Below are 230,686 nucleotides of genomic sequence, written 5' to 3' on the forward strand. Positions count from 1 at the left end.
TGAACCTAAAATGGTTCGAGGATTTAGGTTTGTTTAATATGTCGATTAAATACGCACTGTTACAAAATTAATTTGAAACCGCCGTATACGAGAGTACGTACGGTGGTGTGAGAGGGCGGGGGAGTAATCCCCCAACCTACTCGATTTTGGAAGTAGAAGATATCTGAAAATCATAACTGATAAATAAGGCTTTTATTAACCTAATTATGATTCATTTCACAGCACGAATTTATCATCGAAGTAGGAAATTGTTTATATATATGTCTAATCTATTATTATTATTATTATTAGAAATTTGCATTTGTGACTTGAATCTAAGATCTAAATATTATGAGTTTTCATACATTATAAATTAGTACATAAAAAAAGGGAGTTTCAAATGAATGAAACTCCCTTTTTTAGCGCAGAGATGTTTAGTTCCCTTATGTGTTAAATATATTGATTTGTATTTGTTCCTATTGATGTAAATGTTTGTTTTTACTTGAGTTCCATTGAATCTTAAAGTTAGTACTGATATGAAATCTATTGATTTAAAATGGCTTCAATATTTGCTTTGTCGTTAATATTAGGAAACTTTTCAAGTATTTGTTTTGCCACAATTTTCGACTCTTTAATTTGCTTGTATTTTACATGAAGATTAAGCAATGCTATATAGTAATTCTGATCCTCAGGATTAATTTTGATGGCACTTTCTAAATACTTAATAGCATCTTTCGGATTATTTCTAAAATCATACATCATTGCAATATTGTAGAAAATTCGAGGATTATCAGGCGAAAGTTTTGAGGCCTTTAATAAATAAGTCATCGATTCATCGTAACGCTTACGTTCAGATAAGAATAGGGCATAGGTAAACATTGTAGCACCATCGTTAGGAACATATTTCAAATAATCTTTTAGCAAAATTTCAGCTTTTTCATATTCTCCTTTGTTGTTGTACAATATGGCCAAGTTTATTTTAATAGGATGAAGCAGTGGATCTTGTTCCAGAGCTCTTTTATAAAACTCTTCTGCTTTGTCCGTTTGCTTGGTGTTGTAATAGAAATTAGCCAAGTTAAATTTACCTGCTGGAAAATCAGCACTATACTCTAGAGCGTCAAGATATTCTTGGTTTGCTCGCTCAAGTTGTTCTGTATATTTTGCAGGTATTTGATCTCTGTTAACAGTATTTAATTTTGTAGCGCATTCTATGCGAATGGCTTTGGTCTGATCGTTGAGTAGTCCTAATATAATGTTTAATGATTTCTGATCATCCATTACTAAATTTTGTAGGGCATTGTAACGAATGTGACCATTAAAATTGTTTAAAGCTTCATATAGAACGTCCTTGCTTTTTTTCTGATAATGCACTCCTAATAAGCGAATAGCTGTTGCCCTAATAATCTCAGGGTACATTTCGTCCTTATAAATATGAACTAAGCCATCGTAACCTTTTTGGCTACCCGTTAGAGCTTCCTTAAAAGCAAGGCCATATTGTGATTTACGGCCAGTGCCATGCCACTTGTTTATATAATCAACAGCCCATTTTGTCGATTTATCTGCATGGCATTGATTGCATGCATTTGGTGTGCCTAATTTTTCAGTTAAATCAGGTCTCGGAACACGGAAACTGTGATCATTTCTGTAATCAACACCCATATAAAACTGTGCTGGCATATGGCAGTTAATGCAACGTGCACCTTCTCCAACTTCAAATTTTACACCATCATCAGCAATAACAGCTTCTCCCTCTTCTCCTTTTAGTTTATGAAAATGATGCTCCTTGGTATCGTAATCATCTGCTCGGTGACATTGAGTACATAATCGGTTGTCCTCAAATAATCGTTTTGTACTGTGTACGTTATGGCAGTCGTTACATTTTACATCTCTCATATACATCTTACTTTGTGTAAATGAGCCGTAAACGTAATCTTCATCTAATATTTGACCATCGATATGGTAATTTTCGCCGTTGGGTAAATTCGGAATAGTATGATTATAAATATCAGCACTGTGTTTAAAATCGGAGATGGAACCTCTTCGGGCATGACAGCGTACACATAAATCAACATACTCTTTATTGTCAATGCCACTTGTTTTTACGACTAGTCCCGAATTATTGTGTTCATCTCTAGCATAATCAGCTTTAGCAGCCCATTCCAAGTGTTTAGAGGCTGGTCCGTGACATGCTTCACAGCTTACATTAATTTCGCTCCATGTTGTATGATAAGAATCGGTTTTGGAATCGTATCCTTTAACCAAATTGGTTGAGTGACAATCAGCACACATACCATTCCAGTTTTGGGCCTGATTTGTCCAATGTAACCAGTTATCGTGTTCTATAATTTCATCTTTATAAACTTTACTTGCCATATGATACCAAACACTGTCTTTCGAATTCCATGTAAGAGGAAGGGTTTGTAATCTGCCTTTGTCGAATTCAACCAAATATTGTTGTAAAGGATAATATCCAAATACATATTTAATTTCAAATTCTTCCATTTTTCCTGATTCTCCATCAGTTAGTACATAAAAGCGATCATCTCTTTTGTACATTTTATGCACCATCCCATTGTATTCAAGCGATTGATTATTAAAGTTGCCCAAAACAGTAGAATCATTGGCATGAGCCATCGCTTTATCATGATCAGATCCTACCCAATCATTGTATTCATTTAAATGGCACTCAATGCAGGTTTCTTTGCCTACGTATTGTGCTTCTGCAGATATTTCTTTACTGCTACCATAAGTATTTATCAACAAATACAAGGGAATCGCTAGTATGGCTACTAAAGAAGCAAGTAAGCTGATTCGCTCTGTTTTTTTACGATTCTCCATTTTATGCGTAGGTTAACTGCGATTTATCGAATGATGATCTTTTTATTGGTTTTTTTGTGTCAATAAGCAACTCTCCTTTTTCGATTGTAATTGGAAAGTAATCTAATGGGCGTGTTGCTGGTGCCGATACGACTTCTCCATATTTATCGAATTGTGATGCATGGCAAGGACAGTTGAAGCCTCCTGTTTTAGAATTTGTATTGACGATACATCCCAAATGGGTGCATTTAATAGACATGGCTAAAAATCCACCATCTTCGAAACGTTTTAGAAAGAACTGACCCGTTAAAAATGGATACAATTTATTGTTTTCGAAGGCTGTAGCTTTACCAGCATTAAATAACTCAGCAGTACCCGACGAGGTATTTATTTTGTTTACACTTCCTTTTAGTAAGAAAAAAGCTTCCACAGATGCTACTGTAATGAGTGCCCTTTTTATGAATTTTCGTCTGTTCAATTTCATTATGCTATCGTAGTTCAATATTTTAAAAAATCATTAACATGCCTTCTCCTCTAAATAATAACGAGATGAGTAACATACATATATAGGATGATAGTATGATGCTTGTGCAAGCCATGATTAATTCTGTTCGGTTGGCTTTGTGTTTTTTATTCCAAAATAAAAGATAAATGGCAACAGGTACGATATAAAATAGAAAGGGGATAAGTCCTGTTGAAATGACACTTGGCCAGCTTGCCAGCCATAAATCAAAATGAAGAAAGTGCTCAAATAAATAAATCAATATAAAGGTAAATACAAAAGCAATAAGACTCGATTGAATGGTCATTTTTTTACCCAATGGAGAGTTGAACCAAACACCAATGTTTATCTTGTCGTATTTATAAAAAGGAAGACCCAAGAAGAAAATACCTGTTGCAAATGGAATAACTACGGCACCAAAGAATGGGTGAAGATGTAGTAATAATTCTTGAGCTCCTAGGAAGTACCAAGGAGCTTTACTTGGATTTGGACTCTTAAGAGGATTTGCTTGGTCTAGTAATGGAGCATCATAGAATGCTGCGGTTAAAAATAAGCCAGCTATTACAATACATGCAACCATAATTTCTTTTGAAACCAAATTTGGAACTATATCTACGAAATCTTGTTCTTCTTTTTTAGGTAAGGCTATACCACCAGCTTTACGAACTAGCCAAAAGTGCATAACCATTAAAACAATAAATAATAAGGGGATAATTCCTGTATGTAAAGTATAAAAGTTGAGTAAGGTATTGCCATCAACCGTTTCGCTTCCACGAATGGCATATGCAAGTGAATGTCCAATAAATGGAATATATTCAAAAATTTGGGTAATAACGGTAACTGCCCAATAGGCAAGTTGATCCCAAGGCAAAAGGTAACCCGTAAAACTCGAGGCTATCACCAAAAACATCATTAGTAATCCATAAATCCAATTTTCACTTCTTTTATGAAAAATGGACTGCGAGAAGTAAACTCTTAATAAATGAAGGAAGGATACGACAACCATAAGTTTACCCGATAAATGATGTAAATTTCGAATAAATTGACCAAAAATAGTATTGTTTTTTAAGCCTAATATGGAATCGTAAGCATGTTCAACGGTAGGAATATATGAAAACCGAAGTAGTAATCCGGTAATTGATAGAATTATAAAAAGTAATGCACAAACGCCTCCTAAACCGAAGGTTCGATTAAATTTAGTAGCTCTGGAATCTATTTTATACGGGTGAAGGTGTAGTATAAATTTTTCTATTGATGAGACAGTTTTGGTTTCCTTCATTTTGTTTTCCATTGCATACAATAAATAGGTTCTGATGTGTTTACAAAGGAAGGAAAAATATATCTATTTTTTAATTACTAATGAGAAAAGTTCTCGTATGTGCTTTTCTGATAATCGATATTGTCTTTAATATTTTAGGATCAGTATAATCTATATTTGTATCATTACTGTATTTTATATTGTTTAAATAGATACTTCCTACTTTCTATTTATTCGTTATAAAGGTCTTTAGTTGTGTTTGTTATCTAATACACCTAGATGGTAGTAAAGTGTTAGTAATGGAAGTTGCGTTTGGAATTTAAATATGTTTTGTCCTATAATTTTACAATCTATAGCTGGGTCTTTTGAGCATTTATTATAGACTCATTCTTTGTAGATGTTATGCTCGACTATTTTGATATGGTTGATCACTAAAGAATCTCTAGAAATTTAAAAGGGGGTAATATAATGTAATCAGATGGTAAATTTAAAGAATACAAGTGAGCTATATTTCTCTTACTTTGTTATTAAATAAAAAGAAGATATTATGGAATTTGTATTTATACCTTTCGCATTAGTGTTATTAGCCAGTGTCTTTCAGGGATCATTTGGTTTAGGCATGAAATTTATGGCTCCTTTAAAATGGGAAGCTTGGTGGCTTGTTCATGCTACTGTAGCAATGTTAATAGTTCCAATTGTATGGGCTCTAATGGTGGTGCCAGATTTATTTGGAGTTATTGCTAGTGCTCCTTCTGAAGCAATTTGGATTGGAATGTTGTTTGGTTTCTTGTGGGGAATTGGAGGCATTATGTTTGGAAAAAGTATTCCTTATATTGGTATTTCACTTACTTATGGAATTGTAATGGGCGTTTGCTCAGCAGTTGGTAGTTTAATTCCATTCTTCCAATTAGAAGGAGCGGTTAATTTACCTGCATTCCCTTATGTTATTGCAGGTGTCGTTATTATACTTATTGGAGTTGCTATTACTGCAATTGCCGGAATTAAGCGTGATAAATTAATTCAAAAGGAAAACGGTGGAGCTGTTAACCTTAAGTTGGGGTTAATTATTGCTGTTATTAGTGGAGTTTTATCTGCTTTCCTTAATGTCGGTTTTGTAAATGCTCAACCAGTTGGTCAAGTCGCTGAGGCTTCGGGGGCAATTGCTAGAAATAGTAGTTTGGCTGTTTGGGTTGTGGTTCTTCTTGGAGCTTACATTATGAATGCTGGATATGCAATTGTACTGCTCTTTAAAAATAAAACATGGAGTTCTTTCTCTGTTCCAAATTCTGGGAAAGCTTATGCTTGGTCTATTGTTGCTGGTTTATTATGGTTTGGGGCTCTAGGTGTGTATGGGCAAGGTGCAACATTAATGGGAGATATGGGTCCTGTAATAGGTTGGCCAATCTTACTTGGAGTTTCACTCATCGTAAGTAATGTTTGGGCGTATCTTAATAAAGAATGGACTGGGGCAAAAAAACCTTTTGCCTACTTACTTGTTGGTTTGCTAGTTTTAATATTAGCTACGGTTGTTTTAGGCTATTCCAACGGTGTTGTATAAAGAATTCAATTGTTATTTATTGATAAAAAATTAGGCTATGAAAATAAAGTCAATAGAAAGTTTCGTTTTATCTGATAAATTGGATGAAAGCTTTTACTTTTCTCAGTGGGAATATTCTGAAAGACGTATTTGTATCGTAAAAGTTACAAGTGATACAGGTCATGTTGGTTGGGGTGAAGGTTATGGTCCTGCCACGGTTATTAAGGCTGGAATAGAACTCTTAACTCCGTTTTTAATAGGTCAGAATCCTTTGGAGACTGAAACAATATGGAGTACAATGTATCGTCGCACATTAGATTATGCCAGAAGAGGCGTTCTTGTTGCTTCAATAAGTGCAATTGATGTGGCTTTGTGGGATTTGAAAGGTAAGATAATGGATTTACCTGTTCACTTACTACTTGGTGGAAAAAAACGTGATTTTATCACTCCATATGCAACAGGTATGTACTACAATCATTGTAATGATTTAGAAGCTAAACTTGTTAATGAGGCCAAGCAATATGTCGACATGGGTTTTGAAGTCATGAAGATGAAAGTTGGTTTGGGTATAAAACAGGATGTTGAGTATGTGAAAAAAGTGCGTGAAGCCATTGGTCCGAATATTAAGTTAGCAATAGACTCTAATCATGCTTATAATTTGAGAGAGGCAATTCAGTTATCAAATGCTGTAGAGAAATATGATATAGCTTGGTTCGAAGAGCCAATATCTCCAGAAAATTATGAGCAATATGCTGAATTGAGATCAAAAACTACGATTCCAATTTCAGGTGGCGAGTGCGAATATCTACGTTTTGGGTTTCAAACCTTATTGAAAGCAAACTGTGTTGATATTGTACAACCAGATATTTGTGCTTCAGGTGGATTAACCGAGGCTAAACGAATTGCTGTGTTAGCATCTGTTTATGGTGTAGAACTTATTCCTCATACATGGGGAACTGGTATTGCCATATCGGCAGCTTTACATTTTGTAAGTAATTTGGATGTTATGCCAGGGCGACTTAAAACGCCAAATTGTTTGTTGGAATACGACAGAACAGAGAATGCTTTAAGAGAAGAACTTACTAGTACCGACATGGTAATGAAGGATGGTAAGATTAAAATAAGTGATAAACCTGGATTAGGTTTTGAGTTGAATGAAGATGCGGTATATAAATATGCGTTAGATCAAACTGTTTTAAAAGCTTAGATATGAACTTTGGATATAAAAAATTATACATAGGTGGTGAGCTTCGTGACTCAATTTCCGGAGCCAAAAAAGATGTTATTTGTCCTGCAACCGAAGAAGTTGTTGGAACTATAGCTTGGGCTGGAAAAGAAGATGCCGAATTGGCATTGGAAGAAGCTCAAAAGGGCTTTAAATATTGGTCTAAGCTCTCGCTAAAGGAGCGTACTGTTTGGATGATGAAATTACGTGAAGAGGTTTTAAAGAATGACGACCTTTTACGTAAGGCAGTTGTGATGGAGATGGGAAAATCATACGATGCGGCTTGGGAAGATATTGAGTCGATTGTAAATGCTTTGGAGTTTTATCCAGGTGCTATGCGAAATATGCACGACGAAATTATTCCTGATATTGAGAATACGCATCGACATAAGATCGTTAATCAACCAGCAGGTGTAGCTGTTGCTTATTTGGCTTGGAATTTTCCTCTTTTAAATGTTGGATATAAAATTGGTCCTGCCTTAGCTGCAGGTTGTTCTATTATTATAAAGCCTTCTGGCTTAGCTTCTTTATCATCTTACGTTTTGGGTGAGATTCTTTACAATATGAATTTTCCTGCTGGAGTGATAAATTTCATTAGTGGTCCTGTTTCAGAAGTGGCTTACACAATGACTACGAGTAAAATTCCGAAGGTCTTAACGATGATTGGTTCTTCTCAGTCTGGTCGTCAAGTTATGGCTGATTCTGCAACATCAGTAAAGCATGTTAGTATGGAATTGGGTGGAAATGCTCCTTTTATAGTTTGCGAAGATGCCGATCTTGAGACTGCAACTAATATTGGTATTGCTCTTAAATATGGCAATTGTGGTCAGATTTGTGTTTCGCCGAATCGTTTTCTGATTCATGAAAATGTTTACGATGCATTTCTTGAAATGTTCATTGCTAAGGCAAAGAAGATAAAAGTTGGTTTTGGTATTGATGAAAAACCAGACATGGGACCTTTAGTTACCTTAAAGGATAGAGAGAGAATTATTAAGATGGTTAAAGATGATGTAGCCAGTGGCGCAACTCTTGAACTAGGTGGTGGAATTCCTGCAGGAAAATCGGTAGGAAATTTTATGGAACCAACAATTATAACTGGTCTTACAACTGAGATGCGTTGTTTTAAAGAAGAGATTTTTGGTCCTGTTGCTGCTATCATGAAATTCTCTACAAACAAGGAGGCGATTGAGCTTGGAAATGATACTGTGTATGGATTGGTTTCTTATGTATTCTCTAAGAATGAAAAAGATCTTAGAATGTTTGGCGAGGAACTTGATTTTGGTGAAGTTCAAATTAATGGTGTGAAATATGCGATTTACTTGCCTCACGGAGGAATTAAGGAAAGCGGTATTGGTCATGACTGTTCTTATCTTGCTTTGAATGACTATTTAGTGAAAAAAAGAATAACAACAGCATTGTAAGTTTCTTGGAATCAATTTTTAAATATATAATATGCAACCTATTGCACAACGCGCTATGGCGCCAGAAATAATTACAAAAATAGACAAAAGCGGTATAATCGCTGTATTGGTTATAGACGAGTTAAAACATGCAGTTCCTGTTGCTCAGGCTCTTCTTAAAGGAGGCGTTAATGCAATAGAATTGACACTTCGTACACCAGTTGCAATGGATGCAGCCCGCCTTATAAAAAAGGAAGTTCCTGAAATGAGTTTAGGTTTTGGGACTGTTCTAACTGTTGATCAGGTGAAAGCTGTTGCTGATCTTGGAGCCGATTTTGCTGTTTCTCCTGGTTGTAACACCAAAATTATTGCCGAAGCTTATAAGCAAGGCTTATCATTTGCTCCTGGAGTAATGACACCTTCGGATATTGAAGTTGCTATTGAACAAGGCTGTAGAGTGCTTAAGTATTTTCCTGCTGAAACTTCGGGAGGAATGAAACACTTAACTAATATGGTTGCTCCCTATAAATATTTAGGTTTAAAATTTATTCCACTAGGAGGATGTAATATCGAAAATGCACCTTCATACTTGGAGTCTTCTTTAATTACTGCAATTGGTGGTTCTTGGGTAGCTAAACAGTCTCTTATTCAAGCAGAAGATTGGGATACGATTACAGCAAATGCTCTAGAAATAAGAGAATTGATTACCAAGATTAGAAAATAACATAAAATAATTCAGGCTATGTTGGTTTCTGAATGAAACCCTTAAGTATGAGTCAAATATCAAAATAATGAAAACAATAATAACATTCGGAGAGATAATGGGGCGTATTTGCCCAGAAAATTTTCAACGTTTTCAACAAAGTATGCCAGGTAAGCTTGATATGACTTTTGCTGGAGCAGAAGCTAATGTTGCTGCATCAATTGCTATGTTGGGAGGAAAAGTAAAGTTTGTAACTGCACTTCCTGATAATGAAATGACAGAGGCATGTTTATCAGTTCTTAAAGGAATCGATGTTGATGTTACTGGAATTAAAAAAGTGAAACAAGGTCGATTTGGTTTGTATTTTGTTGAGCGTGGAGCTAATCAAAGACCAAGTCGAGTCATGTATGATAGAGATTATTCTGCAATATCACTTACTCATGGTGAGGAGTACGATTGGCGTAATCTATTTGCAGATGCGCAATGGTTACATACAACTGGAATTACGCCTGCTTTATCAGAAATATCGGCTAATGCTACCGAAATTGCTGTTCGAACTGCAAAGGAAAAAGGCTTGTCTGTTTCTTGTGATTTGAACTTCAGAAAAAAACTTTGGCAATGGCAATCTGGAACATCTGCTTCTGATCTTGCTCAAAAAACAATGCGTGCCATACTTCCTTTTGTTGATGTAGTGATCGCAAACGAAGAAGATGCTCATGATGTTTTAGGAATCTCAGCAGGAAATACGGATATAGAAGGTGGAAAACTTGATGTAGAAAAGTATACTGATGTAGCAAAAGAGATTGTTAGACAATTTCCTAATGTGAAAAAAGTTGCAATTACTTTACGTGAAAGTATTTCTGCTACACACAATAATTGGGGAGCTATGTTGTACGATGCAGCTACTCAAGAATCTCATTTCGCTCCCTTAACTGATGGTAAATATACACCATATGAAATTAAGTCTATTATCGATAGAGTTGGTGGTGGAGATTCATTTGGAGCATCTTTGGTATATGCTTTAAATACGCCAGAGCTAGCTAATCCTGCAAAAGCAATTCGATTTGCAGTTGCCGCATCTTGCTTGTGTCATTCAATTAATGGTGATTTTAATTATTCTTCTAGATCAGAAGTTGAATCCTTAATGGGTGGCTCAGGTTCAGGAAGAGTTGTTCGATAAAAGGTGTAATTTTAAAAGATAGTAAGGTTAAAATATATTATTCAGTTATCGTTTAACCAATGGTTATTCGATAACTGAATAATATATTATCGTTTAACTGCTGATTTTCTTATTAAAGACTTAAGATTAGAAGAATTTGATTTTAGAAAATAAGATCTGTTTCCTATATTCCATGATAGGAAGTTTTATTTTGCTTTTATTCGAAAACGTTGGCGTTGATAAAAGAGAGATTAAGTCGATTAGATCATATTCTGAGATTTTCATTACGGATTAAAGTAAGAATCAGTATTTCTTGTAGAACACAAACATATCAGTATTAGACAAAAAAAATAACAAAATGAAAAATCTAATTTTATTATCACATAAGGTTAAATTGGCCTGTTTCGGTCTTTTTATTATTTTAGTAGCTTGTACTGGTGCAGATAAGAAAACACAAGATTCCCGTCCAAATATTTTGCTTGTTTTGTGTGATGATTTGGGCTATTCAGATGTTGGCTTTAATGGTGCTACAGATATTACGACACCAGCTTTAGATAAGTTAGCTGAGGAAGGAACTATTTTTTCATCGGCATATGTAACTCATCCTTTTTGTGGACCAAGTCGTGCTAGTTTAATGACCGGACGATATCCACACCCAATGGGAGCACAATTTAATTTACCTCCTAATAGCGAAACAATAGGGAAAGGTATTCCTCTCGAAGAAACTTTCATTAGTAAAACATTACAGGAATCAGGATATTATACGGGAGCAATTGGAAAATGGCATTTAGGTGCTGTGCCAAAATATCACCCTAATGTACGTGGTTTTGATGAGTTTTTTGGATTTTTAGGTGGTGGTCATGAGTATTTTCCCAAGCAGTATCGTGCTAAATATGAAAAACAAAAGAAAGCAGGACAAAAAGTGATTTTTGAGTACCTTCTACCTTTGGAGCATAATGGACAACCAGTAAAAGAAAAGGAATATATAACAGATGCCTTTACGCGTGAAGCTGTTAAGTTTGTAGATGCTGCATCGAAAAAAGAGGAGCCATTTTTTCTTTATTTAGCTTATAATGCACCACATTCTCCTCTTCAGGCCAAACAGGAAGATCTAGATTTGTTTGCAAATATTAAAGATGAACATCGAAGAACTTATGCGGCTATGGTTCATGCTGTTGATCGTGGTGTCGAAAAAGTGGTTAAAACCTTAAAAGAAACTGGACAGTTCGATAATACTCTAATTGTATTTCTTAGCGATAATGGCGGTAAATTAAGCAAAGGTGCAACGAATTATCCTTTACGTGAAGGTAAAGGTAGCGCTTGTGAAGGTGGATATAGGGTTCCAATGTTTTTCCATTGGCCCAATCATGTTCCTGCAGGAAGTCGTTTTGATTACCCCATATCAGCACTTGATTTTTATCCAACATTTACAGGATTAGCTGAGGCTAAGATTCCTGAAGGGAAAATATTGGATGGAAAGAATATCTGGAGTGATTTTATTTCGGGGAAAGATTCACATCAAAACCAGATGATTTATTGTTTGCGACATAGAACAGGGTATACTGATGTAGGAGCTCGTCGTGATTCAATGAAGGTTTTAAGAATTAATAAAGAATCATGGAAATTGATTAATTTGGACAAAGATATTAATGAACAACATGATTTAAGTGCTAAGTATCCAGAATTGTTGAAGGATATGGTTGCCGAAACTGAAAAATGGAGCCAAACTCATAGACAACCTCGATGGTGGCACAATGAACAAACAGGTATCGAATGGAAACGGGATAGTATGCCTCGATTCGATGAAACATTTAAACTTGACTAGCCTTAAATCAGACTAAAAAAAATAAAATGAAGAAGACACTTTCAATTCTCGGACTAATTATATTTGCTTGTTCGAATATATCCATTGCCCAAAATGACTGGGAGAATGAGATCATGTTTGAACAAAATAAAATGAATGCGCGTGTGCCATCTTATTCGTACACAAATGTAAAGGATGCATTAAGTGGAAATAGAGATAAGTCGAGAATAAAATCATTAAATGGAATTTGGAAATTTAATTATGTGGGCAAGTCGGAAGATCGTCCTACTGATTTTATGGAAAAAGATTTTGTAGGAAAAGATTGGAATGATATTGAAGTGCCTTCCAATTGGGAACTACAGGGGTTTGGGCAACCAATATATTCAAATATTGTTTATCCATTTACACCAAATATTCTTGATCCCGCTTTAAAATCTAATTGGAGAGGTCCACAACCTCCACGTCCACCAAAAATTTATAGAGACAATCCTGTTGGTAGTTATTTTCGCGATTTTGAAGTGCCCGAAGAGTGGAATAATGAATCAATCATTCTTCATTTTGGAGGTGTTTCTTCTGCTTTTTACTTATGGGTAAATGGCAAAAAAGTAGGCTATAGTCAAGGAAGTCGTTTGGCTGCCGAATTTGATATTACTGAGTATGTAAAAAGTGGCAATAACAGAGTCGCAGTTCAGGTGTTCCGATGGAGTGATGGAAGTTATCTAGAAGATCAGGATATGTGGCGTTTAAGTGGTATTCATCGTGAAGTATTTCTTATGGCTCAGCCTAAAATTGCATTGAATGACTTTTTCGTTAGAACAAAATTTGATGCAAATCTTCAGGATGCTAAATTGGAAATTCGTCCGCGTGTTTGGGTAAAAGAGAATGAATCGAATTTGGAAGGCTGGAAAATTACAGCTCAACTTTACGATGCAGATAAAAATGCTGTTTTAAACGAATCTTTATCTGTTTCGGTTAAGGAAATATATAATGAAAGATGGCCACAAAGAGATATTACCAAATGGGCAATGATGGAGGCCAATATTCGATGTCCTCAAAAATGGACGGCTGAAACGCCTTATTTATACAAGTTGGTTTTTAGTGTTCTAAACCCTAAAGGAGAACTTGTTGAGGCTCGTAGCCAAAGCGTTGGTTTTCGTAAGGTAGAATTTAGCAAGAATAATGAACTTCTTATCAACGGAAAGTCTGTTGAGATCATAGGAGTGAATCGTCACGATCATAGTCCTGTGCATGGAAAAGCTCTAACAAGAGAAGAAATGCGTAAGGATGTTCAATTACTTAAGCAATTTAATTTTAATTCTGTTCGTACTTCACATTATCCAAACGACCCGTATTTCTTAGAACTTTGTAATGAGTATGGTTTGTATGTAATGGGTGAAGCAAATATCGAATGTCATCATTTGGGAAGTTTTATTCCTCAAAGCCCAACTTGGCCAGCAGCTATTTTAAGCCGATGTATTCGAATGGTGGAACGTGATAAAAATGAACCATGTATTATTTCATGGTCGCTTGGTAACGAAGCTGGAACGGGTCCTGCATTTGCAGCAGCTGCAGGCTGGGTAAAAGATTACGATCCATCTAGATTTATTCATTATGAAGGAGCACAAGGCGATCCTACAGATCCTGATTACATTGAAGGAATTGCTTTTAAATTATCGAAAAAACCAGTTTATGCAAATCCTGACGATCCTAAATATGTTGATGTATTAAGTAGAATGTATCCAGAGCTAAGTCAATTGGTAGGCATGGCAAAAAGTGGACATATCGATCGACCAATAATTATGTGTGAGTATATGCACGCAATGGGAAATTCTATTGGAGGTTTAACTGACTATTGGAAGGAAATACGAAACAGACCCAATCTTATAGGTGGATTTATTTGGGATATGATTGATCAAGGACTTGAGAAGACAACTGAAAATGGCGAGAAATTTTATGCTTATGGTGGCGATTTTGGAGATATTCCAAATGACAAAAACTTTTGTTTAAATGGTGTGTTTGCTTCAGATCGTACGCCACATCCTCATGCTTGGGAATGTAAACATGTGTTTCAGCCTGTCGTTTTTGAAGATGCTGATGTTAAAAATGGGCAGGTTCGAATTATCAATAGATTTAACTTTACAAATCTAAATCAATATGAAATTCGTTGGACTTTGTCTGAAAATGGTAAAAATTTACAATCAGGAATTCTTCCAGAGCAAGATATTGATGCTTATGCTAGTTCTGTGGTAAAAGTTCCTTTTAAAGCGGTGAATTTTAAATCGAATTCTGACTATTGGTTGCGATTAAGTTTACATGAAAAAAGTGATCGTTTGTGGTGCAAAAAAGGATATGAACTAGCTAGTGATCAAATTGCTTTGAAAGCTAGAGCAGAATTACCTACTTACGTTTCTTCTTCAAAAGAAAAAATTTCAGTTACAGAAACAGATGCAGAAATTGTAATTAAGAGTAAAGGTTTCTCAACAAGTATATCAAAGAATAATGGCGAGCTAAGCTCTTATCTAGTCAAAGGAGAAGAACAGTTAAAATCTCCTTTACATGCAAATTTCTGGCGTCCATCTGTTGATAACGATGTAAGGGGAGCTAGCAGTAAGAATTTTAAAAAATCTGAAAAGGTTTGGCGTAATCTGGAATCAAAATTTGAAACCAGTCAAGTAACTGTAAACGCTGACAACAATAAATTTGTAAGCGTTGCAGTAAAGCAAAATCTTGAAGATAAAATAGAACTTGCAACGATCTATACCATTTTTAATGATGGAAAAATTCTCGTAAAAATGGATTTAAACGCTGATGAATCACTTCCTCGTTTGGTACAATTTGGTGCTACAATGGGAGTTTCTTCAAACTATTTAAATACATCGTATTATGGAAATGGTCCATGGGAAAATTATTGTGATAGAAAAACAGCTTGCGAAGTAGATGAATATCGTATTAAAACCGATGACCTATTTACAAATTATGCTAAGACTCAAGGTAATGGTAATAGAACAGATACACGTTGGTTGAAGTTGATGAGTAAGAATGAAAAATCTGGAATTATGATCTCTGGAAAACCAATGTTTGGATTTTCAGTTTGGCCTTATTCTGCAGATAATATTGAAAAGTCAAATCATCCATACGATTTAAAGAAACAAGGATTTTATACACTTAACATCGATTGTGTACAAGCAGGAGTAGGTGGAACATTGTCGAATACTTTGCCAAAATATATTCTAGAATCGGGTAAATATGGTTTTGAGTTTCTTATTGAGCCATTGGATTAATTATTGATTTAAATAACGTTTTAACCTTTAAAAATATTCAAATGAATTATAAATTTAGTCACATAGGAATACCAACAACAGAAGAGAAAAATTGGGATGGTTTTTACGAGCCAGGAAAGATTCATTATACAGATTTTACTAAAGATGAATTTGGTATTGAATGGATAAAATGTGATGCCGATAGTCCAATGCCAGCCATGTTTCAGAATGTTGCACATGTAGCTTATTTGGTTGATAATATAGAGGAGGCATTGGAAGGTAAAGAGATTTTGGTCGATATTTATTCTCCGGCTGAAGGGGTACTTGTAGCATTTATTGTTCATAATGGAGCTCCTGTTGAATTTACTGAAATAAAAGAGTAATATTATTGATATTTCATTTCAATTTTTAGCAGTTCATTGGTTTTACTAAGCCAATGGACTGTTTTGTTTTTATGTAATTTTGAACACAGACAAGACTAAATTCTTATTTTTTAAATGGAATTTAGCTATATTGTGCTAATGAATACTAATTAAAATAGTGTTTGTTATAGTCACGGCTAATATGTGTCTAATTCAGAGATTGTTGATTTTATGAAGCTGATATTAAAAAATACAGACAACTCCTTAAATGGACGAATAAACATTACCAAAAAAGATATTCCATGTTTGGATTCATCTTGGCATTATCATGACCAATATGAATTGTTATATATATCAAAAAGTAATGGAATCCGATTTGTTGGGGATAGTGTTTCTCAGTTTCACCCTGGCGATTTAGTTTTAGTGAGTCCTTATTTACCACATCTTTGGAGAAATGATGCTTCTTATTATGGAGAGGATGATACCAATAAAGTTAAAACTATTGTTATCAAATTTTCGAAAGATTTTATTGGAGAGGGAGCTTTTAATTTGGCGGAATTTGCTGACATAAATAATCTGTTTGAACAGTCTAAATATGGCGTTAGTTTTGGCGGAAAGGTTAGCCAAGCTCTCAATAATGAACTTATTGACATTATAGACTTATCACCAGCTCAACAATTAATTAAACTATTGGATATATTGTGTCGTTTATCTGCTACTGATGATAAAACAATATTATCATCTTCGGATATGCGTCAGTATACCACTGATAGTTCTGATCGTTTGGATTCGGTTATTAAATTTGTTTCTGATAACTATGCTAGAGACATTAATTTGAATGATGTAGCCGATATTGCTTGTATGACTACGAATTCTTTTTGTCGATTCTTTAAGAAGATGACTAATAAATCGTTCACGCAAATTCTTAATGAAATACGTGTTCGTAATGCTTCTCGTCTTCTAGTACAAGAAGATATACCTATTTCTGAAATATGCTACATGGTTGGTTACAATTCAATAACTAATTTTAACCGACAGTTTAAAGAGATAATGGGCAGCACTCCTAATAATTATCGAAATACGATATAAGTAAAATTCCCTTCATTCAACTCTTATTTACCTCTCACTTACCCTCATTTACCCTCAAATAAAAAGCGGGGTAAAATAATGCAAAAACAGGGTAAATTTAACCAATCTTAACTTCTGTATTACCCATAAATTTACAATAATAAATTAAAGGCTAGGTGTATATGAGTTCATACTCTGTGTGTCTTTATTTTATTGTTAGTATGATTTTACCCCTTTGTGGAAATAGTTTTATAAACAGAATGCTCATTTATATTGTTTGAGAGATTCGAAAGCCACATGTTAAAATGGTGTATTGATCTGCGATGTATTGACTCAAGCTAATTTTAAATATTCTTGCTGGAATCGTGTGTGAGATGAATTTAATTTTGGAAGGGTGTAGTGGTAATTTTTTTTTAATTCGTATTCGTTATGCAATCGATATAAACTTTAAAATGAAAACAGACTTAGATAGGTTTTTGAACTATCTGGGTTTAAAACTGAATTAAGAATCAACTAATCTTTTTTATTTACCTCAAGATGAAAAACAAATGAAAAAACCGAAAAATTTAAAGAAAATTTTTAGGATGTCAGCATTTACAATTTTTAGCTTTTTGCTTAGTGCAATGCAAGTTATGGCTGTAAATTCTAATTCACTAAATGCAGATTTATCAACCAATTTGGCTGATGATGAGATCGAAAATATTTCTGATGCAACAGTACAAAAAGATGTTACTGGAACAATTACCGATGGTTCAGGATTGTCTGTGCCTGGTGTTAGTGTTTTTATTAAAGGAACTACTAATGGAACAATTACCGACTTTGATGGATTATTTACTATCTCGGGTGTTTCCGAAGGAGATATAATAGTTGTGTCTTTTATTGGTATGAAAACGCAAGAAATTGTATTTGCCAATCAAACATCTTTAAATGTTGTATTGGAAGAAAATACAATTGGTTTGAATGAGGTTGTAGCAATTGGTTATACAACCAGAAAAAAAGGTGAAGTTACAGGTTCTATTAGCACAATTAAAGCAGAAGAGCTTTCTAAAACATCTAATAAGGATTTAGCGAAATCGTTAGCAGGTAAAGTTACTGGTTTAATTGTATCCGATAGAGGAGGTTACCCTGGAGATAATGATATGACTCTTTTAATTAGAGGTAAATCAACTTTAGGGAATAATTCACCTTTAATCTTAATTGATGGTGTTACTGCATCTACCTTTTCTAATTTGGCTCCTCAAGATATTGAGTCGTTAAATGTATTAAAAGATGGTGCTGCTGCTATTTATGGTGCACGTGCTGCTAATGGTGTAATTTTGATTACAACAAAAAGAGGTAAAGCAGGTAAAGCAAAAATTAATTTATCTAGTTCTATTAACTTTTCTTCTTTTTCTGCGAGTCCAGATTTAATGTCTTCGGAGCAATATGCAATATATAACAACGAAATAGCCGCAACAGCAGGAACTAAACTTCCTTATTCTCAAGAAGAAATTGCCAAGTATGCCGCTGGTGATGATCCTAACTATCCAAGTACAGATTGGTCTGATTTAACTTTTGCAGATTCTGCACCAGAAACAAGAACCTCTCTTTCAATTTCAGGAGGTAGTGACAAGGTTAATTACTTTGTTAGTGGTGATTATATGGATCAAAAAGGAATGTTTGAGTCGGGAGATTTGAAATTTAAGCAATATCAGGTTCGTTCAAATATTGATATGAAACTGCATGAAACTTTCACTTTAGGTCTTGATTTATCTGGACAATTTGGTAATCGAAAAGAGCCAGGTGTAGGTAGTAGTTATATTTATAAGTCAATTTATAATAATGAACCAACTGAAGTTGGGGTTTATTCTAATGGCCTTCCAGGTTGGGGTGGTGAGAATGGAGCCAATCCTTATGTCATGTCAAGCAGTGAGTCTGGCTTTGTTAAGCAGTTAGATAATGATTTACGTGGTAAAATATCTTACGACTGGAAATTAGATAAATTAACTCCAGGTTTAAGAATTAAAGGTTTTGCAGGATACAGAAAACAGAGTAATGATATAAAAACTTGGTATACGCCTTGGTCTGTTTATCAGGCTCAGGAAGGATCAGATGAGTACACTGAAACAGCTGGTTTTACACAAGATGGTAATGATAGAATTTTAACTGAAAGTTTTTGGAAATATGATGAGTTGATGTTGAATTCAACAATACATTATAAGAAAACTTTTGGTGAAGATCATAATATTAGTGCTTTTGCAGGTTATGAATATTTTTCATCGCAACAACGTTCATTCTCTGCACAGAAAAAGGGTTTTCCAAGTGATGATCATGCTGAATTATTTGCAGGTAGTGATGAAGGAATGCAATCTACAGGTACCTCTTATGAATGGGGAAGAGTAAATTATTTTGGATCTTTTTCTTACGATTATCAGAAAAAATACTTTGTTGACTTTACGATACGTCGAGATGGTTCAAGTAATTTTGGAGATAAGAAATTTGGTACATTCCCAGGAGTTGCTGTTTCTTGGGCAATAGATAAGGAATCGTTTATGGATGATATCTCATGGTTGAATTCTTTGAGAGTAAGAAGTTCATGGGCTCAAATGGGTAATGATCGTATTACAGGATTTCAATACTTGACAAAATACGAATATGGTGGAACAGGTTGGGCTCGTCCAAATTCCTATATTTTTGGAACATCTGGAACACAGTATAACTCTTACAACAGTAGTAATGTTCCAAACCCTGATATTACATGGGAAAAAGCGGATATGAAAAATATTGGTTTGAGTTTTAGCTTATTTGATTATAAACTATCAGGTGATGTCAACTACTTTTATCAAAAAAGAGAAGATATTCTAGTTACACGAAGTGCTTCAATTCCTGATGTTGCTGGTTTAACTTTACCACAGGAAAATTTAGGTAAAGTAGATAATTTCGGTTGGGAATTTGAATTGAACTGGAAAGATAAGATCGGAGAGGTTGATTATAATTTTGGGTTCAACTTTACTCAGGCTAAAAATGAGATTGTATATATGGATGAGGCAGCTGATGTTACTGATTATATGAAGCAAGAAGGACATTCTATGGACTCATATGTAGTTTATAAAACTGCAGGTATCTTTCGTGATCAAGCACAAGTTGACGCAACTGCAGTAAAGAAAGCAAACTCAGTTGCAGGTGATCCAATTTATTTAGATACAAATGGTGATGGTAAAATTAGTTCGGGTGATAGAGTTCGTACTTATGACTCTAATGTTCCTGAAATTCAATATGGTGTTCATGGTGGCGTAAGCTACAAGAACTTTGATGCAAGCTTTTTATTCCAAGGTCAAGCTAAAGCTAAAATGTTAGTGTTCTTTGATCAGCATGGTGCGAAACCAGACTATGTGTTTAATGATAGATGGACTACTGAAAATTCTAATTCTAAATATCCAAGAGCATTTGCACAGGATGATGCCAATTGTGGAAATCAAAGTGGAGATGCCGCTAACTTCGAGGGAGCAGATTTTTGGTTGAAGGATGCTTCATTTTTGAGATTAAAAGAAGTTCAATTGGGTTACACTTTCCCTAAAGACAAAATTAAGTTTGGAACACTTAAGGTGTTTGCTCGTGGATTTAATTTAGTAACAATGTTCTCTGATGTTTATGATTTAGGATTGGACCCTGAAGCTAGTGGTTACAATAACTTTAGAAGTAGTACATATCCATCTCTAAAGTCTTATACTTTCGGATTTAACCTTAGTTTTTAATAACAGTTAATAAATACTCCGTTTAACTAGGGAATGTTTTATTCAATATAAAAATGATAGAGATGAAAAATTTAAAATATATATTTATTGTATTTGCACTATTTGCGACATTTGGTTGTGAAGATGTGTTGGATACCGAAGCATCAGATGCTTTTGCTGAGGATTTAATTTACAGCGATCCAGATCAATTGGAAACATTACTTTTCACATCATACAATAGCACTGAAAGTTGGGGTTTGAATCGTCAAAATTGGTGGGGACGCCACTTTAATATTGAAACGGCGTCTTTCGAGGCTAAATTTAATTTTGATAATAAAGATTTACTAAGAATACGTGCTGGTTGGACTCCTAGTAATGTTGGTACTTTCAAGGAAAAATGGATTCAATATTGGGATTACGTTCGTTTAACTAATGAGTTCTTAGATCGTGTTGATGATAGTGAAGCGATGAAGGTTGATGCGGATAAGGTGAATATTCTTAAAGCTGAAATGAAATTTTTAAGAGCCAATTTATATTCAAAGTTGATTCGCTTCTATGGTGGCGTACCAATTATGGAACATGCTCTAGGTCTTGAAGATAATTTTAATTTGGAGAGAAATTCTTACGCAGAATGTGTTGCCTTTATTGTGAAAGAGTTAGATGAAGCTGCTGCCGTTTTACCACTTACTCGTCCTGATGATGAGTTTGGTAGAGCTACTAAATTGGCTGCCTTAGCTGTTAAATCGCGTACTTTGCTGTATGCTGCAAGTAAACTTCACGATCCAGCAACAGTGCCGAATGGTCCACTTTACGACTATGATAAATCATCAAAATGGCAAGATGCTGCCGATGCTGCAAAAGCAGTTATCGATTTAGTAGGAGCGAGAGACCTAATCTCAGTTGCTGATGCAAAAGCTTATCAGGAATTATTTTTATCTGCTAATGAAGATATTTTATTTGCAAGACCTTTTGGTTCGACTTACTATGATTTTGGTACGGATGCGACTACATTACCAGATGCGTCACAATCACCAAACGGTTACCTTGGATGGGGATTATCATCACCAACTCATAATTTCACATTGGAATTTAATATGGCTGATGGAACAAGTACTGATGGTTCATCCTTCGATTCTGCAAATCCAAATGAAGGCAGAGAAATGAGATATTATGCAGATATTCTTTATGAAGGTGCTCAGTTTAGAGGCAGAGCAGTTGATTATGCTTTATCTGTAGATCCTGCGAGTGTTCCAAATGGTTTAGATTCCCCTAAAGGAGAAGGTAATACTAAACATTCATCAAAAACAGGTTATAATATCAGAAAATTTCAGGATGAAAATGTTGACGTAACTGGGGGGATATCAGCTAAACGTCCTTATATTTTGTATCGTTTATCTGAAATTTATTTGAATTATGCTGAAGCAGAATATCATTTAAATGCAGAAGGACTTGCAAGAGAATATGTGAGTAAGGTTTCTATTAGAGCACATCAACCAGCTATTACGGCTACAGGAGAAGATCTTTTGGAATCAATTAAAAGAGAAAGACGTGTAGAACTTTGTTTCGAAGGACATAATTTCTTTGATGAGAGAAGATGGATGAATGAAGCTCACTTGGGTTTTGATATTAAAGGTCTAACATGGACAAAGGCTGAAGATGGAAGTTTATCTTTCGAAGAAAGTACAGTTGTTACAAGACCATGGTATGTGAGACATTACTATTTACCAGTTCCTTCAACAGAGATTGAGAAGGCTCCTGCATTGTTACAAAATTTTGGATATTAATATAAGATTTTAAGTTAGTGTAAGTTTAGTTACAATTAATTTTAGTTTTTGGCTATTAGAATGAATACCGGGAGGCGACTTCCGGTATTTTTTTGTGGGGTAAAATGCGATTGCCTTTGGTATCATTGGTACCTAACGAAGTGGGATAATGAATACCTGTTGAAAATAAGTATCTGTGAATAAAAAGCTCAAAAAGAAAAGGCGTAGCCTTATTCGTTTGGGATTGAAGCTGATCAAGCCTATGCATGGTCTCGTTCGCGCAATGAGGGACGAATTCATGAATGCTCGTAAAAATAGATGTTTTATATGAATCATGGGAGGCTGAGCTCCGGCGAAGCGTTCTCGAATGCCTTAATGTGAAATTATTTTATAAGGCATTGCTCATAATCCAATTCTTATAACGACTATTACTTTGGCTCGTTTGAAGAAAAAAGGTTATCAGTCGATGCTTGATATTTACAAACGAATTACGCCTGTTAGACGTGACTCTTTATTCCCCATAATTTAACGAACCGCTGTATACGAGACCCGCTTGGTTTATGCTGAGCTTGCCGAAGTATCTGGTGGTGTGAGAGGTTCTCCGTTAGGCTATTGACCTAGCGATAGTACTCGGATGTGTGCTGGTGTTTTATACTTCATATCCTAATATTCTGCATAACTCAATAAAAGTTTTCCAATCGTCTTTCTCCTTTTTGATTTTGTTCTTTATTGATTCATTATTTATAATATTATGTATTCGATAATCATATTGTTCTCTAAAAGTATTCAAGTTAATTAACTTTTTGTCTAACATTGTCTTACACAGTTCGAATTGGCCTAGATAAGCATCTACTAGGGCCCAGTCTTCTAGCGCTCCATTATTTTTTAGTTTTGAGTCTTTCTTGGTCCATTTACCTCCGTTTCTCAAATTAATATTTACTTCATCATGATTTTTAAATGCGTCTCTTAGGTCTAGCCAAAATTTAGCTTCTTCAATTCGTTTCGCAAACTTAAACTGTATAATTCCAATTACAATTCCTATAACTGCTAGAGGTAAACCAATTATGGTAATCCAAGTAGCTATCAATTCAATACATTCTTTTGTCATAATCTGTTATTTTTTGCACCGAGGTATATTTACACACAACGATCTTGCTAAGTTTTCGTGGGCGAGTTAAAAGAATTGCTCTTCAAATCACCAAGCTAATTAAATTTATAATTTTAAGCAAGCGCCATTTAATGGTCTTCTTCTTGCCTTGTTTTCTTTCCTAAAAATTCCGCAAACTAAACCATTCCCCATAAAGTAGCAATTCTGTCATCGGTTACGTCAACCTACCGTTCATGTTGGGCAGTTCCTGCCACACGAACGCTTAGTTGTTAGGGGGTAGTTTTTTATTTTATCAAATCTATTAGAAGACCAATCACTAAAGCTATAAGGAAAAAAGTAATAGATCCTAAAAAATAGGAAATAGGAGCTTTAAGATAATTCAGTATTTTTCTTTTGTCAAAAAATTGAGCGGTTGCCCAGAAAGCATAAGCTAAAACAATGTAAAAACCAAAACTTAAAATTGGTATTTTTGTTAAACTCTCCAGTATGCCTAAGAATGTAGCCATTAGCATTTGCATTCCGCTTACAAAAAGCAAAAAAATAAGAACCTCATAAAAGTTATAGTCATATTTTCGGTAGAATATTTTAATCCATATAGCTACAAAAACTGACATTAAAATATTTGAATAACCATAATTTTGACTTATCCATTGAAATATAAGTCTCATTACTGAATCTGAATCATTAGACTCAACCTGGAAATCGAGATACACATTCTTAAATTCAAAAATCTGCTCAAATATTGTATAGGTCAATGAGCAAATCAATATAAACATGATAGGCTTTACAAGTCGACTTCTGTCCTCAGAAATAAATTGTCTAATATTTTGTCCTGGCCTTATAAGTAATTCCTTTATCGTGTGGAAAATCCCTTTTTGAAAATTTAATACACTTCCGATTTCAGACGTAATATAACGACTATTAATCCTTTTAATTTCTTGTGGATGTCCGCAATAGGGGCAATAATCGCTTTGTATTTCATTTTTGCATTTTTTGCAGATATTCATTTGATTAATTCTTTTAGTCGTTTTTTATATAAGGTGTAAGTGGTAGGTTTTATTTTTCAGTTTCTTTCTTTTTTTCTTAAATGTTAGATATATACTAATTATAAATACTATCAGGTAAAGAAAACCTAATGCTTGCTTTCTAAATACAAAATTTTGGAAATCAAATTCTCTCATCAATGCTAAACCTAATGTGAATGCCATTAAGGCAAAAATGATATTGAAGCCTATTTTATCTTTCATATTTTCAATATTTTGTTAGTGTATATAAAATTCCACGTTCAAAATGGAAAACGTGTTCAATTTCGTGATTTATATTATGTCTGTCAATTCGTTTTGACTTCTATGTCGCAATTTTTATAATTAATTATTCTTGAAATTTTTCAGTTCCTTTGTTTGTGCTCGGTTTGGTAAAATTGTTGCCAACTGGCTTGTAATATGTTTTGCGGGCTTTCTAAGCTCTTCACTTTCAAATCCGCACTTAGCCAAATCTGTTATTTTCCTTAAATTCAAATCTGTGTCAAATCAAAGATTTGGCAATTCCTGCCACACGAACGCTTAGTTGTTGTTTACAGCTTTTTTAATTCCAAATCTCTTATTCGCATAGTCAATCAATATTGTCTCATTAAGGAAAAGAGCATTCCCAGTTAATCCAAATATATTATTAGATTCATAGAAATAATCATACTTTTTTGACTTGTCATAATAAACTGTAAGTTGAGGTAATACTTTATCACCAAATTTCAACTCAACATTACTCTTTAGTCCTATTTTAGTTTTTTTCTCACCCCATGAGTTTACAACCAATGAGTCAGTCACAGCAGAATCACAAATTAATTCTGCATTCTTCTCAATAGTCGATAATTCAAACATACTTGCACCTGTATCAAATAATACCCGAAGCTCCTGCCCATTAGCAGAAAATGGCAAGAGCAATCTGTTGTCTTCATTTTCCTTTAAAAACTGAAATGGGATAAAATTATAATCTGATGGGTTTACCATTGAAGCTTCTGTTATACAAATCTCACTGTTGGGGTAATCTAAAATGAGAATCTTGTTTTTTAGAATATCTGCCCCAATACTGCCAATTAAGATTTCTGTTTCATGACTAACAGAATCTATGGGAATTTCAATTCCATAGCCTTTCATACAAACTGCATTCACTTCGCTCTCAAAAGTACCTCCAATAGATATATTTAAGTTGTTTAAATGAGGATAAACACGTGTTTGCACCTTACATAAGTTGATTGTATCAAGCTTATTTTTCAATTGGGGAAACTTGTTATAAAAGCTACTAATCGTTTTTCCTCTGATTATTGTTTGATTAGAACCAAGGTCAAGCTGCATCAAAAAACTGTTAGGCAAGTTGTCAATCTTTACAGGTAATAAGATAGCTAACTTCTCAATATACCTACCTGAAACACTATCATTAACCCATTTGAATTTAGTGAACTTCTGTCCATTTGTTTGATTGACAATAAAAGTCATTACAATAATTAAAAGTCCAAGTTTTCTTATTTGCATATGTTCTGTTTAAAATTGTATACAACCGGTCTTGTTAAGTTGCGTGGGCGAGTTAAAAGAATCGCACTTCAAATCACCAAGCCCATTAAATTTATAATTTTAAGCAAGCGCCATTTAATGGTCTTTTTCTTGCCTCATTCCCTTTCCTAAAAGTTCCGCAAACTAAACCATTCCCCATAAAGTAGCAATTCTGTCATCGGTTACGTCAACCTACCGTACCTATTGGGCAGTTCCTGCCACACGAACGCTTAGTTGTTAGGCACTTTTATTTACCATCTGTCCATTTTATCTGGATTCTCATTCATGCTGTTTGCCATTCCAAAACCGTCCAAATCAGGAAATAACATTTTTGTTCTAAAATCAAAAACAGATTCCAAAATTTGCAAACACTCACTTTTCAGTTTTGACGAAATAGCAATGAATAACTTTGCTTTTGATTCCATTGGTAACTGTAAACTACCTGTTTTCTCCTTAGATACTGTGCTGTACAAAAATTGAGCATGCTGCGCTGAAATTCTAGATGATAATGTCGGAGACTCGTAAACCTGTGGATATTCATGCTTTTTACAACCTTTAATAACCTCATTGTAAGAATCCGAATCTAGCTCAGATTCCATACCTCCAATATAATGTGAGTGTATTCCGATTAACAAACCCATCTTGTCAGTTTGATAATTTACACAAAACCACAATGCCACAAATGCGTTCCTTGAAAAATCAACTAATCTTGTTGCAGCACCATGATGCTGTAATTTAGCGAGCAACTCTAAGTCAGACAATTCCCTTCCATTTTGAATTCGAAAACCTTTATGAGTAGCATGTCTTAATAAATGTCTCTCATAGCTTTCTAATTCAGCATTTTTATCTTTTAGATACGACGTACCTAATTGGATTCGTCTAAATGCAGAACTATCAATTTTCCAATCTATATTAGCTTGTCCTCTCCACATCCTAACAGGAACGAATTCATATGAATCCTGATTTTCTTTTTCGGTAATTAATTTAGTAAGTTCGACAAATGAAGCTGGTTGAAGACACTCTCCATAAATTTCACTTTTGTATATCTTCATTGCTTTTTAATTTCATAATTGTGCCTAACGGTCTTGATAAGCGTAGTGCGGAGCTTTCGAAGAGATAGACTTTCAAGTTCGCACTGAGCTTTGGTAAAAAACGTTTGCTTAAATTCATTTTTTAATAGTAATAAGTTTTTTGCCAAAGCGGACATTGTTTGAAACACAAACTTTAGAACTTAATCAAAACTCCGCATTAAGTTTATCTTTTGTTGTGTGTTCGTGCTTTTCTTCAGATTGAATTAGGAATTGCTCAATATGATTTATTGTCTCAACAAATAACTCCCATTTCAAATTTGATATTATGGAATTTTGACTATGAGCTAATTCATTTCTTATTTTTTCATTGTTGCTGATTAATTTTTCAATTTTGCTTTTTGAAAGGTTAAAGTTTGCTCTAAAGCCTTCCGATTCTTTTAGGATTACTTTTTTATCTGATATTTGTAAACATTCAAGTAAAGATAATTCATCATTATTTCCTTTTCGCTTGGAGAAAACCATTTCAGCTTCTTCTACTCTTTTGGGTTTTAATATTTTCCCCCACTCTTCCTCAGTTTCATAATAATAATTAATCCAATAGTTTAAGTGTAACTCAAATAGAGATAAAATTCCAAATAAATAAATTCTTATTATTGGTTTATTAATATCTGCTCTTGTAACAATACCTTCAATTTTACTTCCATCAATCACGAAAATAAACTCATTTTCTAATAGAATATTTAATAATTCAGCAATTGGAGTTGAGTCCGAAATTAACTTTTCTGTTCCTATATTATTGATATAATCCTGTATATAGCCATCATCTAATTCTTCTCGTATTACATAGCCAATCAAATTATTGTTGTCATCAATTACTCCAGCAGTGTCAAATTCTTTACATTTCAATTCATGTTTCACATAACAAACTTCATGTTCAGGCCTACACGATAGCAATGGTTCATAAATATGTCTTGTTGTTATATTGTCAATAAATAGACCCTGTATCTCTTTGAAAGAAGTACCCTTCCTTCTTTCCCCTGTTTCAGAGGATAACCATAATTCATATCCCATATTCTAACATTATTTGGTATGTATTTACATGACACACAACAAGTGGGTAAAGTGCAGTGCACTTTATCCCACTTATCTGTTGTTTTTTATAAATCGTTGTTCTTCTTCTTGTTATCCATTAAAATTACATCTAATGGACTTTTTATTTTTGCAAGAGATTTTTTACTTTCAAGGGTTTAAATCTCTCATGTTTTACTCTACTCAGAATCTTAAACTGTTTTGATCTGTTTGCTGAGTTTTGTAGCTCACCTCATTCTGTTTTACAGGCAAGGATTTTTTATAGTTCTTAAAAATACGATTTTGAATAAACTTAAAGGTAAATTATTGTAAAATGTTTTGTGGAATTATTATAAATAGCACGCTTCATGTTTATCTCTTTTTATTCAAAAACAAAAGAGCTTCAGTTTTGTGAAGCCCTTTGCTTAAAATATGCTTAAACCAAATTGCTGTCAGGCTCGTTTTTACTGCGGTGGCGTTTTACCAATTCGTTATTTGTATCGATCTGCACACTTATGATTTTTATATTGCAGGTAAGTAATTGGGAGAGACCTCTGTTTGGCAAGCTAAATACGGCGAATTAGTAAATTGGAGGAGAAACGATTCAATATGTTACCGATTTTAAGGTTTTTGGTATTTGCGTTTTCGGCTTTAAATAAAAAGCAATCTCCGTTGAGAGTCTTAATATTTTGTGGGTTCTTCATTATAAAGCTTTAGACAGATTCCACAAGCTTATGGATGCCATTTACTGCTTATTTACAGTTTAAACGTGACAAGAAACTTCTATTTAATTGGATTCTCATTTTAGTGTTTAACAATAATTTCTTGTAAAAACAGACTCAAAGCTGTAGGCATAGTTATCTCGAAGAAAAAAACCTAAAATAAGGGAGGTTGATAACATCCATTAATTGCTCCACTAAAGGTTTAGGGAAGCCTTCAACATTTGTTAACGGTTCCACTAAAGGCTTAGGCAAGTATTCAACATTTGTTAATTGCTCCACTAAGGTCTTAGGCAAGCCTTCAACATTTGTTAACGGCTCCACTAAGGGCTTAGACAAGTCTTCAACATTTGTTAACGCCTTACCTTAAAGAAAAGAAGGCATTAATTTTTTTAAACGATCTTTCTGAAGATAATATCAAGCCAATATAATTTAGTAATGACTTGACTATTGCTTGTGTTAATTCTCATTTGATAAAGCCCATGTTTCTGCACGATTTATTCTGTCATTTTTCTTCTATTATAAAGGGATGCGATACAATTGCGTAGGAGTGGGGACAAATAGATTGTTCAAAGATTATTAGGAAGAAATATAGTCTAATGAACGGACTTAAATTCTCCCTTTAAAGTCATCAAAAAAACAAATAAAAGCGTCGATAAGTCATAAACAGTCCAATTTAAGATGGCATGTTGTTTCATACTTGTGCTCAGCTTGCCAAAGCAGATCGTTATCTATTCAGTTTATAGAAAGGACAAGTAAATAGAGAGCATTTGAAATGGTGTGGAATCTAATTATCAAACATCTATTTTTAGAATGGGCTTAGTTTGATTCAACAATGGACTTTCGCCTTTGTGTATTTTGTGAAATAACTTTGCGCCTTTGCGTGAAAAGAATTGTGGGAGGAGGGTTTTTGATAAAAACAGCATACCAAAAAGCTCGACTTGTGGGGCGAGCTTTCTTTATATAATTGGGATGAGTTTAATTCTCTTCAATATTGAATCCGACCTCTTTTAGTTGTTCCCAAAAGTTTGGGTACGATTGATTAACGACCATGGGGTCTGCAATTTTAATCTCTGGTCGAAGCATTGCAATTGGAGCAAGAGCCATTGCTATTCTATGCTCGTGCATTTATACCGCTAGTAACCAAGGGCAAAACCCTTGGGTACTGCTGTGTTAAATTGCCAACTCGTAGTAGACTGAATAGTAACAAAGTTTTTTAGGCTGATTCTAAACCTAAGAAACATCATGAGTCTAAGAGGGGATTAATTTTTTTCACACTTAATATAGCGTTCCATTAAAGCTTTAACCTTAAGGTCTTTTACATCGCCTAAGTGTTTAAGTAATACATCACGCATCGTCTTTAATTGATCCGCATAAGCTTTATTTCTATAGAGATTTACCCTCTCTTGGGAATCATTTTTTAAGTCATATAACTCATCATCACCGCAAGGATTGAAACAATATTTCCAATCTGGAGTACGTACAGCACGCTCTCCGAACCAGTGACCGTTATACCACTCATATCGATAAAAAGCCACATCTGGCACATTAGCCCAAGCTTCATTACCATTTTTCAATAATGGAATTAACGAACGGGAATCAACATTCGAAACAGTAGGCTGTAAATGCATATATTCTACTAAAGTCTGATTTAAATCAATAAGACTTACTTGGTGTTTAATCTTCTGAGGAGCCGTGTTAGGCGCTTTAATTAACATAGGAATACGCATTAAACCATCATAGGCATAAGGACCTTTGTCGTATAATCCGTGTTCTGAAAGCATACTTCCCTGATCTGAAGTAAATACGATTAACGTATTATCCCACATACCTAAACGTTTAATCTCATCAAACAATTTTCCCATCGATTGATCACACATCGTCATAAGACCCATTGAATAAGAGGTTGTTTTACGCCAATCATCATCACTCATATGGCCTAAATTCATCCATGGCCACAATACATCATGTTGATATTCGAGTCCTGGCTTATTTTCTTTATAAGACTCAGGCAATACAACTTTATTATAATCGTACATCTTGTCGTAAGGCGCTGGTACTGTATAAGCTGGATGTGGGGTATGGAAACCCACTGTCAAATAGAATGGACGTGAATCGTTAGCCGCTTTACGCAAAAACTTAATACCACCGTTTACCTCAACTTCAGGTTCACTTGTTTCGAAGGTTTTTTTCTTATCAGTAGAATAATATTCTGGTTTTTCTTCAAAAGTTTTACCTTTTTCGTAATATTTATCAAGTGATTCAAATTTAGGACGTTTAAATTTTTTCATTAAACTAGCACCATTACGACCTATAAACATGTCTGCACCTCTATCTTCAGGCGTCACATATCCTACGTGCCATTTACCAATATAGCCTACATTATAACCAGCATTTTTAGCCCACTCTATTATTGTAGGTTGATCTGCTGGGAGTGTTGCAATAGGGGAGTGCCATAGGTGTAAATTATCATCTAATCCGGTACGATGACCATAACGACCTGTAAATAATGCGGCACGTGATGGACTACAAAGACCTGTTGTGGTACAAGCTTCTGAGAAACATGTTGATTCGGATGCCAGTTTATCCAAATTAGGTGTTTTCATTTTACCACCACCAAAACCAGCCATATCTAAACGCATATCATCCATGATTATAAAAATGACATTACGTTTTTCTGGAAATGGTTTTTTTGATTCTTTTTTAGACGTTTCTTTTTTTGAAACTTTTGCAAAAACAGGGCTCACTATAGCACCAGCAAAAACGATTAAGGCTAGTAATGTGAGTTGTTTAATTTTATTATTCATGATTACCAATTTTTGGTTTTTTATTTATTAATGTTGGTTAGAATTTTTTTACCACTGAGTTCTCTCCGAAAAGTCGGCGTTTTTAAATTTTCAACTTTTTACCCCTGACCACTAAAGGGAAACATGTTAAAAATTATAGAACTCCTTGAAATCCCCTTTAGGGGATTTAGGGGTATTTGACTTTTCGGATTGGACTCACCATTTAATAGGAAAAAACACGGACATTTTGCCTACACCTCTATTTGCCCAAGCATAATAGGGAATAAAGGTCATTTGAGTCTGGCGCGTTTTCATAACTTCTGTATCATAGAGTTGATCCTTATGCAAAGCTTCCGTTCTATGGTAAATAGTAGGAATAGTTATAATATTAATACCACCTAAAAGTTGGTCTTTATAAGCTACTTTAAATTTAGAATTTGCACCTAACATCACATCTTCAAATTCCATATAAGGTTTGATATAATCGATACCTTCAGCACAATAAATTAATGGACCATTAGCCACGGCGGCCTGATTAACTAGTTCCTCAACTCGATTATTCGCTACGAGTAAACGAGGTTTCATATTTAAATTTAGTGATATCTTATCTCCTTTTTTCCATGTGCGATTAACACTAGCAAATGTGCCAGCTTCGACTTTAATGGTTTGATTATTTACCATTAATTGTGCATCTTCAGCCCAATTAGGAATACGTAATTTTAAATCGAAAGAGGCTGATTTGGCACTTTCGTAACTTATAGCAATGTTACCATCCCAAGGGTAATTTGTTTCTTGTTTTAATGCTACAGGCTGACCATTAACAGTTGTTTTAATCTCATTACTACCATAAAGCGTAATAAATAATGATTTTTTGTTTACTGCATAAGCATAATTGTTAGTTTCTGTTAGGAAACGAACCATACTTGTGGGACAACAAACACATGATACTTCATTGGTCCAACGTTTAGCATGGTCCATTGACTTAAGATCGCCATTATTACCATTTCGACGTAAAGGATTTGTATAAAAATAACTCGTACCATCTATAGACATACCCGATAAATCATTATAGAAACCGATTTCCATTTGATCTACATATTTAGAATCGCCAGTAATCATAAACATTCTCCAGCTGAAATAGGCACCATAAAGAGTAGCACAAGTTTCATTATATGCATCCGCATTTTTTAAACTATAAGGTAAGCCAAAAGCTTCGTGAACAGTTGTTGATCCCATTCCGTTACGAACTTCTGGATCTATTCCATCATGAACATTTCCAAGACCACCTGTTACCGATGCTTTACGAGTATAAATATCATTCCAAATATTTTTTAATGGTTTCAAAAGAGTTGTGTCACCTGTTTCCGCATAAAGATCTGCTGCACCATTGTAAAGTACTGGAGCAGTAACGGCATGTCCAACCGCTTGATTTTCTTTTCTAAATGGAGTTGCATTCTGATAAAAAGATGTTTTAATATGACCTTTACCCGTTACAAAACGGTTAGCCAAATCCAAATATTTATGATCTAAAGTACAACGGTAAAGTTCAACCAAACCCATTATTTGAGTTGAATTGTAATCTGCTGTTGCTTTCTCAGGAGTTACTTCTGCAAATGCTTTATCTAAACAATTTGCTGCTTTAATAGCAACATCGAGCAAAACACGCGATTGAGTAACTTTATAATGAGTACAAGCTAATGTTAGTAAATGCCCAATATTATATGTTTCATGGTATCCTCTCACCGAAAAATGAGGTTCTTTATGAATAAATTTACGAGTCTTGAACTGACTAGGACCTTTCAAACCATATCCTAATTGAAGATGAGTTGTTATATATCCATCTTCATCTTGAGCACTTGCAATAAGTTGAGCACAATCATTTATTCTTTTTAATAAATCAGCGCTAGGATGAATTGCATAGTAGGCTACTTGCGCTTCAACCCATTTATAATAGTCACCATCTTGCCAATTTGTTCCAAAAGATCCAAATCCAGGTTTCATTTCACCTGCAACTTTTCTGAAATTATCTTCAGATTCTTTCATGAAATAGTCATATTCCGCAGGAACTACACTATCCATAGCCAACTGAAAACGATCAGCCCAGAATCCATTTGTCCATTTAACACTACCCATATCCACATTGTGAGCTACGATATGAGAATTAGGTGTTGCATTTATATAAGGTTCATTAGCTACAGCTTGCGAAAATCCGTTTTGAGCTATCATACAAAGAGATGCTAAAACGATTCCTTTGCCGATCTTTATTATATTGTTTGTCATCACTTTATTATTTATAAATTAAAGGATTAACCTTATCAAGATATCGAGGTTCTTTATATTTATTCATTTGCGCTATTAGAGACTTCATAATGGTGTCGCTCACAGATTTATATGCAGAATCTCTGAAGCAATTTTTGATCTCTAAAGGATCTGTCTTTAAATCATATAACCAAGGCGTATCTACTGTTGAAAGGACTAATTTGTAACGACCATCAGTTGCCATTACCCAATTAAAAGTACTTGTTCCGTAAACTATTCTCTTAGTATCAACATATTTAGCTTTAGATGTTAATGATGATGCAAAAGCTTGACCATCCATTCCTTGAATTTGAGGTACATCCATAAGTTGTAATAAGGTTGGCATTAAATCAACATTTACGTGAGGTGTTGAGATAACTTTGCCTTTTCTGATTTTATTAGGATAACGAATTATTAAAGGTACATGAGCCGAAGTCTCAAAAGGTAAACCTTTGTTTATGCGATGATGTTCAAAATTCAATTCTCCATGATCTGCAGTAAATACGACGATTGTATTGTCGTCTATCTTGTGTTTTTTTAATGCCTCCATAATACGTCCAATATTATCATCGATATCTGTAACCATACCAAAATAATTGATAATATGAGATTTATCAAACTCAACACCTACTTCGTTACTTAACTCAGAGCGAGCCCACTTTGGTCTGTCTTCAACTTTTTGATGATAAGTTGAAGGAGCGTGGTAATCTAAATCAGCGTACATTTTATCGTAAGGAGGTACAGCAATATCTGGAGAATGAGGATCTGGAATGCTAAGCACTAAACAAAATGGTTGATCTTTATTTTCTTTAATGACATCTAAAGCTTTGTCAGTCAAAAATTTGGTGCAGGGTACAACTAATTTTCCTGGTACTGGTTTCGGATTATTAGTAAGCGTAATATGCTTAGGATCTCTACCAACCACATAATATTTTTGGTGACCAGTATTAAACATATAGGTATTGTCATCAAAACCCAATGATGGCGTAAATTGCCATCCTGGAATAGGTTCATTATCAGCTAAATGCCATTTGCCAATATAAGAAGTTGCATAATCTTGATCCTTAAGAGCTTGTCCTATAGTTGTTGCATCATGACGTAAGCCACAACCATTTAATGGTACGCCTACTTTATCAGGATAACAACCCGTAAATATAGACGCTCGAGATGGTGAACATACTGGCGCTGAGGCGTAATAACTTGTGTATATAGCTCCCTCTTCTGCTATTTTATCTAAATTTGGTGTATTAGGTGCAATGTTTTCACCCCATCTACAAGCTAATTCTTCTGGTAAAAAGTCTCTATAGCTACCAATAGTAAGATAAGATTGTTCATCTGTCATAATGAAAATCAGGTTGGGCTTTTTTTTATTGTTTTTTGCTTGTAGATTCTGATTGCTTAGAATCGGAGCTATAAAACTGATTAATAGAGTTAATATTAATCCTTTACATATTAATCTGTTTGAATACATGTTTTTTATATTTCAATTTTTAGTTAAACTTGGAAAAGTATCAGATTCTATTTTATTCCCATTTTATAGGTATAAAGACTGTCATTTCACTTAGACCTCTATTACTCCATGTGTAATATGGAATAAGATTAAGTTTTGTTTCCTTAACTTCCGGATTTAATTTGCTGTATAATTTATCTTTTGGAGTTATTGATTCACGCATGTAGGCATTCTCTACTGTAATCTCATTTATACCTCCAAGCATATCTTTTTTGTATTGAACTTTAAACTCTGGATTTGAAGGAATTAATAGGTTTGGTAATTTAACAGATGCTTGACTATTTTCATTTGTCTCTGCACAATAGATAAGTGGACCATAAGCCACTGCAACTTGACCACGAAGTTCTTCCACTAAAGGATTAGCTTGAATAAGTCTTGGTTTCATGTCTATGTATAATTCTACCTTATCGCCATGTTTCCATATGCGTTTAACCTGTGCAAATGTTCCTGCTTCTACATTGTGCTTTTCACCATTTATGGTATAATAAGAGTTTTTAGCCCATGCTGGAATTCTTAACATCAAAGCAAAATCATTATGAAGTTCTCCACTAAAGTTAAAGGTCGATTTACCACTAATAGGATAATCAGAAGTCTGATCGAACGTGACTCTTTTCCCATTAATTTGTGTACTCATAATATTACTACCATAAAGAGTGACGAATAGTTTACCTTCTTTTTTAGCGTAAGCATAATCATTCGTTTGGGCTAAAAATCTTGCTATACTTGTAGGACAGCAAACACATGTTTCTTGATTTGTCCAACGTTGATGGTGATCTAAAGAAAGTAGAGGTTGGTCCTTTCCATACCAACGAAGTACGTTTGTGTAAAAATAACTTTTTCCATCAAGTGCCATTGATGATAAATTATTGTAGAATGATGTTTCCATCTGATCTACATATTTGGCATCGCCTGTTAAAATGAACATTCTCCAAGAGAAAAAAGCTCCATAAAAGGATGCGCATGTTTCATTATAGGCAGTTGAGTTTGCTAGGCTATACGGAGCACCAAATGCTTCTTGAACTGTTGCATTTCTATTTGTTGGAGATACGCCGTTGTGAACATTTCCTAAACCACCTGTTACCGATGCTTTACGAGTATAAATATCTTCCCAAATAGCTTTTAAAGATTTTAGTAAGGCTTCGTCTCCTGTTTCGGCACATAAATCTGCGGCTCCGTTATATAAAACGGTTGCTAAAACGGCATGCCCAACAGCCTGAGTTTCTTTTCGAAGTGGTGTTGCATTTTGGTTCATAGCATCTTTTCCCATACCACGAGAACTTACAAATCTATTCGCTACATCTAAATATTTTTGATCTTTGGTACATCTATATAGTTCCATTAAACCCATAATTTGAGTGGGGTTAAAATCCATATCAGATGTTTCTTTGCTTGTGGTAGGAAATTGTTTGTCTAAAAAGGCACCTACTTTTATAGCTACATTAAGTAAGGTGCTATCTCCGGTTACGCGATAGTGTGTTGTTGCAAGTGTCATTAAATGTCCCATGTTATAAGTTTCATGGAAACGACAAGTTGCAAAACGTTTAGGATGTTTAAATTTGTGTAACTGATAAGATTTTGGTCCCATTAAACCATGACCAATTTGAGTATGAGTCGTTAAATAACCATCTTTAGCTTGAGCATCTGCAATAAGATGCGCACGACGCTGAATCTCTTTTAATAGTTCAGGACTTTTATTTATAGCGTAAAGAGAAATTTGAGCTTCTAACCATTTGTAATAGTCCCCGTCTTGCCAGTTTGTTCCTTGAAAGCCAATTTTTGATTTCTTTTCCCCTGCAAGTATTTTAAAATTGTCTTCTGAAAAATTCATAAAGTAATTCCATTCTGCTGGTATTACATTATTTTCGTCTAAGTCAAAACGATCTTTCCAGAAACCTGGAGTCCATTTTACTTCTTCCATTCCAAGACCTCTAACTGCTACATTAGCATTAGAAGTAGGATTGATATAAGGTTTTACAGGACGTTCTTGAGCAAAAAGAGTCGTTGCTAGCAAGCAAAAAACTACTATCATCCGATTTTTCATTATATTTTATTTTTAGCTGTTTTATTATAATGTTAACAACACTAAAGGAACGCAGATTATAAGAAATGGGCTAGCTCATTTTTATCACTTGATGGGCCATTTTTAGCTTTATTTAATTTGTTCTCTAAATTGAGAAGGTGTTCTGCCAGATATACGTTTAAAATGTTTATTAAATTACTCATAGTTTGGAAACCCGAATAATCGTATACCTCATTTTTAGATGCGTGTTAGATTTGTTATTTAAAGTAAGGGGTAAAATAATGTAATGACGAGGTAAATTTCACCAAGCTAGTTCATTCTAATTTGATTTTCTTTGCTAATGAGAATAATTTATAACGGTTGCAGACTTATCATTTGAATCGTAAATACAAATTATTGGAAGTGAAACAACATAATTTACTAAGATGAGATATAAAGTATTATTTGTTGCGCTGTTGCTTGTTCAGCAGTTCGCATTCGGTCAAAAACAACCTAATATAATCCTTCTTTTTTCTGATGATGCAGGGTATGCTGATTTTGGATTTCAGGGAAGTAAAGTAATGCACACGCCAAATCTGGATAAATTAGCTTCAGAAGGTGTGAAATTTACACAAGGGTATGTGTCTGCATCTGTTTGTGGTCCTTCGCGTGCAGGACTAATGACAGGTCGTTATCAACAACGTTTTGGTTTCGAAGAAAACAATGTACCGTCATATATGAGTGCTAATTCAGCTTTAGATGGTGAGAACATGGGTTTACCTCTCGATCAGGTAACTATGGGAGATTATTTAAAGAAGTTGGGTTATACGACAGCTGTTTTTGGAAAATGGCATTTGGGAGGTGCTGATTGTTACCATCCATTAAAACGTGGATTCGATGAGTTTTATGGTTTTCGTGGTGGAGCACGTAGCTATTATGAATATTCAAATGTTTCGAAAGTAGTACGTGAAAAACGTTTGGAGCGTAATTTTGAAGAATATGCAGAACCAGAAAGATATTTAACCGACAGACTTGGTGAAGAAGCTGCGGATTTTATTGAAAGAAATCAGGATAAACCATTTTTTGCTTTTGTGTCGTTCAATGCCGTTCATACGCCTATGGAGGCTGAGGCAAAGGATATGGATAAGTTTCCTCAACTGTCTGGAAAAAGACAGCAAGTTGCTGGTATGACATTAGCATTAGATCGTGCTTGCGGATTGATTCTTGATAAATTAAAAGAACTTGGCTTAGATGAAAATACCTTGGTGGTTTTCACAAACGATAACGGTGGACCTACAGATAAAAATGCTTCTGTTAATCTTCCATTGGCGGGAACTAAATCGAATCACTTAGAAGGTGGTGTGAGAGTTCCATATATCATGCGATGGCCAGGTAAAATCAAAGAAAATACAGAATATGATTATCCTGTAAGTACAATGGACCTGTTACCTACGTTTGTAGCTGCAGGTGGAGGTGATTCTAAAGCATTGGAAAATGTGGATGGTGTTGATCTACTTCCTTTTGTTAAGCATGAAAACACAGGCAGACCTCATAACGTTTTGTTTTGGAAAAAAGCCTGTCGTGCTTCTGTACGTTTGGGCGATTGGAAATTATTACGTTTCCCAGATCGTCCTGCAGAGTTGTATAACATCATTAAAGATGAGTCTGAACAAAACGATTTGGCAGCTAAGTATCCTGATAAAGTACGTGAAATGTACAAGATGATATTTGATTGGGAATCTACTTTAGAGCGTCCTCGTTGGTTGTTACAACGTAAATTCGAAAATGTTGATATTGATAGAATGGATAAATACAGAAAAGTAAAATAAACATGATAAAGAGACTATTATTAACTGCTTGTGGAGTAACACTTTTATTCTCAAGCTACGCGCAAGAAAACGGAATCATTAATAATGCCAAGAGTCCCTATGTGAAACTCAAAAGTATAGACATGGGCGACTGTGTTTGGACGGATGGATTTTGGGCTAGCAAAATTGAAAATGCAAAAGATAGCATGGTTCCATATATGGGGCATCTTTTATGTGGCGATACGGGTCATGCTTTAAATAACTTTAAAATTGCCGCTGGCCTTCAGCATGGAGAACACAAAGGTATGCGATGGCACGATGGTGATTTCTATAAGTATATGGAAGCTGTTACGTATTTGTATTCTCAAACCAAAGATGAAAAGTATCTTAAGGAATTAGATGGGTATATTAAAATAATTGGTGAAGCTCAAGAAGCAGATGGTTATTTAGAAACTCAAATACAGCTAAATCCGAAGGTAGATCGATACGAGAATCGAAAATATCACGAAATGTATAATACCGGTCATTTGTTAACAAGTGCTTGTATTCACTATAGAATTACCGGACAAAGAAACTTTTTGGATATTGCCATTAAGCAAGCCGATTTGTTATACACGATCTTCATGCCCGAGGATAAAAAGTATGGTCGTTTTGGCTTTAATCAAACTCAGATTATGGGATTGGTTGAATTGTATCGTACTGTTGGCGATAAGAAGTATCTTAAGCTAGCAGAGAAGTTTATTAATAATAGAGGTAAATATAAAGTTGAAGAAACGCCTGCTACTGTTGGTTATCCAATTGGAGATATGGTACAGGAATTTACGCCATTGCGTGAAGCTACCGAAGCTGTTGGACATGCTGTTCTTGCTTTATATTATTATGCTGGAGCTGCCGATGTTTATTCTGAAACTGGAGAGAAAGCCTTAGTTGATGCTTTGGATCGTTTATGGGATAATGTAACCAATAAAAAAATGTATGTGACTGGTGCTGTGGGGCAAACTCATTATGGTGCATCAACAAACCGACAAATGATTGAAGAAGGTTTCATTGATGCTTATATGATGCCAAACATGACAGCTTACAACGAAACATGTGCCAATATTTGTAATGCGATGTTTAGTTACCGTATGTTAGGAATTCATGGGGAGTCTAAATACGCTGATATCATGGAATTGGTTGAATTGAATAGTGGTCTTTCGGGAATTAGTATTGATGGTAAACACTATTACTATGCAAATCCTCTTCGAGTAATCGATGGTTCTCGTGACTATGAAAAAATGAATACAGAATATCCTGAGCGTCAGCCATATTTAGATTGTTTCTGTTGTCCTCCAAATTTGGTGCGTACTGTTTGTAAAATTTCAGGATGGGCATATAGTAAATCGGAGAACGGTATAGCAGTGAATCTATATGGTGGAAACAAACTTTCAACTACTTTATTGGATGGTTCGAAAATTGAACTAAGCGAGGTTACTAATTATCCTTGGGAGGGTACAGTAACTATTACTGTTGATAAATGTAAAAAACAGGCTTTCGATATAATGCTTCGTATTCCAGATTGGGCAAAAAACTCAAAAATATTAGTGAATGGAGAAGCTACAGATGTTGTTGTAACACCAGGAAAATTTGCGACAATGACTCGTAAATGGAAAAAAGGAGATGTCATTTCGCTTGATATGCCAATGGAAGTAACTTTCGTTGAAGGAAACACACGTATTGAAGAAGTTCGAAATCAGGTTGCTGTAAAACGAGGTCCAATTGTTTACTGTGTTGAATCGGCCGATTTACCAAAAGGTACTCATATTGTTGATGTCTATCTAAATAGTGCAGCTCCTTATAAAGCGGAATTCAAAAAAGATCTTTTAGGAGGCGTTACGACAATTACAACAGAAGTTCTTATTCGTAAAAATAGTAACGAAGATAGCATGTATAAAACAGTGAGAAAACCAGAATTTGAAACCCGTAAGGTACAATTGATTCCAAATTATGCTTGGAGTAACCGCGGACAAGGTGAAATGACTGTTTTTATGCCAATAGTTTGGAAATAAACCAGAAGAAGTTTGTGAGACAATAAAGACTCCTTGTATATAAAATTACAAGGAGTAAGATTAATTCATAATTAAAAACAGGCTAGAATGAATCAGTATTTCGTGCAAATAGGAAACTATAAAGCGAGTACTGATTTTTTTTTGTAATTAAATCTGTTACTGCATTTTAAAAATAATATAATGAAGAAATTACTACTATTTACTCTGAGTATTATAGTGTTTGGTTCTGCTTTTGCACAGAAGAAAGGCATCATCAATAACTCGGAAAGTCCGAATGTGAAATTCAAGAGTATTGATATTGGAGATTGCACTTGGACCGAAGGATTTTGGGCTGATAAATTTAAAGTGTGTGAAGAAACAATGGTTCCTTATATGGGAGAATTGTTGTGCGGAGATATTGGTCATGCACTTAATAATTTTAAAATTGCTGCCGGACTTAAAGAGGGCGAGCACAAAGGAATGAAATGGCAGGACGGCGATTTTTATAAATGGATGGAAGCAGAAATGTATGTTTATGCTCAAAATAAAGACAAAAAAATTCTAGCTGATCTTGATAAGTATATTGATATTATTGGGAAAGCACAACAACCAGATGGTTACTTACAAACTCAGGTAACACTTAATGGTTGGGAGCGTAATGGAAACAGACAGTACCATGAGATGTATAATAGTGGTCACCTGTACACAAGTGCTTGTATACACAATCGTATTACCGGAAAAACTAACTTTTTGGATATTGCCATTAAGCATGCCGATAATTTGTACGATACCTTTATGGTAGATGACCTTTCAGATAATTTAAAGCGATTTGGCTTTAATCAAACACAGATTATGGGTTTGGTGGAATTGTATCGTACGACAAAAGACGAAAAATACCTTAAACTGGCTGAGTTGTTTATTAACTTAAGAGGTCAGTCGAAGGTGGAGCCAAGTAAAGTTGCTGGTTATAAGTTTATTGGTGACATGGTTCAGGAACGAACTCCTTTGCGCAAAGAAAAGAGTGCAGAAGGACATGCTGTTCTTGCTTTGTATTTTTATGCAGGAGCGGCCGATGTGGCAGCAGAAACAGGAGAGAAAGCATTGGTTGATGCTTTAGATAGACTTTGGGATAATGTTGTAGAGAAGAAGATGTATATAACTGGAGCATGTGGTCAAACTCATCATGGCGTATCGTCGCATGTTGATATGGTTCATGAAGGTTTTATTAATGAATACATGATGCCAAATCTTACTGCCTACAACGAAACGTGTGCAAATATTTGTAACTCGATGTTTAGTTATCGAATGTTGGGTATTCATGGGGAATCCAAGTATGCTGATATTATGGAATTGGTCTTATTCAATAGTGCACTTTCTGGTATTAGTATCGAAGGAAAAGACTATTTCTATGCTAATCCACTGCGAGTTTGTAATCATGCTCACGATAATCCTGATGCAGCAACAGAATTCGATCAACGTATTCCTTACGTAGAATGCTTTTGCTGTCCTCCAAACTTAGTTCGAACTATTGCTAAAGTATCTGGTTGGGCATATAGCTTAACAGATAATGGCGTAGCGGTAAATTTATACGGTGGAAATAAACTGACTTCTAATTTATTGGATGGTTCTAAAATTCAGCTTTCTCAAGTTACAAAATACCCTTGGGAAGGAGCAGTGAAAATTACAGTGGGTAAGTGTAAAAAAGATGCTTTTCAGCTGAGATTACGTATTCCTGATTGGGCAAATGGTAGCAAGCTATTAGTAAATGGCAAAGATGCGGGTGTTGATGTAAAAGCAGGAACCTATGCTGTGGTTGACCGTCAGTGGAAAAAAGGTGATGAAATTTTATTGGATATGCCAATGGAAGCAAAGTTGATGGAAGGTAATCCTTTAATTGAGGAGGTAAGAAATCAAGTAGCAATTAAAAGAGGGCCAGTAGTTTATTGTGCCGAATCGACAGATCTTCCAAAAGAGACTGGAATCTTAGACGTTTTTCTTCCTTTTAAATCGGAATTAAAAGCGGAGTATAAACCTAATTTTTTAGGTGGTGTTTCTACGATTAGTGCAGACGTAAAACTTCGTAAAGTTGATGAAAATGAAATGTATAGTGAGGTGAAGAATGTGGTGTGGGAAACATACAAGACACAATTTGTCCCTTATTTTGCATGGAGCAATAGAGGTCAATCGGAAATGACAGTTTGGATGCCAATTCTTTGGGAATAAACATTTATGAAAAAATAGCTTTTATACATTTAACAGTTGTTCGAAATGAATAAAAGAGTAATCTGTTTTTATTGTTTATTAATAGTTTTTGCAGCTATCTAAATCCAAAATGCTTATTGTTAAGTTTAAAATGACAATAAGCATTTTCTGTTTATTCCATGTGGTGTTGTCTCCAATGTTAAAGATTTACTGGTTGATTTTGAAATAGGATACATCAAGGTGTGGATAAAAAATACAAATCAAAAATGATAGACAGAATGAATAAATTTAAAAGTAATTCGATTTCAATAATTGTGTTTCTAACGGTCGTGTTTTTTTTCATGATAAGTTTATTCAGCTGTTCTGAAGAGAATAGAAATTTGAATACTGCGAAACTCTTTGTTGAATTACCCGATTATTGCCCTACTCCCGATGCTTTTGCACTTGCACCCGATGGTAGCTTGACTTTATCGTGTCCAAATTATGCCGAAAAAACAAAACCGGGAGTGTTGGTGCGAATAACAAAAAATGGTGTGGTTTCAAAGCTTGCACATGTCGAAGGCGTAAAGCTTGGAACCTTTTCAAATCCAATGGGAATCGATTATGCTCCCGATGGTTCGCTGTTTGTTTGCGCAAGCCAGGGGGCAAATAATGGGCGAATTCTTCGGATGGTCTTTAATGAAGGTAAATTGATGTCAACTGAAGTTATTGCGTCGGGAATTAATGGACCTAACGGTTTAAAATATTACGATGGAGCAATTTATGTTACGACTCCAAAGTTGCCTATGTTTAAAACTGAAAAAAACACCAGTGGAGTTTATCGCTTTTTGGTGTCCGACAGAAATATTGAAGTTCGAAATGATAGTACCGATGTGAATTTGATATTTACAAGTCAAACTCAAAATCCGAGAAAACAGTTTGGATTGGACGGTTTAGCCTTTGATAATAGTGGACATTTGTTTGTTGCTGACTTTGGCGATGCCACTATTTTTAAATTGAATTTAGATACAATAGGCAAGGTGATTGATAATGAGGTGTATGCTTGTTTGCCCGATTCTACAGGAATAGACGGTATGACTGTGGATGAAAAGGGGAATTTATATATTGCCGGTTTTTCGCAAAACCAGATTTGGAAAATAGATGTAGATAAAAAGGTATCGATTATGGCACAATACCCCGATAACAATGGAGCGAATGGTGAATTGGATCAGCCTGTCGATGTTGTGATTTTTGAGAATAAGCTACTTGTTTCTAATTTCGATTTAATGACAGAGGCTGGCATGGTTAATAAGTCGCATGGTAAGCCTTATACACTTTCATTTTTTGAATTGGTTTTAGAATAATCTAAATACTCGTAACGAATAAATGCAGTTTAACAAATGAATGAGAAATGCCTTCGAAATTATAAGTGAATCGTAACTTATTTCTGAATAATAGGTGATAAAAATAAACCATCGCCAGATAAATAATACGAACTTACATAGAAAATTTTCTATTTAATTGGTACGCTGTAATTCTACAAATATTAGAACTAGAAGTAAAACAGAAATATATGAAACGAACATAAAAAAACAAGCATTTATTAATCCGCGAAAATGATTAATCTTTTTGTTGGAGTTATCTGTTTGTCATACAGGCTAGCATCTTACAAATGAAAAATTTAAAAACAAACAAATGAAAAATTTAATACCACTTATTCTAATTTCCTTGATAACATTGAGTTGTAATTCGGGTTTGAAGAAAAAAGAAGCACTTAAGAAAAAGCCAAATATTCTTTTTCTTGCAGTAGATGATTTACGACCAGAATTGGGATGTTACGGTTCTGAAATTGCTGTAACTCCAAACCTAGATGCTTTAGCTGGTGACGGATTGTTATTTGATAACGCCTATTGTCAACAGGCTATTTGTAGTCCTTCACGAGCAAGTTTAATGACTGGTGCTCGTCCGGAAACCATTGGAGTAATCGAGAATTATACCGATTTTCGTGATGTAAATCCTGATATTGTAACATTACCTCAACAATTTAAAAAGTTTGGTTACGAAACAGTGTGTTCAGGGAAAATCTTTCATGGTAAGTATAACGATCCGAAATTTTCGTGGAGTAGATTGCCTGTAAGACCTAATGTAGAGCGCGCGGCTACAAAAGGAGGATATGCTTTAAAAGAAAATCAGGAATTCTATAAAAACCAACGTGGCGTAATGATTGCAAAATATGGTCCTGATGCGCCTAAAAATGGTTTAGTTCAAGGACCTGCTTACGAATGTGCCGATGTGTCTGATGTAACCTATGAAGATGGTTACAATACAATTTCAGCAATTGCAACATTAAAAGATATGTTGGCTAAAAACCCAGATAAGCCTTTCTTTTTAGGATTAGGTCTTAAAAAGCCTCACTTGAGTTTTATCGCACCTAAAAAATATTGGGATATGTATAATCGTGAAGATATTCCATTAGCAGAAAATAACGTGGCTCCTAAGAATGGTGCCGCAATGGGATTGCATCCTTCGTTTGAACTTAGAGCAAGAGCCGGTATTCCTAAATATGGTTCTATTAATGACTCTTTGGCTAGAACATTAAAACATGGTTATTTGGCTTGTGTGAGTTATGCCGATGCTCAAATTGGGAAAATGATTAAAGCATTAGACGATGCAGGTGTGCGTGATAATACCATCATTATTCTTTGGGGTGATCATGGTTGGCATCTTGGAGATATGGGTATTTGGGGTAAGGCAACTAATTACGAAATTTCTACTCGTGTTCCTTTAATGATATGGACACCAGATATGCCAAATGAAAATAGAGGTGTAACTACGAAGGCATTGGTCGAACTAGTTGATATGTATCCTACTCTTTGCGAATTAGCTGGAATAGAGAAACCTGCTCACCTAGAAGGACAAAGTTTTGTTCCTTTATTAACAAATCCTGAGAAAGAATGGAAATCGGCCGTTTTTAGTCAGTTTCCAACTCCAGCCTTAAGAGAATGGGCTGCAAATCCACTTTCACCAGGAATGCGAGAAACGTATTTCGGTCCACTTATTAAAGATGTTGAAGGTAAAATTATTGCACAGCAAAAGGATAAATGGGATCGTAACTTATTCGAGAATAATTTGATGGGTTATGGTATGAGAACCAATCATTATCGATTAATTGTATGGAAAGATTATACGAATCCTAAATCGGAACCCGTATTTGTTGAATTATATGATCATGTTAACGATCCAGCAGAAACAGTGAATATTGCCGATGATAAACCAGCATTGGTAAAAGAATTGTTGGTTCAATTCAATAGTGGTTGGAAAGGTAATCTTGCAAAGTAAACATTGAATAGAATTTTGGGCTAGCCTTATATAAAGGTTAGCCCTTTTTTTATATGCGAACTTGATTGCTTGGATTTAAATGAAAAAGATTTTAGCAGAGAATAATGCGTAAAGGTTCGTATTTGATCAGGAAGATAGGTAACTTAATATTTCACACAATTAAACTAATTACAATGAGAAATAGATTTAGCATATTAGGAATCGCATTAGTAATGCTGGTTGGTTGTGAGGCTGAGAAACCTATTGAAACAGTTTCGATAGTTAATAATTATAAAAATTGGCAGTGGGATAGTGTATTTGTTGCTAAGAATAAATACATCAGTTTAGCTGTAGTTCCTCAAGCTGCAGGCCGTATGTTGGAATATAATTTAGGAGATGTTCCATCATTGTGGTTAAATCCAAAATTATTTGGAAAATCATTTGCTCCTAATGATGAGGTGAAGCAAAATGAGTGGAGAAATTTTGGCGGTTATCGTTTGGTGCCTATTCCTGTGGGTAATTGTGCAATTGGAGCTGATGGTAAGAAATCAAAACGTTGGCCACCTCCTGTGGTGATTGGAGATAGTCCATATAAAGTTGGAATTTCAACCAATAAAGATGGCATTCAGTCTATTGATGTTGAATCGGGAATTCAAGAGCTTCCTGTTCCATCTTTTGATAATAAATCTCAAAAATTTATTCATCCTGAAACAATTGATGAGCGTTTGCAATATAAACGAAGTTTGCACATTGAAACGGGTAGTAGTCTGGTTTTTATCAAGCATACATTAATCAATAGAGGTGATAAAGCGGTAAAAAGAGGAATCATGACCACAAGTCAGAATATTTCTCGAAGTAAACCAGACTTAGAAGACGGGGAGAATTTTAGAGCTTACATTCCTTTCGATAAGAAGTTTAAATTGCCCGATGGCGAGCAGTATCATATTAATGTAACTCCTGAATCGCATTGGAGGTATGTTCACCGAAATAGAATGCCTTTGGATAAGAACAATCCCGAGCACGTAAAGAAGTATTTCAATCATGGAACTAACTGGAATGGTGAAGTTGCTCCGGGAATTTTTGAAATAGAGTATGATTATTACCTAATGGGAGGTTTTCATATGATCTCGTCAAAGAACTGGCTTTGCTATGTGATTAAGACTAACAATACGGCATTTGTGAAGATTATGGAAGAATATGATCCAAGTCTTGAATATGATTTTGGAGTAAATGCAGCCATTTACAATAGTGGTATGGTTACTGGATATTTAGAAACGGAAGTAAAAACTCCAATTCATACAATTTTACCAGGCGAGAGTTTCGATTATCAAGAGATTCAAGGAGCGGCTAAAATTGTATCAACACCAATTCTAGATGTCAACAGGGCTGGAATTATTACTCAAAAGTTGAATTTTGATTCTAAAACAAATAGCTTAAATGGGCAATATGGCGTATTCCATGAAGGAAAGGCAATACTTCGCTTGTTGAATGAATCAGGTGGAAAGATTAACGATTTACCTCAGGAAGATATAAACCCGTTAAAACCTTTCACTTTAAAATATTTGTTAGGAAAGAATGAGAACCCATTGGGTTGTCAGTTGCTTATTAAAGATACCGATGGCATAGAATATTTATTAGATTCTTTTACCTTTTAGAGGTAACTAGTTTGGTTTTAACTTCGATTACATGTCAATTAAATGATTTCATCTTTGTGAATAATATGATGTTGATTTGTATTTACTAGCTTGTTAAATGAACTTCTGTCTAATTTTTAAATATTTGAATTCAGATTTTTTATTGTTTGATATTTTACTGATTTTGAATGTGTTTTTTTGATTGTGTTGACGATGGTTTGTTGCGAAATTTTTTAATTTTATCTTTTGAGCTATATTCTCTTTAGGATTGTTTATTTTAGCTCTTTCAATAGAAAACCCCTATTTTTTTTATGCTGAAGAAAATGTTCAATAAGATCTGTGTACTTATAATATTACTAGTTTTCCCTATTACTGGCTCGTTTGGGCTAGTTAAAAACTTAGACAGTTCTCAACAGCTTACTATTTCAGATGGATTAGCACACAATGGCGTTACCTGCATTCTTGAAGATTCACGAGGTTATTTATGGTTTGGAACTTATGAAGGGCTAAACAGATATGATGGATACGAAATAAAAGTATTTAAGAATACGCTTGATAAAGACATATTGGCAAGTAATAGAGTAAGATCAATTGCTGAAGATAGTAAAGGAAACCTGTGGATTGGGACCGATGAAGGAATCACGCTTTATAATTATTCACAAGAGAAATTTAAAAATATTTACACTAATAAACTCTATAATAGAGGTGTGCGCGGTCCAGTTGTTAGGTGTATTCTTATTAATGAACAAAAAGGATTAGTTGTTTGCGCTACAGAGGGCGATGGTGTGCTTGTTTTTGATCATAATTATTCTTTCTTGCAGCAGTATTTGCCAACTTTTAATGATTCCAAAAGTGATGTTCAATTTTATGACGGAATAAGTCTGGATAAATCGAATTATCTGTTTGCAACATCAAAAGGTCCCGTATGTCTTAATCTAGAAAAAAATAAGATGATTCCAGTTCTTGAGACAGAACTAGCTCTTAACAATTCAATTACAAAAATTGATGAAAACACGGTTTTATTAACTCTGGATTTAGGTATTGCTTTTGTTGAATACCATATTAGCAATGGCGATTTTGTTTTTGAATTAAAAGGGACTTATTTCAAATCAGAAGGGTTTAAAACAGCTTCAATTGATAAGTTTAGAAATCTTTGGCTGGGCACATTAAACGATGGAGTTATTCATATTGAAAATGTAGATCGACTTAAAAACAATAAGAGTTATAAGCAATCTTATTTTAATGCAGGTAAATCGATATTGAGGTGTAGTTGCTTTGCCCCATCAACGAAGAGTGGATGTTGGTTTGGTACGTTTAATGACGGGATATTTAATTTTGATCTGGATGCCAATCCATTTGGGAAATTTAATATCGAAATGGATTATAAATTTGGTTTATCATCAAATTTGGTTACTCATTTTTCTCAATTCGACGATCATCGTGTATTAGTTACTGCAACGCTTGGTGGCATTGCACTCTTTAATGTGATAGAAAAAAAGTTTGAACCTCTTCCTTTTTATTTGTCCGAAAAAGACAGACATAAGGTTGCATCTGTTTTTGTTGATTCCAAGAAGAATATTTGGATGAAGATGTCTAACGAAGATGGTCTTTATAGGGTTCGTAAGGGTACAAAAACAGTAAAAAAAATAATTAATAAATCCATACCAGCTGGTATGGGGTTGCGTTCCTTTTCCGAAGATAATGATGGAAATATTTGGATTGGAGCCACCGATAATGTTTATAAAATATGCCTAACTAAGGACGGAACTGTTAAAAATGTACTACGATTAAATGATCATCCCTTTTTTAAGGAGAATAAACTTTCTCTTATTCGCTGTGTTTACGTTGATCCTGTTTACAATTTCATTTGGTTAGGAGCCGATTCTGATGGATTGTTTAGGATTGAGAGTATGGGAGATGGAGGATTAGAGGATTTGAAGATTCAACAGTATGTAAATGATAAAAGCAACAGGTTATCTATTTCAAGCAATTTTGTTAGCTCTATTATTCGGTTGCCAAATAATGAATTTTGGATTGGAACTGAAGGAGGTGGTATTTGTAAAGTCATTAATAGCGATAAGGAACCAGAATTTATTGCATTCTCAGAAAAAAATGGCTTATCGAATAATGCAGTCAAAAATATACTGTACGATGATGAGTATAATTTATGGATTACCACTAATATTGGTTTGAATAAGTTCGACACTAAGGATTATAGATTTAGAAAATTCAGTGAGGTTGATGGTTTACCTTTCGAAGATTTTTGGTTTGCATCAATCAAGTTGTCAAATGGATTCATGATGCAATCTGGGTTGGATGGCTTTTGTTATTATAATCCTGCTGATTTACCAGACAAAGAAGAGCTTCCAATTTTAGAGTTTGGTGATTTTAAATTGGATAATAATCTTGTTTCGCCAGGTGATACGATAGCAGGTCGAGTCCTTTTAAGTAAACGCTTAAATGAACAGAAAGAAATTGAGTTAAATTATGACGAAAACGTATTCTCTATTGAGTTAAAATCGCTTCATTTTTCAACGCCTGATAATCACTTTTTAAGATATCAACTCTTACCAATTAATGATGAATGGGTAGAAGTAAACTCTGACCAAAGAAACATATACTATAGTGGATTGCAAGCTGGAGAATACGAATTAAACGTGATGGCTTCGAATTCTTTAAAGCAATGGACAGAACCACGAAGGCTCAAAATAATTATAAACCCACCTTTTTGGGAAACCACACTCGCATATATCTTCTATTTTTCACTTTTGGTACTTATCCTTTATTTGGTGATGTTTTATGTCTTACGATTTCAAACATTACAGCATAATTTGCAGATTGAAAAGTTAGAAAAAGACAATGTGAAAGAGGTAAATCTTGCTAAACTTCGCTTTTTTTCGAATATATCGCATGAAATCAAAACGCCAATTACTTTAATCACTGGACCGGTAGATTTATTGTTAAATCGCTTTCAGAATAATGTCGATGTTAAAGAGAAATTGGAACTGGTAAAACGTCAATCTAAAAAGATTTCTAAGCTTATTGATCAAGTTCATGATTTTCAAAAATCGGATGCGAACCAATTAAAGGTGCATTATTCAACATTTGGATTTCAATCCTTTTTAAACGATTTGCTCTCTGATTTTGAGTTTATGGCTAATAATTCAAATAAGAATTTAAAAGTCAAGAGTAATTGTACCAATCTGTTTGTAAATGCTGATAATGATAAGTTGGAGAAGATTCTAAATAATCTTTTAAATAATGCTTTTAAATTTACCGAGTCTGGAGATACAATTCAAGTGGAATATACTTGTGTTGATAGAAATCTAATTATTAAGGTATCAGATACCGGTCGAGGAATTATATCGGATGATTTACCATTTATCTTTGAGCGGTTTTATCAGTCGACGCATAAACATGGTGCGTATACGGGAGGTTCTGGAATTGGATTGGCTTTTACAAAAAGGCTTGTTGAGATGCATTATGGTTCTATCGAAGCTGAGAGTGAATTGAATGAAGGAACCACATTTACGGTACGTTTACCCATAGTAGAAGAAAATGTATCAGATGATATCAAAATTAAAGAAGATGAGATTTTATCGATAGAGAGAAAGCACGATCAAACTGTTTCTGTTTTAAATCAGACAAACCTTTCTGAGATAAAAGTAGGAAGCGATTTTTCTAATTCTTATGTATTCCTAGTTGAGGATAATGATGATATGAGAAATTTTGTTTCATCAAGCCTGTCTAAGTTTTTTAAACTGAAGTCATTTGTTAATGGACGTGAATGTTTAAAAGCAATGGAAGAAGAGTGGCCAGATATTGTTATCAGTGATGTTTTAATGCCTGAATTAAATGGTTTAGAATTGTGTAGACATATAAAATCAGATATTAAAACGAGTCATATTCCAGTAATTCTATTAACCGCTTGCGCGACTATTGAAGATCAGATTCAAGGCATAAAAGAAGGTGCTGATTCTTATATCAGAAAGCCTTTTGATTTGCAGCACCTTGTAGCACGAACAGAGTTTTTATTGCAGAATAGAAAACAATTACGTCAGCGATTTCAAATTGATTTACCTCTTAGTTTAGAGAAAAATAAAGACAATGGAAATGATGCTATTTTCTTAGAGAAATTATACGAATTAATGGCTGAGAACTTGGACAATCAGGATTTAGATTTGGATGGCTTTGCCAAAGATTTATTTCTAAACCGAACTCATTTTTACCAAAAAGTGAAAGCCATAACAAATCAAACACCATTTGAACTTTTAAAATCGTATAGATTAAAGAAAGCTTCTGAATTCTTAGTGCAAGATAAACTATCGGTTAACGAAGTTTATTTAATGACAGGCTTTAAAAGCCGAACTCATTTTAGCAAGTTGTTTAAGGAGAAGTATAATGTTACTCCTGGAAAATTTGCAGTTGAATCAAGCAAGAAGTATTCTAGTTAATCTGTTGATTTAAAAGTAATCATAGTAGATCTCCCTGATCGATTTATCCATGCAAATAAATTTATTATTTACTTTCAGACACACTAAATAAATTCTCAACTACATATCTAACGGTATTTATAGCCTATTTTGATTTTAGAAATTAAAATCTTTTAAGTTATGATATCGTTTTCTGTGTAGGTATGATAAAGCATTGCTTCGTTTAAAAGAAATGTCGCGTGAATTATTATTTTTAATACCTCCCCATTGGATCTTACTTTTGAGTAAGACGTCCTAAACAAACGATTTCAGAATACAAAGATGTAAAATCAATCTGCTAGTAACATGCTCTTATTATAGTGTGTCATGTAGGTTTTGTGGATGTTTATTATTGTGCGATAATAAAGGGTATTTAAAATGAATAATTGGAAGATGTGTAAAGGAATTATAATGGGGAGATTAGTATTAATATTAATCTTACTGGCTTCAATGGGAGCTAATGCAAAAGAACTAATTAAGATTAAGCCATCAGATGAGGATATGACGCCAATACTTCGTGAGGCTTTGGAGAATGTTTCGGATTTGGATGTGAAAATAGTATTCGAAAAAGGAACTTATCGTTTTAAACCAGATTATGCTACTGAAAAATATTGTTTTATTACCAATCACAACAATGGATTAAAGAGAATTATTTTTCCAATGGAAGGTTTTAAATCTGTTGAAATTGAAGGTAATGGTTCTGAATTTATTTTCCATGGTCGAGTTTTACCCTTTCAATTTAAAGGCTGCGAAAATGTAACTGTTAAGAATCTTAGTTTAGATTGGGATATTCCATTCACTTTTCAAGGCGAAGTTATTGAATGTAATCCAGAAGAGGAATGGCGTGATATAAAACCATTTACAGATGGTTTCTCATGGAAAGTAAGCAAAGGACAACTCCTATTTCCAAATATTGATGGATTCCATTACAGTAAAATTGGGAGTACTTTAGCTTTTGATCGTAAGGAACAGCGTGTTGTTCATGGTGGATGGGATGTATCGAGTTCACCTCGATGGGTTGAAAAAAGAAAAGGTGGAATTCTACGTTTTCACGAGAAACTTAAGCATTATCCTCCTGTCGGATCAATTTTACATTCAAAGGGAGCTAAAGAGGAAAATCGATATGCACCTGCTTTTCATGTTATTTCATCAAAAAATACTCGTATTGAGAATGTTGTTGTTCATAGTGCATTAGGAATGGGATTTTTATTCGAACGTTCTGAAAATGCAACATTAAGTAAATGTGGTATTTATTTGCCTGAAGGTTCAGATAGAGTAGTAACTACTATTGCTGATGCGACTCATTTTTGCAATTGTAAAGGTGATATCTTAATCGAAGATTGTCGTTTCGAAAATATGTTGGACGATGGAACTAATGTGCACGGTACTTATGTTCAGGTTGATAAAGTGATTGATGCTCATACGGTAAGAGTTGGTCTTAAACATGGGCAACAAATGGGCTTCGAGTTTGCTGGAAAAGATGATGTCATCTGGTTTATTCAAAAGCCAAGTATGCAAAAAGCATCAGAGAATACGGTAACTGCTGTATCAATAGTTAACGACCAGTACATTAATCTTACTTTTAAAGATCAATTACCTGAAAATTTAGCCATAGGCGATTTGCTTGAAAATAAAACTTGGAATCCTACATTTACCATGCGTGGTTGCACAATTCGCGATCATCGTGCTAGAAATGTTGTTTTAAAAACACCTTTAAAAACCGTTATCGAGAACAATAACTTTTCATCAATGATGTCTTCTATTCTATTTAGAGGTGAAACTTACTATTGGTTCGAATCAGGAGCAGTAGAAGATGTTGTTATTCGAAATAATCACTTTGAATATTGTGCTTATAGTGGATCAGAACATGCTGTAATGTATATCACTCCACGATTGGGAGAGGGTTTTAATCAAACAGAATGCTACGATCGTAACATCCGTTTTGAGAATAATACCATAAAAAACTTCGACAACAGAATTGTTTGGGCTGATAGAGTAGATGGATTGATTATTAAAGGAAATAAGATCACCAAAACTTATGATGCTAAGCCTTTGCATCCAGATGCGCCACTTTTCGATTTTGCAAACTGTCGCAACGTTCAGGTAATTGATAATGTTTATGTAGGAGATCAGGAAAAGGCTATTGTTGCTGATGAAGCAACTAAAAAAAGCTTAACTGTAAAGAAAAATAAAGGATTTTAAATATAGAATCTTTAAAAAAAAGGAGAGAAATGAATAAGTTAGTTTTGTACGTATTTGGAGTTATCTTATTAGGTAGCGTATCATCTTGCAAACAAAAGCAAGAAAAGCCTAAAAGACCAAATATTTTGTTTGCTATTGCCGATGATGCTTCGTGGAAGTATTTTGGTGCCTATGGATGCGATTGGGTGAAAACACCAGCTTTTGATAAAGTAGCCGAAAGAGGTTTGTTATTTCAAAATGCGTACACACCAAATGCAAAGTGTGCACCTTCTCGTTCTATTATTTTAACAGGGCGAAATAGCTGGCAATTAGAGGCGGCGGCGAATCATGCACCTTATTTTCCAGCGAAATTTAAAACCTATGCTGAAGCTTTAGGTGAGAATGGATATTGGGTAGGAAGTGTAGCAAAAGGTTGGGCTCCTGGCGTTCCTGGATCTATTAATGGTAAAGAAAGAGAATTAGCAGGTCCTAAATTTGATACTTATACTGCTACTCCACCTTCTAAAGGAATTTCTAACAACGATTATGCGAAAAATTTTGAAGCATTTTTGGATGCTCGACCTAAAGGAGAACCTTTTTGCTTTTGGTATGGTAGTAAAGAACCACATCGTAGTTATGAATATAAAACTGGGATAACAAAAGGAGGCAAAAATATAAGTGAAATTGATGAGGTGCCTGCTCTTTGGCCTGATGTTGACACGGTTAGAACAGATATGCTTGACTATGCATTTGAAATCGAACATTTTGATTCTCATTTGCAAAAGATGTTAAAGAAACTAGAAGAAATTGGAGAGTTGGATAATACAATTGTGATTGTAACAGCTGATAATGGTATGCCTTTTCCAAGAATTAAGGGACAAGTTTATGAGTACTCGAATCACTTGCCTTTGGCAATTATGTGGCCCAAAGGAATTAAAAAATCAGGTCGTGTTATTTCCGATTTTGTGAGTTTTGCAGATTTTACGCCAACTTATTTGGAACTTGCTGGTTTAACTACTGAAAGTGCTGGTATGAAGCCAACTGTAGGAAAGAGTTTAACAGATATTTTCTACTCTGAAAAAGATGGGAAAGTTACTGATGATAGAGATCACATGCTTGTAGGTAAAGAACGTCACGATGTGGGTAGACCTAACGATGAGGGATATCCTGTAAGAGGAATCTTTAAAGGGGATTATTTGTACTTACACAATTTTAAAACAGAAAGATGGCCTCAAGGAAATCCTGAGACAGGTTATTTAAATTGTGATGGTAGTCCAACTAAAACATACATTTTAGATACGCGTCGTAAGAAAGGTCAAATGAAATATTGGCAGCTGAATTTTGGAAAGAGAGTTTCCGATGAGCTATACAACGTTAAAAAGGATCCTTATTGTATGAATAACTTAGTTGATAACGAGGAGTTGGCTGAATTAAAATTGGCTATGAAAACTCAAATGGAGACTGAATTAAAGGAGCAAGCTGATCCTCGTATTTTGGGGAATGGCGATATTTTTGACAATTATGAATACTCCGGTCCTGTGAGAAATTTTTATAATCGTTATGAGAGCGGTGAAGATATTCCTACACATTGGGTAAATAAAAGTGATTTTGACACTTACTTAAAAGAGAAATAAAAATGAAAAAGGGTTTTCTGTTTTGTGTTCTGATTTGCAGTGCTTTTCTTTTACAAGCTCAAACTGAGCTAGCATCAATGTTTAGTGATCATATGGTGCTGCAACGAAATGCAGAGGTTGCTATATGGGGGAAGGATAAGCCCCATACTAAAATTAGCATTGAAGCTACTTGGGGAGAGAAAGATATTGTATATTCAGATGCTGAAGGTCGGTGGAAAACTGATCTTAAAACTCACAAAGCAGGAGGCCCGTACCAAATAGATATTAAAGGTTCTGAGCAAAAACAAATAAGCGATATTTTGCTTGGCGAGGTTTGGCTTTGCTCAGGACAATCAAATATGGAAATGCCTTTAAAAGGATTTCTAAAAGGACAAGGCGTTTCTGGCAGTAATCAGGAAATCTTAAACAGCACAAATTCTCAACTCCGTTTTTTCACCGTAGAACGAAATATAAGTAGTAAGCCACAAGAAGCCTGCAATGGTAAATGGGAGTTGTCGAACCGCGAAACTTCGGCTGAATTTAGTGCTGTAGCGTATTTTTATGGTAAAATATTACAGGCGCAATTAAAAGTTCCTATAGGAGTAATTTGTAGCAGTTGGGGAGGAACTCCTGCTGAAGCATGGACACCAAAGAATGTTATTTCAGAGGATTTTAAAGAGTTTAATAGTGTTCTGAAAGATGAATCTGCCTATTATCAGAAAACACCAACGGTTTTATTTAATGGCATGATTAACCCACTTATTCCTTTTACTATGAAAGGTGTAATTTGGTACCAAGGGGAAGCGAATAGAAAAAATGCAGAACAATATTCAAGACTATTTCCTGCAATGATTAAGAGTTGGAGAGATCGTTGGAATCTTGGTGATTTTCCTTTTTATTTTGTGCAAATATCTTCTTTCGAATGGGGAGGGGAACCTTGGGTAGAATTAAGGGAATCTCAATTGAAAACAATGCTTTCAGTTCCCAATACCGGAATGGCAGTAACATTAGATATTGGTGATAAATTTTGCATTCATCCACCTAAAAAGAAAGAGGTTGGTGAACGTTTGGCATATTGGGCTTTGGCTAAAACCTATGGTTTTAAAGGGATTCAATATAGTGGTCCGGTTTATAAATCAATGGAAATAAAAGAGAGTAAAGCGTATTTATCCTTTGATTATGCTCCTTATGGGGTATGTAGTATGGAAAATAAACTTGAGAATTTTGAAATAGCTGGTGCCGATCAGGTCTTTTATCCTGCAGAGGCAGAAATAAAAAAAGGTCAACTTATTGTTTGGAACAAGGATGTTAAAGAGCCAACTATTGTTCGTTATGGATGGACGAGTTATTTGAATGGTTGTTTGTTTAATACGGCTGGTTTGCCAGCTTCTTCTTTCAGAACAGATCATCTTTAGAGCAAGCAATTAAAAATAGATTTTTGTGAATATTACATAAGGTTTTAAGTTATTTACTAGGCTCATGAATTTAATAGCAAACGTTTCCATTTTTATCTTACTATTTGGTATGACTTGTTGTAAACCTAAAAGTGGTGATACAAATCAGTTAACCTCAAAAAAGAATAAGTCTTTACCAATAGAGATACCTAATGTTTTTCCGCAGGAAGGACTAACCGATGCACACACAATAATTGCCAATGGTCGTTTGTATTTATTCGGCGGTCATGATCAATCGTGGGATACGGATGACACATGGAGAATGGATCGTTGGGAAATCAGGTCAACTGATAATTTGATTGATTGGAAAAAGGAGGGCGTAATTTTACCTACAGAAACTTATATAGGTGATTTGCCGAATTGTTGGGCTGGCGATATTACAGAGCGAAATGGAAAGTATTATTGGTATTTTTCAAATAGAAATATCAGCACAGGAGTTATGGTCGCAAATTCTCCTATTGGTCCTTTTACTGATGCTTTGGGTAAGCCTTTATTGCCAAATGGTATAATTGGGAAAGGACATCCTTATGATCCTGAAATTTTTGAAGAAAATGGAGTGTACACAATGTTTTTTGGAGCAGGTCATTACTATTCTGTGATTTTGGGTGACGATATGATTTCTTTAGCTGAGAAACCTCAGCCGGTAATTGTTACAACAAAAGATGGAAAGGACAAATGGACAGCTGATAAATCAACAGTATTTAAACGAAATGATATTTACTATTTGGCATGGGGTGCAAATTATGCCATGTCTAAACAATTAAGAGGTCCTTATATTTACGAAGGAGATTTTTTAGCTGGAGGGCATAATAATGTATTTCAGTGGAATGGACAATGGTATGTTGTCACAGAAAATAAAGACATTAGTTTGTTCTATCGAGGAGTTTCTTTAAAACCATTATTCTTTAATGAAGACGGTACAATTGATGTACCGGATGATGATGCAGATTACCCAAACATTGGAAGAGACTGGACTTTTAAACATTCAAAAATGGGATGGAATTCACTGTCAGGAGGAACTCTTGATTGGAAAGTAGGAAGTGTAAGTGGAAATATAGAGGGACACACGGTAATTGAAAGTTCTAATTGGTTGATAACTGACTTGACAAAATGCAAGCATCTGGTTTTACAATTGAAAAATAATAGTCGTTCTACTCAAGCTAGAATCTCTTTGGCATTATTTAATCCTAAAAAAGGTAAATATTGGTCGAATCCTGAAATTGATTGGTCACAAGAAACACAATATGATCTTGATATAAGTTCAAATGATACTGATTTCAAAGAATACCAAATTGATTTATCTCAAAATATGAATCTTAAGTCAAGCTTAAAGCGAATTCGTATTGAACCTGCTTTGGGAGTGAATACTGGAAGTTGGGAAATTAAATACATTGGTTTTAAATGAAAGCACGAAGATATTTAATCAGCATATTATTTACTTCATTTTATTTGCTTTTTCTCCTATCGGGATGCAAGCCTAAAATGATTAAGACTTCCAAAGATTCTTCTTTTCAGGTAAACGCTACCTTTAATCGTAATGCTGGAATATGGAAAGACAATTCGAATTGCGACTCCATTAAATATGGATTTGAAAGTGGTGATGTGAAAAAAGTAGGTGGTATTTTTCACATGGTAGTTAATGAGCGGTTTGCCGATTTGCCAACCGTTAACAATCGCTTTGGCTATTGGCAGAGTTTAGACAACAAGCATTGGGAACGAAAAAATACTTTACTACAATTTCCATACGATACGACTGGTGTAATACCTAACTCTTGTATCTACAGTCCTAAATGGGTTTATTCCAATCAGGAAAATCTCTGGTGTCTGTTTTACATTCAGTACAAATCTTCTCCTTCCCGAACAGATGCTTTTTACCTTCGATACGATGGGCAGGTAATGTGCTCTAAATCTCAAACAAAAGGAATTGATGGAATCGCCGGTCCTTTTGATAAGGGAAAACTTATTTTTAAACGACCTAAGATTAGTAGTTGGGAAGGATTACAAGGAATAACGAGCTTTTCGCCTTATCAGGTAGGAGATAAGTGGTATGCTTTATATGGAAGTGCAAATACCGAAAATAAGCCTTGTACCCATTGGAGAATAGGAATGGCAACGGCAGATAGCTTAACTGGAGAGTGGATTCCCAAAGGAGAAAATTCACCATTACAATTACCCATAAGAGCAGAAGCACCGCAAGTTTTAAAGGTGGGAGACAATTATTTTGCTTTGATCGATGAGATTGGAGGGAATGAGAATTTTAGCTTATTGACTTCTAAAAATGGAATTGATTGGACCTATCATTCAGAACTAAAATTTCTTGATAGAAAAGAGTGGAAATGGAAAGAGGTTCGTTCGCCAATTGGTTTTTTCGAAGATAAAGGAAACTTCTACACTTACTTCACAACTTATTATAAAAACACTGATTTTGCTCCTCTCAGACAAATGAAGTTTAGTATAAATCCACTAAATAAGGAATAAAACTTACTCGATAATGAAACGAATCAGTCTAATTTTAATTGTTTTTCAATTCTTGATATCACCGTCTTTTGCAAGTACAAAGACGAAGTGCGAGAATGTAGTTCATGTTGTTTTATTAGCGGGTCAGTCGAATATGGCAGGAGCCGGAAATTTCGATGAGTTGGATGAAAAGGTAAAGCAAAAAATTAAAGAGATTGGTAAGCGGGTTCATTTAAGTATCAATGGGGAAAGTCCAAAGCCATTGTCTTGCATTTTTTCACAATATCAAAAAAACAAACGAGGTTTTGGGAATGTGTTTGGACCAGAAATATTTCTAGGCTTGACTTTAGCAGAACAAAACCCAACACAAGAATATCTTTTTATTAAAACCTCGCAAGGCGGTACGGCATTGTATGGTGCATGGAATCCAGAATGGACTGCTGAAAAAGCAATGGCGGTAGAGGTGAAAGGCTTTAAACGTGATTTGAAACTCTATAGTCTGCATCAATCTCATATTAAGAAAAATCTGCAAAGGCTAACTGAAGAGGGGAAAGCTTACAAAATTATTGGTATGTGTTGGATGCAGGGCGAAAATGATGCTGCAAAAGAGGTTAGCTCTCGTTCTTATAAAGAAAACTTAATAAAGCTGATAAAAGGTTATCGTAGCGAGTTTAATGTACCAGAAATGCCATTTGTGATTGGGCAAATTAATTCGAGTTATGGAAGTTTCCCTGCAGGTCCTGAAATGGTAAGAAAGGCGATGGTAAGTGTTGCTGAATCGGATGTAAATGCAAGCTGTATCAGAACATCAATGGATAAAAGTTGGAGTGATTACCCAAAAAACGACGATAATGTACACTACGATGCTGAAGGACAAACTCGTTTAGGAAGAGCATTTGCAAAAGAGTTAATGATTTTGTGTCAATAATTGAGAGATAAAAAGATACATAGATGAGTAATAGAAGAAATTTTATAAGGAAAGCTGGAGTTGTATTTATTTTAGCAATAATGTTCATCACAGTTTCTGCAGAGAATAATATAAAGGGAAAGTTTTCGACGGCTGGGTTTTACGGTGTCGAAGGAAGCCCTCGTGAAGTTTATAATTTTAATCCTGGATGGCGATTCTATAAAGGAGATGTTAAGGGTGCAGAATTAGTGAATTTTGATGATAGCAAGTGGGAAGCTGCAAACTTGCCTCATGGTTTAGAGATCTTGGGAGAGAATGGAAGTGGTGGTCGTAATTATCAGGGGAAAGCTTGGTATCGCAAGCAGTTTGAGATCCAAAATAAAGAAGTTGATGGGAGAACCTATCTCTATTTTGAAGCCGTTATGGGCAAGTGCAAGATTTGGGTGAATGGAAACTTGTTAGCGGAACATTTTGGTGGTTATTTACCCGTAGCAATTGATATTACCGATGTTACAAACCCAAAAGGGAAAAGGAATATTGTAGCTGTTATGGCAGACAATAGCGATGACAAGACCTATTTGCCAGGTAAGAATCAAAGCGGACTAGATTTTGCTTATTTCGGTGGTATTTACCGAGATACTTATTTAATACAAACTTCTTCGGTGCATTTTACTTTGCCAGAATTGAGTAAAACAGTGGCCGGAGCAGGCGTTTTTGTGGCTACTCTAGATGTGAATGGGAATGATGCTAAAATGGAAATGAGAACCGAGCTTACCAACGAAAGTAAAAAATCGGTTAATGCCACAGTAAAGATTGTTCTGGAGAATGAGGATTTTCAACCTGTAAAGGAAGTGTTGCAAAAGGTAAAATTGAAGGCTGGAGCTAAGCGACAGCTATCAAGCAAGTTGTCAGTAAGTAATGTACACCTATGGCATCCTGATGATCCGTATTTGCACTTTGTTCGTACCGAAATCATTATAAATGGAAAAATAGTTGACCAGATGCGCACTCGAGTTGGAATTCGTTTGTTCGAAATGAGAGGTGCCGATGGTTTATTTATTAATAAGAAGTTCTACGACCAAAAGCTGATTGGAGCTAATCGTCATCAGGACTATAGTTATATTGGAAATGCTTTACCAAATTCAGGTCAATGGCGAGATGTGAAATTACTTCGTGAGGGTGGTTGTCGAATTATTCGAGTAGGACATTATCCACAAGATCCCGCTTTTTATGATGCTTGTGATGAATTAGGAATGTTGACAACGACAGCTAATCCGGGTTGGCACTTTTTTAATTTTAAGAATCCAATTTTTGAAGAACGATTGTATAATGATACGCGAGAGTTGGTTCGAAGAGATCGAAATGTAGCTTCCATATTGATGTGGGAAACGGCCTTGAATGAAACTCCAAAGCAACCAGATCATGCCATGCATAACATGCATTTAATTGCACATGAAGAATATCCTTTCCCTGGAATGTTTACTGTTACAGATCATCAAGAAGCAAAAAAAGGTGGTTTAGATATGTATTATCATGGCGATGATAAAAATGTGAATTCATTTAATCGTGAGTATGGCGATGGCTGGGAAGTTGATAATTGGCAATCTCAAAATTCAATGAGTCGTGTGAAAATGGAATGGGGAGAAAAAGCTATGCTAACCCAAGCATTACGACAAGCAAAAGAATTGAACGATAGATATCCAACACCTAAAGTTCGTATTGGAGGTGCCAAGTGGGCAGGAATCGATCACCAAAGAGGCTATCATCCAGATCCATTTTGGGGCGGATTATTGAATGGAGTTCGTTTGCCTAAATATGCTTACTACGTGTATAAAAGTCAGTATGATGCCGATTATAAGGTGAGAGGAATTGAAACTGGGCCAATGCTATTTAATGCAAATGAACTAACTCAAACTTCGCCTAAAGATGTTGTGATTTTTAGCAATTGTGATGAAATACGCTTGTATTGGTTAGGAGAATTGGTTGTAACACAAAAGCCTTCAAACGACAAGGCTTACGCAGATATGCCACATCCTCCTTTTATTTTCGAAAAAATATTTGATTTTGAGGTAATAAAAAGCGCTTGGCGAAGAAAAACCAAAGATGTGGAAATGATTGCTGAAGGTTTAATCGATGGTAAAGTTGTGATCAGAGATGTGAAAAATTACCCAGAACAATCAGCTGGTTTAAAGTTGAGTGTTGCAGATGAAGGAATGAATTTAACTGCCGATGGTTCTGATATTATTCCTGTTCGTGCTACCATTGTCGATCCTGATGGAATGAAAAAGGTGTTGGCTTCGGAATATGTATATTTTGAAGTTGATGGTCCTGCCGAAATTATAGGAGGGAAGTTTAATATGGGAAATCCAGTGAAAACGGAAATGGGAATTGCTACTGTTCTAGTGCGCGCTTCAACAAAACCGGGAGTTATAAAACTAAGAGCTTTTTCGAATGGATTAAAATCAGATTCCATAACTATTGAGTCTAAACCTTCAAGCTTAAAAAAACTCTTTAATGAGGATTATTTAAAAGCATCGATAAAACCAAGTTCAGATCAAACTGTAATCATTCAAAAAGATAGAGGAGATATGCCTATGGATGTAGTTGAACTTCAGAAAGAAATTAAACAGCTTCGATTAGAAAAAGTGGGTAAAGAACAGGAGATTATGGAGCTTCGAAGTCAGTTAAAAGGGAAATAATAATCTTTAAATGGTTTTGTATTAATACTTGAGATATAAAAAAACACACAGATGAGTAATAGAAGAGACTTTATAAAAAAAGCAGGAATAGGGGTTGCCCTGGCAGGTATCTCAGGCAGTTCTATGGCACAGCTTGCCGGATCGGCACTAAATCAAGAATCGACTACTGATTTTGACCTAATTAATGGCACAGAGAAAGTTGTGCTTAAAGTAACAAAACCTTTATTCTGTCCTTATTATAGTTTATCTACTCCTGAAGAAAAAGGTGGTGGAGCCCACTATTACAGAAATGATGCATTCGATCATAATCCATTTACGGTTCCAGCCAGTGGAATGTCGGGTTCTCCAATAATTATCGATGCAAGAGGAAAGTTTGTTGGTTTTATGACAACTTACGCATATGAAAATTCAATTTTTAGCTTTGATGGAGTCGAGACTTTAACGATAACTGTTCCACAAGGACAAGAGTTGTTTATTGATGAGAATGGTATCGGTGATGAAGCATGGAAAGCTTACAATTCTGAAATGATGCGCAGGTTGGATATCAAGCCATTTACAGATCATCCTGAGTTTTGGTCTGATGTTGAGTATTGTACATGGGTAGAGCAAAAGTTTTTATCGAAAGAGAGACAGGGGCATTTTAATCTTTTAACTCACAATTTTATTGCTAGCTATTTAGATAAGATTATTGAATATGGATATCCAAAAGGAAAAATGACATTGGATCATGGTTGGGGTACTTTTCCTGATGGAACAATCGATTCAGGTTTTGGTTCGTGGATACCAGATCCTAAAAAGTTTCCTAATTTTAGGAAAACAATGGATATGATTAATGAAAAAGGGTTTACTCCAGGTCTTTGGATTGGTTTTCCTAAAATTCATGTTGCGAGTAATATGGCGAAAAGAAATCCTAATATGCTTGGAAGTTGGAAGGCTGGTAGCAAATCGAATAAATCGGATGATATTCGTTGGCTGAACCCAAAAGCAGACATTTTTGAATATGCGTCGGAAACAATTGATCGTTTCTATAAAATGGGCGTCATGAAATTCAAAATTGATATGTCATACAATACCAAATCAGACATGCTTCATATTCATAAAGAATTATACAAAGCGGCTAAGTGTATTGATAAAAACATTGAAATGGAATTTCATGTTCCTGATATTTTCTTCACAAAATTTTGTGATGTAATCAGAACAAATGATGTGTGGTTGAATGATAAGTATGATTGGCCCGCTCGTGTTAAAACTCATTATGCTGTGAGCTTAAAATCATCACCTGGTCGTGGAATCAATTTAGATCATATTGGTGGTAACGATATAGGTGCAATTACAGAAAAAAAGTACCTTCAACATTTAGAAATGTATAAATCTAAGACAGGTTATCCTTGTGTTTCCCTTTTGCCACATCATCTTAGTCAGAAATGTGTTGATGAGACAGGAGATTATCTATGGGCTTATGAAAGGGGAGATAAAAAAATAATTTCTGATTTTTACAATAAAAAGTAGTATTCCGTAAAGAGATATCACATGAAAAAATATTTAGTAGTAATAGCCTTAATCAGTTTATTTGCCAGTTGTTCGGTGGGTAAAGAAGAACAGGAAAGACAGATTGAAGAAGTAAAAACAGGATGGAAATTCACCAAAGGAGAAGTTGAGAATGGAGAAGCTGTTAATTTTGATGACAGCAAATGGGAAACCGTTAGAGTGCCTCACGACTGGGCAATTTATGGTCCTTTCGATTCGAAAAACGATGCTCAAAGTAAGAAGGTAGTAGCTGATGGTGAAAAAAAGCGAAAGTTACGATTGGGAAGAACTGCTGGACTACCTTATATGGGAATTGGTTGGTATCGAAAATCGTTTGAAGTAGTAGAGAATAATGCGGATAAAAAGCTAAATGTGGAATTTGATGGCGCTATGAGTCATGCAAAAGTCTATTTAAATGGCAATTTTGTTGGTGAATGGCCTTATGGTTACACTTCATTTTCTTTCGATATTTCTAAATTTTCAAAAGTTGGAGAAAATGTACTTGCTGTAAGATTGGAAAATAAACCTCAAAGTTCACGTTGGTATCCTGGGGCAGGTTTGTATCGTAATGTTCGCTTGGTTTATACTAATAAAGCACACGTTAAGCATTGGGGAACCAATATTACAACACCTCAGGTTTCTGAAAAAATGGCCGAGGTTAAAATAAAAACAACTGTTGTTGGAAGCGATAAGTGTACTTTGTTAACCGAAATATACGATTCCAATAAATTGTTGGTTGCTACTAAAGAATCAGAATCGATTTCAGGTGATGAGAAAGAACTTGAGCAGAGCTTGCAAGTTAAGAATCCACAGTTTTGGTCAATAGAAACTCCCGTTATTTATACTGTATTATCTAAAGTTATTCGTGAGGGAAAAATATTAGATGTTTATAAATCAAGCTTTGGCGTTAGAAGTTTTAAATTTACGAGTAATGATGGGTTGCATTTAAATGGGAAAAGGCTTCAAGTTCAGGGCGTTTGTATGCACCACGATTTAGGTCCTTTAGGAAGTGCTGTTAATATTTCTGCTTTGCACCGCCAGTTGGTTATTTTGAAAGGAATGGGTTGTAATGCCATTCGTACCTCTCATAATTCGCCAACTCCAGAGCTTTTAAGTCTGTGCGATACCATGGGCTTTTTAGTTATGGATGAAGCATTTGATGAATGGAAAAAAGGAAAGAATAAGAATGGATATACACATCTTTGGGATGATTGGGCAGAGAAAGATTTAATGGCTTTAATTCATCGCGATAGAAATCATCCATCGGTATTTATGTGGAGTGTTGGTAACGAAATATTAGAACAATTTACTGATGATGGATGGAAAAGAGCGAAGTTCTTGGTGGATATTGCTCATCGTGAAGATAGTTCTCGACCTGTAACAATTGGAATGAATCGAGAAGCGCCAGCACTGAATAATTTCGCTGCACAGTTCGACTTAAAAGGTTGGAATTATCATACGCATTTATATCCTTGGTTAAAGGAGACACATCCAGATTGGAGTTTTATTGCCAGTGAAACGCAATCAACAGTATCAAGTCGTGGCTATTTTGATTTAGATGATGTGCCTCGAAAACATTATGTGCGTGAGAATCTTCAATGTTCTGATTATGCATTGGATTATTGCAATTGGTCGAATACGCCCGATGTTGGTTTTGCAATGCTCGATGATAATCCATTTGTTGCAGGTGAGTTTGTTTGGACCGGTTTCGATTATTTAGGAGAACCATCTCCATATAATTTACAATGGCCAACTAAAAATTCTTATTTTGGAATTGTCGATTTATGTGGATTTCCAAAAAGTGTTTACTACTTGTATAAAGCACGTTGGTCAAAGGAAAATGTATTGCATATTTTACCACATTGGAATTGGGATCAGACTAAGGTGAAAACAGTTCCCGTACATGTGTTTACCAACTTTAATTCAGCAGAATTATTTGTGAATGGTAAAAGCTATGGTGTGAGAACTAAAAACCCGAAAGAGGTTTATGAACGATATCGCTTAGTTTGGGATGATGTAAAATATGAGCCAGGTGAAGTAAAGGTTGTTGCTTTTGATGAGAATGGAAAAACAGCCATGGAAAGTAGCATAAAAACTGCATCTGAGCCATATGCCTTGCAATTGGTGAGTAAGTATGCCAAGATAAAAGCTGATGGTGAAAGTCTCTCTTTCGTAGAAGTAAATGTTGTTGATAAAGACGGTAATTTTTGTCCAACAGCAAATCTATCTATTAAATTTTCAGTTGAAGGAGCAGGAACCTTTCATGCTGCAGGAAATGGTAATTCAACCGATATTACGCCATTCCAAAGTAATGTGAGGAATTGTTTTAATGGAAAGTGTTTGGTTATGCTTCAATCATCCGAAAAGGCAGGAACAATTTCCTTAACAGCTACTTCTGATAAATTGAAATCTGCAAATTTTGAAGTAACAACTCATTAATTTATAGTTTCTAACTAAGAAAGTTGAGAAATGAAAAAATATAAAAAGAAAGAAATGATTCTGAAAAGTAAAATAGGCAAATCACTATTTACCTTGTGTTTTTGCAGTATAATTTTTAGCCTTGTTTCTTGTAGCCAAAGCTCACAAGAGAAACCAAATATTGTATTTATTTTGGCAGATGATTTGGGCTATGCTGATGTGGGGTTTAATGGTTCTAAGTACTACGAAACGCCAGCATTGGATAAGTTAGCAAAGGGAAGTCTGATATTGGATCAATCATATATGTATCCAACATGCTCTCCTTCGCGAACAGCTATATTTACAGGTCAGCAATCATTTAGAACAGGCGTTTATACCGTTCCCGTTTTAGAAAAAGGTACAGATCAAGAAAATATATTTTCTCGTTGGACTGTAAGTAAAGAATTTCCAATTTATGCAGAACCTTTGGCTGAAGCCGGATATAAATCAATACATCTTGGTAAATGGCATATTGTTGGTCCTTATCCTGAAGAGGAACTAAATAAGAGTTACCCTTTCAAGGAGAAACTGACTCAACCTAGCCCTGGAGATTATTCTTGGGTGGCAAAACACAAGACGGACGAAATTAAGCAGTTTTATCCTGAAGGACGTGGCTTTCTGAAAAATGTAGGTGGTACTTTCCGTGGCGATCCTGCCTTTGAAGAAGGTGGCTACAAAAGCGAAACAGGTGGTTACCTAGCTCCGTTTAGTAATCCTTTTATTGAACCTAAACCTGATGATGAATGGCTTACAGATAGACTAACTTCTGATGCTATAGAGTTTATGGATCAACATAAAAAAGGGCCGTTTTTTGTCAACCTAGATTTTTATGCGGTGCATCGTCCAATAAAGCATCGTAATCCAGAATTATACGAAAAATACATCAATAAAGAAGGAGATACGATTACTGGGCAAGGTGTTGGTAAATATAAAGAGATCATGGCTGGATATGCCACAATGGTAGAGTCGCTTGATCAAAATGTGCAACGTATTGTCGATTATCTAGATAAAAATGACTTGCGAAAAAACACCATCATCATCTTTTCTTCGGATAATGGTTATAATGGCCGACAAAGTAGTAATAACTTAATGCGAGGGTCAAAAGGATATATTTACGAAGGAGGAATTCGAGTTCCAAGTTTAATTAGCTGGCCAGGTAAAGTCCGTGCAAGAAGAACATCGGAACCAGTTACTTTATTAGATTATTTTCCAACCTTTCTAAAATTGGCAGGAATAAATGATTATAAAGGTACATTGGATGGAAATTCTTTGACAGATCTATTCGAAAATGATTCTGATTTATTCGCAGAGCGACCTTTGTTTTGGCAATTGTCTAGTGTGTTTAAACACGGAACTTGTTCTGTTATGCGAAAAAAACAATACAAGCTTATTCAATTTTTAGCGACTGGCGAATTGGAATTGTACGATTTGCAGAAGGATCCAAAGGAGTCACATAATTTGTCTTCAGAAAACCCAAATTTAGCTAATGAGATGTTAAGTGAATTAGTCGCTTGGCGTAAGGCAAATCATGTTCCACTTCCTCCAAATTCTGTTGTTTCAAATTAGAGTATCAAAAAAAAATAATTAACAATGAAATATAATATTATAAATCGAAGCACTGTTTTGCTTGTACTGGTTTTTTGTGCCTTAAATTTATTTGCACAAATATCAGGAGGTGAACGTCATCCGTTTGGCTCACAGTCTGTCATTATTAATGATAACTGGTTTTATCTTGAGAAAGACAGCGAACAAATTCCAACTGAGAGCGATAATGATTACGAGAAAATAGCACTACCTCATACTTGGAATGCACAAGATGTTTTAGAAACGAAAGATTATAGAAGAGCCGGTTCTTGGTATCGCAAATATTTAACTTTTTCAAAAGAGCAATTAGATCAACGCCAGTATTTAAAGTTTAATGCGGCTGGTCAGCAAGCCAAAGTATATCTTAATGGCGAAGAACTTATTCATCATATTGGTGGATATAGTGCTTTCATCTGCGAGCTAACGGGTAAACTAAAGCCAGGTAAAAACAAAATAGACGTTTGGGTTTCTAATGCAGATAGTCGAAATATTGCTCCACGAAGTGGCGATTTCAATTTCTATGGCGGATTGTACCGATCAGTAGAGCTAATTTCATCACCTAAGTTGACTATTTCTAAAAAATATTTTGCTAGTTCTGGTGTACGTGTTTGGAGTGAAAAAGTGAGTGCTGATTTAGCCGATTTGCACATTAGTGCAAGAGTTGATAACGGAACGAATAAAAGAAGTAAGATTGAAATTATTGCTATCGTTCAGGATAAAATGGGGCATGTTGTATCCACAGGAAAATCAAGATCTAAAGTTAATCCTGGGACAACTGAACTCGTGAAAGTTGCAATGACTGATGTTGTAAATCCATCACTGTGGAGTCCTGAACATCCAGAGCTTTATCAGGTGAAAATTGAATTGCATTCTAAAGGTCAATTACTTGATGAGGTGGTCGTGAATCACGGATTTAGATGGTATGAATTTACTGCTGATAAAGGATTTTTCTTGAATGGGAAAGCATACAAATTGAAAGGCTTAAATCGTCATCAGGACAATTATGGAGAAGGAAATGCTGTGAGTTTGGAGCATCATTTAAGGGATATTAAATTGATAAAAGAGTTGGGCGTTAATTGGTTGCGTTTGGCTCATTATCAGCAAGATGATTATGTTCTTCAACTGTGCGATAAAATGGGAATATTGGTTTGGGAGGAAATTCCATATGTAAATAAGACATCTTTCGAACCTGAGTTTGAACAAAACCTTCAGTCTATGATGAAAGATTTAATCAATCAGCATTTTAACCATTCTTGCATCATTTTGTGGGGAATGGGCAATGAAGTTTGGATGGGTGATAGAGGAGATGGTAAAGCCAATATTTATGATATTGTAAAGAATTTAAATGATTTAGTACACAGCGAAGATCCTGTTCGGAAAACCGTTTTTGTAAATGGAGACAATAACAGACCAATCGATTTTAAAGTATATGAAATTCCTGATGTTTTTGGATACAATTTGTATAGGGGATGGTATGGAACGCATTACAATACGTTTACCGAAAGGGTGAACGAATTGCATGCAATGATGCCAAATAAACCGCTAATAATCTCTGAATTTGGTGCAGGATCTGATGTTCGGGTACATACAGAGAATCCACTTCGACAAGATTTTAGTATTGAGTATCAGAATAACTTTTTGGAATCGCATTTGAATCAAATTGATAAAATAGATTGGTTGTGTGGTGTTAATTGGTGGTCGTTTGCCGATTTTGGTGCTGCTCATCGTGGAGATACAAAACCTCATATTAACCAAAAAGGATTAGTAACCTTTGACAGACACAAGAAGGATATCTTTTATCTTTTAAAATCGAAATGGAGTAAAGAGCCAGTTCTTTATTTAGAAACTCCCACTTGGGAAGAACGAGGTGGCGATGCCAATAAGGTTTATCGTGTTTTCACCAATATGAATGAGGTGGAATTGTTTCACAATGGGAAATCATTGGGAAAACAAACAAATGGTTTTAAGTGGAATGTGGTTTTAACAAAAGGGATTAATAAGCTAAAAGCAATTGGAGTAAATAGCGATTTGGTGAAAGAACACGGATTCGAACTTTTCTATGATAATACCGTTTCGGAGTATACAGTAAAAGCAAGCGGTGAGTCTGTAGAGAATCCTGCTTCTTTCCTTATTGATAGAAATCCTGAAACTTTTTGGTGTGCTAAGGGCGATTGTTTTGTTGAATTGGATTTACAAAGAATTCGTTTAGTTAATGGACTGAAAATTCAGTTTTATAACCTAGCAAAAACATCCTATAAACTCAAAATACAAGGTTCAGTTGATGGTGAAAACTGGAAGGAGTTATTTTCTGGAACAAGTAATAAAAATGCTCAAATTGAATCCTTTATTTTTTCAAAACAAGAGGAAATTAGATATCTAAAAGTTGAAGGTTCTGGAAACAATTTAAACGATGTGAACAATTACAGAGAAATTAGTCCCATCCTTAGTTTCGAAAAGCAAGAAAAGAATCTGTATGAAAAAGTTGGTGCAGGAGAGTAAAGCCTGCAGAGAGAATGGGTCTTTTATTTCCAATAAATGAGTATGTCTTGCATTATAACCTAATATGTGAATGCAATCGAACTCATAACGACATGTATTTTACTAGGAGAGACTAGTGTAATCTTCTTGTTTCTTTCCTTTGATACAAGAAATTTTAAATATAAAAATAAATGAAATCAATCGTTTCCAAATTGGTGTTAGTAACTATTGCTCTAAGCATTTTTACTTCAATAAATACCGATGCACAAGTTAAAAAACCAAATATTCTTTGGATTGTTGCCGAAGATCTGAATCCAAATATGGGTTGTTATGGAGATACAATCAATATGGGGCATACGCCTGTTATTGATAAGATGGCAACAGATGGTGTTCTGTTTAAAAGAGCTTATGCTACAGCTCCAGTTTGTTCTGCTTGTCGTTCTGCTTTTATAACAGGTGAAATGCAAACCACAACAGGTACTCAGAATCATCGTTCAAGTCGTACGACTGATGGTGAGGTCGTGCCTGAAGAATTGAGAATTTACTTACCAGACGGAATTAAAACATTACCAGAATTAATGAAAGAAGCTGGTTATTTTACGTTTAACAGTGGTAAAGATGATTATAACTTCTTTTACGATAGAACCAAGTTATACGATGTTGGTAATGCAAAAGATTATGTACCAGGAATGAATGGTTGGCAAGGAAATCATCCAGAGCATAATTTGTCGTGGACAGAAGATGTTTGGGGATCGAGACCAGATAAAAACCAAGCTTGGTTTGGTCAGATAGAAATAATGGGTGGAAAAAGAGATTACAAATACGTGCGTGAAGGAGAAAAGTTAGCTACTAATGATGTGCCTTTACCTCCTTATTATCCAAATATAAAATCTCAACGTGAAGCTTGGACTCAGCATTATAATGCTGGTAGAGGTTCAGATACTCGTATTGAATTAATATTGAAACAGCTCGAGGCCGATGGAGAATTAGATAATACAATAGTATTCTTTTTCTCAGATCATGGAAGTCCTACATCATTGCATCACAAACAGTTTTGTTACGAAGATGGATTGCATGTGCCTTTAATGGTTATTGGAAATAACCCGTCAATTAAACCAGGAACAGAAGTCGAAGATTTGGTGTCATTATTGGATGTTACTGCAACAACAATGGCTTTAGCCGGATTAAAAGTGCCTGACTATATGGATGGACAGGATTTATTTGCAAAAGATTATAAGCCTTCAGAATATATTTTTGGTGCTCGTGATCGTTGTGACTTTACGATTGATAGAATTAGAACTGTACGCTCAGACAAGTATCGTTACATTCGAAATTTTTGGCCAGAGCGTCCTATGATGCAACCTAGTTATAGAGATTTAAAACCGATTGTTAAGGATCTTAAGCAAGCTTACGCTGATGGTAAATTAACACCTTATCAGGAAACTTTCTGGTTTGGTCCTCGCCCAGAGGAGGAATTATATGATATTGAAGCCGATCCATTTGAAATGAATAATTTGGCGACAGATTCTAAGTACAAATCAATACTTAAAAAGCATAGAAAAGTACTGAATAAATGGATTAAAGAAACGGATGATAAAGGGCAATACCCTGAAGATCCTGCTCAGTTGGAAGCGACTTATAATCTTTGGAAAAATCGTCCTCAGTTTAAGAATGCAAAGGTAAACCCTGAGTACGATCAATTTAAGTAGAATTTATTTTGAAGAATAGTTAGTTAGATAGTTAGTAATCTTGAGAGAAGCATTAAATAGTATTTACACAAATACTGTTTAATGCTTTTTTTTTGATCTAAAGTGTTGTTTTGCTTACTATTGATGTTTCGTTAAGATGAAAGCTTAAAGAATCAAAAATAGCTTGTATTTGCAGATAAACATGTAATATTTACTACTGCGCACATTCTATGAACTGTCAGAAACATTTAAGCAATCGTTTTCAGGTATTTTTGAATAGTGATAAGTTTAGATTTAAAGTTTAACTTATTTGTAAAAAAATCATTTGTTTTACTGATCTCAAATTGCAACTATTAGAAAATTAAATAAAGCCGATTTTAAAAATGAAGAAATTATTATTCCTATTATTCTTAGCGATAAGTATGAATCTATTGGCTCAAGAGCGAATTAATTTCAATTCAGACTGGAAGTTTAAATTAAACGATCAAACTAAGGCTGAACTTGTGACTTATGATGATTCAGATTGGCGCGTATTGGATTTGCCTCATGATTGGAGCATCGAAGGAGAATATGATATAAATAATCCAATGGGGGGGCAATGTGGTTATTTGCCTTCGGGAATTGGCTGGTACCGTAAAACGATTGCCGTTCCTACCAATTGGAAAGGGAAACATGTTGAGGTGGCTTTCGATGGGGTGTTCATGAACAGCACAGTTTGGGCCAATGGCAGAAAATTAGGTGTTCGTCCGTATGGTTGGATATCTTTTGCATATGATATTAGTAAGGAAACAATGAGTTCTGATTCAATAACCTTTGCTGTTCGTGTGGATAATGACAAGCAACCGTCAGCACGTTGGTACACAGGTAGTGGTATTTATGCCAATACTTGGATCGATGTAAAAGAAAATATACATGTTGCCAATTCTGGTATTTTCATTCGAACCAAAGGATCTACTGTTGAGATTGATACGGAAATAAAGAATGAATTGGATAAAAAAGCAAAATTGACTCTCCTAACTTCTATAAAGGATCAATCAGGTAAGATTGTTGCAAGCAGAAAGGATAAATTGAAAGTTGATGCTTCCAATTCTTTTAAAGTCAATCAAACTATTGATTTGGATCAAGCTAAATTATGGTCTTTAGAAAATCCATATTTATATACTGCAGTAAGTGAAATCAAATCTGGTAAGAAGGTACTAGATCGTGTAGAAACTCGTTTTGGTGTTCGTGATATTGAGTGGAAACCAAAAACTGGGATGTGGATTAATGGCAAGAATGTAAAATTACAAGGTGTTTGTAATCATCAGGATGCCGGAGCTTTAGGAGCTGCCGTCCCCGATAAAATTTTACGTTTCAGAATACAGCAACTTAAAGACATGGGTTGTAATGCAATTCGTACCGCTCACAATCCTCAAACACCTCAATTTTACGATATGTGCGATGAAATGGGCATGTTGGTAATGGATGAGATTTTCGATGGTTGGATGAAAAAGGCTGCCAACGATTATGGAGCTCATTCGTTTCAAGAATGGTGGAATCGTGATTTAACTGATTGGATTAAACGTGATCGTAACCATCCTTCGGTGGTGATTTACAGTGTAGGAAACGAAACTCGTGGTGAAATTGGGAAAGATATTGTTACTCGTTGTCATGAATTGGATTCTACTCGTCTCGTAACTTCAGGTCATTCTGGTTCTGAATATATGGATGTATTAGGCGTGAATGGAAGTAGTGAGAAAATGGGTTGGTTCGACACAATGGAAAAGGATCGTGTGTTCATCGGAACAGAAAATACGCATACTTGGCAGGTTCGTGGTTTTTATAGAACCAAAACTTGGTATCGTGATGGTTATCCTAACAAAAGACAAAAATCGTACTATTATCCAGATTTAACAGAAGAAGAGGTATTCTCTTACGACTGGACCAACGCTGCCGGAAGAAATAATTACAAGCAAATATTCAATTCGAGCTACGACAATGGGATGGTACGATTAACTTCTCGTCAGAACATTGAACAATTGCGTGATATTCCATATTATGCAGGATCATTTCGATGGACTGGTCATGATTATATTGGTGAAGCAACTTATGTGCATGGCGGTTGGCCTTTTAAATCTTTTATGGGAGGAGCTATTGATATGGCAAATTTTGAGAAGGATTTATTCTACTTATATCAAAGCCAATGGACTTCAAAACCAATGGTTCATATTCTTCCTCATTGGACTCATCCTACACTTAAAGAAGGCACTGAAATTCCTGTTTGGGTTTATTCAAATTGCGATGAGGTGGAGTTATTTCTTAATGGAAAGTCATTAGGTAAACTAAAGCCAGGAGCAAGCTGGGATAAAATGCAATGTCAATGGATGGTAGGTTGGACTCCGGGAGAATTAAAAGCAATTGCTTATAAAGATGGTAAACCTCTAGTTGAAAAAATCATTAGAACTGCTGAGGCTCCTACGCGTATTGCTTTATCTGTTGATGGAGAAGGTTTGAGTAATAAAAATAAAGATATTGTTCAGCTTCGAGTGACGACGACTGATGACAAAGGGGAATTCTATCCTTACGGGGAAAATAGAACTTATTTTCATGTCATTGGATCAGGAAAAATAAGAGCATTGGATAATGGAAGTCCGATAGATGTAGAAAAGCATTTTGAAGCAACAAATCGGATTGCTTTTTACGGCTTGACTCGTGCCTATATTGAATCAACTGACGAAACGGGGAATATAGCTGTTTTAGCATCATGTATTTTAGGAGAGAAAAAGCAGGTTACTTCAAATAAGGTAAGTATTGATGCCGAATTGATATCGCTTAGAGGCGACTTACCTAATTCTGATATTCAAATTTACTACACACTAGATGGAAGTGTTCCAACGACTAAATCTGTATTGTATAAAGGTGCATTTGAGGTTAAATTAGGAACAACGGTTAAAGCTTTAGTTGTAATGAATGGTAAAGAAGTTCAGCAATTGGAAGAACGTTTTGCAAATGATGAAGGTTTTGTTTGGAATGCCAAGGCGGTTGCTGCTAATCCTGGAGGAGATCAGGCAGAAGATGCTTCTTTTGATGATGCTAATATAGAAACTAAGGGTAGTGGTTTCAAAGGTAAAGGATATATCGATTTTGGAAGAAACAGTGGTGGATACGTAGAATGGTATCAGGAAAATGATGGAAGCGAAGGTGAATTTAATTTGCAAATTAGATATAGTGCAAATGATAAAATTCGATCTGAATATAAGATACAATTGACTATAAATGGGAAAAAGCAGGAACTGATACTACCTGCATTGGCTAATTATAGGAAAAATTGGTCTGTTTTTGAAGTAAAAGCACAATTGGGAACTGGTGCAAATACAATACGAGTAACAGCTTTGGAAGATGATGGTTTGAGTATCGATGAATTATCTGTAAAGTAAGTTGCTGATTAGTAGTAAAGATTAAATGATTTTGAAATTTTATTCTAGATAAGATGAAAAGAAGAGATTTTTTTGTGAAAGGCGCATTAGGAGTTGTTGCAACCAGTTTACTTCCAGTTGTTGCAAGTGCTGCTCCTTCCATTATAAATACAAATATGTCCGATCGGTCGAAAGACAAATGGCTACAGGTTGGTTCAGGAAAACGAGGAATTCCCAATAGAGAACAAATAATAGATGTTGATATTCTTGTGATTGGTGCCGGAATGGCAGGGATTTCGGCTGCAGTATCTGCGGCCAGACATGGTGCAAAAACGCTATTAATTCAGGACAGACCAGTTTTGGGTGGTAATGCTTCAAGCGAAATGCGTGTGACTGTAAATGGAGCTCCACAAGAACGAGAAACAGGGATTATTGAAGAGATACTCATTGAAAATTGGGTGTATAACAAGCAGGAATCTTATCCTGTTTGGGATCATGTTTTGTATAACTATATCACGCGTCAGCCTAATTTAAAATTGATGCTAAACACGCAGGCTATTGATGCTGTGATGGATGGTGATAAAATTAAGTCTGCAATTTGTTGGGGATTAACCAACGAAACTGAATATACTATAAATGCAAGTCAGTTTATTGATTGTTCGGGCGATGGACTTTTAGCAGCAATTGCAGGTGCTGAATATAGAACAGGACGCGAAGGAAAAGATGAGTTTAACGAATCGTATGCTCCAGATCAGCCAGATGGTTGGACAATGGGAGAGTGTATCATGATGATTACGAAAGATATGGGGCGCCCAATGCCATTTAAAGCTCCAGATTATGCTTTACCGTTTGATTACGAAACAGCTTTTAAGGATAAGCACCGTAGATTAAAACAGTTGAAAGAAGGATTTTGGTGGATTGAAGTTTGTGATGATTATGATATTATTGCTAAACGAGAGGATACGCGTCATAAGTTAATGGCTTATTTTTACGGTGTTTGGGATTATATTAAAAATTCGGGAAACCATCCCGAAGCAGATAATTTAGCGCTTGATTGGATTGGTTCCATTCCGGGTCGTCGGGAGTCTCGCCGTTTTATGAGTGATTACATTTTAACACAGAACGATATATTGAAAAATCCTCATTTTGAAGATGCTATTGGTTTTGGAGGTTGGTCGTTGGATGAACACAATCCAGGTGGTATTGAGAATTTGAGCGAGCCAGCAAGTTATTTCCATCAAAAATCAAAAGAAATATACGAAGTGCCTTATGGCATTTTATATTCAAAGAATATTGAGAACCTTTCCTTCGCGGGCCGAAATGCAAGTTTAACACATATTGCTTTATCTTCAACTCGAATTATTTCTACTTGTGCCCTCATGGGACAGGCTGTAGGTACAGGTGCTGCAATTTGTCTTCAAAAAGGAATCAATCCTCGAGAATTGCGTAAAAAGCACATGGATGAATTGCAGGAACAATTGTTACGCGATGATGTGTTTATTCCGAATCGTCCAGCAGTAGATACTAATGATTTGGCTAAGAAAGCAGACGAAATTATGGGATCATCAACCGTTTCGGGAAATTCTAAATTTTTGATCGATGGTGTTTCTCGTGATCGTGGCGAAGAAATTCATCATTGGGAATCGAATGGTCTTGATGCTGAACTTCAGTTGGAATGGAAAAAACCAGTGAAAATTTCAAGAGTAGAATTGAAAGGGGATACCAATGTGTTACGAAAAATAATGATGCATAAAAATCCGCAAAAGAATATCCAACAAAAGCAGATTCTTGATGTGCCACCAGAATTGATTAAAACAGCTACTGTTGAAGCTCGAGTGAGAGGGCAATGGGTTGAAGTTGCTAAAATTGAAGAGAATATTACTCGATTAATAAAAACCAGTTTCGATCAGGTAAAAACGACGGCAATTCGTGTTAAATTGAAAGAAACCTGGGGTTATAAAAATGCAAAATTGTTTGAAATACGTTGTTATTCATGATTTTTATTAAGCTTAGAAATATAGCCTTGTTTTTATGTCTGTTGCTACCTTTTAATAAGTTGGTGGCAGCAGATATTACATTGTCATCTCAAAGTGAAAAGGTGCATCAGGTCATTTACAAGCATCCTGCACAAAAAGATTCAAGTCAAATGAATCAAACCCTTTTTGAGACTCCCGACAAGGCGTTTTATATGGATGTTGTTTCTGTTTACTGTTTTGCAGATGTTTGTAAAATAGATACGGTGCGAATTTATTGGAATGATATAGGAAAGTATCAGAAATTTGAATTAAAACCAGGTATTAATCTTGAAAAAGCAAAAGGAGAGGTGTTTACTGCTCCAGATTATAAAAAACTTCAATTGATTTTAAAAGACGAAAATTCGCCGTTTAAAAATATCAGTATAGACAATATAATTAGTACGCAACAAACAGAATATGGTGATATTGATGCTTTTTCAGGAGCTACGGCCATTAATTTAGATGAAAGTGTTTCGATTAAAGGAGCGGTATTAACTGTTTACACTCTTTGGCATTGGGCAAATGGAGGTTTAGTAAGTATGATTAGGAAAATTACTGCTGATGCTGCAAATAGTATGGATCTGATCGATTATTTGGCAAATAAGGATGTTGAACACAAACTTTTTGCGATAGAACAGTTAACCAAGCGAAAGGCTTATGACGCTCTCTTGCTGGAGTCTGTTAAAAGTCAATACGGAGTAGAATCTCAAAAGTTAAAAAGAAGTGTTATTTCTTATTTGGAGAATGCTCCAGAAGAAGTATACATCAATGCTATTATGGATTTGTTCGATTCTGATAATTCAAAGCAACGAATTGATTGCTTACAATCACTAATCGTTAGCGATACTCATCTTACTGTTGATTTGTATCAAAAACTTTATCGGCAATTATGCCATCAGAAAACTTACCATGAAGTAGATTTACTTTTTACACTTCTTGAGAAAAACACTACTTTTTCTGATGAGCAAATAGACCCTTTATTTATATTTTTAACCAACTCGAATATTTTGATCTCGCGAAGAGCTTATTGGTTTCTAGAGAATAAAAATATAAACAAAAGACAAGAGAAAATTTTAAAAGAATTTTTAAAAAAGAATAGTGAATATTTGTAAATTAAAGTGAGGTGAATTTTATATTGTTCCAATTTTCGACATATAGAACAGTCTTGAATGTTAGAATTGTCCTTAATAATGGAGATTTTACGGATAAATACAAGAACTAAACTTAGAAAGACAATTACTCACTTAAAAAGTATAATATTCGTACTTAGATAATTAAAAAAAACAAAATAATGATAAAGCAGGTAATTATAGCATTTCTTGTTATGGCAAGTTTGCAAGTGGTAGCACAGAAAAAACCGAATGTAGTTGTGTTTTTTGTTGATGATTTAGGATGGGCTGATGTTGGGTATCAAAACCCAGAATTCAATACACCTAATATCGATCAGTTTAAAAAAGAAGGTGTGAACTTTGACAGAGCATATGTTGCTACGCCAACTTGTAGCCCAAGTCGTGCGTCATTATTGACAGGAAAGGAACCTATTCGACTACAAATGCCTCGACACATTACTCAACCTGATAAAAAAACAGGTCGAAATACAAAAAAATACAATCTATGGCCTACTGATCCAGTTCAGATGCCATCAATCAATTGGTTACCATTGGACGAAATCACCTATGCTGAACGCTTAAAGGAATTTGGCTATTATAATATGTTTATTGGAAAATGGCATTTAGGTCATGAACCTTATCACCCAATTCATCAAGGTTTCGATGAGCAGTATGGAACGAGTAATTTTGGTCATCCAACCAGTTATTACCAACCATTCTTTAAATTTATGAATCCTCTAAAGGATATTTCTGACGATAAGTATTTAACCGATGTTTTGACGGATAAGGCTGTCGATTTCATTGAAAACTATGATAAGAATCAGCCTTTTAGTTTAACGGTTTGGCATTATGGTGTTCATGGTCCTCAGGTTGGACGTAAAGATCTAATTGCTCAGTATAAAGCTAAAGGATGGGAAGATCGTTATGCTGAATATGGTGCAATGGTTTCTGCAGTGGATGAATCCTTAGGAAGAATTAGAAAAGAACTTGAAGAAAAAGGAATTGCCGATAATACAATTATTTTATTTACATCCGATCAAGGTGGCTATTTTACTAATTTTCCACTAAGAGGTGGTAAAGTTGGCGGAAATACACTTGGTGAAGGTGGTGCACGCGTACCATTTGTTTTATATTATCCAGGGGTAACAAAAGCAAATACAACTTGTGATGTGCCTATTCAAACCTTAGATGTTTATCCAACATTAGTTGAAATAGCATCAGGAAAAAAATGTATTGAGAAACAAATACAAGGTAAAAGTTTAATGCCACTATTAAAAGGTGAGAAATTTGCAGATCGTGATCTTCACTTTTTCCGCTCTTACGAAGATCAGTATTGTTCTATGATTTCAGGAGATTGGAAATATATAAAATACCATAAAGGGAAACCTCAACTGTATAATATTAAGAACGATATAGGAGAAGTTCGTAACCTTATTTATATGAAAACGGCTATTGCAAATAAAATGGCTAAGAGATTGAGCGATTGGGAACAGGAAGCTGTACCAAGTAAGGAATCATACAATTGTAAATAAATTCTAATCATATCATGAAAAAATATCTATTGGTGTGCGGATTATTTTTTGCACTATTTACTGCGAATGCTCAGCAGAAACCAAATATTATTTGGTTAATGGCTGAAGATATGAGTCTTGATTTGGAATGTTACGGCATGCCAGCGGTAAAGACTCCAGTTTTGAATAAAATGGCCGAGCAAGGTGTTCGGTTTGACAATTGCTTTGTGACGAATCCAATTTGTTCACCTAGCCGATCAGCAATGATGGTTGGAACGAATCAAGTTAAGATTAATGCACATAATCACAGAAGTAATCGTGATGTGCCTTTGAATGAAAATTTCAAACCATTTACTGCTTTATTAAGAAATGCAGGTTATACATGTATACTTGGTAACCATGCAGTAATGAAAAAAGGTCGTAAGATTGATGTCAATTTTAAGACTGAAGCTCTTGGCGATTGGGATGGTAAAACGAAGTTTGGTCTATTCGATAAGTATGATAATTTCGAGAAAGAAGATCAGCCATTTTTTGCTCAAATACAATTATTGGCAAGTCATCGTGGTGATTGGTGGAATGAAGTGAGAGAAAATTCAGCTCACCCGGTAAATCCTGATTCGGTAGTAATGCCAGCATTTATGGCTGATCATCCCGTTGTTAGGTTAGATTGGGCTAAGTATTTAGATCAAATTGAATTTTTGGATAATGAAATTGGTCTAATTTTTAAAGAGTTGGAAGATAAAGGGATGGCTGATAATACCATCGTTATTTTTATTGGAGACAATGGTAGATGCAATATACGTGGAAAAGGTTATTTACAAGATCCAGGATTACGTATTCCTTTTATTGTGTACTCTCCCAATGGATTGCCAGGTGGTAAAATTAGAAAAGATGTGGTATCATCAATCGATATAACTGCAACAATTCTTGATTTTGCGGGGCTTGATATTCCTGATTATATGACTGGAAAACCAATTTTTGATAAAAATTTTGATAGAAAATATGTTTATTCTGCTAGAGATTTATGGGATGAGGTTCAGGAAAAGATTCGTGCGATAAGTTCTGACGAATGGAAGTACATCAGAAATGACAAACCCGAAATTCCTTATGATGCTCATCAAGCCTATTTAGAATTTTATAGACCAGCTGTTCATGTTATGAGAACCTTAAAAAAGGAAGGTAAATTAACGCCTGCACAGTTATTGTTCTTTGCAGATTCTAAGCCCAAAGAGGAATTGTATAATTTGAAAAATGATCCTCAAGAATTGAATAATCTAGCATTGAATCCTAAATATCATAAAATTCTCAAGAAAATGAGAAAGGAAACCTTGAAGGATGATAAACTTAATAAACCCGTAAGTGATGTTTTCCATCCTGTTCATCCGGGAGCCGTTGATGTATTAGAGTGGGTGAAAAAAGAAAAACCTGAATTGTATCAACAAATGTTAGACGGAGTTGAAATAGGCTTGCATGGGATAACGAGTGAATATAAAAAATCAAAGAAGAAAAAGTAAACTTCGGAAATAATTTAGGGGAATGAAACAGACTAACTGTTTAGTAGTGTTGTTATTTGTGATTCTAGTTTTTGAATCGTGTGGACAAAAAACTAATGGAAAAATCAAGATAAATGCCGATTGGAAATTTAAGTTGGTCGAGGAATCGAGTGTTTTAGATGATCAATTTCAATCTTCGGATTACGATGATTCAGCTTGGGAAAATGTTAGTTTACCACATACGGCACATCTGGAACCATTGGTCGTTAATGATCAATGGCAAGGAATATGCTGGTATCGGAAAAGCCTTATTATTCCCCAAGCTGATAAAGGTAAAAAGATAATTATTGAGTTGGAAGCCGCCATGAGTCATGCTAAAATTTGGCTCAATGGTGTGCTAATGACAGTGCATCAGGGCGGTTATCTGCCAGTTGTAATTGATGCAACGAAGTATGTGAAAAAAGGAGAGAAGAATACTCTTGCTATACGACTAAATAATACTGATAATCCCATAACCGGTCCTAAACCATTAAAGAAATTGGATTTTAATATGTATGGTGGTTTGTATCGAAATGCATGGCTGATTATTAAAAATGGAATTCATATTTCTCATCCAATTTTGGCCAATAAAGAAGCTGGTGGAGGCGTCTTTATTACTTATCCGAAGGTATCGGAAAAAGAGTCGATTCTTAAGGTTAAAACTCATGTTGAAAACGAGAGTCGAGAATATAAAAGTGTTGAGCTGCAACATTCAGTATTTTACAATGGTGAGCTAGTAAGCAAGGTGAAATCAAAATTGCTTGCTGTAAAATCGAAAGGAGATTTTGAGTTTATTGATGACATATCTATACCAAACTCGAAATTGTGGTCTCCTAAAAATCCAAATTTATACAAAGTTGAAACTTGTGTTTTTGCTGGTGGTAAACTGGTTGACAAAGAGACAAATCAAATTGGAATTCGTGAGTTTACTTTCAAAAATAATGAATTGTATATTAATGGAAAAAAAACATTTTTGAGAGGCGTTAATCGTCATCAGGAATATCCATTTATAGGTTATGCTTTATCTGATAATGCGCAGTATCGCGATGCTAAAAAAATAAAAGATGCTGGGTTCAATTATATTCGATTGTCTCATTATCCACAATCGCCAGCTTTTATGGATGCTTGTGATGAACTAGGAATTGTGGTAATGGATGCTATTCTTGGTTGGCAGTATTATTTAGATAACGATTTGTTTAGAGCGTATTGTTATCGGTCATCAACTGAATTAATTCGTAGAGATCGAAATCATCCTTGTGTTTTGGCTTGGGAAGTTTCTTTAAATGAGACTGACATGCCGATTCCCTTTATGGAAGAATTGAATCGAATTGTTCATGCAGAATATCCTGGAGCCAATACGTATTCGTGTGGATGGAAGAATGATGTTTACGATTTGTATTTGCAGGCACGTCAGCATAGATTGAGACATTACGATTCCATACAGACAAAACCATATGTAGTTTCGGAATATGGCGATTGGGAATACTATTCAAGTAATGCCGGTTTAAATCAGGATAAATTATCGAAGCAGAAAAGATTTGAAACCAGTAGCAGACAGCTTCGTGCCTATGGCGAGAAGAGGTTATTGCAACAAGCAAAAAATATACAGGAAGCGCATAACGATAATTTTAATACAACAGCATTTGCCGATGGGTATTGGGTAATGTACGATTACAATCGAGGATATCATGACGATATTGAAGCTTCAGGTATAATGGATATTTATCGATTACCTAAATTCAGTTATGGATTTTATAAAAGTCAGAAGGATATTCACGAGGAAGTTGTTTTAGAATTGGCTACTTATTGGACTAAGAAATCACCTTTAGATGTGAGTGTATTTAGTAATTGTGATCAAGTGAAACTGTTTCTTAATGACAGTTTGATTGCTGAACAAAAACCTGATGACAATAATATTTCCAATAATTTAGCTCATCCACCATTTACTTTCAAAATAGATAAGTTTGAGGCCGGAACGCTTAAGGCAATTGGAGTATTGGATGGTAAGCAGGTTGTCGAGAAAGTGGTTAAAACTCCCGGTAAGGCTGTAAAGTTAAAGTTGTGGATCGATGAAAGCGGTAAAGCACCGCAGGCTGATTGTAACGATGTTTTGTTCTTATATATTGCTGCTGTAGATAATAATGGAACGGTGGTTCCTGATTATTCTGAAGTTGTTAATCTGACAACAGATAGTGATGTTGAAATAATGAATGTTGGAGATATTAAAGCAGAAGCAGGTATTGCAACAGCATTAATTAAACTAGGAGAATCTAAAGGTGAAATAAGGTTCACAGCAAGTTCTGGTGAATTGAAAACAAAGGCTTTTAAGTTCACAGCAAACTAAAATAAAAAGAAAATTTACAGATAATAGGTTAAGATTAGATTAGTGATAATGCCAAATGGGTTGTTGTGCTGGCTAGCATATAAACAATAATTCTATTTGGCATTTAATTTTTTGTAGTTCCGAAGTCTAAAAATAGATTTTATTTGCGTTATTAATCTGCCATTAAGTAATTTAGAGTCTGTATTCCCTTCCTAATTGTAAGCTTTTCAGAAATATGTATTCTCTGAAACTTTCCTTGATGACTATTTATTGTAATAGTAAGTTGTTTTTCATCAATTTGATGAATCAACCAATGAATACGTTTTTTTACTTACTCTTTATCTAAAAAAGAGGATAAGTTAAAGGTGGTATATAACTATCTGTGTATGTGTAGTATCTATATTGGTAAGACTTAGTCATTTTACATATATGTACTCATAGATACATTCTTTTTACTCAAAGTTAGCTTTCATCATAATAAAAAATCAATTTTTGTAGAAGAATGTAAACGATTGCGGAGATGAAGTTGAAAAGTGAATCGAATGGATTATTTAAAAATTCAAATTTTATATAGAATAAACGCGAATGCAGGTCTAATCATATTGGCTAGAATAATACAATTACGAATTCGTGAGCTTTTTATATGTTGTTTTCCAAAATCTAGTTATGAAAGTTAGATCCGATAATAAAAATTGTTTTAACATCTAATAATTGAATACGATGAATCAATACCAAATTCAAAATTTCACTAATTTATAATAACTAAAGCTAATGACTAAATCTAAATTCCCTCATAAATTGCTTGACTCAGGCTGAATTATGACCTTGAATTATTCTTTCGCTTATCGAAAGAAAATGTGAATCTATTTCATTTAAATGGAATCTCTATTATTGATAAATGAAATGCAAAACCTAAAATTCAATTAATTTTTAGTAATGTAATTGTTAAAAATAGTTTTGAAAATCAGTTTTGGCTGAGCATGAAAAAAATATCTAATCAAATGAAAAACAATAGTATGATAGTATTAAATAGAGTGTTGGGGCGATATTTGCTCATGACAATATTTGCTCTACTGTTTTGTGGCTTTGGAGCACAGGCGCAAGAACTTACAGTTCAGGGAACGGTATTAAGTGAGGAAGATGGTCTGGGAGTTCCTGGTGTAAGTGTTATTATTATAGGAACAACAATAGGAACTGTTACTGATATAGATGGTAACTACACTATTCCAAATGTTCCTGCTGATGTTACTTTACGGTTTTCATTTATTGGTATGGTTACTCAAGAAATTCAAGTAGCTGGGAAAAATACCATTAATGTAAGTTTAAAATCAGCTAGTATCGGTTTGAACGAAGTCGTTGCTATTGGTTACGGTTTTCAAAAGAAAAAATTAGTAACAGGTGCTACCGATCAGGTAAAAGGAGAAGACATTGAAAAAATGAATAGCACAAGTGCTTTAGGAGCTTTACAAAGCCAAAGTTCAGGTGTGAATATTGTAAAGGCTTCTGGTCAACCAGGTAGCAGTTTCAAGGTTTCCATTCGTGGTGTGGGTACTACGGGTAGTTCATCTCCTCTTTACGTAGTAGATGGTATAACTGTAGATAATATTGATAATTTGGCTCCTTCTGATATTCAATCTATTGATGTATTGAAGGATGCTGCATCTGCTGCCATTTATGGTGCTCGTGCTGCCAATGGTGTTGTCATTGTAAGCACTAAGAAAGGTAGAGAAGGTAAAGCTCATATCTCTTATGATGCTTACTACGGTATACAAAAAATTGGTAAGAAAATTCATCCATTAATGAATCGTGATTATATGGATATCATGGATCAGAGTGCTGCCAGTGCAGGTAGTAGTTATGATTGGGCTACAATTCTTCCTAACTATGACGAAGTAATGGCTAATCCTAATGGAGGAACCGATTGGTTTGACGCTTTGATTAACGATAATGCGACAACACAAAGTCATGCAGTTAATATCACTGGTGGTACAGATCAATCTATTTATTCAATAGGGGTATCTTATTTAGACCAAGAAGGTATAATTGGTGAACCTGTTTCTCCTAGTTATAATCGTTATAACGTACGTATAAATACAGAGCATACAATTATCAAATCTGAAGATTTTGATATCTTAAAAGTTGGTGAAAACTTCAACTTTAGTCGCTCTACTCGTAATACAATGAAAACAGAAGGTAAATGGAACTCTATTCGTACAAGTATGACCATGCACCCATTTATGCCTATATATAATGATAATGGAGATTATCAAACAGCTGATATTTTTGAAAATTTTAGTGATGCTTCAAATGCGCAAGCAGTTCTTTATTATGATAATAAAAATAATGAAAGTATTACAAATAAAATAATCTCAAACCTTTATGTGACATTTCAACCTATCAAAGATTTGATAATCCGTTCATCGTTTGGTGTTGATGGTACCGCTAGTGAATATCGCAGTTATATACCCGAATATTACATAACATCAAAGGTATTTAACGTAGATGATGCAGTAACACAACAACTTTCTACTGGATATAAATCGATTTTTGAGAATTCTGCCAGTTATAAATTTAATATCGACAAAAATAATTTTGATGTTTTGATTGGTAGTTCATATGAGAAATCTGGAATGGGGCAAAAGATGAGCACCAAGAACACGGGGTCTAATTTTGATGATTTTGATCATGCTTATATTGATAACGCTAATGTTGTTGTTTCGGGTAATACTACAATTAGTGGTTCTCCTTATGACGAAAGCCTTTTATCTTCGTACTTTGGTCGTGTTAATTACGATTATAACGAAACATACATGGCTACTTTAGTTATGCGTGCTGATGGCTCTTCAAACTTTGCTCCTGGCAAACGTTGGGGGTATTTCCCTTCAGTATCTACTGGTTGGGTAATGTCTAACGAAAGTTTTATGGAAGATAGTTTTGATTGGCTTGACTTCTTAAAGATTCGTGCCAGTTGGGGAGAGAATGGTAACCAAAACATTGACCCTTTCCAATATTTAAGCACTATTGCTTTTGATGCTGCATATCCTATGGGTACAGATCACCTGACTTATACACAAGGTGCTTATCCTAATATTTTAGCTAATCCCGATGTAACTTGGGAAACTTCAGTTCAAACGGATATAGGATTTGATGCTCGTTTATTGGCTAGTCGTTTGGTAGTTACATTCGATTGGTACAACAAAGAAACAAAAGATTGGTTAGTTCAAGCTCCTATCTCAGGAAGTATAGGAACTGGTGCTCCATACGTAAATGGAGGTGACATTCGCAATCGTGGTTATGAAATTGGTTTAACTTGGAGAGATCAAATCAATGATTTCCATTATAATGCTAGTTTTAATATTTCTCACAACAAGAACGAAGTTCTTCGTATTGCTAATTCAGAAGGTATTATTCATGGAGGAACGGATATTGTATACAATACGGCTCCTGAAATGTATCGTGCTGAAGAAGGTTACGCTATTGGTTATTTTTGGGGTTACAAAACAGATGGTATATTTCAAGATCAAGCTCAGGTTGACGCTTACGTAAATAGCTCAGGTAGTAAAATTCAACCCGATGCTAAACCAGGAGACCTTATCTATAAAAACATGAATGATGATGATATAATCGATTCTAAAGATAAAGTAATGATTGGTGATCCAAATCCTGATTATAACTTGTCTTTAGCTTTTAGTTGCGACTATAAAAATTTCGATTTTAGTTTTAATGCTAGTGGTGTTATGGGCAACCAAATTTTCCGTATGTATCGTGAGTGGGGTGTTAAACCTACAGCTAACTACATCAAAGAAGACATCAAGGGGTATTGGACTCCTGAAAATCATTCTAACTCTGTTCCTCGTATCGTAGCCGAAGGTAAAACAGACGCGAATATATCTGACCGTTATGTAGAAGATGGAGATTACTTGCGAATGAACAATATCACTTTGGGATATGATTTTGCTAAGCTATTAAATAAGTCCCCATTTTCTAAGGCACGTTTTTACGCAAGCGTTCAAAATGCTTTTACAATTACAAAGTATAAAGGATTAGATCCTGAAGTTGGATCTGGTGACAACTGGGCGGGTGGTATTGATTTAGGTTTATATCCTACTCCACGTACATTTATGATTGGAATTTCACTTAATTACTAAAAATTAGACTAATATGAAAATGAAAATATTTGCCTTTATATTATTAATATTAGGCATACAGGCTTGTTCGTTAGATACGGACAACCTTACATCAAAAGATTCCTCTTCATTCCCAGAAACGAGCGAGGATTTGAATTCAGCTTTAATTTCAAGTTATCAGGAAGCGGCTAATGTCGTTAAGATAATGGCCTATCAACATCCTTTCGCAGTATCCGAATTCAACTCTGATCAGCGCTTTGGTGGTGGTGGTTTACATGATATCAACGTACAGGCTTTAAGCCAATTCAAAATTTCGAATGTTGATTTATTGGGTGAAAACTGGAAAAGTCGTTACACAGGTATTTACCGTGCTAATTTTATTCTTGAGAGTCTTGATGATTTAGAAGACTTAGAGCCTGATACTAAAGATTATGTAGCAGGTCAAGCTTATTTTTTACGAGCTTATTTCTATATGAATTTAGCACAAATGTTTGAAAATGTACCAATTATATTAGCTACCTCAGAGCCTGATGAAATTAAACAGGCAGCTCCTGCTGAAACATGGGCTCAAATTTTCTCTGATTTAAAAGACGCTATCACTTATTTGCCTAATACAACTTATCAAGAACTTTCAGCCGATAAGGATGGTTCGGCTACAAAATGGGCTGCTGAAGCTTTGATTGCTCGTGCTTATTTATTCTATACGGGTGTATATAATGCTACTTCTGCTCCTTTATCTGATGGTACTACATTGAGTAAAGCAGAAGTTCTGGCTTATGTTGATGATTGTGTAGCTAATAGCGGTCATCGTTTGATTTCTGACTTCCGTAACCTATGGCCTTATGCTGTGTCCAATATAGATTATGCGTATGCCAAAGACAATAATTTACAATGGGTTGGTGAAGAACATTCTAATCCTGAATGTATTTGGGCTTTGAAATATAATGGTTATGGTGATCGTGGCTTTTCAACCAATGATATAATCTTAGGGATGGGTATTCGTCAACAATTCCAAGTTCCTTTCGGAAAAGGATGGGGTTATGGTACGGTCAATCCTCAAACTTGGGAAGATTGGTCGGATAGTGACCTTCGTAAGGTGGGATCTATATATAGTGTCGAGAATGAAAGTAGTTGGGTCTCTGGTTATGTGAAAAAAACTAGTCAGTCTGCAGAAACAGGTTTTTGGCAAAAGAAATATATACCTATTAATATGTTAGCCGAAGACGGTAAAGCAACAGGTTATGAAACCGTATTATATGGTGCATACAACCATTTTACACGTAATACAGGTCAAGACATTATGGTTCTCCGTTTTGCAGATGTATTACTTATGGGTGCTGAATTAGGTAGTAGTAAAGCACAAGATTATTTAGATGAAGTCCGTAATCGTGTTAATTTGACTTCTGTTCCTGTTACACTTGAAAATATAAAAGCTGAACGTAATCACGAATTAGCCTTTGAAGGTGTACGTTATTATGACTTACTACGTTGGCACGATGCTGAAACAGCCTTCGCTAAAGTGAAAGATGTACCTATCGAAACAGGGGGGAGTGCTACAACAATGACTATTAATTTCCGTCCTGATACCAGAGGCTTTATGCCGATACCTCAAACTGAGATCGATTTGTCGAATGGTGGTATTGTACAAAACGACGGATGGTCTGGTGCAGAAGCTGCATGGTAATTTACAAATCGTAAAGATTAGTCCTATTTCATAAAATAAATTTGCTCAGAGTGGTGCTAACAATGTTGTTAGTACCACTCTTTTGCATTAAATTGAATTTGCACATAAATAGTTTCTTAATTTATTCTTTCTGTTTTTCGGAATGTTTTAACAGAAATAGGTGCGTATTATGTATTGTTAATAAATTATTTTGACTTCGTTATTTCTCCCAAAAGTAAGTTTTTATAAAACCTTCCTTAATGAATATTCACTCGAATAGGATGTCTTTTTTCATCAATCTAAAGAATCAACCTGATGAAAATTGTTTTTTGTGATTTTTATTTTTTTGAAAAAATAGAAATGTAAGAGTTGAGATAACACCCTGTTTGTTAGTAGTGTTGTGTGTGTATGTGTCGGTTGTTTGATATAAATGTACTCATAGATACATTCTTTTTACTCAAAGTTACCTTTCCTCTTAGGAAAAAATCAATTTTTGTACAAAGTCTGTTAACGATTGCAGAAGTGAAGTTGAAAGTGAATCGTCAGGCATGTTTTAAAATACAATTTTTAGATAGAATGAAAAGAAAAGGAACAATAATAAGTATACTCTCTTTAGTAGTAGTAATTATTTGCGCAAGTTGTGTGAGTAGCTCAGAGCAAGCAGAGAATGTGCTTTTTGAAAATAGCATAAGCGAGGATGCAACTCCAGCTGTATTGGCTAGAATCATGCAAGCGGATAAAAAACCTATTTCTGAAATTAAATTCGAAAAAGGAACTTATCATTTTTATCCTGATAAAGGATTGGAAGAGTATTGTCATATTTCCAATCATTGTGATGTTATGGTGAGCACAGCTTTTCCTATTCGTAATTTTGAAAATCTAACTATAGACGGTCAAGGATCTACTTTTATTTTTCATGGAATAATGATTCCTTTCTTAATAGATCACAGCAAAAATATTACAGTGAAAAATTTATCTGTTGATTGGCATGAGCCTTTTCACAGTGAAGGATTAATTATCGCAAATGATGAAGTGAAGAAAACCTTTGATATGCAAATATCAGAGAAGTATCCTTACGAGATTCGAAATGGTCAGATTTATTTTATTAAAGAATACTATGAGCATAATCTTGGACAAACTATTCTTTACGATCCTGCAAGAAAAGCGATCACATTCAATACCGAGAAATATACCAATCTTACTACATCGAAGAAAGCTGACGTCAGTAGAAATTTGGATCGTATTCATTACAAATATGAAGTTGACTTCCGTGGTCCAGAGTATAAGAATTTGGGACGTGAGAATCGATTATTCGTTGAGGAGTTGAAGCCAGGAGTTGTACGTATACATAATCATGGTAAAAAAATGCCACAAGTTGGAATGATATTAAGTACCAAAGGAGAACAAGGTTTTAATCGTGTTGCACCAGCTTTTAGAATAACTCACACTTACGGATTTAATGCAAACGATGTAACGGTTCATCACGCAGGAGGAATGGGTTTAATTGCTGAAAATTCTGCTGATTTAATTTTGGATCATTTTAATGTAACTCCATCACATGGTAGAATGGTTTCAACTACAGCAGATGCGACTCACTTTGTAGGATGCAGAGGAAAGGTAGTCCTTAGAAATTGTACACTTACCAATCAATTGGATGATGCTTCTAATATTCATGGTACTTACCAAAAAATTGTAGATGTATTGGATGATTATCGTATTGGTGTTAGAATGGGTCACTCGCAGCAAAAGGGGTTTGTAATAGGTATTGCAAATGACACATTGGGATTGGTTCGATTGAGCAATTCCTTTTATCCTTATCAACATTTAACCATTAAGAGCACTCAGTATATAAATGGAAGATATCAGATTATTACTTTAAATGAAAAGCTACCTGCAGAAGTTCAAGCGGGTGATTTAATTGAAAATTTATCAGCCTATCCTGAACTACTAGTTGAGAATTGTCATATTAGTGGTAATCGAGCTCGTGGCTTGTTGATTTCTACTCCAAAGAAAACGGTAATACGAAATAACTTTTTCAGTACCGAAATGGAAGCTTTGTTAATTCCTGTTGAAAGTGGACATTGGTACGAATCGGGTAATGGTTCCAATATAACAATTACAGGTAATGTATTTCAAGATTGCAATCATAGTGGTTTAAATCGAGGAATTATTCGTTTCGAAACAGATGATGACAATGAAAATATTGCATTTCATAAAATCAATATCATAAATAATAAATTCAATCAATTCGATAATTTGATTCTTGAAATTTCAAATACCGATAACCTAAAATTCACGAACAATACAATTACCAATTCAGGAACTTTTCCAATGCTGTATCCCGAAAATCCAGCTATAAAGGTTAAATCCTCTAAAAATATTGTTTTTAAAGATAATACCTACTCTGGTGATGCCAAAATAATACTTGAATCCGATGAGTCAATACCAAATTTAAAATTTCACTAATTTTAATCTCTAATCGTTATGACTAAAATGTTTTTTTTACCTAATGAACCTGATTCAGGCTGATTTGTGATTTTGAACTCTTCTTTCACTTATTGAAAGAAAATGTGAATCAACTCATTTAAATGCATTCACTATTACTGATAATTAAAATAGTAAGAGTCTAAAATAGAATCAAATAAAATTTTAATTTACACAATCGATTGTTTTTGATTCGAAAATGAAGGTTGATTTTTACTGAGCTGAAAAGTAATATCTAATCAAATGAAAAATAATAAAATGATAGTATTAAAGAAAGTGTTGGGGCGATATCTGCTCTTAACTTTATTTGCGCTGCTATGTTGTAGCTTTGGAATAAAAGCCCAAGAGCTTACAGTACAAGGAACAATATTAAGTGCAGATGATGGTTTGGGCATTCCTGGTGTTAGTGTCGTTATTAAAGGAACAACAACAGGAACTGTTTCGAATATGGATGGTTTTTATTCATTACCTGCAAATATGGGTGATGTACTTCATTTCAGTTTTATTGGAATGAACGAACAGTTAATTACAATTACAAAAGAAGTAATTGATGTGACAATGAGTGCTGACGTGATTGGCCTTAATGAGGTTATTGCGATTGGTTATGGTACAACAACCAAAAGAAAATCAGTTGGTGCAATTTCTACAATGAAAGCTGATAAATTGGAAGCTACACCTTTTGCTAATGTTGGAAATGCATTGCAAGGCCAAGTTGTTGGATTGGTTGTGCAAAACAATGGTGGTGGTCCTGGTAGTGCGCCATCTGTCTCTATTCGTGGAGGTGGAGAACCTCTTTACGTAATTGATGGGGTTATTACTTCTGCTGATGATTTTAACACTCTTAATTCAGAAGATGTTGAATCAATTAGTTTTCTTAAGGATGCATCAGCAACAGCTGTATACGGATCTAGAGCGGGTAATGGTATTGTTTTGGTAACCTCAAAAAGAGGTGAAAGTGGAAAGCTTAAGATTAATTATTCATACAACTATCAGTTGAGCGAACCTACTGTATTGCCTGATATGCTAAATTCTTATGAATTTGCTAAGCTTCAAAATGCAGCTAATGCATACGATGGTACGCCTGCGACTTTTAGCGATGAAGTACTTGAAACGATCAGAACTCATAGCGATTTAGATAACTACCCAGATAATAACTGGCCTAGTTTAACTCTTAAGGATTTTGCGACAGAACAACGTCACAATCTTTCTCTTGCGGGTGGCGATAAGAAAACAAATTATTTTGTTTCCTTAGGATATATTGATCAAGGAGGTATTTTGAAGTCGAATACGGTTAATTACGAAAGATTTAATATTCGCAGTAATGTGACCACTAATTTCGATAAAATTGGTTTAGAAGTTGGGGTTAACTTAAATGCTAGTGTTAAGAATTACGAAGAGCCATCGGCAGGTATGTTCTCAATTTGGAGAGCCATAAATCAAAATACAATTCCATTATATAGGGCTTACAATGAGGATGGAACTTTAGCCGGAGGAGGAGATGGTGATCATCCAATCGCTATTTCAAGCGCAGACGCAGGTTATAAGAAAAATCGTGATAAGTTTATTAATGCGCAATTAAGTGCTAAGTGGGCTGTTCCAAATGTGAAAGGATTGAAAATAGGTGTAATGGCTAATTATCGCGACGGAGACGGATGGGGTAAAACATGGGAGAAAAATGTGCCATTATACATGCAGGATGGTTCGGTACAGGCTCAGCCATTACCAGCTTTAACAGTAAGTTCTTACTACAGTAAAAAAATATATTTCGAAACCAGTGCAAACTATTCAACTACTTTTGGTAAGCATGGTCTTGATGCTACTTTTGTATACAATCAAGCCAAAACTAATTATGAAAAAATGTCTGCTTATCGTAGAGATTATTTATCTGGTGCGGTCGATCAGCTTTTTGCAGGTCCTGTTGATGGTAAGGATAATGACGGAACTGAAACAGAAAGCGCTAATGCGGGTTATGTATTTAGGGTGAAATATGATTACGATTACAAGTATATATTTGAAATGAGTGGTCGTTACGATGGAAATGATAATTTTGCGAAAGGCAAAAAATGGGGATTTTTCCCTGCTACATCAGTAGCTTGGAATATTTCTGAAGAAAGTTTCATGGATAATCTTGATGATAAGAACATTTTTAATTCTTTGAAATTAAGAGCTTCCTACGGTGAAACCGGTGTTGTTGAAGGGGTTAATAGATTTGGATATATTCCAGTTTATAATTTAGAAACAAGTGCCTATAGTGTTGGTGGTTCATTGGTAAATGGTTATTCTGAAGGTAATTTGGTTAATCCTGATGAGTTATCTTGGTACACAAGAAAATCATTTAATTATGGGCTTGATTTTTCTTCATTAAACAATAAGCTAAGTGGTAGTTTTGAATATTTCCTTTATGAAACTACAGGTTATTTACAAAGTCCTAAGGATACTTATTCACAAGCTTTGGGTAAGGATTTACCTCAAATTAAATCAAAATCAGAGCAACGAAGAGCAGGTTATGAAATCTCGCTTCGTTACAAGAACAAGGTGAATCAATTAAGTTACGAAATAGGATTTAATTATTCATACTACAACCAACTTTGGACACGATTGGATACTGAAGATGAAGCTACTTTGAAAAATCCATATTTAAGAGAGACTAACAGAACAGACTATTGGGCTGGGGGAGCAGTTCTTTTGTCAGATGGATTGTATCAGAATAGTGATGAGTTCTTAAACTCGGCTCGTTTACCAGGTTCAACACAAACACAAGGTGGTGATATTCGTTACAAAGATGAAAATGGTGATGGTAAAATTGATGACCAAGATAAGCGAATTGTAGGCTTACCTTCTAAACCTCATGGAAACTATGGTATCGATTTTAAATTGAATTACAAAGGTTGGTTCATGAGTGGTTTGTTCCAAGGAACAGGAGATCGATATATCGCTTTTGATAATTTTATGGTTGTTGAGGCTAAAAGACGTACTTATGATTTTCAGACAGATTTCTGGTCTCCAGAGAATCCAAATGCATTGTATCCACGCGTTTCTCATACAGAATCTGTAAATGGGGGTAATAATAGTAACGGTTCTAATCAATCAGATTTTTACCTGAAAAATGCTAAATACTTTAGAATGAAAAACCTTCAAATTGGATACAATTTGAAAGATAAAGTGCTGGCTAATGTTTCTTGGATTTCGTCTTGTAAAATGTATGTGAATGGAACCAATTTATTCACAATATCTGATGTGATGGATTATTTTGATCCAGAACAGGCAGAGGATACAAATACGGGTACTCAAACTTATGGATATCCAGTACAACGTACTTATTCTTTGGGTATAAATGTTGGATTTTAATAAAAACTAGAAGCGATGAAGAAAATATTATTATATATATTAATAGCAAGTACAGGCATTATAAGCTACTCGTGTAGCGATAGTTTGCTTGATACTAAGCCACTCGATAAGTTTACCGAGTTAGATGTTTGGAATGATGTAAATCTGGCTCAAGGATTTATCTACAATACTTATGAATCTGTAATTCCTGAGTTATTCGTCAATCCAAATGATCGTGACACTAAAATGGGTGGTGTTAGTTGCGATGATTATACCGATAATGTAATGAATGGTAAATCGGATAATATTGCAAGAGATTTAATCGACAAATATTTTGATGCAGGATGGGCTACAAATAATTCGTACTATTGGTATGGTAAAGCTCCTTTAGGGCGAAAAGGACCAATCAAGAAGAATTCATTTGAAGTGATTCGCGATTGTAATTTAATTATCGAAAAGGTTGCTGAATCAAAAGGTATTGCAGATGTTGATAAACCAGCTTTAATTGCGCAGGGAAAAATGTTGCGTGCTTTAATTTATTTTACAAAAGCACGTTTATTTGGAAAGTATGTAATTGTTGATAAGGTATTAACAACTGATGATGAGTTAAAGTTGCCACGTACAGCAACGATCAAGGAAACTTATGATTTTATCATTAAGGATCTTCAAGATGCTGCTGTAGACTTACCAACAAGTGCCGCTGCAGGTAAATTAACAAAAGGAGCGGCTTATGCCATGTTAGCAGAAGTAGCATTGCAAGGATCGGCATATATTGAATCTGGTGTGCAAGATTATTATCAGATTGCTAAGAAAGCAAGTGAAGATTTATTTGCTTTGGGATATAATTTGGATGCTGATTACGCAGGCTTATTTAATAATTATGAAAAAGCCCTAACTTCCAGTGAAATTATATTGGCACAATACAAACATATTGATGCAACTGTGTTTTCGTTAACTCCTGTGCAAGGGTGGATGCCTAATATGGAAGTAAATAAAACATCGGGAACTCCAAAACTAAAAGAATCGTTTTTAGGATGGACAAAAAATTGGCCTTCTGCTGATATGGTTGATGATTATTTGGTGACTGATGCTGATGGTATTGCTAAAAAATATGATGAGACATCTTATTATCAGGATTTCATGACAAATGGTGGTTATGTTTCTAAGGCTGTTTATGGACATAGAGATTCACGTTTTTATGCTTCAATAGTTAGTGATTCTACTCAATTGCTTTCGAATACTGTAACCACTCGAATTGGTGGTAACATGCACTATTTGGAAAGTAATAAAGGAACTAATGCATCTACACCTTCAGGTTATTTTATTAAAAAAGGTATTCCTGATAATGTTGTAGGATATAAGGCTGTTGTGTTTACAAATTATCATCAAAGTATTGCACGTTTAGGTCGATCATATCTAAACTACGCTGAAGTGTTATTACGTCTTAACCAACCAGCTTTAGCAATTGAATATATTAACAAAACAAGAACGACTCATGGTAATCTACCTGCTTTATCAGCTGGTTTAGGTATTGATGAAGTATGGAAATGGTACAAAATTGAGCGTAGAGTTGAGTTGTTTTTAGAAAATGACAGGTATTGGTCATTGTTACGTTGGGGAAAAACAGACGGTGGAGGAGTGATCTCTGAAATCAATAATAAAGTGCACAAGTTTTTCGAAATTGCTGCCGATGGTAAAAGTTTTGAGATTAAAGATCTTCCAATTAAGATTGCTGAGCAGCAAAAGAGATTTTCAACAAAACGTTACTTATTTCCTGTTCCTCAAAATGAGAGAGACTTAAATGAGAAGTTAGACCAAAACCCAGGTTGGGAATAATTAATAATTAAAATCAGATGAAAAAAATAATTAAATATATACCGGTTTTGTTTTTCATGTTGTTTTTCACATCATGTTTAAAATCAGGTTTGGATGACTTGCCTGTCTACGAAGAAGCTAATATCGAAAGTTTCAAGTTTGAATATAGATGGATGATTGATAATGTAGGTAATGATCAACTAAAGGTGTATTCAATGAATGTTTCGAGTATTATTGATACAGTAGCTAATACTGTTGATTGTATCGTTAAGGTTCCTGATGCAACAAACGTTGGAGCAAAACCTACCAATGATTTTCCTATAGCAACAAGAGCTGAGGTATCATTATCAAATTTAGTTGGATTCTGTAGTATTTCTACAGCAGCAACTATGGAACCTGTTGGAGATGCCCCTGTATTAGGAGCAATTGCCGATTATAGTGCTGGACCATTTGAGTATGAAGTTACTGCTGCAGATGGAACGACTAAAATTTGGACTGTAACAATTTCTGAGTTTATTAAATAAGAGGTGAATAAATGATGAGTTAAGGGGTTGAAACTAAGGTTTCAATCCCTTTCTTTTTAAGCAATTTATTTCTGATATTAGGGAGAGTTGTAATGAGGACTCAAAAAAATAATTATTCTTTTAAAGCTTACACAATTCGTCAATTTTTACAGCGTCGGTGATAAAATAAAAGATTCCACACAAAGACGAATAAAGTTTTGTTTTAGCAATCTAGAATAGATATTTGGATTGATTCAAAAGATAATTAGTCGTCTAATATAATTACATAACAATAAGATAAACAAAAATGAAAAGATGTCTTAGATTACTATTAATTACGATTTTAATATCGAATATGAGTTTTACTTATGCTCAAAAAGTTAAAGGTATAACACCTACACCACCAATGGGTTGGAATAGTTGGAATGCTTATAAAAAGAAGAATGTAAATGAACAAACTATATATAAGACAATAGATTTAATGGTTTCAGATGGTTATAAAGCAGCAGGTTATAACTATGTGATTATTGATGGTGGTTGGAGAGGTCATAAGTTAGATAGCAAAGGAAGAATCACTGTTGATTCTATAAAATTTCCACATGGAATTAAAGCTATGGCTGATTATGCGCATTCAAAGGGTTTGAAATTTGGGTTGCATGTTACACCTGGAACTCAAGATTGTGGTGGAGATGAAGTCGGCATGTATGGCCATGAAGAAGCAAATCTCAAACAGTTTGAATCTTGGGGATTAGATATGCTTAAAATAGATCGTTGTCAGATGAATGGAGCATCTGATAATTGGGATGAAGAGGCGACTCGTGAAGTTTATTTAAAATGGAGTAAATTATTAGCTCATGCTTCACGTCCTATATTATTCAGTATTAGTGCTTATGTATATCGCCCTTGGTATCCTCAATATTGTAATATGGCTAGAACCACAGGTGATTTATGGGGATTCTCTCGTTCTCATTTTGATGGAGATCAACATTCTATAATGAAAATTGCAGATTTAAATAATGAGTGTGCAGATTTTGCAGGTAATGGATATTGGAATGATCCAGATATGTTAGTGGTTGGCAATCCGGCACTTACTTTTGATGAACAGAAGACACAATTTGCATTGTGGTGTATTATGACTTCACCATTGATGATGGGAAATGATTTATCCGAAACATCGACTGAGGTACATGATTTGTTGACAAATAAAATGGCAATACGTGTGAATCAAGATACAACAGAACAAGGTCGTCGTATTTTCCGACGTAGTGTTGTTGGAGCTGGTAATGAGATATGGCTTAAACATTTAAATAATGGTGATGTAGCAGTTGTTTTTCTCAATCGTAGCGATGAGGCTAAGTCTCAAAATCTATATTTTGATGATCTTAAATTATCTAATCATGTAAAAGTATATGATATTTTTGATAAAAAAGACATGAGTACTATGAGTGAAAAAATAGCAGTAAGCCTAGATAAACATGCATGTAGATTCTTTCTTCTTCATGATAATTAATTTGTTTTGTGAACCGAAACTTAAATGCAATCATATTTCTCCACTCACTTTATCAATATGGAAAAATATCTATTAAATATCACGATAGTAAATTGTTTTGTTGCTTAAGTTCAATTAGTGATTGTTTTTGTATTTGGAGGTATTGTAAACTCGAGTATATAACTATTTTAGTGTTGTGTATAAGGAGAGTTGTACTAATAAAGTGCATCTGTCTTGTAAGATTTGTTTGTGTGGTTTTTTTTGCCCGATAAGCTTAATTTCCTTCATAAAGCTTCTTTTGTATTGGATCGTCTTCAGTTTGAACTGATAAATACATAAAATGTACTAAGAGTTACTTTCAATTCTTCTTTAATTTCAATCTTTGTTATAGGTTATTATGTGATTATATTTCATAAAAATAAATGGTGAAAATCTATATTAATTGTTTCTAAAAGGTTTTAAATCTGGATTTCATATATTTTTATGTAAATAGTTTGTGAGTATTTTATATTGGTGAAGAGAATAAGTCTAAGAAACGTCCAGAATTAAAATTTTCTACAACTATGGAAATGAATATCTGGTAAGTTCTCCCGAGAAATTGGGATAGGCTAAAAGACAAAAGCTTAAAATTATAAACTTATGAAAATGAAAAAATTAATTTGGTCAATGTTATTGGTCCCAAGTTTAATTAGTGCTTGTCAACCAGCGAAAAATAAAGTTGACGAGTCGAGTGCAAAACCAAACGTAGTGGTTATCTATATGGATGACTTGGGTTATGGTGATTTAAGCTCGTATGGAGCTACCGAATTGCAAACTCCAAATATTGATGCGCTTGCTGCAGGTGGAAATCGATTTACCAATGCTTATGCATCTTCGGCAACTTGTACGCCAAGTAGGTATGCTTTGTTAACAGGATCTTACCCTTGGCGTAATAAGGATGCAAAAATACTTCCGGGTAGTGCTCCTTTAATAATTAGTACCGATCAGCCAACACTTCCTAAAATGATGAAAGCTAACGGATACTATACAGGTGTTGTTGGTAAGTGGCATTTAGGTTTGGGTGATGGTAATTTAGATTGGAACAAACAAATAACACCAGGTCCCAACGAAGTTGGATTCGATTATTCATATATCATGGCTGCGACTCAAGATCGTGTTCCTACTGTGTTTATCGATAACGGAAATGTAGTTGGTCTAGATCCTAACGATCCTATTGAAGTAAATTACAATCATAATTTTGATGGTCAGCAAACTGGACTTGAAAATCCCGAACTTTGTAAATTGAAATGGCATCATGGTCACAATGGCACTATTGTGAATGGAATTCCTAGAATTGGATTCATGAAAGGTGGAGAGAAAGCTAAGTGGGTTGATGAAACAATGTCTAGTCACTTTTTAGCATTGGCTCAGAAGTTTGTAAGAGATCATAAAAGTGAACCTTTCTTTTTGTATTACGCATTGCAACAACCTCATGTACCTCGTACTCCAAATCCTAAATTTGTTGGAAAATCGGGAATGGGTGCACGTGGAGATGTTATTTTGGAAGCAGACTGGACAATTGGACAGTTTATGAAAACCATGAAAGAAGAAGGTTTATTAGAAAATACTTTAATCGTATTCTCAAGTGATAATGGTCCAGTATTGAATGATGGTTATTATGATGACGCAGTAGAAAAATTAGGTAAGCATAAGCCTTCGGGACCATTTAGAGGTGGAAAATATAGCTTATTTGAAGCAGGTACAAGAATTCCATTCGTTACCTATTGGAAAGGTAAAATTAAACCACAGGAATCAGATGCTTTGGTTTGTCAGATGGATTTAATGGCCTCAATTGCAAAATTAATAGGTGTTGAAGCTCCAAAAAGTGATAGTCAGAACCAATTAAATCTTTTAATGGGCGAGAGCGACAAAGGAAGAGAAAACTTGATTATTGAAGCAACTTCAAGAACAGCGATTCGCCAAGGCGATTGGTTGATGATTCCTCCATATAATGCTAAAGCTATAAATGAAAAGGTGAATATTGAATTGGGTAATTCTCCAGAATTTCAATTGTATAACTTAAAAGATGATGAGGGAGAACAAAATAATTTAGCAAAAAGCAATCCTAAAAAATTGAAAGAAATGTTAGAGAGTTTTGAGGCATTACGAGGTAAAAACTATTCTAAAATTCAAAAAATGGAATTGAAGTAAGCTTGCTGAAACAAATAATGGTTCAGATTAGCATCTTGGTATTATTGCTAAGATTAAAGAATTTATGAAAAACAACATATATATTCAAACATTTTCTTACTTATTAAGGGAATCTGATTTTTGTTGAAATTTTATAATTAGATAAATACCAGAAGTATAAAATATGAATGAAAGGTTTGTAGTTGCGTTTTTAATTAAACTACTACAGGCCTTTTTTTTGTATCAGTATATAAATCAATACTATGAATAAATTAGTTTTTTTATTAATTGTCGTTCTTTTCTTGAGCTCGTGTAACGAGAAGGTGGAGAAAAAGAATCAAACACCAAATATTGTTTACATTTTGGCTGATGATTTAGGTTATGGTGATTTGAGCTGTTATGGACAACAAAAATTCGAAACACCCAATATAGATAAGTTAGCTGAACGAGGAATGAAGTTTACACAGCATTATTGTGGTTCTGCAGTTTGTGCACCTTCTCGTTCTACCTTAATGACTGGACAGCATACTGGACATACTCCAATTCGAGGAAATAAGGAGTTAGATGGCGAAGGTCAGTCTCCTATTCCTGCGAGTACGCTTACTATAGCTGAAGTTATGAAAACGGCTGGATACACAACAGGTATGTTTGGTAAATGGGGATTGGGATTTCCTGGTTCGGAAGGGGATCCTAACAATCAGGGGTTCGATGAGTTTTATGGCTACAATTGTCAGCGAATGGCTCATAGATATTATCCTCCTTACTTGTGGCACAACCAGGAAAAGGATTATTTAGAAGGAAACGATTGGACAAATACGGTGACTTATGCACCGGATAAAATTCAAGATGCTACTCTTCAATTTATTGAGAATAACAAGGATACTAGCTTTTTTGCATATGTGCCTTTGGTTTTGCCTCATGCCGAATTAATTTCTCCTAAGGATTCTATTTCGAAGAAATTCGAAGGGAAGTTTGTGGAAGACAATCCTTATTTGGAAGGTTCATCGACTGCATCAGATTATGGACCCAATATTATTAAAAAGAAATATTGTTCGCAAAAAGCGCCTTATGCAACTTTTGCTACGATGATTACTCGCTTGGATGCCTATGTAGGACAAATTGTTGCAAAACTAGAAGAATTAGGAATTGCTGATAATACAATTATCATGTTTGCAAGTGATAATGGCCCTCATACTGAAGGCGGAGCTAATCCTGAATTTTTTAATAGTGCAGGAGGATTACGAGGTGTTAAGCGTGACTTATATGAAGGCGGAGTTCGTACTCCATTTATTGTTGTGTGGCCAAATAAAGTAAAAGCTGGTTCTGTTTCCGATCATGTATCTGCTTTTTGGGATGTTTTACCTACTTGTGAAGCTATTGTGGGTGTTAAATCAACTTCTACCGATGGTATATCTTTTTTACCTGAATTGTTAGGAGAACCAAATCAAAAAGAACACGATTATTTATATTGGGAGTTTGCGCATAAAGGAGGCCGTCAGGCAGTTCGTATGGGCAACTGGAAAGGTGTAATCTATAATATAAGCAAGAAGGGTGAAATGCAGTTGTACAATTTGACTGAAGATGTTGCTGAAACCAATAATGTAGCCGATCAGCATCCTGATATTATAGCTAAGATGAAAGGTATTATGGAAAAAGAACATGTTGATTCTGAGATTTTTCCTCTCATCAAGTAAGTATAAATTTTGTTGAGATTTTTCAATTAAATATCAGTAGAATATAATAAGAATGAAAGGTCTGTAATCGTGTTTTTAATAGCCTTTTACAGACTTTTTGGTATCAATAAATTAATACTATGAATAAGTTAGTTTTTTTATTAATTGCCGTTCTTTCCTTGAGCTCGTGTAACGAGAAGAAGGAGAAGAAGGAGAAAAAGAATCAAAAACCAAACATTGTTTACATTTTAGCTGACGATTTAGGTTATGGTGATTTGAGTTGTTATGGTCAAGATAAATTTGAAACGCCTAACATTGATAAATTAGCCAAACGAGGAATGAAATTTACACAGCACTATAGTGGTGCTGCGGTATGTGCACCTTCTCGCTCAACATTATTGACCGGAAAGCATACCGGACATACTTCAATAAGAGGAAATAAAGAACTAGACGGAGAAGGTCAATTGCCAATGAAAGGAAGTTCAATTACTGTTGCCGAGCTATTGAAAACAGCTGGTTATACAACAGGAGCTTTTGGTAAATGGGGATTAGGATTTCCAGGTTCTGAAGGTGATGCGAATAATCAAGGTTTTGATGAATTCTATGGCTATAATTGTCAGCGAATGGCTCATCGATATTATCCTGCTTATTTGCGACACAATCAGGATAAGGAATATTTGGAAGGTAACGATTGGACAAATACAGTAACCTATGCTCCCGATAAAATTCAGGATGCTACTCTTCAATTTATTGAGAATAATAAGGATACTAGCTTTTTTGCATACGTGCCTTTGGTTTTGCCTCATGCCGAACTGATATCGCCAAACGATTCTATTATGGAAATGTTTGAAGGTAAATTTGACGAGGTACCTTACGTAGGTGTAAAAGGATCCGATTATGGTCCTGATATGATACAAAGTAAATTTTGTTCACAAAAGACTCCATATGCAGCTTTTGCAGCTATGGTAACTCGAATGGATAATTATGTGGGACAGATTACTGCAAAGCTAGAGGAATTGGGTATTGCTGATAATACTATCGTGATGTTTGCCAGTGACAATGGGCCACATGCTGCCGGAGGTGCTAATCCTGTTTATTTTAATAGTGCAGGAGGTTTGCGTGGTATTAAGCGCGATTTATATGAAGGCGGAATTCGTGCTCCTTTTATTGCCGTTTGGCCTAATAAAATTGAAGCAGGTTCAGTTTCCGATCATGTCTCAGCATTTTGGGACTTTTTACCTACTTGTGCTGCTATTGCAGGTGTTAAATCAGTAGAGGGTATCGATGGGATTTCCTTTTTACCTGAATTACTAGGTGAAGCCAATCAAGAAGAGCATGATCATCTTTATTGGGAGTTTTCTCGTAAAGGAGGTCGTCAGGCAGTTCGTATGGGCGACTGGAAAGCTGTAATTTATAAATTGCACAAACAGGGTGAGTTGGAACTTTATAATTTGGCTACTGATGTATCCGAATCGAATAATGTTGCTGATCAACATCCTGATATTGTAGCTAAGATGAAAGAGATAATGAAAAAAGAACATGTTGATTCTAAAAGATTTCCTTTATAGAATTTGAAAATATTATTTAGAATTTAGTGTCTATAATTTACTTAAGGAGCAGTTGCATTTAGTGCAACTGTTCCTTTTTTTATTTCTGATTTTTCGATTGAAATACCTAAGAAAAACAAACGAAGGATAGTGACACTTGCTTTGTAATTTGTACTTAGGCTCTTACTTTATAACGATATTATAATTGATAGTTTCTTATTTATCCTCGATATTTATCTCTGCAATAACTTTTTCTTCTCTCTTTTACCTTTCCATCCCGAAGTTTGTAACTAAAAGTTAGCATGTAGAAATTAGTCAGTTTGTTAGTGTAATTATCAGATGTATACATTTCTTTTACGATGTGTGATCTTTCATCCTCTTGGCTAATAAGATCATAAGCTGTTAATGAAATCTCACCTCTTTTATTTTTAAAAACCTTTGAGGATAAACCAAGGTTTAAGTGCCAAACAATATCTTGATTATGGGTAGAATAGTTATTTTGATAATTGTTACTTGCATTGGTTCTGAAAATGAAATCTTTTACAAAACGCCAATACATGTTTAGCGATGTGGTTTGCGAAATATATTCAGATCCCTTTGATCTATTATTCTTTGAATTAGAATATTTACTGGAACTAGAAAATGTGAAGTCTATTCTATCACTAATATTAGAACTAAGAATCATCCCATGTCTAATATTCCAAGTATGGGTATATGATTTTTTGCTGTTAATCAATATTGGAGAATGAGAAAGCATTCCTCGCGTATTAATATTTAATTTCGACTTTAGTTTCTTTATCGGTAAACTATAACTTACACTACTCGTTAAATAGTATTTTCCATGCAAATTAACTGGTTTAGAGAATTGACCACCTGCCGAAAGAAAAACATCATTGTTAATAGTTGTATCCTTAGCCGCAACAATTATGTTTCGACCAACAGAATTACTTGTGCTTACCATTTTTGTGTGAATTGAGATATGAGTCCCTTTTTCTGCATTCGATGCTCTATACATACCCGATAGAGTATGAGTTCTTGATTGTTCTAAATTCGAATTTCCTATAGTAATAAATAATGGATTGGAAACATCAATAACCTCTTGTAGGTCAGACACCGATGGGATATTTGTTTGAGAGTTGTACTTTAAACTCAGTCGTTTGTTCTTGTTAATCTTATAAATATATCTGGCATTTGGTTTTATGGCGTAGAAATCCTTTTTGAAATTGTTTTTGTTTGGGAAACGCTCTTCACTTTTTAACGAATTAATTTCCAAGTCGCTACCGATGGTTATTTTGTGCTTTTTAGTTTGGTATTTATAAGCCAAACGGGCACTGTTAGTTTGTGTCGTATTATTAAATTGATTACTTGTTAACTCATCAAGTTCATTGTACAAATTAGTTGCGGAATCTAGATTGTATCCGTTTTTATCCGATTTACGGCTTTGATTCGTGTAATTATAGCCAGTCGTAAATGATCCTGATTCTCCAATAGGCTCCGAATAAGAAATACCAGTTCGTATTTCGGTGTTTGTACTTTTACTATCAGAAATTCGATTGATATTTTGACTGACCTCTTTGTCTTCATTTAATGTTTCCGATACTTGTTTTCCATCCGAATCATTATTGCTGTAATTAATACTGGCTTTCAGGGAAATTATTCGTCCTTTTTTATTTAATTTTCTTGCGAAATTCAGGCTTTGTCTAAGGTTATAATACTCATTTTCTGAAGTTTTCATATTGGCATTCGAATTGATCATCTTGCTTACAAGATAAGTGTCGGAAAATGAGTTGGATTTAGAATCTGTATCTGTGGTTTTAACAGTAGTGTTCAATAAAAATCTGTTTTTAGGATTGGAGTTCAATTTTATGCGCAGGTCCATATTGTGATTTGCGTTTCCATTTGTCGAATTGTTCGTACTGTTTTGTATTTGACCTTCCAGAGCTTCCGAAGTGTAGTTTTTTACACTCGTGTTCTTATTCTGATATTCGTTATTTCCATATTCGTAGCTGAACTCCAACTCTTTATTATTTTTACTGGCTGTAATGTTAAGCCCAATGGCATCATCTTGAATGTCGTTTCCACTAATACTCGATTTGCCAAATCTTCTGTTGTTTAGGCGTAGAGGAGCATTCACATTTTTAGACCTACCAATTAGTGTTAAGCTGTTATTATCCGAGAGACGATTAATATTTCCATTAAATCCGTATTTATTTTCCTTTCCTACCCCAGAGGCAAGCTCTCCAAATAGCAGCTTTTTATTCGTTTTTGTTGTCACAATATTTACTGATCTCAGTTCTTCTTTATCAGCAATACCCGTGAATTTGGCGTCATCGCTTTGGTATTCGAAAACCTCAATGTTTTTAATTACATCGCTGGGAATTGTTGCCAAAGCCTGACTCATATTCTTCCCAAAGAATTTTTTACCATCAACTAATATTTCTGTAATCTGTAAACCTTCAGTCATTAATTTGCCGTCAATCTCGGTAAAACCAGGTAGTTTAGCTAAAAGCTCACCTGCTGTAGCATCTGGATTAATCTTAAATGCGTGTGGATTAAAAACTGTTGTATCACCCCTTTGTTGCGTAGGAGGTAAGGTTTCAATAATGTTGATTTCTTGTAGAAATTCACTGTTCTCAATCAGTTTTAAGGTACTTAGATCGATAGATTGTTTATCTATGGTAATCGATTTTTGAATTGTATTGTACCCAATAAATGAAACCTGAAGTTTGTATCTACCGGGTCGTGCTTTTATAATGAAATCTCCTTTTTCATTGGTGATGGTTCCTTGCATATTTATGCTGTCGCTTTCGCTGATTAGAATAATGCTTGCGCCGGGTAAAGTTCCTTGTTCTTGCGAGTCAATAATTTTACCCTTAATTGATAAATTATTTTGCGCATTAATTGATGTTCCTAATAGTAGAAATAAGAAGAAGAGAGTGACTCTATACATATTAGATTGTTTAAAGATCAATGAATATGGTTAAGTAAGACTAGTAAAAGAAGAGAAAGTTTAATCTTTACATTGTTAATAAATGTTAATAGTAGATTGTCCGCAATTTTAAATATTTAATGCGTATGCTGTTTTGTAATTAGAAAGAACAGCTTCTTTTTAACACCCTTGTGTCTAGAATATTAATCTGGGATGTTTACTCTTTTTTTCTTACGAAAGACAAGGCAGGAGTGGAGGTGTTAATGTGGTTGATTTGGCAACGATTCATTCGTGTTCGTTTATTCAAATACAGACTTATTGCGAATTTATGCGGATTGAAGTTTCCGAAATTCAAGGGTAATTTGATTATTTCGATATCAGTAGATGTAACTTGGTGGAAACTGAATAATATTAGATTCATATAAAAAAGAAAACATCAAATAGAGCCGCAGGGGATCTAACACAGCACAGGTATCCGAATAGGTGTCTGCAATTTATTTATTGTGGTGTTTAAATATTCTTTTAATTATAGAGGATCGTTTAATAATTATCCTCTAAAAATATCTTTTAAACCTGAACTAATAGAATATGAAAAGTAATTTTTAGTTTTCTCATTCCTTGATTTGTTCAAGCTCGTATAATTATCTGTTAGAAAAATAGTTGGCGATTTATAAATTGCATTAAATACTTCTGATATAGACTTAATATTCCAGTCATATAAATCATATTTGTTCTAAATTTCAATAAAATCTAGCGCATAAAGAAAATTATCTTATATTTGTTATGGGAACGTTCCCATTCTGATCAAGATATAGTATAAATGGCTAACATAAAAGATATCGCAAAATTAGCAGGCGTTTCAAAATCTACAGTTTCGAGAGTCGTGAGCAATAACGGTTTTGTGAAGGAAGAGACTCGTGCTAAGATTATGAAAGTTATGGAGAACTTAAATTATCGTCCAAATATGTTTGCTAAAGGCATGCGTACGAATCGTTCTTTTTCCATTGGTATTCTTTTCCCAGATTTAAAGAATCCTTTTTTTACAGAATGGTATAGTATTGTTGATACAATCTCTAGAGAAAGAGGATATCTAAATTACATCTGTGTGACTGATCCTAAGGGGGAATCGGAAGAAATGCGTATTGATGATTTACTGGCTAGGAGTATTGATGGCATCATCATCTTTTCTTATCGTAAAGATGATGCATTTATTGAGAAGCTTCGAAAGATTAACAAATTGACACCCATTTTATGTTGCGATTCTATGTTTCTAGATTCAGGACTTTCATGCATTTGTGCTGATGGTGAAAAAGGTACCTATAACGCAACACAAAAACTTATAGAATCTGGAAATAGGAATATTGCATACATTAAAGGAAAAGATGAATTTTCTGTTGTCGATAATCGATTTGAGGGTTATTTAAAGTGTTTGGCTGATAGTAGTTTAAAAATAAATGATGCACATATAATAAGTGCTAATTTCACTCGAGGTTGTGGCTATAAAGCTGCCGAAGAGCTGATGGAGCATAGTAACCCGCCAGATGCAATTATGGCAGCAACCGATCTTATGGCAATGGGAGTATTAGATTACCTGAATAAAAAAAATTACCATATTCCTGATGATGTGGCGGTATTTGGGTATGATAACCTTGTAGCTGCAAAGAATACTTCTCCTCCATTGAGTACTATAGCACTGCCTTTTAATGAGATTGCAGAGAAGTCTATAAATACTCTAATAAAATTAATTGAGGAAGATAAGACAGACATAGTTGTTGAAATGTTTGACTGTGAACTAAAAATGAGAAACACAACAAAATAAAATGGAAGGTGCGCATTTCAGATTTAGATTGTTAAGTTTTGTAGCTGCTTTTTTTCTATGTGTATTTCGGACACATATTACTGCCCCTTTTTGGGGCTTTTATTACAGCTTCAAATTATTATTTTACGTACATGAATGGGAACGATCCCATTATTGTTTTTATAATTATATTTACTTAGACGCTAAGGAAAAGAAGACTAAGTTTCTTTACTATTGAGATCTTGGGGTATTGGTAGACAGGAGAAAGTTTTAATAATTGGAATCAAAAAAAATCGCAATATGGAAACATCTAGAATAAAGTATCAAATAAATAAATTGAATAGAAAATATTTATTATTAATTCTGACTTTAATATGTCTGATAGGTGAGAGTATAGTTGTTAATGCTCAGGTAATCACTTCTTTTGATGGTAATTTATTGGTGCTAGATAATGGTCTTATTCGTCGCGAAATTTCAATAGATGAGGCGGGTAGATTTACTACACGTAGCTATCAATTAATAAAAGATAAGCAAGAATTTATTCTTAATACTGCCAATTTCAATAAAAAAGATGCAGATAAATTTACCGTATCGAATTCCGATGAAATCGGTTTTATGATCAACGATAAATCCTACACTGGCTTAAGTGGATGGGAATATGTATCAGATGAAAAAGTGGAAAACGGAATAAAATTGAACTTGAAATCAAAAACACTAGATCTTCAGGTAGGTGTTACCTATTTAATTTATCCCGATCTGCCTATTATTCGTAAGAAAGTAGAATTTACCAATACAGGTAGTGAATCTATTAAATTAGAATCGTTAGATATTGAACGCCTTAAAATTGTAAATGGCGGAATTGGCACTACAAGTTGGATTATGAACGATTATGGACGTAAGAAAAATTTGGGTCAGTTTGTAGGTGAATGGTACGATCCTGTTGTAGTAATCCACAATCACAAATATCGTACAGGTATTGTATTAGGGAACGAAGCTCCCGGCGTAATGAAAAGAACTGCTGCTTATCAAACGCCTAGTTTACTAAGTGTGGGATTAACGCATATTGAACAAAATTTTGGATTTCGTAAATGGATTAAACCAAACGAAACATGGAAAAGTACATGGGTTTTTTCTGGAGTTTATAATAATAGCGATGATCCTTCGGCCATTTTAAATACATCGGTAAACGATTTTGTACGAAAGTACATGGGTTGCCAGATTTTTAAAGTAAAAGAAATGCCAATTTTTGTGTACAACACTTGGGCGCCTTTTAAGCATAACATCAACGAAAAAATGATGTTCGAATTGGTTGATGCGGCTGCAGAATGTGGTATTCAAGAATTTGTGATCGACGATGGATGGCAAGAGTCATATGGTGATTGGGGCGTAAATAAAGAAAAGTTTCCCAATGGTTTAAAACCGGTTTTCGACTATATCAAATCGAAAGGAATGAAACCAGGTGTTTGGATTAGTTTATGCTCGGCCGAAACAAAAAGTGAGGTTTTTAAAAATCATCCAGAATGGGCGGTTAAGAAAGCAAATGGAGATTTCATTAATCTACATTCCGATAAAGACAATTTGTATGGATGGGAATCTCGTTCCATGTGCATGACTACAGGATGGAAAGATTATATCCGTGATGTTATTTTAAACATGGTTGACGAATATGGATTAGAGTATATCAAAGGAGATTTTGCTGCGGTTACAGGTGCTTATACTTCCGATAAAACGCGTTCGGGTTGCTATGCACTAAATCATAATCACAAAGATCGTAATGAATCGATGTTGAAAATGTACCAAGCAACATGGCAGCTATTTGATGAGCTACATGAAGCTGCTCCAAACTTGTTTATCGACTGTACTTTTGAAACCATGGGAGCATTGCAATTAATCGATTTTGATATGTGTAAACATGCCGATGGAAACTGGCTTTCGAACTATTTTGATCGTTCACCTCTTGGGGGATTAAAAGTTCGGGAACTTGCATGGTCGCGCTCTCCAAGTATTCCTGCTGCTTCTATGGTAATTGGGAATCAGGGATTGGACGATCCAAACTTTATGTATTCCATGAAGTCGCTTGCTGGTACTCTTCCTATTGTTTTAGGCGATCCGCGTGAACTAACGCAAGCAAAGAGGAAAGAGATTAGAGAAATGGCAGATTGGTTGAAAGAAATGCAGAATGATCATGATTTTATGACTTATCGACAAGATCTGCCTGGTTTTGGAAGGCCTCAGGATGGTTTTTGGGATGGTTTTCAGCGTATTAATACGGATACTAAATCTGGTGGTATTATAGGTGTTTTCAAGCAAAAATCCTTTAAACACGAAATGTGGGTAACGGTTAATTACCTCGATCCTAAAGCCGAATATGAAGTAAGACTTGCTCCTAATGGTAAAAGAGTTACTCAGGGAACCGGAGAAGAATTACGGACGAAAGGTTTTAAGGTAACCTTTGGCGATGAATTTCAGGGAGAGTTGTACGAAATAAGAAGAAAATAGAAAGTGAGAGGGGCGAAATATTTTGGCCATCTCATTAACGTTTTATCTCGAAAGTTAGCCGTGTTATTCAGTAAGGTAAATATGTAATAACTATGAAAAAGGCATTAGTATTGATCGGTATTTTGCTTACAATAACAGAATAGGCTTATTGGTAAATTTATAAAATAGTTGAAAGAAGGGATTTAAAGAAAGAGGGCGGAGAATAATTCTCCGGCACTAGATAGATATGTCTCAATAAATTGAGATAAATCTTCTTTATGATGCAATATTATAAAAAAATAGAAATTATTGAACTAAAATATTAGGATTTAATCACAGTATCTGAAAGGGATGAACTAATTAAAATTAACTCACTTCGTGAATTGTTAACGATTTGGCAACTATTCACTCGTGTTCGTTTATTCAAACACAAGACTTATTGCGAAATTATGCGGATTGAAGTTTCTTAAATTCAAGGGTAATTTGATTATTTCGATATCAGTGGATGTAACTTGGTGGAAAATGAATAATATTAGATTCATATAAAAAAGAAAACATCAAATAGAATTTGGAGATATAACCCAAGTCTATTTGATGTTTTAAAATTTTCCTACTTAAAGGAATTCAAGATTGTATTTTTAATAAGAATCTTTAACAGAACTTATAAATACAAACATGTTTATATTTTTCTCCTGGCTTTAAAGTTGCGTTAGGAAAATGAGCGTAGTTTGGAGAGTTAGGGAAAATTTGAGTTTCCATAGCAATACCAGCACATGCTTCTATAGGAGCACCATTTTTTCCAATTTCTGAACCATCAAAATGAGCACCTGTATAAATCTGAATACCTGGCTGATTGGTATAAACTTCCATTTTACGACCCGATACAGGATCTAGAAGAGTTCCCACTAATTTTGTAGAACCATCAAAATCATCAATCACAAAATTGTGATCAATTCCCTTAATCATATTGATTTGTTCATGATCTGTATCACATGCTGTTTTTACAGTTGTTGCTGTAGTAAAATCGAATGGAGTTCCTTTTACATCAACAATTTCGCCAGATGTAGTACCCAATTCCGCTGAAATAGGTGTGTATTTAGAGGCATTTAACTGTAACTTATGATTCTCAGCTGAAGCTTTACCAGCACCACACAAATTATAGTAAGCATGACTGGTTAAATTAATTACCGTAGGTTTTGTTGTTTCTGCTTCGTACTCGATAACAAATTGATTGTCTTCGGTTATACCGTAAATAACAGATACTTCAAGTTTCCCTGGATATTTTTGATCGCCATCTTCACTTGTTAGGCTTAACTTATAGGCTTGAACAAATTTATCGATAGAAATAGGAGTAACTGCCCAAATTCTTGAGTTAAAACCGTCAAAGCCACCATGTAAGTGGTTCGTTTCATTGTTACAGTCCAATTGAAATTTCTCACCATCAATTTCAAATTGACCTCCAACAATTCTGTTTGCATAACGACCACATAATGCTCCAAAATAGCCATCTCCAGCAATAGTTGCATCCATGGTATCGTAACCAACTACAACATCATCAATATTCCCTTTTGCATCAGGAACTTTTATTGATATAATTTGACCTCCTCGTTCGATGAAGGTGATTTCTATATTCTTGTTTTTAAGTGTGTAAGCACGCATTTTATAATCTTTTTAGTGTAATACCAAGTTAACATCAAAACTCATTATATAAAAGATATTTTTGAAATTAAATTGGTATCATAAATCCGTAAAAAACTAAGCTATTTGCTTTCTAATTTTTGCTCCTTTTAATGCAAAGAAAATGATGTATGCATAAAAGAAGAAGAAGAATAGATAAGCAGCACTGTAGTTACATGATGCAGCATCAATTGTTCCATCGGCTAATACTGTACCTGTAGCATCTACAACTTTACCCATGATAAACATCCAAATGCCAACGAATACAACACCTGTACAGATAATACCAGAACCAAGTTTAGCAGCCGCTGCAGGAATATCTTTCATCGAAAGATCGAAAAGAACCGACCACATAATGGATAAGAATAATCCTTGAGCAATTAATGGCCAAATGGAGAAGGAAGAACCTCTTGTTAGAAAGAATACACCCAATAAGGCAACACAAATAAAAGAATTAATAAGTAGCACTTTTGATGCTTCATATTTCTTTAAAAGACCAGCACCTAATAACCTACCTATGAAAAAGCCAGCAGGATAAAAACCTAAGATCATTGTTGCATAAGCCATTGTTTTACCTTCAACATTATACTCTACATAGTTTAAGAAATAGTTACCTACCCCAACTTCAAGTCCCATGTACATACCGATAGCCAGAAAACCAAGAATTAAGTGAGGAAAACTCCAAGCACTACGTCCGGCACCTGCATTAGATGCGTTATCTTCTTCACCTTCAATAGCTGGAAGATGCATGAAAACTAAGATAACAGCCGTTAAAATAGAAATACCGGCCAATGCGATAAACATTATTTTTGCCATGTTTTCATGAACAATAATATTTCCATTGCTAGATTCAATAATAAAACCACCAATAATTGGAGCCAATACTGCAGCACTAGAGTTAATAGCCATTGCTAAAGTTAAACGAGAAGCCGAAGTTTCTGGAGTACCCAAAGCAATTACATAAGGGTTAGCAGCAACCTGCAATACAACCACACCAATTGCTGTGATAAAAAGACCTCCCAACACCATGTTATAACCAATTGATAATGCAGGAACAAAAATCGCACAACCAATACCTGTAATTACAGAACCAATGATTACACTCTTTTTATATCCTATTTTTTTAACGATTCCTCCAACGGGAATGGATATAATATATGCACTAAAGAAAGCAGCACTAACCAACTGAGCCTGACTTTCGGTGATAGAAAACTGTGTCTTCATAAATGGCACCAAGATGTTATTAATCCATGTTACAAATCCCAAAAGGAAAAGAAGAAAGGACATAATCGCAAAAGGAACCGTATAATTCGTTTTTGAATTTCCCATTATTTTAAATTTTTTCTAAATTAGATTTTTAAATAATAACTTAAGTAAAAGGCTTAAATCTATAATTCTACTTTAACAGATCCTTCAGCTCTAATGAATAGTTTATGACAATTACCTTTACCAAATACAGGTTCAAGTGTTGCAATATATTCTTCTAATAAATCGTTAGGAACAAAAGCTTGTATAGTTCCAGCAAATCCACCACCGTGAACACGCCATGCACCTTTACCTTTAAGTACTTGCTCACTTAAAGCCAATGCAAGAGCTACACTTTGGTATTTTGGTTGTCCACCAACAAATATATTTTGATTGTACATGTATGAGCTAAATCCTGATTCGATGACAAGACCTAAGAATTTTTCGAATTCATTAGCTTCTAAAGCAGCAACCTGATTTACTACACGAGCATTATCTCCTTGAAAGTGCATAGCACGAAGAATAGCACGATCGCCAACTTTTTCGCGAATAGTTGGAATTCCTTTTATAACATCTTCCATAGAAAGAGGACGAAGAACTTCTTGTCCCAATTCCTTAGCTACTGCTTTCATTTCTCCTGGAAGAGAATTATATTCAGCATCCAATCCACCGTGACTACCACCCGTGTTAGTAATTACCAATGAATATCCAGTTTTTGCAAAATCGAAATCCAAAGCTTTCACAATAGGATTTTCAGGATTCTCAAAATCAATTGTAATGAAGCCACCTACAGCGCATGCAGTTTGATCCATTAAGCCACAAAATTTCTTACAAGCATGCTCAGCTTTCTGACCAATTTTTGCATTATCAACAGGATCTAATTTTCCATCGTTAAATAAATGGCTAAAAATTGCACCAATTAATACTTCGAAAGAAGCTGAAGAGCTTAATCCAGATCCTTCTGGCACAGCACCATCAATAACTGCATCGAAACCAGCTACTTTAAGACCTAATTCTTTAATACCTGCAGCAATTGAACGAACTAAGTTTGTTGGTGTTACTTGAAATTCAGTAACTTCAAGATTAGATAAATCAACCTCGAATGGAGGAAAACCAACAGAATTAATACGAACGACATTAGTTCCATTGGCAGCAGCAACAGCAATGTTATCTAGATTTACAGCACCTGCCAATACTCTTCCAAGTTGATGATCGGTATGATTACCACCAACTTCGGTACGACCTGGAGAACTAAACAATGAAGCTTCATCGTTTCCGAAAGTAGATTGGAAATTTGCTAATTGTTTGGCATAACGATCTGCTTGTAATTTTAACACAGCAGCATCATTTCCATATAAAGCCTTAAATGCTTTATTATCGCCGCCATTAATTTTTTCAGTTATTGTACTAATTTTCATCTGTAATATTTTTTGTTATTACCATTTGAAAACCACAAATAAATAGTAATTATACTCCGTAGAATATTGATTAATTACTATTTATTTGTTCGTTTCATTGTAATATATTTTAATAAATTATTGTTCTTATTTCTTAATTGAGGCTCTGTAATTATTCTCCCAATCCCATGCAGATTTGGTCATTTCATCAAGCGTCTTTTCAGCTTTCCAACCTAAAACAGTATTACCAATGGTTGTATCAGCCCAAATTTTAACAATATCACCAGCTCTTCGTGGAGCTACAACATAGTTCAATTTTTTTCCTGATGTTTTCTCGAATGATTTGATTACTTCGAATACTGAGAATCCGTTACCAGTACCTATATTAAACATCTCGTAAGGGGCAATGTTTTTACCATTAATCATACGTTCAATAGCAATAATGTGTGCTTTCGCTAAATCAACAACATGAATGTAATCGCGAATACAAGAACCATCAGGCGTATCGTAATCGTCGCCAAATACACTTAATTGATCACGTAAACCGTAAGCTGTTTGTGTTACAAAAGGCATTAGGTTAGCAGGAACACCAATAGGTAATTCTCCAATTAGTCCAGAATCATGAGCTCCAATAGGATTAAAATAACGTAAGGCAATTCCTTTAATTTTTGCACCAGAAGCAATTGTATCTCTCAAAATACTTTCATTCACCTGCTTGGTATATCCATAAGGAGATTCTGCTGGTTTAATCGGCGCATTTTCTGTTACAGGCAACTCATCTGGCTGACCATAAACTGTACAAGATGATGAGAATACAAAATTTTCAATTTCATACTTCTTCATTCCCTCCAATAAATTTAGCATAGTCACTAAATTATTGCGGTAGTAGTGCAAAGGAATATTTACCGATTCACCAACAGCTTTTGCTGCTGCAAAATGAATAATCCCTTTTAAATCTTTATTCTCAGCAAAAAACGCATCCAATTTTGCTTGATCAAGCAAATCCATTTCATAGAATTTTGGACGAGTTCCCGTAATTTTTTCGATACTATCAACAACTCTCACTTCAGAATTCGATAAGTTGTCAATAATTACGACTTCGTAACCTTTATTTATTAACTCAACTGTTGTATGAGAACCAATATATCCGGTTCCACCAGTTACTAATATCTTTCCCTTCATGATCTATTTTTGTTTGTAATGTTTCAAAGGCAACTCTCTTAATCTTTTAGCGGCGCCTTCTGCAGTGATATCTCTTTGTGGAGTACCCAACATTTCGTATCCAACCATAAATTTTTTAACGCTAGCCGAGCGTAACAATGGTGGATAGAAATGCATGTGTAAGTGCCATTCAGGGTGCTCTTCTCCGTCGGTAGGAGCTTGGTGCAAACCTGCTGAATAAGCGAAAGAAACTTCAAATAAGTTATCATACATTATTGTCAGTTTTTTGTAGATATCTGCTAAATCAGTTCTTTCCTCATCGGTTAATTCCAATACGTTCGAAACGGCTCTTTTACTAATAATCATTGTTTCGAATGGCCAAACTGCCCAAAAAGGAATCAAAGCAACAAATGAATCATTTTCAGCTAAAATTCTTTCTTTCTTTTCCAATTCGCTATTCAAATAATCGAATAACATGGTATTTCCATGCTTTTCGAAATATGCTTTCTGAGTTTCCGATTCTTTCGAAGTTTCCAAAGGAACCAATCCTGATGCCCAAATTTGACCATGTGGATGTGGATTTGAACACCCCATAATAGATCCTTTATTCTCAAAGATCTGTACATAACCAATGTCCTCGCGATCTCCTAATTCCTTATATTCTTTGCACCAAAGATCAACTACTTTGCGGATATTTTTCACTTCCATTTCAGGAATCGTAAGGCTATGATCAGGGCTAAAGCAAATTACTTTACAAACGCCTGATTCACTCTCTGCTCTAAAAAGCTCACCATCTTCGAATTTCCCTTTAGGTGTATCTTGTAATAAAGCACTGAAATCGTTCTGAAAAGAATATACATCCTCGTAATTAGGATTTTTCTCACCACCAATTCTATCGTTTCCGGGACATAAAAAACATTTTGGATCATGAGATGGACGAACATCTTCAATAACTTTTTCAACTTGTCCTTGCCAAGGTCGTTTCGATCTGTGTGGTGAAACAAGTACCCATTCTCCAGTTAAAGGATTGTACCTTCTGTGAGGATTCTCGATATAATCAAACTTACTCATAGCTACTTTATTTAGTGTTTCGATTCATTTTACTCCGTTACCAATTTCTGAGAAAAGGTGACGAACTTTCTTTAGAACCTTAAATTCTGTTTTTGTATGATGAAAAATTGAATTGTGCCGGGCTATATTCACTTTGAGGGGTAATTCGTCAATAGTAGTCCGACATTCTTCAATTTAATCACTGTTTTTTCTGATCATTCTCCTAATGCTAGTGGAAAAAGGATCCATTATTTTTGTATCATACCAGTTGTTTTATTCGTACTGGTTGGTACTGGTATGTAAATGTAGTAGTTTTTCATTAAATCCCAAAAAATAAATTGAAAATTGAGTTTAAATCGATTGAATCCAGATTATAATGATCTTCTTCTAATGAGTTCACTCTTATTTTGGATTAATTCTTTTTCTCCACCTAAAACCATTTTAGCAAGTAATTCTCCCATTTCCTTAAAATCGGTACTTATAGTTGTAATGCCATCTGCAACAACCTCTTTAAGAGGTGTGTCGTTATAGGATATAATTCCTAATTCTTCACCAATTTTAAATTGATTTGCGTTTGCTTCCTTTACCAAACGAACCATATCATTATCATTTGGAACAATATAAACTTCCGATTTTTGAATGACATGTCCTTTTAAACTTGTAATAATTTCAAACTGCCATTCTTTGTCATATTGATTGGCAAATTTCTTAAAACCCTTCATTTGTCCTTCTGGTTCTTTGCCACCAGGATAAACCAAATACACTTTCTTATATTTCTTTAATAAATCTAATCCTGAAGTAAGCGCTTTAAAAATATCATTTTCAAAATTCTGATAAATAGCTGGGTAATGTTTTCTTAGACTGGTGTTTGTCTGATCTAAAATGTAGACTTTATCTTGAGGAAGTTGCTTTAAAACAGTGTAGGCATTTTTAAATTTGGCAGGCATAATAACATAGGACGTATATTTTCCGTTGTTATTCTCTATCAGTTCTTTAAATACTCTTTCATTAAAATGATGAAAATAAATATCGACAGTAGCTAAGCCATTTAAACTTTCCATAAAAGAATTGTACAAGAATTCTTTAAACACATTAAACTCTTCAAATAACAAGAAAATTTTGTGTTCTAATTGGGTGATGTTACTCTCTAAATAGTATCCTTTACCAGGAACAGATGAAATTACACCCCTTGCTTTTAGCTCGTTAAAAGCCACAAGTACAGTATCTCTTGATAATTTAAATTCTTTACATATTGCATTTATAGAAGGCAATTGATCTCCAATATGTACTTCACCATTTTCGATGGAAAGATATAAGGAGTTGATCAACTGTTTATATTTAGGAACACCTGATTCTGTGGATAGTGTGAAAATTTTTGAAGGCATAATTAATCTTTAAATCTTATTCAGAAACAAAGGTAATCTTTTTTGTCAACTGTTACGTACTGGTTGGGTTTATATCTTTATTGTTTAAATTTCAGATATAACCAAACAAGTGTTTTATTGTTTTTCATTTACGACACAAGCCGCTAGTCATGGAATTAATTACATCGTTGTTTATAGTATTAAAAGGTTTAATAGAATAGTTTATTTTTTGATTCTACTAATTTTAAAATATACATTTGCGAGTTAAACATAGCTAATATTAAAATTATATTTTTAAACTGTAGCTAACGAAATGTATAAAGGACAGAGATTTATGTACATGTTCAGACTGCTTTTTAAAATTCCTAATCTTATAATATGAAAATATAGTGACAGAAATATTATAATCGCTGATATGTAGATTGCTGTGAATTAATCGTTAACGCAAAAATAAATAGTACTTTATTCAAAAATTAAGAAATAAATATGAAAATCGTTCAACTTTGCATTATTACAACTTTTATTATTCTAATATCTTCTTGTAACAAAGTAAATCTTAAAAAGGAAACAAATCAATCTGAAAAAAAATTATCATTAGGAGATCAATCTATTTTCAAGGTATCCAAAGCCACTGATTCTATTGTAATAGATGGAAAAATGGACGAAGCTAGTTGGAATAAAACGGAAAGTAGAACGTTCAATTATATCTATAAAGTCGAAAAACCTTCTGATAAACAAAAAACAACATTCAGAATGTTATGGGACGAAACGAATTTGTATCTTTTTTATCAATTTGAAGATAAATATTTAACAGCCAGAGAAACCAAAAGAGATGGTAAACCATTTTTTGACGATTGTGCTGAAATTTTTATTATTCCCGTACCAGATAGTTTAGACACCCATTTTGGTTTTGAGTTGAATCTATACAAAGCGGCTAATGATTTTATATATTTTAATAATTATTACAAAGGAAAAAAGATTGCTTTAAAAACCTTTAATCCAGAGTTTAGGACCGAAGTCACCTATAATGGTACTATAAATGATAATTCTGATGAAGACCAAGGTTGGACAATGGAGGTTGAAATTCCAATTGCTGTTTTTGGATTTTTAGGAGAATTTGAACCTGTACAAAAAGGCAATAGATGGGCGTTTTTGGCCATTCGTCAAGACAGAAACGATATCGAAGGTGAACGTCGTGTTACCTCAACCATATTCCCAATTTATGATATTAAAAAAGATGTGCATCAGCCTAACAGATTTGGACTTATGGAGTTTGTTGACTAAAGTCGTTCTGTATTAATGATTTTGCTGTAGGTTATCGCTTTGGTAAGCTTTTCTATTTTCTTCGAAGAGCATCACTAAATACATTCTAAGCAATTTTTACGCTTATTGTACAGGCATATTATATTAGAAGTCTGATAATTAGTTTGAAAAGCCTCGCGTTTTAATAAAAGTGAGGCTTTTCTTATATAATTTATTCCGATGTGACTCACTGTTGCGTGATACAACTGATCTTAATTTAAGCCATAGGATTCACTAAAATCTTTTAGATAAAATGATTGACTAGCCATTACTTTTCCCTTGTGGATAATTTCAAAAATCCATTCGCCAAACTGAATTTCCCAATCTAATTCTAAAGTATAGAAATCAAATCCCAATTCATCACTCCATTCATCTTTTGCTTCTACTATTTCAGTAAACGTTTCATTGTTTGTAGGATTGATCATTTTTGGATGTCTGATTCTACATTCAAATTCAACAAGTTCAGCTATTTCCGTTCCAGTTACAAATCGGTAACTTATCCCAAAATTTAAACCAACTTTCGGATAGATGATATTTGTTCTTTTTAGAAATTCCATATCATCAGAATGCAAAAAATAACCCGTCGAACTATCTGCAACAATATCTTTAGTCGTATTTCCAATTGCTTGACAAATACCATAATCAACAATCTCTATATTCATTATTTATTTTATTAATGCTTGAAACTCTCACGAAGAGAGAAAGATATTTACACATATATTCTAACCCAATATCTTTATAAATATGATTTTCAAAATAGGGTAGATGAGATGTAATTAAAAGATGCTAAAGTTACTCCTTTTAGATAAAAATAAGGTTCTATACTATAAATAAAGAAAGAGAAAAGGAAACATGGCATTCTCTCTTCGGATTGCTCTACTGTTCTTAAACGTCATTTTATTTTTTTTATATAAAGAAATTTCTCAGTTAACAGACACTTGTTACTAGTTGCTGGAGTAACTTAGTTCTATTTTTGAATTTTCAGGGTGTATAATTTACTGTAGTTTCTTTAATCAAATTAAGGTTGGTGATTGGGAGTAAAATATCAAGATCTTAATGAAAATTCATCATGGTTGATAAATAGTTGATATAAATAACACAAATCTTTAAATAATAAGGGTTCATGTTTTTTTTAGTGTGGAACGTTACAATAATAATGGAGAGGTATGACTTTTTGTTATAAATTAAAACGTAGCGCATAAAAAAAAGGGAGTTTCAAATGAATGAAACTCCCTTTTTAAGCGGAGAGAGAGGGAGTTTATCTAATCGGGTAAATGATTTGATTTATTGTTAGTTGTAGGAAGAATGATATTTGTGTTCACTTGAGAGTTCACTTATCTATGTAAATTCCACTATCTGTGTCTATTTTATAGTATTTAGTGGTCAGATTGTGCTCGCCTTGTTGGGTACAAAAAAATGGTAGATATTGATATAAGTAATTGGTGCATATCATTTTCCGTGTAATGTGTTATATTTTGGTATGAAATGGTTTGTTAAAATATTCACTTATCATATAACATGAGTTAATATCAGAGGAAAGATTAGATTATTGTATTGAAAACCTTATGGACGAGAACAATAATTTTGATAGAATGGCTTCTATTTTTCAGGTAATTCAATTTGTATATCCTTCTTCAAAAGTGGAAAATGTAAACGGAATGAACCATGTATTTTTAACCTCAAGAGGTCCTAATTCTCTTTCTTCAGGAATGGAAGTTTTAATTGTTGTTGATGGAATCATTACTGAGGATGTTACGGGTATCAGTCCAGCTCAGGTTAAATCCGTAGAGGTTTTATTAGGAAATGAAGCGGCAGAATTTGGTTCTAGAGGTGCTAATGGAGCTGTTATCATTCACTTAAAAAGTAATTAATCATCGATGAAAAAAATATGGTATTATACTACTATTTGTATTCATGGTCGGTTGTAATACTGATTAGAATGCTTGAGTATTGAGTACAGAGCTTTTTTTTCTGTCAGAAGGACAAAAGTATGAAGCGACTATTTATGCTGATGGTTTTACTAATCTCGAAGTGATTTTTATTTTAGCTGCAGGCAGTGGTCAGGCAATTTAATTCAAGGAAATAAAATAGTTCTTTGCACCAGAGAGGTGCCTATTAACCTTAAACTATTTATATGAAATTAAAATTAATAACGTGTTTACTATTTGTATTCGCAATAGGAGAATCGGTATTTTCTCAGAATTTAACCATTCCACCGAAGAACTATGTGGACTCGGTAAATCTTAAACAAGCACCACTAAGGTCTAATGCAGACTTTCCACTTTCCGATCAAGCCAATACTCAAGATTGGAACAAATTGGAAAAATATTCGGATGAATTCAATTCGAAAAAATTGGATGAGAAACGCTGGTATCCTAATAACCCTGGTTGGAAGGGAAGGAAACCAACCTATTTTCATGGATCAAATGTGAGTTTGGAAAATGGAAATGTAGAAATTCGCGTTAGCCAGCATGGAGATGAAAAGCTTCCGGAAGGATTTACTCATTCTACAGGTTTTATAAAAAGTAAGACTAAATTTTTGTATGGATATTTTGAAGCAGAAGTACAACTAATGGATGCTCCCTGGGTTTCAGGCTTTTGGATGACAAATGTTAGTAAAGAGTGGTGGACGGAGATAGACATTTGTGAAAATGCACCTGGCTTGTTATACAATCGGCACGATTTGAATTCTAACATACATGTATTTAGAACACCAAAGGGCAAGGGAGATATTAAAAAGCATTTCTCACGGACCAAGAAATATTATTTCCCGAAAGAATTACAGGCTGATTTTCATGTTTGGGGCTTGGAATGGACACCAGAATTTATTCGTTTTTACATCGATGGAATATTATTTCGCGAAGCAAAGAATACCCATTGGAATCAACCTTTGGAAGTCAATTTCAACTGTGAATCTAATAAATGGTTTGGTGCATTGCCCGATGATAACCGGTTAGATGGTATTTATAAGATCAATTATTTTAGAGTTTGGAAATTAAAATAATTACTGAATATTTATGTTGGATAATTAGTGCAATTAATTAGATTTTATGTGAATGTAGAACCCGATACCTTAAGGTATCGGGTTTTTTTGCTCTAATATTTATAAATAGCTTTTTTAAAAATTTAAAAATCTTACACGAATTCTTCCGTAAGTAGGTCAATAATCAAATTAATAGAAGTGAAATATTACGCTTTGATTAATTTCAAATAAGGATATTAAAGAAAAAGGAATATATATATATACAAACTTATCAGAAAAACAGAAACATAAATATTTTAATTTATGTGGAGAGGCACATCTTTCAACTAGATTAAAAGGTCGGTTTTTTACTAGTAAGCCATACAATAAAGAGATGTACAAATTTTCACCTTGGCAATTCAGATATATTTTCGACTCTGAAAAAGGTTATCTAATTTGTGAACTCTCTAATGAGATAGCAACCTACAGATTATATGGCTGGGATCACAAGGGTAATGAATTGTCAACTGAAATTCTTGTCGATTATTTCAATGCTAAAACAGCGGTTTTTAATAAAGAGGATAATAATAAGTTAGTGTCTTAAGGCATTAATAAAAAATAACAAGGACAAAACCCGATTCGTTAAGGAATTGGGTTTTTATTTGTATGTCGGGTATGTTAATGTGCTATCAAGATGAAATGTTCTTGAGTTCACCCAGTTGACAGGAAGAACTAGCAATTGGCAAGGGTGTTGTGGGCGATCGTAAATCTGAAGAAAGCCATCAGCAAAGTCACCGTGCTAACGAACAGAAACTTGATATAAGGCTTACTAGTGGGGGCAACCGAGCAATGGATTGGGAAAGCCCGAAAGTCAATCGTAACCACTTAGAGTAAATCAAGTAGGACGAGATGAAAGTATGTTATCTTATCCCGAGAGATCTCATCATCTGTTGTACTAAACAACAAACTTAGCGGAGACAATCAGCTAAAGGAGATGAGAAGTCAGCAGAGGACATAGTATTTCTGTTTTTTTTTACAGAGAGAAGGTCTGAATCAATTAATTAAAGAAGCAGTCGGACAAGACTTTTACCTATGGAGTACCAGCAACAAATAGCTTACCAACGAGATATGTTCGTAGAACATAAACAGGAGGCTATTGGTCAATTTGCAAATCGTAAAGACGTAAACGGAACGATAACAACATTGACGGAACAAATAGGTAAAGAGACGAATCAAGGAGCGTTAATAAAACTGGCTTGTTTGAGGAACGTTAGCCTTAAATTCTGAAATTAGAGACCAGCAAATCTGGGAGGCTAAAAGGACGAGTTCCAGGTTTTAGGGAAATGATCTTATTTTTAGTGTTTTTTTCTGCCACGGTAGATTTTTGTTTACTTTTCATCGATAGAAAAGTAAAAGTCTGTCCGACTTGAGGACAATACAAAAAGTGGACCACCAAGTACACAAAAGGATATCGTAGCTCCCTCAGATTTGTAATTGAGGTTAAGGAGTTGAGGATTTGTAATCCTCGCGTTAGGGATTGCAGTGTTACCCCACAACGAGCTTAAGCGAGTGAGGAGTTGAAACGGAAAGCCCGCCCGAAGGGAATGCCCAAATGTAAAATTATTGAATGTACTTTGCCCATTTTATTAACTTGCACAAGTTGCTGAAATATGCAAAGTATCAAATGCCCCCGTAAATTTTAGGCATATACCTCTATTTACATAAGAGCATAATTCTTACTATTGTACTCGAGTTTCTTGACCTATTAATAATGGAGATGAAATTATTATGTGCTGATTAAGAAATAAGTCTATGAAATGTCCATGACTAAAACGTTCTACAGACACGGAAATGATAATCGATTAAGTTCTCCGGATATACCGGGACAGGCTATAAGACAAAACTTAAAATTATAAATTGATGAAACGTTCATGCCAAAGTAATTTTGACACAGAGGGAGATGATTTACCAGCATGATAAGTTCCATATGGCAAAAATTTAAAATAATAATCATATGAAAATGAAAAAACTAATTTGGTCGGTTTTATTGGTTGCAAGTTTAATAAGTGCTTGTCAACCAGCAAAAAAAGCAGTTGATGAGTCAGGTTCAAAACCAAACGTAGTGGTAATCTATATGGATGATTTGGGTTATGGTGATTTAAGTTCTTATGGAGCTACCGAGTTGCAAACCCCAAATATTGATGCGCTAGCAGCAGGAGGAAATCGATTCACCAATGCTTATGCATCTTCGGCAACTTGTACACCAAGTAGATATGCACTGTTAACAGGTTCTTATCCTTGGCGTAATAAAGATGCAAGAATACTTCCGGGTAGTGCTCCTTTAATAATTGGTACTGATCAGCCAACACTTCCTAAAATGATGAAAGCTAACGGATACTATACAGGTGTAGTTGGCAAGTGGCATTTAGGTTTGGGCGATGGTAATTTGGATTGGAACAAGCGTATAACTCCAGGTCCTAACGAAGTTGGATTCGATTATTCCTATGTTATGGCTGCCACTCAAGATCGTGTTCCTACTGTGTTTATCGACAACGGAAATGTAGTTGGTTTAGAAGCTAACGATCCTATCGAAGTAAGCTACGAACATAATTTTGCAGGTCAGCAAACTGGACTTGAGAATCCAGAGCTTTGTAAATTGAAATGGCATCATGGTCACAATGGGACTATTGTGAATGGAATTCCTAGAATTGGATTCATGAAAGGTGGAGAAAAAGCTAAATGGGATGATGAAACAATGTCTAGTCACTTTTTAGCATTGGCTCAGAACTTTGTGAGAGTTCATAAAAATGAACCTTTCTTTTTGTATTACGCATTGCAACAACCTCATGTACCTCGTACTCCAAATCCTAAATTTGTTGGAAAATCGGGAATGGGTGCACGTGGAGATGTAATTTTGGAAGCTGACTGGACAATTGGACAGTTTATGAAAACCATGAAAGAAGAAGGCTTATTGGAAAATACTTTAATTGTATTCTCAAGTGATAATGGTCCAGTATTAAATGACGGTTACGACGATAAAGCAGTAGAAAAATTAGGTAAGCATAATCCTTCAGGACCATTTAGAGGTGGAAAATATAGCTTATTTGAAGCAGGTACAAGAATTCCATTCGTTACCTATTGGAAAGGTAAAATTAAGCCACAGGAATCAGATGCTTTGGTTTGTCAGATGGATTTAATGGCCTCAATTGCAAAATTAATAGGTGTTGATGCTCCAAAAAGCGATAGTCAGAACCAATTAAGTCTTTTAATGGGAGAGAGTGACAAAGGAAGAGAAAACTTGATTATTGAAGCAACTTCAAGAACAGCTATCCGCCAAGGCGACTGGTTGATGATTCCACCATATAATGCCAAAGCAGTAAATAAATTTGTGAATATTGAATTGGGAAATTCACCAGAATTTCAATTGTACAACTTAAAAAATGATGAAGGAGAGCAAAATAATTTAGCAAAAAGCAATCCTGAAAAATTGAAAGAAATGTTAGAGAGTTTTGTGGCTTTACGAGGTAAGAATTACTCGAAAATTCAAAAAATGGAATTGAAGTAAGTTTGTTGAAATAAGTTATTAAAAAATAAAATTTAAATAAGTGTATTAACGAGTTGTTGGATTATTTACAGAATTTATAGAGAGCTTGTTCAATTTGAATAGGCTCTTTTTCTTATTTGATTTTAAGTATTTTTTGATGAAACAAGTTGAAATTTAAATGTGTTGAGCATAAAACAAATAGTAGGTTTGATATTTACTCTTGTTGATTTTATACTGAAATTGAGTGTTTTGAGTCGTGAATATTTATTTAGTGTTCATTTCCCCCCCCTTTTACGTTTCAAAAGCAAGCATGATTATCAAATACACACTATTTATGTGATTATATACGGGTGGATGTAAGACTATTTTCTTCTTAATATTGAATAGAAATTAGATGTAAATACAAAATATAGTTTTAGTCGGATATGAAGAAAATAGTTAATTTCCTTGTTGTTGCTTTATTTATGACATTTATTGGGTGTAATAGCGACAAATGTGCTCAGAGTGAGGCTGAGACCAACCAATATAGTGAGCAAGATTTAGATCGGTTGGGGATTACTGATAAGGATCACTTAAGCGCTGCGTCAAAAAGAGCTCTTAAATGGGATAAAATTGGTAACGAGTGGTTCATTGAATTCGAAGTGTCGGATTTAAAAGGAGATTTTGCTTATGAAGAAGGTGTTGTGAGAAGAGACCCAAGTGCCCTTTTAAAGATTGATGGAAAATACTATACTTGGTATTCAAGAAATACAGGTCCATCGCAAGGATTTGGTGGTGATATAGAAAATGAAAAAGTATTCCCTTGGGATAGATGTGATATTTGGTATGCTACATCGGTAGATGGAATTACCTGGAAAGAAGAAGGTTTGGCAGTAGCACGAGGACCTAAAGGAGCCTATGATGATCGATCAGTATTTACTGTTGAGGTGATGCAGTGGGAAGGAATGTATTATTTGTCTTATCAAACTGTAAAATCACCCTATAGTGTACGTGTAAAGAATCAGGTGGGTTTGGCATGGTCTAGCTCGCCAAATGGTCCTTGGACTAAATCTGAAGAGCCTATTTTAAGCCCTGCAGATAATGGGGTATGGAAAGGCACAGAAGACAATCGTTTTAATGTGCTTAAAAAAGGAGATTTCGATAGCCATAAAGTACACGATCCATGTATTGTTCCTTTTAAAGGGAAATTCTTTTTGTATTACAAAGGGGAACAAATGGGCGAGGAAATTACTTTCGGAGGACGTCAAATTCGACATGGTGTAGCTATTGCTGATAATCCTAAAGGACCCTACGTGAAATCTCCTTACAATCCAATTTCGAACAGTGGACACGAGATATGTGTTTGGCCTTATAATGGAGGAATTGCTTCATTGATAACTACCGATGGACCCGAGAAAAATACCATACAATGGTCTCCTGATGGAATTAATTTTACAATTAAATCATCAATAAAAGGAGCTCCTCATGCTATTGGATTAAATCGTACTGCAGATACAGAGAAAGAACCAACAGAAATTCTTCGATGGGGATTGACTCATGAATATATGAATTCCGATTACCAGTATATTAGAAGATTTACATCAAGAAGAGTAACTACCCATGTGGCAAAAGGGGCGGGTGGTAAAAAGAAATAGATGTTAGATTAGTTAGATTTAGTGTGTAAGCTTGTTTCAGAACCTAGTTGTGAAACAAGTTTTTTTTTAATCAGGAAACCTAATACTGAAATTATGATAGGAATGGGTAAATATGTACTAATTGCTTTGCTGAGTATCATCTCATGCTGTAATTTATATGCGCAACCAGGGTCGATCAACTCACATAATGAGAACAGTCAAGTCGTGCGTGACCTTAGTGGCATGCGTTGGAAAATGAAAATGATGCTACCTGGAGAGGGAGTTAAACAAGGTTTACATGAATTGCCACCTGAGGATATTGAAACTTTGGTTTGGAATGTTGCTGAAGTGCCTGGTGATGTTTTTACAGATTTATGGAAAATTGGTGCCATTGAAGATCCTTATTTTGGGCGTAATAGTGTGAAAGCACAATGGGTACAACAATACGAATGGTGGTATTCCATTCAGTTTAATGTAACCGAGGACATAAGCGATCAGGTAGTTCGTTTGGATTTTGAAGGTGTTGATTACAGTTGTGATGTTTGGTTGAATGGACATCATTTAGGGCGTCATGAAGGTGCTTTTTCACCTTTTTCATTTGATATTAATGATGCTTTACGAGTTTCTAAACATCGTTTGGAGAGCACCAACTTATTGATGGTGAAACTAGATCCACCACCACAAGTGAATGCCAAAGTAGCGGGTAAAAAGACACCTTGGTTTGGTGATTACTGGCGCGATTTGATTCCTTTTGGAATTTGGCGTCCTGTGAAGATGGTTTCAACAGGCAAGGTGCGACTTAAGGATGTGTATGCCAATACAAGTATCAATAAGGATGAAACAGCAGAAGTTGCTTTAGAGTTGAGTGTGGAAAATACCAGCGATATTGCAAAGGAAATGACTTTTATAGCCTCTATTGAAGGTGAAAATTTTGAATCGAAGAACATCACCGTTGAACTAACAAAAACGGTGAAACCAGGTTTGCATAAATTTGTGCAGAACATTCATGTTGAAAAGCCAAAGCTTTGGTGGCCTTGGGATTTAGGGAAACCAAACCTATACAAAGCAAGGATATCGGTTAAAGAAGCTCAGGTTAATCATGATTTTAGAGAAGTAACATTCGGTATTCGGGAAGTTACAATGGCTTGGAATCCTGGATTTTCGAAAGAGGAGGTGAGTTTTCCACGAACTACATTAATAAATGGAAAGAATCATTTTATCAGATCAGCTTGTTGGGGTGGACCACCAGATATTTTTGTGGGACGAACATCTCCTGATGAATACGCAACTTTAATTAAGCTGGCGAAAGAAGCCAATATGAATAACATCCGAATTTTTGGATGGCATCCTCCTGAAATTCCTGAGTTTTATAAACTTTGCGATGAGGCTGGGTTAACCGTTTGGCAAGATATTATTCCTTTGGGAACAGGCAATCTACCTAAAGATCAAAAGTTATTGGATGATATCATTCATGAAGCGGTGTTGGTGATTAAAGAACGTCGAAATCATCCTTCGCTAATTATGATGGAAGGTGGAGAAGAGATGATGTTGCGTGCTGCCGATCCAATGTTTGCGAGAGGTTTTCTGGAAGCATTGGGAGATTCACTGCAAAGCTATGTGAAATTACCTTTTGTGCCCGATTCACCTTTAACTTGTGAGGTGTCGCAGAAGGCTGGTTTTAAGCCAAAAGAAGCTGTGCATGCTCTTAAATATTTTTACAGTATGGGCTTTGCCTTAATGGAAGATTGGTATCAAACACTTGATTACCCAATTGTTCCTGAATTTGCCATCACATCAGTTCCATCTGTCGAAAGTCTTAAAAAGTTTATTCCCGAAAATGAAATGTGGCCTCCCGGATTGAGTTGGGGACATCACTGGGCAGATTTGGATCGTTTGAAAATGCAGAATTTTGATGTGTTTGGTGAAGAACGAATTGGTTCTTTAGAGGAGTTTGTGAATGCGACTCAAGATGCTCAAGGGGTTATCTTCCAAAATGGAATAGAGTATTTTCGTCGTCATAAACCACGTTTAAGTGGAATCGCACTCTGTCATTTTATTACCTATTGGCCTGATATGAAATGGGGTATTGTTGATAACTATCAGCAACCGAAACGTTCTTACGATTTTGTGAAGAAAGCCTATCAGCCCTTACTTGTGAATTTTAATTTTAAAAAGCGTCGTTGGCATACTGATGAAGCTTTTAAAGGAGAAATTTGGGTGATTAATGATTTCTATACCAATTATAAAAATTGTACAATCAAATTTAGCATTGAAGACGATAAGGGTAAAGTGCTTAAATCGAGCAAGTATGATGTGGATATGGTCGCTGAAAATAGTGCTAAAAAGTTCTTTGATATCGATGAAGATATTTTAAAATCTGTTGATAAAAAGTTTTTTGTAAAGCTTCAGTTGTTGGATAAAAAGGGAAATGAAATATCCGCTAATGATTATTTCTTTTTAATTGGTGATCAGGCTGCGGCTACAAAGCAGTTTAACGGCATGAAGGATAAGATGCAGAAGAGAAATGGTAAATATACATATGGTAATTATTTGCGCTTTTTCGATGATATGACTCGTGAGAATGGGAAAGATTATAAGAGTGGTATTGAAAATCCGAGAGCAAGTGATTATTAAGCGATAGATTTCTTTTATTGATTCGGGTTTACAGTAAAGTTTAGTAATATAAAATTTATAGTATGAGTAAAATAGTATTTCTTCTATTCATTTTCGCCTTTTTTATTGGTGAAATAAAGGCTGTTGAACCCGATGATATTATCATTGATGTCAATCTGAATACGAAAAGAAGTTTAGGAAATGTGTCTTCTTTTGATCGAAATAAATTTGTAGCTATACATGCTGATGTTAAAGAAAATGAATGGGATGGAGATAATTTCACATCCGATTTACGAGATCATTTTTTAAATGGATACGATGTTTATTTAGGACGTAATACGGGTACTATCGGTTGGAATATGAATAATGTTGTAACGGAAGATCCGGATAGAACGGGTTATGCCGATCCGGCAAGTATTCTGTCATCAGGAGAGAGTTCTAAAACAAATTATGCCAATGTTACAGCACACCATGCTTATGAAAATCGGAATGATCAAATATTATGTGCTCAGCTTCATCCTTTTTGGCCTGACGGACAGGAAACTAAAAAGGGCTGGTCTTTTTCTTTAACAGATACGGAGGCGGAACCATTTGGAACTGCATCGGGAGAATACATGGGACGCTATATTCATGATCATTATGGCAGTGGAGGAACAACAGGCAAGCCAGAACCTAAGTATGTGGAGGTAATTAACGAGCCACTTTATTGGTTGGTCGATCATGGAAGTGATCAGCCAGAGAAGGTGTTTAAATTTCACAATGCTGTAGCCGATCAAATACGAAAATACAATCCTGATTCTGACATTCAAATTGGTGGTTTTTGTGTTGCCTTTCCCGATTTTGAAAAGAATGATTTCAAGCAATGGGAAGAGCGTTCGAAACTATTTATGGATATCTGCGGGGCAAAAATGGATTATTGGACTATTCATTTGTATGATTTTGCAGCGAAAGGTGGAAAAGAGATGTATCGAAAGGGTAGCAATATGGAAGCTACTTTCGATATGATGGAACAATACTCTTACCTGTCATTTGGTGAGGTAAAGCCCTTCATGATTTCTGAGTTTGGAGCTGTATCGCACGATTTGAAAGGTGCTTGGTCTCCTTTGCGTGATTGGCATCATATGAAATCGGTTAATTCGATGAGAATGCAATTTATGGAAAGGGCTGATATCATAAATAAAACCATTGATTTTCTTCCGATTAAAGCGACGTGGGGAACTACAGATGTAAACAATACATATTCACATCGATTAATGCGGAAAGAGAATGAACCTAATAGTTATACAGGAGATTGGGTTTATACTGAAATGGTGAAGGTGTATCAATTATGGTCTGATGTAAAAGGAACTCGTGTTGATTCAAAGTCAACCAACCTAGACGTGATGACCGATGTTTATGTGGATGGAAATAAGGCTTATGTAATTTTAAATAATTTGGAGTTTAATTCCGTAAACGTAACAATGAATGTATTGGGTGCAAATCAGGATTTGCAATCATTAAAAATAAAAAAATTGTATTTGGAGGGTAATAAGCCGGTTCTCGATGAGTCTGTTCTTAGTGTTGATCCCAAAGAATTTACTATTGGAGCAGAAGGAACAATGATTCTTGAATACACTTATGCTTCTTCAATTGATATTGATGAAACATCGAGTGAATTCAAGTATTATGCGAACACCTACTTTAAACCAATTGTTGCCAATACTCCGGAAGTATTTACAATTAGTGGTGTTGAGTTCGGAATGTATGGAGAAGCTATTCTTCGCCTTGGAATTGGCAGAGCTCATGGCAAATCATTACATCCAAAAGTGTTGGTTAATGGTGCTGAAATTGAAGTTCCTACGAACTTTAGGGGAGGTTCTCAAACGCAACGAGAAAGTTTTTTTGGTGTTTTAGAGATTCCAGTACCTTATGAATTGATAAAAAGCAACAATAGCATTTCGGTTGCCTTTACTGAATCAGGAGGGCATATCAGTTCGCTTGCTTTGAAAACCAATGAGTTTAGTAAAGAGATTACTCGCACGGAGAATGTTTCTGTTGGAATTTCCGACGTTTCACCTTTAGGATCTCAGGAGAACTCAAATTTAAAATTGTATCCAAATCCGGTCTCCTCAATTCTGAATGTAGACACGGGAGAATCAAACGATTTTAGCAATTGGGAAGTTGTATCATTAAATGGTAAAGTGGTTCTTCAAGCGGAAATTTCAAATTCGCTTTCCAAGCTTCAGCTTAATGTAAGTTCTTTGTCAAGAGGGTATTATATATTAAGACTTCGGGGTAGTGATTTTCAATCAGTTCCCTTTGTAAAACAATAAATATTTATTTAAACTTTAATAAAGAAATTAGTGATGAGTAGTAAGGTAGTTACTTTTGGTGAAATTATGTTGAGATTAACAACTCCAGGTTATCAACGTTTTTCGCAAGCATCTGAGTTCACTGCAACCTATGGCGGTGGTGAAGCAAATGTGGCCGTATCCTTGGCAAATTATGGAATTGAATCGAGTTTTGTCACTCGACTTCCTAAAAACGATATTGCACGCGCCTGTGAAATGGACCTGAAAAAATATGGCGTAAATACCGATCATATTGTTTATGGTGGTGATCGATTGGGAATTTATTTTCTTGAAGTGGGAGCTGTAAGTAGAGGAAGTAAAGTTGTTTATGATCGTGCGAATTCTGCTATTTCTCAAATAGAGAATGGAATGATTGATTGGGATCATGTGTTCAAAGGAGTAAGCTGGTTTCATTGGACAGGAATTACCCCGGCAATTTCGCAAGGAGCAGCAGATGCTTGTTTAGAAGCAATAAAGGCTGCTAACGAGAGAGGAATTACAGTTTCATGTGATTTAAATTACCGTAAGAATTTATGGCAGTATGGAAAATCAGCTGGGGAGGTAATGCCCGAATTGGTTGCAGGTACTGATGTGATTTTGGGTAATGAAGAGGATGCCGAAAAAGTATTAGGCGTCAGTCCTGATGGTGTCGATGTTACAGGAGGTCATGTTGATGCAGAAGCTTATCTTTCTGTTTCTCAGCAAATTATTAAACAATTTCCTCGTTGTAAAAAGGTAATTACTACTTTGAGAGGATCGATTAATGCCAATCACAATTCTTGGTCTGGGGTTTTATACGATGGTAAGAATTTGTTTAAAGCGAATAATACCTATCAAATTACGCATATTGTAGATCGTGTTGGTGGTGGAGATTCATTCATGGGTGGATTGATTTACGGTTTACTTACTTATCCGGATAATGATCAGAAAGCATTAAATTTTGCTGTTGCAGCATCTTGTTTGAAACATACGGTTTATGGAGATTACAATCAGGTGAGTGTAGAAGAAGTTGAAAAATTGATGGATGGAGACGCATCAGGACGTGTTTCAAGATAATATTGAATTATAAATGATGATTTAATAATTCTGAATTAGAGAAATCCAATACTCTTATTGATAGAGCAAGTCAACTCATAATTCATGACTTATACTTCATAATTAAAATAGAAATGGCTAGATTTTCGAGAATAGAAGTAGCATTAAAAATGAAAGAGACAGGAATGATTCCAGTTTTCTTTCATAAAGACATTGAGATTTGTAAAGAGATTGTAAAGGCTTGTTATAAGGGAGGAGCTCGTCTTTTTGAATTTGTAAACCGAGGTGATTTTGCTCATGAGGTTTTTGGTGAGCTGATTAAATGGTCTGCAGTGGAATGTCCGGAAATGATATTAGGAGCTGGTTCCATTATTGATGCGGGAACAACATCTTTATACATTCAGTTGGGAGCTAATTTTGTTGTTTCTCCGATCTTAAACGCTGAAATGGCAAAGGTATGTAATCGTAGAAAAGTAGCTTGGTCGCCAGGTTGTGGTTCGCTTACAGAAATTTCTTATGCCGAAGAGTTAGGTGCTGAGGTGGTAAAGATTTTTCCTGGCGCTCAAGTTGGAGGTCCTGATTTTGTGAAAGCTGTAAAAGGTCCATTCCCTTGGTCTTCAATTATGCCTACAGGTGGTGTTAAGCCTGACGAAGAGAATTTAAAGTCATGGTTCGATGCAGGAGTTCATTGTGTTGGAATGGGTTCTCAATTAATGGTTAAGAAAACAGATGGTTCATTTGATTATCCAGCGATTGAAGAATCTTGTAAAAAAGCTTTTGCAATTATAAAGAAATTAAGAGCTTAGGAGATAATTTTGGGTCTGGATGAAAATTAGGCATAAATTTTAGTCAAGCAAAAAAAGAAGTATTTTACAGTTGCCCCTTTTTTCTCGAGCCTGAAAGGCTCAAATATAATAGCCCAGGGTAAATGAGCACAGCGAATATCACCCTGGGATAGATATGTAGCAGTAGGTACCGACGCAAGTGAAAAAATCATTTGGAAAGCAACTCTCGTTTGCGTCGGAATAGCAAAATGTGAATAATTGAAGCTTGATTTTAGTATAGTTTCGGGTGTTAAAGATTTTCAATAAAAGGAGTGAATCTCATTATTTTTGCTTGTCCTTTAGCCGGACGGGCTTTTCATTTTTCATGATGGAAAACGAAACAAAAAATCATTGACAACGTCCTCAATCACCCATTATTAGTTCAATGACTAAACAAAACTCGCTTCGCTCATACAGCTTTTTGTTCTTAACGCCATCTTCACTAAACGGGTCCCGATCTCCGGACTCAATGTCAAATCCATATTCGTGAAAGCTTGAGTTCTTATTATTGATAAAATTTGATTTTAGGAATTAAAATAAATCTAAAAAATAGCTAATTCAAATCTCAGACCTAACTTTTGTGACTGATCCGAAATTAAGAGCTTAGAAGAATAAGTTTTTACATTGTGATTTTTATAAAGGCAAACTTGTATTCTATCGAATATAGGTTTGCCTTTTTTAATTTTATAGATCTATTCAGGACGTTTCGACTTTGCATATTCCGAAGGACTGATTCCAAACTTCTCTTTAAATCGCGTTCTAAAGGTTCTTAAATCGTTATAGCCTACTTGCCATGTTACTTCCGAAACGGTTAATACATTTTGACTTAGTAATTCTGCCGCATGCTTTAAACGAATATTTCTTAAAAATTCATTGGAGGTCTCAGCGGTTAGGGCTTTTATCTTACGATTTAAATATATTCTGGAAACGCCGTATAGACCAGCAAGTTTTTCCACTGAAAAATTAGAGTCCGATATATTTTTCTCGATGAGTGCAAGTATCTGTTCAAGAAATTTAGCATCTGCTGGTGAATTCGCAATAATCATCGGGTTAATTTCTATTTCCTTTTGAAATTTTTTGCGAAGATTTTCACGATTGTTAATTAATGAAATAACTCGAGCCTTAAGAATATCTGTATTAAAGGGTTTTGGAATATAAGCATCTGCTCCTGTTTTGAAACCTTCTAACTGAGATTCTATTGTGTTTTTAGCGGTTAGCAATAATACGGGAATGTGACTTACCGCTTCTTCCTCTTTTATTTTACGACACAATTCAATACCATTCATATTTGGCATCATCACATCACTAATGATTACATCAGGATGATTATTCATACATTTCTCGAAGCCTTGGACTCCATCATTTGCCTGAAAAACGATAAAGTAATCGTTGAAAATATCAGCAATGACTTCCCTTAAATCGATGTTATCTTCAACCAATAGAATTTTGTAATGGTTTTTCTTGATGACCACTTCTTTTGCAAGAGCTAGCTTAACAAGAGATTCTTCCTTTTCATCTTCAAAATGTACCTGTTCTGTTTGAGGGGATACTAATTTTAAAGAGTCAACACTCATCCAACTCTTCCCCTTATGGAGTTTTACAGTAAAACTTGTGCCTTTATCTTTCGAGCTACTAACTTCTATTGTGCCTTTGTGCATATCAATTAGTCCTTTGCAAAGAGCTAAGCCTATTCCGGTACCACCATAGGATTGTTTGTCTTTTTGGGTCGATTGATAGTATCTCTCAAAGATTAGTTTTTGTTCATTCCCAGAAATTCCTATCCCTGTATCCGAAACGAAAATTCGTACGCTATTATCTTGTTCCGAATCTTCAATTTCAATAGTTATAGATCCGTCTTTAGGTGTGAACTTAAATGCGTTGGATAATAAATTATAAGTTACCTTCTCAATTTTTCCAGCGTCAGCCCAAATTATTAGATCGTTATCAGTTCCTTCGAACAAAAGGGTAATATTTTTTTGCTCAGCCAAAGGCTCAAATGTTTTGATGATATTATTTATAAACTGATTTAATTCAATGTCCTCTACACTTAATTTAATCAGATCTTGCTCTAAACGCCTAAAGTCCATTAGCTGATTAATCAATCGAAGCATAAAATTAGCATTCTGGTTGATGAGCTTGTAGTTGCCTTGTCGTTCCTCTTCCGAGAGTTCTGCACCCTTAGAAATTAACTTAGCAAGAGGGGTTGTTATAAGGGTTAATGGAGTTCTAAAGTCGTGTGAAATGTTTGTGAAAAAGCGAAGCTTTATTTGTGCAATTTCTTCCACCTTATTTTTTTCCATTTCTGCAATTAAAAAATCTTTTTTCCGAAGTGTAGATAGTCTTAACATTCGATAAGCTATGTAGGCACCAATGAGAATTAGTAGTGCATAAACTAAGTAGGCATAAGCGCTAAAATAAAAGGGAGGATTAATCTTAATTTTTATTGATTTTGGTTTTTCTACCCAAATATTATCGCTATTTGATGCCATTACCTTAAAGGTATACTCTCCTGCAGGTATGTTTGTGTATTTGGCAATTCGATACGAGGCCGTAGCATTGTACCAAGCTTGGTCAAAACCTTCCAGTGTGTATTTGTATTTGTTCTTTTGGGGTGTCGTGTAGTGTAATCCTAAAAAACCAATCGAGAAACTATTTTGCTGATAGTTTAATTCAATATGATCGGTATATTCAAGACTGTTTTTAAGGATTATTTTTCCATTAATCTTTTCTCCGGGTTTAACGATTTTATTTAAGATATAAAAGTCAGTTAAGAATAATTTAGGCGGTATGGTATCTTTGGTAATTTGTTCCGGGTAAAAAACATTAAATCCGTTTATACCCCCAAATATGAATTGACCATTGGATCTTTTAAAAGCGCAAATTTCACTAAATTCATCATGCTGTAATCCATCTGCCGAGTCATAATTTATAATATCTCCATTTGTTGGGTTGTATTGACTAAGGCCCTTATTTGTTGCAAGCCACAGAGAGCCTTTGTCATCTTCCAGAATCGACTTGATCGTATTATTAGGTAAGCCATCTTTTTCAGTTATTTTAGAGAAGTGATGTCCTGACTTATTATCCTCTCCTGAGTAAGAAATAAGTCCACCTCCCATACTACCCATCCAAAGTTTCCCATTTTTAGCCTGGTATATTTTTAGGAAATAATCATTCTGTATTTCTTCCTCCTTTTCAAAGTTTTGTATCAGTGGATCTTTTTTGTTCAATTCTTGGGCACTTATCCTATTTAGACCTTTATCCGTTGAAATCCATAAGTTATCATCCTTATCCAATAGTAAGTCCCTAATAATTCGAGAAGAAATGTGTGATTTGGAATTGTTGTCAGGTGTAAAATTTAGATACTTAGTGATATCACCATTTTCATCAAGACTAAATTTCCATAAGCCCTCACCATAAGTTCCAACCCATAAAACGCTGTCTCCTTGCGATTCCAGTGTAAATACAAATCCAATTTTGGAAACAATATTGTGTAAGGGCTTCTTTTTTAGGCTAAGCGGATCGATAGCAACAAGATTAGAATAGTGGCTGGTTCCTATCCAAATAAGACTCTTGTGAAGTTTTGATTTTGGTGTTAGGGTTTCTTCAATACAATAGGCTCTGTTTTCAAGTGAATTTGGGTTTATTTGGATGTGTTGAAAACGATTAGCATACTTGTTCGAATTTTTTCGTGACAGGAAATTAACTCCATCATTCTCGGTACCAATCCAAAGATTTTTTTCATGATCTTCGAACACAGACTTAATAAAATTACTACTTATTGAATTCTTATGGCGTGTTTTTTGGTAATGATGGAATTTTTTTTGGTTTAAGTTGATGGTATAAATACCCCCGCCTCGTGTTCCTGCCCAAATTTGACCACTTTCGTCTTCGGTTAAACAGGTCACAATATTGCTTGGGAATTCATCTTTTATCTTTTGTTTGTTTAGTTGTTGTTCTATTTGCCATCCTTTCTTAGGATTGTATTGTAAACAGGTAATCCCGAATCTATTTCCCAACCATATTTTTTGGTTCTTGTATATCATAGTATTGGCGGAAATTGTCAGAATAGGACTTATTTCATAACTTCCGTCTGCTTGCTTTTGAACAGCAGAGATACTGGGTCCACCGATTAAAAAGCCACCTTCGTAATCGCAGAAGTTTTCAGCTTGACACTTAAATGTTTCATATTTAATTTGATCTTTATTGGCGTATGGGTTTAATAGTCTGAGTAGTCTACCATTTGTCCCAATCCAAATTTGGCCATCTTGATCCTGATGAATTTTCTTAACAATGGTGAAATTATCTCTATATATTTTCCGAACAGTTGTAAAATCGTCTATAGAGGTATTCTTAAGTGAAACAGTGATAATTTCGGAAATAGCATCAGATTTTTTATCAAGAGTAATTCGACTGTAACCATACCAAGTCCCAACCCATATAACATCATCTTTATCAATCGTCATACAGGTAATGTCATCGCTATCTATTTTGTAGCCATCTTTTCCGCTAGAATGGTAAATGGTGAATTTTTCAGTAATTGGGTTTAGTTTACAAATTCCCCTGCCATAAGTGCTTATCCAAATGTTTCCTTTGCTATCTTCAGCAATATCTATAATCATATTGCTACTAATACTCTCTGGGTTCTCTGATATTCGGTAGGTCTTGTAGGAATAGCCGTCAAATCTATGAAGTCCATCTAAAGTCCCAATCCACATAAAACCTTTACTGTCCCTATAGATTAAATTAACATCATTTTGGGGCAATCCTTTTAATTGAAAAAAAGAATAGCTTTCTTTATTCACAATATTTCCATAAGATTTATTGGGTAAGAAATAGGCTATAATAATACTGACTAAGAGAATATACTTGTAGATATTTTTTATCATGTTAAATATGGTTTTAGGCCGCAATGCTTTGCAGAAAGTAAAAATAATCAAATTTTTCCTTTTTATCGATTGGGATTGGATACAAGATTTCACAAAGGTTATCAAACACCACCATTAAGTTATCAAACTCGTTATTTGTTATCATATGAATACATAGTTTGCTGGGAAATAGGACTGTATTTGTCTTACGGAATAAAATAAATTTGAGTCTAATCAAAAGTGAATTTTTAATCCTAAATGTAAATGAAAATGCTTTCTTATGAGAGAACTAATTAGAATGAATGGAAAGTCAATTGTATTGTTGACTTTTCTCTGTCTGTTTTTTGGAGCAAGTACCTTTGCTCAAGAAAAAACAATTACCGGTACAATTTACGACTCTAAAGATGGAATTGGGCTTCCTGGCGCAACCGTTGTCGTAAAAGGAACAACAATCGGAACAACTAGTGATATTGATGGTGTGTTTAGTATAAGTGCACCTGATAATGCCACATTAGTTGTGTCTTTTATTGGCTATTTATCTAAAGAAGTTCTTCTTACGGGAGGAACGAATTTGAAGATTAATTTGGCTCCTAATTTCGAAGAGCTATCTGAAATCGTTGTGGTCGGTTATGGAACACAAAAGAAAATTGAATTAACAGGAGCCGTTTCGTCTGTGAAATCAGAAGAATTGACGAAAGTTGCTTCTTCGGATTTTACAAAATCACTGCAAGGGAAGATTGCGGGTGTTAGTGTTATTGAAAGTAGTGGTCGTCCAGGAGATCAGGCGAACATCCAAATTCGTGGTTTGGGTTCTATTGGAAGTAATGCGAGTCCACTATATGTGGTAGATGGAATTCCTTATGATGGAAATCCAAACATCTCTTCTGAGGATATCGAGACTGTCGATGTTCTAAAAGATGGTGCATCTGCGGCGATTTATGGTACACGTGCATCTAATGGTGTGATTTTAATTACCACTAAAAGAGGAAAAGAAGGAAAAACAAAAGTGAGTTTCTCTTCTTACTATGGTATTCAGAACATTACTTCGGGTACTGAACTTTTAAATACTGCAGAGCACATTTATGTAGATGAGCAAATGCAAGCTATGCAAGGATCGCATTCAACTATTTTGCATTACAATCCTAACGCAATGGATTATGATACTGATTTTGTAGGTGCCATTGCAAACGATAACGCCACAATTCAGAGTCACAATTTAACGCTGTCTGGTGGTCGAGAAGGAATTACATTCAATGTAAATGCCAATTATTTCAACCAAGATGGTATTTTGCGTCAGTCGGGTTACGATCGTTTTACCACGCGTGCAAACGCAAGTCTTACAAAGGGTAAATTTAGTGCATTTGTAAGTCTAGGAATAATGCATTCAACGAAAGAACAGGAACCATGGGGATTGTATGAGTTCGCAATTTTTCAAGGGCCCTATCGCAAACCAATTGGAAGTTTGGAAACAACTGATAATTCAGTTATAATTCCTGGAAGTAACCCTGATCATGTTGGTTATTTATCTCGCTTGTTAAATCAATCGGATGAAAGAGTTGAGGATTCGTACAATATTTCAGCAAACTTAAAATATGAAATTACGAAAGGATTAAAATTCCAAGTTAATTTAGGAATGAATAACTGGAATTATCACCGTGAATTTTGGCAACCACAATATCTTGTTTACTCGGCGAATGATCCTAGTGGTAAACCGGATCAAGCTGGTAGTCGCTTGGATGCTGAATTAACTGAAGATTTTAGTGCAAGCTATAAATATACAATGGAAAATATCCTTTCGTATACAAAGTCGTTTGATAAGCATACGATAACTGGTTTAATAGGATATACTATGGAGAAATCTACTTCCAGAACAAATTCTGCGACTAAAAAAGATTTTATTAGCAATGATGTTTCTGTTTTTAATGGTGGGGCTATAAATAAAGCAATCACAGGTACTGATGGAGAACATGGTATTGTTGGTAAACTAGCACGTTTGCAATACAACTATGACAGTCGCTATTTATTTAGTGCGAGTATTCGTTACGATGGTTCCTCTAATTTTGGTGAGGACAACAGATATAATGATTTTTTTGGTGCATCCTTAGGATGGAACATCAGCGAGGAAAACTTTATGGATTCATTTACTAGCATCGATAATTTAAAACTTCGTTTAAGTTATGGTGAAGTAGGTAACCAAGGTATATCTCCTTATTTATATGCAGCTTATGTAGATGCAAATATTGATTATGTGTGGGGACCAGAAAATAGTGATGAATTAGGAGCTGGTGCAATTCAAAGAGGATATGCTAATCCGCTAGTACAATGGGAAACAAATATATCTCAAAATATTGGTGTTGATTTACTGATGTTTGATGGCAAATTTAGCTTAACTGCTGATGTGTATAAGAATGATAAGAAGGACATGCTTCTAAACGTTCTTTTACCTGCATCTACTGGAACAACAGTGCCTGGTGATTGGGGTAATTACAATTCGAAAACCTCGAATGTTGGTAATATGGTGAACAAAGGTTTTGAGATTGGGACTTATTACAAAGAGAGAACAAGCTTTGGAATGGGATGGCAAGTTTCAGGTACTTTTACACGAAATATAAATGAAGTTACTGATTTAGGGGAAGATCTAGAAAAAATTGCATTGAGCGATAGTAAACCAGGTAGCTGGCGTGCAGAGCAGCAAGATATCACTACCTATATGGTTCCTGGTTACGAAGCAGGTGCTTTTTTCTTAATTCCTACCGATGGAATTTTTAAAACAGCAGAGCAATTAGCTGCACATGTTCATACAAATGATGATGGATCTACTACTGCAATTCAACCTAATGCACAATTGGGAGATTTGATTTATATGGATACCAATAATGATGGTGTGATTAATGATGATGACCGTACTTATCAAGGTTCGGGAATGCCAAAGTTCGAGGCTGGCTTAAATCTTAGTGCTGATTATAAAAACTTCGATTTAAGTGTTCAACTATTTTATTCTAATGGGAATAAGGTGTTTAATGGATCAAAATTGTTCGCTTATTCAATGAAGCGTCATGCAGATCTTGTGAATATGTGGACTCCACAAAATCCAGATTCAGATATTCCTTCAGCTCGAGTTGGTTCTGAACATGATAATTACCGTTCTCGCTCGAATTATTTCTTAGAAGATGCTGATTATCTTAGAATTAGAAATATCACTTTAGGGTATACATTACCAAAAACTCTATTGGGTAATTCTATTGATAATGCGAGATTTTATATCAGTGCTCAAAACCCATTTACATTTACAAATTATGATGGATATGATCCTGAGATTGGTGGAAATGGTGCTTCAACCAGAGGTATAGATAAGGGGACTTACCCAGTAACCCGAAAGTTTTTGATGGGTGTAAAAATTGAATTCTAATCTAATAACTATTAGAAGATGAGAAATATATTTAAAATAACATTAATTTTCGCACTCATAGTTGGAACTCTGAGTAGTTGCGAAGACGAATTGCTCGATCAGGTTAATCCGAATGCTGTTACCACCGATTCTTTTTGGCAAACTAAAGAAGATTTCAACAAGGCGACCAATGCATTATATAGCTCATTGCAGTTTTCTGCAGTAAGTGGACAAGGTCTTGTCGAAAATATGGTTCGTAGTGATTTAGCGGGTTCGGAAAGTTGGTATACAATTGTAAATTTTTCGAATATGATATGGAATGATGCAACAGATAATGTTGTAGATCGTTGGTCACAATTATACATTGGGATTTATAGGGCAAACCAAATTTTGTACTATATAGAAGACGTTACATTTTTAACTGATGCTGAGAAAGAATCGATTATTGCTCAAACACGTTTCTTGAGAGGATTAAATTATTTCGGTTTAGTCCAAAGCTACAATCAAGCAATTATTCAAGATGTTCTTCCAATAGTAGATGCAGATATGCATAAACCATTGAGTCCAAGAGCAGAAGTTATTTCTAAAATGGTAATTCCAGACCTTACTTATGCTTACGAGCATTTGCCTAAGAAATGGTCTGATAGTGGTGATACAGGAAGATTCACTTGGGGAGCCGCTGCAGCAATGTTAGGAAAAACTTATTTGTATGATAAAGATTGGACAAATGCGGCCAAGTATTTTAAAGAAGTAATTGATGCTGCTGATAATGATGGTCTTTATGCTTTGGTACCTAACTTCATGGATAATTTTACAATTGAGAATGAGTTCAATTCAGAGTCTATTTTAGAAGTTGCTTATTCTGATAATTACAAAGAAGGAGCCAGTGGTAATCGAACAGATGATATAGGAACAGTTCCAGGATCAGAAGCTTCATCTATCGCAAGTTCATTTGCAAGTATTACTGGTGCAGGTGGTTACAATACTTGTTTGCCAACTTATTGGTTACAGGAACTATTTGTAGCAGGCGATTCAATAGATATCAGTAACCCAATTAATGCTGGATATCATTATTCTCAAAGAACTTATGCTACTCTTGCTGTAGAGTTTGGTGATGGAGATTATTATCAAGCTCCATTAGTAGCAACCGAAACAGAAAAGAGCAAGGCTAACTTTACCTTCGGACAAGGTTCTAAAGTTAAAAAATGGACCAGTTGGTATTATAAAGAAAACGAAGATATGTCAACGGGTGCTCGCACAGGTATTAATTTTCGTCTCATTCGTTTAGCTGATGTTTACTTAATGTATGCAGAGACCTTATTGGAAGGTTCTACTGCTGATGTAGCTGGAGCAATGAAGTACATCGATAAGGTTCGTTCTCGTGCAGGTGTAATCACTTTAGAGTCTTATAGGGCCGATAATGGAGGAATGATTCCTGTGTTGGATAAATCCAGATTTCCAAATGGGTTGGCACAATTCGATATGGTAGCACTTACTAAGGAGTCGCTATTGCATCACTTACGTATGGTCGAGCGTCCATTAGAGTTGGCTTTTGAAGGACATCGTTGGTACGATCTAGTTCGATGGGGTCTTATTAAGGAAACTTTTACCGCTCGTAAGGCTGAAGAGGATTTAATTAAGGGCTTATTGCTCGATCCGGTTTCCAATGCGATTACTGGGCCACAAATATTTCCACTCTATTTAAATCAGCGTGTACGTCCGGATTGGGCGAAAGCTGCTGCTAATTATAACAGTGCATCTCACGATTATTTCCCAATACCGTCCATAGAGGCACAATCAAATCGTGAATTGTAATCATTGAGGTTAATTTAAAAGAATACTAAAAATGAATAAGATATTTAATAAAATCGGATTATTTCTAGCATTGACCTTGGTGATTCTTTGGTCGTGCGATAATGAGTATGAAATTCCAGGAACAGGAACAAATCATGTTTATGCAACAACTTCGTTTGGTGATGTAGAAAATAAATTACAAGTAAATAGTGTTATGTCATTTATTGACCTTTCCAGAGGTGTTGATGGTCGTACTTGGACGTTTACAGAGGATGCTTTGGATGAGAATGGTGTTAATATCACAGCATCTACAGAATCTGTTGTGAAAGTTCAATTTACAAAAGCTGGAGTTCATGGAATTGTATTGAAACAAACTTTCGCTGATAATGTATGGGTTGGAGAAACTCAAAAACAATCTAATGCTTACGATTCAATTATTAATGTAACTGTTTTGGATAGTGTGAAAGCTAGTTTTGATGCTGTGCAAATTAAAGAAGCTACTGCACTTGTGAATGCAGATAATGCTTTAAATGAGGTGTTTGCTGGTCGTGAAATTCAATTTACACAGACATCAGCAGAATTAATGGGAGCAGATAAATTTGTTTGGAAATTTACCAAGCACGGGGGCGCAACTATAGAGTACGACGGAGCTGATCTTACAGCTAAGTTTAGTAGTGTTGGTGTTTACGATGCAATGTTGATTGCTTCTAATGAGTTTAGTAGAGATACAATTTCATATGATTCTTATTTGAGTATTGTAGCATCTACCGATCCTGTTGAATTATTAGGACTTACTGTTGATGGTGCTTTGAAAGTTCGTTTTGGACGTGATATGGGATATCCGACTACTTGCGATCCAACATCATTTACTGTAATGGTAACAAATAATGGTATTGCTATTCCTGTTAGTGTTACAGGTCTGAGTCTTGATGCAACAGATAACAGTATTGTTATTTTAGCTCTGAGTGGTGAGTTATTTAATAGTGATGTTGTAACAATAAGTTATGATGCTACTGTAGGTGATTTAATTACTTCAGATGGAATGTTATCTGATTCATTTACGGATGAAAAAGTAATATTTATTACAGATAATGTTCTTGCTGCTTCTGCTTACGATTATGGTTTCGAAACAAGTGCAACTGAAGACTGGAAATACCTTTGGTGGGGTGCACCTTGGGATAAATATACATTTGAAGTGTCTACAGCTCAATTTTATTCTGGTAAAAATAGTGGTTATGTAGCCATGGAGCCTGGAGGAGGAATGATTATGGGATTAAAAACTGCTCCTCCTGCATTTGTTACTTTTACGACTAAAGCAAACACCGAATACGAAATTTCTTGTTGGATTTATATGGAATCAATTGGAGATAGAGCATCTACTCCTGATTTACGTTGCTACTGGTCTGCGAAGGTAGATTGGAGCGTTGAAGGTGCTTTCTTTACTCCTGAATTTGAGGAAGGAAAATGGGTTTATACTTCTTGGAGAGTGAATTCTCCAGGTGCTGGAGAGTATGGATTTCAGCTAAGAGGAAATAATCAAGGAAATTCAGAAGCATGTTCTTTCTACTTCGATGAGATGTCTATGTCAGTAGTTGAGCCTAGAAAATAATTAGCATAGTCTATGAGTTTGACCGTAAGATAGGTTAGAATATAAATTACGGGATATTTATAAAATTAGGAATGGGAGGGCGTACAGCTCTCCCATTTTTTTTACATTAATTGTTGCAGTTGATTTCCTGTTTTCGCGATTGCTTTTTTCTGATGTAAGTTTTATCTTAAATTTTTTGAGATGAGGTGCATTCTTCTTACTGAGATAAATAGTTAATTTCTGATTTAAGAATCGGTTTAGATGGATCCAATTACTTGTCTTTATATCTATCGTATTTTATCGGGTTTTAATTTCACAATAGTGAATTCAAATGCCCCCCTCTAAAAGTTTAATTTACCCCCTTGTTATCAAACACCCCATGTTTTTCATTCTTGCCACCTCCTACTTGAATAGGCTTGTTATCATATATTTGAGAGTGGAAATAATTGTTTGGCTTTGTGTTTTTGAAATAGAACAGCGAAGCAATTATCTGCAGTTTTTAAAAACTATATAAAGTAACATCATATAATTAAAGTATGAAAGCAACAGTATACGCAGGAAATAAAACTTTCTCGGTAGTTGAAAAGGAAATTGAAGCACCAGTAGCTGGTGATGTGAGAATCAAAGTAGCCTATTGTGGCGTTTGTGGAACCGATGTGCATATCTATCACGGTATGATGGACAAGCGAGTACAAATACCACAAATTATTGGACATGAAATGTCTGGTATTATTGACGCTGTTGGAGAGGGAGTTTCAGACTTTAAAGTAGGAGATAAGATTACTGTTCGTCCATTAGACAACCGTGGTGAAGTTGCTTCTGATAAGGGCTATAGTCACATTGCTAAAAAATTAAAATTTATCGGTGTTGATAGTCCTGGTGCAATGCAACAGTACTGGAATGTTCCTGCTTTCACTTTGCATAAACTAAAGGAAACGACAGATTTAAAATTGGCTGCATTAATAGAGCCTTTGTCTGTTGCTTGTCATGATGTTCGCAGGGGTGGATTAAAAGCAGGTGAAACAGCTGTAGTATCAGGTGGTGGTCCAATTGGTTTATTGGTTGCCATGGTTGCTAAAAGTAAAGGAGCCAATGTAATTATTTCTGAGGTGAATGAACTTCGTGTGAAAATGGCTGAAGAAATGGGATTTGAAGTGGTTAATCCTATTAAAACCAATTTAGTTGAATACGTTGAGAAAAAGACCAATGGAGCTTTGGCAGATGTAGTGTTTGAGGTTGCAGGGGTGCAAGCTTCACTAGATGTAGTGACTGAAGTTGCAGGTATTCGTGGACGTATTGTATTGGTTGCAATCTACGGAGAACCTAAGCCAGTGAATTTATTCAAATTTTTCTGGAAAGAGCTTACACTAATTGGAGCACGTGTTTACGAAAAAGAGGATTACGAAGAGTCAATTCGCTTAGTTACTGAGAACAAATATCCATTCGAAACAATTATTACAGATACAAAACCTTTGGATCAAATTCAGGAGCTTTTTGAAAGCATTGATACCAATGCAAACGGAATGAAATTCTTGGTAGACTGTCAGTAGACATTTTTTAAGTAGAATAATTAACTAGTTACAGTAAAATAATAAATCAATCATAATGAGTGTTTTAAATAAATTTAGCATAGAGGGTAAAGTAGCTTTAGTAACAGGTTGCAAAAGAGGCATCGGAATGGGTATGGCAATTGCTTTAGCTGAGGCTGGTGCTGATATTATCGGAGTCAGTGCAACTCTTGAAAAATCAGGTAGTGCTATCGAAAAAGCAGTTACTGCTTTAGGTCGTAAGTTCACGGCTTACGCTTGTGATTTTAGTGATCGTAAGGCTCTTTATGCATTTATTAAAGAAGCAAAAGATGAGAATCCAGTGATTGATATCTTGGTAAATAATGCAGGTACTATTTTAAGAGCGCCTGCTGCTGAGCATCCAGATGAAATGTGGGATAAAGTAATCGAAGTCAATCAAAATGCTCAATTTATCTTGACTCGTGAAATCGGAAAAGAAATGGTTGCTCGTGGTGCTGGTAAAATTGTATTTACAGCTTCATTATTGACTTTCCAAGGGGGTATTACCGTTCCTGGTTATGCAGCTAGTAAAGGTGCTATTGGTCAAATGACAATGGCTTTTGCTAATGAGTGGGCATCAAAAGGTGTGAATGTAAATGCGATTGCTCCTGGTTATATCGATACAGATAATACAGAAGCACTACGTAAGGATCCTGTTCGTTCAGAGCAAATCTTATCACGTATTCCTGCCGGAAGATGGGGAAAACCAGAAGATTTTGCAGGACCAATTGTATTCCTTTGTTCAGAAGCCGGATCATACATGCAAGGTAGTGTTGTATTAGTTGATGGTGGTTGGATGGGACGCTAAATCTAATAGTCTCAAAATAGCAATCACAAGTATCAAGATGTTCATAATTAATGTCTTGATACTTGATTTTTTTTACTTGTCACTTTATCCTTGTTTACTTGTGACTTTACCCTTGTTTACTTCAATCAGGATACCTAAATAAAACAGCTTAAATAAAATGGATTTAAACTTCAAACAATATATCAACGGAGCTTGGGTAGCCCCAACTAACGGAGAGACAGCGAATGTGCTGAACCCTTCTAATGATGAAGTGGTTGGAACCGTGGCTAACGGAAACGAAGAGGATGCAGTTATTGCATTAAAAGCGGCTGAGAAAGCACAAAAAGGATGGGCAAAGTTACCCGCGCGTAAAAGAGCAGAATTAATGTATGCTTTCGTAGCAGAGATTAAAGCCAATCGTGAAGAATTGGCTACAGTTTTAACCAAAGAACAAGGTAAGCTATTTAAGGTAGCTCAGTTCGAGGTAGATGTTTGTTGTTCTTTTATTGAATATGCTTGCGAATGGGCACGTCACATAGAAGGTGATATTCTTCCATCAGACAACGAGAACGAGCAAATATGGATTCAGAAAATACCTCGTGGTGTTGTTGTTGCCATTACAGCATGGAACTTTCCTTTAGCATTAGCAGGTCGTAAGATTGGTCCAGCTTTAGTTGCAGGTAACGCTATCGTAGTTAAGCCAACGACTGAAACGCCAATGTCTACTTTAATGTTGGGTGAATTGGCAAAAAAAGCGGGTATTCCTGATGGGGTTTTAAATATTATCACGGGTCCGGGTCGCACAATGGGAACTGCTTTGTGCAAGCACGAAATTACCAAAATGGTGAGCATGACGGGTAGTACTCCTGCCGGACAAGCGATTTTTAAAGCGGCTTCCGAAAATTTGGCTCACGTTCAGCTTGAATTAGGGGGTAAAGCTCCTTTTATCGCTTTTGAAGATTGTGATATTGATGCAGCTGTTGAAGGTGCACTTCATTCTCGTTTTGATAATTGTGGACAGGTTTGTACTTGCAATGAAAGAATGTATGTACATGAAGATATTTACGAAGAGTTCATGGAAAAATTCATGGCGAAAGTAAAAGAAATTAAAGTTGGAGATCCATTCGACGCGACTTCCGATATGGGTGCTAAAGTGAACAAATCGGAGTTAAAACACATGCACGAGTTGGTGGAAGTGAGCCTTAAAGAAGGTGCTACTTTGGCTTATGGAGGAAAAACTCCAGAAGGTGCAGCCTTTGAAAAAGGAAACTGGTTTATGCCTACCATCCTTACTGATGTAAAACAAAGTATGACAATTGTTCACGAAGAGGCTTTTGGTCCAATTCTTCCTGTAATCAAATTTTCATCTTTCGATCAGGTAATCGAATACGCAAATGATTGTGAATTTGGTTTAGCGGCTATGGTGTATACGAATGATATGAACAAAATCATGAGCTGTAACAGCCAATTGGATTTTGGAGAAATTTATGTGAATCGAGGTCATGGAGAATTGCATCAAGGTTTCCATAATGGATATAAAAAGAGTGGAACGGGTGGTGAAGATGGAAAGTATGGATTCGAGCAATATCTCGAAAAGAAAACGTTCTACGTAAGATTTAAAGGCTAGTTAAACTGAAGTGTTGTTCAAAGACTATTCTTTTCGTCATTCCTTATAAACAGGGGATGACGGAAACTTTTATTCCAAGGATTTACATTTACAATTAATTTCAAATGAGCAGTAGTATTTCAAATATAAAAGTACAGTTGTTTAAAGTACCTCTTCCTGAGGTTCTTTCTGATGCTAAACATGGTGATCATTATCATTTTGAATTGGTTACGGCAACGGTTGTGCTAGAAGATGGTAGCGAAGGTACAGGTTACACTTACACCGGAGGTAAAGGTGGTTATGCAATAAAGGCCATGATCGAGCATGATCTTGCTCCGGCCATTATTGGAAAAGATGCCAATAAAATTGATGAGATATACGATTTTATGGAATGGCATATTCATTATGTAGGAAGAGGAGGAATCGCTTCTTTTGCCATTTCGGCACTTGATATTGCTCTTTGGGATCTCAAATGTAAAAAAGCCAATCAGCCTTTATGGGAAATGGCGGGTGGTCATTCAAACTCTTGTAAAGCGTATTGCGGGGGTATCGATTTGTTATTTCCTCTTGAGAAATTATTAAGCAATATTAAAGGATATCTTGCTTCTGGTTTTAACGCGGTTAAGATCAAGATCGGACGTGAAAATTTAGAGGAAGATATTGAAAGAATTAAGGCCGTTCGGGAATTAATAGGACCTGATGCTACTTTTATGGTAGATGCCAATTATTCCATGAGTGTTGAGAAAGCGATTGAAGCCGCAAATGCTTTTAAAAAATACGATATTCTTTGGTTCGAAGAGCCTACCATTCCTGATGATTATTTAGGTTATGCTAAAATAGCTGAAGCTACAGGTATGCCATTGGCTATGGGTGAAAATCTTCATACCATTCATGAATTCGAATATGCCTTTGAACAGTCTAAACTGTCATACATTCAGCCCGATGCTTCGAATTGTGGTGGTGTTACTGGTTGGCTAAAGGCTGCTAAGTTATCACAGAAATACAATTTGCCTGTTTGTTCTCACGGAATGCAGGAACTGCATGTTAGTCTAGTATCATCGCAAGTTAATTCGGGTTGGCTCGAAGTTCATAGCTTTCCAATCGATGAATACACAACACGCCCATTAGTCGTTGAAAATCACAGAGCTATTGCTTCCGATGCTCCTGGTGTCGGCGTTACTTTCAACTGGGAAAAACTAGCTCCTTATCAAATTTAATACCCATTTGCTTATTTACCAGCTTCTCTTCTGGGAACTGTGTAAATAAGCGAATTGCATCATTTACTTGTCGAATTGTTGGGGAGTTTGATTTTCCTCAAACGTTTGAATAAATAATTTAACCCAGATTAATTCTTAGCCCAGAAATATGAAAACTCAGAAATCACACTTTGGAGATTATCAGGAAAGTAAAATAGATTTGTTTGCATTGGAAAATGATAATGGAATGCTTGTGAAAATCATGAATTATGGTGCCACTATAACTTCCATTACTGTACCTGGTAGCAATGGTTCAGAAAGAACTGAACTTGTTTGTGGATTTGAAAGTTTCGACAGCTATTTTGCAAAAGAATATGTAATTAATTCGCCTTATTTTGGCAGTACTGTGGGTCGATATTGTTCACAGATAAAAAAGGCGAAGTTCTCCTTGGAAGGGAAAGAATACCAATTGGCAACAAACGCTGGTGAAAATAATTTACATGGTGGAAATGTAGGTTTTGATAAGAAGGTTTGGCAGGCAAAATCAATAAATAGTGACAATGCAGTAGGAGTGGAAATGAGCTTAGAAAGTCCAGACATGGAGGAGGGTTTTCCGGGAAATGTTGTGGCTTCTGTTACTTTTCAACTAACAAATAAGAATGAGATAATCATTAGCTATAAGGCTACGACAGATAAGATAACACCACTTTCATTAACAAATCATACCTATTTCAATTTGTCGGGTTTTAAAAACGACATCACAAACCATAAAGTATCTGTTCTAACAGGAAAACGTTTAGAAACAGATGAAACTGGAGCGGCTACTGGCCTTGTATTGAATTTGGATCATGCTGAGGATGATTTAAGAGGCGGTAAAATAGTTTCGGAGGTTCAAAAGGCTATGGGAAAAGGTTTTGAACACTTTTTCATATTCGAAGATGCAAAATTTGAATTGCAGAAAGTTGCTGAAATTATTGAGCCAAAGAGTGGTCGTAAATTGGAGGTGGAAACCACAGAGCCTTGCATGCTTTTTTACACCGGCACGTATACTTCTGATGAATTGAAACGTGAAACAGGTGATCAATTTGGAAAATACAGAGGCTTTTGTTGTGAAACTCATCGATACCAAAATGGACCCAATATTCAAGGTTCTCCAAAAACATTTACGAAACCCAATGAGACATTTGAAAGTCAAACTATTTATCGATTGACATTCTGATCATACAGAAAATAAGAGCTAATCACATAAAATATTACGATCATGATTGAAGGAATTATATGGGCAATTTTTGCCGGTTTAATGCTGGGAACCTATGCCTTACCCGAAAAGTTCACTAAAGATTTTGCTTTTGAAAATACTTGGGGTCTTATGTTTATCCTAAATATGTTTTTAATCCCAATCATTTCAGCATCCCTACTAATAAAAGGTTTCGGTGGTGTTCTTAGTGGGATTCCAACAGATATTCTATTGAAAATGGCAATCGCCAGTGTGATGTGGGGAATAGGAGCCATGATGTGGGGAAAAGCAATTAACTATATTGGTCTTTCTCTTGGTTTTTCAATTTTTATCGGAACAGTGATATTAGTTGGATCACTTTTACCTTTTCTTGTTGATGGATTGCCTCCAAATAATGTGTTGATTTATATTCTTGTGGGTATTGCCATTGTTCTTGTAGGTGTTATTGCAAATGGGAAAGCTGGTATCATCAGAGAGTCGGATGAAAAATCAGACAGCACATCTGAAAAAGTATCGATGACTAAGGGAATTATTATCGCTGTAGTTGGTGGTTTATTAGCTACCGGATTTAGTTTTGCAAACGCAGTAGGAAGACCCTATTTGCATGAAGCTTGTCAGGCCGCAGGAAATCCTGAATGGGTAACTTCTGTAGCAGTAATGTTTGTCATTTATGTGTGTGGAGGTTTGGTTGTAACACCTTATTTCATCGTTAAATTGACACAACAAGGATTGTGGAAGAATTTTAAAACAGAACACTTAGGAAAGAATACATTACTTATTCTTGCCATGGCAGCCTTAAATTTTGCAGCATCAGCAACTTTTGCATATGCAGCATTTAAGCTTGGAAAAGTAGGAAATACTGTTGGATATGCAATATTTAACACCATATCGGTGGCAGTTGCAATTATTGGAGGCTTGCTAACAAGTGAGTGGGCAAAAGCATCAGGAAAAGCAAGATTGTATTTGTACATAGGACTTGCTTGTATGATTCTTGGTGTTGTTATTATTGCATTAGGTAATAGTCAGGGAGTAGTATAAATTTGAAAATTTAGTATATAACTATCGCTAGTTGACCGGAGTCTATTCATTAGGCTTCGGTTTTTTTAAGTATGTCGGGTATGTTAATGTGCTATCAAGATGAAATGTTCTTGAGTTCGCACAGTTGACAGGAACAACTAGCAATTGGCAAGGGTGTTGTGGGCGATCGCAAATCTGAAGAAAGCCATCAGCAAAGTCACCGTTCTAACGAACAGAAACTTGATATAAGGCTTACTAGTGGGGGCAACCGAGCAATGGATTGGGAAAGCCCTAAAGTCAACCGTAACCACTTAGAGTAAATCAAGTAGGACGAGATGAAAGTATGTTATCTTATCCCGAGAGATCTTGGAGTTGCTACCTTTACATGGACAGTGAGTTAAGGTATAATCATTTTAATAATTTATATCTTAGGAAATGGAAAAAGGAAGACGAAGATTTAGTAAAGAGTTTAAATTGAATGCTGCATGACTTAACTTATTGTCCACTTTTTTGTTGCAAGTCCATTCTGGTATTACTCATTCAGAATAATAATTAGTAGGAAGGTAAAAGGTAAAGAGGGGGTGTTTGATTCTAAAAGGAGGTTCTATTTGGTATTATTGATTTTTAATTAATTTTTCCTTTAGAATACTTACTTAATAAAGATATACTTGTAATTATCGATTAATCTTAAATTATTTTATACAATTATGAACCGCACATTATTACTATTTATTGTATTCGTACAATTGTCTTTTGGTGTCTCTTTTGCTCAAAACAATTCAGCGAAAGCACAGCAGATTGAATCCATTTTAAGCAAGCTTAGTATTGAGGAAAAAGCTGGGCAGTTGAACTTGATTCCTATTACTGGAGAACCAACAGAAAAGCATTTGCAAATGATTCGAGATGGGAAAGTGGGAAGTATTATTAAATCGAATGGAGCGGCTCAGAATTTTAAATTGCAGAAAATTGCCCTTGAAGAATCAAAAAGTGGCCTTCCTATTCTATTTCAGGAGGATGTGATTCATGGCTACAAAACCATTGCACCGATTCCACTAGCCGAAGCAGCAAGTTGGGATTTAGAGGCCATTCGCAAGTCGGCAGCCGTTGCGGCTCGAGAAGCAGCCGCAGCAGGTATTCAATTGACTTATGCACCTATGGTTGATGTTTGTCGTGATCCTCGATGGGGACGAATTATCGAAGCTGCTGGTGAAGATCCTTATTTGGGGAGTTTGGTAGCAGCAGCTCGTGTGCAAGGTTTTCAGAATTCAGGAGAGAATGCGAATCAAAATATATTGGCTTGTGTAAAGCATTTTGCAGGCTACGGCGCTTCTTTAGCGGGTCGCGATTACAACATTCAAGATGTATCGGAACGAGAATTGCGCGAAGTTTATTTGCCTCCTTTTCAGGCAGCAATAGATGCTGGCGTGGCTAGTTTGATGTGCGCTTACACGGCTTACGATGGATTGCCTGTTACAGCAAGCAAATTTTTAATGCAGGATGTGTTGCGTGGTGAAATGGGCTTTAAAGGTTTAACCATGACCGATTGGCAAACCATTCCCAATATGGTGAAAATTGGCGTTGCCGAGAATGACACAATAGCAACCCTTATGTCTATGGATGCGGGTATTGATATGGATATGAGCTCATGGAAATACGTTCAACTGATTCCTTATTTGGTAAAAACGGGAAAGATTACAGAGAAACAAGTAGACGATGCGGTTCGTCAAGTTCTGATATTGAAGCAAAAAGCGGGTTTGTTGGATGATGCTTTGGCTTTATTCAATGAGAAAAGACAAGATAAAGAGTTGTTGTCGAAGAAGAATTTTGCGGATACGAAAGATATCGCCTTAAAGAGTATGGTTTTGCTTAAGAACAAAGAGCAGATTTTACCCATAAAGAAAACAGTGAAGAATATTGCCGTAGTGGGTCCTTTTGCAAAAGTGAAAAGAGATTTGCTAGGTTGGTGGGCTTGCAAGGGAAATCCTGATGATGTGATTTCCATTTATGAAGGATTGGAAAAGGAGTTTGGCAAAGATGTAAATTTGACCTACGCCAAAGGATGTGAGATTGATAGCTTTAAAAGGGTAGGAGCTCATTTAATTCCAGAAGCTGTGAAAGTGGCTCAAAAGGCCGATTTAGTGATTGTAGTTTTGGGTGAGGAGTATTGGATGAGTGGTGAAGGTGGAGGAACTGCTTCGCTACACTTGCCTAGTTATCAGGAGAAACTGTTGGCTGAGCTAGCCAAAACAAGCAAGCCAATTGTTTCGGTTATCGCAACAGGAAGACCTTACATTTTAACACAAGTAGCCGACAATTCGGATGCTGTTTTACAGGCTTGGATGCCAGGAACAGTAGGAGGAGAAGCGGTTGCAGAAGTGCTATCGGGAAAATTTAATCCTTGTGGAAAATTGCCAGTTACTTTTCCTTATCACGAAGGTCAGGTGCCGATTTTTCATAGCTATAAGAAAACAAGTCATACCTTTAATTCTGGTCCTAAAGACAATCGATATTCAACCACTTATCGTGATGTGCAAAATGCACCTTTGTATCCATTCGGTTTCGGATTGTCTTACACCAGCTTCGATTATTCAGCCATTGAATTGAATAGCTCGGAAATGACTCAGGAGGGAAGCCTTAAAGCAAGTGTGAAAATTACCAATACAGGGAAAGTAGCAGGTCGTGAGATTGTTCAGCTGTATTTGCGCGATAAATTTGCATCGGTAATTCGCCCCATGAAAGAATTGAAAGATTTTGCTTTGCTTGATTTAGAAGAAGGAGAGAGTAAAACCGTCACTTTTGAAATTACAGCCGATAAGCTAAGTTTTATTGGTCGCGATTACAAAACGATTGTTGAGGCAGGAGAATTTACTCTCTTTATTGGGCCCAATTCAAGCGATTTAAAAGAAACTACTTTTCGCCTAAAATAAGTTCTTAGTAGATGATGAAATTGCCCTGAAACTTGTTGAGATTAGTAAGGGCAAAAAGACATCAGATAATTAATAATTGGGGAATTCAGATTGGAGTTTTGTGCTTAAAATTCTCGAGCCTGAAGGGCTCAAATATTAATAGCCCGGGGTAAATGAGCACCGCGAATGCCACCCTGGGATAAGAAGTGACAGTAAATACCGACGCAAGTAAAACTGGACTTGCAACAAAAAAGTGGACAATAAGTTAAGTCATGCTGCATTCTTTTCATTATTTAATAGTCTTCCGTATTCTAAAGGCGAAAGATAATTTAAAGAAGAATGCCTTCTATATGTATTGTACCATGTTGCTATATATTCAAAAATAGATAATACAGCGGTTTTGAATGATTTATATTTGAAACGATATATCCATTCGGTTTTGATACTCTTAAAAAAGCTCTCAGCGCATGCATTATCCCAACAATTACCTTTCCGACTCATACTTTGAATAACTGTTTTAGCCTTTCTTAAAACAGCTCTAAAATCATTGCATGCATACTGTATACCTTGATCCGAATGGAAAATTAAACGTCCTATTATTGGCCTATTTAAAATTGCCATATTCCAAGCAGATATCACTGTATCGGCGGCTTTCATTGTTTTACTTGTAGACCAACCAATCACTTTTCTACCCGCTAAATCTATTATAACAGTCAGATATAGCCAACCTTCATGTGTCCGCACATATGTTATATCTGAGACCCAAACTTCGCCTTGCCTTTTCGGATTAAATTCACGATTCAAAAGGTTCGGTGATAGGGCAAGTCCATGTTTGGAATAAGTCGTCACTACAAACTTCTTTTTTGTAATACTTTTTATATTTGCTTTTCTCATTAAACGGGCCACTCGTGGTCTTGAAACCGAAATGGCTTGTGCTTTAAGTTCTTGAGTTATCCGAGGACTACCATAAGTTTGCTTGCTCTGGTCATAAATCAATTTAATCTTTTTAGTAAGCCTCTTATTTTCTAAAGCTCTTTGACTCGGTTTTGATTTAAGCCACATGTAATAACCACTACGACAAACATCTAAAACTCGACACATCATTTCAATAGGAAACATATTTATGTGATTTCTTATGAACTGGTAAATCTCCCACCGCTCTTGGAAAAGATGTGAACTGCTTTTTTTAATATATCTCGTTCCATTCTTGCCTCAACAAGTTCTTTCTTCAACCTAGATACTTCAGATTCTTCCTTTGTGAGCTTAGCTTTACCATTACCAGGGAAACTTGTTCCCTGATAGTTTTCAAACTCACTACGCCAGCGATAAATAAGTTCTGGACGTATATCCAATTCATGTGCGAGCTGTCTTATGTTGGCTCTTGAGTAACTTAACTCAACAGCATTCAATTTAAACTCTCTGCTAAATTTTCGTCTTCCTTTTTCCATTTCCTAAGATATAAATTATTAATATAATTATACCTTAACTCTCTGTCCTTGTAAATATAGCAACTCCATAATAACTTCATATGATTCTTTTTAAAAAAGTACCATAATGAAATAACTCCCAAATGTTAGATATGCATTTGAAATTCAATTCATGATTCTATTGAGTATTATCGTTCTAATATTTGTTCTAGTGGTGTTTTGTGCAAAAGCAGCAGTTGAAATAAACAGCACAGAAAAAATGCTAGAATGGAAAGAAAAAGATGTGTTGATTTACTTTTTGACACCATATTCTCCGGAATTAAATCTCATTGAAATATTGTGGAGAAGAATCAAATATCAGTGGATGCCGTTTGATGCATACCTCAGTTTTCAGAACCTAAAAGAACGTTTGTTGTATATATTGGATAACGTTGGATCAAAATACGACATTATATTTTAGCTATTACTTAATAAGAAAGTAAAACACGAATTCTTTTAAAAACCCAATGCTGTATTAATGGAAGTAACAGCCTCGGTAATTTTATTGATTAAAAATTCTCCCGATTCATTTTTAGACGAAATGCTAGCTAAACTAGAAATGGCCAAAGCACTAAAAATACCAGATTGACTATCGCCAACAGGAACAGCAATATCAGCAACACCCATTGTGAGTTCACTTTTCTCGAGATCATAACCACGATCTCTAATCTTCTGTAATCGTAACATTAAATCAGCTTTCTTTTCTTTCGATAATTCATTATAATCCTTATCATCAGCTAAAATCTGTTTTTGTCTAGTCTCATTCATAAAAGCCAACAACACTCTTCCCGATGTAGTTTTTATTAAAGAAAATAAACTCCCCTCTTCTATCGATAATGAAACGGGTCCAGGGCTTCGCATTTGCGAAACAACCATCAAATTTCCATGATGTAAAATTCCCATATGGCATGACTGTTTACTTTCATTAGACAGTTCTTCCATAAATGGTTTTGACAATTTCACCAACTCATCAACAGGACTATGACGATGGCTCAAATGATATAATTTAAGGGACAAAGAGAACTTTCCCGAAGGAGTCTCCTTAATTAAATAGCCTCGTTGTTCCAAACAAACCAACATACGATAAATTTCGTTCGGAGACTTTTCCAGTCCTTGAGATATCTCCATTTGTGATTGAGGAATCGCTTTCATCGAAAGGTATTCTATGATATCCAAACCTTTATCTAACGCTGGTGCTAGGTACTTTCCCATGAACTATTTTTTTATTGAGGTGACAAAATTACGAATTAAAATTCTGAATTAATTTCAAATTTAATAAAATTAATTTGCAATATTCATATATAAATATTTAATTTACATTTGAATTTAAACTTTTAAGATGATGTACAAACGGCTCAACTATCCATACTTGATAAAGAAGATAATGGCTCTGGTATTACTAAGTGTAATTTACTTTCATGTAAATGCACAACCAAACACTACCTTTTCTCATGAAGAATCTAATCAGGCTGTTCGTGATTTAAGTGGAATGAAGTGGAGGTTTAAAATGATGCTTCCCGGAGAAGGAATAAAAAAAGGACTGAACAAACTTCCTTCAGAAGATATTGAAACTTTGGTGTGGAATAATGCTAAAGTACCTGGTGATGTGTATACCGACTTATGGAAAGCCGGCGTTATTGATGATCCTTATTTTGGTCGAAATAGTGTAAGAGCTCAATGGGTTCAGCAATACGAATGGTGGTACACTCTTCAATTTGATGTAAAGAAAAAAATAGACAACGAAGTTGTTGACATCGTATTTGAAGGTGTTGATTATGGTTGTGAAGTTTGGTTGAATGGACATTATCTAGGAAAACACGAAGGTGCATTTTCAAAATTTTCATTCAATGTAAATGAATACTTACGCATTCACCCTTGGGATGGTCAAAAAGGCCGTAACATGTTGGTTGTTAAACTTGACACTCCTCCACAAGTCAATGCATTTGTAGCAGGTAAAAAAGCACCATGGTTTGGCGATTACACCAGAGATATAACTCCAATAGGTATTTGGCGTCCAGTAAAAATGGTACGCACAGGTAAAATGCGTTTCAAAGATGTTTATGCCAACAATACCATTAATAAGGATGGATCTGCTGATGTGAGTCTTGAACTAAGCGTTGAAAATACGACTGCCAAAGCAAAGGAAATGACTTTCACAGCTTCTCTTGAAGGGAAGAACTTCAAAATGAGAGAAATAAAAGTTGAATTCAATAAAACAATTCAACCTGGCTCGCATAAAATTATAAAAAACATTCATGTTAAGAATGCAAAGCTATGGTGGCCTTGGGATTTAGGAGATCAAAATTTATACAAGGCTAAAATTACTCTTAAAGAAGGTGACGTTAATAATGATGTTAACGAAACAGTATTTGGTATTCGTGAGGTTACATCAAAATGGAATCCTGGATTTAAAAAGGATGTAGATGTTACTTTTCCTCGTTCCACTTACATCAATGGTAAGTTCCACTTTATTCGTTCAGCATGTTGGGGTGGACCTCCAGATATTTTTACTGGACGCACCTCGCCAGCCGAGTACAAAAAATTAATCCGTTTGGCGAAGGAAATGAATATGAATAACATTCGAATTTTCGGATGGCATCCCCCAGAAATACCTGAATTCTATCAATATTGTGATGAAATGGGAATGACTGTTTGGCAAGATATGATTCCTTTAGGAACTGGAAATATCCCTACTGAAGAGGAAAATCTAGCTGAAATTTTCAACGAAGGTGTTAAGGTGATTAAAGAACGTAGAAATCATCCCTCTTTAATCATGATGGAAGGTGGAGAAGAAATGATGTTTAGAACTCGCGATCCTCAATTTGGACGTAAATTTCTAGAACGTTTGGGTGATTCTCTTCAAGCTTACGCAAACTTACCTTATGTACCAGACTCTCCGATGATTGATCCTGTTGCACAAGAAGCGGGCTTCAAACCAAAAGAGGCAGTTCACGCGCTACGCTATTTCTACGATATGGGTAAGTGGTTGCACGAAGATTGGTATCAAACTAATTGTGACGGCTATCCAATTGTACCTGAATTTGCAATTACTTCAGTACCAAACGTAGAAAGCTTAAAGAAATTTATTCCCGAAAAAGAAATGTGGCCTCCAGGATTAAGTTGGGGACACCATTGGGCCGATCTTACCCGCTTGCGTATGCAAAATTGGGATGTATTTGGTAGTGAAATGAAAGGATCATTAGAGGAATTTGTTAATGCAACTCAAGATGCACAAGGAATCATCTTTCAAAATGGTATTGAACACTTCCGTCGTGATAAACCAAGTTTAAGTGGTATTGCTCTTTGTCACTTTATTACTTATTGTCCGGATATGAAATGGGGTATCGTTGATAATTATCAGCAACCTAAAAATTCGTACTATTTTGTTCAGAAAGCTTACCAACCCTTACTAGTGAATTTTGAATTCAAAAAACGTCGTTGGAGCACCAAGGAACCATTTGTAGGTAATATTTGGGTAATCAACGATTACTATAAGGAGTATACTGATTGTAGTATCAAATTTGAAATCAAAAATGATGCAGGTGTGTTGCTTTCAAGCAAAAATTTTGATGTCGCTAAAATCGCAGAGAACAGTGCCAAATCTTTCTTCCCAATAGAAGAAAAGGTATTGAAATCTGTGAAAGAAAAGTTCTACGTTACCTTAGAACTTACCGACAAAAAAGGAAAAGTTATTTCTAAAAATGACTACTTCTTCTTAATCGGTGATCAAAAAGCCGCAACTAAGAAGTTTAACGAATGGGGAGAAGAAAGAATTAAACGAGAGAATACATATGGTAGATATGGCTCCTATTACCACTTCTTTAAAGAGTTTACCGAAGAAGATGGAGAAAAATACGATAGCGATATGCAAACACCTAAAGCTATAGGTTTTTAAAAGAATAAAAATTGAGACTTTTCAGTAGTCCTTTGTTACTTAACTAGGGTCTACTGAAAACTTCAATATTTTCATTCACTATAAAAAAGCAACCATAAATAATTAATACAACTGATGACAAATAAAAGAATACAACTAAAAGGAATTACTTGGGATCACAGTCGTGGCTTCACTTCAATAGTAGCTACCTCACAACGTTTTCATGAAATGAACCCAAATATCGAAATTAGTTGGGAAAAACGTTCTCTTCAGGCTTTTGCCGATGAACCAATTGGTGATTTAGCAAAACGATATGATCTTTTGATCATTGATCACCCATGGACAGGTTTTGCCGCTCGCACAGGAGTCATCACTCCTCTAAATCAGTTTCTATCGGATGAATACTTACAAGATTTAGCGGATAATTCCGTTGGAAAATCTCACGAAAGTTACTCAATAAACAAGCAACAGTGGGCATTAGCTATTGATGCGGCAACACCTGTTGGTGCAAGCAGACCAGATCTTATAGATCAACTACCTGAAACCTGGGACGATTTGATCCAATTGGCTAAAACAGGTAAAGTTGCTATCCCCGGAATACCACAAGATACATTAATGAGCTTTTACATGATTTGTTCTACTTTGGGCGAAAGTGTATGTGCTACAAAAGACTATGTAATTTCAGAGGAAATTGGCTTAAAGGCTTTAGCGATGCTTCGCGATTTAGGACAGTACATTGATGCTGAATGTTACAACATGAATCCAATCAAAGTATATGAAGCGATGGCTTCAGGAGACAAATACTCCTACTCGCCTTTCGCATACGGTTATATCAATTACTCAAAAGATGGATACGCCAAAAAATTGCTGAAATTTCATGATATGGTTTCCATTAATGGTCAAAAATTGATCACTACTTTAGGGGGAACCGGTCTAGCTATTTCAAATGATTGCAAAGAAAAAGAAGCGGCAGCAAAATTTGTTGAGTATACAGGATCTCCAGAGGTACAGTCTACCCTATTTTTCGAAACAGGAGGACAACCGGGACACAGAAAAGCTTGGGAAAACACAAAAACGAATTTTAATAGCATGGATTTTTTCAAGGACACATTACCTGCTTTAGATCGTTCGTTTTTACGACCAAGATATCATGGACACATGTATTTCCAAGACAATTCAGGAGAACCTATTCGACAGTTTATGATGAAAGGCGGAGATGCAAAAGAAGTATTAAAAACTTTAAATAAGTTGTATATTGAATCTTTAAAAAAAGAATAGACTTATGTTACCATTAGAAGGAATAACAGTATTAGAATTTGCTCAATTTATGGCAGGTCCTTCTGCAGGTTTAAAAATGGCTGATTTAGGAGCCAGGGTAATCAAAATAGAACGCCCTGGCACTGGAGAAGCTGGAAGACAAATTGCGATTAAAAATTTATTTATCGACGAAAGCAGTATGGTTTTTCATACTGCCAATCGTAATAAAGAGTCGTATGCCGCCAACCTTAAAGATCCTGCGGATCTTGAAAAAGTGAAAAAATTAATTGCCTGCGCAGATGTTATGACGCATAATTTTCGTCCGGGTGTGATGGAAAAAATTGGTTTGGATTACGACATCGTTAAAGCCATAAATCCTAAATTAATTTATGGAGTTGTTTCGGGCTACAGTTCGAAAGGTCCTTGGGCAAAAAAACCCGGACAAGATTTGTTAATTCAGTCTTTAGCAGGATTTAATTATCTGAATGGAAATGCAAATGATAACCCAACACCTAGTGGGTTAGCGACCTCTGATATATTCACAGGAGCTCATCTAGTTCAAGGTGTTTTAGCGGCTCTTATTCAGCGCAACAAAACAGGTGAAGGATCAAAAGTTGAGGTCAGTTTATTGGAATCAACTATTGACATTCAGTTTGAACTAATTACCACGTATCTAAACGATGGGGGAAAATCTCCCCAAAGAGCAAAAAAAGGAAATGCACATGCCTATTTAGATGCTCCTTACGGGATTTACAAGACAAAAGACACCTACATTGCCATAGCATTGATACCACTTACCGATCTGGCAAATGCAATGAACATTAAGCTTCCTTCCGAATTTTCTTCGAAAGAAACATGGTTCCCAAAACGAGACGAGATCATGGAATTTTTCGCCTCTTATTTTAAAAAAGAAACCACACAACATTGGCTGGATATTTTTGAGCCTTTGGATTTTTCTTGCTCTGATATCTATACCTACAAACAATTCCTAAATCATGAAGGTTGTAAAACCTTACAAATGATTCAGGAAGTAGAAACATCCGACCATATAAAAATGAAAACTACCCGCTGCCCAATTCGCATCGACGGGGAAAGACTTTTCAACCGAAAATCGGCACCAAAACCAGGTGAGAACAATGCAAGCATCGAAAAAGAATTTAATCTTAACTAGGATGAACAAACCATTAGAAGGAATATTAGTTATAGACTTTAGTCAATATTTATCAGCGCCATCGGCGAGTTTACGTTTAGCTGATTTGGGTGCCCGAGTAATTAAAATTGAACAACCAAATTCCGGCGACCTAACCCGTGGCCTGTTTTTTTCGAATGTGGTAATGAACGAAGAATCATCAATGTTTCATGCCATCAATAGAAATAAAGAAAGCTACCAAGCCAATATGAAATCGGCTGTAGAAAGAGAAAAAGTTTATCATTTGATTCAAAAAGCTGATGTGTTAATTCATAATTTCCGCCCGGGTGTGGTCGAGAAATTGGGGATTGATTACAAAAAGATTAAAGAATTGAACCCTGAAATTGTATACGCTGAATTATCCGGTTACGGAAAAGAAGGTGTTTGGAAAGATAAACCAGGATTAGATTTACTTATTCAATGCTTATCTGGACTCACCCAATTGAATGGAAACGAAGGTGCAGGACCTGTACCTATCGGCTTAGCCGTTATTGACATTCTATCCGGAGCCCATTTATCTCAAGGGATACTAGCCTGTTTGTACCGTAAAATTACAAAAGGCAAAGGGGGACGTGTTGAAGTCTCTATGCTAGAATCTGCATTAGAATACCAGTTCGAATCCATAACCGCTTTCTATCGTGACGGAGGAGAACCAACCATACGTGCAAAAAGCAATAGTGCACATGCTTATCTAGGTGCACCTTATGGGGTTTACAAAACCAAAAATGGTTTTATTGCATTGGCCATGGGACAAATTCCTTTTTTGGGAGAACTACTTGGCTGTGAAGCTCTTTTAAAATTTACCGAGGTAGAATCTTGGTTTACTCAAAGAGATGAAATAAAAGACATTCTTGGTGATCATTTATTAACTAAAAAAACCGAAGACTGGTTGGCTGTATTAGAGCCTGCTGATATATGGTGTGCCGCATTAATGGACTGGAAAACTCTTTTTGACACAGAAGCATTTAAAATTTTAGAGATGATTCAAGAAGTTAAAATGAGCGATGGTTATCAATCCAAAACAACTCGTTGTCCTATTGAAATCAACGATTCCTATCTTTTATCAGAAATAGGTTCTCCTAAACTAGGTGAACATACAGAGTCAATTTCCAATGAATTTACATTGTAAAACTCACAAAATAAAAATACATTACGATGAATAATAAAACATCTGAAATAGTAATCAATAAAAATGACAGAACAGTTTGTATTAGCTTAAACAGACTCCCTGCCAATAGTTATTATGAAGGATTTTTACAACAACTTTCAAAAGCAATAAAAGAAGCAAGTGCCGATCCTAAAGTTAAGGTGATATTACTAAACAGTACTTCCGAAAAATTCTTTTGTGCTGGAGCTGATATAAAAATTTTTAGTTCGAATACTGTCGAGCAAAATAATAAAATGGTAGTTGCAGCGCGCGAAGTCACCACTGCCATTACAGAAAGTAAAAAAATAATCATTGCGGCCATAAAAGGACACTGTCTGGGTGGTGGATTAGAAATGGTTATGGCTTGTGACATCCGTTTGGGTGCAGAAGGAAATTATTTGATCGGATTGCCTGAAGTGAAACTTGGATTAATGCCTGGAAACGGCGGAGCTCCTCGTATGATAGACCTTTTGGGTGCTAGTAGAGCAATGGAACTTTTAGTAACCGGCAACAATATAAATCCACAAAAGGCTTATGACTTCGGCTTATTCAACCAATTATTTCCTGCAGATGAATTTGAAGAAAGTGTAACTAAATATGTTGCGAACATAGCGATAGGTGCCGGCGAAGCAATGGCTGCCGTTAAACAATTTGTACAAAATCACAAAGGAATGAATGTGCAACAAGGCCTCGATTATGAAACTGAATGTGTGAGCAAACTCTACGATACTCCTGATGCTAAAGAAGGATTTCAAGCTTTCGTAGAAAAACGCGCTCCAAAATATATTTAACCTTTACCTAAAATCAACACCAATGAATCAGGATATAAAACATTACCCGTGCTTTATTAATGGCGAGTGGCTAGACTCTAATGTTCGCGAGTCAATAGCTGTTGAAAACCCTGCAAACAATGAAGTATTTGCGACCGTTACCGCATGTACTACAGAGGATGTTCAATATGCTCTCGAAAGTTCTGAGAAAGCACAATTAGGCTGGCAATTATTACCCGCTCAAACCCGGGCAAATTATTTATATGCCATTTGCGACCGTCTAAAAGCGGAACGTGAGCACTTCGCCAAACTATTGGTGATGGAGCAGGGAAAAACCTATCCTGAGGCATTGGGTGAAGTTGATGATACGGTTCGTTACATCAGTTACTCGGCTGAAGCCGCCCGACGAATTCAGGGAGCAATCTTTCCAACTGAATTACCAAACGAACGATTAAGTATTTATAAAGTGCCTTACGGAGTTACTGTTGCTTTATGTGCTTTTAACTATCCATTGGCCCTGATCGGACGAAAAATTGGTCCAGCATTGGCTACCGGTAATACAATGATCATTAAACCTCATGATTTAACTCCTGTTACCGCTTCGGAATTTTGCCGTTTGGTGGAAGATGCTGGAGTTCCAAGAGGTGTGATTAATATGGTTGCTACTAAAACAGCTCAAGCTGCATCTTTATTGGTTGAAAGTCCCATCACTAAATTAATTAGTTTGACGGGAAGTACAAATGCCGGACGCGCCATGTACCGAGCATCTGCAAATAACATTACCGGATTAATTTTAGAATTAGGTGGTAAAGCTCCGTTTATTGTTTGCGACGATGCCAACATAGATAAAGCCGTTGAATCTGCAGCAATTTCACGTTATGCCAACTGTGGTCAGGTATGTATCTGTAACGAAATGGTAATGGTTGATGAAAAAGTTGCTGATGAATTTACCGAAAAATTGATTAAGCGTGTCAGTCAAATTAAAGTAGGTGATCCTTTTGCTGCTAGTACCAATATGGGACCCAATGTAAGTAATCTTGGTTTGGATCGTGTTCACAATTTAGTTAAAGATGACGTAGCAAACGGAGCCGAACTTGTAATGGGGGGCGGAAGACCCGATGGAGCTGAATTCGAAAAAGGAAATTGGTACGCACCAACAATCCTTACGAATATTAACAAGGATCATGCAACATTAAAATCTGAACTTTTTGCTCCAGTACTTCCAATTATGAAAGTTTCAGGATTCGAAGAAGCTTTGACACTATGCAATGCACGTGAAGAAGGGCTTTCAGCTTATTTGTATACCAATGATTATAAACGCCACCAACTGGCTATTGATCAATTGCAAGTCGGTACGATCTTTATCAACAAACATATTACAGGCTACATTCAAGGCTATCACTCTGGGCATAAAACTTCCGGACTTGGAGGTGAAGACGGTGTTTTCGGTATGGATGAATATTTACAGAAACGTACTATTTATCTGGATTACTCAGAATAATCTCAACTAAAAACTTTCAACTATGGGTATAGGTATTATTTGGGTTTTGTTAGCAGCAATCCTATTAGGTTTTTATGCACTTCCAAGCAAATCAGTAAAAAACTACTCTCTCGAAAACATGTGGGGAGCATTTTGGATGGCTGCAATGTTTGTGGTTCCGGTTTTGGCAGGTGTCATATTGGTAAAAGGACTTGGTGCTACATATGCACAGGTTCCAAACAGCATTTTTATTAGCATTTTGGCGCTTAGTATTTTATGGGGTCTTGGAAATTTACTTTGGGGAATCAGCATTTCAAAAATTGGGATGGCCCTAGGTTTTTCTCTCTTAATTGGAATCTCAACATTGGTTGGTTCTATCCTTCCCTTTTTCATGGGTGGGTTTGAGAAACTTTCAACACCAGGCGGTCTAGTTATCTTAGCAGGTATTTTTGTTATCATGCTAGGAATTATTGCCAATGGAAAAGCCGGACTTTTGCGCGAAGAAGGCAATGAAAAAGATGCTGAATCGAGTAAAAAAAACATGCGTATTGGAATTATCATGTGTGTAGTTGGTGGTATTAGTGCTGCCGGTTTTAACCTAGCCTATCATGTGGCTGACAATATTGGACACATTGGTGCTATTTCGCAAGAGCAATTTGGAAATGCTCCATGGGTTGCAAGAATTGCCGTTATGCTACCTTCCTTTATTGGTAGTGGTATAGCTACAGTGATTTACTTTTCTTATCAACTTTCAAAAAACAAAACTTGGGGACAATTTAAAGCTCAAGGAAGTTCAAAAAATCTTTTTCTGATTTTGATTATGGCATTGGTTTATTGTGCCTCCCTAATTATTTATGGTTTGGGTGCCTATAAACTAGGAGCACTGGGAACATCAGTCGGCTTTGCAATTTTTCAAACCAGTTGTATTATGGTGGCCAATCTACTTGGTGTATTTACAGGAGAATGGAAAAATGCGAGCTCTAAAAGTAAAAATTGGATGTACAGTGGATTAGCTGTTATGGCAGTTGGTATTGTAGTCGTAGCTTGCGGAAATTTCATGCTAGCCTAAATAAAATTACCTCTTCTACTTAGAAGATAAAAAAATAAAAAGCCATCCCTTGAGATCTCTCAATTGCGGATGGCTTTTTTTTGTCTTGTAAAACTATCTGATTAAGTGCATCCTAATTACTTCACTAAAAAAAGTGATTTTGCTTAACCTCATCCCCCCAACCCTTTTTCCTGAAGTAGAAGGGGAGCTTGATCTTATCTTATCTTATCTTTTTGCAATCCCCTCTCCTTCAGAAGTAATGGCATTAAGTTAAGATGTAGACTGTTGATTATCAGCATATTGTTTGTTTTTTAGTCAAATTATGATTATATTTACTAATGTATTAAATTGAAAAACAATCACTTGCGTGACGAAGTTAGACAATCATGACAAGATCAAAATTATTTGATTTTGTATTAAATTTCTTAGAAGATGAAGGTTTCATCTCACAACATAAAACCCAATCTAAATATTTTACACGAGATAGAATTTGGACATTTAAAACTGCTTTTCTATTCATCAGTAGTTTTATAAACGAAAGAACTCAATCTAGTGCAGATAAGTTCTTTAGTGAGATGTATAATGTACCATCAGAAATCAGGCAAATTACGGCATCTGCCTTTAGTCAATGTCGAGATAAAATAAATTATACAGCATTTCAATACATTTTCGAAAGAGTTGTTAAATATTTTTATTCGGGATTTGATTTTGAGACATATCATGGCTTACGCTTAATTGCAATAGATGGGTCTGTATTCACTTTGCCAAAAACAAGAGAAACAATTAAAGAATTTGGTGAAAATGTTCTTTCTAAAAAAGGCAAGTGGATAAAGGCGAAAGTCTCTTTTGCGACTGATGTGTTAAATAATATTTGTGTCGATGCTATTATTGGCAGATACAAGGAAAATGAAATGCAACAGGCTGAGTATATGTTTGATAATTTAGGTAAAAATAACCTTCTGCTATTTGATAGAGGGTATTTCTCAAGAGATTTTTTCAAATCCGTTTGTTTAACTGAGAATCATTTTTGCTTTCGCTTACAATCACATGCAAGTAAAATGATAATGGATTTTATTGCTAGTACCGAGAATGATATTGTAACAGAAATAACTATTGATGATGAAAACTTTAAGGTTCGATTAACGAAGATATTATTAGATTCTGGGGAAATGGAGTATTTGGCTACATCTTTAGTTGATATGCTTAAATTTCCTAAATCAGAACTTAAATCACTATATAATCAACGATGGGGAGTCGAAGAACAATTTAAGGATGTAAAATATGCATTATGCATCGAGAATTTTGTTGGAAAAAAAACAAACTCAATAAGACAGGAATTCTATGCTAATATTTTATCCTATAATATGGCAATGATGACTTGTAAACCAGAAATTGATGAACGATCAAACAGAAAAGCTAAGAAGCTAAAATATAAATGTAATAAAAGGGCATTGCTGTCAAAGTTAAAACAGTGTATAGTAAAGATTTACTTGGATATAGACAATAGGTTTGAAGTGCTGTGTAATATAATTTTGTCAGTTTCTAAGGAGTCAGTACCCATAAGACCTAACAGAAAATTCGAACGAAACATCACATATAAAGCAAAAGTAAAACCCAACAACGTTTATATATCAGTAGTTTAGACACTAACTTAATGCCATTGCCCTTAATGGTCATAGTTTATGTCTATGATAGTGATTTGCATCGTGTATTTTTGTAATGCGATCTTAAATACACTTTTATAATTATCAAACAATTTGGTCGAGAGTAAAATAGGTTGATTTTTTATTCTAAACACAGATTGTTAAAACTTGAAATTAACAAAAACAGATGAAAAAACTTGCAATAAGTATGTTGTTGGTAGGATCACTATTTGCTTCCTGTGTGAATAGTAAAGATTCCACGATGGTAAATAGCGAGCCTTTTGAGGAGAATTGGAATTCCTTAGCCAAATATCAAACTCCAGACTGGTTCAGAGATGCAAAACTTGGGATTTTTATACACTGGGGCCCTTATAGTGTACCAGCTTATAAATCTGAATGGTATCCACGCTTAATGTATATGGATTCATTAACGTGGAGTCCAATAGGAAAACTACAGGATAATAAGGGAACCGATGTTAATAAACATCATGTTGAGAAATATGGAAACCTTGGTGAATTCGGTTACAAAGATTTTATCCCAATGTTTAAAGCAGAAAAATTTAATGCGGCTGAATGGGTCGATTTATTCAAAAAAGCAGGAGCCAAATATGTTGTTCCAGTAGCTGAGCATCACGATGGTTTTGCGATGTATAAGTCACATTATACTCGTTGGAATTCTGTCGATATGGGCCCTAAGCGGGATATTCTAGGTGAAATGTCGAAAGCAACAAAAGATGCAGGCTTGTATTTGGGAGCTTCTTCTCATTTTGCTTTCAATTGGAATTATTATACTCATAAAGAAGGATTTGATACAGCAGATCCTCAATATGCTGATTTATATGCACGAGCACATGATCATTATGCTCCAGCGGATCAAAAATTTCTTGATTTATGGTGGAATAGAACAAAGGATATTATTGACAATTATCAGCCTGATATTCTTTGGTTTGATTTTGTTTTAGATCATGATGAGTTTGTACCATATCATGCGAAATTGGCAGCTTATTATTACAATAAAGGAATTGAATGGAATAAAGATGTGGTTTTGCAAACAAAGAACTTTAAGCACGAAACTTTTCCTGCAGGGTCTAATGTGTTGGATATAGAACGAGGAAAGATGGCTGATATTCGTAAATTTCCTTGGCAAACAGATACTTCTATTGGAAAAAATAGCTGGTGTTATACTACCGATTGGAATTCTAAAGATGCAAATACTCTTATTGATGATTTGATTGATATTGTAAGTAAGAATGGTAATCTGCTTCTTAATGTTGGACCAAAAGCTGATGGGACAATTCCTCAAGATCAAGCAGATATTTTGCTTGAAATGGGTAAGTGGTTGAGTGTTAATGGGGATGCCATTTATGGTACTCGTCCATGGACAATTTTTGGTGAAGGACCTACTGAAGTAAAAACAGGGCATCATACCGAAGGGAAAAACAAAAACCTTACTGCTGATGATTTTAGATTTACCCAAAAGGATGGTAAAATATATGTTATTGCTATGGATATCGCTAAAAATGGTGAATACAAGGTAAAATCTTTTGCTAAAGGGAGTGATCTTTGCAAAGGAGAAATAAAATCTGTAAAGATGTTAGGAATGGATAAAGCTTGTGAATGGCAAGTTGAAGAGGCTGGACTTAAAATTAAAGCAGAAGTGAATGCTAATGCAAATTATGCATGTGCATTTGAAATTGAGATGAAATAATGTGATTTGTTGTTCGTTTAATATTAACTTGGTTAAGTTGTGTAAAGAGGTGTCTTAGGGCACCTCTTTTTTGTTACAAATGAATATAGCAAACAGGTTTTATAGTAGTTGTTAATTTTTAATTCGTATGTTTCAAGTATTTTGCCTGCGGTTGTAAATTTTTATTAACTGTTGCGATCATTCAATTATATATTAGGGGAAATATCTTAAATTAAGATGGGTATATAAGATTTAGAGAATGATTGGGGTTTGTTTACAGACAGTTGTATTTGTTTGAGTTAGTGAGGTTTTATACGCTGTGAACTGCTTTTTTTTAATATATCTCGCTCAATTATTGCCTCAGCAAGTTCTTTCTTTAACCTGAATAGTTCAGATTCCTCTTCTGTCAGCTTTGGCTTACCATTGCCAAGGAAACTTGTTCCTGGATAGCTTGCAAACTCACTACGCCAGTGATAAATAAGTTCTGGACGTACTTCGAGTTCATGATCTGGTTCTTTTATGTTTGCTTTAGAATAGCTTAACTAAACAGTATTCAATCTAAACTCTACTGAATTTTCGTCTCTCTTGTTCTATTTTCTAAGATATAAATTATTAAACTTCTTATGTCTTAACTCACTATCCTTGTGGATGTAATAACTCCTCTCGCATGTCAGAACTATCTTTTTAAGAAAGATCCTTTTTATCATTATTTTGATGCAGATAGTGCATAAAAAGGGCGTTGAAAAAAACAACGCCCAATTTAAAATTATACTACGTAGAGTATGATGTTATTTCAGAGGTGAGATTCTAAAAGAATAACTATATTTTCCTGAATGGATTTGGTATTTTTCAATTGGCTCCGATTTTGGAGACCAAGAATCTGCACCACCAACTCCTGTTTGAATCAAATCGATATTTAGAGTATAGAAATTCTCTTTCTTCAATTCGTTGGTGTGTCTTACTGATTCTAAAGATTCAGCAGTCCAAGGCCAAACGGATGTACTTAACGCTTGTTCGCCTTTAAATTGTACACCTGCACCTTTACTATTTTGTAGTTTTAACCATCTCACTTCAGTTCTGTTACTGCATTCTTGAGGTTGTGCATATTCAAATACAAAATCAGCTACATTTCCTTTGTAAATATTCACCTCGGCAGCTTCAGAGCGATCACTATAGTTCTCCCATGGCCCTTTCCCATAATAGCTCATTTTTGAGTAATTTACAGGCACTTTTGTACTTAGTCCAACTCTTAATAGTTTAGGTAGAGATTTATCTGCATTTAGACTGTAATCTACTTTTACGGAACCATCGCCAGTAACAGTATATTTTAGCTTCAAATTAAGTTTGTCTTCAATTTTTAAAACAGAAGAAACACTTATTGCTCCATTTTGAGTTTTTACCACATTAAAAGAAGTTAGCTTAAGATTTTGAGCAGCAGTTTTCCAAAAGGCAGACTGTTTTTCTGGTCTCCAGCCACGTTCGTCATTATCTGTTTTAGGTCTCCAGAAGTTTGGTGTCATCGCACCATCAATTGTAGTATTTCCTTTTGATGTAAACTGCTGAATGTAACCATTAGCTTCAGAAATTTTTAGAACGAAGTTTTTATTGGAAAGAGTTAGCATTCCATTTTCACTTTTTTCTGATATCTCAGGAAGATTGCTTTTTGAAGATACTTTCTTATCAATGCCAATTGGAAGCTTGAATTGCTGTTTGGCGCTTTCAAATCCTTTAGCTGCCCAAAGAGTTGCTTGAGTGCTTTTCATGCTTAAGCGCAACCAGTATTCAGCACCAGGAACCAGTTTTGGTGTTTTAAAAGGAATTTTTACTTCTTGCGATTCTCCTGGGTTAATTATCAATATTGGTAAATTAGCTTGTTGGATTTTCTTTCCGTCTTGCCAAAGTTCCCATTGGAATTTGTTTGCAGAGGTATTTGTAAACCATTGGCGATTGTGAATTCGAATTAATCCTTGGTTTAGGTCTACTGCTTTAAAAGTAACAGGTTGGTATACGTATTTGCACTCTTCAATTTCAGGTTTTGGAGTACGGTCCGATGCAATAATTCCATTCAAACAGAAGTTGCCAGCATTTACTTTATCTCCAAAATCACCACCAACGGCATAGTAGTCTTTTCCATTTTCATCTTGTTGTAAGATTCCCTGATCAATCCAATCCCAAATAAAGGCACCCATTAGGTTATCATATTTGTGAATCAGATCCCAATATTCAGTCATGTTTCCAAGAGAATTTCCCATTGCATGTGCGTACTCGCAAGGCATAATTGGGCGTTTGATGTATGGATTTGTTGCCATAGTTTCTAATTGCGCCAATGATGGATACATTCTACTAATAACATCTACATAAGCAGGATCGGTTGGGTTTGCCATGTTGATGATATGATTCTTGTTCCATTTTTTTCCTAATGGAATATATTTTGCATGATTTGGATCTCCTTGAGCTCCTTCGTAGTGAACAAAACGCGTAGGATCGTAATCTTTTATCCAAGCTGCCATTGCTGCATGGTTTGGTCCACAACCAGACTCGTTTCCTAAAGACCATGAAATAATACTTGCGTGATTTTTATCTCTTTCCACCATTCTAATTGCACGATCGACAAAAGCACCAGCCCAAGTTGGCTGGTTCGAAAGTAAACCTCTTGTTGAGTGAGTTTCCACATTGGCTTCGTCCATCACGTAAATACCGTATTGGTCACATAATTCGTAGAAATATGGATCGTTAGGATAATGTGAAGTACGCACTGCATTAAAATTATACTGCTTTAGTAACTGAACATCCTTTTCCATCTCAGCACGAGAAATTACTTTTCCGCCTGTTTGATCATGATCGTGACGGTTAACACCGTAAAGTTTTACTTTCTCGCCGTTTATTAACATTACATTTCCATCGATCGTAACATCTTTAAATCCAACTTTCTGAGAGCGAGTGTCTAATTCTTTCCCATCTTTATCTTTTAGATTTAGAATAAGAGTGTAGAGGTATGGATTCTCTGCAGACCATTTTATTGGACTTTCAATATTTTGTTCTAATAATCCGAAGTAGACATTATCGCGTTGAGGATAATACTCATTCATGATTTTATTTGCGCTCACAGCAATAGGATTCATTACTTTCTTGCCTTTTGCATCGTATAAGCTTGCTTCTACACTAAGATTCTGGTAATTTGCATTGTCGATGGCCGATAATCGAGGTCTAATTTGTAGTAAAGCATCTTCTAGATTTGAATCGAATTTAGTTCTTACAAAGAAGTCGTTAATGGCAACTTTAGGCTGGCTTAGAATCATTACTTCTCTATGAATACCACTTAATCGCCAATGATCCTGATCTTCTAGAAAACTTCCTGTTGACCATCTGTAAACTTCTAGAGCCAGTGTGTTTTTTCCTTCTTTCAGATACTCAGTAATATCGAATTCGGCAGGTAAGCAACTATCTTCGCTGTATCCAACTTTTTTACCATTAACCCAAACGTAAAAAGCTGATGTTACGCCACCAAAGTGCAAGATAACTTGCTGATCATTCCAATCTGGATTCCAATTAAAATTGGTAATGTACGATCCAACTTCATTTCCCCAAGGATAATGTGGTGGTTTTAAGTTTACCTGAAAATCTGCATTCACATAAATTGGTTTTCCGTAGCCTTTTAATTCCCAATTCGAAGGAACTTCTATTTCATTCCAATTGCTGGCATCGAATTCGGTTTTATAGAAATCGGTAGGGCGATTATCCACTTTATTAGAGTAATGGAATTTCCACATTCCATTTAGCAATTGCATGGCAGATTTGGTTCTATCTCCATGTAATGCATCAGCGGTATTTTTGTACGAGTAAGTGGTAGCCCGACCCTGCATTTTATTAATTCCAAAAATGGTTTCGTTCTCCCAGTCTTTCTTTTTTTCTTGGGCTTGAGAAACCATAAACGAGAGGCACATAAATGCCATCAGTAAATTTTTCATGTGATTATATTAGTTTGAGTTTTCCTAAATAATTCGATTAAATTAATTATCAGTAAAAATAGTTTGAACTTTTTGAAAGGAGCAGATTGTTTCGTTCCAATTGTAGGGGGCATTTGTGTATTTATAAGGAAAAATGTAATTAAATGCCCCCTTATAAGTGTATATTTTATTTATGGATTATGGGGAAGAGATTGTAATATTGTTTTCTAAACATTATTATATTCTTTGTACTATGAATCAAAAATATCCACTTCTATTTCTGCTTGTATTTTTAACGACACAAATTTTTGCTGATCCACCAATTCCTCCTAAAGGATTTCGTTGGGTGGTGAATGGAATTTTTTCAGACGAATTCAATGGAAACAAGTTGAATTCTAAAAAATGGTACGATACTTTTAATGGATGGGAGGGAAGAGCTCCTGCCATGTTTATTCCAGAAGCCATATCAGTGAAAAATGGAAATCTGGAGATTAAAAGTGGTGTGTTGGATAAGCCTGTTAATGATTTTACGATTTATGGTGGAGCGGTATCTTCTAAATCTTCGAATGCGTATTATGGCTATTATGAGTGTCGTGCAAAAGCATCTAAAATTGCTATGTCTACTACTTTTTGGATGTCTAATGCAAAAGTGCCTTACGCAGATACTGAAGATACAAGAGATTCCTATAGCCAAGAACTAGATATTCAGGAATGTATTGGAGGAGGAACCGTTCATAAGAAGTTTAGAAATGGAATGAATTCAAATACACATTTTAGATATGTGAAACCGGGTGAAAAGAAAGAAACATTTATGTCGAAGGGAACTGGCGCGACTCTAAACTCAGAAGTTTCTGATGAGTTTCATACCTACGGAGCTTGGTGGAAAAATGCTAACGAAGTTATGTACTATGCCGATAATCAGCTTTTCGATACGGTAATGGTTTGTACTGATATATCATCTCGTCCATTTGATAGACCGATGAAAATAAATATGGTAACCGAAACTTACAATTGGCAACCAGCTCCTCTAAAAGAAGATTTACTTAACGACGAAATAAATACGGCCTTTTACGATTGGATAAGATCCTATGAACTTGTGAAGGTGGACAAAAAAATGAAATTGACTTATAAAGAGCCGATATATACTGAAAATATAAAACTTGAGGTGAAAAATATAGACACTTCTTTACTTGTTGATTTTACCTATAAAGCGAATCGAAATAGAAAGATTGAATTTTTATTTTTAGACCAAGATGGAAATGTTTTGCATAAGAAAAAAGTTGCTGTATATGCAGGATATGGAAACAATAATTTGGAAATTGAAATGGACAATTTTAAAAATAAGAAACCATATTGTGTTCAGGCAAAATATACTTTTAAATTAAAATTGAAAACGGTAGAAACTGTTTTTTAAGTATTGATAATTAATAGGTTAGATTTCAATATTATGTAAATAGATAACTTCTTTAAAGCTCTTACTATTGTTCTACTCACTTGGAGCTATCAATCGGAAACTCCTGTTGAAAAACCAAATGTGATTTTAATAATGACCGATTATGAGGGCTATGGGGATTTAGCTTGCTAAGGAAACCCGATTATTAAAACGCCGAATATTGATAAATTGTATTCGGAAAGTGTTCGTTTTACCATTTTTTATGTCAATATATTTATTGATGAAAATTGAATCTGGATCTAAGTAAAAACAAAAAAAACAACAAGAAATAAATATAAAGTATAAGTATTTCTTGTTGCAAGTATCTTAGAAATAAAGGATTATTTTGATTTGCGTTCACCTCTTGTGGCAGCATCTATGTAATTCTGACGTTTTTTCTCTTCTTTCGAAAGATTCTGAGCGTGTGGATCTTGCCACAATGCAGGAACTGTTTCTTTGTTCCATTCAGCATACAAACCTTTAAGTTCAGCTAATTTTTTGGGGAGTTCAGAACTTAAATCGGTATGTTCATATGGATCATTTTTAATGTCGAACAAAAAGAATTCTTTTTTATAACCAGACATTACCATTTTATATTTTCCTTTACGAACAGCATATCCAGCACCTTCAGAATATCTCCAGAACAATACTTTGTGGGGTGCTTTTTTATTTTCACCATTTAGGTAAGGTAGAAGGTTGACTCCATCTAATTTTTCTGGATTTGGATACTTAATGTCTGTAGCGGCCAATATAGTTGGGTAAATATCCAATGCTGAAATGGTTTTGTTGTATTTCTTATTTGCTTCTACTTTACCAGGCCATGAAACAAGAAAAGGGATATGAATACCTCCTTCGAACAACATTCCTTTATGTCCACGGTAAGGAGCACTGCTCGCTCCACCTAAATGACCCCATTATCACTGTAAAAGAAGATCAATGTATTATCGTACTCGCCTGTTTCTTTTAATTTTGCAATTACTTTTCCAATTCCAGCATCCATGCCTACAACCATCGCGGCATAAGCAGCACGTTTTCCATCTTCAATGTGTTTTACTTTATCGGTGTATTGCTTAGTTGCCTGAACAGGAGCGTGAGGAGCATTGTAGGCCAGGTACATAAAGAATGGTTTCTTTTCTTTATTGTATTCATCAATATACTCTATGGCCGCGTTTGTAAAATCATCTGTCAGGTACGTTATTTCTGATCGTGGAACAACTTTTCCATCTCGAAGAACTCCTGCTGTTGCTGGTTTTTTTCCTGTGTCTCCCCAGTAGTTCATTCCACCACCCCAGAATCCAAACCAGTCATCAAATCCTCGGTTGTTAGGCCAAAATTGAATTGAATCTCCTAAATGCCATTTTCCAATGGCACAAGTTTGGTAATCATTTTTTTGTAATAATTCTGAAAGCATTAACTCCGTTAATGGAAGTCCATCGTCTACTTTAGCATCGGTGTAAGGCAAATTATTTTCATGTCCGAATCTTTGTTGATAGCGTCCGGTAAGTAATCCAGCTCTACTCGGGCTGCAGTAGGGATGAGAAGCATATCCTTGTGTGAAAATAACTCCACTATTTGCTAATTGATCTAAATTTGGAGTGGGAATATCGGTACAACCATTAAATCCAACATCACCAAATCCTTGATCGTCGGAAAGAATAATTATTACATTAGGTTTTTCTTTTTTCTGAGAAATCCCAGAGAAAGTTAAAAATGCCAATACAATAGCAAGTGCTGTTTTTTTCATATCAATAAGGTTTTATTAATTTCAGATTCGTAAAATTTGCTTTATAGGCTGAATAAAACTGAATAAAACTGAATACAAAAATACAATTTACAAGATGTAAGTCTGGGGATGTTTTGGTTGAAAATAAGGGGGTTCAAAATTGAACTATACATTTTTAACTTTCTGGCATGATATTATGCATCGGCAATACGATATCTTAGTTATGGTTACAACTAGTAAGGATCAGTATTATAGTTATTTAGTGTTTTACAAGAGAGGGAGTTTATAGCTGGTATTCTTATTTTAAAAGCTTTTTGTATCGTTTAGTTTATATCTATTTACTGTTTTATTTTGATTTAAATTGATTTCCCCCCCCCTTTATCGTATTTTTTCTTAACCTGTTTTTGTTTTATATAGTTTACTTTTAATGATTGATAAATTTATTTAAACGAGATAATATAATCATTATCTGAATTTAGAAATCTTGATAAGATTTAGTAGAATGAAAAGCATTCTATTTACTATACAGAAAACTTTAAAAGTAAAAAAAAGTAATGAAAAGAAATCTAATTGGAATCTCATTGGCCGTATTAAGCCTAATCTCCGTTTCCTGTTCCCAACCGGAAGTGAAGCAAAAACCAAACATCATTTATATCATGTCGGATGATCATACGACTCAAGGATTTGGTATTTATGGGAGTCGTTTGGCTTCTCTTAATCCAACCCCAACAATTGATGCTTTTGCAAAAGAGGGGATGATATTTGACAATTGCTACGTGACTAATGCTATTTGTACTCCAAGTAGAGCATGTATCATTTCTGGTCAATACAGTAATGTAAATGGTGTACTCGATTTGGAAGGTGAAATTGGAGATAGACAATATTTACCTCAGGAATTGAATAAGTTAGGTTATGAAACTGCTATGATTGGTAAATGGCATTTGCATGATGAGCCGTCTTCATTTGATTATTATAAAGTACTTGTTGGTCATTACGGGCAAGGAGAATACTTTAACCCGGTATTTATTGAAAAAGGGATGAAGTATGAATTTCCTACAACGAAGCAAACTAAAACGATTAAAACAGAAGGTTACAGTACGGATGTGATTACAGATATTACATTAGATTGGTTGAAAAATAGGGATAAGACTAAGCCATTCTTTTTGATGCATCATTATAAAGCGCCTCATGATATGTTTGAGTTTGCTCCCAGATATAAAGATTATTTGGAGGATACTTTCATGCCAGAACCAGCAAGTTTGTACGATAATAAAAATAATGGTTCTGTTGCTACTCGTGGAGTTAATGATTCTTTGATTCATATTATTGGATCATCGGTGTCTCATCGCAATACGATACGTAATATGGGTATGCATATGGGAATCGATCAAAATATTCCAGATCCTGAGTATACTAAATTGACTTATCAGGAATATATTAAGAGATATTTAAGATGTGTGAAAGGTGTAGATGATAACTTAGCTCGTTTGTTCGATTATTTGAAGAAAGAGGGCATGTGGGAAAATACCATTATTGTTTATACTGGTGATCAGGGTTTTATGTTAGGAGAGCATGATTATATCGACAAACGTTGGATGTACGATGAATCGATGAGAATGCCTTTTATTGTTCATTATCCTGAAGGAATTAAAGCTGGACAAAGAACGGATGCTCTTATAAATAATACCGATTTTGCTCCTACTTTAATTGAATTGGCAGGAGGGAAAACTCCTGAATACATGCAAGGGAAAAGTTTCAAATCTATTTTAGAAACGGGTAAAGAACCAGAAAATTGGCGCGATGCTACTTATTATAGATATTGGATGCACATGGCTCATCGTCATGCAAATCCTGCACATTTTGGGATTCGAACTAAAGATTATAAATTGATTTTCTTTTATGGTAGATATTGGGTGGACACTGATAAGCCAGGTGCAGTATGGAATAAAGCGTCTTGGGGAAATGATTTTACAAGACACACTCCTCCAGCATGGGAATTATACGATATGAAAAAAGATCCAAAGGAGATGAATAATGTATATGATGATCCAAAATATACAGAGGTGAAAAAAATGATGAAAGAGAAGTTGAAGCAGCAACGTGAAGAGATTGGTGATACTGATGAAAAATATCCTCACATTAAGAAAATTGTTGACGAGTATTGGGATAAGTAATCGGATTATTATAAAAATGATTTTAGTAAGGAAAGACTTATTTGTACAAAGCTTATTGTAACGTGTATAGCGCTTTTGTAAAGTGAAAAATGAAGTTTGCCAGAAGAAGAACACCTTTGGGATGAATTAGAAGGACTTAGAGAGCAAATGTTTCAATTTAATAAGCCACAAAAATAGACTTATCAATTTATAAAAGTGTTAAATTAACAGAGTGGCATTGCATTTATTAAACTTAAATCTCGAAACAAATTACTATAAATAATGAAAAACTATCTATTAATTCTTTTCGCAATAGCACTATTTTCTTGCAATTCGAAACCAAAGAAAGCAAAGACTGAAACAGAAAAGCCAGTCGTAAAAACCGAATATACGGCAGATTGGGAATCGTTGAAACAGTATAAAGTACCAGAGTGGTGGTTGAACACTAAGTTTGGAATCTACTCTCATTGGGGTCCTTATTCGGTACCCGCACATGAAACGGAATGGTACTCTATGCGTATGTATCAGAAAGATAGCCCTATTCGCAAGTATCATGAAGACACTTATGGGGATTTGAAAGAATTTGGGTACAAGGATTTTATCCCAATGTTTACCGCTGAAAAATTTGATGCTGACGAGTGGGCCAAACTATTTAAAGATGCTGGAGCTCAGTTTGCTGGGCCAGTTGCTGAACATGCCGATGGATTTGCGATGTGGGATAGTAAGTTGACTAAATGGGATGCGAAAGATATGGGACCTAAGCGAGATATCGTAGGTGAAATGGAAAAAGCGGTTCGCAAGCAAGGAATGAAGTTTATAGTGACTTATCATCGTCATTGGTTGTATGCTTGGTATCCAACTTGGGATAAAAGTACCGATGCTAGTGATTCTAGATATGCAGGACTATATGGACCTTATGTTCCTGAAGGATCATTTGTAATGGCAACAGGTGATTATCCAAATCCTCCCAAAAAGGAATTTCATAAGGAGTGGTTGAATAGATTGAATGAATTAATGGACAACTATCAACCAGATATTATTTGGTTTGATAATAAAATGGATATTATTGAAGAGTCATATCGCAAGCAATTTTTAGCGAATTATTACAATAAAGCACAAGATTGGGGACGAGAAGTAGTTTGTACTTATAAATTTCATGATCTAGCTGAAGGTACTGCCGTATTGGATTTGGAACGTTCTCGTATGAAAGAGAAAAAAGAATTTCCATGGTTAACTGATGATTCAATAGATTGGAAAGCCTGGTGTGATATTTCCGATCCAAAATATAAATCGACTAACAGGTTAATCGACTTTTTGGTTGATGTAGTGAGTAAAAATGGAGCTGTATTATTGAATGTGACTCCACAGGCTGATGGTGTGATACCAGAAGGTGTAAAAACCCGTTTGTTAGAAATGGGTCAATGGCTAAAAGCGAATGGTGAAGCTATTTATGATACTCGTCCTTGGAAAGTATATGGAGAAGGACCTCAGGAAATTAAAGAAGGTCATTTAAGTGAGGATAAGAATAAAGATGCTGTTGCAGAAGATATTCGTTTCTCGACTAAGGATGGAAATTTATATGCAATTGCTTTGGATTGGCCAAAAGATAAAATGATGATTCATAGCTTAGCTAAAAAAGAAAATCTTTTAATAAAAGAGATTAAAAAGGTTAGCATGTTAACAACTGGCGAAGAATTGAAGTGGGAATTAACTAAAAATGGATTGTCGGTTGAATTACCAAAAGAAAAGCCAGGAGATTTTGCATTTGCAATAAAGATTGAATTGTAAAAAATAAGAGTGTATTTTTTATTATAGATATTATAACCTGTTGGGATTCGATCTCAGCAGGTTTTTTTAGTTTAGGGAAAAGTGTTTTGTGAGGCAAAATGCTAAATATGAAAGGAATAGCTATAATTAGGAATCAGAAGAAGATATAATCAAAGGCTATGGACATAGTTTTGTGGAGTGGGCTGAGTGTGATATTAAAAGTATGGTGAAATGTGATTGAAATTATCCATGGATTATTATGTGGAGTATTGACAATAAAATAGAGTGGATTTTTCCGGGGAGTGGTGATGCAACTGGTTATTGGACCAAAAATAAAGTGAAGAAGGTTAATTATTATTGGGATAGAACCTCTATTGTCAATTGGAAAAGTAAAGTTGTATTTTAATAAATACCGATAAGGAAAATACAATGTGGTTGAGGTCGCTCATAAATTCTCAAAATGAGTAAACGAGATTGGTTTATTAAGGTCTTTAATTGCAAATTTGGCGATTTATACGTTAAGTAATTATTCTGATTATGTCTATATTTTAGATGTAGTAGGCTTTTCATATTGGCAATCGGTTTATGATTATTTTATAAGGCATAGTTTTCGGTAGCCTTGTGTTTTATTCTACTCCTGGCTTTGTAAAGACTTTCTTTTCTTTTTTTGAATCTTTTTTCTCTTCTTTTAAAGTTATGAACAACAAATTTAATTGAAAGGGAATAGTTTAATTATGACTTAGGTTTTACAAGAAAATTTAGATGTCAATCTTATTTAAAACAATTTATTTCCCTTTTAAAGTATTTGTAGTTAATCAATAAAAAACACCCAAGTTGTTCCCAACTTGGGAAATTATCTTGTTTAAATTATTGAACTTTGATCTTACTTATACTTTAAAGAGGGGTATGCAAGATGTGTTTTTGTTCCACAAAAACGTTTGTGCTTTCCAGCAGGGACTTTCATCGGAGATGAGAAGCTTGATTCTGCGAAGGCTAATAAATGAAAAGATATGAGACCTAAAACAGTTGATCAGGATAAATTGGGAGAAGGGGTTCGGATTCGTTTGACGGAACTGGAAAAGAGATTGCTATTAAAAAGATCTCAGAGGGAAGGCTATAGAACCCTAAGTGATTTTTGCAGGGCAAAATTGGTTAAGAAAAGGGAGATCCGGAAAATCGAGGTGAGTGATGAGTTTGTAATGATTACCAAAAAACTGGACTATGACCTTAATAAAATAGGTGTAAATATTAATCAGCTTGCTAGAAATATCAATGCCCAACAGGTTTATCAATTCACAACTTCGGATCGTGAAATTTTTATGCAGGTCTTGCAAGAACTTCGAAATTGCTTTTCTGTTTTGCAGAATTATGTAGATATAATAGAATAAAGATAAAAGTCCTTCCTATGGTCATTGTGATTCTTCAAACGACTAGTACCGAGACTGCTTTCCTTTACAATGAGAAGAAAGTGGAGGAGAAGAGTGCGACATGCATATCATTTACGATATAATCATGAACTTAAAGTTATTTCCGATTTTTCTCTTGAGCTAAGTAAGGGCTCCAATAAAAATCAGAATAACTTTACTTACGCATTTTGTGAGGTATTCCTCTTTTATCGAAGTTTCCTTTTAAGTTTACTCATGTCTTTACTGACTTTTTCATTAACGACTTTTGAATAGATTTGAGTCGTACGAATATTCTTATGACCAAGCATTGAACTAATCGATTCAATTGGGACTCCATTAGCAAGGGTAATAGTTGTAGCAAAAGTATGTCTGGCAATATGAAAGGTTAAGTTTTTGTCAATTGATGCCAGGTCTGCTAATTCTTTTAAATAAGCATTTAGTCTCTGATTGCTAAAACTTGGGAATATGTGCTGCTCAGTTTTCTTTGCTGGATGATCAGCATATTTTTTTATTAAGTCGTGAGCCTGCGGTAGTATCGGGATATTCGATGGTGTTTTTGTTCTTTCACGTTCCAATAAAATCCATAGATTGCCATCTATCCCAATTCGGATATTTTCTTTAGTAAGGTTTGCAACATCTATATAAGCAAGACCCGTATAACATGAGAAAACAAAAATATCTCTCACAACACTAAGGCGAGGGAAAGCTAATTTTAAATTTTCAAGACTGAGTAATTCATCTTTATTGAGAAATCCTCTTTTCACTTCCACTAACTTAGTTTGATACTTTGCAAAAGGATCTTTATCTAACCACTCATTTCTGATGGCTAAATTGATTATTTTGCGCAAATTTTTCAAATATTTATATGTGGTGTTATTATTGCATTTTCTAACTGTTTTAAAGTAGTGCTCAAAGTCAATAATAAAAGAATATTTGAGGCGTGATAATGGAATGTCATTTAACTTGTATTGATGTTTAAGAAATCTCTTAACATGATCAAGTGTCGTGATATATCTTTTTACCGTTGCTTCAGCAAATGAGATACCTTGCAATTCTTTTATTTGATTGTTGTGATATTCAAAAACCTGGATTAAGGTTCTTTTGTTTTCCTCAATACCTAAGAATCGAGCTTTTAATTTCTTTGCAGAGATTAGATCACCATTTTTAACTATCTCTGTGTGGTGGTCATAAATGCTATTTTTTAGGACCTCCAGGAATTTATTGAGTTGTCCAGCGCCTTTCTTCTTAGTTATAGCTTTATTTAGCTTGCTATCCCAGTTTTGAGGATTAATAGATCTACCTGTAGAGATTTCAACGCGTTCATTATTTATGGAAAAACGAATGTAAATAGGGGCTTCTCCAAGCTTATTAGATCTGTTTTTTCGAATGAGAAAACTAATGTTTAGTGTTGAAAATGTATTCATACGATGATCTTTTTAGGTCATACAGGGTATGTTTATTTAATAGGATTCGTAGAATTAAGTAGTGATGCTTCATAAATTTAATAAAAAATCCTCATCTTTCAAATTATATTTTCAAGGCTAATTAAATTTAATTCGTTTTGGTTCAATTTGTTATGAGCGTGTTGGTGAACAGAGTGGGTTTTGAAATTTGTTCACCGGAGAGTACACCTTCCTATTGACTTTATTTGTATTAGAATGAATTGTGTAAAAATAGAAAAGACTGTAAATCAGTAGATTTACAGTCTTTTGGATTAGGATGATTCCTAAATTGCGGAGAGAGAGGGATTCGAACCCCCGGTACGTTGCCGCACAATAGTTTTCAAGACTACCGCATTCGACCACTCTGCCATCTCTCCTTTTTTTTAGATTGATTTTTAAGATTACCGCTCCCGAAAGCTTTCGGGACGACACTCTGCCATCTCTCCAATAAGTCTTGTTATCTGTTTTGATAACGGGTGCAAATGTAAGTTAAAAAAGATCTCTACGCAAGTGTTTTAGACAGTTCGTAAGTGATTTCTTTTTGTGAAATAAGCAATAGCTTGATAATAATGATTTTAATATGTTTTCTGGAAGAAAATAAAATTTATTTTTTAGTTGAGATTTTAAATGTCTAGTTACACGAATAAATAGATGTAAACTAAAGAACTTTAAATCTTAAATGGACATTAAACAATACAGGTACAAAAGAAGAATTGGTTTATGTGTATGAAGAAAGTTCAAATTATAATGTGCTAAAAAAGAATTGGAAAATTTTAAAAGTATAGTAAAATGCAAATAAAAGTAAAAACATCGACTTGAATGTGTTTGTGAATAGTTTAGTATTTAATGAATAAAATACTTTCTATTGGAATATTGAGACAAGAAACGATATGATAAATTTATCAGAGAATATCGTTTTTAAACAAAAAATAAATATAAAATAGTATTTTCACAACCTATTATCGTACAACGATACGACTTCTCGCTAAAAGTATATTCATACTAGTGAGTAATAATATTTACCTGTCAGTCAATATAAAATCATGTATAAATCGATAGTTATAGTCATAGTTCTATTTATGTTGCATTTTGGTTCTAAGGCTCAAAAGCAATATTCCTTTTTACAAGTTAATAATGAGGATGGCCTAGTAAGTAATCAGGTTACATGTGTGCATAAAGATCTACATGGTTTTATTTGGATTGGGACTAGAGCAGGTTTGAGTCGATATGATGGTTCCGTAATTGTAAATTACAAGCATAATTCTAGTGATTCAACATCAATTCCAGATAATTATATTAAAGGTATTCAAGAGGATGTAAAAGGTAATTTGGTTATTTTAACCAGTAAAGGTTATATCGTTTATGATGTTTATAAGGAAAGATTTTATGCAGAAGCAAATAAATATTTTGGCTTAAATAAGGAACCTACTTTTACAGATAAAATATATTGTGATAATAATAAAGAAGTTTGGATAAAGCCAAGAAGTGAGTCCCACTTTTTAAAATATACCGCTGTTGATAGTACATTGCATCGTGTATTTCCAAATAACAGAGTTGAGAACTTTAAAGTGTTAGATTTTATTCATGCAAATCATGAGTATTATTACTTATTAAATAATGGTCTTATAGAATGTTATGATGATTCTACTTATGAGCTGAAATTTACAGATGATTATCTATTGGGTAATATAGGAGGAGGAAGTTTAGTGTCTGGTTTATTTGTAGATAATGAAAAAGATATATGGGTTTATGGTAATGATAATGGAGTTTATCATTTTACATCAAAGGATCGTAAGTGGAATAACTACTCAAGTAAAACTAAGAAACTGAGTTTGTCTGGTGATATTGTTTATAAAATAATACAGGATGATAAAGGATTGATTTGGATTGCGATGGATCATGGAGGTATAAATATTATCAATAAACAATCAGGTGAAATAACAAAAATTTATCATCAATCAGATAATAGTAAAAGCATAGCAGATAATTCAGTTAGCGACTTGTTTATGGATAATAATCATATCATATGGGCAGCAACGAATAAAAATGGGTTGAGTTATTATCATGAAAACATTAATAAATTTCCTCATTACAGAAACTTATTGTCGGATAAAAAGAGTTTGCCATTTAGTGATGTAAATTGTTTTGTAGAAGACCCAAAAGGTAATTTATGGATTGGAACCAATGGCGGAGGTTTGGTTTATTTTGATAGAAAAAAGAACACTTATGTTTCATATAAGCATAATGAAAATGATATAACTAGTATAAGTAGTAATGTGGTTATGAGTTTACTTGTGGATCACAATAATGAACTTTGGATTGGTACTTATGCTGGAGGAGTGAATCGTTTTGATGGTAAGCGTTTTAAACGATATCAATTTAGTGTTAATTCATTGGATGGATTAGTAAGTAATAATGTTTGGTCGGTTATTGAGGATGATAACCTTAATATATGGATAGGTACTAATGGAGGCGGAATTGAAATTTATAATAAAGAGAAGGATGCTTTCTTTGAAATACCCAATAAAGGTAAGTTAATACTTCCTACTAAACATATTTCTAATCTATGCAAGCTTGCTGATGGTAATGTTTTTGTAGGAACAGCATATGGTACATTCATTTATGATACAAAAAAACAATCTTACAGGAGGCCTCCAGGAATTAATGATAATACGCATTTCAAATTTATACATAAGTCAGTTAATTGTTTATTTGAAGATTCAAGAGGCTTGTTATGGATTGCTTCCAATGAAGGATTAATTGTGATTAATCCACGAACTTCATTTATAAAATTGTTTACTAATGAGGATGGATTACCAGAAGACATTATGAATTGTATCGAAGAAGATGAGTTTCATTCTATATGGGTGAGCAAATCTTCTGGATTAAGTCAAATCAGGGTTAATAAATTTTCAAGGAATGATGAGTACTCTTTTCAAATTTCCAACTTTACAGAAGGAGATGGTCTACAGGCCAATGAGTTTAATCCTAATGCAAGCTATAAAACAAGTAATAATGAATTAATATTTGGAGGAATAAATGGGTTTAATCTGTTTATGACAAAAAATATTAAAAGTAATAGAATATTACCCAAGCTTGTGTTTACTGATTTTCGTGTTTATAATCAAAGTATTTCACCCAATTTAGAAGTGCGAAATGTAAAACTTTTGGATCAGTCGATAATATTCTCAGATAAGATCGAATTAAAACGATCAATGAATGTTTTCTCAATTGGTTTTGCAGCGCTTGATTTTATTATTTCAGATAAAATTAAGTATAAGTACAAATTGGAAGGTTTTAATGATAAATGGTTGATAATAGATAATAACAAACCGAGTGTAACTTATACTAATTTGAGTGCAGGAGATTATATTTTTAAGGTTAAAGTATCTTATGAAGATGGTGTTTGGAATGAAGAATATGCACAATTAAATATTACTGTTTTACCGCCTTTTTATGGAACAAAACTAGCCTTTGTTATTTATGCGCTAATTGTGATTTTATTGTTTGTGTATTATCGATATTTAATGAAACGCAAAGAAAAACTCAAATTTGCTATAGAGCAAGAAAGATTACTTGCGAAACAAAATCATGAGATGGATGAAATGAAATTACGATTTTTAACCAATGTGAGTCATGAATTTAGAACGCCTCTTACTTTGATTATAACTCCATTACAAAGATTATTAGCTCGGGTTGAATCGTCTAAAAATAAAAAGTTATTGGAGGTGATGGATCGTAATGCCAAAAGCTTGTTAGATCTGGTTAATCAGTTGCTCGATTTTAGAAAATTAGAGTTGCATGGAATGCGTTATAATCCATCTTATGGTAATATTATATCTTTCTTGGATGGTGTATTGGAAAATATTAGAGAAGGATTTATAAAGAAGAATATAGAGCTTGTTTTTCGTCATAAGTTAGATCAATTCATGTTTCATTTCGATGATGACAAGTTGCAGAAAGTAATGATGAATTTATTATCGAATGCTTTGAAGTTTACGCAAGAGAAGGGAATTGTAACGCTTGAAGTGAATGTCGATGAACACAAAAAGATGGTGGATATATCTCTTACGGATACAGGCGTTGGAATACAAAAGGAGGATATAGATAAGGTATTTGTAAGGTTTTATCAGTCTGAAAATAATAAAAAACTTGGTTTATCGGGAAGTGGTATTGGTCTAAACTTGGCTCGTGAAATGGTGCAATTGCATAATGGATCAATCTGTGTCGAAAGTGAAGAAGGTGTTGGGTCTAAATTTATTGTGAGCCTTCCGATTGAGCATGCTGAAGAAAATGTAATAGAGGATAAAGAACAAGATCACGCTATTGAATACATAGCAGAAAAAGATCAAAAGACTACTGCAAAAGAGAAATCTGTCATCCTTTTGGTAGAAGATAATTTGGATTTTAGAACATTTATGAAAGAAACTTTGCAAGATGACTTCATTGTTTATGAGGCAGCAGATGGACAAATTGGTTACGATACCGTTCATAATGTATTGCCTGATTTAATTATTAGTGATGTGATGATGCCTAATGTTGATGGATTAGAACTTTGTCAAATGCTTAGAAAAGATATACGTACTTCGCATATACCTATTATTTTATTGACAGCAAGAATTGCTGATGAGGATAAAATAAAAGGCTTGGAAATTGGAGCTGATGATTATATTACCAAACCGTTTAATATGGATTTGTTGATGTTAAGGATTAATAATTTGCTGAAGAAAAGAAGCAAGATGCAAAAGCAGTTTCAAAAAACAGTAAATATAAATCCAAGTGAAGTGCAAATTACGTCGATGGATGAAAAATTAATTAAGAAAGCGGTTGCTCTTGTTGAAGAAAATATAGCCGAAGCTAGTTTTAGCGTTGAAGATTTGAGTAAAGAACTAGGTATGAGTCGTGTTTATCTTTATAAAAAATTGATATCAATCACGGGAAAATCACCCATCGAGTTTATACGTATCATCCGATTAAAAAGAGGGGCACAATTACTCGAAAAAAGTCAGATGAATATTGCTGAAGTCGCTTATGAAGTTGGTTTTAATAGTCCTCGTTATTTTAGTAAGTATTTTAAAGAAGAGTATGGTATGTTACCTTCTGCTTATGTAAAAGCAAAAGAGAAGGGGAAATAGTTTAGATGGGTTTGATTAATGTTCCGATAAAAGACAATTGTGTATTAAGGGTGCATATTATTCCTATCTCGGAAGTGTATAAATGAAATTTATAGGGTTAAGCGTTTAGCTTAACCCTATTTTTTCGTTAAAATGAATAAACTTTTTGACGTATTTTATGATGCATTATCTAATAATCATAAATGAAACTTGTTTTCATAGATTAATTACTTGAGTAAATTATCCCGTTTTGTTTTAAGTTTTATAAGTCACGCTCATAAATAGTGAAATTTCTGTGCTCTGTTTTTTTGAGTAATTCGATCCAATTTGCTCAGTTTATATGACTATTTCTTCAATAATAAGTTCAAATGTATCATTATTAACATTTGAACACCCTTCAGAAACATTAAGACACTTTTGTTTCTAACATCAGTTTTACTTTAGCAAAAGATTTTGAATGAGTTTGTATGGACCTTTTATTTTGAGTGCCCATTTCGAAATCTTAAAAGAGAAATAAAATAAAACTAATTAATAGAGGTATGAAATACGGACATTTCGATGATCTAAATAAAGAATACGTAATCACCAATCCACAAACACCTTTTCCTTGGATTAATTATTTGGGTAATGAGGACTTTTTTGGTTTAGTTTCGAATACAGCAGGAGGATATGCCTTTTATAAAGATGCCAAGTTTCGTAGGTTAACACGCTATCGTTATAATAATGTGCCTATGGACAATGGAGGTCGCTATTTTTATATCAAAGATGAAGACACCATTTGGAGTCCTGGATGGAAACCAGTAAAAACACCTTTAGATAAATATGAATGTCGTCATGGTTTAAGTTACTCCAAAATAATGGGGGCTAAGAATGGCATTAAAGCAGAAAGCACCTTTTTTATTCCATTAAAAACGTGGGCAGAAGTACATCATGTGAAGTTGACAAATGAAGGAAAACAGCCTAAAAAGCTAAAGTTTTTCTCTTTTATGGAATGGTGCCTTTGGAATGCCGAAGACGATCAGAATAACTTACAGCGTAATTTAAATACTGGAGAGGTTGAGATCGAAGGGTCAACAATCTATCATAAAACAGAATACAAAGAACGTCGTAATCATTACGCTTTTTATAGCGTGAATACACCTATTAATGGTTTTGATACTGACAGAGAAAGCTTTGTTGGATTATACAATGAACTTTCAGAACCACAGGCTGTTTTGAATGGAAAACCTGGCAATTCTGAAGCTCACGGTTGGTCGCCTATAGCATCGCATTATATTGAGGTGGAATTACAGCCGGGTGAATCAAAAGATCTGATTTTTGTATTGGGGTATGTCGAGAATCCTGAAGAGGAGAAGTGGGAAAGTAAAGGGATTATCAATAAAAAACCTGCTTTGGCTATTCAGGAAAAATTTAATACCCTTGAGAAGGTCGAAGCCGCATTGGCAGACCTTAAAACGTATTGGGAAGATTTATTGAGCATTATAAATATTGAGAGTAAGGATGATAAGCTAAACCGTATGGTTAACATCTGGAATCAATATCAATGTATGGTTACTTTTAATATGTCGCGTTCGGCATCATTTTTCGAAGTAGGTATTGGACGAGGCATGGGATTTCGTGATAGTAATCAGGATCTAATTGGTTTTGTACATCAGATACCTGAACGTGCTCGTGAGCGGATTATCGATATTGCGTCTACGCAGTTTCCCGATGGTGGATGTTACCATCAATATCAACCCTTAACCAAAAGGGGTAACGATGCTGTTGGTGGTGGTTTTAATGATGATCCTCTTTGGCTGATACTTGGTGTGGTTAGTTATATTAAAGAAACAGGTGATTTTTCAATTCTTGACGAAATGGTGCCTTTTGATAATGATGAAAGTTTAGCGAAAACCTTGTTCGATCATCTTACCGTTTCTTTCAATCATGTGGTGAATAATCTTGGTCCCAATGGTTTACCCTTAATTGGCCGTGCCGATTGGAATGATTGTTTAAACCTGAATTGTTTCTCTACCAATCCGAATGAATCCTTTCAAACGACAGAAAATAATACAGAAGGCTCAAAGGCTGAATCGGTTATGATTGCTGGTTTGTTTGTGGTTTATGGAACCGACTATGTTGAGTTGTGCAATCGAATAGGTAAAAATAAAGAGGCAAATAGAGCGCTCTTAGAAGTAAATAGAATGACTGATGCTGTGAAAGCAAATGGCTGGGATGGTGAGTGGTTCTTGAGAGCTTATGATTATTATGGCAAAAAGGTAGGATCAAAAGATAATGAAGAAGGAAAAATATTTATAGAATCTCAGGGCTGGTGTACCATGGCCGGAATTGGAAGTGAAGATGGCCTTTGTGAAAAAGCATTAGATTCAGTAAAAGAGCATCTTGATTGCGATTATGGTATCGTATTAAACAATCCACCATTCAGCAAATATGTACTCGAATATGGTGAGATATCTACTTATCCTGCAGGATACAAGGAGAATGCGGGTATATTCTGTCATAATAATCCTTGGATAATGATTGGTGAAACTCGACTAGGACGTGGTGAAAGAGCTTGGGAATATTATCAGAAAATCAGCCCTGCTTATCTCGAAGAAATTAGCGATTTACATAGAACAGAACCTTATGTATATGCACAAATGATTGCAGGTAAAGATGCCTATTTGCCAGGAGAAGCAAAGAATTCATGGTTAAGTGGTACTGCAGCATGGAACTTTTATGCCGTTACACAATATATTCTTGGCATTCGCCCTGAATATGAAGGTTTAAAAATTGATCCTTGTTTACCATCGTCAATCCAAGAATATGTCTTTGTACGTAAGTTTCGTGGAGCAACGTATAAAATTAAAATTGTGAATGGCGAAAAAGGAAAAGGTGTCAAGTCGTTGATAGTGAACAGTGAATCTGTTAAAGGGGATGTTATTCCATTACAAAAAGTAGATGTAGAACATCAGGTTGAGGTAGAGTTATTTTAATAAAATATGAATAAAAATATGAATAAATTGATATGGACTTTATTAATGATTGGTTTAATCGTTAGTTGTAAAGCGCCTCAAAATGAGATAAGTGAAAAACAAAAGCTATTCGATATTTTACAATCGGTTAAAGGAAAAGGTATTTTATTTGGTCATCAGGATACGTATGCATACGGTTATACTTGGAAAGATGTTGAAGGAAACTCTGACGTGAAAAGAGTTACTGGCGATTATCCAGCCGTATTTGGTTGGGAATTAGGTGGTATAGAAAAAGGTGTGAAAGCTAATTTGGATACTGTATCATTCGTAAATATCAGGAAATATGCACTTAAAGCTTTTGCTCAGGGTGGTGTGAATACGTTTAGCTGGCATCCTTTTTCAGCAACTAAGAGAGTTGATTCATGGAATACGACAGAACGTGTTGTCGACAAAATTATACCTGGGGGAGCGTATCATGAGGCATTTAAGAAAGATCTAGATGCATTGGCCGACTACTTAAACAGCATTGTTACTGAAGATGGTGTTAAAATACCTTTTATTTTCCGCCCTTGGCACGAGATGGATGGTACTTGGTTTTGGTGGGGTAGAACGTCTTGTACTCCCCAAGAACTTAAAGATTTGTTTCAGTTTACCGTTAAATATCTTAGAGAGGATAAGGGAGTAGATCAAATGCTAGTTGCTTATTCGCCTGATAGAAATTTTAATACAATAGAGGACTATTTGACTTGGTATCCTGGTGATGAATATGTGGATGTTATTGGTATGGATAACTATTATGATCTTTACACCAAAGGTCTAGTGGATGAGGCAATTAAGAAATTACATGTAATCATAAAGTATGCTAACGAAAAAGGGAAAATATCTGCATTAACAGAAACGGGATATGAAAACATTCCTGATTCAACTTGGTATATAAATAAACTTGGTGTCGTGTTAAGCGATAGTATTGTGGCGGCTAATATTAGTTACACTTTGGTTTGGCGCAACGATCCTTTAAAACATTTCTTTTTTCCATATCCAGGGCAACCTTCGGCAAAATATGCTAAAGAATTACTAGATAGAGATGGAATATGGTTATTAAACGATTTGGTAGAGTTTAATAAACAAAATAAATAACTGATCATATAATTTAAGACCGATGTCTAAAACTATTTTTAATACAAGACTTAAGGAAATTAAGGCAAAATATGTTGAGCTTATTTCTAAACGAAATAAGTCCCTGTTTTGTGATAATGGTGTATATAATCGTTATGAATTCCCCGTTTTAACACGGAACCATATCCCCTTGCATTGGCGTTTTGATTTAAATGAGGATGTAAATCCTTATTTAATGGAACGTATAGGTTTCAATGCGACGTTTAATGCAGGTGCCATCAAACTTAATGATAAGTATGTGTTGGTGGTACGAGTAGAGGGGAATGATAGAAAATCATTTTTTGCAGTTGCAGAGAGTCGTAATGGTATCGAAGGTTTTGAATTTTGGGATAAACCAATAGTTATGCCTCAAACCGATAAGCCTGATACTAATGTGTATGATATGCGCCTGACTCAACATGATGATGGATGGATTTATGGTGTATTCTGTACAGAACGAAAGGATCAAAATGCCCATAAAGGAGATACAAGTAGTGCTGTTGCTGCAGCCGGAATTGCTAGAACAAAGGATTTAATTACTTGGGAACGTTTACCCGATTTAATATCAAGTACTGGTCAACAGCGTAATGTAGTGCTGTTTCCGCACTTAGTCGATAGTCAATATGCTTTCTATACCCGTCCACAAGATGGTTTTATTGATACTGGTGATGGTGGAGGAATTGGCTTTGGACTTTCAAAAACAATAGAAAATGCTGAAGTAAATGAGGAAGTAATTGTTGATGCCAAAACGTACCATACCATTTATGAGGTGAAAAATGGATTAGGTCCAGCACCAATTCGAACTGAAAAAGGTTGGTTGCAACTTGCTCATGGTGTAAGAAATACAGCTGCTGGATTAAGATATACTTTGTATGCTTTTTTAACCGATTTAGATAAACCTTGGGTCGTAACTCACAGGCCGCATGGTTATTTAATAGCACCTTTTAAGGATGAACGAGTAGGCGATGTTTCTAATGTTGTATTTTCTAATGGATGGATAGCTGATGATGATGGCAAATTGTTTATTTATTATGCTTCGTCAGACACTAGAATGCACGTGGCAACAACAACTATTGATCAACTGGTAGATTATTGTATTAATTCGCCACAAGATCAGTTGTATTCTCATTTGAGTGTTCAATCAATTAATCAACTAGTTGATAGAAACAAGGATTATATGCATTTGTTAAAATAATATTTGACTTGTTTTTTTTAATATAATGTTAATTAGAAGATTAATAAAATCAAAGAGTTTCATGATAGAAAAGGTTTCATTACGAGAAAAAATTGGTTATGGATTTGGAGATGCAGCATCATCCATGTTTTGGAAGATATTTTCCATTTTTCTCCCTATTTTTTATACAGATGTATTTGGTATTTCAGCTGCAGCTGTTGGTACAATGTTATTGGTTACTCGAATATGGGATACCGCAAACGATCCCATTATGGGCATTGTATGTGATAGAACAAATACTAAATGGGGAAAGTTTCGTCCTTATTTACTTTGGATAGCCATTCCATTTGGAATAATTGGCGTCCTCATGTTTACAACTCCTAATCTTAGTTTGTCAGGTAAAATTATATATGCTTATATCACTTATACTCTAATGATGATGGCCTATACAGCTATAAATGTACCCTATGCTAGCTTGTTGGGAGTGATGTCACATAAATCTGATGATAGAACATCTTTTGCTTCATATCGAATGATTTTTGCTTTTGCTGGTAGTATTTTGATTGTACTTATTTATCAGCCTCTAATCGACTGGTTTAAGGGAAGTTTTAGCGAAGCAACTTCCTATCAATTTACCATGATAATAGTAGGTTTAATAGCAATTTGTTTTTTTCTGATCACATTTTTATGGACAAAAGAACGAATTTCTACTCCTAAAGAGCAAAAGAACAATCTGAAAGAAGATATTAAAAATTTGGCAGGTAATATCCCCTGGTTCATTTTATTAGGATCAGGTGTTGCAACTCTAATATTTAACTCAGTTAGAGATGGTGTGGTGTTGTATTATTTTAAATACTACATTATTGATGACGCAGCATTCACTTTTTCATTTACCATGCTAACATTTAGTACTGTGTATTTGTTTTTGGGACAAGCAACCAACATGATTGGGGTTATGATGGCCAAATCTGTTTCAGCACTTTTAGGAAAACGAAAAACATTTATGTACGCTATGTTTACAGCGGCATTCTTAAGTTGCTTGTTCTATTTTGTGGATAAACAAAATTTATGGTTGATCTATTTATTACAAGCTTTAATTAGTTTTTGTGCTGGTATAATTTTCCCATTATTATGGTCGATGTATGCTGATGCTGCAGATTATTCTGAATGGAAATCAGGACGTCGAGCAACGGGTTTGGTTTTCTCTGCCTCTAGCATGTCTCAAAAATTAGGTTGGACTATAGGTGGGTCTATAACACTTTGGTTATTGGCTTTATATGGTTTTGAAGCTAATGCCGATCAATCTCCTGAAACAATTAAAGGAATAAAATATATGATGAGTTTTGTTCCTGGTGTGGCAGCACTAATTTCAGGACTAGTTATTATGTTTTATCGATTAAGCGATAAAAAAATGCTAGGTATCATTGCTGATTTAGAGGAGAGAAGAAAGTAGAACGAGTTATTGTGTATAACCAAAAGAAGTAGAAAATGAAATATGAATATGTATTAGCAGTAAGCTGTTTGTTTTTGTTTATTGGGTGTCATCAACAGAATTTAGAAAGTCTATCTGTGATATCACTTAATGAGGGCTGGTCTTATAAAGAAGTGGGTGGCAATCATTACGGAGCGGCAACTGTGCCCGGAACTATACACACAGATTTGTTAAATAATGGACAGATTGAAGATCCATTTGAAGGAACGAATGAAAAAGATTTACAATGGATTGATAAGAAGGATTGGGTTTATGAAACGTCCTTTGTTTTAAGTAAAGAAACATGTGATAAAGATAGATTAGAGCTCCACTTTAACGGATTAGATACATATGCCGATGTCTATTTAAATGATCATTTAATTCTTGAAGCATTTAATATGCATAGAGAATGGACGGTTGATGTAAAATCCTTCATAAAAGAAGGCGATAATAAGCTTAAGATATACTTTCATTCTCCTATAAAAAGAGGTTTGGAGTTATATGATGCATCACCATATGCTTATCCAGCAAATAATGACCAATCTGAGAATGGTGGGCTAAAGAATAAAAAAGTTTCAGTTTTTACAAGAAAGGCAGGATATCATTATGGATGGGATTGGGGACCAAGATTTGTGACTTCTGGTATTTGGCGTTCAGTTGAGTTAAGGTGTTGGAATGACTTGAATATTCAATCTGTTTATATCAAGCAACCTTCAGTAAGTGCAGAAAAAGCAAAATTGGTTGCTTGTTTAGATATCAACTCGGAAAAAAAGATTAATGGAGAAATAAAAATTTTCAACCATTCTGATCATGTTGAAGTGGCTAATATGACTGTTCAAATGAAGAAGGGAATCAACAATATTTCATTAGCGTTTGAAATAATAAATCCTAAATTATGGTGGCCAAACCATTTAGGAGCTCCCAATATCTACAATTTTGAAGCACAAGTGCTTGTAGATGGGAGTATTGTTTCAAAAAAATCACTTTCAATAGGTTTACGTTCAGTTAAATTAGTTCGAGAAGCCGATAAGGATGGTGAATCATTCTTATTTGAAATAAATGGCGTTAGAGTATTTGCAAAAGGAGCTAATTATATTCCAAACGACAGTTTTTTACCTCGTGTTACTAAGGCTGATTACGAGAAAGTAGTAGCTGATGCCGTTGATGCAAATATGAACATGCTGCGTGTTTGGGGAGGTGGAGTATATGAAGATGATTATTTTTATGAGTTGTGCGATCGTAAGGGTATTATGGTGTGGCAGGATTTTATGTTCGCCTGTTCTATGTATCCTGGTAATGATGAAATGCTTGAGAATATAGAAAAAGAAGCTATCGACAATGTTACTAGACTTCGAAATCATCCTAGTATTGTTTTATGGTGTGGTAATAACGAAATTAATACGGCATGGCATCAATATGGCGAAGGTGGCTGGGGCTGGAAAGAACGCTATTCTAAAGAGCAGCAAAAGGAAATTTATAAAGCTTATACCGATATATTCCATAAAATATTGCCTAAGGTTGTTGCTGATTTAACAGATTTAGATTATTGGCCTTCATCTCCACAGGCTGGTTATGAGCCCAATAGGCATGCTAGTGATGTGACTACTTCTGGTGATATGCATTATTGGGGCGTATGGCACGCTTTACATCGATTTGAGGACTTTGATAAATATAAATCTCGCTTTATGAGTGAATATGGGTTTCAATCTTTTCCCGATTTTGAAACTGTGAAAACTTATACTACGCCTAATGATTATGACATTGAATCAGATGTAATGACAGCTCATCAACGAAGTGGAATTGGGAACCTTCGTATTAAAGAATATATGGGTTGGTATTATAATATTCCTAAAGATTTTGAGCAGTTCCTATATATGAGTCAAGTGCTACAAGCACGTGGAATTTGTATGGCTATTGAGGCTCATCGAAGAGCCATGCCGTATTGTATGGGGTCTTTATACTGGCAAATAAATGATTGTTGGCCTGTTGCAAGTTGGAGTAGCACTGATTATTATCATAAGTGGAAGGCTGTTCATTATGCTGTACGTGATGCATTTAAACCAATCATGATAAGCACTGTTAATAAAGGAAATAATGTAGATGTTTTTGTCGTATCAGATTTACTGAAAGATAAAAATGCACAGTTGAAAATGCAGGTTATAGATTTTAGCGGTGAAGTATTGTTTCAAAAAACAGATGATATCACAATTAACAAGAATACGAGTACAAAACTAGAGGTGTTAAAGACCTCTAATATTTCACATTTTAAGAAATCTGAAAATATATTGGTTTTAAGTTTATTTGAAAATGGAAAGAAGATAAGTACAAAGATTCATTATTTTGATGTTCCCAAAAATCTCAAATTACCTAAAACAGATATTTCAATCGATATAGAAGAAACAAAAGAAGGAACATACCTAAATGTGTCATCCAATGCCTTGGTTCAAAATTTATATTTGTATGACAAACGCTCAGGTTTGGTACTACAGGATAACTATTTTGACCTATTACCAGGTGAAACGAAACGAATTAAAGTTTTAAGTTCCACATATTCAGTTAATTTGGATAGTGTTAACTATAGGTACATAAGGTGTTAACAAATTGACACAAACGTTTTCATTAAATGATATACATTTGGTCAGGTTAGTTTAAATCATTTTAAAAGTATCAGTAAAAGTAAGAAATCTTATTTATAAGGTTTTTTATTTTGCTCAAAACACATAGTGTATGAAATACAATAAGTAGCGGGTAAATATAATTTGTCATTTAATTAAATTTAATCTTTATGAATATGAATCTACGATTATTTGGAGTGATTGTCTTGTTGCTGATGGGTAATACCATTTTTGCTCAGAACAGGACAGTGACGGGAACAGTAAAGGATGATATGAATCTACCTTTACCAGGTGTTTCCATCTTTATTGAGGGTACAACTCAAGGAACAACAAGTGATTTTGATGGTAACTTTATTTTCTCTATACCAGAGACAAATGTTACTCTTGTTTTTACTTTTATTGGTTTTAAGAACCAACAGATTAGTGTTACAGACCAAACAACAATAAATGTTCAGTTATTACCTGATACTGAAAATTTAGAGGAAGTTGTTGTCGTTGGTTATGGTACTATGAAAAAGAAATTAGTAACAGGGGCTAATTTAAATGTTAAAGGTGATGAATTAGAAGCCTTAAATACAGCTAATGCGATGGACGCGATGAAGGGAATTACCCCAGGTTTAAATATCGTTCAGAACAATGCGCAACCAGGTGCTGGTAGCAAAGTGTTTATTCGTGGTGTTGGAACCACAGGTAACTCACAACCCTTGTATATTGTTGATGGTGTTACTCAGAGTAATATTGATTATTTAGGTACAGGAGATATTGAAAGTATTGATGTACTTAAAGATGCTGCATCTGCTGCTATATATGGAGCACGTGCTGCCAATGGTGTTATACTTGTTACCACTAAAAAAGGGAAGAAGAATATGAAAACTAGAGTATCTTACGAAGGATATTATGGTATTCAGAATGTTCGTAAAACACCAGATTTGTTGAATGCTCAAGAGTATTCTTTAATAATGGATGAAGCTCGTATTAACAGTGGTTTGGCTCCTAACGATTATTCAAAATTAGTACCAAACTGGGATAAAATAGCTAGTGGAGAATGGGAAGGAACTAATTGGTTCGAAGAGGCAAGAGTTAAAGATGCTGTTGTTCAGAGTCATTCTGTAAATATTGCTGGAGGTGGTGAGAAATCAGTATTCTCATTAGGTTATTCTTACTTTGATCAGGATGGTGTAATGGGAAAACAATCGAATTCTTTTTACAAAAGACATACCGTACGTTTGAATAGTGAGCATTCTCTATTTTCTAATAATGAAAGAGATATTATTAAGGTTGGTCAGAATTTCACATTCGCAAATACAAAAAATAACACCTTAAGACAGGGAAATCAGTACTATAATGATGTACGTAATTTTGTAAGTACAAGTCCATTTATGTCTGTGTATAGTGGAGATAAATATCAATATGCAATCGATTGGAATCCTCAAGAGCCAAATCCAATAGCTTTGATGGATTATTCTACTAAATATGGCGAAAATGATAATAATACTGTTGTAGGTTCGGCATATGTAACTATCGAGCCTATTAAAAATTTAGTTGTACGATCAGAGCTAGGTATTAACGCTTGGTGGGGAGGAAATAGAAAATGGACTCCTAAATACAATTTATCACAAGTAAATGTAGAAGCTAGCGATAAAGTTGAGCAGAATGCATGGAGTGGTCACACTATGATGTTTACCAATACGGCTACCTATGATTTTAGTCCAATTGAAGGGCATAGTTTTTCGGTAATGGCTGGTAATAGTATTGAAAAAACAGTTGTTTCATATAATGTTGGAGCAGTTGGTAGAGAAAGTTTATTTCAATCTTATAAAAATGCATATGTGGATAATACAAAGAGTATTTCTAGTGCATCAGGTAACGATAATTATGGCGGTGATTTAATGTCATATTTTGGACGTTTCTCGTGGAATTATAAAGAAAAGTACATCTTCTCTGCTATGGTTAGAGCTGATGGATCAAGCAATTTTACTAAAGATAATCGTTGGGGTGTATTCCCTTCATTTTCTGCAGGTTGGGTTTTGACAAACGAAAGTTTTATGGAGAACACAACCGATTGGCTTGATTTCTTGAAAGTTAGAGCTAGTTGGGGACAAGTTGGTAATCATTCAATATCACCTTACTTGTATTCATCTTCAATTGGTTATACAACGACATCAGGTGGTGGAACATATTACGATTCATCTTATGGGTTTGGAAGTAATAAAGGAACTCCTGGAGCTTCTAGTTCTACTCGTACAATAGGTTCGTATCCTGCTCGTATTCCTAACGAAGATATTACTTGGGAAACATCAGAACAGTTAAATATTGGTCTTGATTTTCATTTATTAAACTCAAGATTACAAGGCGCTGTTGATTGGTATAAAAAAGACACTAAAGATTGGTTAGTATGGACTCAAGTGCCTTCTCATAATGGAATTGATGGTCAAATGATTAATGGAGGACAGGTTACGAATCAAGGTCTTGAAGTTTCATTAAGATGGCAAGATAAAGTAGGAAGTGATTTCAAATATGGAGCATCATTATCTTATTCGTATAATAAAAATGAAATTACAGATATCGCTAATACAGAGGGGATTATTCATGGTCCTAGTAATGTGTTAAGTGAGTCAACTGGTGAAATGTTCCGAGCTAAAGTAGGAGAGCCAATAGGTTATTTCTGGGGATATAAAACTGACGGTGTTATCCAAAATACTGCTGAAGCAAGTGGTTGGGTTGCTCCAGTAGGAGCTGATAATGCGGGTCAACCTTATTTCGAGGATCAAAAACCTGGTGATTTACGTTTTGTAGATCAAAATGGTGATGGTAAAATTAATGATGCTGATAAAGTTAATTTAGGAAATCCAAATCCTAAACATATACTTGGTTTACAGCTTAATACTGAGTATAAAGGCATCTTTTTAAATGTAACAGGTAATGGTGCATTTGGCCATCAAATAGCTAAGTCGTATCGATCATTTGGTGATTCTCCTTTGCAAAATTATACAACCGATGTATTTGATCGTTGGCATGGTGAAGGAACATCAAATTCTCGTCCACGTGTAGATTATGCTATTGGACGTAATGCTAAGTATATATCAGATATTTATATACAGGATGCTGATTATTTTAAAATTAGTAATATAACTCTTGGATATGATTTTAAGAAACACATTAAACAAATTGAATTTTTGAGTGATGCGCGCATATATGTTACACTAAAAGATTTCTTTGTGATTACAAATTATGATGGTATGGATCCTGAAGTTGGATGGGGACCAGATAATTATCAATGGTCTTCAGGAATTGATTTGGGTTTATATCCTGCAGCTAGAACTGTATTAATGGGAGTAAGTCTTACTTTTTAACTAATAAATCTAATTAAGAGATGAAAAATATATTTCTATTATCCATATTAGCCTTTGCACTCTTAACAGGTTGTGGAGACGATTTCCTAAATAAGGAGAATCTTTACGAGAAAGATTTAGATAACTATTATAGCAATGAAGCTGACGTTGATGAGGCACTTGTTGGTGCTTATTCATGTTTAGCAGTTGATGAGGGACGAAATCATCCTATGTTGATTGCTAATATTCAGTCTGACGATTGTTTCGCAGGAGGTGGTTCAACAAATCAGGTTCCAGAAGATATAGATAAATTTACAAATGAAGCTGGAGGTGATTCATTTTTACATATTTATGAGCGTTGCTATCAAGGTATCTTTAGAATAAATACACTACTTGAAAAATTTGATAATGTAACTTATACCGATGAAAAACTTGCAAAACAACAAAAAGGTGAAGCGCAATTTTTAAGAGCTTTCTTTTATTTTCGTTTAGCTCATCTTTTTGGTGAAGTTCCTCTTCAGCTAGAATCTGGATTACAATATTTGCCAAAATCAGATGCGGCTGCTATATACGCACAAATTACAACTGATTTAAAAGCTGCTATCGAAAACTTACCAAATGATAAGTACACAGCTACTTGGGCAAGTACTAATAGTGGACGTGCTACCAAATGGGCAGCACAAGGTTTGATGGCTCGTGTTTATTTGTTTTATACCGGTTATTACAAGCAAGCTGCTTTACCATTAAACGATGGTAGCTCTGTAACTAAAGCAGAGGTTGTTAGTTGGTTGAATTCTTGTATCGACGAAAGCGGTCATGATCTATTAGCTGATTATTCAAGCGTATGGCCTTATTCATTTTTAAATGATACATGGGCTCAAGATGGTCATATTGAAACTGTTTTTGCAGTGAAGTATACCAATCAGGGTATCTGGTCAACAGATGGTAGAACCGCTTATTGTAATCAAATGTGCCTATATATAGGTATGCGTGGTGCTGAGTATCCTCCTTACGGACAAGGATGGGGTTTTGCTCAGGTATCACCAAAATTAAAAGAAGCAATGAATGGTGATCCTCGTTTAGCACTTTCGGTTATCGATGTAGATACTGATGTTTCTGGTTACGAATATGGAATTGATCGTAATCATGAAGAGACTGGTTTGTATAATAAAAAGTACAACCCTATTGTTGCTGACGATGGAGAAGGAAATGTAAGAGGTATGTATTACAACCTATATGGTGGTTTAAATGCGAATATGCAACTTTGGAATATGCAAGATGATATTATTCTTCGTTTTTCAGATATTTTATTAATGCAGTCAGAATTAACAGGTGATGCTACTGGTATTGATAGAGTTAGAGCTAGAGTTGGCTTGGCATCTGTAGGAGCTGGATTAGACGTTATTAAGAAAGAACGTCAATCTGAATTAGCTTTTGAAGGTGTTCGTTATTACGATCTATTACGTTGGGGTGATGCTAAAGTTGCTTTAGAGGCAGCCAATGGTCAGCCTATGAAAAATTCAGGTGTTGATGGAACTTATAATGTAACTTTTAATCCAGATCGTGCTTTCCTTCCTTTACCAGAGTCACAAATCAGACTTTCCGAAGGTCAGCTTACTCAAAATCCTGGATGGGAATAATAAAACATAATCAGGAGAATATTGTTTGTATTCTCCTAATGTCTTATTCTTTTAAACTTAAAAATTTAATAAAATGAATAAAAATACAATATATCTATTTATTGTTGGCGTGTTGATGTTTGCAGCATGCGATCCAATAGAAGACAGACAGTCATTAGACCCTACAAAAACTGAAAGTGAATTATTAGAAACGGTATCGGTAACTGTAGATGGAAATACGGTCTTATGTGAAACAACTGAAACAAGTTCTATTGTTCAATGGAATTCTACTTCTGGTTGGATGGCTACAGGTCCAATGCATGAGTTTGTTATTGCCTTGGCAGGCGATTATCAGGTTGATATTAGTTTTTATGGTGGCGATAAAGTAGTTACTGTTTCTAAAAATATTACGATTGCACAAGATGATCCAGAATTTTTTGATCATCCATATTGGCAATTATTAGCTAAAACAGCAGAAGGTGCTAAATCTAAAACATGGGTTTGGGCTGATGATAATACGTATCAACCCGACTGTGTATGGGGTAAAGGTGGATGGTTAGGTACTACCGCAAACTGGTGGGGTCCGTCAGTAGCAGATGTTATTAATGATAAAGGTATTTCCTTATCTGACAAAGTAACTTTCAGCATGGAAGGTCTGAAATTTGATACCGAATCAGCTGCAGCTCCTGGAAATGGCTCAGGATCATGGGTTCTTAAAGTTGGTGGTGATAATATAGTAAACGATGCTGATGGTAATCCTCTTTATGAAGGTACTTTATCTTTAACGGGGCATACGATTCCTTGGGGTATTGATGGTGATCATGGAGCTATTACTTATTATGAATTCTATATCGTTTCTCTTACCGAAAATGAGTTGAGACTTTGCGTAGAAGCATCTGAAGAAGGTGGTGCTGCATGGTACTGGCATTTTAAAAAAGAAGGTTATAATTACTAATATTGAAATTGAAAAATATATGACTATGATCAATTCAAAATATATAAAGAAACAATTAGTGCTTTCTATTGCGCTAATGGGGCTTGGAGCAAGTATGTTGTTTACTGCTTGTACTAAAGAAGATGTAATGGAGCCTATGGGAGTAGATTCTCCTATTGTTGAGGCTCCTGCAGAAGTAATTCCTCCAGCATTTGTAATTACCGATTTTTCACCGCTTACGGGCTTTAGTGGTAATCTAATTACCATCAATGGAGAGGATCTACAAAATGTAGAGTCTATAACTTTTCCAGGAGGTGAAATAGTACTTGCTGAAGATTTTAAAGAACATTCACGAAAACTAATCTCTGTTGAGATTCCTAGTCCTGTTCAGAAAGGAGCTTTAATGCTTAATACAACTGTTGATGATGCTACTGTAGCTATTCCAACAGAAGTTGAATTCTCTGTTTTGGCTATAAGAAAGTTAAGTCAAAAACCATTATTAGCTACTGATGTTATTATTTCGGAGACACCCGATGCACCTGATGATGTTATGGTAGGCTGGGGTCTAAACTGGAGTGGACAACCATTTTTTAAAATTGTTTCGGATGATCCTGAAGAACCAGGTAATACATATATCAAAGGAAACGGTGACGCTATCGGTAATAGCGATTGGGTCTGGGGATGGGCCAGAAATGGATTAGATCGAGATTTTGGTGCTAGCAAATCGACTCATAATTTACGTATTGATATAAAATTAACTAAAGCATTTGGCGGAACGCCTCGTTTCTTTTTCTTGATAAACAAGGAACAAGTAAACTTAGGCAGTCTTGGTTTTGGTCCTGATGATACATTTGATGGTTGGTTTACATTGGAAGTAGATTTATCTAAATATGGTAATTTATCAGAAGGGAATATTGTATCAGCTGGTAAAGATTGGGGTCTTTGTATGGATTATGTTGGTGGAACAGCTGATGTAACAGGACTTTATATGGATAATTTCCGTTTTACAGCAAAATAAACAGTCTAGTTGATAAGAAACGTAATTCTTATCTAGATAAATAGAATAGAGCCGATAATTCAATTTTAACATTTTGATTATCGGTTTTATTGTATTGGTTTTTAATAAATTTTCTATTTATAATTAGAAATTCTATCCAATGAAAATTATTCAAATAGTCATAAAGTCAGTGTTTGTATCCTTGCTTTTTTTGCTGTTGTCGTGTACTAACATTAAGCCTGTCGTAAATGTTTCAGGAGAGCTTAAACAATGGCATGAGGTAACCTTAGTTATTGATGGTCCTGAAACATCCGAATTAGCTAGTGAAAATCCATTTCTCAACTATCGTTTACAAGCTACTTTTACTAAGGGGCATAATTCATATACAGTACCTGGTTTTTTTGCTGCCGATGGTGACGCAGGAAATACATCTGCCGAAAAAGGTCATAAGTGGAAGGTGATATTTCGACCAAGTGAAGTCGGTGAATGGACTTATTCTATTTCCTTTCGTAAAGGAATTGAAATCGCTATTAAAAGTGATGAGGAAGGAACTGCAGTTAGTCCTTGTGATAGGGAAAAAGGAAGTTTCTTTGTTACAGAATCAGATAAACACGGTAGAGATTTTAAGGCGCATGGTAGAATTATAAATGGTGGAAAAGGTTATTTTAAATATGCAGGAAACAATGAACTATTTATAAAAAATGGAACCAATAGTCCAGAAAATTTCTTGGGATATTATGAGTTTGATCAAACACATCGTTTTATAAATAAAACATTAAGGGATGGTGAGGATAATGCTGATTCTACGCTTCATCATTATAATCCACATCAAAACGATTGGCAGATAGGTGACCCTACATGGGCCGATGGAAAAGGGAAGAATATTATAGGAGCAATTAATTATTTGTCTGCCGTAGGAGTCAATTCTATGTATTTTTTGACTTTAAACATAAATGGAGATGGAAAGGATGTATGGCCTTATACCAGTTATGAAGAAAGGTATCGTTTCGACTGTTCTAAACTAGATCAATGGGCTGTTGTGTTTGATCATATGGAAAATAAAGGCGTAATGGCTCATTTAATTCTACAAGAAACAGAAAATGAATGTTTACTTGATGGTGGTGATACTGGAATTCAACGCAAAATTTATTTAAGAGAATTAACCGCAAGGTTTGGTCATTATCTTGGATTAGCATGGAACTTAGGCGAAGAAAATGGTGCAGCAGATTGGTCTCCAATTGCTCAAGATGACAAACAGCGCAAAGATATGGCCAATTATATTAAGAAGATAAATCCATTTTCACCCATTGTCCTATTGCATACTCATTCCCACATATATGAGCAGGATTTGCATGTTAATCCTATTTTAGGGTTTAATAATCTTGATGGAATTTCAATGCAAATAGATCCTCCTTCAGCAGTTAATACTCGGGTAGATACCTTTATTCGTCGCTCAATAAAAGCTAATAAACGTTGGATTGTAACAATGGATGAGTTAGGACCACATTGGAAAGGGGTTATGCCCGATTCTTTCGATCTTAAACACGATACGGTAAGGCACCAAGCATTATGGGGAACACTCTTGGCGGGTGGAGCTGGTGTGGAATGGTATTTTGGTTGGAAATATCCTGAAGCTGATTTGTCTATGAACAATTTTAGAAGCAGACATAATATGTGGCTTCAATCAACAATTGCTACTGATTTTATAAAAAAATATCCATTAGAGGATATGTATGCTTGTAATAGTATGCTGTCGTCAAAGGGAGAAGCATATTGTTTGTGTCATCGTGAAAATAAGTTTATTCTAGGATACTTACCCTATGCATACAATGCGAATAAAGTAAAGTTGGTGGAAGGTGATTATCAGGTAAAATGGTTTAATCCTTTTACTGGAGGAAATATGGTAAAAGGAAATATTACAGATATAAAAGGGGGTGGTATGAGAAATATAGGATTTCCACCAAAAGCGGATAATCAAGATTGGCTTGTTGTAATTGAAAAGAACTAATAGGAATGAATATTTTATAGGTGAAATAAGAAGTCTATGGATTTGAATGAGAAAAATAAATTGTCAGTAGTAGAATTGGAGAATGAGCTAAGAAGTATTTTAACTTTTTGGGCTGATAATACAATTGATTTATCGCAAGGTGGATTTATTGGAGAACTAGATAATAAGGGGAATATACATACCGAGGTAGAGAAGGGAGTTGTGCTGAATGCTCGTTTGTTATGGACATTTTCGGCTGCATATAATTTTTTAAAAGAACCGACTTATTTAACACTGGCTGATAGGGCGTATTCTTATTTAATCGATCATTTTTGGGATGATGCTAATGGAGGTTTATTTTGGTCGGTTAGTGCTGATAGTTCTGCAAATAATACTCGAAAACAGGCTTATGCTCAGGGTTTTGGTATATATGGATTCTCGGAATATTACAAAGCTTCAGGGGAGAAAGAAAGTTTAGATTATGCCATTAAGCTTTTTCATTTGATTGAAGTTAATTTTAAGGATAATAAATATGGTGGTTACATTGAAGCTTTGGCAGAAAAATGGGAACCCTTAGATGATATGCGTTTAAGTGAAAAAGATGCTAATGAACCTAAGTCAATGAATACTCATCTGCATATTATTGAACCTTATACCAACTTGTATCGGGTTTGGCCCGATATTCAATTGAAAGCAAGTATTCATGATTTAATTGAGATTTTTCAGGATAAAATTATAGATAAGGAAACTTCTCACTTTAACTTATTCTTTGATGTGGATTGGACCGTGAAATCTGAAATTGTTTCATATGGACATGATATAGAAGGAGCTTGGTTGTTGAACGAAGCAGCTCATTTTATTCACGATAAAGAATTAATGCTGCAAATGAAAGAGCTGTCTTTAAAAATGGTTGATGCAACTATGTTAGAGGGTTTTGATATCGATGGAAGCCTTTTTTATGAGTTAGAAAAAGGTTATTTAGATACAGATAAACATTGGTGGCCCCAAGCTGAAGCATTAATTGGTCTTTTAGATGCCTATAAAAATTCATCAGAGAGTAAATATTTGGACGCTGCACTTAAGGTTTGGCAGTTTATTAAAAATCATATTAAGGATGAAGAAAATGGAGAATGGTTCTGGAAGGTTGATCAAAATGGTGTCCCTGATCTTGAACAGCCAAAAGTCGGTTTTTGGAAGTGTCCATATCACAATTCAAGAGCCATGATGGAAGCTATTACCCGACTAAATGCTATTTGAATATGATGAAAATCAACAAAAAAATCAGAATGAAACATATTATAAGTAAAATAGTAACAGGGATTTTATTTATGGTGTTCTTAAGCGTATTCTCTTGCAGGTCAGGATCCGAGCATGAACAATATAGGGGATTTAAAACAGAAGGAAACCGATTGTTAGATGCCAATGGAAATGAGTTTGTTTTGAGGGGTGTAAATATTCCTTTTGCCTGGTATTTAAATGAATCTTATGACGCACTTGATGACGTAGCTCATAGTGGTGTGAATTGTGTACGTATTGTTTGGGAAAGTAGTTTGCCAGTACAAGGACTTGATCAAATTTTACAAAAATGCATTGACTTAAAGATGATTCCAATGGTTGAATTACATGATGCGACTGGAGATACAACTGACACAAAGTTATATCAGATGGCAGAATATTTTGTCAGTAACGAAATGAAAGCTATTATTCGTAAATATGAGCAGTATTTATTAATCAATATGGCTAATGAATGGGGAAGTAATGGACTTAGTGCTGAATATTGGAGAGATGCCTATAAAAAATGTATAGCATTATTACGTGAAGAAGGAATTAAATCGGTAATAACTATTGATGCTCCGGGTTGGGGACAGGATAGTGAGCCTGTTTTGCTATACGGTCGAGAATTAATTGAAGAAGATCCTCTACACAATCTTCTATTTTCTATTCATATGTATGGTTCATGGAATGATGAAGCAAAAATTAAAATTGATTTGCAGTCGGCTGTTAGAAAAACGTTGCCAATTATTGTAGGTGAGTTTGGTTACAACTATAAGCTTGGTCAAAATAATTTATCATGTAAAGTGAATCATAAACAAATACTACAGACCTGTTCAGATTTAAATATAGGATATCTAGCATGGTCATGGACAGGCAATAATGAAGAGAATAAATGGCTCAATTTGGTTGAACCTGATGATTGGAAGACATTAACGAATTGGGGTAAAGAGATTTTTAATTCTCCTTTAGGTATAAAAGCAACAGCTAAGTCTGCTAGTGTTTTTAAAAATTAATTAATAGAATAATTGGTTTCATTAAGTTTATATATTCACGAGTGTTTTGTTTTTAATACTCTAATATTGACGCTAATTTAAATAGATTAAAATGAAGAATATTTCGATTGTAATTACTTTAATTCTTTTACTTTTTTGTACGGCATGTGCAAAAAATGAAGATGAACAAAAGCCGGCACCTGAATTTAAATTAAGCATTCCAGAAAATAATGCTATAGATGTTAGTCTTTCTTCAAGTATTGAAGTTGTTTTTAATGAAGAGATATCACTTGTATCAAATCATGGAATAACAATAAATCATGATCCCGTAAATGTGGAAGCTACATCTAATAAATTGGTTTTTGCAGCCGACTTAAAAAGCAATACAATATACACTATAATTATTCTCAAAGGAGCTGTTATTAATGCTTTTGATGTGCCTTTGGATAAGAATGTTACAATAACATTTACAACAGAGGAAGTTATTGATGACAATAGTAATATTGATAATTTATCTATGGAATTTATATCCGATATGGGAGCAGGCTGGAATCTTGGGAATACATTGGATACAAAAGATGCTGACGAAACAGCATGGGGAAATCCTAAAGCAAGCAAAGAATTAATTGATGCTATTCGTGCCAAAGGTTTTAAGACCTTAAGAATACCGACCACCTGGCAATATCATATGGGAGCAGCTCCAGATTATATTATTGAAGAGGCTTGGTTAGATCGTGTAGAGGAAATTGTTAATTATGGTTTGGATAATGAGATGTATGTTATTGTTAATATCCATCATGATGAAGAATGGCTGATTCCAACCTATGCTGAAGTGGATCGTACAAAAGAACAATTAGGTAAAGTATGGACTCAAATTGCCAATAGGTTTAAATCATATGATAATCATTTAATATTTGAAACATTAAATGAAACACGCCTAAAAGGTTCAGCCGAAGAGTGGAATGGTGGTACTTCAGAAGGTCGCGATTGTATTAATAAATTTCATAAAGTAGCAGTGGAAGCTATTAGAACAACAGGTGAAATGAATGCAGATCGATACATTATGGTTTCACCTTATGCAGCATCTACAACCTCGCATGCCTTAAATGATTTGGTATTACCTTCGTCAAGTCATCTTATTGTCTCTGTACATAGTTATTCTCCTTATAAATTTAGTTTGGCAGAAACGGATTACACTACAACATGGGGTACAGAACAAGAAAAACAAAGTTTGGATTCTGAATTTGATAAACTTGTTGCTAAATTTATTTCAAAAGGAATTCCAGTTGTTATGGGAGAGTGGGGAAGTCTAAATCATGACAATTTGCAGAATAGAATAAGTCACGCAAAATATTATGCCAAAGCTTGTATTGAACGTGGTATATGTCCTATTTGGTGGGATAATGGAAATACGGAGGAATTTGGCATTATAAATAGAAATAATTACCAATGGGTATTTCCAGAAATTGCAGATGCAATTGTAGGTGAATAGCTTGGGTGATATTTGTTAATGATTGATAATGTGAGTCTAATAATTGTAGGAATCAATAGAATTAAAATGATTAGTCAGTTTTTGAAAACTTTTGTATTGATATTTATAGTCCATTTTCAGTCAGATTTTGATAGATTCTAATTTTGTGTAAGGAGAATTTTTTTTCACCTTAGCATTCTTTTAAACTAAAGTTTTTGGGAAAATTTTATTTTTGGACAGTTCTCATAACTCAAATTCATAAAATAAATTATCTTTGCAGCGGCAAACCGTTCTATCGCTGTTTCGCAAGAAAGAGAGGAAAGTCCGGGCAAGGCAGAGTACCATGCTTCTTAACTGGAAGATAGGTGAAAGCTTATAGTAGTGGAGCAGAAAATAACCGCCTTAGTTTTTCGAAATTAGGGTAAGGGTGAAAAGGTGAGGTAAGAGCTCACCAGTGCTTATGGTGACATAGGTAGCTGTGTGCCTCATGGCTTGCAAGATCAAGTATACCGACAGCTGTAGATCTTACTCGATCGATGTCGGGGGGTAGGTTGCTTGAAACATAGGGTGACTTATGTTCTAGATAAATGATAGGAGTTCCTTTCGAGGAGAACAGGACCCGGCTTATAGGTTTGCCATCTTTTTAACACTATTGATTCTTAATTTAGAATTAAAAAAGGATATAAGTAAATGAATAAAAATGATCTCTATATTTGAGATCATTTTTTTTATGAAAGAGCATTGTTAAGAATACATGTTTCTTTTAAATGAAAACAACAACAAGCTCGTTGATATGCTTATATCGGAGGGTTTGAATAAAAATTAATAACAAATGAAGATAGTTATTCCAACAAAGGATAATCAAGTTGATTCGCATTTCGGACATTGCGAGCATTTTTCGATTGCTGAAATATCAGCAGACAATAAAATTAGTAGCATTGAACTAATGCCATCTCCAGAAGGATGTGGTTGCAAATCGAATATTGCCAATCAGCTTGCAGATATGGGAGTTACCGTAATGCTTGCAGGAAATATGGGACAGGGTGCTGTCAACAAAATTTCTCAAGCAGGTATTCAAGTATTCCGTGGTTGCTCTGGTGACGTGCGTGAACTTGTTGAAGCTTTTCTTGCAGAAAAAGTTAAAGATTCGGGTATGACATGTGCAGGTCATGGCGAGTCTGGTGACCATGTTTGCGAACACTAAATAAAAATTTAGAGATAAGTTAAGAGGAAGAAATTTAATGTAATTTCTTCCTCTTTTCATGTCTAAGAATATCCAATCAAATGAATTTCATTTTTTGGACTATCAATTCGATAAGCAAAAAAGCAAGTGTAAGTATTAAGAACAGCTTCCAAAAAGACTTGCCGTCTTCTTGTTCTGTCACCATGGTTTTTATACTAGTAGTATTTATGTCGAATACCTTATAATTAAGATTATTAGTCTTTAAAAGATCATGAATTTCTCCCGAAGAGTAGAAGTCCAAATTAGATTCTTGTCGATCGTAATTAAAAGAAATGGCGGATAGAATTTGTTGTGATTGACTGATGAAATAATTGCCTGCTTTTTTAATCTGACCATGAGTGTTTAATAATAAGCCTTTGTCGAAATGGGTAATTTGTTCAGGAATTAGATCAATACCTAAAGCTTTGTTTTCGATATGGAATATAGCTTTCTCAGAATTTTGACTTAAGCCATTTGCAAGGGCGTATTCCTCCGAGTTTAGATTAAAATAGAGAGGCGAGTGGCTCTTATTATTCAAAGCTATATTGATTAAACTTGGTACGAAAAGAGGGTGTTTAATCGCATTGGTCCATTTAGAATCGAAAATAAATGTTGAAATGTAGAGTTTGCCTTCGCCTATGCTAGTTTGTGAAAATAGGTTCTCTCCCGACTTGCTTTTCCAAAGGGGAATACTGATTCGATTTTTAGATTCGCTCAACTTAAAATGGCGAAATATAAGCGGGAAACGTGCATCATCTTTTAATTTGTCGAACACTTCCTTATAGATTTCTGCATTGAGTTCTATACTAGCTACTCTTTTGCTTAGGCTATCGATTTGCATAAACTGTTCAGACCCCAGTTCATTTAAAAGCTCATTATTAGAATCATTGTTTTCCTCATTGGGAATGATTAGAACTCGTCCGCCTTGGTTTATGTAATGCGATATATTTTGTCTGAATCCACTTTGCATATCAGTAAGTCGATTCAATATGATAAATTTTGTTTTGCTGATATTCTCTTGGTGAAATTGTGATTTACTTAAATTCTTTAGTTTGAAGTATTGTTCGTCAGAGAAAAGGTGATTAATGTAGGTGTTTTCCTTTTCTTGATTAACGCATATAAGCTCAATGCTTTTTTGTATCTGAAAGGAAAAGTAGAGTTTGTTGTCGTAAGTGATAGGGTAATCGCTAATTTCAATTCGACCTGAGTAAATACCGCTTTTATGGTTTTTAAAGCGAAGACTTAGTTCTTTTCTTTCTTGAGCATTTATATCGAAATTGGAAACTGTTTTTAAACTATCGTTAATGTAAAGTTTGATTGGAATCTTACGAAAGCTTTTGTCTGATGAATTATGGATAGTTACTTTTAGTTCTTCGGTTTGGTTTATCTTATGAGCAGACTTATCAAACCAACAAGAGTCCACGTATAAGTTATTTCTACTTTGGATAGGTAAAGGTATTAGGCTAACATTTAGGCTGCTATCCTGAGGCGTTTTGTCAAAATCAGCTTGATATTTTTGAAAGTCAGAGAAGAGATAAATTTTGTTGTTTACTGACGATTCACTTCGTGATGATTCCTGTATAATTTGTGAAAATAGCTTGCTTGCCGATGTTGGTTGTATTTCCTGTATTCTCGAAATAGCTCTCTCTTTATTTAAAAAGGGAAGCTTTCCTCTTTTAGTATTGTCGAGGATTTTAATTTTAGTGTTATTCGAAAGGGAATTAACAAGCTCTATGGCTTTTGCTTTAGCTATTTCTATGGCAATTCCGTTTTCAGTTTCTGCATTCATGCTAAAGGAATTATCCACATAAATGTGAGCCACATGCTTCTGTTTATCACTTGAAGATAATGTGTTGTTAGTGGGGATGTAGGGTTGAGCAAATGCAATAATTAAACAAGCAAGAGCTAATAGACGAGTCAGAAGTAACAGCCAGCTTTTAATTTTAGATCTATTCTTATTTTCAGCCGTTATATCCTTTAGGTATTTCAGGTTAGAGAAATAAATAGGTTTGAATCGCTTAAAATTGAATAAATGAATAATAATAGGAATAATCAAACTAATGAGTCCCCAGAGTATATTTGGATTTTGGAATTGTAAAGGCATATAAAAACGCGTAAATATTATGTTTTTAGAATTTGGCACTCAACTTTAGGTTCAATTTACGAGCCGTTAGGTAATTGGGTATAGCATATTGATTTCCTTTAATATCGTTGATCCAAAGATAGGAAACCGTATTGTTAAAATCGAATAAATTGAATATTTCAAGACCAATCCACATCGACTTAAAATACTTAAGTAATCCTTTATTTTGGACTTTTTTTGCATACATAAGTTCCTTAGAAAAGCCTAGGTCAGCGCGTTTGTAATCTGGCATATTAAAACTTTGCCCTTGCTTGCCTTGCTTTGGAACCCATACCGGTAAACCACCTGCATATATTAGCGTTAAGTGCATTTTGTAGGACGAATTTCCTGGCATATAATCTTGCAGATACATCGATACATTAAAGCGTTGATCACTTGGACGAGAAATATAACCCTTGTTATCGCCCAAAATATCTTCACTGGTTTTCATTAGAGATAAGCTAATCCACGATTCATTTTCAGGCACATATTCCCAATTTAAACGAAACTCAAGTCCTGCTGCATAAGCTTTAGCTTTCTGATCGCCGTAGTATCTTAAACGAACATTCTCTATGTCGTAAGGCGTTACCGATTTCATATTTTTGTAATAAAGCTCGGTTGACAAACGAAAATCTCGTTCTTTAATTTTAAACAAGTACTCGTGCCCAAAGGTATAATGCCACGATTTTTGGATGTTAGGTTTATCGCTAATCTGTCCTTCAATAGTCAAACATTCTCTATACGATGGCATTTGTTGGTAGTTGCCAATGGCCAGTCGGAATTTCATATTTCGTTTTCCATTGGGAATATAGTTCAATGAGAATCGTGGAGAAACGAAGTCGTCTCTTGTGTACGACCAATAATGGTATCGGAGACCAGCAGTCAACTGAAAATCACCCAGCAGATTGTTGAAAGAGTAGTTTCCTTGTGAATAGGCACTCAAATGTGTTCCATTCATGCGATTAAGAGCCTGACGAGAATAGGCAAGACCCGAATCTGAAGATGAAACCGAATAACCAGCGGAATCTTGATATTGCCACTCATTTATTCTATCGTCAATATTCTCGTGTAAGGCTTTAATTCCCCACTGCATGTGCAGTTTACCAAGTTTATGATCTGCCTTTAGTTTAATGCTGTTCACATCTCGTTCAAGCTCGTTGTTGGCATGATCGAGAGAGGTGCCAATGCCTAAATATTCCAGCGATTCACTTTTATCACCACCTTGGCTCACAAATAAGTCTTGCAAGTAGTATTGAGCTTGAATATCGAATCTCTCTGTTTCAGTAGTTGCATATCTGTTGGCAATGAGCTGGAATAAGTTGTTGCTATTAGGTTGGTATTTCAATGTAAGAGCTTCCATATCGGAGTAATATTCGTCTTTTTCCTGACCATCGAAATACATTTTTAATTGTAGGGCATCGCTAACGGTTCCAAAATTACTTTCTCTATCCTCAGGTTTAAAAGCGTATTTGTTTTTGCTCATATTAGCCCATAAGTGCATGCTCCACTTCTGATTAAAAGAATAATTCACTAAAGCCTGAAAATCTTTGTAGTTGGGTTCATAATCACCTTTTTCGTCAAGGGAGGCTAGTAAGTAACGTGTCGTTTTGTAACGAAATCCCGCAAGGTAGGAGAGTTTTCCATTTTTGCTAGCATTGGCAATATGTGCACTCGTTCCTAATAAACTTAAATCGGCTGAAGCTTCAAATTGGCTAGGTGTTTTATATTTAATATCCAGAACAGAGGAGAGCTTGTCGCCATATTTAGCATCGAAACCACCTGCTGAGAATAGAACCGATGAAACCAAATCAGGATTGATAACACTAAGTCCCTCTTGTTGGCTAGATCGAATAAGATTTGGACGATAAACTTCAATATCATTAATATAAACTAGGTTTTCGTCGAAGTTACCACCTCTCACATTGTATTGTGAGCTGAGTTCGTTATTAGAACTTACACCTGGCAGTGTTTTTAATAAATTCTCGATGCTTTCGCCACCCACTGAAGCAATCTTATCAATTTCTTTGGTTTGAAGGTAAATGCCTTTGTTCTGTAATTGTAATTGAGCGGCTACATCAACTTCATTAAGACGTTGTGTTTTTTCTTTAAGTATCGGATTGTAGATAAGTGTTTGTTCATTCTCGAGCGTAAAGTTTTTCTCAAGAGTCTGATACGAAATATGGGTGAACAGGAGTTTAAATGGTTTGCTAGCTTCATAATAAATCTCATAGTTACCTGTTTGGTCCGATGTGGTAGTCTGTGAATTTATCGTATTAATAATATGTACACCACTTATAATTTGTCCTTTTTCATTCTTAATCTGACCCTTTAGACTAGCCTTGTTTTGGGCATTTATCTTTGGGCATACGATAATGAGAATAAGTGTAAAATAGAAGAAAACGATTTTCTGCATTCCAATTGAGCTAGGTGAGTTTATAGGTGTGGCTAAGATACAATAGATCCTTTTAATTATGATTGGAGTTCAAAAATTTATTGATTAAGTGTTTTAAAAATTCTATTTGCGATTGTTTTTAGTGTGTAATTATTTGATTTTGAATTATTAAGCTGGCTTAAGATTGAATATGTAAACACGGATTAAATCGTTAGTGAAACCAATAAAAATTCTGATTGCTAAGATGAACATGGTGGATTAAGTAAATTATTGTTAAACTAATACATCTTTGAATCTCAATCAAAAATTCAGCATAAATTGATTTATAAGAAGAAGTTGGTGAGCGTATGCAACAAATAGGTATTGTAAAGTATGTTTTCTTTTATTTTTGGAATTTGCTTTTTTTTTGATCAAAAGGCTTGTCCTTGTTGGAAAATAGGACCTTAAGTTCTTATTTTAGTTGATTTTGGATTTTTACTCATTTGAAAAAAAATAAAGAGATGTTATGAAAAATTAATTAACAGTAAATTTTAAGACTATTTTTTTTTAATAAAATGGGATGATAGTATCTGTTGGATAAAGCATAATATTAGAACAAATTTACTGTTAAACTGCTCGGAGCTTGTTATAACTAGGCTTTGTTGATTTTTTTAAAAGTTATCAATTGTTCTGAAAATATTATGAATAGATGTTTGTTTTGTGGAAAAAAATAGCAAAATTGTAGTCACCAAAAAGACAAAATAATAACCCTAATAAATAACAAACCTTATAAATGTTTATTTTATGACCACTAAAACAAAAATGACAGCAGCAGATTACATGGAAAAAGAGTCGAATTTTGGAGCTCACAATTATCACCCACTTCCAGTCGTATTAGAAAGAGGAGAAGGTGTATATGTATGGGATACTGATGGGAAAAAATATTTCGATTTTCTTTCAGCATATTCTGCTGTTAATCAAGGGCACTGTCATCCAAAAATTATTGGAGCCATGATGAAACAAGCACAAAAGTTAACCCTAACTTCTCGTGCATTTTATAGTGAAAATCTAGGACGATATGAAGAATACGTAACTAAGTATTTCGGATACGATAAAGTATTACCAATGAACACAGGTGCTGAGGCTGATGAAACAGCTCTTAAGCTTGTTCGTCGTTGGGGGTACGATGTAAAAGGTATTCCTGATAATCAAGCTAAGATTGTTGTGTGTGATGGTAACTTCCACGGACGTACGATCACTATTATATCAATGTCTACTGATCCAGACGCATATAAAGGATTCGGTCCATTCACACCAGGTTTTGTTGTAATTCCTTACAACGATGTTGATGCCTTGGCAAAAGAGTTGAAAGATCCTAATGTTTGTGCATTCCTAGTAGAACCTATTCAAGGTGAAGCCGGTGTTTATGTACCAGAAAATGGTTTCTTGAAGAAAGCTTTCGATTTATGTAAGAAAAATAACGTTTTATTTGTAGCTGATGAGGTTCAAACTGGTATTGCTCGAACAGGTAAATTATTAGCTTGCGATCACGAAGGGGTCCGTCCAGATGTATTGATTCTTGGGAAAGCAATTTCAGGTGGTGTTATTCCCGTATCTGCAGTGTTAGCCGATGATGAAATCATGCTTTGTATTAAGCCCGGTGAGCACGGGTCTACTTTTGGTGGTAACCCAGTTGCTTGTGAGGTTGCAATAGCTGCTCTTAATGTTGTTAAAGATGAGAAATTAGCCGAGAATTCTAAGGCTATGGGGCAGATTTTCCGTGACGAATTATCAGCCATTAAATCTGATATGATTGAACTCGTACGTGGCAAAGGTCTTCTTAATGCTATTATTATTAAGCCTAAAGATGGTAAAACGGCTTGGGATGTGTGTGTACGTCTTCGCGACAATGGTTTATTAGCTAAGCCAACTCACGAACATATCATTCGTTTTGCACCTCCATTGGTTATTAACGAAACTCAAATTCGAGAAGCAATTGCTATTATTAAGAAAACTATGGCAGAATTCGAATAGTCAAGGAATTTTTAGATCATATATGAAAGGGATAGCTTGTAAGAGTTATCCCTTTTTTTCTTGTTAGAGGTTCTATATAAATGTGAAGTCGTAGGGGAAGTGATGAGCTTCGTTTTGAAAGAATAATGGAATTTAGAACTCTAGGATAAAGAAATAGACCTTTGTGTTTTTTTTGTATCACATAAAAAAGTTGGGTCTAAGATAAAATTATGCAACACTTCATTTTTTATGTCTGTGGTCATTGTTGCTAATTTTTCATCCTTGCTTTCAAGAAGGACTGTCTGTAGAAATAAGTTTTAAGTTGATTTTTCTCTTTTTGTCCTAACGGAAGTTCTCATACTTTTCCTTGATGAAAAGTATCAAAAATCAATGACTCCGGCACTCAGCGACCCATCACGGCTCAAAGGTTAAACTACCGAACGAAGTGAGATAATGAACACACTTTTAATATAATTAGTGAATAAACTAAACTCGTTCGTACCTCACTCAAACAGCATTCTGTTTTTAAAACCTTTTTCACCTATGGGTACCCACTTGCGTTGCCGAGGTCCCAAATAAAATTATTTTATCGAATTTATCATATTTTTGGGTGGGCTTTGTCAGGCTGGAGTGAGAAGTGCTACTGTTGCTCCTATATAGTGCAAGCAAGGATCAGGTTGATTTGATTTTTGATTCGCGAACCAAACACATAAAAATACTCTTTTGCCCTACGTGGAAGCTTATTTTTTTATTTAAGAAAAGGGACTACTACCATTTAGTGGAAATACGTTAATTACGATATGTATTTGTTGAAATAACTCATACTCGTCATCCTGATCCCAATAACTAAAGAAAAATTCCACAATCTTAATCATATCTTATCAAAACATTTTGATCGTGTTGTGTTAGGCAGAAACCAGTAAATGGCCTCAGAAGGCGATGGGTAAGAATACAAAGGAATCATTAGTAAAACAGGGAAGCTCAGAGGAACGAGGAGATCACCCAGTTGCACTTATGATATCTGAAGTATTTACCCTGAGTCTTATGGAGACTTGATCTTTTGTTTCTTTTGGATTAAGCCAAAAGAAAAATAAAAAAAATATAAATTAGTTTTTACGAGATATTGTAGAAGATTGAAACGCGTTAAATATTGCAGCGTTTAAAGAATTTACTTAAATCTCAACCTAATATTAACTATGATATTGAAAGGTCATCTACTAAAATGGTAGTAGAACCTAAGAAAAAAGTAAGGTCCGCCTTAGAAAGATAAACTTAAAGTATTAATAAAAGCCTAAAAATATACTTAGTGCATTAAAACCCAATTTTTGAACCTGATCCATAACAACACTTCAATAAAAACTGATTGATTAACAAAACAATATTCTGTTTAGACTCAGTCTTCATTTATACCCAGAAATTGTATGTGATCCCAACTTTTGTCACTGATCCGTTACGAACCCCAAGGTGCTTTGGCACTAGAATATGGTGAATAAAAAAAGGATCAATACTTTCGTATTAATCCTTTTTGTGCGGATGAAGGGACTCGAACCCCCACGCCTTTCAGCACTAGATCCTAAGTCTAGCGCGGCTACCAATTACGCCACATCCGCATTTTCTCTTGATTGCGGTGCAAAGATGGTTTGTTTTTCCATAAGTTGCAAGCTTTTCATGAATAAAAAGTAAAGAAATATCAATGTTTATTGATGGTGTAGGAGGAAAGTGTTGGATTTCAATTGTTAAGGTAGACTTAAATAATTAAAAATTATGATTTAAGAATTATGAATGAAGAACAGTATCAATTATCACATGGTTTTCATTATTGAAATTTGTGTAAATTAATCTAATTTGTGGCTCTTTATTTTTTTTTTGAAATTGAGACGGTCAGGATTTCATACGCCGACAGATTTTTAGAATAAAAAAAAGGATCAACACTTTCGTATTGTGTTTTGAGTGCGTCAGTCGGGATTACTCACTCGTTCCACGTTCACAAGTGTTGGATTTCAATTGTTAAGGCAGACTTAAATAATTATAAATTATGATTTAAGAATTATGAATGAAGACAAGTATCAATTATCACATGGTTTTCATTAATGAAATTTGTGGCTCTTTATTTTTATTTTAACTGAGACGGTCAGAACTTCATACACCGACAGATTTTTAGAATAAAAAAAAGGATCAACACTTTCGTATTGATCCTTTTTGTGCGGATGAAGGGACTCGAACCCCCACGCCTTTCAGCACTAGATCCTAAGTCTAGCGCGGCTACCAATTACGCCACATCCGCATTTTCTCTTGATTGCGATGCAAAGATGGTGTGTTTTTAGATAAGCTCCAAATGTTTTTAGAAAATAAATTCTAATTCTCCCAATGTTTATAGGCTTTGTAGAGGTAAGTGCTTGTAGCGTAGTGATTAATGAATAAAACTTTTTTTGATAAATTATTTAAGGATATCGAAGAGTTTAATCTACTATGAACAGGCTTTTATTAGTCTAAAAGGAGAGGTTCTAAGCTAACCATCTGAATTCTATGTTTATCGAACTTAATAAAGATGGTGATTGCTGTTATATTTGTTAGTGAAGTGCTCATATAAATTTAGGTCGATGGGGAATCAAAACGCTTAGCAATTCATCTTAATAACTACATTCTCGTAATTTATAATTCTAAATACGTAATTATTCTCTCCTTTAACCTTTCACACCTTTCTACTTTAACCTTTATCCTTTGTTACCCTTTTATCCTTGAATAAACTCCATTACGAAAACGCCAAAACACTCATGCTTATCGTAGGAATGACCAACAATCTGCTTCTTGTCGTTTAAAATACCTTCCCAAGTATCTAGATGATACTCTATCTCAATTTCAGAATCTAATATCTCAACTGCAGTACCCATTATTTCAAGTTTGTTCTCCTTAAAAGTACCTTTGAACTCTTGCTGTACACGAAATGGGGTTTCGTCTTCAATTCTCTCTGTGTAAACTAGTACACCTTTAATGTTTTCACCTTCTTGCGTAAGTTCTGCAAAACCTTCATCTTTTCCAAAACCAAAGTCTTCTGTAAATGACCATCGACCACTAATAGAGTTCATATCTTATATTTTTATCATTCTTATTTTATGCTGCAAATCTATAAAAAAAAGAATCAGTTTATAAATATCTGTCTAATTGCCTTCGTTTTTACGATCTATCGTATATTTGTAGATTCATTTTGAATAAGAAATGATATTTCAAATAAAAGAGCACCTTTAAACAGGATTTGTTTTAAAAAATGTGTTTTAAATTTATTAGCTAGATAAAGATGATCAATCAATCAACTATATGTGCCATTTCTACAGCTGCAGGACATGGTGCCATTGCAATTATCCGACTTTCGGGAGAGCAAGCCTTAAAAATTTGTGACCAAGTATTTCAAGCCAAAAGTAAGAAGCTTTTAAGCGATCAGAAAGCCAATACCGTTCATTTTGGTGACTTAATGGATGGGAAAGAGCTTGTGGATGAAGTTTTGGTGAGTGTTTTTAAAGCACCTCATTCCTACACAGGAGAGAATAGTGCTGAGATTGCTTGTCATGGAGCACCCTATATACAGCAACGAATTTTACAGGTTTTACTAAAAGCGGGGGCTCGAATGGCTAAGCCTGGGGAATATACCCAACGTGCCTTTTTAAATGGTAAAATGGACCTTTCTCAAGCTGAAGCGGTAGCCGATTTGATAGCATCCAGTTCGGCATCGGCGCACAAGGTTGCTCTACAACAAATGCGTGGCGGATTCTCCAGCGAGATTGCTAATTTAAGAGGCCGTTTGCTGCATTTCATTTCTATGATTGAGTTGGAACTCGATTTTGGCGAAGAGGATGTAGAGTTTGCCGATAGAACACAATTACAGGCTTTAGTCACTGAAATTGAGACAGCAATTAATAAATTGGTTAACTCATTTGAGCTTGGTAATGCCATAAAAAATGGAGTGCCTGTTGCTATTGTTGGAAATACCAATGTGGGCAAATCGACACTTTTAAATGCCCTACTGAAGGAAGAAAAAGCGATTGTTTCAGATATTGAAGGAACAACACGCGATGTGATTGAGGATACAATTAATTTAGGAGGAGTGACCTTCCGTTTTATCGATACTGCTGGAATTCGTACCACTCTTGATAAGATTGAGAATATGGGTATTGAGCGCACATTCCAAAAAATGCGTCAAGCCCAAATTGTGATGCTTCTTATAGATGCCAATTGCCCAATTGATATGCTAAATGAATCTATTGCAAAAGTTAATGAAACCATAGACAGAGGTCATCAGAAGTTGATTGTTTGCTTGAACAAAGTTGATTTGTGTAAGGATGCCAATGCGATTGCTGAGCAATTGGTTGGGATGGGAGCAGACGATAAACTGATGTTTATTTCAGCAAAAGAACAAACCAATACCGATGAGCTAACTACCGAGTTATTGAAGGTGGTGAATATGGATACCCTCAACGAACAAGATGTGATTGTAACCAATGCTCGCCATTTTGAAGCCTTAAATTCTGCTCTTGGAAGTATTACACGCGTGAATGATGGATTAGTAAACATGATTCCAACCGATTTCCTTGCTCAGGATATTCGTGAATGCCTTCATTTCCTTGGTGAGATTACTGGTGATATATCATCAGATGAGGTTTTGGGGAACATCTTCAAAAACTTTTGCATTGGCAAATAGTTTGCACCTTTCAAAACATCTAATAAACCCCTTAATATGAGCTATTAAGGGGTTTGTTTTTGTTATCCTTTGTCTATTGTTTTTCTTCACTTTTTTTTACTATTCCGTGGTGTATTTGTTGTCCCAAAATGAAGGTGGAAAAATTTTGGCAGTTACTGACAATATATGTCAGTTATAGAAACCAATGGCAGTTAATACATGAATATAACTCCCATTTGTTCTTTAAAAAGTGCAGTGGATGGCACTATTGACTCCTTGATTGGTGATAAATATAAAACATTCACTTAAAAGTGCATTAAAATGCCTAATTGGAGGTTGTTTTGTGAAATATTGCTATATTTACACAAAAAAGAGTATTATAATGCACTATCAGAACTTAATAGAAACCATAAAAGAACGTCGCCATGCTATGAAGGTGACTCAGGAAATATTAGCTGAAATTTCAGGGGTAGGACTTCGTACCTTAAAGCAATTCGAGAGTGGAAAAGGAAATCCTACGCTTGCCACCCTCGAGAAATTGGCAGATGCCTTAGGTTTGGAAATTACTTTACAGATTAAGAAAAGACTTGAATAATGAGACGCGCTCGAATTTTATACAAGGATGAAGAGGCTGGAATCTTAACACAATACGATGATGGAACTTTTGGTTTTCTTTATCATGACTTGTGGTTGGAGAATAATGCCAAACCTGCCATTAGTTTGACATTGCCTAAACAGCAGAAGGCATATCAATCTGCTTATTTGTTTGCTTTTTTCTATAATATGCTACCCGAAGGAGCTAATAAACAAATCTTATGCAGTTCAAAAAGAATTGATAAGAAAGATGATTTTGGCTTGTTATTGGCATCTGCGGCAGTAGATACAATAGGAGCCGTAAAAGTGATTAAAATGAATTGATAAGTTTATGAGCTTACCTGATATAAAATATTGTCCAGGAACACTGGCTAAAGGCTTTGATACCTATAGTACAACCTGTTTAAAAAGACTTTTTAATGGGAAAAAGGTATTTCATGTTTTGCCCTATGATTCTCCAGATAGTCATACGGATTCTGATATTTTGTTTGATGAGAGTCGAAAGCATATCTCAATTTCTGGTGTGCAGGAAAAATATTCTGTGATACTCGAGAAAAATAAACTTCGCTTGACAAAAGAGGGAGAGAGAGGAACTTATATTTTAAAGCCTGCACCTTCTTATGGAAATCGAGCTGGTCAAATGCCCGCTAATGAACATTTGACCATGCAAATTGCTCGACAGGTGTATGGAATTGAGACTGCTGAAAATGCTCTGATATTCTTTCAGAATGGAGATCCAACATATATTACAAAAAGGTTTGATGTCAAAGAAGATGGCAGTAAATGGGCTCAGGAAGACTTTGCATCACTAGCAGAAAAAACGCCTCAAACCCATGGGGAACAATACAAATACACAGGAAATTACCTTGATTTATTTGTCTTGATGAAAAAATACGTACCTGCTTATCAAATTGAAGCACTAAAACTGTTTAAAATTTTGATATTCAACTATGTTTTTTCGAATGGTGATGCTCACCTTAAGAATTTCTCATTGTTGGAAACGCCAATGGGCGATTTTCGATTGAGTCCTGCCTATGACTTATTTAATAGTAGAATTCATATTGAGGATAGTGATTTTGCCCTAGAGGATGGACTATTGCCTAGAAATCTTGCTC

General features: G+C 34.9%; 135 protein-coding genes, 3 tRNA genes, 1 other RNA gene and 1 pseudogene (1 of these 140 cut by a window edge). 105 read left to right on the forward strand and 35 right to left on the reverse strand.

What is annotated here, in order from left to right:
* Positions 1–522: 522 nt before the first annotated feature.
* The 3 genes from EMN46_RS03150 to EMN46_RS03160 are packed head-to-tail and all read right to left on the reverse strand — an operon-like array spanning position 523 to position 4,577.
* On the reverse strand, positions 523–2,817 hold the full coding sequence (locus tag EMN46_RS03150; protein WP_154199225.1) for a tetratricopeptide repeat protein: 2,295 nt from the start codon (positions 2,815–2,817) through the stop codon (positions 523–525).
* Position 2,818: 1 nt separating this feature from the next.
* The gene (locus EMN46_RS03155) at positions 2,819–3,280 is read right to left on the reverse strand and encodes a ubiquinol-cytochrome c reductase iron-sulfur subunit (RefSeq protein WP_154199226.1); all 462 of its coding nucleotides are present in this window, start codon (positions 3,278–3,280) and stop codon (positions 2,819–2,821) included.
* 22 nt (positions 3,281–3,302) lie between these two features.
* Positions 3,303–4,577 carry a cytochrome b N-terminal domain-containing protein gene (locus EMN46_RS03160; protein WP_195715168.1) on the reverse strand — a complete coding sequence of 425 codons (1,275 nt, stop codon included), beginning with the start codon at positions 4,575–4,577 and terminating at the stop codon, positions 3,303–3,305.
* A gap of 526 nt (positions 4,578–5,103) precedes the next feature.
* Between EMN46_RS03160 and EMN46_RS03165 the strand changes: the two genes are divergently transcribed.
* From EMN46_RS03165 to EMN46_RS03215, 11 genes are all read left to right on the forward strand, one after another.
* Positions 5,104–6,114, forward strand: coding sequence for an L-rhamnose/proton symporter RhaT (locus tag EMN46_RS03165; RefSeq protein WP_154199228.1), 1,011 nt, complete (start codon positions 5,104–5,106; stop codon positions 6,112–6,114).
* 37 nt (positions 6,115–6,151) lie between these two features.
* Entirely contained in the window at positions 6,152–7,300 is a 1,149-nt protein-coding gene (locus EMN46_RS03170; protein WP_154199229.1) for a mandelate racemase/muconate lactonizing enzyme family protein, read from the forward strand.
* Positions 7,301–7,302: 2 nt separating this feature from the next.
* Positions 7,303–8,739 (forward strand): aldehyde dehydrogenase family protein, encoded by a 1,437-nt coding sequence (locus EMN46_RS03175; RefSeq protein WP_154199230.1) that lies wholly within the window; start codon positions 7,303–7,305, stop codon positions 8,737–8,739.
* Between the two features lie 31 nt (positions 8,740–8,770).
* The gene (locus EMN46_RS03180) at positions 8,771–9,442 is read left to right on the forward strand and encodes a bifunctional 4-hydroxy-2-oxoglutarate aldolase/2-dehydro-3-deoxy-phosphogluconate aldolase (RefSeq protein WP_229130251.1); all 672 of its coding nucleotides are present in this window, start codon (positions 8,771–8,773) and stop codon (positions 9,440–9,442) included.
* A gap of 67 nt (positions 9,443–9,509) precedes the next feature.
* A complete protein-coding gene (locus tag EMN46_RS03185) occupies positions 9,510–10,601 on the forward strand; it encodes a sugar kinase (RefSeq protein WP_154199231.1) in 1,092 nt (363 codons plus the stop codon).
* A 337-nt stretch (positions 10,602–10,938) separates the two neighbouring features.
* Positions 10,939–12,405, forward strand: coding sequence for a sulfatase-like hydrolase/transferase (locus EMN46_RS03190; RefSeq protein ID WP_154199232.1), 1,467 nt, complete (start codon positions 10,939–10,941; stop codon positions 12,403–12,405).
* Positions 12,406–12,431: 26 nt separating this feature from the next.
* Positions 12,432–15,665, forward strand: a complete 3,234-nt coding sequence (locus EMN46_RS03195; RefSeq protein ID WP_154199233.1) for a glycoside hydrolase family 2 TIM barrel-domain containing protein — start codon at positions 12,432–12,434, stop codon at positions 15,663–15,665.
* A gap of 41 nt (positions 15,666–15,706) precedes the next feature.
* Positions 15,707–16,027 (forward strand): hypothetical protein, encoded by a 321-nt coding sequence (locus EMN46_RS03200; protein WP_154199234.1) that lies wholly within the window; start codon positions 15,707–15,709, stop codon positions 16,025–16,027.
* A gap of 210 nt (positions 16,028–16,237) precedes the next feature.
* Positions 16,238–17,095 (forward strand): AraC family transcriptional regulator, encoded by an 858-nt coding sequence (locus EMN46_RS03205; protein ID WP_154199235.1) that lies wholly within the window; start codon positions 16,238–16,240, stop codon positions 17,093–17,095.
* Positions 17,096–17,658: 563 nt separating this feature from the next.
* The gene (locus tag EMN46_RS03210; RefSeq protein WP_229130252.1) at positions 17,659–20,808 is read left to right on the forward strand and encodes a TonB-dependent receptor; all 3,150 of its coding nucleotides are present in this window, start codon (positions 17,659–17,661) and stop codon (positions 20,806–20,808) included.
* Between the two features lie 62 nt (positions 20,809–20,870).
* Positions 20,871–22,571 carry a RagB/SusD family nutrient uptake outer membrane protein gene (locus tag EMN46_RS03215; protein ID WP_154199237.1) on the forward strand — a complete coding sequence of 567 codons (1,701 nt, stop codon included), beginning with the start codon at positions 20,871–20,873 and terminating at the stop codon, positions 22,569–22,571.
* A gap of 628 nt (positions 22,572–23,199) precedes the next feature.
* Here EMN46_RS03215 and EMN46_RS03220 read toward each other — a convergent pair.
* From EMN46_RS03220 to EMN46_RS03270, 11 genes are all read right to left on the reverse strand, one after another.
* On the reverse strand, positions 23,200–23,658 hold the full coding sequence (locus EMN46_RS03220) for a hypothetical protein (RefSeq protein ID WP_154199238.1): 459 nt from the start codon (positions 23,656–23,658) through the stop codon (positions 23,200–23,202).
* A 284-nt stretch (positions 23,659–23,942) separates the two neighbouring features.
* Entirely contained in the window at positions 23,943–24,665 is a 723-nt protein-coding gene (locus EMN46_RS03225) for a DUF3667 domain-containing protein (protein WP_154199239.1), read from the reverse strand.
* A gap of 24 nt (positions 24,666–24,689) precedes the next feature.
* A complete protein-coding gene (locus EMN46_RS03230; RefSeq protein WP_154199240.1) occupies positions 24,690–24,905 on the reverse strand; it encodes a hypothetical protein in 216 nt (71 codons plus the stop codon).
* A 315-nt stretch (positions 24,906–25,220) separates the two neighbouring features.
* Positions 25,221–26,186, reverse strand: a complete 966-nt coding sequence (locus tag EMN46_RS03235) for a hypothetical protein (protein ID WP_154199241.1) — start codon at positions 26,184–26,186, stop codon at positions 25,221–25,223.
* Positions 26,187–26,455: 269 nt separating this feature from the next.
* Positions 26,456–27,256, reverse strand: coding sequence for an FRG domain-containing protein (locus EMN46_RS03240; protein WP_154199242.1), 801 nt, complete (start codon positions 27,254–27,256; stop codon positions 26,456–26,458).
* 183 nt (positions 27,257–27,439) lie between these two features.
* Positions 27,440–28,306: a CBS domain-containing protein gene (locus EMN46_RS03245; protein ID WP_154199243.1), complete on the reverse strand. Its 867-nt coding sequence runs from the start codon at positions 28,304–28,306 to the stop codon at positions 27,440–27,442.
* A 1,694-nt stretch (positions 28,307–30,000) separates the two neighbouring features.
* A complete protein-coding gene (locus EMN46_RS03250) occupies positions 30,001–30,150 on the reverse strand; it encodes a hypothetical protein (RefSeq protein ID WP_154199244.1) in 150 nt (49 codons plus the stop codon).
* 134 nt (positions 30,151–30,284) lie between these two features.
* Complete coding sequence (locus EMN46_RS03255) at positions 30,285–31,829, reverse strand: sulfatase (RefSeq protein ID WP_154199245.1); 1,545 nt, start codon at positions 31,827–31,829, stop codon at positions 30,285–30,287.
* Between the two features lie 195 nt (positions 31,830–32,024).
* Entirely contained in the window at positions 32,025–34,088 is a 2,064-nt protein-coding gene (locus EMN46_RS03260) for a glycoside hydrolase family 127 protein (protein WP_154199246.1), read from the reverse strand.
* 7 nt (positions 34,089–34,095) lie between these two features.
* Positions 34,096–35,577, reverse strand: coding sequence for a sulfatase-like hydrolase/transferase (locus EMN46_RS03265; protein ID WP_154199247.1), 1,482 nt, complete (start codon positions 35,575–35,577; stop codon positions 34,096–34,098).
* A 52-nt stretch (positions 35,578–35,629) separates the two neighbouring features.
* Positions 35,630–37,645, reverse strand: a complete 2,016-nt coding sequence (locus EMN46_RS03270; protein WP_195715170.1) for a glycoside hydrolase family 127 protein — start codon at positions 37,643–37,645, stop codon at positions 35,630–35,632.
* A gap of 416 nt (positions 37,646–38,061) precedes the next feature.
* Between EMN46_RS03270 and EMN46_RS03275 the strand changes: the two genes are divergently transcribed.
* The 35 genes from EMN46_RS03275 (at position 38,062) to EMN46_RS03445 (ending at position 106,803) form a co-directional block, all read left to right on the forward strand.
* A complete protein-coding gene (locus EMN46_RS03275) occupies positions 38,062–39,444 on the forward strand; it encodes a sulfatase (protein WP_154199249.1) in 1,383 nt (460 codons plus the stop codon).
* A 2-nt stretch (positions 39,445–39,446) separates the two neighbouring features.
* Positions 39,447–41,471, forward strand: coding sequence for a glycoside hydrolase family 127 protein (locus EMN46_RS03280; protein ID WP_154199250.1), 2,025 nt, complete (start codon positions 39,447–39,449; stop codon positions 41,469–41,471).
* Positions 41,472–41,651: 180 nt separating this feature from the next.
* Positions 41,652–43,673, forward strand: coding sequence for a glycoside hydrolase family 127 protein (locus tag EMN46_RS03285; RefSeq protein ID WP_154199251.1), 2,022 nt, complete (start codon positions 41,652–41,654; stop codon positions 43,671–43,673).
* A 257-nt stretch (positions 43,674–43,930) separates the two neighbouring features.
* Positions 43,931–44,995, forward strand: a complete 1,065-nt coding sequence (locus tag EMN46_RS03290) for an SMP-30/gluconolactonase/LRE family protein (protein WP_229130253.1) — start codon at positions 43,931–43,933, stop codon at positions 44,993–44,995.
* A 331-nt stretch (positions 44,996–45,326) separates the two neighbouring features.
* Complete coding sequence (locus EMN46_RS03295; protein WP_154199252.1) at positions 45,327–46,970, forward strand: sulfatase; 1,644 nt, start codon at positions 45,327–45,329, stop codon at positions 46,968–46,970.
* Between the two features lie 173 nt (positions 46,971–47,143).
* Entirely contained in the window at positions 47,144–48,604 is a 1,461-nt protein-coding gene (locus EMN46_RS03300) for a hypothetical protein (protein WP_154199253.1), read from the forward strand.
* A gap of 290 nt (positions 48,605–48,894) precedes the next feature.
* The gene (locus tag EMN46_RS03305) at positions 48,895–53,037 is read left to right on the forward strand and encodes an ATP-binding protein (protein WP_154199254.1); all 4,143 of its coding nucleotides are present in this window, start codon (positions 48,895–48,897) and stop codon (positions 53,035–53,037) included.
* A gap of 396 nt (positions 53,038–53,433) precedes the next feature.
* Positions 53,434–55,257, forward strand: a complete 1,824-nt coding sequence (locus tag EMN46_RS03310) for a right-handed parallel beta-helix repeat-containing protein (protein ID WP_229130254.1) — start codon at positions 53,434–53,436, stop codon at positions 55,255–55,257.
* 29 nt (positions 55,258–55,286) lie between these two features.
* Positions 55,287–56,870: a sulfatase gene (locus EMN46_RS03315; RefSeq protein WP_154199255.1), complete on the forward strand. Its 1,584-nt coding sequence runs from the start codon at positions 55,287–55,289 to the stop codon at positions 56,868–56,870.
* A gap of 2 nt (positions 56,871–56,872) precedes the next feature.
* Positions 56,873–58,264, forward strand: coding sequence for a sialate O-acetylesterase (locus tag EMN46_RS03320; RefSeq protein ID WP_154199256.1), 1,392 nt, complete (start codon positions 56,873–56,875; stop codon positions 58,262–58,264).
* A gap of 64 nt (positions 58,265–58,328) precedes the next feature.
* The gene (locus tag EMN46_RS03325; RefSeq protein WP_154199257.1) at positions 58,329–59,708 is read left to right on the forward strand and encodes a family 43 glycosylhydrolase; all 1,380 of its coding nucleotides are present in this window, start codon (positions 58,329–58,331) and stop codon (positions 59,706–59,708) included.
* Positions 59,705–60,781: a hypothetical protein gene (locus EMN46_RS03330; RefSeq protein ID WP_154199258.1), complete on the forward strand. Its 1,077-nt coding sequence runs from the start codon at positions 59,705–59,707 to the stop codon at positions 60,779–60,781. Before EMN46_RS03325 ends, EMN46_RS03330 begins: the two co-directional genes overlap by 4 nt.
* A gap of 13 nt (positions 60,782–60,794) precedes the next feature.
* On the forward strand, positions 60,795–61,688 hold the full coding sequence (locus tag EMN46_RS03335) for a sialate O-acetylesterase (protein ID WP_154199259.1): 894 nt from the start codon (positions 60,795–60,797) through the stop codon (positions 61,686–61,688).
* A gap of 23 nt (positions 61,689–61,711) precedes the next feature.
* A complete protein-coding gene (locus EMN46_RS03340) occupies positions 61,712–64,366 on the forward strand; it encodes a glycoside hydrolase family 2 protein (RefSeq protein WP_229130255.1) in 2,655 nt (884 codons plus the stop codon).
* Between the two features lie 51 nt (positions 64,367–64,417).
* Positions 64,418–65,875: a twin-arginine translocation signal domain-containing protein gene (locus EMN46_RS03345; protein ID WP_154199380.1), complete on the forward strand. Its 1,458-nt coding sequence runs from the start codon at positions 64,418–64,420 to the stop codon at positions 65,873–65,875.
* A 21-nt stretch (positions 65,876–65,896) separates the two neighbouring features.
* Positions 65,897–68,332 carry a glycoside hydrolase family 2 TIM barrel-domain containing protein gene (locus EMN46_RS03350; protein ID WP_154199260.1) on the forward strand — a complete coding sequence of 812 codons (2,436 nt, stop codon included), beginning with the start codon at positions 65,897–65,899 and terminating at the stop codon, positions 68,330–68,332.
* Between the two features lie 30 nt (positions 68,333–68,362).
* The gene (locus tag EMN46_RS03355; protein WP_229130256.1) at positions 68,363–69,916 is read left to right on the forward strand and encodes a sulfatase; all 1,554 of its coding nucleotides are present in this window, start codon (positions 68,363–68,365) and stop codon (positions 69,914–69,916) included.
* 24 nt (positions 69,917–69,940) lie between these two features.
* Positions 69,941–72,433 carry a glycoside hydrolase family 2 TIM barrel-domain containing protein gene (locus tag EMN46_RS03360; RefSeq protein ID WP_154199261.1) on the forward strand — a complete coding sequence of 831 codons (2,493 nt, stop codon included), beginning with the start codon at positions 69,941–69,943 and terminating at the stop codon, positions 72,431–72,433.
* Positions 72,434–72,603: 170 nt separating this feature from the next.
* A complete protein-coding gene (locus EMN46_RS03365; protein ID WP_154199262.1) occupies positions 72,604–74,121 on the forward strand; it encodes a sulfatase in 1,518 nt (505 codons plus the stop codon).
* A 362-nt stretch (positions 74,122–74,483) separates the two neighbouring features.
* Positions 74,484–77,516: a glycoside hydrolase family 2 TIM barrel-domain containing protein gene (locus EMN46_RS03370; protein ID WP_154199263.1), complete on the forward strand. Its 3,033-nt coding sequence runs from the start codon at positions 74,484–74,486 to the stop codon at positions 77,514–77,516.
* A 53-nt stretch (positions 77,517–77,569) separates the two neighbouring features.
* Positions 77,570–79,492, forward strand: coding sequence for an FAD-dependent oxidoreductase (locus EMN46_RS03375; protein WP_154199264.1), 1,923 nt, complete (start codon positions 77,570–77,572; stop codon positions 79,490–79,492).
* A complete protein-coding gene (locus EMN46_RS03380) occupies positions 79,489–80,622 on the forward strand; it encodes a hypothetical protein (protein WP_154199265.1) in 1,134 nt (377 codons plus the stop codon). The genes EMN46_RS03375 and EMN46_RS03380 overlap by 4 nt, the downstream gene beginning before the upstream one ends.
* A 179-nt stretch (positions 80,623–80,801) precedes the next feature.
* Positions 80,802–82,151 (forward strand): sulfatase, encoded by a 1,350-nt coding sequence (locus EMN46_RS03385; protein WP_154199266.1) that lies wholly within the window; start codon positions 80,802–80,804, stop codon positions 82,149–82,151.
* 14 nt (positions 82,152–82,165) lie between these two features.
* Complete coding sequence (locus EMN46_RS03390; protein ID WP_154199267.1) at positions 82,166–83,644, forward strand: sulfatase; 1,479 nt, start codon at positions 82,166–82,168, stop codon at positions 83,642–83,644.
* Between the two features lie 22 nt (positions 83,645–83,666).
* Positions 83,667–86,006, forward strand: coding sequence for a glycoside hydrolase family 2 TIM barrel-domain containing protein (locus tag EMN46_RS03395; RefSeq protein WP_154199268.1), 2,340 nt, complete (start codon positions 83,667–83,669; stop codon positions 86,004–86,006).
* Between the two features lie 995 nt (positions 86,007–87,001).
* Entirely contained in the window at positions 87,002–90,133 is a 3,132-nt protein-coding gene (locus tag EMN46_RS03400) for a TonB-dependent receptor (RefSeq protein WP_229130257.1), read from the forward strand.
* Between the two features lie 13 nt (positions 90,134–90,146).
* Positions 90,147–91,796 carry a RagB/SusD family nutrient uptake outer membrane protein gene (locus tag EMN46_RS03405; RefSeq protein ID WP_154199269.1) on the forward strand — a complete coding sequence of 550 codons (1,650 nt, stop codon included), beginning with the start codon at positions 90,147–90,149 and terminating at the stop codon, positions 91,794–91,796.
* A 555-nt stretch (positions 91,797–92,351) separates the two neighbouring features.
* A complete protein-coding gene (locus tag EMN46_RS03410; RefSeq protein WP_154199270.1) occupies positions 92,352–94,241 on the forward strand; it encodes a right-handed parallel beta-helix repeat-containing protein in 1,890 nt (629 codons plus the stop codon).
* A gap of 276 nt (positions 94,242–94,517) precedes the next feature.
* Positions 94,518–97,607 (forward strand): TonB-dependent receptor, encoded by a 3,090-nt coding sequence (locus EMN46_RS03415; protein WP_195715172.1) that lies wholly within the window; start codon positions 94,518–94,520, stop codon positions 97,605–97,607.
* Positions 97,608–97,622: 15 nt separating this feature from the next.
* The gene (locus EMN46_RS03420) at positions 97,623–99,422 is read left to right on the forward strand and encodes a RagB/SusD family nutrient uptake outer membrane protein (RefSeq protein WP_154199272.1); all 1,800 of its coding nucleotides are present in this window, start codon (positions 97,623–97,625) and stop codon (positions 99,420–99,422) included.
* Positions 99,423–99,439: 17 nt separating this feature from the next.
* Complete coding sequence (locus tag EMN46_RS03425) at positions 99,440–99,925, forward strand: hypothetical protein (RefSeq protein WP_229130258.1); 486 nt, start codon at positions 99,440–99,442, stop codon at positions 99,923–99,925.
* 286 nt (positions 99,926–100,211) lie between these two features.
* Positions 100,212–101,414 carry a glycoside hydrolase family 27 protein gene (locus EMN46_RS03430; protein WP_154199273.1) on the forward strand — a complete coding sequence of 401 codons (1,203 nt, stop codon included), beginning with the start codon at positions 100,212–100,214 and terminating at the stop codon, positions 101,412–101,414.
* Positions 101,415–102,038: 624 nt separating this feature from the next.
* On the forward strand, positions 102,039–103,583 hold the full coding sequence (locus EMN46_RS03435) for an arylsulfatase (RefSeq protein WP_229130259.1): 1,545 nt from the start codon (positions 102,039–102,041) through the stop codon (positions 103,581–103,583).
* Between the two features lie 242 nt (positions 103,584–103,825).
* Positions 103,826–105,256: an arylsulfatase gene (locus EMN46_RS03440; RefSeq protein WP_154199275.1), complete on the forward strand. Its 1,431-nt coding sequence runs from the start codon at positions 103,826–103,828 to the stop codon at positions 105,254–105,256.
* Between the two features lie 119 nt (positions 105,257–105,375).
* Complete coding sequence (locus tag EMN46_RS03445) at positions 105,376–106,803, forward strand: arylsulfatase (protein WP_154199276.1); 1,428 nt, start codon at positions 105,376–105,378, stop codon at positions 106,801–106,803.
* A gap of 199 nt (positions 106,804–107,002) precedes the next feature.
* On the opposite strand, the gene EMN46_RS03450 is transcribed toward EMN46_RS03445, so the two are convergent.
* Positions 107,003–109,732: a TonB-dependent receptor gene (locus EMN46_RS03450; RefSeq protein ID WP_154199277.1), complete on the reverse strand. Its 2,730-nt coding sequence runs from the start codon at positions 109,730–109,732 to the stop codon at positions 107,003–107,005.
* A 799-nt stretch (positions 109,733–110,531) separates the two neighbouring features.
* Between EMN46_RS03450 and EMN46_RS03455 the strand changes: the two genes are divergently transcribed.
* Both EMN46_RS03455 and EMN46_RS03460 read left to right on the forward strand, forming a co-directional pair.
* The gene (locus EMN46_RS03455; protein WP_154199278.1) at positions 110,532–111,530 is read left to right on the forward strand and encodes a LacI family DNA-binding transcriptional regulator; all 999 of its coding nucleotides are present in this window, start codon (positions 110,532–110,534) and stop codon (positions 111,528–111,530) included.
* Positions 111,531–111,809: 279 nt separating this feature from the next.
* Positions 111,810–114,008, forward strand: coding sequence for a glycoside hydrolase family 36 protein (locus tag EMN46_RS03460; RefSeq protein ID WP_154199279.1), 2,199 nt, complete (start codon positions 111,810–111,812; stop codon positions 114,006–114,008).
* Between the two features lie 630 nt (positions 114,009–114,638).
* Here the strand turns inward: EMN46_RS03460 and EMN46_RS03465 are convergent.
* The 6 genes from EMN46_RS03465 to EMN46_RS03490 all read right to left on the reverse strand — a co-directional run bounded on the left by EMN46_RS03465 (position 114,639) and on the right by EMN46_RS03490 (position 121,902).
* Positions 114,639–115,646, reverse strand: a complete 1,008-nt coding sequence (locus tag EMN46_RS03465; RefSeq protein ID WP_154199280.1) for an aldose epimerase family protein — start codon at positions 115,644–115,646, stop codon at positions 114,639–114,641.
* A 96-nt stretch (positions 115,647–115,742) separates the two neighbouring features.
* Positions 115,743–116,993: an MFS transporter gene (locus tag EMN46_RS03470; RefSeq protein ID WP_154199281.1), complete on the reverse strand. Its 1,251-nt coding sequence runs from the start codon at positions 116,991–116,993 to the stop codon at positions 115,743–115,745.
* 59 nt (positions 116,994–117,052) lie between these two features.
* Positions 117,053–118,327 (reverse strand): galactokinase family protein, encoded by a 1,275-nt coding sequence (locus EMN46_RS03475; RefSeq protein ID WP_154199282.1) that lies wholly within the window; start codon positions 118,325–118,327, stop codon positions 117,053–117,055.
* 126 nt (positions 118,328–118,453) lie between these two features.
* Complete coding sequence (galE, locus tag EMN46_RS03480; protein WP_154199283.1) at positions 118,454–119,488, reverse strand: UDP-glucose 4-epimerase GalE; 1,035 nt, start codon at positions 119,486–119,488, stop codon at positions 118,454–118,456.
* Positions 119,489–119,491: 3 nt separating this feature from the next.
* Positions 119,492–120,538, reverse strand: a complete 1,047-nt coding sequence (locus EMN46_RS03485; RefSeq protein ID WP_154199284.1) for a UDP-glucose--hexose-1-phosphate uridylyltransferase — start codon at positions 120,536–120,538, stop codon at positions 119,492–119,494.
* A 350-nt stretch (positions 120,539–120,888) separates the two neighbouring features.
* On the reverse strand, positions 120,889–121,902 hold the full coding sequence (locus EMN46_RS03490) for a GntR family transcriptional regulator (protein ID WP_154199285.1): 1,014 nt from the start codon (positions 121,900–121,902) through the stop codon (positions 120,889–120,891).
* A gap of 465 nt (positions 121,903–122,367) precedes the next feature.
* Between EMN46_RS03490 and EMN46_RS03495 the strand changes: the two genes are divergently transcribed.
* Positions 122,368–123,165 (forward strand): carbohydrate-binding family 9-like protein, encoded by a 798-nt coding sequence (locus tag EMN46_RS03495; protein ID WP_154199286.1) that lies wholly within the window; start codon positions 122,368–122,370, stop codon positions 123,163–123,165.
* A 230-nt stretch (positions 123,166–123,395) separates the two neighbouring features.
* On the opposite strand, the gene EMN46_RS03500 is transcribed toward EMN46_RS03495, so the two are convergent.
* Positions 123,396–123,845 carry a DUF3859 domain-containing protein gene (locus EMN46_RS03500; RefSeq protein ID WP_154199287.1) on the reverse strand — a complete coding sequence of 150 codons (450 nt, stop codon included), beginning with the start codon at positions 123,843–123,845 and terminating at the stop codon, positions 123,396–123,398.
* A 903-nt stretch (positions 123,846–124,748) separates the two neighbouring features.
* Here EMN46_RS03500 and EMN46_RS03505 point away from each other — a divergent pair.
* The 11 genes from EMN46_RS03505 to EMN46_RS03550 all read left to right on the forward strand — a co-directional run bounded on the left by EMN46_RS03505 (position 124,749) and on the right by EMN46_RS03550 (position 138,086).
* Entirely contained in the window at positions 124,749–125,054 is a 306-nt protein-coding gene (locus EMN46_RS03505; RefSeq protein ID WP_154199288.1) for a TonB-dependent receptor plug domain-containing protein, read from the forward strand.
* Positions 125,055–125,133: 79 nt separating this feature from the next.
* Positions 125,134–125,256: a glycoside hydrolase family 97 C-terminal domain-containing protein gene (locus tag EMN46_RS19860; RefSeq protein ID WP_229130260.1), complete on the forward strand. Its 123-nt coding sequence runs from the start codon at positions 125,134–125,136 to the stop codon at positions 125,254–125,256.
* Positions 125,257–125,317: 61 nt separating this feature from the next.
* The gene (locus EMN46_RS03510) at positions 125,318–126,187 is read left to right on the forward strand and encodes a family 16 glycosylhydrolase (RefSeq protein ID WP_154199289.1); all 870 of its coding nucleotides are present in this window, start codon (positions 125,318–125,320) and stop codon (positions 126,185–126,187) included.
* A 352-nt stretch (positions 126,188–126,539) separates the two neighbouring features.
* Complete coding sequence (locus tag EMN46_RS03515; protein ID WP_154199290.1) at positions 126,540–126,749, forward strand: hypothetical protein; 210 nt, start codon at positions 126,540–126,542, stop codon at positions 126,747–126,749.
* 488 nt (positions 126,750–127,237) lie between these two features.
* Positions 127,238–127,432 carry a hypothetical protein gene (locus EMN46_RS19865; RefSeq protein ID WP_154199291.1) on the forward strand — a complete coding sequence of 65 codons (195 nt, stop codon included), beginning with the start codon at positions 127,238–127,240 and terminating at the stop codon, positions 127,430–127,432.
* A 733-nt stretch (positions 127,433–128,165) separates the two neighbouring features.
* Positions 128,166–129,710, forward strand: a complete 1,545-nt coding sequence (locus tag EMN46_RS03525) for an arylsulfatase (protein WP_229130261.1) — start codon at positions 128,166–128,168, stop codon at positions 129,708–129,710.
* A gap of 404 nt (positions 129,711–130,114) precedes the next feature.
* Entirely contained in the window at positions 130,115–131,323 is a 1,209-nt protein-coding gene (locus EMN46_RS03530; protein WP_195715173.1) for a glycosyl hydrolase, read from the forward strand.
* 102 nt (positions 131,324–131,425) lie between these two features.
* Complete coding sequence (locus EMN46_RS03535) at positions 131,426–133,936, forward strand: sugar-binding domain-containing protein (RefSeq protein ID WP_229130262.1); 2,511 nt, start codon at positions 131,426–131,428, stop codon at positions 133,934–133,936.
* Positions 133,937–133,998: 62 nt separating this feature from the next.
* Entirely contained in the window at positions 133,999–136,227 is a 2,229-nt protein-coding gene (locus tag EMN46_RS03540; protein WP_154199294.1) for a T9SS type A sorting domain-containing protein, read from the forward strand.
* Between the two features lie 33 nt (positions 136,228–136,260).
* Positions 136,261–137,301 carry a sugar kinase gene (locus EMN46_RS03545; RefSeq protein WP_154199295.1) on the forward strand — a complete coding sequence of 347 codons (1,041 nt, stop codon included), beginning with the start codon at positions 136,261–136,263 and terminating at the stop codon, positions 137,299–137,301.
* Positions 137,302–137,414: 113 nt separating this feature from the next.
* A complete protein-coding gene (locus EMN46_RS03550; protein ID WP_154199296.1) occupies positions 137,415–138,086 on the forward strand; it encodes a bifunctional 4-hydroxy-2-oxoglutarate aldolase/2-dehydro-3-deoxy-phosphogluconate aldolase in 672 nt (223 codons plus the stop codon).
* A gap of 710 nt (positions 138,087–138,796) precedes the next feature.
* Here EMN46_RS03550 and EMN46_RS03555 read toward each other — a convergent pair.
* Complete coding sequence (locus EMN46_RS03555) at positions 138,797–142,990, reverse strand: hybrid sensor histidine kinase/response regulator transcription factor (protein ID WP_154199297.1); 4,194 nt, start codon at positions 142,988–142,990, stop codon at positions 138,797–138,799.
* Positions 142,991–143,249: 259 nt separating this feature from the next.
* On the opposite strand from EMN46_RS03555, the gene EMN46_RS03560 reads away from it, so the two are divergent.
* The 10 genes from EMN46_RS03560 to bglX all read left to right on the forward strand — a co-directional run bounded on the left by EMN46_RS03560 (position 143,250) and on the right by bglX (position 160,077).
* The gene (locus EMN46_RS03560; RefSeq protein WP_154199298.1) at positions 143,250–146,378 is read left to right on the forward strand and encodes a TonB-dependent receptor; all 3,129 of its coding nucleotides are present in this window, start codon (positions 143,250–143,252) and stop codon (positions 146,376–146,378) included.
* Positions 146,379–146,396: 18 nt separating this feature from the next.
* The gene (locus EMN46_RS03565) at positions 146,397–148,172 is read left to right on the forward strand and encodes a RagB/SusD family nutrient uptake outer membrane protein (RefSeq protein WP_154199299.1); all 1,776 of its coding nucleotides are present in this window, start codon (positions 146,397–146,399) and stop codon (positions 148,170–148,172) included.
* 31 nt (positions 148,173–148,203) lie between these two features.
* Positions 148,204–149,760 carry a hypothetical protein gene (locus tag EMN46_RS03570; RefSeq protein ID WP_154199300.1) on the forward strand — a complete coding sequence of 519 codons (1,557 nt, stop codon included), beginning with the start codon at positions 148,204–148,206 and terminating at the stop codon, positions 149,758–149,760.
* A 515-nt stretch (positions 149,761–150,275) separates the two neighbouring features.
* Positions 150,276–151,289, forward strand: a complete 1,014-nt coding sequence (locus EMN46_RS03575; RefSeq protein ID WP_154199301.1) for a zinc-binding dehydrogenase — start codon at positions 150,276–150,278, stop codon at positions 151,287–151,289.
* A gap of 55 nt (positions 151,290–151,344) precedes the next feature.
* Positions 151,345–152,115 carry an SDR family NAD(P)-dependent oxidoreductase gene (locus tag EMN46_RS03580; RefSeq protein WP_154199302.1) on the forward strand — a complete coding sequence of 257 codons (771 nt, stop codon included), beginning with the start codon at positions 151,345–151,347 and terminating at the stop codon, positions 152,113–152,115.
* A 157-nt stretch (positions 152,116–152,272) separates the two neighbouring features.
* Positions 152,273–153,721: an aldehyde dehydrogenase gene (gene aldA / locus EMN46_RS03585; RefSeq protein ID WP_154199303.1), complete on the forward strand. Its 1,449-nt coding sequence runs from the start codon at positions 152,273–152,275 to the stop codon at positions 153,719–153,721.
* A gap of 104 nt (positions 153,722–153,825) precedes the next feature.
* The gene (locus tag EMN46_RS03590; RefSeq protein WP_154199304.1) at positions 153,826–154,917 is read left to right on the forward strand and encodes a mandelate racemase/muconate lactonizing enzyme family protein; all 1,092 of its coding nucleotides are present in this window, start codon (positions 153,826–153,828) and stop codon (positions 154,915–154,917) included.
* 148 nt (positions 154,918–155,065) lie between these two features.
* Positions 155,066–156,115 carry an aldose epimerase family protein gene (locus EMN46_RS03595; RefSeq protein WP_154199305.1) on the forward strand — a complete coding sequence of 350 codons (1,050 nt, stop codon included), beginning with the start codon at positions 155,066–155,068 and terminating at the stop codon, positions 156,113–156,115.
* A gap of 42 nt (positions 156,116–156,157) precedes the next feature.
* On the forward strand, positions 156,158–157,171 hold the full coding sequence (locus EMN46_RS03600; protein ID WP_154199306.1) for an L-rhamnose/proton symporter RhaT: 1,014 nt from the start codon (positions 156,158–156,160) through the stop codon (positions 157,169–157,171).
* Positions 157,172–157,857: 686 nt separating this feature from the next.
* Complete coding sequence (gene bglX, locus EMN46_RS03605; RefSeq protein WP_154199307.1) at positions 157,858–160,077, forward strand: beta-glucosidase BglX; 2,220 nt, start codon at positions 157,858–157,860, stop codon at positions 160,075–160,077.
* 249 nt (positions 160,078–160,326) lie between these two features.
* On the opposite strand, the gene EMN46_RS03610 is transcribed toward bglX, so the two are convergent.
* Positions 160,327–161,504, reverse strand: a protein-coding gene (locus EMN46_RS03610; RefSeq protein ID WP_154199308.1) for an IS3 family transposase whose coding sequence is annotated in 2 segments (ribosomal slippage) — positions 160,327–161,246 and positions 161,246–161,504 — 1,179 coding nt in all. Because the reading frame shifts where the segments join, the coding sequence is not laid out codon by codon here.
* A 151-nt stretch (positions 161,505–161,655) separates the two neighbouring features.
* On the opposite strand from EMN46_RS03610, the gene EMN46_RS03615 reads away from it, so the two are divergent.
* Positions 161,656–161,943 carry a transposase gene (locus tag EMN46_RS03615; protein WP_154199309.1) on the forward strand — a complete coding sequence of 96 codons (288 nt, stop codon included), beginning with the start codon at positions 161,656–161,658 and terminating at the stop codon, positions 161,941–161,943.
* A gap of 35 nt (positions 161,944–161,978) precedes the next feature.
* Here the strand turns inward: EMN46_RS03615 and EMN46_RS03620 are convergent, their stop codons facing one another.
* Positions 161,979–162,734 carry an IclR family transcriptional regulator gene (locus EMN46_RS03620; RefSeq protein WP_154199310.1) on the reverse strand — a complete coding sequence of 252 codons (756 nt, stop codon included), beginning with the start codon at positions 162,732–162,734 and terminating at the stop codon, positions 161,979–161,981.
* A 127-nt stretch (positions 162,735–162,861) separates the two neighbouring features.
* On the opposite strand from EMN46_RS03620, the gene EMN46_RS03625 reads away from it, so the two are divergent.
* From EMN46_RS03625 to EMN46_RS03665, 9 genes are all read left to right on the forward strand, one after another.
* A complete protein-coding gene (locus EMN46_RS03625; RefSeq protein WP_229130263.1) occupies positions 162,862–165,417 on the forward strand; it encodes a glycoside hydrolase family 2 protein in 2,556 nt (851 codons plus the stop codon).
* Between the two features lie 114 nt (positions 165,418–165,531).
* Positions 165,532–166,674 carry an ABC transporter substrate-binding protein gene (locus tag EMN46_RS03630; protein ID WP_154199311.1) on the forward strand — a complete coding sequence of 381 codons (1,143 nt, stop codon included), beginning with the start codon at positions 165,532–165,534 and terminating at the stop codon, positions 166,672–166,674.
* Between the two features lie 4 nt (positions 166,675–166,678).
* Complete coding sequence (locus EMN46_RS03635) at positions 166,679–167,824, forward strand: CaiB/BaiF CoA-transferase family protein (protein ID WP_154199312.1); 1,146 nt, start codon at positions 166,679–166,681, stop codon at positions 167,822–167,824.
* Between the two features lies 1 nt (position 167,825).
* Complete coding sequence (locus EMN46_RS03640) at positions 167,826–168,971, forward strand: CaiB/BaiF CoA-transferase family protein (RefSeq protein ID WP_154199313.1); 1,146 nt, start codon at positions 167,826–167,828, stop codon at positions 168,969–168,971.
* A gap of 26 nt (positions 168,972–168,997) precedes the next feature.
* Positions 168,998–169,780 (forward strand): enoyl-CoA hydratase/isomerase family protein, encoded by a 783-nt coding sequence (locus EMN46_RS03645; protein WP_154199314.1) that lies wholly within the window; start codon positions 168,998–169,000, stop codon positions 169,778–169,780.
* A 22-nt stretch (positions 169,781–169,802) separates the two neighbouring features.
* Positions 169,803–171,260 carry an aldehyde dehydrogenase family protein gene (locus EMN46_RS03650; RefSeq protein ID WP_154199315.1) on the forward strand — a complete coding sequence of 486 codons (1,458 nt, stop codon included), beginning with the start codon at positions 169,803–169,805 and terminating at the stop codon, positions 171,258–171,260.
* A 22-nt stretch (positions 171,261–171,282) separates the two neighbouring features.
* Positions 171,283–172,308 carry an L-rhamnose/proton symporter RhaT gene (locus EMN46_RS03655; protein WP_154199316.1) on the forward strand — a complete coding sequence of 342 codons (1,026 nt, stop codon included), beginning with the start codon at positions 171,283–171,285 and terminating at the stop codon, positions 172,306–172,308.
* A 365-nt stretch (positions 172,309–172,673) separates the two neighbouring features.
* Complete coding sequence (locus EMN46_RS03660; protein ID WP_154199317.1) at positions 172,674–173,930, forward strand: IS4 family transposase; 1,257 nt, start codon at positions 172,674–172,676, stop codon at positions 173,928–173,930.
* A gap of 187 nt (positions 173,931–174,117) precedes the next feature.
* The gene (locus tag EMN46_RS03665) at positions 174,118–175,638 is read left to right on the forward strand and encodes an alpha-L-fucosidase (RefSeq protein WP_154199318.1); all 1,521 of its coding nucleotides are present in this window, start codon (positions 174,118–174,120) and stop codon (positions 175,636–175,638) included.
* Positions 175,639–176,405: 767 nt separating this feature from the next.
* Here EMN46_RS03665 and EMN46_RS03670 read toward each other — a convergent pair.
* On the reverse strand, positions 176,406–179,585 hold the full coding sequence (locus tag EMN46_RS03670) for a glycoside hydrolase family 2 TIM barrel-domain containing protein (protein WP_154199319.1): 3,180 nt from the start codon (positions 179,583–179,585) through the stop codon (positions 176,406–176,408).
* A gap of 232 nt (positions 179,586–179,817) precedes the next feature.
* Between EMN46_RS03670 and EMN46_RS03675 the strand changes: the two genes are divergently transcribed.
* Positions 179,818–180,978 carry a family 16 glycosylhydrolase gene (locus tag EMN46_RS03675; protein WP_195715174.1) on the forward strand — a complete coding sequence of 387 codons (1,161 nt, stop codon included), beginning with the start codon at positions 179,818–179,820 and terminating at the stop codon, positions 180,976–180,978.
* Positions 180,979–181,337: 359 nt separating this feature from the next.
* Here EMN46_RS03675 and EMN46_RS20170 read toward each other — a convergent pair.
* Positions 181,338–181,880, reverse strand: a pseudogene (locus EMN46_RS20170) (sulfatase); the annotation flags it as partial.
* A gap of 17 nt (positions 181,881–181,897) precedes the next feature.
* Entirely contained in the window at positions 181,898–182,740 is an 843-nt protein-coding gene (locus EMN46_RS20175; protein WP_255447690.1) for a sulfatase, read from the reverse strand.
* Positions 182,741–183,273: 533 nt separating this feature from the next.
* Between EMN46_RS20175 and EMN46_RS03685 the strand changes: the two genes are divergently transcribed.
* The 3 genes from EMN46_RS03685 (at position 183,274) to mobC (ending at position 188,027) form a co-directional block, all read left to right on the forward strand.
* On the forward strand, positions 183,274–184,893 hold the full coding sequence (locus EMN46_RS03685; protein ID WP_154199321.1) for a sulfatase: 1,620 nt from the start codon (positions 183,274–183,276) through the stop codon (positions 184,891–184,893).
* A 261-nt stretch (positions 184,894–185,154) separates the two neighbouring features.
* Positions 185,155–186,660, forward strand: a complete 1,506-nt coding sequence (locus EMN46_RS03690; protein ID WP_154199322.1) for an alpha-L-fucosidase — start codon at positions 185,155–185,157, stop codon at positions 186,658–186,660.
* Between the two features lie 989 nt (positions 186,661–187,649).
* On the forward strand, positions 187,650–188,027 hold the full coding sequence (gene mobC, locus EMN46_RS03695; RefSeq protein ID WP_154199323.1) for a plasmid mobilization relaxosome protein MobC: 378 nt from the start codon (positions 187,650–187,652) through the stop codon (positions 188,025–188,027).
* A gap of 224 nt (positions 188,028–188,251) precedes the next feature.
* Here the strand turns inward: mobC and EMN46_RS03700 are convergent, their stop codons facing one another.
* Both EMN46_RS03700 and EMN46_RS03705 read right to left on the reverse strand, forming a co-directional pair.
* Complete coding sequence (locus EMN46_RS03700; protein ID WP_154199324.1) at positions 188,252–189,469, reverse strand: site-specific integrase; 1,218 nt, start codon at positions 189,467–189,469, stop codon at positions 188,252–188,254.
* Positions 189,470–189,779: 310 nt separating this feature from the next.
* Positions 189,780–189,864: transfer RNA gene (locus EMN46_RS03705), tRNA-Ser, on the reverse strand.
* Positions 189,865–190,530: 666 nt separating this feature from the next.
* Between EMN46_RS03705 and EMN46_RS03710 the strand changes: the two genes are divergently transcribed.
* The 16 genes from EMN46_RS03710 to EMN46_RS03785 all read left to right on the forward strand — a co-directional run bounded on the left by EMN46_RS03710 (position 190,531) and on the right by EMN46_RS03785 (position 217,781).
* Positions 190,531–194,622, forward strand: a complete 4,092-nt coding sequence (locus tag EMN46_RS03710; protein ID WP_154199325.1) for a hybrid sensor histidine kinase/response regulator transcription factor — start codon at positions 190,531–190,533, stop codon at positions 194,620–194,622.
* Between the two features lie 518 nt (positions 194,623–195,140).
* Positions 195,141–197,576, forward strand: coding sequence for a glycosyl transferase (locus EMN46_RS03715; RefSeq protein WP_154199326.1), 2,436 nt, complete (start codon positions 195,141–195,143; stop codon positions 197,574–197,576).
* 18 nt (positions 197,577–197,594) lie between these two features.
* The gene (locus EMN46_RS03720) at positions 197,595–198,692 is read left to right on the forward strand and encodes a glycoside hydrolase family 26 protein (RefSeq protein ID WP_195715175.1); all 1,098 of its coding nucleotides are present in this window, start codon (positions 197,595–197,597) and stop codon (positions 198,690–198,692) included.
* A 22-nt stretch (positions 198,693–198,714) separates the two neighbouring features.
* Positions 198,715–199,905 carry a glycosidase gene (locus tag EMN46_RS03725; protein WP_154199328.1) on the forward strand — a complete coding sequence of 397 codons (1,191 nt, stop codon included), beginning with the start codon at positions 198,715–198,717 and terminating at the stop codon, positions 199,903–199,905.
* A gap of 61 nt (positions 199,906–199,966) precedes the next feature.
* The gene (locus EMN46_RS03730) at positions 199,967–201,337 is read left to right on the forward strand and encodes an MFS transporter (RefSeq protein ID WP_154199329.1); all 1,371 of its coding nucleotides are present in this window, start codon (positions 199,967–199,969) and stop codon (positions 201,335–201,337) included.
* 35 nt (positions 201,338–201,372) lie between these two features.
* Positions 201,373–203,952, forward strand: a complete 2,580-nt coding sequence (locus EMN46_RS03735) for a glycoside hydrolase family 2 protein (protein ID WP_154199330.1) — start codon at positions 201,373–201,375, stop codon at positions 203,950–203,952.
* A gap of 188 nt (positions 203,953–204,140) precedes the next feature.
* Positions 204,141–207,323, forward strand: a complete 3,183-nt coding sequence (locus tag EMN46_RS03740; RefSeq protein ID WP_154199331.1) for a TonB-dependent receptor — start codon at positions 204,141–204,143, stop codon at positions 207,321–207,323.
* A gap of 20 nt (positions 207,324–207,343) precedes the next feature.
* Positions 207,344–208,942 carry a RagB/SusD family nutrient uptake outer membrane protein gene (locus EMN46_RS03745; protein ID WP_154199332.1) on the forward strand — a complete coding sequence of 533 codons (1,599 nt, stop codon included), beginning with the start codon at positions 207,344–207,346 and terminating at the stop codon, positions 208,940–208,942.
* Positions 208,943–209,015: 73 nt separating this feature from the next.
* The gene (locus tag EMN46_RS03750) at positions 209,016–209,876 is read left to right on the forward strand and encodes a hypothetical protein (RefSeq protein ID WP_154199333.1); all 861 of its coding nucleotides are present in this window, start codon (positions 209,016–209,018) and stop codon (positions 209,874–209,876) included.
* Positions 209,877–209,901: 25 nt separating this feature from the next.
* On the forward strand, positions 209,902–210,873 hold the full coding sequence (locus EMN46_RS03755; RefSeq protein WP_154199334.1) for an IPT/TIG domain-containing protein: 972 nt from the start codon (positions 209,902–209,904) through the stop codon (positions 210,871–210,873).
* Positions 210,874–211,012: 139 nt separating this feature from the next.
* Positions 211,013–212,860 carry a DUF5060 domain-containing protein gene (locus EMN46_RS03760; RefSeq protein WP_154199335.1) on the forward strand — a complete coding sequence of 616 codons (1,848 nt, stop codon included), beginning with the start codon at positions 211,013–211,015 and terminating at the stop codon, positions 212,858–212,860.
* 36 nt (positions 212,861–212,896) lie between these two features.
* Positions 212,897–214,096, forward strand: coding sequence for an AGE family epimerase/isomerase (locus tag EMN46_RS03765; RefSeq protein ID WP_154199336.1), 1,200 nt, complete (start codon positions 212,897–212,899; stop codon positions 214,094–214,096).
* A 29-nt stretch (positions 214,097–214,125) separates the two neighbouring features.
* Positions 214,126–215,127, forward strand: coding sequence for a cellulase family glycosylhydrolase (locus EMN46_RS03770; protein WP_195715176.1), 1,002 nt, complete (start codon positions 214,126–214,128; stop codon positions 215,125–215,127).
* Positions 215,128–215,218: 91 nt separating this feature from the next.
* Entirely contained in the window at positions 215,219–216,598 is a 1,380-nt protein-coding gene (locus tag EMN46_RS03775; RefSeq protein ID WP_154199338.1) for a cellulase family glycosylhydrolase, read from the forward strand.
* Between the two features lie 258 nt (positions 216,599–216,856).
* Positions 216,857–217,220, forward strand: an RNA gene (rnpB, locus tag EMN46_RS03780) — RNase P RNA component class A.
* Positions 217,221–217,409: 189 nt separating this feature from the next.
* Positions 217,410–217,781, forward strand: coding sequence for a NifB/NifX family molybdenum-iron cluster-binding protein (locus EMN46_RS03785; RefSeq protein ID WP_154199339.1), 372 nt, complete (start codon positions 217,410–217,412; stop codon positions 217,779–217,781).
* A gap of 76 nt (positions 217,782–217,857) precedes the next feature.
* Here the strand turns inward: EMN46_RS03785 and EMN46_RS03790 are convergent, their stop codons facing one another.
* A complete protein-coding gene (locus EMN46_RS03790; protein ID WP_154199340.1) occupies positions 217,858–219,903 on the reverse strand; it encodes a BatA domain-containing protein in 2,046 nt (681 codons plus the stop codon).
* Between the two features lie 25 nt (positions 219,904–219,928).
* The gene (locus EMN46_RS03795) at positions 219,929–222,334 is read right to left on the reverse strand and encodes a carboxypeptidase-like regulatory domain-containing protein (protein WP_154199341.1); all 2,406 of its coding nucleotides are present in this window, start codon (positions 222,332–222,334) and stop codon (positions 219,929–219,931) included.
* Positions 222,335–223,096: 762 nt separating this feature from the next.
* Here EMN46_RS03795 and rocD point away from each other — a divergent pair.
* Positions 223,097–224,326 carry an ornithine--oxo-acid transaminase gene (rocD, locus tag EMN46_RS03800; protein ID WP_195715177.1) on the forward strand — a complete coding sequence of 410 codons (1,230 nt, stop codon included), beginning with the start codon at positions 223,097–223,099 and terminating at the stop codon, positions 224,324–224,326.
* 1,507 nt (positions 224,327–225,833) lie between these two features.
* Here the strand turns inward: rocD and EMN46_RS03805 are convergent.
* The 3 genes from EMN46_RS03805 to EMN46_RS03815 all read right to left on the reverse strand — a co-directional run bounded on the left by EMN46_RS03805 (position 225,834) and on the right by EMN46_RS03815 (position 227,391).
* Positions 225,834–225,915 (reverse strand) — tRNA-Leu (locus EMN46_RS03805).
* Positions 225,916–226,507: 592 nt separating this feature from the next.
* Positions 226,508–226,589, reverse strand: a tRNA-Leu gene (locus tag EMN46_RS03810).
* A 448-nt stretch (positions 226,590–227,037) separates the two neighbouring features.
* Positions 227,038–227,391 (reverse strand): hypothetical protein, encoded by a 354-nt coding sequence (locus EMN46_RS03815; RefSeq protein ID WP_154199342.1) that lies wholly within the window; start codon positions 227,389–227,391, stop codon positions 227,038–227,040.
* A 209-nt stretch (positions 227,392–227,600) separates the two neighbouring features.
* Between EMN46_RS03815 and mnmE the strand changes: the two genes are divergently transcribed.
* The 4 genes from mnmE to EMN46_RS03835 all read left to right on the forward strand — a co-directional run.
* Positions 227,601–228,998 (forward strand): tRNA uridine-5-carboxymethylaminomethyl(34) synthesis GTPase MnmE, encoded by a 1,398-nt coding sequence (gene mnmE, locus EMN46_RS03820; protein ID WP_154199343.1) that lies wholly within the window; start codon positions 227,601–227,603, stop codon positions 228,996–228,998.
* Between the two features lie 361 nt (positions 228,999–229,359).
* Positions 229,360–229,572, forward strand: a complete 213-nt coding sequence (locus tag EMN46_RS03825; protein ID WP_154199344.1) for a helix-turn-helix domain-containing protein — start codon at positions 229,360–229,362, stop codon at positions 229,570–229,572.
* On the forward strand, positions 229,572–229,895 hold the full coding sequence (locus EMN46_RS03830) for a HipA N-terminal domain-containing protein (protein WP_154199345.1): 324 nt from the start codon (positions 229,572–229,574) through the stop codon (positions 229,893–229,895). The genes EMN46_RS03825 and EMN46_RS03830 overlap by 1 nt, the downstream gene beginning before the upstream one ends.
* Positions 229,896–229,902: 7 nt before the next feature.
* On the forward strand, positions 229,903–230,686 hold the 5' portion of the coding sequence (locus EMN46_RS03835; protein WP_154199346.1) for a HipA domain-containing protein. It continues 200 nt past the right edge of the window; only the first 784 of its 984 coding nucleotides appear in the window; the start codon lies at positions 229,903–229,905; its stop codon lies beyond the right edge, outside the window.

Origin of the sequence: Ancylomarina sp. 16SWW S1-10-2 (genome assembly GCF_009669305.1) — a bacterium.
GTDB lineage: Bacteria > Bacteroidota > Bacteroidia > Bacteroidales > Marinifilaceae > Ancylomarina.

Excerpts from the sequence above, each read along its gene's own strand:
- EMN46_RS03150 (WP_154199225.1), bottom strand. The coding sequence starts at position 2,817 with ATGGAGAATCGTAAAAAAACAGAGCGAATCAGCTTACTTGCTTCTTTA.
- EMN46_RS03155 (WP_154199226.1), bottom strand. The coding sequence starts at position 3,280 with ATGAAATTGAACAGACGAAAATTCATAAAAAGGGCACTCATTACAGTA.
- EMN46_RS03160 (WP_195715168.1), bottom strand. The coding sequence starts at position 4,577 with ATGAAGGAAACCAAAACTGTCTCATCAATAGAAAAATTTATACTACAC.
- EMN46_RS03165 (WP_154199228.1), top strand. The coding sequence starts at position 5,104 with ATGGAATTTGTATTTATACCTTTCGCATTAGTGTTATTAGCCAGTGTC.
- EMN46_RS03170 (WP_154199229.1), top strand. The coding sequence starts at position 6,152 with ATGAAAATAAAGTCAATAGAAAGTTTCGTTTTATCTGATAAATTGGAT.
- EMN46_RS03175 (WP_154199230.1), top strand. The coding sequence starts at position 7,303 with ATGAACTTTGGATATAAAAAATTATACATAGGTGGTGAGCTTCGTGAC.
- EMN46_RS03180 (WP_229130251.1), top strand. The coding sequence starts at position 8,771 with ATGCAACCTATTGCACAACGCGCTATGGCGCCAGAAATAATTACAAAA.
- EMN46_RS03185 (WP_154199231.1), top strand. The coding sequence starts at position 9,510 with ATGAAAACAATAATAACATTCGGAGAGATAATGGGGCGTATTTGCCCA.
- EMN46_RS03190 (WP_154199232.1), top strand. The coding sequence starts at position 10,939 with ATGAAAAATCTAATTTTATTATCACATAAGGTTAAATTGGCCTGTTTC.
- EMN46_RS03195 (WP_154199233.1), top strand. The coding sequence starts at position 12,432 with ATGAAGAAGACACTTTCAATTCTCGGACTAATTATATTTGCTTGTTCG.
- EMN46_RS03200 (WP_154199234.1), top strand. The coding sequence starts at position 15,707 with ATGAATTATAAATTTAGTCACATAGGAATACCAACAACAGAAGAGAAA.
- EMN46_RS03205 (WP_154199235.1), top strand. The coding sequence starts at position 16,238 with ATGAAGCTGATATTAAAAAATACAGACAACTCCTTAAATGGACGAATA.
- EMN46_RS03210 (WP_229130252.1), top strand. The coding sequence starts at position 17,659 with ATGTCAGCATTTACAATTTTTAGCTTTTTGCTTAGTGCAATGCAAGTT.
- EMN46_RS03215 (WP_154199237.1), top strand. The coding sequence starts at position 20,871 with ATGAAAAATTTAAAATATATATTTATTGTATTTGCACTATTTGCGACA.
- EMN46_RS03220 (WP_154199238.1), bottom strand. The coding sequence starts at position 23,658 with ATGACAAAAGAATGTATTGAATTGATAGCTACTTGGATTACCATAATT.
- EMN46_RS03225 (WP_154199239.1), bottom strand. The coding sequence starts at position 24,665 with ATGAATATCTGCAAAAAATGCAAAAATGAAATACAAAGCGATTATTGC.
- EMN46_RS03230 (WP_154199240.1), bottom strand. The coding sequence starts at position 24,905 with ATGAAAGATAAAATAGGCTTCAATATCATTTTTGCCTTAATGGCATTC.
- EMN46_RS03235 (WP_154199241.1), bottom strand. The coding sequence starts at position 26,186 with ATGCAAATAAGAAAACTTGGACTTTTAATTATTGTAATGACTTTTATT.
- EMN46_RS03240 (WP_154199242.1), bottom strand. The coding sequence starts at position 27,256 with ATGAAGATATACAAAAGTGAAATTTATGGAGAGTGTCTTCAACCAGCT.
- EMN46_RS03245 (WP_154199243.1), bottom strand. The coding sequence starts at position 28,306 with ATGGGATATGAATTATGGTTATCCTCTGAAACAGGGGAAAGAAGGAAG.
- EMN46_RS03250 (WP_154199244.1), bottom strand. The coding sequence starts at position 30,150 with ATGCACGAGCATAGAATAGCAATGGCTCTTGCTCCAATTGCAATGCTT.
- EMN46_RS03255 (WP_154199245.1), bottom strand. The coding sequence starts at position 31,829 with ATGAATAATAAAATTAAACAACTCACATTACTAGCCTTAATCGTTTTT.
- EMN46_RS03260 (WP_154199246.1), bottom strand. The coding sequence starts at position 34,088 with ATGACAAACAATATAATAAAGATCGGCAAAGGAATCGTTTTAGCATCT.
- EMN46_RS03265 (WP_154199247.1), bottom strand. The coding sequence starts at position 35,577 with ATGTATTCAAACAGATTAATATGTAAAGGATTAATATTAACTCTATTA.
- EMN46_RS03270 (WP_195715170.1), bottom strand. The coding sequence starts at position 37,645 with ATGATAGTAGTTTTTTGCTTGCTAGCAACGACTCTTTTTGCTCAAGAA.
- EMN46_RS03275 (WP_154199249.1), top strand. The coding sequence starts at position 38,062 with ATGAGATATAAAGTATTATTTGTTGCGCTGTTGCTTGTTCAGCAGTTC.
- EMN46_RS03280 (WP_154199250.1), top strand. The coding sequence starts at position 39,447 with ATGATAAAGAGACTATTATTAACTGCTTGTGGAGTAACACTTTTATTC.
- EMN46_RS03285 (WP_154199251.1), top strand. The coding sequence starts at position 41,652 with ATGAAGAAATTACTACTATTTACTCTGAGTATTATAGTGTTTGGTTCT.
- EMN46_RS03290 (WP_229130253.1), top strand. The coding sequence starts at position 43,931 with ATGAATAAATTTAAAAGTAATTCGATTTCAATAATTGTGTTTCTAACG.
- EMN46_RS03295 (WP_154199252.1), top strand. The coding sequence starts at position 45,327 with ATGAAAAATTTAATACCACTTATTCTAATTTCCTTGATAACATTGAGT.
- EMN46_RS03300 (WP_154199253.1), top strand. The coding sequence starts at position 47,144 with ATGAGAAATAGATTTAGCATATTAGGAATCGCATTAGTAATGCTGGTT.
- EMN46_RS03305 (WP_154199254.1), top strand. The coding sequence starts at position 48,895 with ATGCTGAAGAAAATGTTCAATAAGATCTGTGTACTTATAATATTACTA.
- EMN46_RS03310 (WP_229130254.1), top strand. The coding sequence starts at position 53,434 with ATGAATAATTGGAAGATGTGTAAAGGAATTATAATGGGGAGATTAGTA.
- EMN46_RS03315 (WP_154199255.1), top strand. The coding sequence starts at position 55,287 with ATGAATAAGTTAGTTTTGTACGTATTTGGAGTTATCTTATTAGGTAGC.
- EMN46_RS03320 (WP_154199256.1), top strand. The coding sequence starts at position 56,873 with ATGAAAAAGGGTTTTCTGTTTTGTGTTCTGATTTGCAGTGCTTTTCTT.
- EMN46_RS03325 (WP_154199257.1), top strand. The coding sequence starts at position 58,329 with ATGAATTTAATAGCAAACGTTTCCATTTTTATCTTACTATTTGGTATG.
- EMN46_RS03330 (WP_154199258.1), top strand. The coding sequence starts at position 59,705 with ATGAAAGCACGAAGATATTTAATCAGCATATTATTTACTTCATTTTAT.
- EMN46_RS03335 (WP_154199259.1), top strand. The coding sequence starts at position 60,795 with ATGAAACGAATCAGTCTAATTTTAATTGTTTTTCAATTCTTGATATCA.
- EMN46_RS03340 (WP_229130255.1), top strand. The coding sequence starts at position 61,712 with ATGAGTAATAGAAGAAATTTTATAAGGAAAGCTGGAGTTGTATTTATT.
- EMN46_RS03345 (WP_154199380.1), top strand. The coding sequence starts at position 64,418 with ATGAGTAATAGAAGAGACTTTATAAAAAAAGCAGGAATAGGGGTTGCC.
- EMN46_RS03350 (WP_154199260.1), top strand. The coding sequence starts at position 65,897 with ATGAAAAAATATTTAGTAGTAATAGCCTTAATCAGTTTATTTGCCAGT.
- EMN46_RS03355 (WP_229130256.1), top strand. The coding sequence starts at position 68,363 with ATGAAAAAATATAAAAAGAAAGAAATGATTCTGAAAAGTAAAATAGGC.
- EMN46_RS03360 (WP_154199261.1), top strand. The coding sequence starts at position 69,941 with ATGAAATATAATATTATAAATCGAAGCACTGTTTTGCTTGTACTGGTT.
- EMN46_RS03365 (WP_154199262.1), top strand. The coding sequence starts at position 72,604 with ATGAAATCAATCGTTTCCAAATTGGTGTTAGTAACTATTGCTCTAAGC.
- EMN46_RS03370 (WP_154199263.1), top strand. The coding sequence starts at position 74,484 with ATGAAGAAATTATTATTCCTATTATTCTTAGCGATAAGTATGAATCTA.
- EMN46_RS03375 (WP_154199264.1), top strand. The coding sequence starts at position 77,570 with ATGAAAAGAAGAGATTTTTTTGTGAAAGGCGCATTAGGAGTTGTTGCA.
- EMN46_RS03380 (WP_154199265.1), top strand. The coding sequence starts at position 79,489 with ATGATTTTTATTAAGCTTAGAAATATAGCCTTGTTTTTATGTCTGTTG.
- EMN46_RS03385 (WP_154199266.1), top strand. The coding sequence starts at position 80,802 with ATGATAAAGCAGGTAATTATAGCATTTCTTGTTATGGCAAGTTTGCAA.
- EMN46_RS03390 (WP_154199267.1), top strand. The coding sequence starts at position 82,166 with ATGAAAAAATATCTATTGGTGTGCGGATTATTTTTTGCACTATTTACT.
- EMN46_RS03395 (WP_154199268.1), top strand. The coding sequence starts at position 83,667 with ATGAAACAGACTAACTGTTTAGTAGTGTTGTTATTTGTGATTCTAGTT.
- EMN46_RS03400 (WP_229130257.1), top strand. The coding sequence starts at position 87,002 with ATGATAGTATTAAATAGAGTGTTGGGGCGATATTTGCTCATGACAATA.
- EMN46_RS03405 (WP_154199269.1), top strand. The coding sequence starts at position 90,147 with ATGAAAATGAAAATATTTGCCTTTATATTATTAATATTAGGCATACAG.
- EMN46_RS03410 (WP_154199270.1), top strand. The coding sequence starts at position 92,352 with ATGAAAAGAAAAGGAACAATAATAAGTATACTCTCTTTAGTAGTAGTA.
- EMN46_RS03415 (WP_195715172.1), top strand. The coding sequence starts at position 94,518 with ATGATAGTATTAAAGAAAGTGTTGGGGCGATATCTGCTCTTAACTTTA.
- EMN46_RS03420 (WP_154199272.1), top strand. The coding sequence starts at position 97,623 with ATGAAGAAAATATTATTATATATATTAATAGCAAGTACAGGCATTATA.
- EMN46_RS03425 (WP_229130258.1), top strand. The coding sequence starts at position 99,440 with ATGAAAAAAATAATTAAATATATACCGGTTTTGTTTTTCATGTTGTTT.
- EMN46_RS03430 (WP_154199273.1), top strand. The coding sequence starts at position 100,212 with ATGAAAAGATGTCTTAGATTACTATTAATTACGATTTTAATATCGAAT.
- EMN46_RS03435 (WP_229130259.1), top strand. The coding sequence starts at position 102,039 with ATGAAAAAATTAATTTGGTCAATGTTATTGGTCCCAAGTTTAATTAGT.
- EMN46_RS03440 (WP_154199275.1), top strand. The coding sequence starts at position 103,826 with ATGAATAAATTAGTTTTTTTATTAATTGTCGTTCTTTTCTTGAGCTCG.
- EMN46_RS03445 (WP_154199276.1), top strand. The coding sequence starts at position 105,376 with ATGAATAAGTTAGTTTTTTTATTAATTGCCGTTCTTTCCTTGAGCTCG.
- EMN46_RS03450 (WP_154199277.1), bottom strand. The coding sequence starts at position 109,732 with ATGTATAGAGTCACTCTCTTCTTCTTATTTCTACTATTAGGAACATCA.
- EMN46_RS03455 (WP_154199278.1), top strand. The coding sequence starts at position 110,532 with ATGGCTAACATAAAAGATATCGCAAAATTAGCAGGCGTTTCAAAATCT.
- EMN46_RS03460 (WP_154199279.1), top strand. The coding sequence starts at position 111,810 with ATGGAAACATCTAGAATAAAGTATCAAATAAATAAATTGAATAGAAAA.
- EMN46_RS03465 (WP_154199280.1), bottom strand. The coding sequence starts at position 115,646 with ATGCGTGCTTACACACTTAAAAACAAGAATATAGAAATCACCTTCATC.
- EMN46_RS03470 (WP_154199281.1), bottom strand. The coding sequence starts at position 116,993 with ATGGGAAATTCAAAAACGAATTATACGGTTCCTTTTGCGATTATGTCC.
- EMN46_RS03475 (WP_154199282.1), bottom strand. The coding sequence starts at position 118,327 with ATGAAAATTAGTACAATAACTGAAAAAATTAATGGCGGCGATAATAAA.
- galE (WP_154199283.1), bottom strand. The coding sequence starts at position 119,488 with ATGAAGGGAAAGATATTAGTAACTGGTGGAACCGGATATATTGGTTCT.
- EMN46_RS03485 (WP_154199284.1), bottom strand. The coding sequence starts at position 120,538 with ATGAGTAAGTTTGATTATATCGAGAATCCTCACAGAAGGTACAATCCT.
- EMN46_RS03490 (WP_154199285.1), bottom strand. The coding sequence starts at position 121,902 with ATGCCTTCAAAAATTTTCACACTATCCACAGAATCAGGTGTTCCTAAA.
- EMN46_RS03495 (WP_154199286.1), top strand. The coding sequence starts at position 122,368 with ATGAAAATCGTTCAACTTTGCATTATTACAACTTTTATTATTCTAATA.
- EMN46_RS03500 (WP_154199287.1), bottom strand. The coding sequence starts at position 123,845 with ATGAATATAGAGATTGTTGATTATGGTATTTGTCAAGCAATTGGAAAT.
- EMN46_RS03505 (WP_154199288.1), top strand. The coding sequence starts at position 124,749 with ATGGACGAGAACAATAATTTTGATAGAATGGCTTCTATTTTTCAGGTA.
- EMN46_RS03510 (WP_154199289.1), top strand. The coding sequence starts at position 125,318 with ATGAAATTAAAATTAATAACGTGTTTACTATTTGTATTCGCAATAGGA.
- EMN46_RS03515 (WP_154199290.1), top strand. The coding sequence starts at position 126,540 with ATGTACAAATTTTCACCTTGGCAATTCAGATATATTTTCGACTCTGAA.
- EMN46_RS19865 (WP_154199291.1), top strand. The coding sequence starts at position 127,238 with ATGGAGTACCAGCAACAAATAGCTTACCAACGAGATATGTTCGTAGAA.
- EMN46_RS03525 (WP_229130261.1), top strand. The coding sequence starts at position 128,166 with ATGAAAAAACTAATTTGGTCGGTTTTATTGGTTGCAAGTTTAATAAGT.
- EMN46_RS03530 (WP_195715173.1), top strand. The coding sequence starts at position 130,115 with ATGAAGAAAATAGTTAATTTCCTTGTTGTTGCTTTATTTATGACATTT.
- EMN46_RS03535 (WP_229130262.1), top strand. The coding sequence starts at position 131,426 with ATGGGTAAATATGTACTAATTGCTTTGCTGAGTATCATCTCATGCTGT.
- EMN46_RS03540 (WP_154199294.1), top strand. The coding sequence starts at position 133,999 with ATGAGTAAAATAGTATTTCTTCTATTCATTTTCGCCTTTTTTATTGGT.
- EMN46_RS03545 (WP_154199295.1), top strand. The coding sequence starts at position 136,261 with ATGAGTAGTAAGGTAGTTACTTTTGGTGAAATTATGTTGAGATTAACA.
- EMN46_RS03550 (WP_154199296.1), top strand. The coding sequence starts at position 137,415 with ATGGCTAGATTTTCGAGAATAGAAGTAGCATTAAAAATGAAAGAGACA.
- EMN46_RS03555 (WP_154199297.1), bottom strand. The coding sequence starts at position 142,990 with ATGATAAAAAATATCTACAAGTATATTCTCTTAGTCAGTATTATTATA.
- EMN46_RS03560 (WP_154199298.1), top strand. The coding sequence starts at position 143,250 with ATGAGAGAACTAATTAGAATGAATGGAAAGTCAATTGTATTGTTGACT.
- EMN46_RS03565 (WP_154199299.1), top strand. The coding sequence starts at position 146,397 with ATGAGAAATATATTTAAAATAACATTAATTTTCGCACTCATAGTTGGA.
- EMN46_RS03570 (WP_154199300.1), top strand. The coding sequence starts at position 148,204 with ATGAATAAGATATTTAATAAAATCGGATTATTTCTAGCATTGACCTTG.
- EMN46_RS03575 (WP_154199301.1), top strand. The coding sequence starts at position 150,276 with ATGAAAGCAACAGTATACGCAGGAAATAAAACTTTCTCGGTAGTTGAA.
- EMN46_RS03580 (WP_154199302.1), top strand. The coding sequence starts at position 151,345 with ATGAGTGTTTTAAATAAATTTAGCATAGAGGGTAAAGTAGCTTTAGTA.
- aldA (WP_154199303.1), top strand. The coding sequence starts at position 152,273 with ATGGATTTAAACTTCAAACAATATATCAACGGAGCTTGGGTAGCCCCA.
- EMN46_RS03590 (WP_154199304.1), top strand. The coding sequence starts at position 153,826 with ATGAGCAGTAGTATTTCAAATATAAAAGTACAGTTGTTTAAAGTACCT.
- EMN46_RS03595 (WP_154199305.1), top strand. The coding sequence starts at position 155,066 with ATGAAAACTCAGAAATCACACTTTGGAGATTATCAGGAAAGTAAAATA.
- EMN46_RS03600 (WP_154199306.1), top strand. The coding sequence starts at position 156,158 with ATGATTGAAGGAATTATATGGGCAATTTTTGCCGGTTTAATGCTGGGA.
- bglX (WP_154199307.1), top strand. The coding sequence starts at position 157,858 with ATGAACCGCACATTATTACTATTTATTGTATTCGTACAATTGTCTTTT.
- EMN46_RS03615 (WP_154199309.1), top strand. The coding sequence starts at position 161,656 with ATGATTCTATTGAGTATTATCGTTCTAATATTTGTTCTAGTGGTGTTT.
- EMN46_RS03620 (WP_154199310.1), bottom strand. The coding sequence starts at position 162,734 with ATGGGAAAGTACCTAGCACCAGCGTTAGATAAAGGTTTGGATATCATA.
- EMN46_RS03625 (WP_229130263.1), top strand. The coding sequence starts at position 162,862 with ATGATGTACAAACGGCTCAACTATCCATACTTGATAAAGAAGATAATG.
- EMN46_RS03630 (WP_154199311.1), top strand. The coding sequence starts at position 165,532 with ATGACAAATAAAAGAATACAACTAAAAGGAATTACTTGGGATCACAGT.
- EMN46_RS03635 (WP_154199312.1), top strand. The coding sequence starts at position 166,679 with ATGTTACCATTAGAAGGAATAACAGTATTAGAATTTGCTCAATTTATG.
- EMN46_RS03640 (WP_154199313.1), top strand. The coding sequence starts at position 167,826 with ATGAACAAACCATTAGAAGGAATATTAGTTATAGACTTTAGTCAATAT.
- EMN46_RS03645 (WP_154199314.1), top strand. The coding sequence starts at position 168,998 with ATGAATAATAAAACATCTGAAATAGTAATCAATAAAAATGACAGAACA.
- EMN46_RS03650 (WP_154199315.1), top strand. The coding sequence starts at position 169,803 with ATGAATCAGGATATAAAACATTACCCGTGCTTTATTAATGGCGAGTGG.
- EMN46_RS03655 (WP_154199316.1), top strand. The coding sequence starts at position 171,283 with ATGGGTATAGGTATTATTTGGGTTTTGTTAGCAGCAATCCTATTAGGT.
- EMN46_RS03660 (WP_154199317.1), top strand. The coding sequence starts at position 172,674 with ATGACAAGATCAAAATTATTTGATTTTGTATTAAATTTCTTAGAAGAT.
- EMN46_RS03665 (WP_154199318.1), top strand. The coding sequence starts at position 174,118 with ATGAAAAAACTTGCAATAAGTATGTTGTTGGTAGGATCACTATTTGCT.
- EMN46_RS03670 (WP_154199319.1), bottom strand. The coding sequence starts at position 179,585 with ATGAAAAATTTACTGATGGCATTTATGTGCCTCTCGTTTATGGTTTCT.
- EMN46_RS03675 (WP_195715174.1), top strand. The coding sequence starts at position 179,818 with ATGAATCAAAAATATCCACTTCTATTTCTGCTTGTATTTTTAACGACA.
- EMN46_RS20175 (WP_255447690.1), bottom strand. The coding sequence starts at position 182,740 with ATGAAAAAAACAGCACTTGCTATTGTATTGGCATTTTTAACTTTCTCT.
- EMN46_RS03685 (WP_154199321.1), top strand. The coding sequence starts at position 183,274 with ATGAAAAGAAATCTAATTGGAATCTCATTGGCCGTATTAAGCCTAATC.
- EMN46_RS03690 (WP_154199322.1), top strand. The coding sequence starts at position 185,155 with ATGAAAAACTATCTATTAATTCTTTTCGCAATAGCACTATTTTCTTGC.
- mobC (WP_154199323.1), top strand. The coding sequence starts at position 187,650 with ATGAGACCTAAAACAGTTGATCAGGATAAATTGGGAGAAGGGGTTCGG.
- EMN46_RS03700 (WP_154199324.1), bottom strand. The coding sequence starts at position 189,469 with ATGAATACATTTTCAACACTAAACATTAGTTTTCTCATTCGAAAAAAC.
- EMN46_RS03710 (WP_154199325.1), top strand. The coding sequence starts at position 190,531 with ATGTATAAATCGATAGTTATAGTCATAGTTCTATTTATGTTGCATTTT.
- EMN46_RS03715 (WP_154199326.1), top strand. The coding sequence starts at position 195,141 with ATGAAATACGGACATTTCGATGATCTAAATAAAGAATACGTAATCACC.
- EMN46_RS03720 (WP_195715175.1), top strand. The coding sequence starts at position 197,595 with ATGAATAAATTGATATGGACTTTATTAATGATTGGTTTAATCGTTAGT.
- EMN46_RS03725 (WP_154199328.1), top strand. The coding sequence starts at position 198,715 with ATGTCTAAAACTATTTTTAATACAAGACTTAAGGAAATTAAGGCAAAA.
- EMN46_RS03730 (WP_154199329.1), top strand. The coding sequence starts at position 199,967 with ATGATAGAAAAGGTTTCATTACGAGAAAAAATTGGTTATGGATTTGGA.
- EMN46_RS03735 (WP_154199330.1), top strand. The coding sequence starts at position 201,373 with ATGAAATATGAATATGTATTAGCAGTAAGCTGTTTGTTTTTGTTTATT.
- EMN46_RS03740 (WP_154199331.1), top strand. The coding sequence starts at position 204,141 with ATGAATATGAATCTACGATTATTTGGAGTGATTGTCTTGTTGCTGATG.
- EMN46_RS03745 (WP_154199332.1), top strand. The coding sequence starts at position 207,344 with ATGAAAAATATATTTCTATTATCCATATTAGCCTTTGCACTCTTAACA.
- EMN46_RS03750 (WP_154199333.1), top strand. The coding sequence starts at position 209,016 with ATGAATAAAAATACAATATATCTATTTATTGTTGGCGTGTTGATGTTT.
- EMN46_RS03755 (WP_154199334.1), top strand. The coding sequence starts at position 209,902 with ATGATCAATTCAAAATATATAAAGAAACAATTAGTGCTTTCTATTGCG.
- EMN46_RS03760 (WP_154199335.1), top strand. The coding sequence starts at position 211,013 with ATGAAAATTATTCAAATAGTCATAAAGTCAGTGTTTGTATCCTTGCTT.
- EMN46_RS03765 (WP_154199336.1), top strand. The coding sequence starts at position 212,897 with ATGGATTTGAATGAGAAAAATAAATTGTCAGTAGTAGAATTGGAGAAT.
- EMN46_RS03770 (WP_195715176.1), top strand. The coding sequence starts at position 214,126 with ATGAAACATATTATAAGTAAAATAGTAACAGGGATTTTATTTATGGTG.
- EMN46_RS03775 (WP_154199338.1), top strand. The coding sequence starts at position 215,219 with ATGAAGAATATTTCGATTGTAATTACTTTAATTCTTTTACTTTTTTGT.
- EMN46_RS03785 (WP_154199339.1), top strand. The coding sequence starts at position 217,410 with ATGAAGATAGTTATTCCAACAAAGGATAATCAAGTTGATTCGCATTTC.
- EMN46_RS03790 (WP_154199340.1), bottom strand. The coding sequence starts at position 219,903 with ATGCCTTTACAATTCCAAAATCCAAATATACTCTGGGGACTCATTAGT.
- EMN46_RS03795 (WP_154199341.1), bottom strand. The coding sequence starts at position 222,334 with ATGCAGAAAATCGTTTTCTTCTATTTTACACTTATTCTCATTATCGTA.
- rocD (WP_195715177.1), top strand. The coding sequence starts at position 223,097 with ATGACCACTAAAACAAAAATGACAGCAGCAGATTACATGGAAAAAGAG.
- EMN46_RS03815 (WP_154199342.1), bottom strand. The coding sequence starts at position 227,391 with ATGAACTCTATTAGTGGTCGATGGTCATTTACAGAAGACTTTGGTTTT.
- mnmE (WP_154199343.1), top strand. The coding sequence starts at position 227,601 with ATGATCAATCAATCAACTATATGTGCCATTTCTACAGCTGCAGGACAT.
- EMN46_RS03825 (WP_154199344.1), top strand. The coding sequence starts at position 229,360 with ATGCACTATCAGAACTTAATAGAAACCATAAAAGAACGTCGCCATGCT.
- EMN46_RS03830 (WP_154199345.1), top strand. The coding sequence starts at position 229,572 with ATGAGACGCGCTCGAATTTTATACAAGGATGAAGAGGCTGGAATCTTA.